Genomic DNA, 229,054 nt, shown 5'->3' with positions numbered 1-229,054 from the left:
GCCTCCCGCCGCGAGCTGCTGAACCCCGGCACCGTCGGCCTCGGGCACGAGACCGAGCGCTGCCCGGCGCACGTCTGCCTGCCCCAGACCGAGGCCACCCACTACGGCATGGGCGTCGTGGTGCTGGGCGACTGGGTCTCCCAGCACCCCCTCTTCTACGGCTACACCGCCTCCCAGGCCCACCTGCCCTGCGAGCGGCTCTCCATCGCCGTCACCACCACCAAGGGCCCCGGCACCCCGGACGGCCACACCGCCCAGACCATCACCCAGCGGATCGCCGCCGCCCTCGCCCCGGACCACCCGATCCCGGACTTCGGCTGACCCGCCCCGGGGCGGTGCGCCGGACGCCACAGTGGCCCGGTGGGTTACAGCATCTTCCTGCTCGAGCACCTGGACGGCGAGCTCGTCGCACCCGACGCCGAACTGCTCCACCGGGTCGTCGCACCGTACGTCCCTGCAGGACGCCTTCGACGCCCGCTGATCTTGGCCCTCTAACGGTGTTAGGGATACACTCCCCCTAACACCGTTAGAGGAGTGCGCCCATGACCGACGCCGGAGGTCCGGCACCGCTGAGCCGCCCCGCGATCGCCGCCGCCGCCCTGGTGGTGCTGGAGCGGGAGGGCGTGAACGGGCTGTCCATGCGCAAGGTGGCGGGCGAGCTGGGGGTGCAGGCGCCCTCGCTCTACTGGCACGTGCGGAACAAGGAGGAGCTGCTCGACCTGCTCTCCGACGCGCTGATGGCCGATGCCGAGGCGCCACCGGAGGAGGGGAGTTGGCGGGACCAGCTGCGGGAGTACTGCGTGCGCTACCGCCGCCACCTGCTGGAGCGGCGGGACGCGGCGAAGGTGGTGGCGGGGCGGCTCGCGCCGGGGCCCGCGCTGCTGCGGCTGATGGACGATCAGCTCGGGCGGCTGCGGGCGGCGGGCTTCTCCGACCGGGACGCGGCGATGGTCAACTACCTGCTGGGCGCCTTCGTGCAGGGCTTCGTGCTGCAGGAGCAGGGGCCGCTCTCCGCCTCCGAGGCGATGGGCGCGAGCCGCCGGGAGGCCGCCGACGCCGCCGGGGCGCAGCTGGCCGCCCTGCCGCCGCAGGACTTCCCGCACCTGACCGCCCTGGCCGGCGCCCTCACCGGCCCGGCCATGGACGAGCGCTTCGCGTTCGGCCTGGAGCGCCTCCTGGACGGACTCGCCGTCCTGCTGACGCGGCAGGACCCCACCTCCCCGGAAGGGAACCAGTCATGACCGACCGCACCTACCGCGTGATCGTCCGCGGCGTCTTCGCCGACCTGGACGACGACCGCCGCACCACCCTGCTGGCACAGGCCGACCGCCACGACATCCTCAACGCCGCCTTCACCGACGAGGGCACCCTGATCTACGACCGCGAGCTGCGCGCGTTCAGCTTCCGCTGCGTGGTCCGCCAGGGCACCGACCTGGCCGACGAGGCCGCCGGGGCGGCGGCCGAGGAGCGGGCGGCGGCCTGGCTGGCCGGGCGCGGGGTCGGCCACGGCGAGCTGCGCAGCCAGGTCACCAGCCTGGACGACATGAAGATCCGCAAGCCCCGGCGGGGGTGAGGCCGGGCTCACGGCGGGGCCGAGGGGGCGCGCGGGTGGCACATGCCGCGTGAATGTGGCCGAGAGCACACGGAGTGCATCACACTGCGGGCCCCCGCAGGGTTATGAGGCTCCGTCAGCGGGAAGTGCTGCTCTTGGCCGGGGCCGACGAAGGCCGGGCCGGATCCGAGGGGGATCAACACATGCCTGCTGTCGAACAGCCTTCCCGCACCGCTGCGGAGGACCACGAACGCCTCGACTTCGAGGACTTCCCGGGTGTCGACCCGGGCGAGATGGAGACCTGGGAGATCTTCCGGGTGCACTGCCCCGAGTGCGACCGCCCGATCGCGCTCCTCGGTGACGAGGACCGGCTGCCGCAGCACGCCGTCCTGCCCACCGCCTGGCACCCCTTCTCCGCCCAGCTCTGCGCCGGCACCGGAGCGCCGACCGCCGAGCTGGCCGAGTGCGACTCGGCCGAGCACGCCGAGCCGAACGGCCTGGAGCTGATCAGCCTGCCGGCCGACTTCGACTGGCGCACGCACCCGTTCTCGCACGCCGGCGCCCCGGGCTCGGGCCCGCTGGAGCGGCGCAGCCGGGTGCCCCAGCAGCGCTCGCGCGGCCTGGTCCGGCACTGACCGGCTCCTGCCGCGGCACCCCTGGAAGCCCGTAGGGCGCCGGCCCCCCGTGGGGACCGGCGCCCTCCGTACGACTAGACGTCTCAGCGGCCGCTGAGGTGACGCCCGATCACCAGCCGCTGGATCTGGTTGGTGCCCTCCACGATCTGGAGCACCTTGGCCTCGCGCATGTACCGCTCGGCCGGGAAGTCCTGGGTGTAGCCGGCGCCGCCCAGCACCTGCACCGCGTCCACGGTGACGCTCATCGCGGCGTCGGTGCAGAACAGCTTGGCCATCGCGGCCTCCTTGGAGAACGCCATCCCGGCGTCCCGGCGGCGGGCCGCCGCGAGGTAGAGCGAACGCCCGGCCTCGATCTTGGTGGCCATGTCGGCCAGCATGAAGGACAGGCCCTGGAACTCGGCGATCGGGCGGCCGAACTGCTGCCGGGTGCCCGCGTACTCCACCGCCAGGTCGAGCGCGGCCTGGGCCACGCCGATCGCGCAGGCGGCGATCCCGAGCCGGCCGGAGTCCAGCGCGGAGAGGGCGATCTGGAAGCCCTGGCCCTCCTCGCCGATCAGCCGGTCCTCGTCCACCCGCACGCCGTCGAAGTGCAGCTGGGCGGTGGGCGAGGAGCGCATGCCCATCTTGTGCTCCGGCGGCGCGGCCGACAGGCCCTCGGCGTCGCCCGGCACCAGCAGGCAGCTGATCCCGCGCGGGCCGTCCTCGCCGGTGCGCACCATCGAGCTGTAGAAGTCGGCCCGCCCGCCGTGGGTGATCCAGGCCTTGGTGCCGTTCACCACGTACTGGCCGCCGTCCTTCTCGGCCCGGGTGCGCAGCGCGGCCGCGTCGGAGCCGGACTGCGGCTCGGAGAGGCAGTAGGCGCCGAGCTGGGCGCCGCCCAGCATGCCGGGCAGCCAGCGGTGCTTCTGCTCCTCGGAGCCGAAGGTGGCCAGGGCGTGGCAGGAGAGGGTGTGCACGCTGACCCCGAGGCCGACCGCGAGCCAGCCGGCGGCCAGCTCCTCCAGCACCTGGAGGTAGACCTCGTACGGCTGCTCGCCGCCGCCGAACTCCTCGCCGTAGGGCAGGGAGAGCAGGCCGGCCTCGCCGAGGGTGGTGAACACCTCGCGCGGGAAGCGGTCGGCGGCCTCGTCCTCGGCCGCCCGGGGGCGGAGCTCGTTCTGCACCAGGTCCCGGGTCAGGGCGAGGAGTTCGCGGGCCTCCTCACTGGGCAGCTGGCGGTCCACGGGCTTGGCAGCGGCGGGGGTCATGAGGGTTCGTCGCCTCCTCGGTCGGGCGCCGGACCCGGAGGGTACGGGTCGGCGCGGCAGGTCGGCCCGAGCACCACCGGATCGCGGTGAACGCTCGTTCACAGGGCTTGGCGTGTGCAGTATGCCCGATGCCGGGCGCGCCGTCACGGTCCGGAACGGCACATCACCCGAGCTCGGGTGCCACAACGTCAGAACGGACCGCACCACGCCCCACCTGCGGCCACCGCCGGGGCCGCCGTCCGGGCCGCCGTCCGGGTCGTCGTCCGGGCCGCCCCCGCGGCCGCCCCCGCGGCCGCCCGTAGAGTGGGGCGGTGACCGCCACCGACCTCGCCCCGCTCGCCGCCCGGCTGCGCGCCCTGCCGCCGTCGCTCGGCCCGGTGCGGCTGGTCGCCGTCGACGGGCACGCCGGCTCGGGCAAGACCACCTTCGCCGGACGCCTCGCCGAGGCGCTCGGCGGCGCTCCCGTGGTGCACCTGGACGACCTGGCCACCCACGAGGAGCCGTTCGGCTGGACGGAGCGGCTGCACACCGAGGTGCTGGAGCCGCTGGCCCACGGCCGGACCGCCGCGCACCGGGTCTACGACTGGGTGCAGCGCCGCTTCGTGACGGTGCGTCGGATCCCGCCCGCGCCCGTGGTGCTGGTCGAGGGGGTGGGCGCCGGGCGCCGGGAGGTGCGGCCGCACCTGGCGCTGCTGGTCTGGATGGAGCTGGACCAGGCCGCCGCCCGGGCCCGCGGCGAACTGCGGGACGGGCCGGAGCTGGCCGGGTTCTGGGCCGGCTGGGCGGTGGCCGAGCGGGCCCACTTCGCCGCCGACCCGAGCCGTCCGCACGCTGGTCTCCTGGTGCACGGAGTCACCGGCCGGATCGCTGAGGGCACCCTAAGTGAGACCGCCGCAGGGCCCTTGACCTGGGGCGTCGCCACCACTTAGGTTCTGCTCAGCGCGCTGGTGGTTGAGCGCGCAACCACAGACACGGCACCTCCGGCTTGTTCCCCCGTGAGCCGGAGGTGCCGTCCCCTTCCCGGCCCCGCGCCGAAGATCGCCCAACCCCGCGCCGCGCCACCGGATTTGATGCCGGATTGGCTTCGCGCGTCACCCTTACGGATCAGCCTCCCACCGGTACGATTCCCGCAAGGGGGTGTGCTGGCGCACACGGCGGGGGGCTGAGTGTCATGGCGAGTTCCGATTCCACCGGTCCGGACCGGCTGGCCGACCGGGCCTGGCTGCGGGCGATGGACGCCTACGCCGCGGGCTCGTACGCCCGCGCCGAGGAGGAGTTCCGCACCGCCGTCCGGCTCGACCCGGGGATGGCGGACGCCTGGCTCGGCCTGCACGCGCTGCGCTGCGACACCTCCGCCGCCCTGGTCGAGATGCACCGCCACCAGAAACGTTTCGGCGAGCAGCGCGCCCAGCACCGACGCCCGCTCAGCTCCTGGTACTGGCTGGGCTGGTGGGTCCAGCCCGTCCTGGAGGACGCCCGCGACCTCGCGCTGGCGCACGCCTCGCACTGGCTGGACGGCCGGCACCTGGCCGAGCTGGACACCGCCCTGGCCGCCTGCGCCTCCCCCGAGCAGGACCCCTCGGTCCGCTTCCTGCACGCCTGCCGCTCCTACCTGCTGAAGGACTGGGAGCAGCTGATCCGCGACACCGAACCACTGCTGGACGACCAACTCCTGGGCATCGAGGCCGGGTTGTTCGCCGGCATGGCCCGGGTGCGGCTGGACATGTGCGCCCAGGCCCAGCACCCGCTGGCCGTCTCGCTGGCCCGCTGCCGCTCCGAGCAGCCCCAGCGCAAGGAGCTGCGCTACTGGCTGGCCCGCGCCTACGAGGGCGCCGGGCGCAGCGCAGCCGCCCTCCCGCTCTACCGCGCGGTGCACCGGGCCGACCCCGGCTTCATGGACACCGCCGCCCGGCTGGCCGCCATCGCCACCGAGGACGGCGTGCTCGACGAACTGCTGCTGCCCGCCCTGGCCGCTGGTGAACTCCCGTTCCCCGACGAGGAGTTCCTCGACGACGAGGAGCCCGCCGGGCCCGCCGCCGCTCCCCCGGCCGAGCCTGCTCCCGCCGCACCCGAGCCCGCCCAGACCCCGGTGCGGGCCACCGCCGCCGGGGCCGCTCCCCCGGCCGGGCCCGGGCCGCTGCGGGCCGGCGGCGGCGACGGGCTGGAGGCGGTGCTCGCCCAGCTGGAGCAGATGGTCGGGCTGGACCCGGTGAAGCGTCAGGTCCGAGCGCTGTCCGCGCAGTTGCGGATGTCCCGGCTGCGGGCCGACCAGTCGCTGCCGGTCGCCCCGCCCAAGCGGCACTTCGTCTTCTCCGGGCCCTCGGGCACCGGCAAGACCACCGTGGCGCGGATCCTCGGCCAGGTCTTCCACGCGCTCGGCCTGCTCTCCGGTGACCACCTGGTCGAGGCGCAGCGCGCCGACCTGGTCGGCGAGTACCTCGGGCAGACGGCGGTCAAGGCCAACGAGCTGATCGACTCCGCGCTGGACGGCGTCCTCTTCATCGACGAGGCCTACAGCCTCTCCAACTCCGGTTACAGCCAGGGCGACGCGTACGGGGACGAGGCGCTCCAGGTCCTCCTCAAGCGCGCCGAGGACAACCGCGACCGGCTGGTCGTCATCCTGGCCGGCTACCCCGAGGGCATGAACCGCCTGCTCGCCACCAACCCCGGCCTCAACTCCCGCTTCACCACCCGGGTCGACTTCCCCAGCTACCGCCCCGCCGAACTCACCGCCATCGGCCGCACCCTCGCCGCCGGCAGCGGCGACGGCTGGGACCAGGACGCCGCCGAGGAGCTCGCCAGCATCTGCACCCACGTGGTCGCCGAGGGCTGGATCGACGAGCTCGGCAACGGCCGCTTCATCCGCACCCTCTACGAGAAGTCCTGCGCCTACCGCGACCTGCGCCTCTCCACCCTCACCAGCACCCCCGGCCGCGAGGACCTGATCACCCTCCGCCTCCCCGACCTGATGCAGGCCTACGGCGAACTCATCGACGGCCGCCGCTGACCGCGCACTGCGCCCGGCCCTACGCTCCGTACCGCTCGGCGTCCGGGCGGACGGCGCCGAGGACGGGCAGGAGGCCGACGGGGGCGATCTTGACGACGGTCCGGGGGTGGGGGGCGTGGACCACCAGGCCACCGCCGAGGTACATCGAGACGTGGGTGGCGCCGGGGTCGTAGATGACCAGGTCGCCCGGGCGGAGGTCGTGGAGGGGGACGCGGGTGAGGCCGGCCCACTGCTCCTGGCTGGTGCGCGGGACCGGGGTCCCGGCGTGCTGCCAGGCCCAGGAGGTGAGGCCGGAGCAGTCGAAGACCTCGGGGCCGGCGCCGCCCCAGACGTACGGGCGGCCGAGCTGCCCCAGGGCCTCCGCGACCGCCCGGGCGCCCGCCTCGGTGGGTGCGGCGTCGACCTCCGGCAGCACGGGCGAGTCCTCCGGCCGGACCATCGTGACCCCGCCGCCCGGCGCCGCCTTCCCCCGCGCGCTCTCCGCCAGCCGGGCGACGGTCTCCGTCAGCCGCCGCTCCAGCCCGGCCTGCGCGGCCCGCCCGCCCTCGAGCGCCGCCGCGGCCTCCTGCGCCGCCCACTCGGCCGCCTCCTGCCGTCCGCTGACCTCCGCGTACGCGCCGCGCAGCCGCTGCACCAGCGCGGCCTGCGCCCGCGCCCCCGCCGCCGGCACGCCGTCCGGCACCAGCCCGGCCGGCCCGCTGACCAGCAGCTTCAGGAAGCCGGACAGGCTCTGCCCCCGGTACTCGGAGCCCGCCAGCTGCGCCGCCCCCGACTCGCCCTCCTGGAGCGCGGCCCCGGCCGCCCCCCGCTCGGCCCCGAGCAGGTCGGCGGCCTGCCGCAGGCCCGCCGCCTCCGCCGCCTGACGCTCCGCCAGCACCCGTGCCGCGTCGGCGGCGGGCCGCAGTTCGGCGATGTCCAGGGCGAGCCGCACCAGGACCGGGTCACCGATCTCGGCCGCCGACAGCGCCGACACCCCGGGCTGCGGCGTGATCCCGGACGGGTCCCCGGGCCTGGCGAACACACCGGGCGCACCGGCCTCCCCCGGCAGGGCGAACGGCCCCGGCTGCGCGACCGCCCCGGGCCCGCCGGCCGGTGGGGGCGCCGGGTCCGCGTGGGCGGGGGCGCCGAGCGGGCCCGCCCAGAGGGCGACCGCCACGGCCGCCGCCACCGCCGAGCGCCGGAGCGCCCGCTGACCCTGGCCACCGCCCTGACCGACCGTCATCCGGTCTTCCCTTCGCCCGGCCGCGGAGCGCCTTGCCGCCCCGCGTGCCGTCGGCCATGCTCACCCCGTCGCCGGTCCGGCCGGACGGAGGCACTCCGCCCGGCCCACCCCGTCCACGCGTTCGGCCGAACGGACGGCGGCCGCGGAAGCCCGCTACGGCCGCCGGTGGTCCGGGTCGTGCATCTCGCCGACCAGCTCCTCCAGGACGTCCTCCAGCGCCACCAGCCCCAGCGCCTTCCCGTCCTGGTCGACCACCGCCGCCAGGTGCGAGGCGGCCCGCTGCATCGCGGCCAGCGCGTCGTCCAGCGGCAGCGTCCCGCGCAGCACGGTGACGGGCCGCCAGAGCCGCTCGGGCACCGGGGCGTCACGGTCGTCCACGTCCAGGGCGTCCTTGACGTGCAGGTAGCCCCGCACCTCGCCCGCCCCGTCGAGCACCGGGAAGCGGGAGAAGCCGGTCCGCACCGCGAGGTCCTCGATCTCGGCGGCGGTGACGGCCGGGCCGACCGTCACCAGCTGCTCGGGCGGCAGCAGCACGTCGGTGACCGGCCGCACCCCCAACTCCAGGGCGTCCTCCAGCCGTTCCTGCCGCTGCTCGTCGAGCAGGCCGGCCTCCCTGGAGTCGGTCAGCAGGTAGAGCAGCTGCTCGGTGGTGAAGACCGACTCCACCTCGTCCTTGGGCTCGACCCGGAAGAGCCGCAGCACCCCGTTGGCGAAGGCGTTCAGGAAGCGGATGACCGGCGAGAGCCAGCGGGCCAGCCGGTCCAGCGGCGGGCCGAGCCACAGCGCGGCCCGCTCCGGCCCGGCGAGCGCGATGTTCTTGGGCACCATCTCGCCGACCACCATGTGCAGGAAGACCACCACGGCCAGCGCCACCACGTACCCGATCGGGTGGATCAGCTGCTCGGGGATGCCGACCGCGTGGAACGGGCCCTCCAGCAGCCGGGCGATGGTCGGCTCGGCCAGCGCGCCGAGCAGCAACGAGCAGACAGTGATGCCGAGTTGGGCGGCCGCCAGCATCGCGGAGACGTTCGACAGCGCGTGCAGCACCGTCCGGGCCCGCCGGTTGCCGGCCTCCGCCAGCGGCTCGATCTGGCTGCGCCGCACCGAGATCACGGCGAACTCCGCGCCGACGAAGAAGGCGTTGCCGAGCAGCAGGAGCAGCGAGGCGGCCAGTTGCAGCACGCTCATGCCTCCCCCTCCCCGGCGGCCCGCCGCACCAGCACCCGGCTGGTGCGGTGCCGCTCGACGGCCAGCACGGTGAAGCGCCACCCGGGAAGTGACGCCTCCTCACCGGGGGCCGGTAGCTTGCCGAGCAGGTCGGAGAGCAGACCGCCGAGGGTCTCGTACGGGCCGTCGGGCGCGTGCAGGCCGATCGCCTCCAGCTGGTCGAGCCGGGCCCGGCCGTCGGCCTCCCAGGCGGGCAGGCCGTCCCGCGGCGGGAGCGGGCGCAGGTCGGGCAGGTCGTCGAGGTCGTGCTCGTCCTGCACCTCGCCGACGATCTCCTCGACGATGTCCTCCAGGGTGACCAGGCCGGCGGTGCCGCCGTACTCGTCCACCACGATGGCCATCGGCTGCTCGCGCCGCAGCCGGTCGAGCAGTTCCTCGCAGGGCAGCGTCTCGGGCACCAGCAGGGCGGGGTGGGCGAGTTGGGCGACCCGGACGGTGGGGCGGCGATCGGCCGCGACGGCCAGGGCGTCCTTGAGGGTGACGGTGCCGGTGACCTCGTCCAGGCCGTCGGCGTAGACCGGGAAGCGGGAGAAGCCGGTGGCCCTGGTCAGGTTGAGCACGTCGGAGGCGGTGGCGTCGCGCTGGAGGGCGGCGACGTCGATCCTCGGGGTCATCACGCTCTCGGCGGTCAGCTCGGCCAGGGCCAGGGTCTTCACGAACAGCTTGGCCGACTGCTCGTCCAGCGCGCCCTCCTTGGCGGAGTGCCGGGCCAGCGAGACCAGTTCCTCGGGGGTGCGGGCATGGTCCAGCTCCTCCTGCGGCTCGATGCCGAGGGCCCGCACCATCCGGTCGGCGGAGCCGTTCAGGAAGCGGATCAGCGGGCGGCAGACGGCGGAGAAGGCCCGCTGCGGGCCGACCACCGCGTAGGCGACCTGCACGGGGTGGGAGATGGCCCAGTTCTTCGGCACCAGCTCGCCGATCACCATCTGCACCACGGTGGCCAGCGCCATGCCCACCGCCACCGAGACGCCGTGGGTGGCGGCGGCCGGCACGCCGAGGCCGTCCAGCACCGGGGCGAGCAGCACCGAGAGGGCGGGCTCGGCGAGCATGCCGACCACCAGGGAGGTGACGGTGATGCCGAGCTGGGCCCCGGAGAGCTGGAAGGAGAGGTGCCGCTGCGCCTTCTCCACGCCCTGCGCCCTGCGGTCCCCCTCGGCGGCGGAGCGTTCGATCATCCCCCGGTCGACCGTGACGAGGGCGAACTCGGCGGCCACGAACAGGCCGTTGGCGAGGATCAGCAGCACGGCCGCGAGCAGCAGCAGCCAGGCGGTGGTCACGCTGCCGCCTCCTGACCGGGCCGGACGGAGGCGGCGCTGGTACTGCTACCGGACGGATCGTCCATCGAGGGGAGGTGTCACTCCTCAGGTCGTAGGGGTCACCGGCCAGGGTAGACGATGGCCGTACGGGAACGGAGGACCCGTCAGACCCGCGCCGCGCCCCGGTGGTCGACCAGGTCGCGCAGGGCCCGGGCGGCCCGGACGGCCTGCGCGCGGCCGCCGCCCGCCTGGATGCCGACGGCGGCCAGCGCGGTGCCGTCGGCCAGGTCGAGGGTCACCCAGGGGTCGCCCTGACGGAAGTTCACCCGGACGATCTGCGCCCAGCTCAGCCGGTGGCTGCGGACGAAGTTGGTCACCGTGACGCCCTCCGCGTCGGCCTTCACCTGCGGGCGGGCCAGCATCACGCCGACCGAGGCGAACAGCAGCCCGGAGCAGAACATCGCCACCCGGTCGTTGACGTGCCAGTGCGGCGGCAGGGCCACGGCCATGGTGGTGAACAGCACCAGGAAGACGGCGCAGATCACCGCGAGCACGACCCGGTTGCGGCGCGGGGCCCAGGTGACGGGCAGGTCGACGGCGGGCGGGGCGGCGGGGCTGGACACGGTGGTTCTCCAGACGGGGGAAAGCCGAAGGGTGGGACGTCGTTGACGACGTCCCACCCTACGAGGTCCTTACAAACCCGGGGAGGGCGGCCGCGCTCAGATCCGGCAGGCGTGGATGTTGGTGACCAGGATGGCCCGGGCGCCGATCGCCCAGAGGTCGTCCATGATCCGCTGGGCCTCCTTGCGGAGCACCATGGAGCGGACCGCGACCCAGCCCTCGGTGTGCAGCGGGGAGACGGTCGGCGACTCCAGACCCGGCGTCAGGGCGACGGCCTCGCCGACCTTCTCGGCCCGGATGTCGTAGTCCATCAGCACGTAGCGGCGGGCCACCAGCACGCCCTGCAGGCGGCGCAGGAAGCCCTCGACCTGAGCGTCCTCGCCCGCGCCCTTGGGCCGGATGACCACCGCGTCGGAGACCAGGATCGGGTCGCCGAAGATCTCCAGGCCGGCGTTGCGCAGGCTGGTGCCGGTCTCCACCACGTCGGCGATCACGTCGGCCACGCCGAGCTGCACCGCGGTCTCCACCGCGCCGTCCAGCTTGGTGACGGTGGCCTTCACGCCGTGCTCGGCCAGGTGCTGCTCGACCAGCCCGGTGTAGGAGGTGGCGATCCGCAGGCCCTCCAGGCCCTGCACGTCCGCGACCTCCACGCCGACCGGCTTGGCGAACCGGAAGGTGGAGCCGCCGAAGCCGAGGGCCAGCACCTCCTCGGCGTCCGAGGCGGAGTCCAGCAGCAGGTCCCGGCCGGTGATGCCGACGTCCAGACGGCCGGAGCCGACGTAGACCGCGATGTCGCGCGGGCGGAGGAAGAAGAACTCGACCTGGTTCTCCGGGTCGACCAGCACCAGCTCCTTGGGGTCCTTGCGCTGGCGGTAGCCGGCCTCATGGAGCATCTCCGCCGCGGGACCCGAGAGCGAACCCTTGTTGGGGACGGCGATGCGCAGCATGGGAGAGGAGCCCTTCATCGTAAGGAGTGGGTGTTCTGGTTCTGAGGGTGTTTCAGAGGTACTTGTAGACGTCGTCCAGCGTCAGTCCGCGCGCGACCATCATCACCTGAAGGTGGTACAGGAGCTGCGAGATCTCCTCCGCCGTCTCCTCGGTGGACTGGTACTCGGCGGCCATCCAGACCTCGGCGGCCTCCTCGACGACCTTCTTGCCGATCGCATGGACGCCCTGCTGGACGAGCTGCGCGGTGCGGGAGGTCGAGGGGTCGGCCGTGGCGGCCTTCTGCTGGAGCTCGGTGAACAGCTCCTCGAATGTCTTCGAAGCCATGATGGGCCCACCTTACGGCTTGCGGGCTGACGGACGGTAAACGATTCCGGAGCGTGGACACTCCGGTGGACGTCGCGCGTCCGCCGGCCCGCTACCGGGTCAGCGCCAGGGCTCGGAGACCGAGCGCAGCGCGGCGGCGGTGGCCACGGCCGCGGTGACCGCCTCGTGGCCCTTGTCCTCGGCCGAGCCCGGCAGGCCCGCGCGGTCCAGCGCCTGCTGCTCGTTGTCACAGGTCAGCACGCCGAAGCCGACCGGGACACCGGTCTGCACGCTGACGTCGGTCAGGCCGATGGTGGCGCCCTGGCAGACGTAGTCGAAGTGCGGGGTGCCGCCGCGGATGACCACGCCGAGCGCGACCACGGCGTCGTAGCCGCGCTCGGCCAGCACCTTGGCGGCGACCGGGAGTTCGAAGGTGCCGGGCACCCGGACGACGGTCGGCTCCTCGATGCCGAGCTCCTTGAGGGCGCGGTGCGCGCCGTCCAGCAGGCCGTCCATCACCTGCTGGTGCCACTGCGCGGCGATCACCGCGACCCGCAGGTCGGCGCAGTTCTTGATGGTCAGCTCGGGGGCTCCGTGGCCGCTCACGTGGGTGGTCCGTTCTCTGTGGGGTGGTGGTTCGTCAGGTACGGGGGCGCTGGGGACGGGTCAGGCCTCGGGGTCGAGCCGGGTCAGCTCGTGGCCCATCCGGTCGCGCTTGGTGCGCAGGTACGCGGCGTTGTGCTCGCCGGGCTGGGTCTCCAGGCCGCGGCGGCCCTTGACCTTGATGCCGTGCTCGGTCAGCGCGGCGGTCTTGTCGGGGTTGTTGGTGAGCAGGGTCAGCGAGCGGACCCCGAGGTCGACCAGCATGTGGGCGCCGATGCTGTAGTCCCGGGCGTCGGCGGGCAGGCCGAGTTCGAGGTTGGCGTCCACCGTGTCACGGCCCTGCTCCTGGAGCTCGTAGGCGCGCAGCTTGTGGGTCAGGCCGATGCCGCGGCCCTCGTGGCCGCGCAGGTAGACCACCACGCCGTGGCCGGAGGCGGCCACCTCGGCCAGCGAGGCGTCCAGCTGGGGGCCGCAGTCGCAGCGCAGCGAGCCGAAGACGTCGCCGGTGAGGCACTCGGAGTGCAGGCGCACCAGCACGTCCTCGCCGACCGGGAGCCTGCCGTCGGCGCCGAGGCCGCCGGCCACCAGCGCGATGTGCTCGACCCCGTCCAGCGTGCCCTTGTACCCGACGGCGGTGAACTCGCCGTGCTCGGTGGGCAGTTGGGTGACGGCGGTGCGCTTGACGTGCAGCTCGGTGCGGCGCCGGTAGGCGATCAGGTCCTCGATCGAGATGATCGCCAGGCCGTGCTCGCGGGCGAAGACGACCAGCTCGGGCAGCCGGGCCATGGTGCCGTCGTCGTTGACCACCTCGGCGATCGCGCCGGCCGGGGCCAGCCCGGCCAGGCGGGCCAGGTCCACGGCGGCCTCGGTGTGGCCGGGGCGGACCAGCACGCCGCCCTCGACCGCGCGCAGCGGGAAGACGTGGCCGGGGCGGGTCAGGTCGCCCGGCTCGGTGGCCACGGTGGAGAGCAGCTTGACGGTGCGGGCCCGGTCGGCGGCCGAGATGCCGGTGTCCACGCCGTCGCGGGCGTCCACCGAGACGGCGTAGGCGGTGCCCTTGCGGTCCTCGTTGACCTGGGTCATCGGGGGCAGCTTGAGCCGGTCCAGCTCCTCGCCGGTCATCGGCACGCAGATCACGCCGGAGGAGTAGCGGATGGTGAAGGCCATCAGCTCGGGGGTGGCGGCCGAGGCGGCGAAGACGATGTCGCCCTCGTTCTCGCGGTCCTCGTCGTCGACCACGATGACCGGGCGGCCGAGCGCGATGTCGGCGATCGCCCGCTCCACCGGGTCGAGCGCGAAGGCGTCGTCGACCAGCTGACGGATGTCGTTCTCGGGCTGCACGGTCATGCCGAAACTCCCTGCGGGACGGCCTTGTTGGCGATTCGGGGGGTGCGGGTACGGGTCCACCAGGCCTGCAGGCCCAGCAGCACCAGCACGAAGTAGATGGCGTAGGTGATGCCGGAGAAGGTGTAGCCGCTGGTGAAGGCGAGCGGGACGCCGACCAGGTCGACGGCGATCCAGGCGAACCAGAACTCCACCCAGCCCTTGGCCTGCGCGTACATCGCGGCCAGCGTGCCGACGAAGATGTAGGCGTCGGCCCACGGGCTCCAGGAGAGCTCGGGCACGGCCAGGAACAGCCCGGCGACGGCCACGGTGGCCAGCGCGGTGGCGCCGACCAGCACGGCGCGCTCACGGGCGGTGGCGAACCGGACCTCGATCTCACCGGTCTGCCGGCGGCCGCGCTGCCACTGGGTCCAGCCCCAGACGGCGGCCACGATCACGATGCCCTGCTTGCCGATCAGGCCGGTCAGGTGGGCCGAGAGGTAGGCGCCGATCAGCACCACGCCGGAGAGCAGCTGGACCGGCCAGCTCCAGACCGAGCGGCGCCAGCCGAGGGCCAGCGCGGCCAGGCCGAGCAGGTTGCCCACCATGTCGGTCCACTTGACGGTCTGGCCGAATATCGAGAAGGCGGTTTCGTTGAGCCAGTTCACGAGGCGTCCTCGACGGGGGTGGCGGGAAGGGTACGGGTGTCGAGCAGCCGCTCGACGTACTTGGCCAGCACGTCCACCTCGAGGTTGACCGGGTCGCCGACCTTCTTGGTGCCGAGCGTGGTCAGGGCCAGGGTGGCCGGGATGAGGCTGACGGTGAAGCTGTCGAGGGCGGCCTCCACCACGGTGAGGCTGACGCCGTCCACCGTGATCGAGCCCTTCTCCACCAGGTAGCGGGTGATGCCCCGGGGCAGCGAGAAGCGCAGCACCTCCCAGCGCAGGTTCCCGTCCGCGTCCAGGTCGCCGGGCTCGCGGGAGAGCAGGGTGCCGGTGGCGTCCACGTGGCCCTGGACCAGGTGGCCGCCGAGCCGGGCGCCCAGCGACATGGCCCGCTCCAGGTTGACCTTGGAACCGGGGGCGAGCGCGCCCAGGCTGGAGCGGTGCAGCGTCTCGGCCATCACGTCGGCGCTGAACTCACCGGTGCCGGCGGCCAGTTGCTCGGGGCTGTCGACCACGGTCAGGCAGACGCCGTTGACCGCGATGGAGTCGCCGTGCCCGGCGTCGCCACAGACCAGGGGGCCCCGGAGGCGGATGCGCGAGGATTCGCCGATCTCCTCGATGGAGACGACCTCGCCGAGCTCTTCGATGATGCCGGTGAACACCCGGGTTCTCCTCGCGCTGCTAGGGCGCGGACTCCGGGGCGGCACTGGGAGATGACACGACGGGTACGAGAACGGAGGTGCGTCGGGACCGCCCTCGAAAAGAGGGTCCTCCCGCTGAGGACACGACTCCTCGGGGAAGAGCCGTGGCACCGCACACCGCTGTCACTACCCGCCCGCGCACGCCTCCCATCCGGACTTTAACCGTCGGTCCAGGAATTTCACCTGGTCAACCGGCCGCTGGCTGCGGACGGGTCGCGGACTGTAACCGCCGGTTCGGATTTTCACCGACCCCGGAGTGCGCTGAACGTCACTGCTGTTTCTGCCGACATTGTGCCACGCGTCCGGAACCGGCCGGGAGGGCCCGCTCCTGTGTCATGTTTCACTCCGTCAGGTCGCGCCCGGGACGCATCGGTGGGAATATCCCCTGCCGCCATGATCGTCCGTGGGCTACCGTGCCGGTACGTGACGACACCCGATGCCTTCGAGGCCCTCCGCGCCGATGCCCTGTGCTCCGTCGACCAGCTGCGCGAGCTGTACGAGCACCCCGGCCCCAACGCCTACCGCAAGCAGGTCGACCGTCTCAACGAGACCTCGCGCGAACTCATCGCCTGCGCCTCGCTGGTGATGCTCGCCAGCACCGGCGCGGACGGCAGCTGCGACGTGACCCCGCGCGGCGGCCCGGCCGGGTTCGTCTCGGTCCTCGACGAGCACACCCTGGCGATCCCGGACGCGACCGGCAACAAGCGCCTCGACAGCCTGCACAACATCGTCGAGACCGGCCGGGTCGGCCTGCTCTTCGTCGTCCCCGGCCGGGACGCCACCCTCCGGGTCAACGGCCGCGCCCTCGTCACCGCCGACCCCGAGCTGCTCGGCCGGCTCACCGCCGTCGGCAAGCCCCCGCGCAGCGCCGTCGTGGTCCGGGTCGAGGAGGTCTACGGCCACTGCCCCAAGGCCTTCCTGCGCGGCTCCGCCTGGAAGCCCGAGCAGTGGCTCGCCCGCGACCGGGTGCCGAGCTCGGCCCGCGTCACCCAGGCCAACATCGGCGACCCGTCCCTGACCCTCGCCATGATCGAGCAGGACGAGCGGGACGCCCTGCTGTACCGCTACGAGTAACGGGCCGTCCGGGCATGACGGCCGGCCGCCTCACGCCCGTCGCGGTGCTCCTGCGCCACCACGTGGACGCGCAGGGAGCCGGGCAGCACCACGGACGCGCTGAACGACCTCCGGTTCTCCGTGGTCACCGCCGAGCAGCGCCAGGAGGCCTGGCAGGGCCCGGGCCTGCGGGCCCTGCGCACCGACCCGGCCTTCCGGGAGCTGACCGGCCACCGGCCGGCCGGAGACTGACTCCGGCCGGCCGGTGGCGTCGGCGGCTACCCGTTGGTGATGGTGAAGGTGGTGCCGGGCTGGCGGACCACGTCCCCCTTCGCGGAGTTGGTGACGGTCACGTTGGTGAGGGTCGCGCTGCCCCGGGCGCCGGACATCGCCAGGATGCCCGCGCCGTTGTTGGACCTGTCGATCCGCACATTGGTGATCTTCACGTCGGGGATGGTGCCCCCGCCGGTCTTGAACTGGATGCCGTCGTAGGTGGAGTCGAGGATCTCGGTGTCCCGGATCACCACCCCCGGGATGTCCTGGTTGGCGGCGAAGAGCGTGAGCGCGCCGAACTCCTGGTCCTCGTTCCAGAACGCCCCGCCGCTGCGGACGATCGCGTTGTTGGCGATCAGCGTCTGCCCGGAGAAGGGCAGCGGGTCGTGGTCGGTGGCGAGCATGATGCCGGGGTAGTTGGCGGTGTCGTACACCAGGTTGTTCTCGATCCGGTTGCCGTAGCCGCCGTAGACCGCGATGCCCGTAGCTCGCCAGGGGAGTTGGACGGTGTTGTTGGTGAAGCTGTTGTCGTGGGCGACGTCCACCGTGGTGTTCTTGACGTACTTGTTGGCCCAGACGGCCAGCGCGTCGTCACCGGTGGTGCGGAAGGTGGAGTTGAAGACCTTCGAATTGCGGGTGCCGTTGGAGAAGTTGATGCCGTCGGCGTAGGTGTCGCGGATCCGCATGCCGCTGAACTGCAGGCCGTCGGCCGGGCCCCAGAGGTCCGGGATGTTGTCGTAGTCGCGGCCGACCCAGACGCCGACGTTGGAGTGCTCGATCCAGACGTTGCTGATCTTCGTGTTCCTGCCGAAGCGGCCGTTCAGGCCGACGCCGCCCTCCGAGCCGTCGGAGCCGCCGCGGATCCGGCCGGAGCCGAAGATCGCGATGTCGGAGATCTGGGTGTTGTCGTCGATGTCGAAGCCGAAGTTGCCCTCGTGCGGGTGGTTGATGGAGCCCGTCGCGTTCTGCGGCTCGATCAGCGAGTAGAGCTGCGAGTGCCACATGCCCGCGCCGCGGATCGTGACGTCCCGGATGCCCACCTGGTTGTACATCCCGCGGTTCAGCGGGTCGTCGGTGAGGATCTTCTTCTCCTGGCGCCACTGGCCGGCCGGGATCCAGACGCAGGCGATGGTGCCGTTCTGGTCGGCCGTCACGGCGGCCTGGATCGCGGCGGTGTCGTCCAGTCCGTCGTTCGGCACCGCGCCGAAGTCGGCGATCGAGGTGCACTCGGCCGGCTTGGCGGTCGGCGGGGCGACCTGCTCCAGGTCGATCAGGTCGATCGCGTAGAACGCGGCGCTGTCACCGCCGTCCTTCTGCAGCCGGAGCTTGGTGCCGGCCGGGTAGCTCTGCGGGAGCAGCGCGTGCGTCTCGTCGAAGAGCCGGCGGGCGTCGGCCTGCGGGGTCTGGACGAGGCCCTCGGGCTGGTCCGTGGTGCCGTACAACCAGCTGTGCTTCGAGGAGAGCTGGAGCTTCTGCACGAAGACGCCGTTGGCGTACAGGCTGAGCGTGGCGTCGGCCCCGCCGCCGCCCGGCGCGTCCGGGATCGAGTTGCGGACCACGATCGAGTTGGTCGGCACGGTCGAGGTGATCTCGACGTACTGGCCGGTGGAGGTCAGCCGGACGGACTTGCGGCCGGAGGACTCGGAGGCGTAGTTGGTGTGCCCGAAGGTGCGCAGGGCGTCGGCCTGGAGCAACTCGCCCTGGTAGGCGCCGTCCTCGGCCTCGTAGGAGGTGTACGGCGCGGCCGCGCCCCGGCCGACCACGATCGGCTTGGCGAGCACGTTGTTGTTCTCGTTGGTCTCCGCGGCGGTGCCGGTGGCGTCCGCCGTGACGGTGATCGTCGCGCCGCCGCCGACCGCCGTCCAGGTGCCGGTGACCGGCAGGCTGACGGTCTGTCCGGCGGCGATCGCCGGGGTGGCGCTGTTCAGCGTGGTGCTGCCGACGGTGAGCCGGGTGACGCCGGCCGGGGCCGGGTCGATGCCGCGGTTGCGCAGCTGGACGGTGAAGGAGGTGGGCGCACCGGCGGCCGGGCTGGCCGGGTTGGGGGTGACGTCCAGGACCTCCAGGTCCGGGCCGGGGGCCTGGGTGACGGTGATCGGGGAGGCGGCCGCGAGCAGGTTGTTGTCCTCGTTCCGCTCCCGGACGGAGTTGTCGGCGTCCACCCGGGCGCTCGGCAGGTAACTGCCCTGCGGGCGGGTGCCGATGGACTTCGAGACGGTCGCCGACTCGCCGGCCGCCAGGGCCGGCACGGCGACGCTGTCGGCGAGCGCGCCGCCGAGCAGGAAGTCGACGGTGTCGGCGGGCGAGGGCAGGTTCCCGACGTTCTTCACCGTGGCGCGCAGCGTGATCGCGGTGGTCTCGTTCGGCGTCGCCGGGCTCCAGGAGACGTCGGTGACGGTCAGGTCGGGGTTGGGCGCGGGGGTGCCGATGACCTGGTACTCGGCCACCTGCCCGGCCGGCGCACCGGAGTTGGAGGTGATCCGCAGCTGGACGTCGGAGGCCCGGCCGGTGACCGGGATGGTCACCGTGTTCGCCCCGCTCGCCGGGTCGAAGCGGTAGTCGGCGGCGGCCTTCAGGCTGGTGAAGCCGGTGGCACCGTCGGCCCGGCCGAGCACCTGGATGTTCTGGGTGCGGGCGCCCCAGGCGGCGTCGGGGTTGAGCTTGAGCACCACGCGCTGGAGGTCCGCGTCCGAACCCAGCTTCACCGTCAGGGTGTTGGGGTACGCACCGGCGTTCCCCTCCCAGTAGGTGGCCGTGTTGTTGTCGTTGGCGTTGGCCGGGGCGAAGGTCCAGGCCTGGCCGGACGCCTCGATCGGCTTGCCACCGGCCAGGTTGCTGCCGGGCGTGCCCGGGTCACCGGGACGGGTGACGGCGGTGCTCGGGTCGGAGAGGTTGCCCGCCGCGTCCTTGGCCCGCACGGTGTAGGTCACGGTGGCGGAGGCGGGCTGGCTGTCGGTGAAGGTGCGGACGGTGGCGGCCGTGGTGGCCTTCAACTGCCCGTCGGCGTAGACCTCGTAGCCGGTCACCCCGACGTTGTCGGTGGCGGCGTCCCAGGTCAGCCGGATCTGCCCGGCGGCCGGCTCGGTGTACGCGAGGTTCCCGGGCGCGGTCGGCTTCACAGTGTCGCCCGGGTTCTCGCCGGGGCGGGTGACCGGGGCGCTCGGGTTGGACTGGTTGCCGGCCGCGTCCTTGGCCCGCACGGTGTAGGTGACGCTCTCGGTGGCCGGGCGGGTGTCGGTGTAGGTGAGGACGGTGCCCGCGACGGAGGCCAGCAGCGCCCCGTTGGCGTACACGTCGTAGCCGGTCACGCCGGTGTTGTCGGTGGCGGCCGCCCAGGACAGCTGGATCTTGCCGGCCGCAGGCTGGCTGTACGTCAGACCGGTCGGGGCGGTGGGCGCCTGGGTGTCGCCGCCGACCGGCCCGTACGCCTCGAACTCGGACAACTGGGCGGCGGGCCAAGCCGAGTTGGCGCTGAACAGCAGCCGCAGGTACCGGGTCGTGGTGGTGGGCAGCGAGACCGTCACGACGTTCCCCGCCGCCGGGTCGAAGCTGTAGGCGGCCGCGGCGAGCAGGTCGGTGAAGGCGCTGCCGTCGGTGGAGCCCTGCACCTTGAGGGTCTGGCTGCGCTGCTCCCAGCCGGCCGGCAATTTCAGCACCAGCCGGTTGACCTGGGTGGCCGAGCCCAGGTCGCCCTGGATCCACTGCGGGAAGGCGTTGGACGAACTCTCCCAGTAGCTGGCCTGGTTGGCGTCGTTGACGTTCCCGGCGCCGTACTGGCCGTTGGCGCTGCTCGCGGTCAGGGTGCGACCCCGGAGCAGGTCACCGGAGGCGGTGGCAGCCCCGTAGACCTCGAACTCGGAGAACTGGGCGGCGGGCCAGGCGGTGTTGGCGGCGACCTGGATGCGCACCCAACGGGTACTGGTGGAAGGGAAGTTGATCCGGACGGTGTTCCCACTCGCCGGATCGAAGGCGTAGGACGCCGAGGCCACGATCGCCGAGAAGTTGCTGCCGTCCGTCGAGCCGAGCACCGTCAGCGTCTCGCTGCGGCTCCCCCAGCCGGCCGGCAGCTTGAGCGCCACCTGGTCGATCGAGGCGGTGGAGCCCAGGTCCACCTGGACCCACTGCGGGAGCGCGCCGTTGCCGCTCTCCCAGTAGCTGGCCTGGTTCCCGTCGTTGACGTTCCCGGCCACGTACTGGCCGTTGGCACTGCTCGCGGTCACCGTCCGCCCGGCGGCGAGGTTGGGCCCGCCCGCCGCGTGGGTCGGCAGGACGGGCCCGGCGAGCAGCAGCATGCCCACCGCGACCGACGTCGCCGTCAGTCGCGGGAGTATGCGATTCGATCTCATGACGTCCCTCTGTCTCTGCAGTAGGTGGGGGTGGGAGTCGAGAAAATGACCGCTGCTTGTTCAGTTTTTGCGTGATGGTGCGCCAAGAGTTACAGAGGGGTGTCAAAAGTGTCAACGGCAGGGACGTCCGCCCCCGGGCCGGAACGCACGGACACCCGGCCGCCGCGCAGCAGGAGGGGAGCGGCTCGACGGACCGGACGGTGCGTCAGGCCGCCGGGTGGTGGTCCGGGACGGCGTTGAGTTCGATGCCGTGTTCCAGCAGGGCCTTCACCGCGCACAGCACGGTGGTGAAGCCGCCGACGGTGTCGTTGACCCAGCGGACGGCCTCGTCGCCGGTGCCCTGGAAGCCGGTCTCGGTGACCTCGACGAAGGTGACGTCGGCGGCCCGGGGCGTGAAGGTCAGCTCCACGCTGGTGGGCTGGTCGTAGTTGCCCCACTCGAAGCGGATCATCCGGTGGTCGACCACCTCGCGGACCCGGACCTCCACCGAGACCCCGTAGGTGGCCCACTCCCAGGTCAGCTCGGCGCCCTCCGCCATCGGCCCGCTGCTGCGGCTGTACCAGACCCGGGTGGTCACGGCCGGGTCGGCGAAGGCCGCGAAGACCTCCTCGGCCGGGCGGCGGACCACCATGCAGGCGTAGGCGGCGGGCTCGTGGGTCAGCTCCAGTCGTTCCATGTCACGATCATGCGCCCGCGGGGCCCGCCGCCCGCGTCACACGGCGGCGTGTTCCTGCTCCTCCTCGTAGAGCCGGGCCGCGATGGTCTCGATGGCCCGGTCGAGGCGGGCCCGGTCGTCCGGGTCGGTGACGTCCCAGTCGTCCAGGTGGTGGCCGAGCCAGTGCCGCCAGGCCTCGCCGATCCGGTCGACCTCGGCCTGGCCCGCCGGGGTGAGGGTGAGCATGCCGTCCGCGGTCACCACGTGGCCGCTCGCCACCACCTTGCCGAAGGCCGGCTCCAGCACCTCGCCCGGCACGTGGTGGGCGACGGCGATCGACTCGACGTCCGCTCCCCTGCCGTACCGGCCGCGCCAGTAGACTTGCCCGAGCGCCCAGGCCTGACCGGGTGTCAGCTCGGTGCCGGAGTCGGCGAGGATCCGCTCCTTGACGGCCTGGCGCCCCTTGGTCCTGCGCAGCAGGTTGGAGACCGCCCGCTCCAGCTGCCGGTCCGCGTCCGCCGAGTCCGGCGCGCCGAAGCCCTCGCCGATGTCCCCGGCCCCGGCCCGGGCGCTGTCGCGCAGCGGGACCTCCTTGAGGAACCAGGCCACCACGAAGCCGACCAGGGCGACCGGCACCACCCACTGGAAGACGTAGTTCACCGTCTCCGCGTAGGCCTCGATGAAGGGCGCCGCCTGCTCGGCCGGGAGCGCGTTCAGCCCGGCCGGGCTCTGTACGGCGGCCGGGGGCACCGAGGGCTGCTCCGCCGCCGCCTTCGCCAGGTTGGGCGTCAGCTGGCTGCTGAACAGGGTGCCGAAGACGGCCGTCCCGAAAGAGCTGCCGAGGGTGCGGAAGAAGGTCACGCCCGAGGTGGCGGTGCCGAGCTCGTGGTACGGCACGGTGTTCTGCACCGCGATGGTGAGCACCTGCATGGCGAGCCCGATGCCGAGGCCGAGCACCAGCATGTACAGCGACTCCAGCCAGACCCCGGTGCCCGGGCCCATGGTGGACATCATCCAGAGGCCGAGCGCCATCACGGCGGTGCCCAGGATCGGGAAGATCCGGTACTTGCCGGTGCGGCTGACCACCACGCCGGAGAGCATCGAGGTGCCGAGCAGACCGGCCACCATCGGCAGCGTCCGCACGCCCGACATGGTGGCCGAGACCCCGTCCACGAACTGCAGGTAGGTCGGCAGGTAGGTCATCGCGCCGAGCATGGCGAAGCCGACGATGAAGGAGAGGATCGAGCAGACCGTGAAGACCGAGTTCCGGAACAGGTGCATCGGGAGCATCGGCTCCTCGGCCCGGAACTCCACCAGCACGAAGCCCACCAGCAGCAGCACCGAGCCGACGAACAGCCCGATGATCACCGGCGAGCCCCAGGCGTACTCGTTGCCGCCCCACTCCAGGCCGAGCACCAGCCCGGAGGCGCCGAGCGCCACCAGCACGATGCCCGCGTAGTCGATCATCGGCTTGACCGCCGCCCGCACCGACGGGATGGTCCGGGCGGCCATCACCACCATCACGATCGCGATCGGCACGTTGACGTAGAAGCACCAGCGCCAGGAGGCGTGGTCGGTGAAGAGCCCGCCCAGGGTCGGGCCGACCACCGTGGTCACGCCGAAGACCGCGCCCAGCGCGCCCTGGTACTTGCCGCGCTCGCGCAGCGGGATCACGTCGGCGATCAGCGCCATCGCGGTGACCATCAGCCCGCCGCCGCCGATCCCCTGGACGGCGCGGCCGACGATCAGCAGCAGCATCCCGTTGGCCGCGCCGGAGACCACCGAGCCGGCGATGAAGACCACCGCGCTCACCTGGAAGACGATCTTGCGGCCGAACAGGTCGCCGAACTTGCCGACCAGCACCGTGGCCACCGTCTCGGCCAGCAGGTACGCCGTCACCACCCAGGCCATGTGCCCGCCGCCGCCCAGCTCGGCCACGATGGTGGGCAGCGCGGTGGAGACGATCGTCTGGTCCAGCGCGGCCATCAGCATGCCGAGCACGATGGTCGCGAAGACCACGTTGGTCTGACGGCGGCTCAGCGCCGGTGGGGCCTTGGGCGCTTCGGCGACGGCGGTGGCGGACACACGGCCTCCCGTTCGGGCTGACAGGTACCGCCAGCCTTGGGCCGCCGCGCCCGGCCCGCCACCGCTGACGGCAGACCGGGTGACCAGCCCCTCGGCCCGCCCGGAAACCGTTCGCGTCCGGACCCGTCCGCTGCCTAGGGTCTGACGGTATGTCGACCACTTCCGCACCCACCCCTGCACCCACCCCTGCCCCCGCCCCGCTCCGCGAGCGGCTGCGCTCCGGCCTGACCACCGCCCTGAAGGCCCGTGACCGCGCGACCGCCTCGGTGCTGCGCGCCACCCTGGCCGCGATCGAGAACGCCGAGGCGGTGGCGGCACCGGAGCCCACCGGCTCGCTGGCGATCGAGGCGCTCCCGGTCGGCGTCGGTGCCGAGGCGGAGCGGAGGGTGCTCACCGAGGCGGACGTGGCGGCGGTCGTCCGGGCCGAGCGGGCCGAGCGCGAGGACGCGGCCGCCGAGTACGAGCGCCTGGGACACGGCGAGCAGGCCGCCCGGCTCCGCACCGAGGCCGGCCTGCTCTCCTCCTACCTGGGCTGAAGCGCCGCCGGACGGGCTCCGGTGCCGCGCCCGGTCCTAACCCTCGTGCGGGGGCTCGGCGTTCTCGTCCATCCAGACGTACTCCCACATGTGGCCGTCCAGGTCGTGGAAGCTGCGGCTGTACATGGAGCCGAGGTCCATCGGGTCGTTGGCCGGGCCGGCGCCGGCCGCGATCGCCTTGTCCGCGACCTGGTCGACCTGCGCCCGGCTCTCCGCGCTGAGGGCGACGATCACCTCGGTGCTGGTGTTGGTGTCGGCCAGCTCCTTCTTCGTGAACTCCTTGAACTTCGCCTCGGTCAGCAGCATCACGAAGATGCTCTCGCTGATCACCAGACAGGCGGCGGTCTCGTCGGTGAACTGCGGGTTGGGCTCGTACCCGACCTCCTTGAAGAAGGCGAGCGACCGGCCCAGGTCACGCACGGGGAGATTGACGAAGATCATCGTAGGCATGGCGCTGCCCGTTTCTGTCGCGGCTCGGTGGGACAGGAACGAGCTTGGCACCACCGTGCCCGGGCCACACCTCGAACGGGGCGGTCGGCCGGGCGCGTTGGTGCCCGGCCCGCCCTCGTGTAGAGATGGACGGAGCCGTTCGGGACGAGGAGAGGGTGTCGCGTCATGCCGCTGCTGGAGCCGGACCCGCGGGCGCTGAGGCCCACCGCACCCACCACCCCGGCGGGTGACCGGGTGGCCGAGGGGCGGGCCGGGGGCACCCCGGCCGGGCTGCGGGACGACCTGGTCGCGCTGCTCGGGCCCGGCAAGGTGCTGAGCAAGGTCTCCGACCTGGTCCGGTACGCCTCGGACGCCAGCCCGTACCGCTTCGTGCCGCAGGTGGTGGTGATCGCCGAGACCGTCGCCGACGTCTCCGCGGTCTTCGCGTACGCGCACCGGAAGGGCCGTCAGGTGGTGCTCCGGGCGGGCGGGACCAGCCTCAACGGGCAGGCCCAGGGCGAGGACGTCCTGGTGGACGTGCGCCGGCACTGGGCCGGGATCACCGTCGAGGGCGAGCGGGCCCGGATCCGCCCCGGCACCACGGTGGCCCGGGCCAACGCGGCACTGGCCCGGCACGGCCGGGTGCTGGGCCCCGACCCGGCCAGCGCGATCGCCGCCACCATCGGCGGCGTGGTGGCCAACAACGCCTCCGGCATGACCGCCGGCACCATCCGCAACTCCTACCGCACCCTCGCCTCGCTCACCGTCGTCCTCCCCTCCGGCACCGTGGTCGACACCGCCGACCCGGAGGCCGACCGGCGGCTGGCCTCGCTCGAACCGGAGCTCTGCGAAGGCCTGTTGGCGCTGAAGGCGGAGATCGAGGCCGACCCGGCGCTGGTGGCGCGGATCCGCGCCAAGTACGAGATCAAGAACACCAACGGCTACCGCCTCGACGCCTTCCTCGACGGCGACACCCCCGTACGGATCCTGCGCGGCCTGATGGTCGGCTCCGAGGGCACCTTCGGCTTCGTCGCCGAGACGGTCTTCGACACCCTGCCCCTGCACCGCCTCGCCTCCGCCGCCCTGCTCTTCTTCCCCTCCCTCCAGGACGCCGCGGCCGCCGTCCCGCTGTTCACCGAGGCCGGGGCGCTGGCCGTCGAGCTGATGGACGGCAACACCCTGCGCGCCTCCGCCGCGGTGCCCGGCGTCCCGGCCGACTGGGCCACCGTGCCGAAGGGGACCGCCGCCCTGCTGGTGGAGTTCCGCACCCCCGACGAGACCGCCCTGGCCGCCGCCGAGGCCCGGGCCGCCGAGCTGCTCGGCAAGCTCCGGCTGGCCGTCCCCGCCGCCTCGGTGACCAACGCCTTCACCCGGGACCCGGCCACCGTGGCGGGGTACTGGAAGGCCCGCAAGGCCTTCGTCACCGCGATCGGCTCGGCCCGGCCGCCCGGCACCACCCTGCTCACCGAGGACTTCGCGGTACCGCCGTCCCGGCTGGCCGAGGCCTGCGAGGCCCTGCTGGAGCTCCAGGCCGAGCACGGTTTCGACGCCGCCGTGGCCGGCCACGCGGCCCACGGCAACCTGCACTTCCTGCTCTCCTTCGACCCGGCCGACCAGGGCGACCTGGACCGCTACGCCGCCTTCATGGCCGCCTTCTGCGAGCTCACCGTGGAGCGCTTCGACGGCTCGCTCAAGGCCGAACACGCCACCGGGCGCAACATCGCGCCCTTCCTGGAGCTCGAATGGGGGCCGCAGGCAACGGAGTTGATGTGGCGCACCAAGCAACTCATCGACCCGCAGGGCATCCTGGCGCCCCGGGTCGTCCTGGACCGCGACCCGCTGGGCCACCTGCGCGGCCTCAAGACCATCCCTCGGATCGAGCCGGTGGCCGACCCGTGCATCGAGTGCGGCTTCTGCGAACCCACCTGCCCGAGCGCCGACCTCACCACCACTCCGCGCCAACGGATCGTGCTGCGAAGGGAGTTGATGCGCCAGCCGGACTCATCCCCGGTGGCGGTGGAACTGCTCGACGCCTACGGCTACGACGCCGTCGACACCTGCGCGGGTGACTCCACCTGCAAGCTGGCCTGCCCCGTCGGCATCGACACCGGCGCGATGATGAAGGACTTCCGGCACCGGCGTCACACCCCGCGCGAGGAGCGCACCGCCGCCCTGCTGGCCGCCCGCTTCAAGCAGGTCGAGGCCTCCGCCCGGCTCGCCGTCGGCGCCGCCGAACGGATCTCCGACCGCCTGCTCTCCACCGTCACCGAGGCCGCCCGCAAGGCCGTCCGGCCCGACCTGGTGCCCGAGTGGCTGCCCGAGATCCCCGGCGCCGCCACCCGCCGGATGCCGCCCACCTCCCGGGTCGGCGCCACCGCCGTCTACTACCCCGCCTGCGTCAACCGCATCTTCGGCGAGCCCGCCGGCCACCGCGGCCCCACCCTGCCCGAGGCCCTGGTCGCCGTCTCCGAACGGGCCGGACGCCCCGTCTGGATCCCCGAGGACGTGGCCGGCACCTGCTGCGCCACCATCTGGCACTCCAAGGGCTACCAGGAGGGCAACGTCCTGATGGCCAACCGGATCGTCGAGGCGGCCTGGGGATGGACCGGCGGCGGGAAGCGCCCGCTGGTGGTGGACGCCTCCTCCTGCACCCTGGGCATCGCCCACGAGGTGGTCCCCTACCTCACCGACCTCAACCGCGAACTCCACGCCGAGCTCACCGTGGTGGACTCGGTCGTCTGGGCCGCCGAGCTCCTCCCCTCGCTGCGGATCCTGCGCACGGTGGACTCCGCGGTGCTCCACCCCACCTGCTCGATGCACCACCTCGGCGACGAGGCCCAGCTGCGGGCGGTGGCCGAGGCCTGCGCCGAGGAGGTGGTCACCCCCGACGACGCCGGCTGCTGCGCCTTCGCCGGCGACCGGGGCATGCTGCACCGCGAACTCACCGAGTCCGCCACCGCCAAGGAGGCCGCCGAGGTGACGGCCCGCCAGTTCTCCACCCACGTCTCGGCCAACCGGATGTGCGAGGTCGGCATGGAGCACGCCACCGGGCGGCCGTACCACTCCGTCCTCCTGGACCTGGAGCGCGCCACCCGGCCGTAGAGTGGTGGGGGTGTGCACCTACTTCTCCGCCCACTACAAGCTGCACTACGCCTGCACCGCCTGCCGGGTAAGCCACAAGCGCCACCCGGCGGCGGCCGGCCGGGACGGCCACGCCTGCCCGCGCTGCGGCGCCCGGATGCTCTGCGCCGGGCACGACTTCGCAGCGCCCCGGCGCAGCGACCGCAAGGCCTGGACGGTGGTGACGGCGGTGCTGAACGCCGGGCTGCGCTACGAGGGCTTCGAACCCTGCGGCTGCGGCCGCCGCCCGGCGTTCCGCCCGCGCACCCGCGCACAGCTGCGCGCCCGGCGGGTGGTGGCGGCCCGCACCGGCACGCCACTGGCCGAACTGCTGGGCCGGGCCGACCCGTTGACACCCGTCACCGCCGACGGTGGGCCAACGCGGCGGTGACGGCGGTCAGGGCCACCAGGAGGGCGGCGGCCCAGCCGGTGTGGGCCAGCAGGGTCGTGGTGGCCGGGGCGGGCGGCGCGGCACTGAGCAGGCGGACGGTCCCGTTCACCGGGCTCGCGGTGCGGCTGACCAACGCCACCAGGCCGAGCAGAGCGGCCACCGCGAAGGCGTGGCCCGGACGGCGGATCACCGGACGGGCGCAGAGCCCGCCGAGGGCGGTGCCGGTCAGGACGGCCGTGGCGTGGGCGAGCAGACCGTCCGTCAGCTCCATGGCGGTGTACGGCGTCCCGCTCGCCGCCATCGGCCAGACCAGCGCGACGACCGTCAGCGCCAGCCCGCAGAGCAGGGCCGCGGCGGTGCGGCCCAGCAGGGCGCGGGTGCGGCCGCCCGCGTTGACGGCGGTGACGGCGGCCTGGAGCGGGTCCTCGGTGTTGTGCAGCGCCAGCGCCAGCCAGACCGTGACGGGCAGCAGCGCGCCGGCCGAGGCCCCGTAGCCCTGGAGGACGGGGCCGGGGACGGCGTGCAGCACCGCCAGCAGGCCCAGGTAGAGCACCAGTTGGGGCAGGTAGCGCTGGGACTTGAGGAAGTCGGCGAGCGCGTAGCGGGCGACGGCGGTCACGAGCGGCCTCCCCCGGTCCGGCTGACCTCGCGGATCGAGTGGCCCCGCCGCAGCAGTTCGGCCAGCACGGCGTCGGAGTGCTCCGGCGCGACCTCCAGCCGGGCACCGTCGTGGCGCCGCACTCCCCCGAGCCCGGCCAGGGCCTCCGCCGTCGGACGGGCGAGGCGCACCAGCACCGCCTGCGTCTCCGCCCTCTCCTCCGCCACCAGCCGCCCGCCCCGCAGGTAGTGCACGGCGTCGGCGGTGGAGGCCACCGTCCCCTGCTGGTGCTCCGTCAGCAACACCACCGCCCCGGCGTCCCGGCGCTCGGCCAGGCACTCCCTCAGCGCCTGGTGCGCCTCGGCGTCCAGGCCCGACCACGGCTCGTCCAGCACCAGCAGCTCCGGCCCGGCCAGCAGCGCCTGGGCCAGCGCCACCTTCTGCGCGTTCCCCTTCGACAGCGTGGCCACCGGCGCCTCCGGGTCCCCGGCGAGCGCGAACCGCCCCAGCAGCTCGTCCCCGCGCCGGGCGGCGGCCGCGGCCCCGAGCCCCTGGATCCGCCCCATGTGCCGCAGGTACGAACGCGCCGAGAGCCGGAGCCCGGCCGGCAGCCGCTCCGGCACGTACCCCACCCGCCCGGGCCGTCCGTGCACCGCCCCGCCGTCCGCGCGCACCAGCCCGGCCGCCACCCGCAACAGGGTCGACTTCCCCGACCCGTTCCCACCGACCACCGCCGTCACCACCCCGCCCGGCAGCTCCAGGCTCACCCCGTCCAGCACGTACCCGCCCCGGCGGCCGTACCGCACCCGCACCGACTCCAGCCGCACCCGGTCCTCCACCGTTGACCACCCGACCGCCCCTCAACGCACGGCCCGCCCAGGTGGTTCCGTCACCGCTCCGGGCGCCAGGGGGCGGCCCCGGAGCGCGAGGACCTCGTTGGCCAGTGCCACGATCGGGCGCGGATCCTCACCGCCCCGGGTCCGGATCAAGGCGGCGAGCAGGCCGGGCTCTCGACGGCTGGTGTGCCACTCCCGCTCGGGGTCCAGGATCAATGCCCCTGGCGCACTACCGAACCCGGGCTCGACGGACGGCCTGTGATCGAACAGGTGCAGCACCGCGGTGCCGCCCGGCGCGGCCTCCAGGGCGAACGCGACGGCCGCGACCCCGGACGCCACCCGCTCCACGGCCTCCCGCCGCTCCGGCGACGCCATCGCCTGACGAGACGACAGGACCGTCCGGTCCACGGGCACACTGTGCGAGCTGAGCCCGATCACCCCGTTCACCTGCCCGCCCGGGGCGGCGAAGGCGGGCGCGTTGCGCTCGTCCTGGGCGCTCACCGGGTGGGATGGGACTCGATTCCGTGGATCATGCGCGCAGACTGCCGGAGACCCGCACCGATTTTGAAGTACGAGCCGTTCTTCACCTGGCGGAGACCTGAAGCTTGTAGTCCACGGAGACGGCGAAGGACCCCGATGATCCCCTGATGCTGAGCGTGTGGCCACCCGGCTCCAACGGATCCAGCTGTACCCAGAGGCCGCAGGCCTGGACTCGGAAGCGCCCCCCGTCCTGAGTGACCGGATTGCCGTCCACGGCACTGATCTGCACAGCGGTGGCTTCGTGTCGTTCGGGTTCCAGAGCTCGTCCGTCGAGGACGGCACTCCCCTTCGCCGAGGCCATGAACGCGGTGCAGTCGGCGGCTTTGCTGCTGAAGCGGTTCACCACGGGGACGGCCACCGGCACCGCCGCAGGCACGGTGCACGAGCGCGTCACGGTCTCGCCGAAGGTGCCGGCCAGGAACCAGATGCCATCTGTCTGGCCCTGAGCGCACAGGTGGCCGTCCTGATCCGAGACAGGGTTGGAGTCATCGGCACTGGAAGCTGCCCAGGTCCACCAACGACCCTGCAGATCGGCAGCGCTCAGCTTCGCCCGCGCACCTGGAGAACCTTCTACGAGCAGTGCGGACGCGGCCGCCGCCCCGGCCGGGGAACTACTCGTGTCCGCAGAGGGCGGGGCAGACGTGGCAGAGCATGCGCTGACCAGAACCGACGCGCCGATCAGCAAGGCCATGGATCTTCCGAGATGCATGGGCGAAGAGTACGAGGTCGTGACCCTCGTGCCCGCAGCGGGGTGAGCGCCCGAACGGCTCCCCTGCCACTAGGTGTGTGCTGCAGGGATCTGACGCTGGATCACGATCCGCTGCAGCGGCGGCGGCCAGCCGACCAGCCGGCCGGGCGCAATCCGATCAGCGCCTTCTGGTCGGTCCTCGGGGACGTCCTCCGTCCGCCCCTCGCACCGGCCTTCGGCAGGTGCGGCTCCAGCCGCCCCCTCACGACGCTCGCCAGGATCATCGGCCACCGCTGACCTCAGTCATGGTTCAGTGACGCTCGAAGAGCTTCCAGTGCCCCTCGGAGACGACCTCGACCGAGCCGTCCACCACCTTGAGCGCCGTCTGGTCGTCGAGCGCGTACCCCGGTGCCGACACGCGTGCGGCCCACCGTTCGGCGTCGGCCATGGTGTTCTCCGGGCACATCGGGTTGTCCAGGTGCGGGAAGATCGAGAAACCGACCACCCCCACCCCGCGGTCACCACCGCCCGGCGGCTGCCAGCCCACGAACTCCTCGCCGACATGCGGGGCCAGCACCATGCTGCCGGCGCTCAGCCCCACGTAGACCGTCTCGCCGAGGGACGGGAACAGGTCCGCCAGGCCGGACTCGCGCATCCAGTGGCGCAGGTACAGGACATCGCCGCCGCACACCAGCAGGGCGTCGGTCTCCCGGACCAAGGGGACCCAGTTCTCCGGGTCGAGGCTGGGCAGCGCGGTCAGCTCCAGCATGCCGACCGACTTCCAGCCGAGCTCGACCAGGGGCGTGGGCGTCTGCCCGGCGATCTGACGCCAGGTCATGACGGCGGTCCGGGGCAGCATGCCGTACATCGCGGTGGGGATGCACAGCGCCGTGGACTCGGCGATGGGCTTGCCCAGCAGGTCGGTCAGGGCGTCGCGGATGGTCCGGTTGCTGACGCCGCCGGAGGTGAGGAGAAGCTTCATCGCGCCTTCCCGGTCTGTCGAGTCCTTCGGCAGCCGAGTCAACCACGCCGCACCGACCGGAACGGCGCGGCCCGCGGGGCCGGGCCCGTCCGCGCCCCGTCCACAACGTGGAATTCCGCCTGCCGGATGCGGAGCGGGCGGCAAGGTGGGCAGCATGATGCTGCAGCCGGATTCCGAGGACCTCGCCGACTACCTCGTGGCGGACGACGTGATCGACCATCAGCACCCGGAGGTGCGGGCGCTGGCCGCCGGGTTGGGCGGCCCCGAGGCGGCGTTCCGGTACGTCCGCGACCGGGTGGCGCACTCCGCCGACGCGGGGGTGTACAGCGGGGTGTTCCGGGCCTCCGAGGTGCTGGCCGCGCGGAACGCGATCTGCCACGGCAAGGCGCACCTGCTGGCTGCGCTGCTGCGGGCGCAGGGGGTGCCGACCGGGCTGTGCTACCAGCGGTTGGAGGACGGCGAGGGCGGCTTCGTGCTGCACGCGCTCAACGCCGTGTTCGTGGACGGCCGGTGGGCCCGGTTGGACGCCCGGGGCAACCGGGAGGGTGTGGACGCGCAGTACGACCTGGAGCAGGAGCGGCTGGCCTGGCCGGTCCGGCCAGAGCTGGGCGAGCGCGACTACTCCGCCCTCCTCGCCACTCCCCCGGCCCCGCTGGTCCGGGCCCTCGGCCGGGCGGTACCGGGCCGGGCCGGCTACGGCTACCTCCCGGGCGAACTACCCGTCAGCGGCTGAACCGTCAGGACGCGGCGAAGAGTTCGGCGCACTCGTCGGCGAAGGCACAGAGCTGTGCCACGACCTGCTGGTACTCCCTCGGGTCCCGGATCACGTTCGTCGTGGCGGCGGCCCACTGCTGCCACGGTCCGCCGTCGGCCAGGTACGGGGCGGCCCGCTCGGCGCCGAGGACGGCGTCGAGGTGGAGCAGGGTGCTGAGCACCACGCCCTGGTCCCAGACGAGCTCGGTCCGGGGGAGGTACCGGTCGAGGTAGGCGCAGAGCAGATCGGCGTCCGCGCCGGTGCCGAAGGTGGCGAGGGCGATGCACGGGGACCCTTGGTAGGGGCCGCCGCTCGCCAGCAGGAGTTCGCCGATCCGGGTGCGGAACTCGGTCCTCCCGGCCACGGCGACCAGCCAGCAGGCCGTCCTGCGCTCTCGCCACCCGCCCTCGAGGAGGATGCCGAGCTCGGCGGCGGTGATCTCCCCGGCGTCCCGGACCAGCTCCCGCACGAACGAGTCGCGCTCGGGTCCGCTCAACCGCAGTCCGCTTCCGCCCAGCCGCATGTACCGCCGGTCGGGCGCGACGAATCGTCGGATCAGGTCCATCAGCTCGGGATCGGTGTTCGCGTAGCGCACGGCCGCATCCTCGCGCGGGGACCACACCCGCTGCCAACGGTTTACCCGGTGGCCTTCGCTGCGCCCCCACCTCCTTGAGCTTGCCCGATTGTGGTGCTTTGCCGCCAATACCCCACTTTATGGGACTGCATACGAACCATGTGACTCTCTGTTACTCCCCAAGGTCGGCAGGGGAAGCCCGGGGTATGGCGAACCTGGCGAATGGGTGGCGTTTTGGAAGCCCGTTCAATCCGTTCAAGAATTCCTCACGGGCTCTCAACTGCGAGAATGGAGCAACGGGTCAGAGAGCGGCTGCCACGCCTCGGACGGTTACCGAATTTCCGGCCCGTGGCGCGCGCCAGGGGCGGCTACATTGGTCCCGGCAGCAAGGCAGCCCCGATCCGCAGCGAATTCGCCGCTGGCGATGACGGCTTCCCTGCCCGCCCCTCTTGCTCGCCGTCCGGTGCGGCCCGCACTCCTGGGCCGGTGACCCCGGTTCGGGCGGGCGATTCAGTCCTTGAACGTCCGTTCCTGCCGCACGGAAGGAACCAGCAGGTGGGGAACAGTAGGAAGAGACGGCGCAGGAAGGCCGGCTCCAGCACCGCGGGTAAGAGGTTCGGCGGTCGGAAGCTCCGACTGACGTCCTGCGAGATGGTGACGCTCCTGAGCGTTCTCATCGGGACCGTCGGGTCGGTGATCAGCGCTGTGATCAGCGCCGGATCCGGCACCCACACGTAGGCACCGGACCCGGCACACGCGGCGCAGTCAGAGGTGGTCGCCCGGTGCAAACCATTCCACCGGTACTGCCGGGCGGCTCCTCCCTCACGCCCTCCGGGTGATTCCCACGACCGTCACGGAGTCGTGCCGGCCGGGGATACGGCATCCCGTGCCCACACTCTAACCGTGATCGCACACGTTCTGGAGACCTGACTGCGGAAGACCTCGAAAGAGGGCTTCCGAGCACCATCTCGCAATGCTCTGAAAACACTTGTGCCATTCATGGCACCCCTTGCGCGGACGTGTCCTGCGAGGCGCTAGGCCCAGTGGACGTGGAAGTGGGTGGGCAGGCGGCTCAGGGCGTCGAGTTCGGCGGCCAGGGCGGGGGCGGCGGTCGAGATCGGCCGACCGTCCAGCAGGGGTGCGGAGTTGTAGATCTTCCGCAGGGAGTAGGTCCAGCCGGAGGGGCGGGTGGAGGTGGGGGTGGCGGTGACGGTGAGGCGGTGGGGTTCGTAGCGGATGCGGTGGGTCTCGTCGCAGGTGGCGGGGCAGGTGTCGAGGGCGGTCCAGAGGTGAGGGTCGGTCAGGCGGGCGAGGCGGGCCGGGGTGAGGGTCGGGGTGTGGTCGAGGAGCCGGGCGGCCAGGCGGCGGAGGACCGAGACGGGGCCCACGTTGTTCCAGGAGGTGTGGAGTCGGGCCTCACCGCGGACCAGGGTGATGAGGGTGGCGGCGGTGTCGTGGTCGGTGGAGACCACCGTGTCGTGGAGGTCGAGGCGGGTGAGGAGGGCGGCCGGGTCGGCGTCGAGGTGGCCGGCGGCGCGGCCGCTGCGGACGAAGGAGTCGAGGTGGTCGAGGTTCATCAGGCCGGGGCGGCCGAGGAGTGGTGAGGGTGACTGGCCGTCGAGGAGGGAGGCGACGGCCGCCGGGTCGATGCCGTGGCGTTCCAGGAGGGGGCGGATCGGGTCGGCGTGCAGCAGGGCGGAGCCGATGGCGTGGTGGTCGAGGCCGGCGACGCCCTCGAAGGTGTGGCTCAGCGGGAGGTGGCCGATGTCGTGGAGCAGGGCCGCGAGCCGGAGGAGCCGGTCGTCGGGGTGGAAGTGCGCGGCCAGGGAGAGGACGCCGAGGGTGTGTTCGAGCCGGGAGTAGGACTGGAGGGTGGTGAGTGTCGAGGCCCCGCCGTGGGTGACGAAGTGCAGGCGCCGCAGCGGTTCGGTGCGGAGCAGCTCGATCTCGACGGGGGTGAGGCGGACGGGGACGCGCCAGAGCGGGTCGGTGAACTCGGGGGTCAGCCCCAGGACGGTGGTCGGGACCGGCGGTGCCGTCGTGTGCGTGGGCATCGGGTCACTGTAGGACTCCGCCCCGCCGGGAACGCAGCCGTTTTCGCCCTCGTTGGCCTGGCGTGACAGCACCTCGGATCAGGGCCGCGCGGGCCGACGAAGCCGGGCTCCTCAGCGAGTTGGCCCTCCGGTCGAAGGCGTACTGGGGCTACGACCCCGCCTTCATGGCCGCCTGCCGGGACGAACTCACCCTCGCCCCGAAGGAGATCGCCCCGCGCCGGACGGCCGTGGCGGTCGACGGGAGCGGCAGTGTCCTGGGCTTCGCGACACTCGAAGGGGAGCCGCTCACCGGCGAGTTGGGCATGCTGTTCGTCGCCCCGGAGGCGATGGGCCGGGGCGTGGGGCGCCTGCTCTTCGAGCATCTCGTCAGCACGGCGAGGGAGTCGGGCTTCACCGGCCTCACGATCGACGCCGACCCGAACGCCGAGGCCTTCTACCGCGCGATGGGCGCGGTCCGCACCGGCAGCGTCCCGTCCGGGTCCGTCCCCGGCCGGGTGCTCCCGCGGATGCTCCTCACCGTCCGGCGCTGAGCACTTGTCGGATCGGCCGGATAGCTTCCCCGCATGACTGCGACCGACCCCCTCGTACCCGTCCTCGCCGGCCTCCTCGTCGACGTCGTCCGCTTCCTCGACAGGGCCGGGGGCGGGACGATGCGGCGGGCCGGTCGGCTGTTCACGGGGGCAGGGAGTGGCACTGACGAAGAAGGGGCCCGGCGCATCGAACCGGGTGGGGCGCCGGAGGGTCCGTGAAATGGTTTGCCGACCCTCTGACGCTGTGTCACTGTTCGGCCTGGACCGGCAGTTGATCATCAGCGGCCGGTCGATGTCGGTGTGGAACGATCGGAAGCGGTGCCGTGGGAAGCAGTTACGAGGACGAGTGTCGCCGGGCGTTGGCCGAGGAGCAGGCGAAGAGCCTCGCCGAGACCAACAACTGGGAACACGTCGACAAGGCGAAGGTCCACCAGGACTGGGACGTCCTGTACCGGGAGGTCACGGTCCTCCTGGAGAGCGGCGCCCTGCCCGGGGACCAGCAGGTCCAGGAGCTGGTCCGCAGGCACTTCGACATCGTCTGCCGGTTCTACGTCCCCTCCATGGAGGCTTACGTCGGCATGTCGCTCTTCTACGCCGAGGACGAGGCCATGAGGGCGTTCCACGATTCCCACCACCTCGGGATGGTGGAGTTCCTGGGCTCGGCGATCAAGGTGTTCGCCGCGCAGGGCGGTGGAGCCGTCGTCCAGGGCGGTGCCTAGGCTCGGCGCATGACCGATGACACCGATGACGACGTCCTCGCGCCGACCCGTGCCTTCTACGACGCGATCGCCGAGGACTACGCGGGGCTCTTCCGGGACGTGCTCGCCCCGCGGCCGTTGGAGCGGGCGCTGCTGGCGGCGTTCGCGGAGTCGGTCGGGGGCGGGGCGGTGGCCGATCTGGGGTGCGGGCCCGGGGAGGTGACGGGGTTTCTGGCGGGCCTCGGGGTGGACGTGTTCGGGGTGGACCTGTCGCCGAGGATGGTCGCGCTGGCCCGTCGGACGCAGCCGGGGGTGCGCTTCGAGGAGGGGACGCTGACCGCCGTCGACCGGCCGGACGGGAGTCTGGGCGGGGTGCTCGCCTGGTACTCGCTGATCCATCTGCCGGACGGGCAACTGCCGCTCGCCATCGCGGAGTTCCGGAGGGTTCTGGCGCCCGGCGGACTGCTGCTCCTCGGCTTCCAGACCGGTGACCGGCCGCTGCGCGTGGCGGAGCCGTTCGGGCACCCGGTCACGCTCGACTTCGTCCGCCGGGAGCCGGAGCCGGTGGCCGGGCTGCTGGCCGCGGCCGGGTTCACGGTGGAGGCGCAGGTGCGGCGGGCCCGGGACGAGGGCCTCGGCGAAACGGCGCCGCAGGCGTTCCTGCTGGCCCGCCGAGCCCGAGCCTAGGACGACGCCGGGGCGCCGCACTCGCGTGCGACGCCCCGGCGCTGCCGATCGGTGGGCTCAGCGTCGTCGCCGGAACCGCATCTTGCCCCAGCAGTGCTGGTATCCGCCCGCGCTCCAGCCGGCGCCGTACTCGTACCTGTTGCGGCACGGGTTCACCCCGCTGCCGCCGAAGCCGAAGTACCGGAACGGGAAGCTCAGCCCGTAGCGGCGCCACTGCTTCCGGTGGGCGCTCTCGTGGGTGATCCGGCCCCTGGTCAGGAACTCCGGGTTGTTGTCGGTGAAGTACGTGTTGCCGAGCGTGGTGCCGCCGCGCAGGTGGAGGCCGCGGCCGCCGACGCAGGTCCGCATCCCGTACCGCTTGGAGCACTTGTAGCCGAGGAAGCGGCTGCCCAAGCGGGAGGTGCCCCACCCGATGCCCTGCGCGGACCAGTGGTTGACCTTGCGGTAGGCCCGCTTGAACCAGCCCCACCGCTGGCCGTCGAGGTCGTACTGGTTCACCGGGTCGCCCGGGTAGCCGTAGCGGTTGTCCCCGCCGCCGTACACCGGGTCGACGGAGAGGAAGCGGCCGGTGGCGGCGTTGTAGACCCGGGCGCCCATCAGGACGGCGCCGGTGAGGGTCTCGCCGGAGCGCTGCTTGCCGCCGAGCCAGCTGTAGCGGACGGCGGGCTGGCCGGTGCGGGGGTTGCCGTACTCGTCGCTGTCCAGCACCAGCGGGGCCTCGGTCTGGTCCAGCGGGAGCTGGAGGGCGACGTCGCCGTGGATGTTGGTCAGTTGGAGGACGGTGCCGCCGGTGTTGCCGGTGGTCGCGCCGAGGTCGCCGGAGGCCGACTCGACGTTGCGGGTGATGCTGCCGTCGGCGGCGTTCTCGGTGATCCAGCGGGGGTTGTCGCCGTCCCCGTCGTAGTGGTTGGTCTTGGCCGCGGTCTGGGTCCAGGTGCCGTCGGCGTTCTCCTCCACCGTCCAGGAGCGGAAGCGCAGGCCCGCGTCCAGCTGCCAGGTCTGACGCTGGCCGTTGGCGGTCTGCTGGTACGCCAGGTCGTTGGCGTAGTAGCCGAGTTGGGAGCCGGGCAGGGTGGTGGTGCGGCCGAACGCGTCGTAGACGTGGCCCGGGTCGGTCAGCCGGTCGGCGCTGTCGTAGGTGTGGGTGGTGGTGGTCCCTCCGCCGGTGGGGCAGGCCGTGCCCTCGGCCGTGGTGCGGCCGGTGCGGTTGGTGCGCTGGTCGAAGGTGTAGGTACGGCTGGTGCAGGTGTCGCCGACGGTGTCCTCCACCCGGGTCAGCCGGCCGGTGGCGTCGTAGGCGTAGTCCTGGCCGGACCAGCCGTTGTGCCGGGTGACCTGGCCGTGAACGGACTCCTCGGTGGTGTCGGAGTAGACCGTCCGGCCGTCGGCGTCCCGGGTGTAGACCCTGGACAGGGTGGCGCCGGTGGTGTCCTCCTGCACCGTCACGGTGTAGCCGCCGGGCAGCTTCTCCGAGACCACCGAGCCGTCCGCGTCGTAGCGGGCCTCGAAGGCACCGGCGACCGAGTCGGTGGTCCTGGTGGCCAGGCCGCGCGGCTCGACGGCGGTGTCGTAGGCGTGGGTGACCACGGACGGGGCCGAGTCGGCGGTCCGCACCGGGCGGTCGAGCAGGTCGTACTCGGTGGTGGTGAGCCCGCCGTCGGCGTCCGTGTAGGAGACCTGGCGGCCCAGCCGGTCGTACTCCTTGACGATCGCCCCGCCGGTCGGGGAGCTCGTCCTGACGGCCCGTCCGGTCGCCGGGTCGTACTCGACGGCCGTGCTCGGGACCGGCTGGCCGAGGCCGCCGGTGAGGGCGGTCCCGGTCACCCGGCCGGCCTGGTCACGGCTGGTCGTGGTGGTGCGGGTGACGCCGTTCGCGGTCTCGGTGACCGTGGTCGGGTTGCCCCACCAGTCGTACTCGGTGGTGGTGACCGGGAGTTGGGCCGGGTTGGCGCCGCCGCCGGTGACCGCTCCGGCCGGGCCGGTGGTGCAGGGCTGGTCGGCCCACTCGGGCCGGCCGGCGCAGCTGCCGGTGCCGGTCGCGCTCCAGTAGGTGGTCACGCGGGTGGCGGCGTCGGTGCCGGTGGCACCCGGCGGCAGCTGCTTGACCACCCGGCCCTGGGCGTCGTACTCGGTGGTCCCGGTGATCGCCAGACCGGCCGGGTCCTTGACCGTGCGGACCGGCAGGCCCTTGGCCCAGTCGTACCCGGTCTGGGTGACCCGGGGGTCGGCCATCGTGGTGCTGCCGAGCGGTTGGGCCCCGCTGGTGACCTTGGTGACCTGGTCCTCGACCTTGGCGGTGCCGTCGGTCGGGCGGCCCGCGTCGTACTCGTTGACGGTCCAGGAACGGGCCACCGTGGACTGGCCGTTGAGCGAGATCCGGCGCAGCGGCCCGAGCTCCTCCAGCTCCCGCCGGCCCTCGCCGTCGTGGACCGAGACGGTGCTCAGCAGGTCGGCGCGGTCCTGGCCGGACAGCTCCAGGATGCCCAGGTCGGTGAGGACGGCCTGGTCGGCCGCCGTCCCGCCGAGGGCCAACGCGCGGTTCCCGGCGCTGAGTTCACGGACCGTGTTGCCGAAGCGGTCGTAGCCGGTGGTGCTGGTGTGCCCGCCCGGGGTCACCGTGTTCACCTGACGGCCCGAGGCGTTGGTGTACGTCAGCGAGGCCCGGCGGTAGTCGGCGGCGGTGAGCGCGCCGCCCGAGTGCGAGGACGGGACGGCGTCGGCCGGGAAGACCGCCGAGGCGTCGGTGGGGGCGTCGCTCTGGCCCCACGCCTGCACGTCCGAGGCGCCCATCGGGTAGGGGGCGCCTGCGCCGGTGAGCGGGACGTCGTAGACCACACTGGTCGACGCCGTGCCGGACTCCACCGCCTTGGTGCCCTGCTGCAGCCCGGAGCGCGAGGCCGTGAGCAGCATGCCGTCGCCCGCCGTGGCGGCGTTGCCCGCCCGGCCGTACTCGAAGGACCAGGGCAGCTCGCCGGGCGGGGTCAGACCGGTGACCCGGCCGGCCGCGTCGTAGGCGTACCGGGTCTTCAGCGCGGGCGTGATCAGCGGGTCGAAGGTCTCCCGCAGCCGTCCGGCGCTGTCGTACGCGTAGGTCTGCACCGTCTTCGCCGTCGCCGTGGCGGCGCCGGGCTCGGTGGACCAGCCGCGGATCTCCTTGACCTGTCCGGCGACGTCGCCGAGTGCGGTGGCGGTCGCGGTGGTGGTGCCGGCGTAGACGAACTCCAGCACCCGGCAGCCCTTGGTGGCCGGGGCGGCCGTGCAGGTGGTGACCGGGGCCGCCGAGGTCGGCGAGACCACCAGCCTGGGCCGGGCGAGCTTCTTGCCGCCCGCCCCGGTCACGGTCTCGGAGATCACCGTGGTGGTGGTCTGCGCCAGGCCGTCCACGCTGCTGGTGGCCACCTGCCAGGTGGTGGCCGCCGGGTCCGGCTTGGTGAGGACGGTGAGCGTGCCCTCGGTGTCCTTGAGGGTGAAGGAACCGGCCGTGGAGCCGGTCAGGGTGAGGTCCTCGGCACCCGGCTCGGCCTTCCAGCCGCCGCCCGCGGTGGCGGTGAAGCCGAGCTCCTCGCCGTCCACGGAGACCAGCGCCACCGAGGTGGCCGAGGTGCTGCGCAGGAACGCCCAGTCCGAGTCGGTGAGTTCGGCCACGGTGCCGGAGGTCCACTGCGGTCCGAAGATCGCCGCCTGGCCCTCCTGCTTCGCGCCCGCGTCGGGCCGCCGGGAGGAGGCCGTCCGCGACACCGTGAGCCCGAACAGCGAGGCGTCGGTGGCGGAGAGGGTGTAGTCACCCGTCAGCAGGTTCACCGACCCCGGGCCGGCCCCCTCGGAGGGGGCGGTGCCGGCGTTGCGGTCGACGGTGACGTCGTTGGCCGGGGAGTAGGCGGTGGTGGTGGCGTCCTGGAAGGCCGCCCGGACCTCGATCGGCCCGTCCTCGGCCAGGCTGTCGGTGATGTTCCAGGTCAGCCCGGCGGGCTTGCCGTCGGTCAGCGGGACGGGCCAGGCGGCGACCGTCCCGGTGCCCTTGCGGACGTCGGCGAGCGGCACGTTCTTCCAGGCGTCCGTCTCGCCGCGCCGGTACTGGTAGGTGACGCCGGTGTAGCTGGGCTTCCCCTCGGCCGTGAGCGCCACCCGGCGGGCCGGGCGCTCGCCCTGACCCGGCGTCAGCAGCGCCGCCCCGGTGCCGGCGTAGAAGCCGTAGGAGGCCTCGGCCGAGCGGTTGCCCGCCGCGTCCTTGGTCCGGACCGCCAGGGTGTGCGGGCCGGCCGGGAAGGTCAGCGTCTTCGACACGGCCGCGCCGGTGGTGGCCGCCGTGCTCCAGGTGCCCGCGTCGAGCCGGTACTCGACGCCGGTCACGTCGGTGGCCGGCGGGGTGAAGGTGAACGAGCCGGAGAAGTTTCCGCTCGGATCGGCCGTCCCCGACCAGGTGTTGGCGGGGAAGTCGGTGGAGGCCACCGTGCTCTTCGCCGGGGCGGTGGTGTCGACGGTGAAGGTCTGCCAGGGCGACCAGGCGCCGTTCCACGCCATGCCGTCGTAGACCTTCGCCCGCCACTTGTAACTGCCGGGCGCCAGCGCGGTGGTGGGCGTCCAGGGCGCGTTCGCCCCGGAGGCGGCCCACCACTGCGGCGTGCCCGACTGGAGCGTGGCGGTGCCGTTCGGGGTCCAGATCTCGTAGGTGATCTGGACGGTGTTCCCGTCCGGGTCGGTGGACTTGCCGGTGATGGTCGGGGTGGTGTCGTTGGTCGCCGTGCCCGACAGCGGGGAGACCGGGACCACCAGGTTCGGCTTGGTGTTGTAGGTCACCGAGACGTACGGGGTGTTGGAGGCCGCGTTGCCCGAGTTGAACCGCTTCCAGGAGTACGGGTCCGACTCGTCGGTCGCCCGGATGCCCAGCGCGTTGGTGGCGTTGCCGTTGGCGGCCCAGGCCACGGCCAGGTTCTTGACGTCCTGGGAGACCCAGCCGTCCGCGCAGGAGGACGAGAAGCCCTTGGTCGCGGTCGAGGTGGCCCACTTGCCGTTCCAGTTCGGCTGCGCGGTCCACCGGTTGGCGGTCGAGGCGTAGGAGGTGTCCCACACCTCCCAGCTGCTGGGGGTGCACGACCAGGAGTGCTGGTTCCACAGGTTCAGCTTGGCGCCGAGCACCTGCTTGCCGGTGATCTGGCCCATCGGGAAGTGCAGGAAGGAGCGTGCGACCTGGCCGGCCCCGTTGTTGCCGAGCTTCAGCTCGGTCGAGGCCGACATGTCCGCGGTGTAGCCCTGCTGGACGAAGGTGTCGAAGCTGGTGCCGAGGTTGACCGACGGGTCCACCGTCACCGGGTACCTGGTCCGCGGGTCGGCCAGGAAGGCGGCGTCCGGCGTCAGGGTCAGGTCGAGGGTGTCGCCGTTGCGCACCACGGTCAGGCCGACCTCGGCGCGGTGGGAGTGCTCGCCGGAGTTCGGGTCGACGGTGGCGTCCCACATCTCCGGGGCGGGCAGCACGCCGACCTGCGTGCCGGTCGCGCCGTCCAGGAAGGTGACCGAGCGGTCCGGGTTCTGCCGGGCCTCGACGCCCTTGGCGTTCAGCGTCAGGGTGACCGAGCCGTTCGCGCCGACCGCGCTGCGGTCCTTCAGCTCCAGGAACTGCTCGAAGCCGGTGCGGGTCGACTCGATGACCAGGTCGGTCGCCGTCAGCACGTCGGCGTAGCGCGCCGTCGTCCCCGCGAGCGAGGGCTCGGGCAGCGCGCCGCGCCAGGACAGGCCGAGCGAACGGCCGTCCCCGGTCTCCAGGGAGACCAGCGGGACCGGCGCCGGGCCGGCCTCGCCGGCCCGGCCCTGGGCCTGCGCCCGTGCCGCGGCGGCCGGCTGGGTCCGGCCGCCCAGCTTCAGGCCGAGCGGGTGGCTCCTGGCGGCCACCGAGCCGTCGGCCGCCTTGGCCAGGCCGACGTCGATGCTCCGCCAGGCGCCGGTCGCCCGGTCCCGGAAGCGCACCGGGCCGGCGGCCGCGTCGGTGGTCAGCGAGCCGTCCGGGTTCGCCCAGGTGGTGGTCGACTCGGTCCGCTCCGACAGCGCCTCGACCCGTCGGCCGGAGAGCCTGGCGGCCAGCACGGCTGACGGGAGGTCAGCCGCCTCGCCCGGCGATCCGGCCCGGTCCGTCGTACCCGGCTCGGCCGCGGCCCGGGGTACGGAGGTCGAGACCGCGGCGGTCTCGACGGCCAGCAGTGCGGCGGTCGCGAGCGCGGCCGTCCGCAGGAATCTGCTGGTCAGCCACCTGTTGGTGGCGCGGTGCGACCCTGTTGGGTGCTCGTTCACGTGAAGTGCCTCCCCTGTTCGCTCCGCCCGGCGGGGACGGTACGGGCCCAGGGCGAAGATCACGTGACGGGAGGGTGACCATTTCCCCCCGGCGCCGGTGCGGGGAAAACCCTTGGCCCGCTTGATCGGTGCGGCGGTACGGTGTGCGGTCGAACGTCACCATTCGAGGGGATTCCCGCATGATCGAAGGCCGTCTCGTCGCCCTGCGCGCGCTGCGCGGGGAGGACGCGGAGCACCACCTGCGCTGGCGCAACGACCCCGAGGTGGTGCACTGGGCCTGCGCCGGTGACCCGACCTTCGGGCCGGCCACCCGGGAGGCGGTCGCGCTCGGCTTCGAGCGGATGCTGCGGCTGATCCCGAACGAGTCGGCGGTGCTCACCGTGGAGACGCTGACGGACCGCCGGGTGATCGGCATGGTCGACTACCGCGACCTCGACCCCTGGGCCGGCTGCGCGACCCTGGGCATCACCATCGGCGAGCGGGACTTCTGGGGGACGGGCCACGGCTCCGAGGCGATGGGCCTGCTGGTGGACCACCTGTTCGGCGCCTACCCGCTGGTCCGGCTCCAGTTGGACACCTGGAGCGGGAACGAGCGGGCGGTGCGGGCCTTCACCCGGCTGGGCTTCCGCGAGGAGGGCCGCCGCCGGTCCGCGGTGATGGTCGGCGGCGTGCGCCACGACGAGGTGCTGTTCGGCATGCTGCGCGAGGAGTGGAAGCCGCGCGCCTGATCACGCGCCGACGGTGCCGTCGATCGACTCGCGGAGGAAGTCGGCGTGGCCGTTGTGGCGTCCGTACTCCACCAGGACGTGGACCATCACCATCCGCAGCGACACGTCCGTCTCCCACCGGGGCTGACGCCCCGACAGGTCGAGCGACGCGGCCTCGCGCTCGATCCGGCGGGAGACCTCCACCTCGGCCTCCCAGGCGGCGAAGGCCTCCGCGCGGGTGGAGCGGCTCGCGTCGTAGGCCGCCTGGAAGTCGATCTCCTCCGACCAGACCATCGGTGCCCCGTTGTCCTCGAACACCCGCCGGAACCAGGCCCGTTCGACCTCCGCCAGGTGCCGCACCAGGGCGAGCAGCGACAGCTCCGAGGGCGGCGAGGACTTCCGGCGCAGCTCCTCGTCCGTGAGCCCCTCGCACTTCATCGCCAGGGTCGCCCGCTGGTACTCCAGGAAGCCCCGCAGCGTCTCCCGTTCGTCCCCCAGCAGCGGCGGCCCGACCCGCTCGTCGGCAGCACCCATCACACACGCACCTTTCCGCCCTGACGGACGATCACCACGGGCCAACCTACCGCCCGTCCGTCGGGTCAGTGGTGCTGGATGAGCTGGATCAGGTTGCCGCAGGTGTCGTCGAGGACGGCGGTGGAGACCGGGCCCATCGGGGTCGGGGGCTGGGTGAAGCGGACGCCGAGGCCGAGCAGGCGCCGGTGTTCGGCCTCCAGGTCGGCGACCAGGAAGGAGGCGGCGGGGATGCCGTCCTCGACCAGGGCCTGCCGGTAGGGCTTGACGGCGCGGTGGCCGGACGGTTCGAGGAGCAGCTCGGTGCCGTCGGGGTCCTCCGGGGAGACGACGGTGAGCCAGCGGTCCTCGCCGAGAGGGACGTCGGCCTTGGTGCGGAAGCCGAGCACCTCGGTGTAGAAGGCCTGGGCCGTGGCCTGGTCGTCCACGAAGACGCTGGTCAGGTGGATCCTCATGGTCGCTCTCCCGCCGGGTGCCGGTGTGCTGGTCGGAACCATCCGACCCCGGTCACCGCGCGGCGGCAAGCACCGACGCGCCGCCGCGTCGGCCGCCGTCAGGTGGGCCAGTCCGCCGGGGAGACCTCGGGGTCGTTGCCGCGCACCCAGACGGCGGAGACGCCGAAGATCCGCCGGATCACCGCGAAGCCGCCCTCCCAGCCGCCGGGGAGCCGCAGCCGGCCGGTGCGCACCGCCTCGCCGACCCCCTCCGCCCCGGCCATCCGCAGTTCGCCGGTCCAGCTGGGCAGGCCGAGCCGCGGGACGTTGCCGGTGAGTTCGGCCCGGACCGGGATCTCCCGGCCGTCGTCGGCCAGCACCACGGCGGGGCCGCGGTACTCGGGTGACGGGCGCTCGGCCGGGCGGTGCACGGGGGCGGTCATGATCCGACTCTGTGCACGCCGTCCGGGCCCTGCAACTCCGGATCGTCCACCCGTGTGGCCGGGGACCGCTGACCGAACGTCAGATTCAGGACACGGCGCGTCACTTGTCTGCCATGTCATGTCACAGCCATGTTGAATCCGTTTCCCCGCCACCACCGCCCGGGCAGGGATGCCGACCGCACCACCGATCTCGTCCGACCGCGCGGCGTCCCCGTACGCCGCCACCGCGTGAAGGAGAATCCGTGGCACACCCGACCGGCCGGTGGAGGTCAGCGCTGACCGCGCTGATCGCCGCCGTCGCCCTCCCGGCCGCAGCCCTGGCCGCACCCGCCCAAGCAGCCCCGCACGGCAGCGCCCCCGACGCCGTGGCGGCCAAGGTGGAGCCGAAGGTGCTGGAGCAACTCGCCGACGAGGACAAGGCGGTGTACTGGGTCGAGCTCAACTCCCAGGCCAGCACCGTCGAGGCGCAGCGCGCCACCGACAAGGCCGCCAAGACCCAGGCGCTCTACCGCTCCAAGACCGAGCACGCCGACGCCACCCAGAAGCACCTGCGCGGCCTGCTGGACTCCGCCCAGGCCGAGTACCGCTCCTACTGGATTGTCAACACCATCCGGGTCACCGGCGACCGCAAGCTGCTGGAGCTGATCGCCGGTCAGCCGGAGGTGGCCAAGGTCCGGGCCGCCGTGACCGTGCAGCTGGACGAGGCACTGCCCGGCTCCGCGGAGCCCAAGGCCGCCGACGCGGTGGAGTGGAACGTGGACCGGATCGGGGCGCCCCGGGTCTGGGACGAACTGGGCGACCGGGGCGAGGGCGTCGTGGTGGCCAACATCGACTCCGGGGTGGACCACACCCACCCGGCGGTCAACGGCGCCTACCGGGGCCGCACCGCGAGCGGCGGCTACGACCACGCCTACAACTGGTTCGACCCGGCGGGCATCTGCTCCACCGCCGCGCCCTGCGACAACAACAACCACGGCACCCACACCATGGGCACCATGGTCGGCTCCAACGGCGCGGACCGGATCGGCGTCGCCCCCGGCGCCAGGTGGATCGCGGCCAAGGGCTGCGAGACCAACTCCTGCTCGGACGCCTCGCTGCTGGCGGCCGGCCAGTGGGTGATCGCGCCGACCGACCTCAACGGGCAGAACCCCCGCCCGGACCTGGCGCCCGACGTGGTGAACAACTCCTGGGGCGGCACACTGTTCGACACCTGGTACCGGCAGACCGTGCAGGCCTGGATCGACGCCGGCATCTTCCCCGCCTTCTCCAACGGCAACAGCGGCCCGGGCTGCAACTCCAACGGCTACCCGGGCGGTTACGCCAACGCCTACTCCTCCGGCTCCTTCAACAGCGCCGGTGCGATCTCCAGCTTCTCCTCGCGCGGCCCGGGCGAGAGCGGTCAGCTGAAGCCGGACCTGGCGGCCCCCGGTGAGAACGTCCGCTCCAGCGTGCCCGGCGGCGGCTACGCCACCTTCAGCGGCACCTCGATGGCCTCGCCGCACACCGCCGCCACGGTGGCCCTGATCTGGTCCCGCTCCCCCGCGCTGCGCGGCAACGTGGCCGAGACCGCGGCCCTGCTCAACCGCACCGCCGTCGACACCGACGCCACCGCCTGCGGTGGCACCGCGGCCCGCAACAACGTCTTCGGCGAGGGGAAGCTGGACGCCTTCGCCGCCGTCTCGGCCGCCCCGCACGGTCCGGTCGGTGCGGTCAACGGCTCCGTCACCTCGGGTGGTTCGCCGCTGGCCGGGGCCACCGTGCTGGCGCACGGCGCGGGCGGGGACCGCACCGTCACCACCGGCGCCGACGGCGCGTACGCGCTCTCCAACCTCGCCGAGGGCGGCTACACCCTGACCGTCTCCAAGTACGGCTACCTGACCGCCACCGCCGAGGTGACGGTGGTCGCCGACCAGACCGCCAGCCGGGACTTCACCGTCCAGCAGGCCCCGACCGCCACCGTCTCCGGCACCGTCCGCAGCGGCGGCGCCCCGGTGGCCGGCTCGGTGGTGGCGGCCGGCGGCACCCCGGTCAGCGCCACCACGGACGCCGAGGGCCGCTACCGACTCGCGCTCCCGCTCGGCGAGTACGACCTCGCCGCGAGCTCCCCGTACCGCTGCGCCGACCAGGCCCGGCAGCACGTGGCGCTGGCCGCCGACACCACGCTGAACCTCGAACTGCCGCTGCGCAGCGACACGTTCGGCTACACCTGCGCGGCCGCCACCGGTGGCTGGACGCCCGGCACCACCAAGCTCGCGCTCACCGGCGACACCGCCGCCGAGCAGGTCCAACTGCCGTTCCCCGTCGCGCTGTACGGCTCGGTGCACACCTCGGCGTACCTCTCCACGGACGGCCACGTCTCCTTCCCGGCCTCCTCCACCGTGTACGCCAACACCGCGCTGCCCTCGGCCTCGCTGCCCAACGCGGCGCTCTACCCGTTCTGGGACGACCTCTGGCTGGACGCCCAGTCGGGGGTGTACACCGCGACCACCGGCACCGCTCCGAACCGCGCCTTCGTGGTGGAGTGGCGCAACGCGGCCTTCTACGCGGCCAAGACCACCCGGCTCTCCTTCTCGGTGACGATCGGGGAGGACGGCAGCTTCACCTACCGCTACAAGGACGTCACCGGCGCGCCCACCAACGGCAACGGCGCCACCGTCGGCCTGGAGAACGCCACCGGCACCGACGGCTTCCAGTACTCCTTCAACACCGCCGCGGTGACGGACGGTCTGGCGCTCACCTTCCGTCCGGTCCGGACCGGACTGCTGCGCGGCACGGTGACCGACGCCAACGACGGCAAGCCGCTGGCCGGTGCCACCGTCAAGCTGCTCACCGCCGCCGGGGCCACGGCCGGCACCGCCACCAGCGGCGCCGACGGCGGCTACCTGGTCCAGCCGGCCGCCGGGGACTACTCCCTGGAGGTGGCGGCGCCCGACTACGTGACCTCCGGTACGCCGTTCACCGTCACCGCGGGCACCGTGCAGCGGCCCGCCACCGCGCTGGCCACCGGCCGGGTCACCGCGTCCGCACCGGGCCTGACCGCCGTCGTCCCGGCCGGGCAGAACCGCAACCGGACCCTCCAGCTCGCCAACTCCGGTGCGGCGACGGCTTTCACCGTCACCGAGGCGGTGGACGCGGCCTGGCTCAAGGTCACCCCGGCCGCCGGCCAGCTGCCCACCGGAGGGCAGCAGACCGTCACCCTGGCACTGGACGCGGCGGGCGTCACGCCCGGCACCGTGCTCACCGCGCAGCTGCTGGTCCGCTCCGCCAGCGGCCGGGCCCCGCAGCTGACGCTGCCGGTCACCCTGGTCGTCCCGGCCTACCAGGTGGCCCTGGACACCGGGGCCTCGGGCACCCTCACCGACTCGCTCGGCGACACCTGGACCAGGGACCGCGAGTACGCCGCCGGCTCCTACGGCTACCAGGGCCGCTCCTCCACTCGGGACACCCGGGAGGCCATCGCCGGCACCACCGACCCGAAGCGCTTCCAGACCGCCCGCGAGGGCATGTACGGCTACGCCTTCGACCAGGTGCCGAACGGCGTCTACACCGTCGAGCTGGACTTCGCCGAGCTGGAGCGCAAGTCCCCCAACAGCCGGGTCTTCGACGTGCTGATCGAGGACAAGGAGGTCATCCCCAACCTGGACATCGCCCTCAAGTCCGGTAGCCGGACCGCCCTCACGCAGTCCTTCACCACCACCGTCACCGACGGCCGACTGGACGTGCGCTTCGTCGCCGCCAACGGCAAGACCCTGCTGAACGCGATCCGGGTCACCCAGCGCCCGGACCTCGCGGGCTGACCCCCGCACCACGCGCGGGCCGTCCCCCTCTCCGGGAGGGGCGGCCCGCGCCGCCGTTCCCGGAGGGACCCTCAGACCTCGGTGCGGGTCAGGCAGTGCGGGCAGAGCAGGACCGTCGCCTCCTCCGTCCGGGCCCGGCGCACCGCCACCGCGCAACCGACCGCGGCCGGGAGGACCAGTGCGAACAGCACGAGCGCCGACGTGCCGCTGCCGAGGAACAGCACCTCGATGCCGATCACGGTGAGCACCACCGCGGCCAGGAAGCGCAGCACTCCCCTGGACCCGACCACCGCCCTGCGGTGCTCGGCGAAGACGGTCAGCCCGTCCGCCTCCTCGCACTTCCCGCAGACCGTGCTCCCCACCGCCGTCACGCGCTCCCCCGCCATGCCCCGCTCAGCCATCATGCGCACACAGTAGACGACCGCCCTCTGACGAGCGGCGCCGATGGGGTGATTCCGCAGGTCACCGGGCTGTGGTGACGACGGCTCAGCCGGGTGCGCGGCGATCCTGGTCGCGTCCCGTCCCCCTCCTCGAAGGTGGTGCCGTGCACCTCCCCCGCCGTCTCAGACGTCCCGTCGCCTGCTGCCTCGCCCTGCTGCCGCTGCTGGCCGCCGCTCCCCCGGCCGGGGCCGGGCGGGCTGCTGACACCTGGTCCGAACTGCGCGCCTACGGCCAGTGCCTGACCGCCGAGGACTCCCGGGAGGTGCGGCTGCGCTCCTGCGCCTCGCAGTACGGGGAGCCCACCCCGGCCGGGCAGCAGTGGCGGCTGGACTCCCGGGGCCTGCTGCTCAGCGCCCTGCCCGGCGGTCTCGCACTCGGCCTGCCCGCCGGGAGCGCCCCCGCCTCCGGCGCGCTGACGGCGGCCGTCCCGGCCGGCGGCGCCTCCACCGGACCGTGGACGTACGACGCCGCCACCGGCCGGCTCGGCTGGCAGGACGGCTCGCGGTACGTGCTGGACTTCAACACCGGCTCGGACCGGGCCTCGCTCTACGCCCCGCACGGCGGTGAGAACCAGCAGTGGGCCTTCTCCCCCGCCCACACCGCCACCACCCCGCCGACCGACCCCACCGGCCTCACCGAACTGCGCACCGAGGGACGCTGCCTGACCCTCGATCCGGTGCCGACGCCCGCCCGCGCACTGACCGTCGAGCCCTGCGCCTCCCTCAACGGGGCACCCACCCCGCCGAACCAGCGCTGGGCCGTCACCGCCGACGGCCAGGTGCAGAGCGGCTCGGCCCCGTACCCCGTGCTGGACGTCATCCCCGGCAAGGTGGTGGTCGGACGGCCCGTCAGCAACGGCTCCGACCGGACCCGCTGGCAGTACGACCCGGCCACCGGCGTGCTGCGCTGGGCCGCCGACCCGGCCCAGGCGCTCGACCACTACCGCTCCTCCGGCACCGCCGGCCTCTACCGGGCGAGCGGCGGCGCCAACCAGTCCTGGACGCGGTTCCCCGCCACGGACCGGCCCGGCCAGGCCCGTGTCCAGGCCGCCCCGGGCGCCCCCACCGCCCAGGCCTCCTCACCGACCTCGGCCACCCTCGACTGGCCCGCCCCGAGCGGCCCCGCGCCCGCCGGCTACGCCGTCCGCCGCGACGGCGGCCGGATCGGCGTCACCACCGGGCGCGGCTTCCGGGACGACGGCCTCGGGCCCGGCGGCCTGCACCGCTACACGGTGACCGCGATCGCCGCCGACGGCACCGAGTCCGCGCCGAGCCCGGAGGCGGTGCTCACCGCCCCGGCCTGCCCGAGCCCGACCGGGCCGGACGGCCTGGCGCCGTTCGTCCCGCCGGTGCCGGGCAAGCCCTACGCCGTCACGCTCACCGGCCTGCCCTCGGCGGAGCAGGAGCGGCAGCGCCAGGGGCTGGACCAACTGCCCTCCGACATCCGGCCGACCGGCCTCCACCTGCCGCCCGGCGCCACCCTCACCGTCTCGGCCACCGGGGCCTCGGGCAGCGGCAGCCTGCGGGTACTGGTCGGCCCGCCGGTGGGCTCCCGGCTGGTGTCCGCCCGCCGCTACCCGGTGGCCACCAGCGGCTCCACCTCCGTGCGCGACCACCGGGGCGGCATGGTCTACCTGGCCTTCGACGGCCTGCCCACCGACCGGGTGACCGTCTGGCTCGACGGCGGCCAGGCCGCCCCGGTCTTCGTGCTCGGCCGCACCACGGCCGCCGAGTGGCGCACCCAGCTGGCCGAACGGCCCACCCGCTACGCCGAGTTGGTCGCGGGGCGGACCGTCGTGACGCTCACCCGGGAGGGCGCGGCCCGGTACGCGGCCGCCTCGCCGGAGCCGGTGCTGCGCCACCTGGAGTGCGCCCGGGCGATCGAGGACGCCTCCGCCGGGTTCGCCCCGCCGACCGCCGCCGACACGGCCACCGCCCCGGGGCCGGACTCCCCGGGGGTCTTCCCCTTCCACTACGTGGAGGTGGAGCGCCGGGCCGGGGCCGCCTTCGCGACCAACGACTACATGGGCTTCCAGGACGAGTCCGTCTCCTGGATCGCCGACGGCGCCTCGGCGGGCTGGGGCGTCTGGCACGAGCAGGGCCACCACCGTCAGCAACGGGCGGTCAAACCGGGCGAGTTGACGGAGGTCTCGGTCAACCTGCACTCGCTCGCGGTGGGCAAGGCACTCGGCCGCGCCTCCCGGCTGGTCGCCGAGAAGGCCTACGACACCGCCCTGCCGAAGGTCGGCCGGGCGGGCGTCTCCTACGGGTCCGACTTCGACGCCTTCGAGCAGCTGGTCATGCTCCAGCAGTTGACGCTCCAGTACGGTGAGGGCTTCTGGCCCGCCGTCCACCACCTGGTGCGGGTCGACCCGCCGCAGGGCACCGACCGCTGGGCCGACCTGGCACTGACCACCAGCCGGGTGGCCCAGCAGGACCTGACCGCCTTCTACCTGGCCTGGGGCGTGCCGCTGACGGCCGCCGCCCGGCAGGACCTGGCGGCGCTCGGACTCCCGGCCGCCCCGGCCGGCCTGACCGGTCGACGGGAGCCCTGACCGGTCGGTGGTGCCCCGCCGCTTCCTGCGGAGCGGGGCACCACCGCACCGTCAGACCAGCTGCTCCACCCGCACCCAGTCCACCGCGAGCACCGCGCCGCCCGCCGCGACCTGGTCCACGCTGGACTGCGGCAGGCCCCAGAACGGGGTGGTCACCTTGTTCCACCCCGCCGGATAGGCGCCGCCCAGCGCGAAGTTGAGGATCACGTACTGGTCGTGGTCGAAGACCCAGGCGCCCCGGGTGGCCTGGGTCTTCTGCCGGGTGACCTCCAGGTAGCGGGTGCCGTCCACCGAGAAGCGCATGGCGGCCGGAGTCCACTCCACCGCGTAGACGTGCCAGCCGGTGACGTCCTGCCCGGCCGGGAAGCGGTACAGGGCGCCGATGTTGCCGTCGGCCGAGTAGCCGGGGCCGTGCAGGGCCCCGCTGGTCCAGGACGGGTAGCCGATGTTCTCCATCACGTCGGTCTCCCCGCAGCCGGGCCAGGAGACCGCCGGGTCCTCCACGTCGCTGCCCAGCAGCCAGAAGGCCGGCCAGAGGCCGTCCCCGACCGGGAGCCTCATCCGGGCGCTGACCCGACCGTAGGTGAAGTTGAACGAGCTGCTGGTGTCGATCCGGCCCGAGGTGAAGCGGTAGGTGCCGCCGCCGGGGGCGGTGTGGCCGTTCGGCACGTACCGGGGCGTGATGAGGAGCTGACCGCCGCTCACCCGCAGCACGCCCGGGTCGTCCACGTAGGCCTGGGACTCCCCGTTGACCGGGCCCATGGTCGAGCCGGTGACCACCACCCGCCAGCGGCCGCGGTCCAGCGCGGTGCCCTCGAAGTCGTCGAAGAGCACGGTGCGGTAGGTGCCGGTCCGCTCGGCGGGCTGGGCCGGGTACTCGGCCGCGGCCGAGCCGCCGGTGCCCCAGACCTGGAACTCGTAGAGCGAGTAGCCGAATTGGGCGGTGTACGGGGCCGGGCTGTAGAACCGGCGGCGCCGCACCCCGAGCATCCGCACGTACCGGCCGGTGACGGCGGCGGGCAGGGTGATCCGGTCGTGGATGCCGGCCGAGCTGCCGGGGGTGCCGATGTCCGCGTCCCGGGCGGCGACTTCGGCCGCGGTGGGCTGGTGCACGGTGCGCCAGGTGCGGTTGTCGTCGGAGACCTGGATCCGGTAGTCCACCGCGTAGGCCGCCTCCCAGTACAGGTCGAAGCCGGTCAGCCGGGCGGTGGCGCCGAGGTCCACGCCCACCCAGCGGCTGTCGCTCCAGTCGCTGGACCAGCGGGTGGTGTCACCGGTCAGGCCGTCCGGCACCCCGCCGTCGAAGGCGTGCAGCGGGCTGTGCCCGGCGTCCTGGTAGCGGTCGCCGTAGGCGGGGTGACGCAGCGCCAGGTTGGCGGTGGCGGTGGCGGCCGGGGCGGGCGGGCCGCCGAAGACCTGGAAGGCGAAGAGCGAGTAGCCGTACGGGGTGGCCCGCCGGATGCCGCGCATCCGGACGTAGCGGCCGAGGGCGGGGTGCGGGTGGGTGTGGACCGTCACGGTGCCGCCGGTGCCCGCGTTCTCGGTGTACACCGACTGCCAGGACGCACCGTCCCGGGAGACCTCCACGGCGTACTCCAGGCCGAAGGCCGCCTCCCAGACCAGCACCACCCGGGTGATCCGGATGGTGGTGCCGAGGTCGACGGCCAGCCAGGCGCCGTCGGCGAACTCGCTGGAGAAGCGGGTGGTGGGGTTGGCGTCGAAGGCCTGGGCGGCACCGAGGTGCGGGGCCTCGCTGCCGGAGCTGGTCGCGGCGGAGGGGCGGGCCGCCTGGGCGGCGGCCGCCCGGTCGGTGTCCCAGCCGGGTTCGGCTGCGGGTTCGGCGCCGGGCTCGGCGGCGCCGGCGGAGGTGGGCGTGAGGGCGGGCAGGGCCAGCGCGGCGGCCCCGGTGGTGGCGGCGAGCAGGACGGAGCGCCGGGTGAGCGGCTCGGGCATGGGGGCTCCCAAGGGTGGGGGGTGGGAGGTGCGGCCACTTACTTCGCGACGAGATTTAACGCTTGAGAAAAGTGGCCGTCAAGGCCCCGCGTCAGCTCGGTGCTCCTGAGGCACCCTCAACTCGTCTGCGGCACACGTTCGTTCGGGCCCGCCCTTAATGCGCTTGCGGCCTCCACCACCCCCTTCCCTAGGATCACCGGATGACGGACACGATCTATCCCGCCAAGCCGCGCCCCGGAGACCGGGTCGCCATCGTCTCGCCCGGCGCCGGACTGCCCGGACTCCTCCCGCTCCCGCACGAACTCGGACTGCGCCGCCTGCGCGAGGAGTTCGGCCTGGAGCCGGTCGAGTACCCGACCACCCGCACCATGGGCGCCACCCCCGAGGCACGCGCGGCCGACCTCCACGCCGCCTTCGCCGACCCCTCGATCAAGGCCGTGATCTCCACCATCGGCGGCGACGACCAGCTGACCGTGCTGCGCCACCTCGACCGCGAGCTGCTGCGCGCCAACCCCAAGCCCTTCTTCGGCTACAGCGACAACACCAACCTGCTGCTCTTCCTGCGCAACGCGGGCGTGGTGGCCTACCACGGCGCCTGCGTGATGGTCGAGCTCGGCCGCCCCGGCGCCCTGCACCCGCACACCGCCGCATCGGTGCGCGCCGCCCTGTTCGGCTCCGGCCCGTACGAGCTCACCCCCGCCACCGAGTACGGCGACGTGGTCGGCCGCTGGGACGAGCCGGCCACCTTCGACGGCGAGCCGCTGATGGAGCCCGCCGACGCCTGGTCGTGGCACAACGCCGACCGGGTGGTCGAGGGCCGGGCCTGGGGCGGCAACGTGGAGATCCTCTCCTGGCTGCTGATGGCCGACCGGGAGATCGGCCCGGCCGAGGAGCACGAGGGCGAGGTGCTCTTCCTGGAGACCTCGGAGGAGATGCCGCGCGCCGAGGAGGTCTACCGGATCCTGCGGAACATGGGCGAGCGCGGACTGCTGCACCGCTTCCCCGCCCTGCTCTGGGCCCGGGCCCGCGCCTGGTCCTTCGAGCAGCCGCTGGACACCGCCGCCAAGGCCGCCTACCGGCAGGAGCAGCGCGAGGCCGTGCTGCGGGCGATGGCGCAGTACGCACCCGACACCCTGGTGGTCCTCGACGTGGACCTCGGGCACACCGACCCGCAACTGGTCGTCCCGGTCGGCGGCCTGGTCCGGGTGGACGGCCCGGCCCGCCGGATCACCGTCACCTACTGACCCCGGGGCCGGTGCGCCGGGTGGCCGCAATGCGATTGCTCCGCGTCCGGCCACCCGGCTAACTTCCGCCCCATGACCACCACTTCACCCACCGAGCCGACCGGCTGGCGCGAGGCCAACCGCGCCAACTGGGACGAGCGCGTCCCCGTGCACCTCGCCGGCCCCTTCTACGACGTCCCCGGCTTCGTCGCCGGCCGGGACACCCTGCACGCCTTCGAACCGGCCGAGGTCGGCGACGTGCAGGGCCGCACCCTGCTCCACCTCCAGTGCCACATCGGCCTGGACACCCTCTCCTGGGCCCGGCGCGGCGCCACCGTGACGGGCCTGGACTTCTCCGCCCCGGCGGTGGAGGTGGCGCGCGGGCTCGCCGCCGAAATCGGCGCCGGGGACGCGGAGTTCGTGACGGCCGACGTCTACGAGGCCGTCGAGGCGCTCGGCGGACGGACCTTCGACACCGTCTACACCGGCTACGGAGCGCTCTGCTGGCTGCCCGACCTCGACCGCTGGGCACGGACGGCGGCCGCCCTGGTCCGCCCCGGCGGCTTCGTCTACCTGGCCGAGTTCCACCCCTTCGCCGACCTGCTCGGCGAGGACGGCCGCACGGTCGAGGGCGACTACTTCCTCCACGGCCCGACGGTGGTGGACGAGCCCGGCGGCTACGCCGACCCGGAGAGCAGCAGCGCCGCGACCCTGCGGTACCAGTGGACGCACGGCGTCGGCCAGGTGGTCAGTGCCCTGGTGGCGGCGGGCCTGCGGGTGGAGTTCCTGCACGAGCACGACGACGGCCACTTCCGGCTGCCGCCGCGGCGGGGCGTCCCGCTGATCTACACCGTCCGCGCCTCCAAGCCCTCCTGACCACACCTCACATCAGCGGCTGCACGTCCCCCGTGGTGAGCGTCTGGCCCACGGGGGCGGTGGCCAGGTCGCCCGGCGGGATGCCCGGGTGGTGCCCGGCGCCGGCCACGGCCGCGGCGGCGTCCTCCTCGGCCAGCGCGATGTGGGAGAGGATCCGGTAGCGGTCCCCCCGGTAGAGCGAGTGGACGTACTCGACCGGGCGGCCGTCCCGGTCCGTGGTGAGGCGCTCGAACTGGAGGGCCGGGGAGAAGAGCGGCACGCCGAGCAGGCCCGCCTCCTTCTCGTTCACCACGGTCGGCTCGATCGACTGCACCGCCTGGTGCACCCTCACCCCGTGCCGCCCGCGCAGCAGTTCGTAGAAGTCGCCGCTCTCCATGTCGGCCGGGGCCAGGCCCGGCACCAGCGCGGCCGGGACGTGCAGCTGCTCGATGGCCATCGGCTCGCCGTCCACCAGCCGGAGCCGGGCGATGTAGACGATCCCGGCCATCGGCGGCAGCTGGAGCTTGCGCCCGACCCGGGCACCCGCCTGGACCTGCGAGAACTCCAGCACCCGCCCGGCCCAACTGCCCGACGCCCGGGGCAGGGTGAAGCCGTGCTCGGCCGGAGCCGCCAGCTCCTGGGTGATCTTCGCCCGGGCCACGAACATGCCCCGGCCGTGCTCGCGGACGATCAGCCCGGTGCTCACCAGCCCGTCCACCGCCGCCCGCAGGGTCGGCCGGGAGACGCCGAGCCGCTCGCAGAGCACCCGTTCGGAGGGGATCGGATCGCCCGGCGCACCGGCCTCCACCAGATCCCGCAGGTAGTCCCGGACCCGGGTGCGCTTGTACGCCGAGCCCACCGCCTCCGCCATCACGCCCCTCCTCTCCCCGCCGCCTCGCCGCCGACCTGCACGGAACTTACCAGTTCGGCGGGTCCGGGCACAGCCGTTCGGGAACGAAATCCCGTCGTCCGCATCGTCCGTCCGTGTGCGGCAAGGGTACTGACGACCCAAGTGGTCTATGCCATCTTCGACTTACCACTTTCCCAACTGGTAAAGCCGAAGGGCCACCGTGATCCTGCCCACCCCCGTCGAACTCCTCCGCACCGAGGGCAGCACCTTCAAGGACCGGCGCGTCCCGAGCCGGCCGGATCCCCCGCCTCGGTGAGCAGCTCGGCCCTCAGCGCCAGGTCGGCGAGGTACCCGTCGCGATGTGCGGCGGGGTCCACCCTCGCCAGATCCCTTGCGACCGGCACCAGTTCGTCCGCGGTGGCGAGCGCCCCGCCCCGGTCTCCGTCCGCCCGCCGCCCGCGGACGAGAAAGCGCAGGAGGGTCGCGTACAGCAGCGCGGAGCCCTCGTCCTCCAGTGCGGGGTGCCGCCGACGGACCTCCAGCGCGGCCTCCACGTGCTCCCGTGCGCTCTCGTGGTCGACGAAGGCCGACAGTGCGAGCGTGTACACGTACAGCGGGGCGTACCACTCCGGCTCGGACTCGTACAGGCCCCGGCAGAGCCGGGCGGCTTCCGAGGCGTACTCCAGCGCCCGTCGCCGTTGCCGCGTCCCGCAGTTCACCGCCAGGTAGTGCAGCGTGCTCACCAGCGTCGCCGAGTGCTCACGCCGGGGGTCGAGGGTGTGCAGTTCCCTCCAGTAGTGCACCGCCATCGTCCAACTGTCCAGGGCACCCGCCGAGTCACCCGCTCGCTTGAGCACACCCCCCAGCGCATCGAACGCGGACGCGAGGAACCGGGTGTGGCCGACGGGGTCCCTCCGGGCCTGCTCGAACCTGATCTCCAACGCCTCCCGGACGTCACGAAGGGCCTCCTCCGACCGGTACAGCCCGGCCAGTGTGACGGCCCGGTTCTGCAGCCCGCCGGCCAGCTCCACCCCCAGCGCCGCCGGGTCGTCACCGGTGAGCGCGCGGCCCAGCGCGACCGCGCGGTCCGCGGCCTCCAGGCGCTCCTCCGGCGGGCACGCGCGACCTGCCAGGTTCGCCAGGGCCCGGCAGAGCACGGTCCTCACCGCGTCGTCCGTCGGCGCCTCCCCCGCGAGGGCGTCCAGAACCGCCACCGCCTCGCGGGCCGCCGCCGCGGACTCGTGCCGACGTCCCATCCGCTCCAGCAGGAAACCCCGGCGGTCCAAGGCCTGGCCGAGTTCGAACCTGGGTGGCAGCGCAGCGGGGTCGTCCGCCACCAGTCCGCGCAGCAGCGCGATGCACTCCTCGATCTCGCCGAGGGCCTGCACGTCGCGCCCGCCCTCCCTCATCTGCCAGGCGATCCAGGCGTGCTCGGCGGCGAGTCCGTGGACCGTGGTCGCACTGTGCAGGATCTCGTCGCGCACGCTCCACACCAGGTCCGCCCGCCCCGGAGCGGTCTCCGCGCTGCCGGAGGAGAGTGCCCTGGCCACCGCCAGCCGCACCGAGGAGTCCACCTCCGCCAGCCTCGCCAGGTTGGTCAGTGCGGTGCTGCCCGCCACGCCCATGACCTCCGGGTCGGCCGCCAGCAGGGGAGCGAGCTGACGGGTCGCCAGATGCCTCCAACGGAGCGCGGCGGCCGTCAGCACTTCCAGCACGGCGCGCCCCCAGGCCGGCACCGGTGCCCCCGGCCCGTCACCGGTGCGCGCCAGCAGCCTGGCACAGACGTTCGCGGCGGCCCGCTCGGAAACTCCGCGACGACCGTGCCCCGGCACGGTGAGAGCGACCAGGTCCTCGCCCAAGCGGTCCGGGCGCAGCGGTGCCAGCTCGGTGAAGTCGTCCTCGGGCGGGTACGCGACGGCGTGGTCCCCGAGCACCTCCCTGGCCTCCCGCTCCGACCCCGCGACCCCTGCCGCCAGCAACGCCGCCACGGCCTCGTCGGGGAGCGCGCCCTGCACCAAGGTCGCCACCAGGACCGCGCGCGCCATGGTGGCGGCGTCGACGGAGACCGCACCGGCGGTCCGGAGCTTCTCCCAGTGCGCCCGCTCGCGGTCCAACAGGTAGGCGGAGAGCCCGGCTTCGTCCGTTCCGGCGTCCTGGTCCTCGTTCAGCTGCCGGTAGACCGCGGCCAGTGCCTCCATGTGCACCGCGAGCACCGACCCGAACCGGTCGTCCGTGAGCCGGGCCGGGGCACTGACGGTCAACGGGACGCCCGCCCCGAGTGCCTTGCCGTAGGCGGCGTGCGCGGCACGGAACATGTCCGCCCGCTCCCCCGAACCGACCGGCAGCCCGGCGAGGTGGTCCGGTTCGTCCGTCGAGTACCCGAGCTCGCGGAAGTCGTGGACGTGCCGGTGCCAGAAGGCGTCCGACCGTGCGACGAGCAGGACCCGGAGCACCCCCTGCTTCGCGGTGACGAGTCGCTCCAGCAGCCCTTCGAGGTCGTGGTACGGCCAGCGGTCCGCGTAGTCGACCACGACCAGCGCCCTGCGCCCCAGCGGCCCCGTGCTCAGTTCCGTCGCCCCCTCCTGCCCCGGTCGGCGCCAGCGGGCCCGCCAGACCGACCAGTCCCCCGCGGTCAACTCCGCGAGGCGCCCGGCGAGGCGGCTCTTCCCCTGCCCTCCCGGCCCGACCAACAGCCGGACCGCGCAGGACCCGGCCGACCGGGTGTCCCGCCACTCGGCCAGCCGGCCCAGGGCCTCCGCCCGGCCGACGAAGGGGACCTGACCGCTCCCCTCGGCGAGCAGGGCGCTCGGGCTCCAACTCGGTTGCGAGCCTTCCGCCTTGTCGCTCCGCACCCACGGCGTGAGCCAGGTCGCCCCGGCCCGGACGGGCCTCCGCTCCCGGTCCTCCAGGACCGCCGTGAGCAGGGTGAGCCGCCGTCGCCAGAGGCGCTCGTCGTCGAGCTCCTTCGGGAGCACGTACCCCCGCTGCTCCGCGAACTTCCGGCAGGCGCGGAGGAATCCGCGCACGAGGTCGAGGTCCGGTGGCCGGCGGAGGTTTCCGTTCAGCACCGGGCTCAATGTCGACTTCGCCGGCCCGCCCAGGTCCGCCAACTGCTGGTACGTCGGCTGACCGGCCCGCAGACGGACCTCCTGGAGCAGACACCCGAAAACGTGCTCGTCCACAACCGCCCTCCCCACCCACCGGGCCCGTCCGGAGATCGCCGCGGATCGAGCTCGGCCGACACCCCTGACCTGCACCGACGCGAGCCACCGTCCGGACCTGTTCGGCAACCGGTTCCACGGTACCCGCCGCCTCGGACGATGGTGCCGTCGGCAACCGACACCCCGTACGCACCGGAAACCGGAAGGGAACTCACATGCGTCGCCTCACCCGTCACGTCCTGCTCGTCCTGACCGCCGCCGTCCTCGGCGGCCTCGCCGGCGGCACCGCGCAGGCGGTGACCGACTGGCTGCTCTCCTGACCCCGCGTCACCCTCCCGGCGCATCATCCGACCGGGGAGACGGCATCCTGCAAGGTCCGGGGCAGTGGGTAGGTGCGCTCCGCCGGGAACAGCCGTTGTGCCTTGGCGGCGTGCCCGTTCTGGATCAGTTCCGCGGCCTTGCGGACCTGGGGGGTGAGGTCGGTGAGACCGACGATCCAGTCGTCGGTGAACGTGCGGATCAGGTGGCGGCCGATGCCGACCTGGATGCTGTAGTGGTTCAGCGCGGCTCCGCGCGGCGAGCGTTCCGGGTCCCACTGGACGTGGACCTCCGCCCGGGCGACGGCCGCCGGGTCGGCGGTCGTCAGCACGGCCCGGGACAGGGCCTCCTCCCAGCCCTCCCGGGTGATCCGCACGGCGAGGATGCGCTCCTGCCCCGGCTTGCGGGCCCAGTTGCTGCGGTGCATCAGCCAGGTGAACGACGGCTTGATCCACGTCATCCGGTGGAACGAGAACGGCGCGACGAAGCGGCCCGCCCGCAGCGCCGCGTCGGCGATGGCCGGCGAGTACGCCTGGTAGACCACGATCGTGCGGGCGTCGTAGTCGGCACGGATCTGGTACTGGGTCGTCATGCGCCGCACCCTGCCACCCGGCCCGGCGACTCGGCGAGCCGTTTTCCGCACGCTCCGCGTGGCGCATGCCGACGGCTCGGAGTACCTCGGTCCACGGCCGCGCCTCCGGAAAACCGCAGGGCGTCGGGCCAACAGCCTTGGCATACTCGCGGCATGGACGACCACACGACCCCCGAGACCCTGGAATGGTGGGCGAATCCCTCGGTGTGCCTCGGCGTCTTCCCGGTGCGGGTCGAGCGCTCCACCACCGGGACGAGCCGCAGGCACAGCGCCGTCTTCGCGCCGGAGCTCTCCACGGCCGAGCGTGAGGAGTTCGGATTGCTGCTGGAGCTCGACCCGTTCTTCGAGCTGCGCACCGCGGACGGTGCCGGCGTCTGGGTGGAGGTCGAACCGTGGGACGGGGTCGGTCCGTTGAGGCTCGTCGTCGCCCACGACGTCCCCCGGGTGGACCAACGTCCGTGACCGGTGGGGGTGGTGGGCGTTGGGCAGGGACCGTCGTCGTCCGATCGGCCAGGGAGTCCCCGTGCGCAGGACCGTTCTTCTCGTCACCGCCGTGCTCGTCGCCGCGCTGCCCGCGGCGGCCTCCGCGACCGGCCCCCGGGGCCTGCTGCCGCAGCAGAGCATCGCGCTGGACGCCCACGCCGGGGACGGCTCGGTGGGCGGCATCGCCCGGCTGACCGTCACCAAGGAGAGCGGGGGCTTTCGGCTGCGCGGCTACGTGGAGGCCACCAAGGGCTGCGTGGAGCTGAAGGCCGTCAACATGCACCTGGGCACCTACCTGGGCGGTGACACCGTCAAGAAGGCCTGCAAGCAGGAGGTCCGGGAGCGGGTGGACTCCTGGACCCGGCACACCGACGTGGTGCTCTCGGCGGTCGTCGACCACGGCCCGGACTGGGACTCCTCGATCGTCACCCTGACCGGCCGTCCCTGAACTCCCTTTTCCCGAGGGTCAGTAGCCGATCTCGACCACCGCCCGATGGGTGGCCCGGTCGTCCAGGGCCGTCAGCAGGTAGTGGGCGAGGTCGGCCCGGGAGATCCGGCCCGGGCGGGGCAGGCGGGTGCCGACCGCCGTCCGGTAGCGGCCGGTCAGCGGGCCGTCGGTGAGCATCGGCGCCCGCACGACGGTCCAGTCCACGGCCGAGCCGGCCAGCGCGGCCTCCATCGCGGCCATGTCGGCGTAGGCGTTGCGGTAACGCGGTTGCACCACCGCCCGGATGACGAGCCGTTGGAACCACGGGACGTCCGGCTCCGGGTCCAGCCCCGCCGAGGAGAGGCAGAGCAGGCGGGCCACGCCGTGCTCCCGCATCGCCGCGACCAGGTGCGCGGTGCCCCGCGAGTACACCCGGGTGGGGCCGCGGCCGTCGGTGGCGCCCAGGCAGGAGACCACGGCGTCCTGCCCGGCCGGCGCCGACCGCCAGTCGGCCGGGTCCAGGACGTCGCCCGTCACCACCCGAGCCGCCCCGGTGACGGCGGCGGTCAGCCGGGACGGGTCGCGGGCCAGCACGGTGACCTGGTGACCGGCCGTCAGGGCCTGGTCCAGGACCTGGGCGCCCGTCCCGCCAGTGGCGCCGACGATCAGCAGCTTCATCGTTTCGTCCCTCCCGCGGCACCGGCCAGCGCCTCGACCACGGCCACCGCGACCGCCCGCTGTCCGGCCGGGGTGAGGTGGAGACCGTCCTCCTCCTGCCGCCCTTCGGTGGCGGGCCGGACGTCGATCGCCGGTTCGGGTCGGCTCGCCAGGTGGCCGGCGAGGGAGGCGACGTCCTCGGAGCGCCAGGTGATCCCGGCCCGGCGGAACGGCGGGTGGGCGGCGATCCGCTCCTCGTCCACCGCGCTCGGGGTGATCCACCACCAGGGCACCCGGGGCAGGGAGTTGCGCAGCTCGCGCAGGTTGCGGCCGGTCTCCGCCTCGCTCACCAGCCGGGTTCCGTCCGGGCCGCCGCGGCGCAGGTCGTTGGCGCCCAGCATGCAGAGCACCGCGTCCGGCGCGTCCGGCGCGCCCGCCGCGCCGAGCCACGGCGCCCGGCCGAGTGCCTCGGTGGTGGTGCGGCCGGAGACCGCGAGGTTGGCCAACTCGACTCCCGGGGGCAGGAGATGGCGCAGGATCTCGCACCAGGACAGCCGGTCGGCGGTGGTGCTCTCGCCGAGCACCAGCACCCGTTGCCCGGGCCGGAAGGGCAGGCCTGCCACCCGTTCCGCGAAGGCCGGATCGGCCGTCAACTCGGCGGCGGCGTCCCGTACCCGCTCCTCGAACCGTGCGAGCAGCCCCTCGTAGTCGGCGGGCTCCAGCCCGAACAGCGCGGCCAGCGCGGCGTTGCCGGGCCTCCCCAGGTACGGGAGGGCCAGCTCGGGCCGCTGGTAGCGCACCAGTCGCTCGACCTGCGCCCCGGCACCCGGCGGGTGGCCCCCGCCGTCGGCCGCCGCTCCGTCGGGTGCCGCTCCGTCAGCTCCCTTCCCCGTCGACGCGCTCATGCCCGCACCCGCCGCTTCGGCAGCAGGAAGCCGACCGCGACCAGCCACGCCAGCGCCGTGAACCGGGCCAGCGGGAGCACCGGCGCGAGGCCGTCCGCGAGCAGGACCAGCACCGAGAGTTCGGCGAGCAGCGCGATCACCAGCCCGGCCAGCGCGAGCCACCGCGGCAGCAGCCCGGCGAGCAGACCCGGCACGGCGAGCCCCGCCACCAGCAGGCCGAGCGGCGCGACGTGGGCCGGGCCGCCGGCGGCGAACGCCGCGTAGTGGAGGGCGCGGAGCAGCGCCGGTGCCTCCGCGACCTCGGGGCGGGAGAGCACCCAGAGGGTGAGACCCGCGCAGGCCAGGAAGGCGGAGGCCAGGACACCGCCTGCCAGGGCGATGGTCGCTCCGGGGGCGCGGACCCCCAGGCGGTGCAGGCGGGCGGAGACCGTGGCCGCGTAGACGGCGAGCGGGACGGAGGCGGCGAGTTGCAGGGCGCCCGTCACGCGGACCGCCGGGCCGTGGTCGCGGAAGTGGGCGACCAGCGCGTCCGTCTCCCCGAACGGGGAGGGGAAGGTGGCGCCGTCGGCGAGCAGGGTGCCGAGGACCAGGGCGGCGACGAAGAGCGCGGTGAAGACCACGGCCAGGATCCCGGGCGGCGGACCGCCCTGGGCCCGGGCCTCGGGTCCGGACGGGCGCAAGGGCGCCGGACCCGAGCGGGTCTCGTGCTGAACGGACATCAGTTCCCCCAGGTGAATAGTTCACAGCAGAGAATCGTTTTCCGGGCAGTACGATAACCCCGTGAGCACCCACCGGCAACCACCCCCGGCCCCCGCCAGCCCCGCCTTCCTGCTCGCCCAGGTCGGCGGTCACGCGGCCGCCCGCTTCGCCGAACGGACCGCCGAACTGGGCCTCAACCCGCCCGACGTGGGCCTGCTGCGGATGATCGCGACCCGCCCCGGCCTCAGCCAGCGGGCGCTCGCCGAGGAGCTGGGCGTGGTCCCCAGCCGGGTGGTCGCACTGATCGACGGACTGGAGAAGAAGGGGCTGGTCGAGCGCCGGCGCAGCACCGAGGACCGCCGCCACCACGAGCTGCACCTCTCCCCGGTCGGGCTGCAGGCGCTGCACGCCGTCCGCGAGGTGGCCACCGCCCACGAGGCGGACCTGCTCGCCGCCCTCACGCCCGCCCAACGGGCCCAGCTCACCGAGCTGCTCGCCCTGGTCGCCGGCCAGCAGGGCCTCACTCCGGGCGTCCACCCGGGCTACCGCACCCTGCCCAAGCCCGCCCCCCGCCCGAAGGGCTGACCCGGGCCGACCCCGAACAGGCGTCCAACCATCCCCTGGGAAAGCCGAGTTGGCTTCGCCCGGGCTTCACCCTGCCGTGGGGGTTCTCGTCGCGACCCGCTTATTGTACTCTCCGTCTAATAGCGGGCTCGGGGCCCGCGAGGGCGTACGACGGAGGCAGCCATGGCCCGGACCGGTGCGGCAGGGACGACGGAGCAGACGGAGCGGGTCCACCCGGAGCCCGCCGACGGCGAGGAGGTGTACCGGCGGCTGCTGGACTCCTCGGCCCGGCTCTCCTACGACCCGTCCGTGGAGATCGACTGGGACGCGCCGCTGCCGGAGGAGCACTACGGGCTGAACCCGGAGTGGAGCACCCTCTACGGCACCCGGCTCTGGGACGAGATGACCGAGCGTCAGCGGGTCACCCTCACCCGGCACGAGGTCTGCTCGATCATGAGCACCGGCATCTGGTTCGAGATGATCCTCCAGCAGATGGTGCTGCGCGACCAGTACCTCAAGAACCCGGGCAACGCCGAGTTCCGCTTCGCCCTCACCGAGATCGCCGACGAGTGCCGGCACTCCATCATGTTCGCCCGCGCCTGCGAGAAGATGGGCGCCCCCGCGTACCGGCCCAAGCGCGTGCTCGCCGAGGCCGGGCGCCTGTTCAAGGCCACCGCCCGGGGCGAGATGGCCTACGGCGGCATCCTGGTCGCCGAGGAGGTGCTGGACGTGATGCAGCGCGACTGGATGCGCGGCGAGAACGTCCTCGACATCGTCCGCGGCACCTCCCGGATCCACGTGGTGGAGGAGTCCCGCCACATGAAGTTCGCCCGCCAGGAGATCCGCGAACGGCTGTACGGGGCGGGCCCGTTGCGCCGCCGGCTGGCGGCGGGCGGAATCGCCACGGCCGCCTTCGTGATCGTCTCCAGCATGGTGAACAAGGGCGTCTACGCGGCGGCCGGGCTGGACCCGGCCCGCGCGATCGCCGAGGCCCGGGCCAACCAGCACCGCAAGGCCATGATGCGCACCAGCTCCGCCCACCTGATGGCCTTCCTCGCCGACAACGGCCTGCTCACCGACCGCGCCGTGGCCCTCTACCGCCGCGTCGACATGCTCTGATCCCGCGCCGCACGCCCCGAGTCCCCGCGCCCCCACACCTTCCAGCACCGAGGACCCCACCCGGCCATGGCCTACGCGATCACCCGCTCCTGCTGCAACGACGCCACCTGCGTCGCGGTCTGCCCCGTCAACTGCATCCACCCCACCCCCGACGAGCCCGACTTCGGCCGCACGGACCTGCTCTACATCGACCCCGAGGCGTGCATCGACTGCGGTGCCTGCGCCGACGCCTGCCCGGTCGAGGCCATCCGGCCGACCGACGAACTCACCGGCCCCGACACGGTGTTCATCGAACTGAACCGCCGTTACTACGAGGAGAACCCCACCGACCACGCCTGGGGCGCCCCCTCCTTCCCGCGCAGCCTGCCCGCCCGGGCCGAGCCGCTGCGGATCGCCATCGTCGGCACCGGCCCGGCCGCCTCGTACACCGCCCAGGAACTGCTGCGCTCCACCGACGCCCAGCTCACCGTGCTGGACCGACGGAGCGTCAGCGGCGGCCTGCTCCGCCTCGGCGTCGCCCCCGACCACACCACCACCCGCCGGATCTCGGACCACTTCGCCCAGGTCTACCGCCACCCCCGCCTGCGGCTGCACCTCTCCACCGAGATCGGCCGCCACCTCTCGCACGCCGAACTCGCCGCCCACCACCACGCGGTGGTCTACGCGACCGGCGCCGAGGGCGACCGCCGCCTCGGCCTGCCGGGCGAGGAGCTGCCCGGCAGCCTGTCCGCCACCACCGTGGTCGGCTGGTACAACGGCGACCCGGCCGTCCCCGCCGACGCCGTCCCGCTCACCGCCGAGCACACCGCGCACGCCGCGCACACCCCGCACGCCGAACGCGTCGTCATCGTCGGCAACGGCAACGTCGCCCTGGACATCACCCGGGTCCTGCTCCAGGACCCGGACGGCCTGGCCGGTACCGAGATCGCCGCCCACGCGCTGGCCGCCCTGCGCTCCAGCCGGGTGCGCGAGGTGGTCCTGCTGGCCCGCCGCGGCCCGGAGGACGCCGCCTGGACCGCGCCCGAGTTCCTGGCGCTGCGCGAACTCCCGGGCGTGGAGGTGGTGTTGACGGACGACCCGGCCACCCTGGCCACCGTCGCGGCGGCCCTGCCCGGCGAGAAGGCCGCGCTGCTCGCGGGCCTGCCGGTCGTCCCGGCCGACGCCCCGCCGCCGCCCGCCGGCACCCGCCGGATCACCCTGCGCTTCCACACCACCCCGGTCGGCCTCACCGGTGGGCAGCGGGTGGAGGGGATCGAGGTGCGGGCCACCGGCACCCCCGACGGCCCGGCCACCACCGTCCCGGCCGGCCTGGTGATCCGCTCCATCGGCCACCACGGCACCCCCGTCCCGGGCCTGCCGCACGACGAGCGCACCGGCACCCTCCCCAACGAACTGGGCCGGGTCACCGACCCCGCCACCGGCCGGCCCCTCCCCGGCACCTACGTGGTCGGCTGGGCCAAGCGCGGCCCCGTCGGCGGCATCGGCAGCAACCGCGGCTGCGCCCAGGAGACCGTCGCCGCCCTGCTGGACGACGCCGCCGCCCGCACCCTCCCCTCCCCCTCGGGCACCGGCACCGACTTCGGCCGCCTGCTCCGCCGCCGGGCCCGGCGCTAGGGACTGCCTCCCGCACGGGGACGGCCGTGACACCGGCGGCCCCACCGGACCGGCGGACGTCGTCAGGGTGCGTGCCCCGGCGCCGCCGGGAACGGGGCGCCTCCCGGCCGAAGACCGGGGGGGAGTGCGGGAGCATCGGCGGCCGACGATAAGGCGTCGAGGTGCGTGCCCCGACGACGCCCGCCCGGCCCCGTCCAGGAGACCGCCCCTGGCCGACCGGCACCGGCGGACGTCTCCTCCACGGGGACGGCCGTGACACCGTGCGGCCCCACCGGGTCGGCGCGCGTCGTCGACATGCGTGCCCCGGCGCCGCGAACGAGGCAGGCCCCAACGGCACCTGACCTCCGGTCACCCGGGAGGCGAACGGCGGACGACCCCTGCGCCGAACGGGTGGCAGCAGGTGTGGCCGGTGCCGGGTGGAGGTACGGGGCCGCCATGACCTCCACCTCCCCCACCCCGCACGGCCGTCAGGACCCCGCGCCGGCCCCCGCCCCCACGCCGGCGGAGCTGGCGGGCCGCCGGGGGTACCGTCCGCGCTTCCTGGGCCCCGAGGTACCCCTGCCGCTGCCGGTCGACCCCGGCATCGGCACGGTGGTGCTGCGCTACACCCACTTCTCCGTGGTCTTCCGCCCGGACCGGCGGCTGGCGGCCGCGACCGCCGTGGCGATCGACGGCCACCGGCTGCGCGACCTGCCGAGGGAGGACGACCGCTGGCGGTTCGACCCCCGGATCCCGGCCGGCCAGCAGACCGGTGCCCCGGTGTACGAGCACAACACGCTCGACCGGGGCCACCTGGTCCGCCGGCTGGACCCGGTCTGGGGCGGGGCGGCCGAGGCCCTCCAGGCCAACGACGACACCTTCTACCTCACCAACGCCGCACCGCAGTCGGAGGAGTTCAACCGCGGCAAGCTGCTCTGGCTCGGCCTGGAGAGCTACCTGCTGGACCACGCCGCCGACTCCGACCGCAGGCTGGTGGTGCTCAGCGGCCCGGTGCTGCGGGCGGACGACCCGCCCTACCGCGGCGTGCGCATCCCGCTGAGCTTCTGGAAGGTCACCGCCTTCCTCACCGAGGAGGGCGAACTGTCCTCCACCGCCTACCTGTTGGACCAGAGCCCGGACCTCTCCACGGCCGGCCCGGCCCTCGCCGCCGCCGAGGCGGCGGGGGCGGTGCCCCCGCTCGGCGCGTACCGGACCTTCCAGACCCCGGTGTCCGACATCGCCGCCCTCACCGGGCTGGACCTCGGACCGCTGCCCGCGGCCGACCGGCTCCGCCCCGGCCCGGTGCCCGAGGGCGCCCCGCCGCAGCACCGCTGGACGGAGCTCTCCGAGCTGGACCAGATCGTGTTCTGACGGCCGGTCGGCGGACCGGCGGGCCGGGCCGTCAGAGCACGTCGTCCAGCTCGCGCAGCAGCCGCGCCTTGGCCCGGGCCCCGACCACCGACTTCACCGGCTCGCCGTTGCGGAAGACCATCATGGTGGGCATCGACAGCACGCTGTACGCGGCCTGGGTCTCCGGGTTGCTGTCCACGTCGAGCTGGACCACCCGCAGGGTGCCCGCCCGCTCGGCGGCGATCTCCGCCAGCACCGGGGCGACCATCCGGCAGGGCGGGCACCAGTCGGCGGTGAACTTGACCAGGACCGGCAGGTCGGCCGCGAGCACCTCGGCGGCGAAGGTCTCGTCGGTGACGGAGGTCAGCTGAGCACTCATCGGAAGGGCCCTCCTTCGGGCGGGTTGAGGTGGTGTCAGGGACGGTGCGGGGCGAGCTCGCAGGAGGGTTCGGCACCGTCCGCCGCACCGGCGAGCCGCGCCATGTCCTCCTCCGCGCGCAGGAGTTGGGCCCCGACCTGGTCGCGGACCTGCTGGAGCCGGGCGATGCATTCGTCCAGCTCGGCCAGCTTGGCCCGGTAGACCTGGAGCGAGGCCGGGCAGGAGTCCCCGGCCGGATGGCCGGCCCGCAGGCACTCCACGAACGGGCGGGTGTCCTCCAGCTCGAAGCCGAAGTCCTGGAGCATCCGGATCTGCCGCAGCAGCCGCAGGTCCTCCTCGTCGTACGTGCGGTAGCCGTTGACGCTCCGGCGCGCGGGCAGCAGGCCACGCGACTCGTAGTACCGCAGGGTGCGCGTGGTGGTGTCGGCCCGTGCCGCGAGTTCTCCGATCCGCATGCCCCGACGGTAGACCTTTCCCCCGACGTCAAGGCCAGCCCCTTCCCCGCTCCCGTGCGCCGCCCACGGAAATCCGGCGGCGCGGCGCCCGGCCGGGGGTAGGGTCGGTGCCATGGCGGAGGAAGAGCAGAGCGTACGGGTGGACAGCTGGATCTGGTCGGTGCGGCTGACCAAGACCCGCTCCATGGCCGGCGCGGCCTGCCGGGCCGGGCACGTCAAGGTCAACGACGAGCGGGCCAAGCCCGCCCAGGTGGTCCGCGAGGGCGACGTGGTGCGGCTCTTCCACGACGGCCGCGAGCGGATCGTGACGGTCCGCAAGCTGATCCGCAAGCGGGTCGGCGCCGAGGTCGCCGTCGGCTGCTACCGGGACGACAGCCCGCCTCCCCCGCCGCGCGACGCGGCCGCCGCACTCGGCATCCGCGACCGCGGCACCGGCCGGCCGACCAAGCGCGACCGCCGCGACCTGGAGCGCCTGCGCGGGCTCTGACCACCGGCCCCACCGGCGCGGGCAACGTCCCCACCGGCGCGGCGGGCCCGGTGGCGTGGGCGACAATGGTGCGATGTCCCGACGCCGCAAGCCCGCGCCCGCACCCCGCCCCGCCACCGCCCCGGCCCTCGCCGACACCGCCCCCTGCCCGTGCGGGCGGGAGGCCGCGTACGGCGAGTGCTGCGCGCCGCTGCACCGGGGCGAGAAGGCCGCCGCCACCGCCGAGCAGCTGATGCGCTCGCGCTACAGCGCCTTCGCCGTGCACGACGCGCCGTACCTGCTGCGCAGCTGGGCCGCCGCCACCCGCCCGGGCTCGCTGGACTTCGACCCCGGCCTGGTCTGGGAGCGGCTGGAGGTGCTGGCCACCACCGAGGGCGGGGCCTTCCACACCGAGGGCACCGTCACCTTCCGGGCGCACTACCGCGACGGCGGCGAGGAGGGTTCGATGCGCGAGCACAGCCGCTTCGTCCGCGAGGACGGCGCCTGGGTCTACCTCGACGCCCAGTAGCCCCGGGGCGGAGGGCCGGGGTCGGACCGGGGCCGGAGGGCCGGGGCAGGGGGTGGTGGCACCCGGCCCGGCGCGGGGTGCGAGGATGACGGTCCCGCCCCGTACGGCGGGCCTTTGCGCCGACCGGCCGGCCGCTCACACAGCGGCGGTATCAGGGGCACGGCGAGGCCCGCACCCTGGCAGGCTGCACAACCCCGGCAGCCCGACGGCGGCGGCTCCCCCTCCGCACTTCCCTCCCTCAGGAAGCACCCTCGCCATGCACGTCTGCACCGTGCCCGGCCGCACCCTCGCGGTCCTGGGCTGCCTGACGCTGGCCGCCTGCGCCAGTTCCACCACCGAGGACCCCGGGTCCGCCGGCACCCTCCGCTCCCAACTCCCGCGCGCCATAAGGGATGCGGGCGTCCTGCGGATCGCCTCCGACCTCAACTACCCGCCCGTCGACTTCAAGCAGCCGGACGGCACCCCGGCCGGCCTGGACGTGGACCTGGCCCGCGCCCTCGCCGCCCGGCTGGGGCTGCGGGCGGAGTTCACCGACATGCCGTTCGAGCAGGTGCTCCCGGCCGTCCGCGAGCGCCGGGTGGACCTGGCGATGTCGGCGGTGCTGGACACCCGCCAGCGCCAGCAGGGCCTGGACGACCAGGGCCGCACCGCCGACTCCGGGGTCGACTTCGTCGACTACTTCGTCACCGGCACCTCGATCCTGGTCCGGCAGGGCAACCCCGCCGGGATCGGCTCGCTGGACGACCTCTGCGGCCAGACCGTCGCGCTCCAGCGCGGCACCGTCCAGGACGAGATCGCCCAGCGGCAGACCGCCGCCTGCGCCAAGACCGGCAAGCCGCTGACCATCCGCCGGATGGACAGCGACCAGCAGGCCCTGGCCGAGGTGGCCGCGGGCCGGGCGGTCGCCGACCTCAACGACTACCCGGTGGCCGAGTACAACACCCGGGACGGCCAGGGCAGGGGCCGCTTCCAGGTGACGGGCGGTCAGTTCCAGACCAGCCCGTACGGGATCACCCTCGCCAAGGACTCCGGCGCGCTGCGCGACGTGCTGGCGAAGGTGCTCGACCAGCTGATCCGCAACGGCGAGTACGACCGGATCCTGGCCCGCTGGAACGTCCCGGCCGGCGGCGTCTCCAGCGCGGTGGTCAACGGCGGCCGCTGACGCCCCGCCTCACCGGTGGACCGGGGCCAGGCCCGTGCAGCCGCGCAGGCCGTCGCGCCGCTTGAGCGAGGCGGCGGCCTGCGCCCCGGTCTCCGGCACCGGCACGCCCTGCCCGCTGATCTGCGCCGGGGTGAACTCCTCCCCGGTGACCTTCCCCTCGGCGGTGAGGGTCAGGGTGGTCACGCCGGTCTCGTTGGAGTTGGCGTAGCTGGAGGTGCCGTACCAGAGGAAGTTGCCGAAGCCGTACGCCACGTAGGTGGAGCCGAGCATGCCCGAGCCCAGCATGGTGTGGGCGTGGGTGCCGACCACGGCGGTGGCCCCGGCGGCGGACAGCTTCTTGGCGACGGAGCTCTGCGCGGCGGTCGGGCAGGCCTTCCCCTCCTCGCCCCAGTGCAGGTAGACCAGCACCACCGGCGCCTGCGCCTTGGCCTGCGTCACCGCCTTCAACAGCGCGGTCTCGTCCAGCGCCGAGGCGATCCCGGCCTTGCCGGCCCCGGCCCGCCACTTCCGGTTGGTCTCCTCGTCGACCTGGCTGGCCGCCAGCACCGCGACCTTCACGCCCTTGATCTCCGCCACGTACGGGGCGAAGGCCTCGGTGGCGTCCTTGCCGAAGCCGACCACGGGGATCGGCGAGGAGGCCTTGGCGGCCAGCGTGTCGGTGAGGCCCGGCTGGCCGAAGTCCACGGCGTGGTTGTTGGCGAGCGAGACCACGTCCACGCCCGAGTCCTGGAGCACCTTGAGCGAACGGGCCGGGGTGCGGAAGGTGTACGTCTTCGCCTCGGGCGCTCCGCGCTCGGTGATCGCGGTCTCCAGGTTGAGCACCGAGAGGTCGGCGTCGGCCAGCTTCTTGGAGATCGCCCCGAGCGCCTGCTCCGGCGCCTTGACGTTCAGCCGCGCCTCGGTCCGCCCCTCGAAGTGCACGTCCCCCGCGAAGGCCACCGTGAACGTCGTCCCGGGCGCGGCCGCCCCCGTCGGCGAGGCCGCCCCGCCGGAGGCCTGCGGCGCGGCGGACGACTTCCCGGGGCCGGGCTCCACGTGGTCCCCGCCGGCCGGGTGCGGCTCCTCGGAGCAGCCTGCGGCCAAGGCAAGAACGGCCACCAGTGCGACTGCGGACACGGCACGGCGCATGTCGAGATCCCCCCCGGGTTCGATACGTGAGCACCTGAGACTACGACATGTCCCCACCCCTGGAACACATTTCCCTCACAGATGTGGAAGATCATGATCCGGAAGCCGGACTGGCATACTGCGCGGATGTCGAAGAAGAAGCGGAAGCAGAGCGAGCCCATCGAGGAACCGGCCCCCTCGCCGACCTACGACTACGTCCCCTACGTCAGCCCGGTCAGCGCGCGGACCCTCCTCGACGCCGACGGCGGCCGCTGGCAGCTCGCCCGCGGACCGCTCGACCCCCGCCGCGCCAAGCGCCTGGCGGTCAGCGCCCACGCCATGTCGATGAGCGACGGCGAGTACGACGAGGACCGCAATCACTGGTACCACCCCTTCCTCCCGGAGGCCGACCGCCTGCCGACCTGGCTCGAGATCAAGCCCCTGTACGGCTCCGACGGCATGCTGAGCTACGAGGCGTACGAGTTCACCGACGAGGACGGCCGGGTGCTCCTCTACATCCAGACGTACTGCTGACGCCTGCCGCGCCGATCCGGGACGAACCGGTGCACATCCGCCCGGTCGGGCGCAACGGCTTTCGGCCATTGGGCGCAATACCGTGGTCCACGTCACGTAATTAGATCCGTAACGGATCGACTTCTGCCGCGATGAAAGGGGAGGTGTTGTCGCGCGGGACGAGTCCGTACCCGCGCTGTCCCACTCCCCTTGTGAGAGGCTCCTCGTGTCGCTCAGCTCGCCCAGCAGGGTTTCCGTCGCCGAGAAGAAGCGTCCCGTCAAGCGGGCCACCGCCAAGGTGCCGGTGGCCGCACCGTCGTCCGACGACGGCGAGTGGGAGGACAACGGGGCCCGGGCGGCGGCCGAACCCGAGGAGCAGGAGACCGAGGTCTTCGTGCTCTCCGACGGGGACGACGACGACGCCCCGGCCCAGCAGGTGGCCACGGCCGGCGCCACGGCCGACCCGGTGAAGGACTACCTGAAGCAGATCGGCAAGGTCCCGCTGCTCAACGCCGAGCAGGAGGTCGAGCTCGCCAAGCGGATCGAGGCCGGCCTGTTCGCCGAGGAGCGGGTCGACACCGACGACTCGATGAGCCCGCAGCTGCGCCGCGAGATGGAGCTGCTGGCGGAGGACGGCCGCCGCGCCAAGAACCACCTGCTGGAGGCCAACCTCCGCCTGGTGGTCTCGCTGGCCAAGCGCTACACCGGCCGCGGCATGCTCTTCCTGGACCTGATCCAGGAGGGCAACGTCGGTCTGATCCGTGCGGTCGAGAAGTTCGACTACACCAAGGGCTTCAAGTTCTCGACCTACGCGACCTGGTGGATCCGTCAGGCCATCACCCGCGCGATGGCCGACCAGGCCCGCACCATCCGCATCCCGGTGCACATGGTCGAGGTCATCAACAAGCTGGCCCGCGTCCAGCGCCAGATGCTCCAGGACCTGGGCCGCGAGCCCACCCCGGAGGAGCTCGGCCGGGAGCTGGACATGACCCCGGAGAAGGTGGTCGAGGTCCAGAAGTACGGCCGCGAGCCAATCTCGCTGCACACCCCGCTCGGCGACGAGGGCGACAGCGAGTTCGGTGACCTGATCGAGGACTCCGAGGCGGTCGTCCCGGCCGACGCGGTCTCCTTCACCCTCCTCCAGGAGCAGCTGCACTCGGTGCTCGACACCCTGGCGGAGCGCGAGGCGGGCGTGGTGTCGATGCGCTTCGGCCTGACGGACGGTCAGCCGAAGACCCTGGACGAGATCGGCAAGGTCTACGGCGTGACGCGCGAGCGCATCCGCCAGATCGAGTCCAAGACCATGTCGAAGCTGCGCCACCCGTCGCGCTCCCAGGTCCTGCGCGACTACCTGGACTGAGCCCCTGACCTCCGGAGGGCCCGGCGCGGTGCGACCACCGCCCGGGCCCTCGGCGTGTGCGGCGGCGGTTCGCTACAGTGCGGGCAGCGACGCGCAGAGGTACAGACCAATTCCTCGTGCGCGCCGTGCCGTTCGCTGAACTCCCACCCCCACGGAGGCAGTCGTGATAGCCCGTCGCACCGTCCTGACCATCGCGGGAGGCGGCGCCGCCGCCCTCCTCGCCACCCCCGCGGCCACCGCGCACGCGGCCGACCCGAACGCCGAGGCCCCGAACCCCGAGGGCCCGCGCGCCGTCCGGCTCCCGGCGCCGACCGGACACCGGCAAGTCGCCACCCGGGCCGTCCATCTGATCGACCGTCAGCGCCGGGACCCGTTCGCCCCGGTGCCCGCACCGCGCGAGCTGATGGTCCAACTCTGGTACCCCACAAGGGCGGTGGACGGCCGCCCGGCGGCCCCGTACACCTCGCCCCGGGTGGCGGCGGCGGTCGAGGCCGGGCTCGGACTGCCCGCCGGCCTGGTCGGACGGCTGCGCGGCCACGCCGTGACCGGCAGCCCGGACGGGGCACCGGCCGCCGGCCCGCTGCTGCTGTTCAGCCCCGGACGGACCGGTGTCCGGGCCGGGGCCACCGCACTGGCCGAGGAGCTGGCCTCGCGCGGCTTCGTGGTGGCTACCGTGGACCACACCTACGACGCGGCGGCGGTCGAGTTCCCGGACGGACGGCTGGTGCTGGGCAACCTGCCCGCCGAACCCGAGGACTGGGACGCCCAGGACCGCAAGGAGGTCGCGGCCCGGGCGGCGGACCTGCGCTTCGTCGCGGAGCGGCTGGCCCGGCTGCTGCCCGGGACGGCCGGGCGGCCGGTGGGCGTGCTCGGCCACTCCCTGGGCGGGGCGGCGGCCGCCGAGGCGATGCGGCAGGACCGCCGGTTCGCGGCGGGGCTCGACCTGGACGGCGGGCTCTTCGGCTCGACCGTCCCGCAGACCGGACTCGACCGGCCCTTCCTGCTCCTCAACTCCCTGGAGGACCACGACACCTGGCGCCTCTTCCGGGAGCACCACCACGCCTGGGGCCGCCAACTGCGGATCGTCGGAGCCGGGCACCTGACCGCCACCGACATCCCGCACCTGGCCCGGCCGGGGCGGCTCGACCAGGCCTGGGACGCGGCGACCTACGAGGCCTTCCTCGGCACCGTCGCGGCACGGCGCGGCACCGAGGTGGTCCGCGCGTACGTCGCGGCCTTCTTCGAGCGCTTCCTGCTCGGACGCGGCGGCGGGCTGCTCGACGCCCCGTCGGGGCGGTACCCGGAAGTGATCCACCAGTGGAGCCGGAACGGGAGCTGACCGCGGGGTATCGTCTCGGGGTCGTACCTGCCGACCGGCCACTGCGGCCGGTCGGCCTCCACGACGCCTTTGACCTGCGATTTCGACGAACGGAGCGGTACCATGCCGGGAGCCGGGAGCCGGGAGCCGGGAGCCGGGAGCCGTCGCGTCCCGCGCTCCGCGGTCGCCGTCCGGTGCTCGCGGGTGCCGGCGTGAACGGGGGCGCGGCGCGGGGCCCGGCGCGGGGTGAGGTACGGAGCACGGGGGATGCGGTGGCGGAGCCGGCCGGCGAGCCGAGCGTGCTGCTGGTCATCCGCACCGCGACGACGCTGAACCGCCTGCTCGACATCGTCCCCCTCTTCGCCGACGACCACCGCGTCCGCCTCCACTGGACCATCGCCCCCGGCTCCGCCTACGACGACGGCCTCCCCGAACTGCTGGACCGTCACCACATCCGCGTCACCCCGTGGCACGAGGCCGTCCACCGCCGCTACGGCCTCGCGCTCGGCGCCAGCGCCAACGGCGAGCTGCACCGCCTCCGCTCCCCGCTCCTCCTCGTCCCGCACGGCGCCGGCTTCAACAAGCGCCTGGGCACCGGCGGGGCCGCCTCCCCGTCCGGCCTCTCTCCCGAGCAGTTGCTGCACGACGGCGAGGTGGTCCCGGCCGCGATCGGCCTCGCGCACCCGGCCCAGCTGGACCGGCTGGCCCGCGCCTGCCCGCCCGCCGCCGAGCGGGCCACCGTGGTCGGGGACCCGTGCCACGACCGGCTGCGGGCCAGTCTGGAGTGGCGGGAGGAGTACCGCCGCGCCTTCGGGCTGCGGGCGGGGCAGCGGCTGGTCGTGGTCTCCTCGACCTGGGGTCCCGCCTCGCTGAGCCGCCGTCACCCCGAGCTGCTCACCCGTCTGCTGGCCGAGCTGCCGGTGGACGAGTACCGGGTCGCGCTGGTGCTGCACCCGAACGAGTGGGCCGAGCACGGCGCCTTCGCACTGCGGCTGCGGCAGGCGGGCGCCCTGGCCGCCGGGCTGATCCGGGTGCCGCCGCACGAGGGGTGGCGGGCGGCACTGGCGGCCGCCGGGGTGCTGATCGGGGACCACGGTTCGGTGGCGCTGTACGCGGCGGCGGCCGGGCTTCCGGTGCTGCTGGCCACCGACGGCGCGGACGGCGGCGGCGAGGTCGACCCGGACTCGCCGATGGCCGGGCTCATCGCCACCGCACCGCAGCTGGACCTCTCCTCCCCGCTCCTCCCGCAGCTCTCCGGCGAGCTCTCCCCGGCCGTGCTGCCGCCCGGGGCCTTCGCCGCCGAGGGCTCCTCCCTCGCCCTGCTCGCCGAGCTGGTCCACCTCCGGCTCGGCCTCACCCCGCCCGCGGACACCCCGCCCGCCGAGCCCGTCCCGCTCCCCCGGCTCGACACCGCGCCCGTCCGTCAGCTCACGGTCCGCACCGCCCTGGTGGAGCCCGCGACGGAGGGCAAGCCCGCCCTGGTCCGGCTGGAGCGCCGCCCGTCCCGCCTGTCCGGGCTCCATCCCCAGGAGGACTCCGCCCACCGCCACCGGCTGGCCGAACTCGCCCCCGAGGCCGGCCGGCTGGCCCAGGGCGCCGCCGTGCTCTCCATCCACGACCCCGCCCTCGGCCCGGACTGGCTCGACCGCACCCTGGCCCGCTACCCCGCCTGCCGGATCGCGGCCGTCGTCCTGGACCGGCACCGCTGCCTGCTCCGGCTGCGCACCGGCGAGTCGCTCACCACCACGCTCCGTGCCGACGCCGACCCGCTGCTCGCCGCCTCGGCCCTGCACCACCTGCTGACGACCGGTCACCCGGTACCCCCGGCGGTCCGCGTCGAACTCGGCGGGCGGCAGCACACCGCCACCGTCGAACCGGCCGCGCCCTCAGCCGGCTGACTCCCCGTCGGCCAGCCGCCAGGCCCCCGTGCCCAGGTCGAGCACGGCCGTGCAGTCGGTGCGCTCCGGCCGCTCCCCGAGCCGCCAGCTCCGCTCCAGGGCCCCCAGGGCGATGTGCACCCCGTCCTCGGAGGCCTGCGTCACCGTGCCGATCCAGTGCGGGTTCCGCCCGATCAGCCGCTCCGCCAGTGCCCTGTCCGGCTCCGGGACGCCCACCGTCGGGCCGTCGGGGCCGGGCGGCGTCCCGCGCACGCCGTGCAGCGCGGAGCCGGCCATCAGTGCCAGCAGGCGGCCGAACAGCAGGGCCGGGAGGTCCGCGTCCCTGGTCTCCACCAGCACGTAGCAGTCGTCGTGCCCGGAGAAGTACAGGCGCGACCCGGGCAGCCGCGGGAGCATCGGCTCCCGCGCCCGGGCGGTGCCGATCGCCAGGGCCAGCTCATCCAGCTGCCCGGCGCCGAGCCCCGGCTCCACGTCCACCAGGGTCAGCTCGTAGGGGGACCAACTGCCGTCCAGGAAACGGGGCATGACGGACCGGTCGAGGACCAGCAGCTCCTCGCCCAGCTCGATCGCACCGGCGGCCCAGTCGCCGATCGGGTGCACCCGGCAGGCCGCGCCCTGGTCGGCGGCGATCTCCGAGGGGGTCCAGGACCGGTAGTCCTCGTCCATGAAGCTGTTGGTCGCCAGGTTGGCCACCACCACCTCCTCCCGCGAGGAGCGCAGCAGCAGGTCCAGCAGCTCGCTCCCCTGCGCGGCGGCGGCCGTCACCTCCCAACTCCCCTCGACCTCCCGGACGCTGAAGGTCAACGGGAACGGCACCCGCTCCAGGCCCACGGAGTTCACCCCGAACGCCCCGTGCCGGTCCACCTCGATCACTGCGCCGCTCCCTCGTCCGTTCTCGTCCGTTCTCGTACGTTCCCGTACGTCTCAACCGTAGCGGGCTGTCAGTTCCGCCCCGATCCGGGCCAGTTCGGCCCTGGCCCGCGGTGGCGCCAGGATCTCGATCCGGGCACCGAACCCGGCCAGCCGGGCCGCGACGACCTCGGGGCCCGGGCCGTCGATCTCCAGCTCCCGCCACCCGTCCGGGAGTTCGCGCAGCAGCCGGACCCGGCCGGCGCCCAGGCGGTGCAGCAGGGCCTCGGTGCCGGGCTCGGCGCGCACCAGGACGGTGGCGGCGTGCAGGCGTTCCTCCATCCGCGCGGCGAGCTCCCGCCAGGCCGCGGCCAGGTCGAAGCCGGCCGGGCGGTCGACCGGTTCGCCGGTCGGGGCGGCGCCGGTGACCCGGCTGAGGCGGTAGGAGCGCAGGCCGTCGGCGGTGGCCGCGACCAGGTAGCCGACGCCCGCCTTGGTGGCCAGGCCGAGCGGGTGGACGGTGCGCTCGCGCTCCGGCCGCCCCGGGGCGGCGTAGCCGAGGCGGACCTGCTCGCCCTCCACGACGGCCCGTTGGAGCACCTCCAGGTGCGGTTCGGCGGCGGTGACCGGTGCCCGGGACCAGTCGGTCGGGTCGGCCACTCCGCCCCGGGCGGCCGCCTCGGCCCCGGCCCGCTGGGGTGCGGGCAGGGCCTGGACCAGCTTGCGCAGCAGGGTGCGGGCCTCGGGCGAGGAGGCGGCGGGCCCGGCGGTCAGGAAGAGCGAGCGGATCTCGTCGGTGGTCAGCCCGTTGAGGGTGGTGCGGGCCCCGCCGACCAGGGTCCAGCCGCCGCCCCGGCCGCGCTGGGAGTACAGCGGCACGCCGGAGGCGGCCAGCGCCTCCAGGTCGCGCCGGGCGGTCCGTTCGGAGGTCTCCAGCTCGGCGGCCACCTCGGCCACGGTGACGCGGCCGCGCCGCTGCAGCAGGAGCAGGGCGGCCACCAGTCGATCGGCTCTCATGGGCCGTCATTCTGCTCGCTCCGCGCGCCCGCCCGGAGAGGGTTCTCCACCGCTCCGTCAGAACTGGCCAGAAGGTGGCCACTTTGACGGCGAGGCTGTTCCCATCGCCCCGGACGGACGGGGCAGTGACGGGAGTGGAGCAGAAGATGATCGTGGTGACCGGAGCCACCGGGAACGTCGGCCGGCCGCTGGTGCAGGCCCTGGCCGAGGCCGGGGAGCGGGTGACGGCGGTGTCCCGGAACGCGGCCGGCGGGCTCCCGGCGGGGGTGCTCCACCGGGTGGCCGATCTGGCCGAACCGGCCACCCTGGAACCGGTGTTGGCGGGCGCCGAGGCGCTCCACCTGCTGGTCGCGGGTTCGGGGGCGGAGCTGGACCCGGAGGCGGTGCTCGGGGTGGCGAAGGCGGCGGGCGTGCGGCGGGTGGTGCTCCAGTCCTCGCAGGCGGCGGGCACCCGGCCGGGCCTGGTCTCGCACGACGGCCTGCGGGCCTTCGAGGCGGCGCTGCGGGGCTCGGGTCTGGAGTGGACCGTGCTGCGCCCGGGCGGCTTCGCCTCCAACGCCTACCTCTGGCTGGAGTCGGTGAAGGCCCACCGGACGGTGGCGGCCCCGTTCGGCGAGGTCGGCCTGCCGCTGGTCGACCCGGCGGACATCGCCGCCGTGGCGGCGGCGGTGCTCCGTGACCGGGAGGGCACCCACGCCGGGCGCACCTACCAACTGACCGGCCCCGCACGGGTGTCGCCGCGCGAGCAGGCCGAGGCACTGGGCGCGGCGATCGGCGAGCCGGTCCGCTTCGTGGGGCTGAGCCGGGCCGAGGCCCGCGAGCACCTCTCCCGCTTCCTCCCGGAGGTGGTGGTGGAGGGCACCCTCGACATCCTCGGCGAGCCCACCGCCGAGGAGCTGCGGACCGGCACGGACGTGGAGACGGTGCTCGGCCGCGCCCCGCGCTCCTTCGCCGACTGGGCCCGGCGGCACGCCCCGGCCTTCCGCTGATCACCCGGCCCGGGTCAGTCCTCCGCCGCCTCCGGCCCGTCCAACTCGTCCAGCCCGGCGCGGAGTTCGCCGGCCCGGGGGCTGCCGGTGTCCTGGTGGATCCGCCAGGCCCGGTCCAGGTGCCGGCGGGCGGCCTCCCGGTCCCCGGCGGCCAGGGCGGCCTCGGCGAGCAGTTCCAGCACGGGGGCCTGGTCGGTCGGGGTGTCCCGCTCGGTGAAGACCTGGAGGGCCTGCTCCAGCAGCTCGACGGCCTGCCGGTGCCGGCCGAGCCGCAGCTGCACCCCGCCGAGGCCGGTGGCGATCCGGGCGGTGGTACGGCGGTCCGCGCCGTCCCCGAGCCGGTACGCGCGCAGCAGCACCTCGGCGGCCGCGTCCCACTGGCCGCGCCGCTCCAACACCTGCCCCAGGTGGTGGAGTTGGAGCCGGGTGCCGCGCACCTGGCGGAGGTTCTCGTTGATCCGGAGCGCCTCCTCGAAGGCGCCCTGGGCCTCGTTCAGCCGCCCCTCGGCCAGCCAGGCCTTCCCGGTGAACTCCAGCACCATCGCGGTGGCCCGCCGGTCACCGGCCAGCCGGGTGGCGGCCAGGGCCGGGCGCAGCTGGGCATGGGCGGCCTCGTAGTCGCTCAGCTCCCAGTGGGCGCGGGCGAGTTGGGCCCGGTAGCGGGCGAGGAGCAGCAGCTCCTCCTCCCGCTCGGCGGAGGCGACCGCGAGGGTGTAGGCCTCGATCCAGTAGTCGTACGGCCTCAGGTCCTCGACCAGCTTCCAGAGCGGTTCGGCCAGCCGGCAGACCATCTGGTCGTCACCCAGGGCCGTCGCGGTGTGCAGGCAAGCCAGCAAGTTGTACCGCTGGGCGCGGAACCACCCGAGCGCCGCCGTGTCGTCGGCGAACTCCACGTCGGGGCCCGGGCCGGGCGGCAGCGGCCGGAGGTACCGCAGCCGCTCGCCGATCGCCCGGTCGGCGCGTTCGGCCTGGCGGGCGTACCAGTGGACGGTGCGCTGCCAGACGGCGGAGCGGCCGATCCCGCTGGGGTCGGCGGCCCGGGCCCGGCGGGCGGCGTGCTCGCGCAGCAGGCGGTGGTAGCCGAACCGCCCGGTGGCGTCCTCCTGGAGCAGCCCGGCGTCCACCAGGTCGCCGAGGCCGGCCTCGGCGGCCCAGACGTCCAGGTCGGCGGCGGCCGCGGCCGCTCCGGTGGTGAACCCTCCGCCGGGGTGCTCGGCGAGCGAGCGGTAGAGCAGGGCGGCGTCCTCGGGCAGTGCCTGGTAGCTCGCGTCCCAGAGTGCCTCCACGCCCGTGCCTCCGATCACCCCGCCGCCCGTACCCGACGCACCGTCCGACGCACCGTCGGCCTCGGCCGCTCTCAACCGGGCGACCAGATCGGCCACCCGGGCCCGCCGCATCCGGCGCAGCTGCCCGCCGGCCGCCCGCAGCGCGATCGGCAACCCGCCGCACAGCTCGGCGAGTTCGGCCACCGCCCGGTCCTCGGCGGCGGCCCGCTCCGGGCCGATCAGGTCGGCCAGCATCCGGCGGGCGTCGCCGGGCGGCAGCATGCCGAGCGGGACGGCGAGGGCGTCGCCGTCCTCGGCCTCCGGCAGCCGGGCCCGGGAGGTGACGACGGCCGCGCTCCGCTCCCCGGCCGGGAGCAGCAGTTCGAGCTCCTCGTGGCTCTCCACGTCGTCCACCAGCACCAGCAGCCGGCTGCCGGTGGTCCGGGAACGGAACAGCGCATGCCGCTCCGCCACGGTGGGCGGCAGCCAGGCGGCGTCCACCCCGAGCGACACCAGCCATCCGCCGAGCACCTCGGCGAGGTCCACCCCGCCGTCCTGGCGCAGCGGGCCGAGGTCGGCGTAGAGCTGGCCGTCGGGGAAGCGGTCACGCATCCGGTGGCCCCAGTGGGCGCCGAGCTCGCTCTTGCCGACCCCGCCGACGCCGCTGACCACGAGCACCGCCGGGCGGCCGGTGCGGGGACGGTCGAGCACCGCGGTGCAGCGGGCCTGCTCGCCCGTCCGGTCGAAGAACCTGCCCCGGGTGAGCGGGAGTTGGCCGGGCACCGGCCGCTGCGGGCCGCTGACCGTCAGCTGCTCGATCACCTGGGCCTGGATCAGGTGCCCCTCCACCCGCCCGCCGTCCACCCGGTTCACCCGGCCCGCCTCGGGCCGGGTCGCCCCGGCCGCCGTCCGCTCCGCCACCTCGTCGGACTCCGGTCGCTCCGCCACGCCCACCCCTCAAGCCGCCTTGACCGCCAACACTGTAGACGCTCCGTCAGGCCGGAGGGTTGTGGACGCACCGGCCGGTCAGGCCGCGCAGAACTCGTTGCCCTCGGGGTCGCGCATCACCCACCAGTGACCGGCCGGGCCCTTGTCCACCTCCTGGACCTTGACGGCGCCCAGCCCCTCCAGGCGCTCCACCAGCTCGGCCAGTCCGCCGGGCCCGGCGTGCACGTCGAGGTGCAGGCGGTTCTTGACGGTCTTGGGCTCGGGGACCTCCTGGAAGAGCAGACGGCGGCCCTTGCCGACGCCGCTCGCCGGGTCGAACGGGTCCTCCGGGTGGCGGACGGCGCCGTAGCCGCGGAAGACCTTGCGGCCGCGGTGCTCGGTGACGGCCGCCTCGGGCAGCCGGCCGGCGGCCAGCAGCTGCCCGATCAGCGGGCTCGGGTCCTCCACCTCGTACTCCAGGGCGGCGGCCCAGAAGTCCGCCTGGGCGGAGGCGTCGGCGCAGTCGATGACCAGTTTCCAACTCAGTGCCATGTAACCAGTTATATTGGTTACATGGACGCGTCCGCAAGCAGAGGCCTGACGCTGCGCTCCCGCAGCGGCTCCACCTACCGTTTCGACCCCGGGGCGCTCTGCCTCGAGCTGATGACCACCGGCGGCCCCGGCCCGTACCGCCACTACGAGGTGCTGCACGCCCCGGCCGACCTCGCCGTCTTCGCCGAGCGCTCCCGTCTCGCCCCCACCCCGGAGCTGGAGGTCGCCGAGCAGGACGTGGCCGACCTCCGGGAGCTGCGCGACGCGCTGTTCGGGCTGGTCTTCGCCCACCTCGGCGGCGCACCGCTGCCGGCCGGGGAGCTGGCCGTGCTCAACGCGGCCGCCGCCCGGCCCGCCCTGGCCCCGGCCGTCACGGCCGACGGCGGGCGGGGGTGGGCGGCCGGGGCCACCGGCGGCCAGCTGGTGGCCACCCTGGCCCGCGACGCGGTGGAGCTGCTGACCGGCCCCTCCGCCCACCGGGTCCGCACCTGCTCGGCCGAGGACTGCCAGTTGGTGTACGTCGACACCTCCCGCCCCGGGAACCGCCGTTGGTGCTCCATGGAGCACTGCGGCAACCGCCACAAGGTCCGCGCCCTGCGGGCCCGCCACTCCGAGGAAGGATGACCACCGTGCCCACCGGACTCACCAAGGACGCGGGCTGGGAGATCGGTGTCTCCCGGACCCTGCCGCACCCCGTCCCGCTGGTCTGGGACTTCGTCAGCGGCCCCGAGGGGCTGGCCCTCTGGCTCGGCCCGGGCGCCGCGCTCGAACCCGGGCGGGGCACCCCGTACCGGACCGACGAGGGCGTCACGGGCGAGGTGCGCGGCTACCGGCCGGGCGAGCGCATCCGCGTCACCCACGGCCCCACCACCGTCCAGGTCGCCGTGGTCCCGGTGGGCGACGGCTCCCGGACGGTGCTCCGCTTCCACCAGGAGCGGCTGGCCGACGCCGGGCAGCGCGAGCGGCAGCGGGCGCACTGGAAGGCTGTGATGGACCGCGTCGCCGCCGCGCTCGACCGGGCCTGACGGCGGGTCAGCCGACCGTCTCCGCCACCGGGGCGGCCGGATCGACGGGGGCGGGACCGACGACGGCCGGACCGCCGGCGGCGGGCCGCCGGGACGGGCGGTCCAGGGCCCAGGCGGCGGCCGCCACCAGGCTGCCGGCGAGGGCCAGACCGGAGCCGACCAGGGTGGGCGAGGTCCAGCCGAGGCCGGCCGACAGGGCCACGCTGCCGAGGTAGGCGCCCTGGGCGTTGGCCAGGTTGAAGGCGCCCTGCACGGTGGCCGAGGCCAGGGTCGGGGCGGTCCGGGCCTTCTGCAGGACGAGGGTCTGCACCGTCGGCACCGTGGCGAAGCCGAACAGGCCGATCAGCACCACCGTCAGCGCCGCCGCCCACGGGGTGCTCGCGGTGACCGCGAACAGGGCCAGCGCCAGGGCCATCAGCAGGAACGCGGCGACGATCGAGGGCCGCAGCGCGCGGTCCGCCGCGTACCCGCCGATCAGGTTCCCGAGCGTCATCCCGACGCCGAACAGGGCGAGCACCACCGTGACGCCCCGCCCCGAGAAGCCGGAGACCTCGGTGAGCACCGGGGTGATGTAGGTGTAGCAGGCGAACAGCCCCGCGCAGCCGGTCACCACCGTGCCGAGGGCCAGCCAGAGCTGGCCGCTGCGGAAGGCGGCCAGCTCGCCGCGGAGCCCCGCCCCGGGCCGGCCGGGCAGCGCGGGCAGCAGCCGGGCCAGCGCCAGCGTGCCGACCGCACCGGCGCAGACCACCACGAGCATCGCCGAGCGCCACCCGAGGTGCCGTCCCAGCAGGGTGGCGGCCGGCACGCCGAGGATGGTGGCCACGGTGAGGCCGGAGAACATCACCGAGACCGCCCGGGCCCGCAGGTGCGGCGCGGCCAGCTCGGCGGCGGCCACCGCCCCGGCACCGAAGAAGGCGCCGTGCGGCAGTCCGGTGACCAGCCGGGCGGCGGCCAGCAGCGGGAAGTTCGGGGCCAGCGCGCAGAGCAGGTTCCCCACTGTGAACAGCGCGGCCAGGCCGACCAGCACGCCCTTGCGGGGCAGCCGGGCGCAGAGCGCTGTGAGCAGCGGGGCGCCGATCACCACCCCGAGCGCGTACATCGAGATCAGCCAGCCCGCCTGCGGCACCGGGACGCCGAGGTCGTCGGCGACCTGTGGGAGCAGGCCCATCGCGGCGAACTCGGTGGTGCCGATCGCGAAGGCGGTGAGGGCGAGGGCGACGAGCGCCAACGGCATGGCGGGACCAACTCCAGGGGTGGGTGACGGACGGGGGCGGTCGCCGCTGACCACCTTTGCGAGGGATTGGTGCAGTTTACCGAGCGGCGGTCAGGGCCCGGATCCGGCGGAGCTCGCCGTGGATCTCGGCCAGGGTGCGGCAGTCGGCCGGTGCGGCGGCGCTCGACCGGACCGCCACCTCCCCTGCATCCAACTCCCGTGCCAGACCGGCCAGTTCCTCGGTGATCCGGCGGGCGGCCGGCTCCGGCGGGTACGGCCGGCCGTGGTCGAGGCGGACGGCGCAGGCGGTGGTCGCGTCGACGATCCGCTCCGCCCCGGCCCCGACCGGCAGCCAGTCGCGGTCCGCCCGCAGTTCGGCCGCGGCGGTCTCGGCGGCGGCCCGCGCCTCGGCCAGCGCCCGGTAGGCGGTGCGGCGCAGCGCGTCCCGCTCCGTGCGGGCCGACGGGTCGGGGGTGAGGACGTGGTCCAGGTACGCGTGGGCGTGCCGGAGCGCGACGGCGTACCGGTGGCCCACCCGGGTGCGGGTGGAGCTGAGCCGGGGCAGGTGGCCGACCAGCAGGACGGCCGCGCAGGCCAGCGCGGTGTCGGCCAGCCGGGTGCCGGCCGCGCTGGTGTCCCCCGCGAGGGAGACGAAGGCCAGCACGGTGACGGTCACCACGGCCGTCTGGGCGGCGAAGTGACGGGCCGCCAGCGGGACCAGCGCCCCGCCGAGGGTCGCGGCGGCCACCTCCGCCCCGTGCGGCAGCAGCACGGCGGCCAGCAGCACCCCGACGGCGGTCCCGGCGAAGCGGCTGACCACCCGGGAGAACAGCGGCCCGATGTCCGGCTTCACCAGGAACGCGGCGGTGACGGGCAGCCAGTACCAGTACGCGGCGCCGAGCAGCAGCGCGAGCGCGGTCGGGACGGCCACGCAGGCCGCCACCCTCAGCCCGTACTCCCGCCCCGCCGGCCCGCCCGGCCGCGCCCCGGGCCGGACCGGCCGCGGCCGCACCGCCGGGGCGTCCGCCGTCCCCGAGAACGCCAGCGTCGCCCCCAGCACCGCCCGGTCGAACGCCGCCCTGGCCGGACTGTCCGTCACCGGCGCGGGCACCGCCCCGGGCACCGCCCCCGCCCGGACGGCCTCCGCCAGCCGCCGCGGCCCCGCCACGATCCGCCCCGGCAGCCGCTCCCCCTCCCACAGCAGCGCCACGCTCGCCTCGCACAGCGCGGCCGCCGCCCCGAACCGCCCCCGCAGCTGCCGCGCCTCGACGCCGTCGGCCGGACCGCCCGTCCGCGGCCGCCCGTCTCCGCCTGCCCGGCCTGACCGACCTGACCGACCTGACGGGCCGTCCGCCCACCGCCCCCGGGGCCACCGCAGCCGCAGCGCCAGGTCCGCCTCGTCCAGCGCACCGGTCAGCCGCCGCCGGGCGGACTCCGCGCCCGGGGTGCCCACCGCGGCCAGGGCGTCCGCCAGGGCGTCGAAGACGGCGGCCACCGCATGGCGCTCGCCGTCCGCCGCCGAGGGGCTGACCACCAGCCGCAGCAGCAGCTGCCAGAGCGCCCCCGCCAGGAAGGCCGCCGCCATCGCCCACGGCGGGGCCGCGACCGGCATCCCGGCCCCGACCGCCGTGAGGACCAGCAGCTGCACGGCGGCCGCCGACCACACCGGCCCGGCCACGCTCAGCGCCCCCGAGACCAGCCCGACCACCGTCAGCAGCGGCAGCGCCCACCAGCCCGGCACCAGCGCCCCGAAGAACCCGGCCGCCCCGGCCAGCGCCGGCAGCCCGATCCGCAGCGCGGCCACCCGCCGCGTCCCCGGCCGGTCGTTGAGCGTGCCGAAGAGCGCGCCGAGCCCGGCCGCGATGGCCTCCGCCGGACGGCCCGCCGCCAGGCCGAGGGCCAGCGCGGGGCCGGTGCCCAGCGCCCCGCGCAGCACGGCGGGCCAGGGCACCGGCACCCCGCGCGGCCACCGGAGCGGGTGGGCGAGCCAGACGGGCGGCCGGTGCACCGGGGTCCTCCTCCGGACGGTTCCCGCCCCGGTCCCGGGGCGGCTGCGGCCGAGCCTAGGGGCCCCGGTTGTCGTCCTCGCTGCGCCGCCGTTACGGGAACGTGACCACCTGCCCGGCGGCCGCCCGCGGGCGCCCCGCATGCCCCGTCGCGCCCCGGGTAGCCGCCCGGCAGCGGCCCCTCGCCCGCCCCCGGGGAGCCGCGCCACCCGTCGCACCCCGTGCGACGATGACAGGACGGCAGCCCCAGCCCCGGGCGGTGGTCGACACATGCGAAGTGACGAGCAGGACGGCCTCCTCATGGTCCCGATCGCGACCGCGCTGATCGCCGAGGACGGCCGCATCCTGCACTGGAGCACGGACGCCGAGGCCCTGCTCGGCTACCCGGCCAAGCAGGCCATCGGTGCCCGGGCGGCCCAGCTGCTGGTCACCGAGGACCAGCGGCCCGAGGTGCTGGAGCTGTTCCGGCACATCCTCTCCGGCCGGGGCTGGTCGGGCGTCTTCCCCGTGCTGCACCGCAACGGCCACCACGTGAACCTCGAGTTCCGCACCCATCCGGTGCTGGGCCCGGACGGCCGCCCGCTGGTGCTCGCGGTGGCCTCGGACGTGACCACCGTGCACCGGCTGCACGCGGACCTGGCGGTGCTGGACAGCTTCTTCAGCCAGTCCCCGGTCGGCATGGCGGTCTACGACACCGAGCTCCGCTTCGTCCGGCTCAACGACGCACTGGCCCGGACCAACGGCCTGCCGGCGGAGGAGCAGATCGGCCGCCGGGTCACCGAGGTGCTGCCGGGCATCAACGGCGAGGAGATCGAGGCGGTGATGCGGCACGTGATGGCGACCGGCGAGCCCGTGCTGGACGCCCGCTCCTACGGCCGCACCCCCGGCGACCCGGACCGGGACCGCGCCTGGTCGGCCTCCTACTTCCGGCTGGACCGGCCCGAGGGCGGGGTGCTCGGGGTGAGCTCCACCATCGTGGACGTCACCGAGCGGTACCGGGCCGAGGCCCAGGCGAGCCGGGCCCAGCAGCGCCTCGCGCTGCTCAACGAGGCCAGCACCCGGATCGGCACCACCCTCGACCTCGCCCGCACCGCCCAGGAGTTGGCGGAGGTGGCGACCCCGGCGCTGGCGGACACCGTGGTGGTGGAGGTGCTGGACACCCTGGCGGCCGGGCAGCCCGCCGAACTGCCCAGCCCGGCCGACCGCTCGGCGGTGCTGCGCCGGATGGCCTTCCACTCGGTGCCGGGCTCGGACATGGTCCCGCTGGCCCCGGTCGGCACCGTGCACCACTACCACCCCTCGGCCCCGTACGCCTGGGCGCTGGCGCACCGCCGCCCGGTGCTGCTGCCGACGCTGGACGACGGGGCCGCGCACTGGTTCGCCGACGCGCCGGCCCAGGCGGCGGCGATGCGGGCCGACGGGGTGCACACCCTGATGGTGGTGCCGCTGATCGCGCGCGGCGCCGCGATCGGGATCGCGGTCTTCTACCGGAACCTGACGGACCGTCCGTACGACGGCGAGGACGTGGCGCTGGCCGGGGAGCTGGCGGCCCGGGCCGCGGTGGCGGTGGACAACGCGCTGCTCTACACCCGGGAGCGGGACGCCGCCCGGGCCCGGCAGTTCGCCCTGGAGGAGGCGCACGCCGCCCAGCAGCGGCTGGCGCTGCTGAACGAGGCCAGCACCCGGATCGGCACCACCCTCGACCTCTCGCGCACCGCCCAGGAGTTGGTGGAGGTGGTGCTGCCGCGCTTCGCCGACTTCGTCACCGTCGACCTGCTGGAGTCGGTGCTGGAGGGCGAGGAGCCGGCCCCGCCGCCGGACGAGGGACCGGCCCTGCTGCGGGCGGTGGCGGTCGGCGAGGTGAAGGGCTCGGAGGTGCTGATGGGGGCGGCCGACGACGTCGGCGAGCCCAGCCGCTCGGCCAACCTCTATGCGGAGAGCCTGCGTTCGCGCCGCTCGATCCTGGTGGCCGAGGTGGACGAGGCGGCGCTGCACCGGATCGTCGCGGCGCCGGACCGGGTGGAGCCGGGCCTGGCGGCGGGCGTGCACTCGTACGTGATGGTGCCGCTGCTGGCGCGCGGGACGGTGCTGGGCGGGGCCGAGTTCATCCGGACCGTCAACCCGGAGCCGTTCACCGCCGACGACGTGGCGCTGGCCGAGGAGCTGGCCGCCCGGGCCGCGGTCTGCATCGACAACGCCCGGCTCTACCGGCGGGAGCGGGAGACCGCGCTGACGCTCCAGCGGAGCCTGCTGCCGCAGGAGGTGCACCACTCCCTGGGGCTGGAGCTGGCGCACCGCTACCTGCCGAGCAGCGTGGTCAGCGAGGTGGGCGGCGACTGGTTCGACGTGGTGCCGATCGGCGGCGGCCGGGTCGCGCTGATCGTCGGCGACGTGATGGGCCACGGCATCCGGGCCGCCGCCACCATGGGCCAACTCCGCACCGTGGCACGGACCCTGGCCACCCTCGACCTGGACCCGGCCCGGCTGCTGCGCCGCCTGGACGAGGCCGCGGCCGCGCTCGGCGAGGGCCAGTTCGCCACCTGCGTCTGCGTGGTCTTCGACCCGCTGGACCGCAGCTGCACCGCCGCCTCGGCCGGCCACCTGCCGCCGGTGCTGGCGGCTCCGCTGGGCGAGGCGGAGCTGGTCGAACTGCCCGCCGGGGCGCCGCTGGGCGTGGGCGGGGTGCCGTTCCACAACCGCACCTTCACGCTCCCCGAGGACGGCCTGCTGGTCCTCTACACCGACGGCCTGGTGGAGCGGCGCGGCCACGACATCGACCACGGGATCGAACTGCTGCGCCGCACCGTCACCGGCCGCCGGGGCAGCCTGGAGCGCACCTGCGACGCCCTGCTCTCGGTGCTGGAGGCCCCGGCCGGGCAGGACGACGTCGCCGTCCTGCTGGCCAGGGCCCGGCCGGTCGGCCCGGACCGCTACGCCGTCCTGCCGCTGGCCGAGGACCGGACCGTGGTCGGGCGGGCCCGCCGCTTCACCCGGCAGGTGCTCACCGCCTGGGGCCTGGCCGCCCTGGCCGACCAGGCCGAGCTGCTGACCAGCGAGCTGATCACCAACGCCCTGGTGCACGCCGGGCGGCCGGTCGAGATGCGGATCTTCCGCGACCGCCTGCTCACCGTCGAGGTCACCGACCTCGACGCCCGCCCGCCCCGCCTGCGGGTCGCCCGCGACGCCGACGAGGGCGGCCGCGGCATGTACCTCGTCAACGAACTCGCCCACCGCTGGGGCACCCGGGTCACCGACACCGGCAAGGTCGTCTGGTACGAGCTGGAGCCGCCCTCCGGCTGACGCCCCGTCACCGCCCCTCGTCCACGGGAGGACCGCATGTCCAGGCGAAGGCTCAGCTCTCTGCCCTGCGGACGGCGCGCCAAGTGGGTGGTGCTGCTCGTCTGGCTCGCCGTCCTGGTGCTCACCGGACCGCTGGCCGCGAAGCTCGCGGACTCCGAGGACAACGAGGCGTCGAGCTGGCTGCCCGGCAACGCCGAGTCCACCCGGGTCCTGGTGGCCCAGCGGGCCTTCCAGCCGGTGGACACCGCGCAGGCCGTGGTGGTCTACGAGCGGCCCGGCGGCCTCACCGCCGCCGACCGGGTGGAGGCGGCCCGGGACGCCGCCGCCTTCGCCTCCGCCCCGCACGTGCGGGGCCCGGTGGTCGGCCCGGTGCCCTCGGCCGACGGCCGGGCGCTGCAGACCGTCGTGCCGGTGGACATCGGCACCGGCGGCTGGGAGGACCTGCGGCCGGCCGTGGACAGCCTGCGCGCCACCGCCGCCGCGGACGCGGACGGCATGACCACCCACGTCACCGGTCCGGCCGGGATCGGCGCCGACCAGGCGGAGGCCTTCGCCGGGATCGACTCCACCCTGCTGACCGCCACCGTCGCGGTGGTGATCGTCCTGCTGCTGCTCACCTACCGCAGCCCGGTGCTCTGGCTGCTCCCGCTGCTCTCGGCCGGTGCCGCGCTGACGGTGGCCCAGGCGGTGATCCACCTGCTCGCCGACCGTGCCGGACTGACCGTGAACGCGCAGAGCGCGGGCATCCTGGTGGTCCTGGTGCTGGGCGCGGGCACCGACTACGCCCTGCTGCTGACGGCCCGTTACCGCGAGGAGCTGCGGCGTCACCGGGACCGGCACGAGGCGATGGCCTTCGCCCTGCACCGGGCCGGCCCGGCGATCGGCGCCAGCTCGGCGACCGTGGTGGCCTCGATGCTGGTGCTGCTGCTCGCCGAGATGAACTCCACCCGGGGCCTCGGCCCGGTCTGCGCGATCGGCGTGCTGGTCGCCCTGCTGGCCATGGTCACCCTGCTGCCCGCGCTGCTGGTGGTCTGCGGCCGCTGGGTGTTCTGGCCGGTCCGCCCGGCGTACGGCTCGTCCGAGCCGACCGAGCGGGGCCGCTGGGCCCGGGTCGGCCGCGCCGTCTCCCGCCGCCCGCGCCGGGTCTGGGCCGGCACCGGCCTGGCGCTGGCCGCCTGCTGCCTCGGCCTGTTCTCCCTGGACGCCGGCGGTCTGGGCACCGCCGGGAGCTTCACCGGCAAGCCCGACTCGGTGTACGGGCAGGAGGTGCTCACCGCGCACTTCCCTGGCGGCACCGGTGCCCCGCTCTCCGTGCTCTCCACCGCCGCCGGGGCGGCCGAGGTCCGCACGGTCACCCTGGCCACCCCCGGCGTCTCGGCGGCCTCCGAACCGGAGGTGCGCCAGGGCACCGCGCTGGCCTACGCCACCCTGGCCGACCCGCCGGACAGTCGGGCCGCCCAGGACACCGTGGACCGGCTGCGCACCGCCGTGCACGCGGTCCCGGGGGCCGAGGCCCGGGTCGGCGGGACGACCGCGGTGATCCTGGACGCCGGACGGGCCGCCGACCACGACAACCGGGTCGTCATCCCGCTGGTGCTGGTGGTGGTGACGGTCATCCTGGCCGGGCTGCTGCGGGCGGTCACGGCACCGCTGGTGCTGATCGCCACCGTGGTGCTCTCGTACGCGGCCGCGCTCGGGCTGAGCGCGCTGGCCTTCGAGCACCTCTTCCACTTCGAGGGCTCGGACCAGTCCTTCCCGCTGTTCGCCTTCGTCTTCCTGGTCGCGCTGGGCATCGACTACAACATCTTCCTGATGACCCGGGTCCGCGAGGAGGCCCTGCACCGGGGCACCCGCGAGGGTGCGGTGGCCGGCCTGGCCGCGACCGGCGGCGTGATCACCTCGGCCGGCCTGATCCTGGCCGCGACCTTCGCCGTCCTCGCCACCCTCCCGATCACCGGCCTCACCGAGATCGGCTTCGCGGTGGCCCTGGGCATCCTGCTGGACACCCTGGTGGTGCGGTCCGTCCTGGTGACGGCCCTCACCGCCGACCTCGGCCACCGGATGTGGTGGCCCGCCAGACTGGAGGACTGACGGGCCGTCACGACTACTGCGGCGTCACGTAGGCACCCGAGATGCCGCCGTCCACCAGGAAGGTGTTCGCCGTCATGAAGGACGAGTCGTCGCTGGCCAGGAAGGCCACCGCCGCCGCGATCTCCGAGGGCTCGGCGAAGCGGCCCAGCGGGATGTGCACCAGGCGGCGGGCGGCCCGCTCCGGGTCCTTGGCGAAGAGCTCCTGGAGCAGCGGGGTGTTGACCGGCCCGGGGCAGAGCGCGTTGATCCGGATGCCCTCCCGGGCGAACTGCACGCCCAGCTCCCGCGACATCGCCAGCACGCCGCCCTTGGAGGCGCTGTAGGAGATCTGCGAGGTGGCCGCGCCCATCACCGCGACGAACGAGGCGGTGTTGATGATCGAGCCCTTGCCCTGCCGCTGCATGTGCGGGATGGCGTACTTGCAGCACAGGTAGACGCTCTTGAGGTTGACGTCCTGGACCCGCTGCCAGGCCTCCACCCCGGTGGTCAGGATGGAGTCGTCGTCGGGCGGCGAGATGCCGGCGTTGTTGAAGGCGATGTCCAGGCTGCCGTAGGTGTCCACGGCGGTCTGGTACATCCGGCGGACCGCCTCCTCGTCCGTCACGTCCGCGCGGACGAACAGGCCGCCGACCTCGTTGGCCGCCTTCTCCCCGCTCTCCTCGTCCAGGTCCACGCAGACGACCTTGGCGCCCTCGGCGGCGAACCGCCGGGCGGTGGCCAGGCCGATGCCGCTGCCGGCTCCGGTGATGACGGCCACCCGGCCGTCCAGACGGTTCGTCATGGTGTCTACTCCTCCGTTGCGATGAAGACGTTCTTGGTCTCGGTGAAGGCGTGCAGGGCGTCCGGCCCGAGCTCCCGGCCGAGGCCGGACTGCTTGAAGCCGCCGAAGGGGGTCGAGTACCGCACCGAGGAGTGCGAGTTGACCGAGAGGTTGCCGGCCTCGACGGCGCGGGCGACCCGCAGGGCGCGGCCGACGTCGCGGGTCCAGATGGAGCCGGAGAGGCCGTACTCGGTGGCGTTGGCGATCCGCACCGCGTCCTCCTCGTCGCGGAACGGGACCACCGTCACCACCGGACCGAAGATCTCCTCGGTGAACGCCGGGTCGTCGTGCCGGACCGGCGCGAGCACCGTCGGCGGGTACCAGAAGCCCGGCCCGTCGGGGCAACTCCCGGTGAAGGCGGGCTCCTTGACGTAGGAGGCGACCCGCTCGCGCTGGGCGGCCGAGATCAGCGGGCCCATCTCGCTCTTCTCGTCGGCCGGGTCGCCGACCCGCACCGCGCGCACCGCCCGTTCGAAGCCGGCCATGAACTCGTCCAGCACGGTGGCCTGCACCAGGATGCGCGAGCGGGCGCAGCAGTCCTGCCCGGCGTTGTCGAAGACCGCGTACGGGGCGGTGGCCGCCGCCTTCGCCAGGTCGGCGTCGGCGAACACGATGTTGGCGCTCTTCCCGCCCAACTCCAGTGTCACGGGCTTGACTTGGGCGGCGCACCCGGCGGCGACCCGCTTGCCCACCGCGGTGGAGCCGGTGAAGACCACCTTGCGCACGTCCGGGTGGGTGACGAAGCGTTCCCCGACCACCGGGCCGCGGCCGGGCAGCACCTGGAACACGTCCTCGGGGATGCCCGCCCGCCGGGCCAGTTCGGCCAGCCGCAGGGCGGTGAGCGGGGTGAGCTCGGCGGGCTTGAGGACCACCGTGTTGCCGGCCGCCAGGGCCGGGGCGAAGCCCCAGGCGGCGATCGGCATCGGGAAGTTCCACGGCACGATGATCCCGACCACGCCGAGCGGCTCCTGGAAGGTCAGGTCCACTCCGCCGGCCACCGGGATCTGACGGCCGAACAGGCGCTCGGGGGCGGCCGCGTAGTACTCGATCACGTCCCGGGCGTTGCCCGCCTCCCAGCGGGCGTTGCCCACGGTGTGCCCGGCGTTGGCCACCTCCAGCCGGGCCAGCTCCTCCCGGTCGGCGTCCACGGCGGCGGCGAAGGCGCGCAGCAGCCGGGCCCGGTCGGCGGGGGCGACCTTGCGCCAGCCCTCGAAGGCGGCCTTGGCGCGGGCGATCGCGGCGTCGGTCTCGGCCACGGTGGCCATCGGGACGGTGGTGATCACCTCCTCGGTGGCGGGGTTGACCACCTCGTAGAGGTCCGGCTCCACTGCGGTCACTGCGTGCTCTCCTCGGTCGGTGGAAGGGTGGTCACGGGCGGCGGAAGGGTGGTCACAGGCGTTCGAACCCGCGGCGGCGCTCCCAGTCCGTCACCGCGGCCTCGTAGGCGGCGAGTTCGACCCGCCCGGCGTGCGCGTAGTGGCGCACCACGTCCTTGCCGAAGGCCAGCGCGGCGGCCTCGCTGCCCTCGAAGGCGGCCACCGCGTCGCGCAGCGTGGACGGCACCCGGGGGGCGTCGGAGGCGTAGGCGTTGCCGGTGAACTCCGGCTCCAGGGGCAGCTGGTGCTCCACCCCGTGCAGGCCGGCGGCGATCAGCGCGGCCAGGGCCAGGTAGGGGTTGACGTCCCCGCCGGGCACCCGGTTCTCGAAGCGCAGCGAGGGGCCGTGGCCGACCACCCGCAGTGCGCAGGTCCGGTTGTCCCGGCCCCAGGCGATGGCGGTGGGGGCGAAGCTGCCGGGGACGTAGCGCTTGTAGGAGTTGACGGTCGGTGCCAGCAGCAGGGCGAACTCGCCCAGGCAGGCCAGCTGTCCGGCCAGGAAGTGCTCCATGGTGCGGGAGAAGCCGTGCGGGCCGTCGCCGGCGAAGACCGGGGCGCCGTGCTCGTCGCGCAGGCTCAGGTGGACGTGGCAGGAGTTGCCCTCGCGCTCGTCGTACTTGGCCATGAAGGTGAGGCTGTAGCCGGCCTGGTCGGCGATCTCCTTGGCGCCGGTCTTGTAGACCGCGTGGTCGTCGCAGGTGGCCAGCGCGGGGCCGTACTTGAAGGCGATCTCGTGCTGGCCGAGGTTGCACTCGCCCTTGGCGGACTCCACGGTGAGCCCGGCGCCGGCCATCTCGTTGCGCAGCCGGCGCAGCAGCGGCTCGATCCGGGACGTGCCCAGGATGGAGTAGTCGACGTTGTACTGGTTGACCGGGGTGAGGCCGGAGTAGCCCTTGTCCCAGGCCTGTTCGTAGCTGTCCTTGAAGACGATGAACTCCAGCTCGGTGCCCGCGTAGGCCTGCCAGCCGTAGCCGGCCAGCCGCTCCAGCTGGCGCTTGAGCACCTGGCGCGGGGAGACCGGGACGGGGGTGCCGTCCTGCTGGAGCACGTCGCACTGGACCATCGCGGTGGCCGGGTGCCAGGGCACCATCCGCAGGGTGGTGAAGTCGGGCCGGAGCACGAAGTCGCCGTAGCCGGTCTCCCAGGAGGAGACCTCGTAGCCGTCCACGGTGTTCATGTCGACGTCCACCGCGAGCAGGTAGCCGCAGCCCTCGGCGGCGTGGCCGGCCACCTCGTCCAGGAAGTGCCCGGCGGCGATCCGCTTGCCCTGGAGGCGGCCCTGCATGTCAGTGAGGGCGAGCACCACGGTGTCCACGGAGCCGTCGGCGACCAGCTCGCGCAGGCGGTCGAGGGTGGGGCGGGGGCTGCTCATCGGTTCTCCAAGGCGCTTGCGCGGTCGGCCGGTTCGTCCTCGGCGGTCACCTTGGGGCCGGTGAACCAGTGCCGGGCCGACACCAGCCACCAGATCCCGGCGAAGCCGAGCACGACCGCCACCGCGACGGGGGTGTAGTTGAAGTTCGCGGCGGTGACCGGGCTGACGGTGGGCAGCATGAACAGCACCGAGATCAGCGCCGTCCAGCCGACCGCCACGCTACCGATCAGCTTGCTCCACCGGCCCAGGTGCCACGGGCCGCGCTCGAAGGCGTCACCCTGACGGAGTCTCAGGAACACCGGGACGACGTAGGCGATGTACAGTCCGATGACGGAGATCGAGGTGACGGCCGCGTAGGCGGTGGCGTTCCAGAGGTTCTGCGCGCCCAGCACGAACGCTCCCCCGGTGGCCAGCCAGACGGCGGCGGTCGGGGTCTGGGTGCGCGGGTTGATCCGGTGCCAGATCCGCGAGCCGGGCAGCGCGCCGTCGCGCGAGAAGGCGTAGATCATGCGGGAGTTGGCGGTCACCGAGGCCATGCCGCAGAAGAACTGGGCACCGATCACGATCAGCAGCAGCAGCTTGGCCCCGGTCGGGCCGACCGCGTCCAGGAAGATCTGCGCGGGCGGCACCCCGGTGCTCGTGCCGGTCACGCCCTCGTAGTTCGTGATCGCGAAGGTCAGCCCGAGCAGCAGCACCCAGCCGGCCACCAGCGAGACCAGCACCGAGTTGACGATGCCCTTCGGCCCGGAGCGGGCGGCGTCCCTGGTCTCCTCGGTCATGTGTGCGGAGGCGTCGTAGCCGGTCAGGGTGTACTGCGCCAGCAGCAGGCCGAGCATCGCGACGTAGAAGCCGCTGGAGAAACCGGTGTTGTTGACGAACTCCGTGAACACGAAGGAGGCGGAGGCGTGTTCGGACGGCAGCAGCACCAGCGCGCCGACGATCACCGTCACGCCGGCCACGTGCCACCAGACGCTCACCGTGTTGAGCAGCGCCACCAGCTTCACGCCCCGGGTGTTGAGCAGCCCGTGCAGCAGCAGGATCACCGCGAACAGCACCATGGTGTGCCCGGTGGTGGCGGCGTAGCCCCACTGGAGGTCCAGGAAGGCGTTGGTGAAGAACGCGGCCCCGAAGTCCACCCCGGCGGTGACGGCCACCTGGCCCATGAAGTTGAAGTACCCGGTGAACCAGGAGGCCGCCGCGCCGTTGCGGCGGGCCAGCTTGGCGGCCCAGTAGTACAGGCCGCCCGCGGTCGGGTAGCTGGAGCAGATCTCGGCCATCGACAGCGCCACGCAGAGCGTCATCAGGCCGACCACCGGCCAGCCCCAGGTGATCAGGGCGGGGCCGCCGGTGTTCAGTCCGAAGCCGTAGAGGGTCAGGCAGCCGGAGAGGATGGAGACGATCGAGAAGGAGACGGCGAAGTTGGCGAAGCCCGACATCGAGCGGGCCAGCTCCTGGGTGTAGCCGAGCTGGCGCAGCCGGTGCTCGTCGTCGCTCGTGTGGTGCTCGGAAGGCATGCGCACCCCTTGGGGGTTGAGGGGTTCGGGAGAGAGCCGAAACGTGCGCCCACGACATCGTGGCAGCCAAAGGACCGGTTTCAGACCTTTGGCGTGGGCAGCATGTTTCCCTTCCCCTGATTCCCCGTCAAGAGCACCCGCCTCAGCGGTTGACGACCGCCCCACCGAACTCGGCCACGGCCGCGTCCACGATCCCGCTCAACTGGGCGTGGTGCGCCCCGCGCCAGTACACCTGCTCGCAGTCCCCGCACTGGGCGTAGACGTCGTAGGACCGCTCGGTCCCGTCCCGCAGCTGCTCGCGCACCTCGGCCTTGTCGGCCTGCCGGAGCACCCCGTTGCAGTTGGTGCACCGCGTCCACGGCGCGAGCGGGGGCGCGAACCGCGAGAGCACGTCGCGCAGTTGCTCCGCCGGGCGGTGGCTGTAGACGTACGCCCCCGCCCAGAGTTCGCGCCGGTGCAGCAGCCCCCGGTCCCGCGAGAGCATCACCCGCTGCTCGGCCGCCGAACGGGCCGCCAGCGCCGGGTCCCCGATGTCCAGGCTCTCGTACGCCGCGTCCACCCCGAGCAGCCGCAGCCGGCGCGCCAGCGTACCCAGGTGCACGTCCAGCAGGAACCGCGGCGGACCGGGCAGCGGCTGCGGCCTGACGACCGCCCGGACGGCGATCCGCTCGCCGTCCACCGGCACGTGCGAGGAGGCCAGCCGCTCGCCGTCCGCCGTCTCGAACGCGCCCACCTCGGTCAGCGGTACGCCGAGCGACTCCACCACGTGGCCGAGCGTCGAGGACCCGTCGGTCCTCACCGCCGACCAGCCGCCTCGGCGGGGAGTGCTCACGAAGACGTGCAGCTCGGGGGCGAAGTCGATCGAGATCTCGGGCTTGTCCACGGGAGCAGCATGCCAGCACCACCCCCTTCCCCGCCCCGCCTTTTCGCCACCCGGACCTCCTTCGCCGCCTTCCCCCTCCCTGCCCCTCCCCCTCCCTGGGTACGATCCCTGCGTGACTGACGAGGACGTGGACCGGCGGGGCGCGTCCGTCCTGCGTCCGGTCCGGACCGGGAACGCCTTCGAGGAGACCGTCGAGCGCATCCTCGCCGCCCTCAAGCTCGGCGTCTTCGCCCACGGCGACCGCCTCCCGCCCGAGCGCGAGCTCGCCGCCCGGCTGAACGTCAGCCGCGAGACCCTGCGCGAGGCGCTCCGCTCGCTCCAGCAGGCCGGCTGCGTCGAGCCGCGCCGCGGCCGCTACGGCGGCACCTTCGTCACCTACCGCCTGCCCCCGCCCGACCTCGGCCAACTCCGCCGCGCCGTCCAGGACATGGGGGCCGAGCTGGAGGACGCCCTGACGTACCGTCTGGTCCTGGAGACCGGCGCCTCCGAACAGGCCGCCCGCCGCACCCTCACCCCGGCCCAGCGCGAGCAGCTGGAGCGGCGGCTCGCCGACCTGGAGGACTGCGACCCGGCCGACTACCGCCAGCTCGACTCCCGCTTCCACCTCGCCATCGCCGAGCTCACCGGCTCCCCCTCGCTGGCCGCCGGGGTGGCGGCCGGACGGATGCGGCTGAACGACCTGCTCAACGCCATCCCGGTGCTCGGCCGCAACATCGAGCACGCCTCGGAGCAGCACCGCGCCATGGTCCGGGCCATCCTCGACGGGGACGTGGCGGCCGCCCGCCGCACCACCGAGGAGCACCTGGAGGCCACCGCCGCCCTGCTCCGGGGCTTCCTCGGCTGAGGCCCCGGCCCTCCGCGCGGTCAGTGCTCGTGGACCGCCGCCTGGTGCCGCCCCCTGACCACCAGATGGTCGAGCAGCTCCCGGGTGGCTTCCGCGACCGCCTCCACCGCCCGCTCGAAGGCCTCCTGGTTGTGCCCGGCGGGCGCCCGGAAGCCGGACACCTTCCTCACGTACTGCAGGGCGGCGGCGTGGACGTCGTCCTCGGTGACCTCGGGGGTGACCGGGGCGCGCAGGGTCTTGATGGATCGGCACATGCCCCCAGTGTGCGCCGCGCCCCTGACAGGTGACAGGGGGTGATCGCCGCCGAGCCGGGGTACCGTGGCCAGGTAACTCTTGACGCATGATCACCCCCCGGACAGCAGCAGGAGGAACCGTGGAGACGTGGGCCACCTGGACCACTCAGGGCATCCATGCCGGGCACGGCGGCGTGCTCACCGAGGAGCTCGGCGCGATCACCGGCAATCTGACGCTTCACACCACCTGGGTGGAGGGGCAGGTGAAGATCACCGTTCAGTACACCGGCGCACAGGACTGGTTCACCGTGCTCGGCAGCCCGCTCCCCGCCGCCGACGAGACCACCGCCCGCAATCTGCACCAGGCCATGGTCGAGGCCACCAAGGCGGGCAACGCCCGCGCACCACAGGTCTGAACCACCCCCGTCCCCCGTCCCGCCGAGGCCCCCCGCCGGCGATCATCAGACCGTTCGTCAACTGCTAGTCTGTGCACGCCAACGGGGGGCTTTGGCCTGTTCCGCACCGGTCTGTCGGGCGCGGACGCGCTTGCGCGCGCCCCCGTCACGTCCGAGAGCCCGGGAGCTCCCTTGTCGCTGCGCACCAGCCGCCGCCACGTCCTGCCCTTCGCCGCCGTAGCCGTCGCCGCCTCGCTCCTCGCGGGCGTCGCCCAGGCCGACACCTCCACCCCGGCCGACCCCAAGCTGATCGCCGACCTCGACGCGATCCTCGCCACCCCGGCACTGGCCAACGCCCAGGCCGGCGTCCAGGTGATCGACACCACCACCGGCCAGGTGGTCTACCAGCGCGGGCAGAACGCGCTGCTCACCCCGGCCTCGGTCCTCAAGACCGTCACCACCGCGGCCGCCCTCGACCTGCTGGGCGAGAACCACGTCTTCACCACCCAGGTCCTCACCTCCGGCACCCGCTACGGCTCCGTCCTGGTCGGCGACATCGTGCTGCGCGGCGGCGGCGACCCGAGCCTGCGCCCGGCGGACCTGGACGCGCTGGCCAAGCAGGTGGCCGCGGCCGGCATCACCACCGTCACCGGCCGGGTGCTCACCGACGCCACCCGCTACGACTCGGTGCCGCTCGGCCCGGGCTGGGCCTGGGACGACGAGCCGTACTCGTACAGTCCGCAGATCTCCGCGCTGACCGTCGCGCCCGACGCCGAGTACTCGATGGACACCGTCAAGGTGACCGTCACCCCGACCACGGCCGGCCAGCCCGCCAAGGTCACCACCTTCCCGGCCGAGGCCCCGGTCAAGTTCACCGGCCAGGTCACCACCGGTGCGGCCGGCTCCGGCAACAGCAGCGGCGTCGAGCGCAAGCGCGGCGTCAACGAGATCGCCCTGTCCGGCAGCCTGGCCGCCAACGCCGCCCCGGTCGACTCCCTGGTCACCGTCGAGGGCCCGGCCGCCTACACCGGCGAGGTCTTCAACGGCGCCCTGGAGCGGGCCGGCGTGGACGTGGTCCGCCCGGCCAAGGCCGCCACCGGCACCGAGACCACCCAGCCGCTGGCCTCGCACGACTCCGAGCCGCTCGGCAAGCTGATCGTCCCGATGCTCAAGATCAGCAACAACGGCATCGCCGAGCACCTGACCAAGGAGATCGGCAAGGTCAAGGGCGGCCAGGGCACCTGGGGCACCGGCTCCGCCCAGGTCAACGGCTTCCTCAAGGCCAACGGCCTGGAGCTCCCGACGGGCCGTCAGGTGGACGGCTCCGGCCTCTCCCGCTACAACCTGGTCACCCCGGGCAAGCTCACCTCGCTGCTCGACCTGGCCACCCGCAAGCCGTGGTTCAAGACCTGGTACGACGCCCTCCCGGTGGCCGGCAACCCGGAGCGCATGGTCGGCGGCACCCTGGCCGCCCGCATGCGCGGCACCGCCGCCGAGAACAACGTGCACGCCAAGAGCGGCTCGATGAGCGGCGTCGACAACCTGATCGGCTACGCCACCGCCCCCGACGGCCGCCGCCTGGCCTTCAGTGCGATGCTCAACAACTTCCCGGGCGCCCGCCCGCGCTTCGTCCTGGACGCCATCGCCGTCCGCCTGGCCACCGGCCCGGCGCCCGCCCCGGCCACCAGCTCCGGCGCCCCGGCCAAGGCCCCGGCCGGCGCCCCCGCCGCCCGCTCCTTCCAGGCGCCGTCCTCCGCCTCGCCCGAGGCCGCCCTCGTCCCGGCCACCCGCTGGGAGGAGTGCGAGACCCTCGGCCGCTGCTGAGCGCCCTCGCACGCTCCCCGCATGCCCCTCGTACGCCCCTCGCCGCACCCCTGAGGGGACCTGACGCTCCGTAACCGGGCCCTGCCGAACCTCGTTTGGCAGGGCCCGCTCGCCTATTCGTCAGGAGACAGACCATGTCCGGTGCACGGGCCATGCTGCACACCGCCCGGAGCCACCTCGGCTACCGCGAGGGCGCGGGCAACCGCAACCGCTTCTCCACCGCGATGGGCCGCCCGGCCGAGAGCTGGTGCGCCGACTTCGTCTCCGCCGTCGCCGCCGAGAGCGGCAACGCCGGGCGCTACCCCGACACCGCCTCCTGCTCCACCGCCCGCGACTGGTTCGCCCGCCGCGGCCGCCTCTCCGTCTACCCCGCCATCGGCGCCCAGGTCCTCTTCGGCACCCCCGACGGCCCCTACGGCCCCGGCGGCGAGCACACCGGCCTGGTCACCGCCTACACCCCCGACACCATCACCGTCATCGCCGGCAACACCAACGACGACGGCTCCGCCAACGGCGACGGCGTCTACCAGCGCCGCTACCAGCGCCGCTCCTCCTACGTCGACTCCTACGGCTACCCCGACTTCCCCGAGGGCCTGGTCTGCGCCGACCCGGCCTGGCGCGGCCGCCCCGGCATCACCTGGTTCGGCCAGCAGGCCGACGAGTCCGACCTCCCCACCCCCCTGATCCCCCGTCAGGTCGTCATCGACGGCCACCCCTACGGCCCCGGCTCCCACGGCCCCCACATCACCACCATGGGCCGCCTCCTCACCGCCGCCGGCTGCTCCCACTACACCGTCGGCCCCGGCCCCGACTGGGGCCCCGCCGACACCGCCTCCATGCGCGCCTACCAACTCCGCATCGGCGACACCGGCCCCGACGCCGACGGCATCCCCGGCCCCCGCCAACTCCACCGCCTCCAGGCCGAGTACGGCGACCGCATCTAGCCGTACACCTCCTCCGCAAGGTTTCCGCAAGCAGGTGGCAGGGCTTCCGCCAACCCCACCGGGCACCCCTCCCCACGGCGGCCGCACACCCGCGGCCGCCGTACCGGATCCAGGGGGACCGCAACCATGCCACTCACCTCGGCCGAACCCATCACCGCACCCGGGGCCACCGCGCCCCGGCCCGCACCCGACGAGCACCGGCAGTGGCTGACGCTGCCCGACTGCAAGCGGGTCCTGGTGGTGGTGCACACCCTCGTCTACGGACTCCGTCTCCAGGACGTCTTCCCGCTGCTGCGCACCGACCTCCGGGTCAACGTGGTCTTCACCGTCGCCCCGCACCAGTTCAACGCCGGGGCCGCCGACTTCCTCCGCTCGCTCGGCGCCACCGTGATGCCCTGGCGCGAGGCCCTTCGCACCGACTTCGACCTCGCGCTCGCCGCCGGTTCCAAGGGCGTGGAGCAGATCCGCGGCCCGCTGCTCCGGCTGCCGCACGGCGCCGGGCACGTCAAGCTCAACCACCGTCCGGCACTCGGCCCGGACCGCACCATCGGCGGCATCGGCCGTTCCTACCTCACCTGGGAGGGCCGGGTGGTGCCGGCCGCCGTCGCGCTCGCCCACCGCTCCGACCTGGACGAGCTCGCCCGCTGGTGCCCCGAGGCCCTGCCGATCGCCGAGGTGATCGGCGACGGCTGCTACGACCGGATCGCCGCCAGCCTGCCGCTCCGCGAACGGTACCGCCGGGCCCTCGGGCTGCGTGAGGGCGAGCGGCTGGTGCTGACCACCTCCACCTGGGGCCGGGCCTCCTCCTTCAACCGGATCGACGCCCTGCTCCCCCGGCTGCTCGCCGAACTGCCCGCCGACCGCTACCGGACCGCCCTGCTGGTCCACCCCAACGTCTGGGCCGGGCACGGACGTTGGCAGGTGAACGGCTGGCTCCCGGAACGGGCCAGGGAGAGCGTCCACCTCCTCCCGCCGGAGACCGACTGGCGGCAGTTGCTCATCGCCGCCGACTACCTGATCGGCGACCACGGCTCGGTCTCGCTCTACGGGGCCCTCACCGCCACCCCGACCCTGCTGGCGCGGTTCCCGGCCGCCCGGGACCTCAACCCGCACTCCCCCGGAGCCCTGCTGGCCCGGACCGCCCCCGCCCTCTCGCTCACCCACTCGCTGGCCGAGCAGCTCGACTACGCCGAACAGCGCCTGCGGCCCGAGGAGTCCGCCGCCATCGCGGAGCGGATCTCCTCCGAACCCGGCCGCTTCAACCACAACGTCCGGGCACTGATCTACCGCCTGCTCGGACTCGGCGAGCCGGCCCACGCACCTTCCGACGACCCGTTGCCGTTGCCGACCGCCCTCGACGACCACGAGCCGGGGAGGCTCCGGTGAACCTCATCCGCATCCACCTCTCGGATCCGGCGGGCCAGGACGAACACCTGGCCGTCTGCCTGGATCCAGACGCACCCGCCGCCGAACTCTGCCAGGCCGACGTCCTGACCGGCCGTCACCTCATGCCCGCCATCGCGGCCGCACGGCTCGCGGAGTGGATCCTCTCCCTCCTGCCCGGCTGCACGGTGGCCGCTTTCGCCGCCCTCGACGGAACGGTCAGGGCCTGTGTCCGCACCGGCAACAGCCGCAGCCCCGTGGTGGCCGCACCCGGCCCGGTGACCCTCACCCTGACCGGCTCGCTGATCCACTCCTGGCTGCTCGCCGGGAAACCCCGGACGATGTGCTTCACCATCCCCGGGCACCCTCCGATGCGGCTTCAGTCCGACGGCTCCGCCAGCCTCGCCGTCAGCCTCGCCACATCCGGGGCATGCAGCGACCGGTAGAGCTCCAGCGCCTCCCCGTACCAGCGGCGGGCCGCCCCCGGCCGGCCCGCCGTCTCCGCCAGCTCACCGAGGAACTCCCGGCACCTGGCCTGCCACTGCACCGATCCGGCCGCCTCGAACTCCGCCAGTGCCGCGCTGAGTTGCTCCTCCGCCGAGGCCTTCCGCCCCGCCGCCCCACTGGACCGCCCGAGCAGTGCCAGGGCCCGGGCGGCGTCGTAGTGGTCGCCGGCCTCCAGCAGCCCCGTCCTGGCCCGCTCCAGCAGCTCGACCGCCGCCTCCGGCTCGCCCAGCGCGTGCCGCACCTCGCCGAGCACCACCCTGGTCAGCGCCGCCCCGCGCGGGTATCCGATCTCCTCCCGGATCGCCAACGCGACCCCGAGCTCCGCCACTGCCGCCCCATGACGCCCCGCCAGGTACTCGGACTGCCCCACCCCGTGCCGCGCCTGCGCCTCGTCCCGCCGGTTCCCGTCCGCCAGCGCCAGCACCAGCGCCTCCCGGTACCACCCCGCGGCCTCGGCATGCCGACCGAGCGCCCGCAGCGCTCCGCCCCCCGAGGTCAGCATCCGCGCCTCCGCCGCCCGGTCACCCACCTCCCGCGCCGCCCTCAGCCCACGGTCGAAGGCCTCGAACCAGATCCCGTACGGCCGCAGCCGCAGGAACAACGGCCACATCGCGTCCGCCAACTGCCAGACGTACTCGGACCAGCCACGGGCATCGGCGGCCCGGAGAGCAGCCATCAGGTGGTGCTGCTCCGTGCCGAGCCACTCGAGAGCCTCCCGCTCTCCGGCGAAGCGCCGCGGCACCACCCCCTCCTCGTGGTGGCTGCGCTCCAGAGTGCGGTGGCTCGGAGTGATCAGGGCCTCCGCTCCAGTCGCGGTCGCCAGGTACCACTCGACGGCACGGCGCAGCGCGTCCGGCCCCCTGGCTCCCATGCTCCTGGCATGTAGGCGCACCAGGTCGTGGAACCGGTAGCGAGCGCCCTCCGACTGCTCCAGGAGGTGAATGCCCGTCAGCATCTCGACCAGCTCGGCCGCAGGACCCTCCGGCCGGCCCGTGAGCGCCGTGATCAACCCCACCGGGAAGTCGGTGAAGGGAAGCTGACCGAGACGGCCGTACAGGGCAGCCGCCTCCTCCCCCAGCACCCGGTAGGAGGCGTCGAGGGCCCCTTGGACCGCTCGCTCGCCCTCCACCCGGAGCTCCGCCAGCCGATCGGCCTCCCGGTCGAGCGCGGCTGCCGTCTCCGAGATCGCCTGCGACGAGCTGGTGACGACCCGGGCCGCAGCGACACAGAGTGCCAGCGGCAGCCCGGCACACAGGTCCGCGACCTGGCGGGTGGGCCCCGGCTCCGCAGCGACCCGGTCCGGCCCGATCCTGTCCCGGAGCAGTGCGGCGGAGGCCGCCGGGCCGAGCAGTCCGAGGCGTAGCACCCCTGCACCGTCCAACTGGAGCCCCGAGAGGCGCAGTCGGCTGGTCACCACCACCACGGAGCTCCCGGAAGCGGGTAGCAGGGGGCGGACCTGGGCAGCGCTCATGGCATTGTCAAGGAGGATCATCAGGCGCTTGCCGTCACTCGCCGATCGCCAGAGGGAGGCCTGTTCGGCCGTGTCCGCCGGCACGGCCCGGATGCCCATGGCCCGCAGGAACCCACCGAGGACTTCCGCTGCACCGGCCGCGGACTCCACCGAGTGCCCTCGCAGATCCACGTAGAGCTGGCCGTCCGGGTACTCCTCCGCCAGGCCGCGCAGCCAATGCAGGACGAGCGTGGTCTTGCCCACTCCAGCGGGCCCGGTGACCAGCACCAACGGATCGGAGCGACCGCTTCCGCTCCGCAGCCCCTCCAGCCGGGAGAGGGCTCCGGCTCGTCCGACCAACTCTCCGGTGGACCGAGGGAACTGACGGGGAACGGGCATTACCGGTCGGTCCGTCACGAGGTGGATCCCGCCGTGGATCTCGCGGGCCTGCACCGTGGTGCCGGTGAACTGCGCCGATCCCGAGATCGTGTTACCGCCCTCACTCCCCGCCATCGCGACCCAGAGCCGCAGCCCCGGCTCCAGCTCGGCGTGCTCCAGCAGGGAAGCCGCCAGCAGACCGCGCTCCCCGTCATCCGTGGGTACGGCCAGCGGACCCACCAGAAGCATCAGTTGATCCCACTGCCGGACGGTCGCCCGCCGGAACGCGGAGACCAGGTCCGCACTGGTCAGCAACTCCACAGCACCCCCATTGCCCACGGCAAGCCCCTGTAGCAGGTCCGCCGCGGTTCGATACTGAACCTTACGTAAATCAGTTGCGCTCCACTCCGAGGTGCTATGGCCATGCTCCCCTCCGCCGTGCTCCCATAATCGAAAACGCGCAAACTGTCCACTGGGGGGGCTGTGTTGATGATCTGTCTGCTCGGACCGGTACAGGTGAAAGCGGCTGGTCAGGTACTTCCGCTCCGCTCCGCACGGGAGAAGACCCTCCTCGCCGCACTGGCGTACGAACTCGGCAGACCCCTCTCCCACACGACGCTCACCGACCGGATCTGGGACGACCCAGCCTCGGCGAACCCTTCGAACCTCTACAGCTGTGCCTCCCGCCTGCGTTCCGCTCTCCGCCGGGCGGCCGAGCTGGCGGGCCCCTCCGCCACCGGCGCGACGCTCGTCTCCGGAGCGCAGAGCTACGCCCTCGAGTCCGATCCCGCCGAGGTCGACTGGCAGCAGTACCTCCGCCTGGCCGGACGGGCCCGCACCCACGCGGAGGCGGGCGACGGCGAGCGCGCCCTGCGGGCGTTCCACGACGCCGAAGAACTCTGGCGCGGGGAACCACTGACCGGACTTCCGGGCAACTGGGCAGAGAGCACCCGCTCCGCGATGCTCCGGCGGCGGCTCTCCGTCCGACTCGGCCGCTTCTCGCTGGAGTTGGCCCTCGGCCGCTTCTCCGACCTGGTGCCGGACCTCTCGGCCGAGCTCGAGCAGTACCCCACCCACGAGGCACTCGCCGAGCACCTGCTCGTCGCCTTCTACGGCTCCGGCCGCCAGTCCGACGCACTGAGCCTGTTCCGCCAGGTGCGACGGCGCCTGCGGGCGGACCTCGGGGTCGAACCCGGTCCACGGCTGACCCTGCTCCACGATCGCATCCTCCAACAGGTCCCGGTGAACGACCTGCTGCCGAATCCGGGCCACAGCACACAGAGCGGTTCCCCCCTCGGCGGCACGGTCCCGTCGAACCTTCCCAGCCGCAGCCACCTGGTGGGCCGCGGAAGCGACCTGGCCCGGCTGTCCGAACGGCTCGACGGCAACCTGGCCCTGCAGACCCTGTCCGGCATGGCCGGTGTGGGAAAGACCGAGCTGGCACTCCATCTGGCCGAACGCCTCCGCCCCCGTTTCCCCGATGCCCAGATCTACCACTGCATGCGGGCCCACTCCCCCGGCCAGCCGCCCGCCTCCGCCCACAGCGCACTCGTCACCCTGCTCCGTAGGCTGGGAACGCCCGCCGGCTCACTACCGAACGAGACTTCGGAACTGAGCGCCCTGTGGCGGACCGAGCTCTCCCGCCGCAGGGTTCTCGTCCTGCTGGACGACGTCGCGAGCCCCGAGCAGGTCAGACCGCTGTTACCCGAATCGGCCTCATCGGTCGTCCTGCTGACCAGCCGTCACCGACTCAGCGGCCTTCCCGGTGTCCACACCTACTTCGTCGACCTCCTGCCTCCCGACGAGGCCGCCGCTCTCTTCCGACACCTGGTGGGCCCGGAACGGGCCGACGACGACGAGGTGCTGGGCCACCTGGTCGCCCAGCTCGGGCATCTCCCGCTGGCCATCGAGATCGCCGCGAGCCGCCTCAAGGACCACCCCACGTGGAGCCTGGGGCACCTCTCCCGGCGGCTCTCACGGACCCCGGGCCGGCTCGGCGAGATCCGCCACGAGTTCCGCGACGTGGCCAAGATCTTCGAACTCTCCTACCTGCTGCTGACCTCCGACCAGAAGAGCGCGTTCCGCCGCCTCGGGCTGCATCCTGCCGGCGAGTTCGACCTGTACGAGGGGGCCGCCCTCATGGGGCTGCCGCTCGACACCGCCGAACGCATCCTGGAGAACCTCCTCGACTACCACCTGATCACCGAGCTCTCGCCGGACCGCTTCCGGATGCACGACCTGCTGGCGGAGTACTCCAAGCTGCTCGCCGACGCGGAGGAGAAGCCCTCCGAGCGCGAGGCGGCCCGCCGCCGTCTGATCCACTGCCAACTCCGGCTGGCCGATCGGGCGGACCGTCTGGTCTACCCGGGGCGCCCCCGCCTTCCGCTGCCATCGGCCGTCAACTCCACGCCGGAACCGCACTGGACGGACGAGGCCGAGGCGAGGAAGTGGCTCGTCGAGACGCGCACCTCGCTGCTCAGCGTCGAACGGCATGCCCGCCTGACCGGGCTTACGAACGAAGCGGCACGGCTCGCGCACGTACTGGCCGAGCACCTCGGCCAGGAGGGCCACTGGCAGGACGCCGTGGAGATGCACACCGCCGCGGTCGAGCACTGGCGGTCCGTCAACGACCGGACCGCGGAAGCGCGGGCCCTGATCGATCTGAGCGGCAGCCACGCCCGCTCCTCCCGGTACGTGCAGGCGGCCGAGTCCGGCGAGTCGGCCCTGGAACTGACCCGGGCGGTGCGGGACGTCGACGGCCAGGCCGAGGCCCTCGCCCAGCTCGCGCTCCTGCACTGGCACGTCGGCGAGTACGAGGCGGCGCTGACCCTTCAGCGGCAAGGACTCTCGCTCCCCGTGAGTCGCCACAATCGCGTCCGGTATTCGAACAATCTGGGGATCATCCTCCTCTATTCGTCCGACCACCCGTCCGCACTGGCGGCCTTCTTCGAGTCGCTCACCGAGGTGCGGCAGATCGGCGATCTCCAGAGAGAGATCGGAATTCTTAATAACATCGGAGAAGTTCATCTGGCAATGGACGACCGGGCCTCCGCCCGCAGAACCTTCGAAGAGGCCCTGGCCCTGAATGCGATCGTCGGCTCCGAGGTCGACCGAGCGGCCCTTCGCATCAATCTCGCCGACAGCGTCGACGACCCCGAGGACCTCCCGCGGGCCCTCGCCCTCTGCGAGATGGGACTGGAGACGTACCGCCAGCTCGGCGACCGCCGGAACCAGGCGAATGCGCTGAACGCCCGCGGGGACATCCACCTCCGGAGCGGGAGCCCCCGCCCAGCCCTCGACAGCTTCACCGCGGCCCAGGGCATCGCACGGGACATCGGCGCACCGTACGAGCGGTCCACCGCACTCAGGGGCGCCGGCCGGGCCGCTGCCCTCCTCGGCCTCCTTCCCCTCGCCGAGCAGCACCTGCGCAAGGCCATCCGTACGGCCCGATCGATCCCGCACGCGGGGGACGAAGCCGCCGCGGCCGACGTCCTGGCAGCCGTACTCCTCCGCCTCGACAGGGCCACCGAGGCCCGGGAGGTCTGGCGCCGAGCGGTGGCACTCGGTGCCTCACTCGATTTGAGCGCGTCCGAATACCTCCGCACCCGCCTCCAGGGGGAATGAGTTTTCGAAATGGAGGTGCCACTCGGATTTGTGGCGCGTGGGACTGGTGAGCTAAATTGGACCCAGTTGGGCCACTCGGACCCAATCTAATGCATCAGCTTTTCCAGCGCAACGTCACTACCGAAATGGATGCACCACGGTGATTCGTCTCGCCCTCGGCCTGGCTCTGACCATGGGTTTTGTCCTGGCACTCCCCTCCGCTCCGGCTCAGGCCCGGATCTGCATACCGCTTACCCACGCCGAGTGAGCATGGCTCGCCAATTCGAATGAATTGGCGAGCCATTGGCTTGACCCAGAAGGGCGGTACGCCACGACGGCGTGCCGCCCTTCGCCGTGGGCTCAGACTGCGGGCTTCGGCTCGCGCGGGAGTTCGCGGGGCATGAGGAGGGCGGAGAGGACGGCGGGGGCGGCGCCGATGAGGAGCATGACGGCCCACCAGCCGGAGACGTCGAGGAGGAGGGGGATGAGGAGGGGGGTGGCGAAGGCGCCGGCGAAGACCATGGTGTTCTCGAGGCCGAGGGCGGTGCCGGAGCGTTCGGCGCCGGCCATGGTGGCGATCTCGGCGTAGTGGACGCCGTGCCAGCCGCAGGAGAGGAAGCCGGCCAGGATGAGGAGGCCGGCGACGATCCAGGTCGGGGAGGACTCGAAGACGGCGATGCCGGTGTAGGCGACGGCGATGACCCAGGAGTAGAGGGTGACCAGGGTGCGGCGGTAGCGGCCGCCGTGGCGGTCGGTCCACCGGCCGCCCCAGACGCGGGAGACGGCGCCGAGGATCTGGATGACCACCAGCAGGACGGCGATCGAGCCGATGGACATGCCCTTGACGGTGTGCAGGAAGACCGAGCCGAAGGTCAGGACGAGGAACTGCGGCAGGTCGAGCAGGAAGGCGGTGATGGCGACCCGCCAGATGTCCCAGCGCTTGAGCGGGTCGGGGACGTCGGTGGCGGCGGTGGAGCCGTCGCGCTTGGTGCGGGCGAGCGGGGGCTCGTCCAGCCAGATCACCACGGCGAGGGTGGCCAGTAGGCAGAAGAGGGTGAGGAAGGCGAACACCCAGCGGAAGCCCGCGCCGAGGGCCAGCGGCGGGAGGACGGCGGCGCCGATCGCACCGCCGGCCGGGACGGCCGCGACCCGCAGGGAGATGGCGAAGCCGCGCTTGGCGGGCGGGAACCAGCCCATCACGGCCCGGCCGGAGGCGCCGTTGACGCAGCCGCCGAGGGCGCCGGCGAAGAAGAGCACCACCGCCAGGGCGACGTAGGAGGGCACGGCCCCGCCGGAGGGCACCAGGAAGGCGGTGACCAGGGCGAGTGCCACGGTGGTGCCGGAGAGGCCGGTGATCAGGACCACCCGTTCGCCGATCCGGTCGGAGAGGATGCCCCAGAAGACGTCGGTGACGAAGATGCCGGCGGTCACCGCGGCGAGCACGAAGCCGAGTTGACCGGTGCTCAGGGAGTAGGCGGTCTGCAGGATGGAGCCGGAGGTGGGGATGCCCTGGAAGGTGGCGCTGAAGGCGGCCTGGGCGAAGATGCCGATCCAGAGGATGCCCCACTTGTAGCGGGTGCCGTGGACCTTGCCGGACCGGCCGACGGTCGGTTCCGCCGGGGCCGCCGGCGTCGGCGGGCTGGGCGGGGTGGGCGGGGTCGTTAACTGGACCATGGGGAGGTCTCCTGGTCGTGGTGCGGGGCGTGGGCGGACCGCGCAAAGGGCGTACAGCAACGGTGGCAGCCGTGCACCGGAGCGGGAAGGGAACTCCGGTGCACGGCAAGGGGGTATGTCAGCTCTGGGCGGTCGAGGGGTCGAGCGGGGCGCCGTCGAGGGCGAGGCCGGTGTCGGGCATCTCGCCGGGCTGGATCGGGAGGGTGCGCTTCTCCCGGATGACCATCATCTTGCAGCCCTTGGTGCTGGAGACGCGGTGGATGCTGTTCGGCACCTCGACCACCAGGGTGCCGGGGAGGTAGCGGTCGCCGTTGTCGTTCTCCAGCTCGCCCTCCAGGATGAAGAGCAGTTCGAAGCCGAGGTGGCGGTGCAGGTCGCCGTGGGCGCCGGGGCCGAAGTGGGCGATGTAGGCCTCGGCGCCGTCGGGGCCGGTCTCCTCGCCGGTGTAGAGCCAGTGCACGTCCACGGCCTGGCGGCCGGGCTGGACGTAGGCCTGCCAGGTGAGGTTGTCGCTGCTGGAACCGGCGCCGAGCAGGTCCGGGAAGACCTCGACCTTGCGCTGCTGGGCGATGTACTCGGACATGGCGGAACTCCTAGGTGGGGGACGGACGGTCAGAGGCCGGGGGCGGCGTGGACGGTCTGCTCGTCGAGCAGGTCCTCGGCCCGGTGCTCCACCCCGGCGGCGCCGGCCCGCAGTTCGGCGCGGCGGATCTTGCCGGAGGTGGTCTTGGGCAGGTGGGCGAACTCCAGCAGGCTGATCTGCTGGTGCGGGGCCAGCTGCCCGGCGGAGAAGGCGAGGATGGCGCGGGCGGTGTCGGCGTCGGCGGGGTGGCCGTCGGCGAGCGCGACGTAGGCCTTGGGGACGCGGTAGCCGACCGGGTGCGGCACCGGGACGACGGCGGCCTCGGCCACCGCCTCGTGGCGCAGCAGCACGCTCTCCAGCTCGAACGGGGAGATGCGGTGGTCGTAGGACTTGAAGACGTCGTCGTTGCGGCCGATGTAGACCAGGTAGCCGTCGGCGTCGCGGCGGGCGATGTCGCCGGTGTGGTAGAGGCCGTCGGCGAAGGTCCTGGCGGTCTTCTCGGGGTCGCCGAGGTACTCCGTCATCACGCCGACCGGACGGTCCGTCAGGTCGACGCAGATCTCGCCCTCGTCGCCGGCCCGGCCGGTCTTGGGGTCGACCAGCAGGATCGGGTAGCCGGGCAGCGGCTTGCCCATGGAGCCGGGGCGGACGGCCAGGCCGGCCGTGTTGCCGATCTGGGCGGTGGTCTCGGTCTGGCCGAAGCCGTCCCGGACGGTCAGGCCCCAGGCGGCGCGGACCTGGTCGATCACCTCGGGGTTGAGCGGCTCGCCGACCGAGGAGGCCTCGCGCAGGGCGGCGGGCTTGCGGCCCAGGTCGGTCTGGAGCAGGGTGCGCCAGGCGGTGGGCGGGGCGCACAGGCTGGTGGCCCGCTCGCGGTCGGCGATCTCCAGCAGCAGCCGGGGCGGGGCGCCGGGCGGCAGGTTGACGGAGAGCACGGTGGCCTCGGCGTTGAGCGGGCCGAAGAAGGAGGACCAGGCGTGCTTGGCCCAGCCGGGGGCGGAGACGTTGCAGTGCACGTCGCCGGGGCGCAGTCCGTTCCAGTACATCCCGGTCAGGTGGCCCACGGGGTAGCTGACGTGGGTGTGGGCGACCATCTTGGGGCGCGAGGTGGTGCCGGAGGTGAAGTAGAGGAAGAGCAGCTCGTCGGCGCGGGTCTCGCGCTGCGGGCAGTAGGAGGTGCTCTCGCCGTACGCCTCGGCGTAGGGGCGCCAGCCGGGGACGGGCTCGCCGACGGCGATCCGGGTGACCTCGGTGAACGGGTCGAACAGGCCGGTCAGGTGACTGGCGGTCAGCACGTGGGCCACCTCGCCGCGCTCCATCCGGTCGGCGAGGTCGTCGCCGGAGATGGTGGTGTAGGTGGGGAGGACCACCACGCCGAGCTTGATGGCGGCGAGCATGGACTCCCAGACGGCGAGCTGGTTGTCGAGCATCAGCAGCACCCGGTCACCGCGCCGGAGGCCCTGGGCGCGCAGCCAGTTGGCGACCTGGTTGGAGCGGGCGGCGAGCTCGGCGTAGCTGAGCTGGACGGCCTCGGTGCCGTCGGTGATCCGGATCGCGGTGCGGTCGTTGCCCTCGGCGATCCGGTCGAACCAGTCGAGCGCCCAGTTGAACTTCTCCGGCCGGGGCCAGCTGAACTCGGCGACGGCGGCGTCGTGGTCCTCGCGCAGCTCCAGCAGGAGGTCCCGGGCTGCCCTGAACTCCTGGTACGCGTCGGGGTGTTGTGCGGTCACGGTACGTCAACTCCTGGTGAGGGGGCCTCAGGCGCCGGTGAGGATGTCCTGGGCGATGGCGTCGGCGTCGGCGTGGAAGCCGACCATCGGGCCGGGGCGGCCGTTGCCGATCTGGGTGAACCAGCGGAGCTCCTCGGTGGGGATGCCGAGCGCGTACAGGCCCTTGGTCGGGGTCCCGGTGCGGTCGATCACCCGGTAGGGGCGCTCGGTGACGGCGAGCGCGCCGGTGGTGAAGCTGGCGCCGTCCTGCTCGCTGACGTTGGTGTGGGCGGCGGCGCAGCCGTCGCCGAGCAGTTGGCGCATCAGCGGGGAGGCGTCCACCCGGATGTCGGAGCGCGGGATGCGGGCGTCGATCAGGGTGGTGGCGTTGACGAACGAGCCCGCCACGGACCGGGATTCGAGGGAGAACTGCCCGGTGTCCTCGCAGCGGCCGATCTCCAGGTCGGGGCCGACCACGGTGAGCACGCCGGCCTCGATCAGGGCGACGGCCTGGCGGATGCGCAGCACCGGCGGGCCGGCCGAGACCATGGTGTTGATCGGGTTGAACCAGGTGAGGAACTCGTCGCGCTGGGAGTCGGGGTGCAGGCTGGCGAACTCCACGGCCTCCCGGACGGCGCCGCGGATGTCCCGCAGGGTGTCCAGGGCGGCCTTCAACGGGCCGTCGATGTTGCCGCGTTCGGCCTCGGCGGCGTCGGCGCAGAGCACCTCGGTGAGCCGGGCGTGGAAGTCGGCGGGCGAGGAGAAGGTCTCCCCGGCGAACGGGCGGGCCATCGTCTCCAGGTCGATCGGCGGCAGCCCGGCCAGGCCGCTGTCGGCCAGCAGCTTGGCCACCTGCTCGCGGTCGCAGCCGACCGCGATCTTGAAGGCGTCCGAGAACTCGGCGGCGGCCTGCTCGCCGTCGCGCTGCAGCACGGTGGTGCGGTAGTAGGTGTGGTCCACCTCGCGCAGGATCAGCGGGAGGACGTGCTCGCGGAAGCGGAGCTTGACCGAGCCGCTCTCGTCCAGCGCCCGGCGGCGGACCTCGGCCAGCGCCTGCGGGGTGAAGACCGCCGGGGAGTAACGGTAGTCGGAGCCCTTCTGGTTGCGGCCGCGGGCGAGCAGCGGCAGGCCGCTGCGGGAGCCGGCGTAGATGTGCGGCTCGTGGCCGGAGGGTTCGTAGGTGAGGCGTCCGTCGACCCGCTCGACGAAGCGGCCGCCGCGGCCGGAGGTGAGCACGGTGGTGACGTCGTAGAAGGTGAGGCCGAGGCCGATGACGGCGACCGGGCGGCCGGGGCGCAGGTCCTCCAGGTCCATGTCGGCCGCGGAGTCGCCGCGCAGGTAGCTGGTGCCGCGGTGCCGGGAGGCGAAGTCCAGCAGGTCGCGGTCGGAGCCGCCGGCGAAGTTGTGCGGGTGACCGGTGGTCAGCACCACCTTGTCGACGTCGAGTTGCTGCCCGTCGCTGGTGGTCAGGCGGTAGTCGCGGGTCTCGCCGCGCCTGGCCCAGCGGGCCCGGGCGGTGACGGGGACGACCACGACGCCCTCGGGGAGGTGGGCGGTGGTCCGCCGGTACACGTCGTGCAGGTAGCGGCCGTAGACCCGGCGCGGGGCGTAGGTGTTGGGCGAGCCGAGCTCGGGGTACGTCTCGGGGTCGGCCGCGAGCCACTCGTGCAGCGAGGGGCCGGCGCCGGCCCGCCACGGGCCGTCGTCGGGCTCGCCGGAGTAGAGGCTGACCTCGCCGGCGGCGGTGTTCATCAGCAGCCACTCGGACTGGTCGGTGCGCCAGACCCGGCCGGCGCCCATTTCTCCCGGGTCGACCGTGTAGATCCGGACCGGCCGGGAAACCGGCTGCGCGGAGAGCCGGGAGACCATTCTCTCCAGGACCGAAAGGCCGCGCGGCCCCATTCCTATGATCGCGATGTTCAGGGCGGAGTCGTGCATCCGAGTGCCTTCCCTGTCTGTGGACGATGACAGAAGTAAATGAGCGTCCAAAGGTGGACGCAAGTACAGTTTTGTGTGTGACGCAGATCACCGGCGGGCACGGTGTGAACGGCGATCTGACGAACTGGCCTCGGAGAACGGCAATTTCGCCCCGGTATGTCGCAACTTTTCCGCCATGCCTCCGTCAGGCCGCCGACCGGCTCGGCGGGACGAATTGACGACGTAGCGACGAATTGCCGGGAAGCTCTGTCAGGTAGCCGGATTCTCCGCCGCGGAATTCCGCGCACGGCACTGCGGACGAATTCCCGAATTGTCGGCCGACGCCGCGGTAGCGGACAGCTACCGAAAAGGTCCTCAAAAGGAACCGGAGGCGCCCGTTACCCATCTGACGGACTGTCAAAACGTTACCGACAGTCAACTTTGCACCATGGTATAAAGCTGGCCTGGGGGATCGTCAGCGGGGGGCATGAGGCATGACCAGGGCAGCGGCAACGTCACTCGGGCGCCGTGAGCGCAACAAGCTGCGGGTCAGGGAGGGCCTCTACAAGTCGGCCCTGAGACTCTTCGCCGAGCAGGGGTACGACGGCACCTCGATCGACGACATCGCGGAGGACGCGGACGTCGCGCGGGCCACCTTCTTCAACCACTTCCAGCGCAAGGAGGACCTGATCAGCGAGTGGGGCCGCCACCGGCAGGCCGAGCTCGCCGCCTCGCTGGAGGAACTGCCCGGGCCCGGGCCCGAGGGTGAACAACCGGGCGCGGCAGCCCGGTTGGAGCACTGCATGACGGTGCTCGGCCGGCTCAACGAGGGCGAGCGCGAGGTCACGGTGGCGATGCTCACCGCCTGGGTCCGGGCCGGCCGGCCGCTCACCGAGCGGCCCTACCTGGCCGAGATCTTCACCCGGATCGTGGAAACCGGCACCGCCCGGGGCGAGTTGGCCACCGTGCTGCCCGCCCACCAGGTCGGCGACCTGCTCCACGACCTCTACCTGGGCACCCTGATCCGCTGGGTCCAGGACCCGGCCCCGGCCGAGGAGGGGCTGCTGGCGGCCCGGCTGCGGAGCGTGCTCGCCACCCTGCTGGAGGGTCTCTCGCCCCGCTGAGTCCCATTCAAGCGGCTGCGGCACCACCCCGCCCGGCGGAGTACTCCGGACGTGGCCGGCGGCCTCAAGGCGGCTGCTCCACACGGAGGTTGACGCGCCATCGAATGGCGCAGGCGCCCCGGTGACCGTTCGCCCGCCGCCGGGGCCGACCGGAGGATGAAGGCACCGACCCGACCCACGACTCAGGAGAGTTCCCGTGGTTGATGCCGCACGCCCGCCCACCAGGAGGCGGCACGGCGCCCGGACCGCCGTGCTGGCCCCGGTGGCCGCGCTCGCCGTCCTCGTCCCCTTCGCCCTGCCGAGCAGCGCCGACGACGAGGCAGGGCCGCCCCCGCCCCTGGTCGCCCAGGCGTACGACGGGGAGCAGCGCCTGGCCACCACCAAGGAGGTGACCGACCTCTGCGCGCAGGGGGCGCCGTGCACCTTCCGGGTCGACCGGGCGATCTCGCGCGAGTACCTCAGCGCGGTGATGTCCCTGGGGAACGCGGCCATCAACTGCTCGGACGGCGAGATGCAGATCGACCGCACCGTCACCTTCGTGACCAGCAGCACGGACAACATCGGCGGCGAGATCTCCGGCAGCGCGGCGATCGAGGGCGCGATCGACGGCACGGTGAGCGCCTCGGCCGCCGCCAGCGTGGCCCCGGGCGTCGTGGGTGGCACCACCCAGTGGGGATCGAGCAAGGACAAGGGCCCGACCACCCAGGACCAGGCCAAGACCTCGGTGGACGTCCCGGTCACCGTCTCCGGCTCGAACAGCCTGCACCTCGGCGCCAAGGCGAGCTTCGCGACGGCCTTCAAGGCGACGTACTCGCACCGCTGGCAATCCGTCAACACCGAGTCGACCAGGGTGGTGTTCACCGTCGCCCCGGGGGACGAGATCCAGTTCGGGGTGCTGAACGCCATGGTGCGCACGGCCGGTGCGCTGACGGTGGACGGCACCGGGAAGCTCATCAAGGACATCACGGTGGACAGCCCCTCCACCGCCAACGTCAGCGCGATCGTGGCGCAGAGCTTCAGCAGCCCGGACAAGTGCCTGACGCTCCGTCCGAAGGGCCGGTCGGCCGGGCTGGTCGAGCTGGCCCCCGAGCGGGACGGCCGCCGGCCGGGCGCCGTGTACGTCCGGACCGAGCAGGGTGAGTGGAGGAAGCGATGAGGACGCGTCACATGCGGGCGGCCGGGATGCCGAACGCCCTGGCGGTACTGACCGCCCTGACGGTGGTGACCGCCCTCCCGTGGCCCGCCGCCGCGGCGGAGGCCGGCGTCGAGGCGATGGCCGGCGTCGGGGCGATGGCGGCCGCCGAGGCCTTCGACGGCGCTACGGCGCTGCCCGACGCCGCCGCGGTGGCCCGGGGCTGCGGCGGGGAGTACGGCTGCTCGTTCCGGGTCAACCCGGCGGGCTCCCGGGAGTTCACCACCGCGGTGATGTCGCTCGGCAACGCCGCGATCAACTGCACCAACAAGGCGATCGACGTGCACCGCACGGTGATCCTGGAGTCCACCACCACCGACAACATCTCGGGCGAGATCTCCGGCACCGCCACGCTGGAGGGCACCATCGACAACACCACCACGGTGGCCGGCAGCGTGGGCGTGAGCAACAAGAACGAGATGACCCACACCGACCACACCGCCCCCAAGGACAAGGGGCCGAACTCGGAGATCACCAGCGGGGCGACGCTCGCGGCAGGCGGCTCGGTCGGCGCCTCCGGACAGGTCAAGCTGAGTGCCAAGGCCACCTTCTCGCTGGCCTTCAAGGCGACCTACTCCAAGGAGTGGCGGCGGACCAACACCGAGACCACGCAGGTCAAGTTCACCGTGCGGCCCGGCGACGAGCTCCAGTTCGGGGTGCTGAACGCGATGACCCGCACGGTCGGCGAGCTCAGCGTGGACGGCACCGGGAAGCTCATCAAGAACGTCACGGTGGACAGCCCCTCCAGTGTCAACGTCAGCACCCTGGTGGCGCAGACCTTCACCAGCCCGGACCGCTGCCTGACGCTCCGTCCGCCGGGCCGGGCCCTCGCCGAGGGGTCCCTCGAAGAGCTGCCGCCGCGCACCGACGGCTCCCGGCCGGACGCCCGGTACCGGCTGACGGCGGACGGGGCGTGGGTGCCGCTGGACTGAACCGTGCACGACGTGGCCGCCTGCCGGAGCTCCGGCAGGCGGCCACGTCGTGTGCGGGGGCTACGGGTTGAGCGGGACGGACCTGGTCCGGACCCCGGCGGGCGGGGCGTCCAGGGCCACCAGGCGCTGGTCCGCCCCCGGTGCGTTGTCCGGGGTGCCGCCGCTCGGGCGGGCGGTGCCGCAGCGCTGGAGCTCCACCTCGTTGAGCGGGCCGGTGCGCTGGAAGTAGCGGTCCGGGAGCGAGGTGGCCGGGACGTCGAAGGTGGCGTCCAGGCGGTAGGCGTTCCGGGAGTTGGTGAAGGTGCCGACCACCCGCTCGCGGGCCGGCTGCACCTCGATCCAACTCACCTCCCCCGGCTGGATGGTGGGGTTGAGCGACTTGGTGGTGGTCCGGCTCCAGGTGAGCGGGTTGCTGGTGGAGACCGCCGCCGGGTTGCCGCCGCCCGCCGCGAAGCCGGCCGCCACCTGGGCGGCCAGGTTGGGCCGGCTGACCGAGATGTCGGAGCGGTCCGGGGTGAGCGGGGCGCCCTTGAGCGCGTAGTACTGGCTGAGGTTGTCGTACGGGGGCTCGGTGTTGGTCATCGGGTGGTCGTCCACCACCGTGTTGCGGGTGCAGTTCACGTACACCTCGCCGACGATCCGGGTCCGCCCGTAGTACTGGTAGGAGTAGCGCCGGTCGACGGTGAACCGGCAGGCGGTGGTGGAGCCTTCGCAGTCGTCCACCGCCACGCCGGGCTCCAGGGCGGTGACCCCGTTGTAGGCCGAGGGGCCGGGCAGCCGCTCCTTGGCGATCTTCTGGTCCACCGGCGCGGGCAGCTGCTCGGCCGTCACGTTGGTGATCAGCGGCCCGCAGGAGAGCGAGCCGGTCTCCTCCGAGTCGAAGGAGACCATCGGGTTGTCCTCGGTGGCGGTGAACTCGAAGAGCCGGCCAGCGGTCCAGTGGGCCTTGCCCACCGCGTCGGTGCCCTCGGTGGTGACCTGCGGGTCCGGCGGGATGCCGGTCGGGACGACCAGCGAGACGTTGTAGGTCTGACCGTCCTTCACCTGGTCGAGCCTGCAGCCGGGGTGGGTGCTCGGGCTGTCGTCCCAGCGCAGGGTGACCCGGGAGCCGTTCTTCACGCCCCACAGGCGGGTGCGCATCGAGCGCGGCACGCCGTTCCAGTTGAGCGAGGTGGCCTGGTACCCCTGCGGGTGCTGGGCCAGCGCCTTGCCGAAGACCACCGCGTTGGTCTCGGGGTACCAGTCGGCGTGCCCGGCCTGGGTGCCGTTGTCGGGCGCGGCCGGGCGGGCGAAGGTGCCGTTGGGCACGGCGACCGGGACCGGCGCCGGGGCCGGGGTGGCGGCGTGGGCGGGCGGCGGCGCGGTGACGGCCAGGGCCAGCGCGGCGGCCGGGCAGCCCAGCCGGGCCAGGAGGTGACGGCGCATCAGCAGAACCACCACTCGCTCGGCGGGACCACCGCGTCCCCGGGCCCGGCGGAGGCGGTCAACGCGTTCGGCAGCGCGCAGAGCTCGTTCGCGGCGGCGTTCGGCGGCTCGTCCCGGGAGACCTTGCCGAAGTCGGTGACGGCCTGGGTCTGCTGCGCGATGCCGTCCTTCTCCGCCTTGCCGTCACCGGCCACGCTGCCCAGGCACTCCTTGCTGGTGGGCGGGCAGTTGTCGATCTTCTCCTTGCTCCCGGCCACGTCCTTGCACGCCGGGCTGTCCTTCGCGTCGCCCGCGCAGGGGTCGTTCTGCTCGGGCTTGGCGGGCGCGCCGAGCGGGGGCGCGGTCTGCTTGGCGGCGACGTTGGTGATCATCGGCCCGCAGCTGCCGGCCACGGCCGCGGTGAAGGTGATCGCCGGGGCGTCCTCGGCGGCGATGAAGGAGTACGTCCGGCCGGTGAACCAGTTCGGCTTGCCGGTCGCCTCGTTGGTGCTGAACGCACCCGCCGTGTTGGTGTCGCCGGCCACCGAGAGGGTGTAGGCGAGCTTCCCGCTGCCCTGGGCCACACAGGTGCCGGGGTCGTCATCCCAGCTGACCGTGACGGTGGCACCGGCCCGCACCCCGCGCACACGGCCGCTGAGCGGCTCCACCTTGTTGCCCCAGGTCAGAGTGGCAGCCTGGTAGCCGGCCGGATGCCCAGTCCGTGAGGCCTCCCTGACCACCGCAGGGCTCCAGCCGTCGGGGTTCCTCCCCCAGTAGCTGGTGGAGGGGACCGTCGGAGAGGAGAAGGTCCCGTTCACCACCACCGCCGGCTCGGTGTCCTCCGCCACCGCCGGGGCCGCCAGGGCCAGTGAGCTACTGAGCGTGATGACCAGGAGTCTGGCCCGATGTTTCCGCAGCACGGTTGTCTCCGCTGAACTCGGCAGTTTTTCCGGACTGTTGAGCGTCAGTCAGCTGACGGACACTCACGATCTTCCGTCATCCTCGGAGTCACGGTTACTCACCGCAATCAGGGCGAGCCGATAGAGCGAAGACGAACCATCTCGCTGGGCCATTGGCGTGGAAGGCCGCCGGAGGTGGTGAGGGCACCCCTCAGGCCCGGGTAGGTGTTCGAACGATCCCGATCCCCTGTCCCCCAGTGGCCGCCCGCTCACCGCGCCGCGCGGCCCGGATCGTCGAGGAATCCCCCATGACCCCCTTGCTCCGCCCTGCCCGCTGCCTGCGGGCGGGTGCCGCGCTGCTCGCCCTGGCCGCCGTCCTCCCCCTGACGACCGCTCAGCTCGCCGAGGCCGCCGACCGGCACGGGCAGCGGCCCCTGCCCGGCCACGCCACGCTCCACGGCGCGCCCGTCCACCGCTCCGCACCGCTCCAGTGACCCCCGACGTAGAGGAAGAGATGCACCCGCACCGCACGCTCCGCCGCCTGCCCGCCACCGCCGTCCCCGCCGTCATCGCCGGCCTCACCCTGCTGGGCGCCACCGCGCTGCCCACCTCCGCCGCCTCGGCCTACGACCTGCGGCTGCGGGCCTGGGGCCAGAACACCAACGGCCAGCTCGGCGACGGCACCGCCAAGACCCAGCGGCTGAGCCCGATCTCGGTGGTCGGCCTGTCCGGCGCCGAGGTGAACGGCATCTCCGCCGGTGGCAGCGGCACCGGGGCGGCGGCCGCCGGCTTCGCCCTCGCCCTGATGGGCAACGGCACCGTGGAGGCCTGGGGCCGCAACGACAAGGGCCAGCTCGGCAACGGGGCCAGCGGCACCACCGACGAGTGGTCGGTGCCCGGCCTGGTGCCCGGCCTGACCGACGTGGAGGCCGTGGCCGCGGGCGGCTCGCACGCCCTGGCCCTGCTCAAGGACGGCACCGTGAAGGCCTGGGGCCTCAACGACAAGGGGCAGTTGGGCGACGGCACCACCACCGACGCCAAGCTCCCGGTCACCGTCGCCGGGCTCAACGACGTCCAGGCCGTCGCGGCCGGTGACAACTTCAGCCTGGCCCTGCTCAAGGACGGCACGGTGAAGAGCTGGGGGAGCAACGACAAGGGCCAGCTCGGCATCACCGCCAAGCCCGCGTCCGGCGCCGCCGTACCCGCCCCGACCCCGGCCACCCGCACCACCGCGGTCGCCGTCCCGGAGCTGACCACCGTCAAGAGCATCACCACCGGGGCCTCGCACGCCATGGCGCTGCTCGCCGACGGCACCGCCGTCGCCTGGGGCCTGAACGACAAGGGCCAGCTCGGCGACGACACCGTGGCCAACAAGCCTTATCCCGTACCGGTGTTGGAGCTCAAGGGCGTCTCCGCGCTGGCCGCCGGCGGCTCGCACAGCCTGGCCCTGCTGGAGGACCGCACCGTCCGGGCCTGGGGCCTGAACACCAACGGCCAGGTCGGCGACAACACCCAGACCCAGCGCAACACCTCCGTCCCCGTCTCCGACCTGACCGGCGTGCTGGCCGTCGCGGCCGGCTCGGCCCACAACCTGGCGGTACTGGCCGACGGCACCGTCAAGGCCTGGGGTCTGAACGACAAGGGCCAGCTCGGCGACGGCACCACCACCCAGCGCCTCACCCCGGTGCAGGTGCTGGCCAAGTCCGGCAGCGTGTCCATGGTCGCGGCGCCGTCCAGCGGCAGCTTCAGCCTGGCGCGTTGACCAGCCATCGATTCCCTTACGGAAGGCAGAAGATGAACCACCCCCGCCGGACCGGCCGCGTCCTGGCCGCCACCCTCGCCGCCGTCGCCATAGCCGCTCCGCTCGCCCTGCCGGCCGGAACCGCGCACGCCCAGGAGAAGCGGCTCAAGTCCTGGGGCAACAACCGCGCCGGGCAGCTCGGCGACGGCACCTGGACGGACTTCCGCACCACCGCCACCACCGTGCTCGGCCTGACCAGCGCTGAGGTGGTGAAGATCGCGGCCGGCGGCGCGGGCGCCCACAACGGGCACGGCCTGGCGCTGCTCACCGACCGCACCGTGCAGTCCTGGGGCTCCAACAACTCCGGTCAGCTGGGCGACGGTTCGGTCTTCAGCCACAACGCGCCGGGGCAGGTGGTGAACCTCTCCAACGCCACCGACATCGCGGCCGGCGGCACCCACAGCCTGGCCCTGCTGGCCGACCGCACCGTGGTCTCCTGGGGCCACAACAACTACGGTCAGCTCGGCAACGGCACCAACAACGACAGCTCGGTGCCGGTCCGGGTCGAGGGCCTCAACAAGGTGGTGGCGATCGCCGCCGGGCTCAACCACAGCATCGCACTGCGCGAGGACGGCACCGTCTGGGCCTGGGGCTACAACATCAACGGCCAACTGGGCGACGGCATTTCGGCCAGCCGCGCCGTCCCCAACCAGGTCTCCGGGCTGACCGGGGTCACCAAGATCGCGGCGGGCTGCGACCACAACCTCGCCCTGGTCGGCCCGCCGAGCAGCACCACCAAGCCCACCAGCGGCAACGCCATCAAGGCCTGGGGCTACAACGCCACCGGCCAGCTCGGCGACAACTCCACCATCAACCGCTACAGCCCGGTCGACACCCAGGGCATCTGGCTCGGCGGCGTCTCCCAGATCGCCGCCGGGTGCAAGCACAGCATGGCCGTCACCGACTCCGACAACAAGCTCAAGGCCTGGGGCCAGAACACCTCCGGCCAGATCGGCGACGGCACCACCGACTACCGGATCACCCCCGTACCCGTCCCGGCCCTCACCGGCATCCAGCTGGTGGTCGGCGGCCGCGAGCACACCGTGGTCCTGCTCGGCGACAACACCGTCCGCTCCTGGGGCAACAACGGCTCCGGCCAGCTCGGCAACGGCACCACCACCGACAGCTCCACCCCGGTCACCACGCTCACCGCCCTGACCGGCGTGGACAAGCTGGCCGCCCCGGTCGGAGGTGACTTCAGCCTGGCCAACTGACCGTCCGTCACCCCTGCCCGCCCCGGACCTTGACAGCCGGGGCGGGCAGTGGATTACTGGGCACCGTTCTCGCGCACCGACCGAATGACCGGTCGGACGGCCGGACGGCGGAGGAGATGCGATGGGCAAGCGCCTGGGAGAGCCCCTGCCGGCGGAACTGCTGGACGCCGGTGAGCGGCTGACGCCCGAGGAGCTGAGGGAGCGCCAACTCACCCTGCTCCGGGGCACCCTGCGCCACGCCTACGACAACGTCGAGCTCTACCGGCGCAAGTTCGACGCCGCCGGGGTCCGCCCCGAGGACTGCCGCACTCTCGCCGACCTGGCCCGCTTCCCCTTCACCACCAAGGCGGACCTGCGCGAGACCTACCCGTACGGGATGTTCGCCGTCCCGATGGACCGGGTGCGCCGCATCCACGCCTCCAGCGGCACCACCGGCCGCCCCACCGTGGTCGGCTACACCGAGGGCGACCTCTCGAACTGGGCCGACCTGGTGGCCCGCTCGATCCGGGCGGCCGGCGGCCGGGCCGGGCACAAGGTGCACGTGGCCTACGGGTACGGGCTGTTCACCGGCGGCCTCGGCGCGCACGACGGCGCCACCCGGGCCGGCTGCACCGTGATCCCGGCCTCCGGCGGCATGACCGCCCGTCAGGTCCAGCTGATCCGGGACCTGGAGCCCGAGGTCGTCATGGTGACCCCCTCCTACCTGCTCACCCTGCTGGACGAGTTCGAGAAGCAGGGCGTGGACCCGCGCTCCACCGCGCTGGAGGTCGCGATCCTCGGGGCCGAGCCCTGGACGGAGGAGATGCGCCGCGAGATCGAGGAGCGCACCGGCGTCCACGCGGTCGACATCTACGGCCTCTCCGAGGTGATGGGGCCGGGCGTGGCGCAGGAGTGCGTGGAGACCAAGGACGGCCTGCACATCTGGGAGGACCACTTCCTCCCCGAGATCGTCGACCCGCTGACCGACGCGTCCCTGCCGGACGGCGAGCACGGCGAGCTGGTCTTCACCTCGCTCACCAAGGAGGCGCTGCCGGTCATCCGCTACCGCACCCGGGACCTGACCCGGCTGCTGCCGGGCACCGCCCGCCCGGCCTTCCGCCGGATGGAGAAGGTCACCGGCCGCAGCGACGACCTGATCATCCTGCGCGGGGTCAACCTCTTCCCCACCCAGATCGAGGAGATCCTGCTGCGCACCCCCGCGGTCGCCCCGCACTTCCAGCTCCGCCTGACCCGCCGCGGCCGCCTCGACCACCTCACCGTCCGAGTGGAGGCCCGCCCCGACGCCGACCCGCGGGCGCGGGCCGAGGCCGGGGCGGCGATCGTCCGGGACGTCAAGGACGGCATCGGCGTGAGTGCCGAGGTCGAGGTGGTCGACCCCTACACGCTGGAGCGCTCGGTCGGGAAGATCCAGCGGATCGCCGACCTGCGCTCCGAGGGTGACTAGGGCACGTATCGGGTTGTGATCAGTTCGTGGGTTTCGGCCTCGTGGCCGGGCCTGGTCGGATAGATCGTGTTGTGTGACGCGAGTTCAACTGACTGATGCCGAGTGGGAGTTCATCGAGCCGTTTCTGCCGGTCGGCGGGTACGGCCCCTACCCCGAGCGGTTGCGCCGCCAGTTCGAGGGTGTGATCTGGCGGTTTCGGACGGGTGGGCAGTGGCGGGAGATGCCGCGGGAGTTCGGTGCCTGGTCGACGGTCCACAACCGCTTCCGGCAGTGGCGGGATGCCGGGGTCTTCGAGGCCCTGCTGGAAGGTGCGATTGCGGAGGCGGCGAAGCGGGGCGAGGTGGACCTGTCGCTGGTCAGCGTGGATTCCACCACTGTGAGGGCCCACCATGACGCCGCTGGGATGCACCTGGATCCGGATACGCTCGCCGACTTGGAGAAAGCCGCGGAGGAAGCGGACAGGGCCCGGCAAAAGGGGGCGGCCCGGAGGGACAAGACGGGCAGGGCAGCACATACGACCCGGGGTGGGAGGAGCGGCGGCGTGTCCGGCGCAGGCGAAGGCTCCGTCTGAAGGCCGCCTTGCTCGGGCGCTCCAGGGGTGGTCAGACCAGCAAGGTCCACGTCGCCGGTGAGCGCAAGTGCCGCCCGCTGGTGCTCGTTCTGACCGAGGGCCAGGCCGCTGACAGCCCGCAGTTGATCCCCGTGCTGGCCAATGTGCGGGTCCGTGGGCCGGTCGGCCGCCCCCGCACCCGGCCCGACGCGGTCGCCGGCGACAAGGCCTACTCGTCCCGCGGCAACCGCGCCTACCTGCGCAAACGCCACATCAAGGCAGTCATCCCGGAGAAGCGGGACCAGGCCGCCAACCGGAAGAAGAAGGGCTCCGCGGGTGGCCGGCCCGTCAGCCACGACACCGGCCTCTACAAGGACCGCAACACCGTCGAGCGCCTGATCAACAAGCTGAAGGCCTGGCGAGGCATCGCTACCCGGTACGACAAAACCCCGGAAAGCTACCTCGCCGGCCTCCACCTCCGCGGAGCGATGATCTGGATCAGCGACCTCACCAAGACCCAATGATCACAACCAAATACGCTCCCTAGCGGTCGTCCCGGTCCTCGTCGTCGCGGTCGCCCTCGGCCTGCGATTCCTCCCAGGCGTGCATGGTCTGGTACGAGGTGATGCCCTCCTCCGGGTCGGCCGCCCGGATGTCCTCCCGCTCGGTGGCGTCCTTCTCGGCGAGCCGCTGCTGCATGTCCGACATGGTGGCGCTCCCTGGTCCGTGGGCCCGCTGCTGCGGGGCCACCTTCCAGCGTGCTCTCATCCGCCCGGCGCGGCCAGCTCCGCCAGCAGCGCCGGGTTGACCAGCTCCAGCACCGCGCGGACGTCCGCCTCCGGCACGGCGGGCCAGAGCACCTCGCGCGCTCCCCGGTACCGGCGGGCCAGCCGCTCCCGGCTGTCCGCGTCCAGGGCGGCCACCCGCTCGGGGTGGGAGTTGTGCGCGTTGTCGGCGATCTTCACCAGGGCGGCGGCCTGGTCCCCCGCCACCTGACGGATCATCTCCTCGTACCCGACCCCCGCCACCCGGGTGACCCGTCGCACGGTGGCCACCACGGCGGCGGGCACCCCGGCGCGGAGCAGGTCCTCCTCCGTCAGCGGGGTGTCCTCCAGCACGTCGTGCAGCAGCCCGGCCATCCGCAGGCCGTCCCCGAACGGCGCCAGCCCGGCCGCCACCGCCCGGACGTGGCCGATGTACGGCACGCCGAGCTTGTCCACCTGCCCCGCGTGCGCCTGCTCCGCCAGGGCGTCCACCTCGGCCAGGGTCAGCATCCGTCCTCCAGGTCCGCGCTCTCCGTCGAGGGCCCACTGTACGGGCAGGGCCAGCAGGCCCCGGGCGCGCAGCGAGGGGCGGTGGCGCAGCTCGGCGGCGGGCTGACCGAGGGTCAGGCCCGGGAGGCGGCGCAGCAGGGCGGTGAGGGCGACCTCGGTCTCCAGCCGGGCCAGCGGGGCGCCGAGGCAGTAGTGGATGCCGTGGCCGAGGGCCAGGTGCTGGTTCTCCGGGCGGGCCAGGTCCAGGCGGTCAGGCTCGGGGAAGTGGGCGGGGTCGCGGTTGGCGGAGGCCAGGGCGAGCAGGACGGTCTCCCCGGCCGGGACGGTGACGCCGCCGATGGTGAGGTCCTCCGTGGTGAAGCGGCGGATGGCCAGCGGGGCGGGGCCGTCGTAGCGGGCGAACTCCTCGACGGCGGAGGCGGCCAGGGCCGGGTCCCGTCGCAGGGCGGCGAGCTGCTCGGGGTGGGTGAGCAGGGCGAGGACGGCGTTGCCGATCAGGTGGACGGTGTTCTCGTAGCCGGCGAACAGGATCAGGAAGGCGAGCGAGGTCAACTCGTCCTCGCCGAGCCGGTCCTGGGCGTCGTTCTCGTCGCGGACGGCGATCAGCGCGGAGAGCAGGTCCTCGCCGGGCTCGGTGCGCTTGCGGGCGATCAGCTCGGTGAAGAAGGCGAGCATCGCGCCGACCGCGGCCTTGGCGTCCTGCGGGCGGGCCGGGTCGGGGGCGACCAGGGTGTCCGTCCAGGCCCGGAAGTCGTGCCGGTGGTCGGCGGGGACGCCGAGCAGGTCGCAGATCACGGTGATCGGCAGCGGGGCGGCGTAGGCGGAGATCAGCTCGGCCCGGCCGAGCGGGGCGATCGCGTCGAGCAGTTCCTCGGCGGTCCGCTCGACGGCGGGGCGCAGGGCGGCGATCCGGCGCGGGGTGAAGGCCTGGGAGACCAGGCGGCGGATCCGGGTGTGGTCGGGCGGGTCCATGTTGAGCAGGTTGGCGTCCAGCGCGGGCGGGAGCGAGAAGCCGCGGTAGTTGCCGGGGGTGGCGTGGCGCTTGTCGAGGGCCAGGCGCGGGTCGGCCAGGGCCTGGCGGACGTCGGTGTAGCGGGTCACCAGCCAGACCGGCAGCCCGTCGGGGCCGGTGACGCGGTGGACGGGGCCGGCCTCGCGGAGGGCGGCGTAGCCCGCGTAGGGGTCGGCGGTGAGCAGGGCCACCGGGTCGGCTGCGGGAAGTTGAGAGGTCGTCACCCGCCCCACCCTAGGGTCAGGCCCGGGAACGCCGCCGGGGCGGCCTCCCCTGACGTGGTGTCAGCGGTGGCCGCCCGGTGCGGTGGTGGGGGTGTCACTTGGGGTCGCGGTCGTAGACGTTCTTGGACCAGCGGTAGCCGAGGACGGTCAGGCCCAGGCACCAGGCGAGGGCGATCCAGCCGTTGTTGCCGATCTCGGTGCCGAGCAGCAGGCCGCGCAGGGTCTCGATGGCGGGGGTGAAGGGCTGGTACTCGGCGATGGGCTGGAACCAGCCGGGCATGGCGTTCACCGGGACGAAGGCGCTGGAGATCAGGGGCAGGAAGATCAGGGGCAGGGCGTTGTTGCTGGCGGCTTCGGCGCTGGGGCTGACCATGCCCATCCCGACGGCGATCCAGGTCAGGGCGAGGGCGAAGAGGGAGAGCAGGCCCAGGGCGGCGAGCCACTCCAGGACGGTGGCGTCGGTGGAGCGGAATCCGATGGCGACGCCGACGGCGGCGACCAGGACGACGGCGGTGACGGACTGGACGACGCTGCCGATGACGTGGCCGATCAGGACGGAGCCGCGGTGGATGGCCATGGTGCGGAAGCGGGCGATGATGCCCTCGGTCATGTCGTTGGAGACGGAGACGGCGGTGCCCACCGTGGTGCCGCCGATGGTCATCAGCAGGATGCCGGGGACCAGGTAGGCGATGTACCCGGAGCGGTCGGCGCCGGCGCCGCCGATGCCGGCGCTCATCACGTCGCCGAAGACGTAGACGAACAGCAGCAGCAGGACGATCGGGGTGAGCAGGAGGTTGAGGGTCAGGGAGGGGTAGCGGCGGGCGTGCAGGAGGTTGCGGCGCAGCATGGTGGAGGAGTCGCGCACGGCCGGGGACAGGGAGCTGCTCATCGGGTGGCCTCCGCGGGGTGGGTGGTGAGGGCGAAGAAGACGTCGTCGAGGTCGGGGGTGTGGACGGTGAGTTCGTCGGCTTCGATGCCGTGGTTGTCGAGGTGGTCGAGGATGCGGCGCAGGTGGCGCTGGCTGCCGTCGCTGGGCAGGTGGAGGGTGAGGGTGTCGTCGTGGCGGGCGCCTTCGGTGAGGGTGGCGGCGGCGTCCTGGTAGGCGTGGGGGTGGGTGAATCGCAGGCGGACGTGGCCGCCGGGGATGAGGCGCTTGAGTTCGTCGGCGGTGCCCTCGGCGACGATGCGGCCGCCGTTCAACACGGCGATGCGGTCGGCGAGTTCGTCGGCCTCCTCCAGGTACTGGGTGGTGAGGAAGACGGTGGTGCCGTCGGCGACCAGCTCGCGCACGATCTGCCACATGGCGTGGCGTGAGCGCGGGTCCAGGCCGGTGGTGGGCTCGTCCAGGAAGATGATGCTCGGGCTGCCGACCAGGGTCATGGCGATGTCCAGGCGGCGTTTCATGCCACCGGAGTAGGTGGAGGCGGGCTTGGTGGCCGCCTCCGTCAGGTCGAAGCGGCGCAGGAGGTCGGCCGCCACCTTGCGGCCCTCGGCCTTGGGCAGGTGGTGCAGGTCGGCCATCAGCAGCATGTTCTCCTCGCCGGTGATCAGGCCGTCGACGGCGGAGAACTGGCCGGTGACACCGATCGCGGCGCGCACCTGCTGGGGCCGGGTGGCCAGGTCGTGGCCGGCCACCTGGGCCTGGCCGCCGTCCGCGCCGATCAGGGTGGACAGGATCTTCACGACGGTGGTCTTGCCGGCGCCGTTGGGGCCCAGCAGGGCGAACACCGACCCGGCCGGGATGCGCAGGTCGACCCCGTCCAGCACGGTCTTGTCCCCGTAGGACTTGCGCAGACCGACTGCGGAGACAGCGGCAGGAGCATCGGCACTCCTGGGCGTGGGCATGACAGACGAAGGCATGGAGCCCTCCCCTTTCGGTGAACGGACTTGCCTGGATGGTGGGTGGGTCGAAGCGGTCAGCCCCGGGCGCGCAGCACGTCGATGTTGCCGTAGCGGGTACGGGCGTGGACCTTGACGGTCTCCTCGGTCTCCGCCGGGGCCTCGGAGCTGGTGAGCATGTTGCGCACCTGGCCGGCGCCGGAGTTGACGTCCAGCCAGGCGGCGGTGCCCTGCCGGATGCCCACCTCGATGGCGCCGTAGTTGGTCTCCAACTGGGCGGTGCCGCGCACCACTTCGCCGACCCGGATGGTGCCGTGGGCGGTGGTGGCGGTCACCGAGCCCTCGGCCCGGCGAACGTCGATGTCGCCGTTGGCGCCGCTCACCCGCAGGTCGCCGCCGGCCAGCTCCACGCTGGTGGTGCCGTGCGAGTTCTTCAGGACGGCGGGGCCGCTGACGCTGCCGACCCGGAGGCTGCCGGTGCTGGTGGTGATCTCGGCCGTGCCGTCCACCCGCTCGACGGTGATCGAGCCGTGCGAGGCGGTCAGCCGGAGCGGGCCGGTGGTGTCCAGCCGGGTGTCACCGGTCGAGGTCTTCACCCGGACCTCGCCGAGCCGGCCCTCGCCGAGCACCTGGGCCCAGGCGCCGGTGACGTCGACCGCCGAGCCGGTGGGCAGCTCGACCGTGATGTCCACGGTGCCCGGCTTGCGCAGCGTGTTGCGGAACTTGGGCGTCTTCACGGTGAGCACACCGTTCACGAAGGTGACCTCGGCCTGCTCGACGGCCCGGCGGTCGCTGTCCTTCTTGGGGTTGCGGGGCAGCACCTCGACCACGGTGTCGGTGCGGTCCCCCGCACTGAGGCGGATGGAGCCGGCCTCGACGTGGGCGGTGACGGTGATCGGGGCGGGGGTGTCGAAAGAAGGCATGGCGGTGGCGTCCTCTTGGCTCTCGGCGGCATCCCCGCAGGTGGGGGACGCGCGGTGGAATCCGGCGCGCGGATGACGCGCCGTCAGGAGGTGCAGGTTCTAGCGGACCCAGCCGGTGATGCTCTGTCCGGAGGACTGGACCCGGCCGGGCTGGGTGGGCCGGGCGGTGGCGCCGCCGTCCAGGGCGGACGAGACGGCGCGCACCAGCCAGGCGTTGACCGACAGGCCCTCGCGGCTCGCGGCCTCCTCCGCCCGTGCCTTGAGCGGCGCCGGCAGCCGCAGGTTGACCCGGGCGGTGGCGCCGCCCTCGTCGGGCTCGCCCGTCGCGGGGAAGGGCTCGGCGGGAGCGTACGGCTCCCCCGGGGCGCCGCGGTCGGCGGGCGGCAGCGTCACCACGAAGTCCGGGTCGAGCCCGCGCAGCCGCACGTCGACCGAGCCCGGGGCCAGCTCACGGGTGATCTCGTCCATCGCGGCCGAGAGCACGTTGAGCATGGTGAGCCTGGTCGCCGACTCCAGGGGGGCGGTCAGGCGCTCCGCGAGCTCGCGGGCGTCCTCGCCCCCCGCCTCGGCGGCCACCGCGAGTTCGCGGCGGAGGGTGTCGACATACGGGGTGAGGTCCATGACGCCATCATGGCACCACGGTGGCACCACCCGCAAGCCCCCGCGATGCCACCATGGCACCACATGGCGCCATACATGCTCTGACCTGGCCTGATACCCCGAGAACGATCCGCGACACCGTGACACCACACCCCCTCCGACTGGGCTTACGGCGCCATCGTGGCACTACATGGCACCACCCCAGCGCCATGTGGCACCACGGCCCCACGGGCATACGGTGACGCCGCCGCGCCTTGAGAGCGGAGGACGTCCCCTACGGAGAGGAGAGCACCCCGTGCCGGTGCAGCCCATCTCGCCCGAGCGCCTGGCCGAGCTGCTCGCCGACCGGATCGCCGCACTGCCCGTCGACGACGGCCGCCGTGCCCGGGTCGCGCTGGACGGCGCGGACGCCGCCCGGCCCGGCGAGCTGGCCGACGCCCTGGTGGAGCCGCTGCGGCTGCGCGGCCGCCCGGTGCAGCGGGTGTCGGCCGCCGACTTCCTGCGGGCCGCCTCGATCCGGCTGGAGTACGGCCACCAGGACGCCGACGCCTTCCACGACCTCTGGCTGGACGAGGGCACCCTGCTGCGCGAGGTGCTCGACCCGCTGGAGCCCGGCGGCAGCGGCCGGGTGCTGCCCACCTTCCGCGATCCGGCCACCGACCGCTCCACCCGGGCCGCGTACGTCACCCTGCCGCCCGACGCGGTGCTGCTGCTGGACGGGCCGCTGCTGCTCGGCCGCTGGCTGCCCTTCGACCTGACGGTCCACCTGGCCCTGACCCCGGCCGCCCTGGCTCGCCGTACCGCGCCCGAACAGCGCTGGACCCTGCCGGCCTTCGCCCGCTACGCCGAGGAGACCGACCCGGCCTCGCTGGCCGACCTCACCGTCCGCTGCGACGACCCGCGCCACCCGGCCCTGGTGACGGCCGTTCAGGCGTAGGACCGCGCTGGCAGCGGGGGCACCAGTAGGCCGGGCGCTCGCGGTCGTGGGTGGCCACCCGGACGGGGGTCGTGCAGCGCAGGCAGGGTCTGCGGTCGCGGCCGTAGACCCAGTGCGTCCGGCCGGGGCGAGCGTCGGGGACGGTCGGGTGGCCGGAGCGGGTCTTGTTGGCGTCCAGCAGCCGCTGGGCCCGGGCGAGCAGCCGCTCCAGCACCGGGGCGGCGTCGGCGACCGGGGCCCAGGGGGTGAGGGAGGCCAGGTAGCAGAGCTCGTTCGCGTAGATGTTGCCGATCCCGGCGAGGTTGCGCTGGTCCAACAGGGCCTCCCCGAGCGGCCGTTGCGGCTCGGCGAGCAGCCGGCGGGCCGCCTCGGCCACGTCCCAGTCGGGGCCCAGCAGGTCCGGGCCGAGGTGGCCGACCACGGTGGACTCCTCGGCGGTGCGCAGCAGTTGGACCACCGGCAGCCGGTACCCGACGGCGGTCGGCCCCTCGGTGCCGAGCACGGCCCGGATCTGGTGTGCGGGGCCGCCGGACCACCGCTCCCCCGGCCCGAAGACCGCCCAGCGGCCGTCCATCCGCAGGTGGGTGTGGAGGGTCAGGCCGCCGTCGAACCTGGTCAGCAGGTGTTTGCCGCGCGGCACCGTGCCGAGCACCCGACGGCCCGTCAGGTCGGCGGTGGCGTGCGCCGGCACCCGCAGCTCGGACCGGGTCAGCACCCGCCCGGTGAGGGCCCGGTCCAGCTCGGCGGCGACGCGGTGGACGGAGTCTCCTTCTGGCACCCGTCCATCATCGGGCACCGGGTGGGCTCCGGCGAAGATCAACAGCGCTGGTATGTTCCCGTCCCGAAGATCATTTGATCGACGGAACCGATGTGCGGGGGCACGGAACAGCATGAGCGACACCACACACGTCCACGCCGTCCCGCGGCAGCGCGACGGCGAGTCCATCCGGGCCGGGGGCGACGGGGCACGGGGCATCAGTTCCGCTCCGCTCGCCCGGGGTTCGCACCAGGGCGTGCTGCCCTTCCGCCCCGGGGGCGACACCGACGTGGTGGTCGGCGAGGTGGTGATCGCCCCCGGCGGCACCACCGGCTGGCACTACCACCCCGGGCCGGTGCTCGCCGTGGTCAGGTCCGGCACCCTGACCAGGCAGCTGGCCGACGGCACGGTGGAGACCACCGAGCCGGGCGGCGTGGTCTTCGAGCCGGCCGGGCCCGCGTACCCGCACGTCGGCCACAACCACGGCACCGAGCCGGTGGTCCTGATGGTCACCTACCTCACCCCGGCCGGCTGCCCGCTCTCGGTGGACGCCCCGGCGCCCGCGTGGTCCGAGGCGGGCTGAGCCGGCCCGGCCTGCCCGGCGGTCAGGCGCCGACGCCCGGCAGGCCGGTCTCCAGGCCGTCCAGCGCGTGCGAGCAGACGCAGTCCCGCTCGGCGGGCAGGGCCTCCAGGGCCTTGAAGAGGACGGTGCGCAGCCGGTCCACGTTCCGCCCGAAGACCTCCAGCACCTCGGCGTGGGTGACGCCCTCACCGGTCTCCACGCCCGCGTCGAGGTCGGTGACCAGGGCCAGCGAGGTGTAGCAGAGGCCCAACTCCCGGGCCAGGACGGCCTCCGGATGGCCCGTCATGCCGACCACCGACCAGCCGTTGGCGGTGAACCAGCGGGACTCGGCGCGGGTGGAGAAGCGCGGGCCCTCGATCACCACCAGCGTGCCGCCGTCCACCGGCTCCCAGGCGCAGCCCCGGGCGGCGGCCAGCGCGACGGCGCGGCCGTCGGGGCAGTACGGGTCGGCCATCGAGACGTGCACCACCTCGGGGCGGCCGCCGCCGGGCAGCGGCAGCCCGTCGTAGTAGGTCTGCGGCCGGCCGGCGGTGCGGTCCACGAACTGGTCCGGCACCAGCAGCGTGCCCGGCCCGTACTCGGCCCGCAGGCCGCCCGTGGCGCAGGGGCCGAGCACCTGACGGACCCCCAGGGAGTGCAGCGCCCAGAGGTTGGCCCGGTAGTTGATCCGGTGCGGCGGCAGGGTGTGGCCCCGGCCGTGGCGGGGCAGGAAGGCCACCCGGCGCCCGGCCACCTCGCCGAGCAGGACCGAGTCGCTCGGCGGCCCGTACGGGGTGTCCACCACCACCTCGGTGACCTCGTCCAGCAGGGCGTACAGCCCGGACCCGCCGATCACGCCCAGCTCGGCACGGGCGGAACGGTCTGCGCTCTGGCTCATGGTGACGGCCTCTCAGTCGCTGCGGTCGCTTCGTCGGCTACGTTCTTCGGTCGCTGTTCGAAGATCCAACTCCACTCTACGGAGCCGGGGCATGATGGCCTCGCACCGCACCACCGCCGACGATCCTCCTGGGGGACCCCGTGACCGACGACCGCGCGTACCGGCTCCACGCCGGTGATGCCCGCTCCCCGGTGATCCTGCACGTGCCGCACTCCTCCCGGACGGTGCCGCCCGAGGTCCGCCGCGGCATCCTGCTGGACGATCCGGCCCTGGCCCTGGAGCTGGACCACATCACCGACGCCCACACCGCCGAGCTGGCCGCCGCCGCGGCCGCGGCCGCGGACCTCACCCCCTGGCGGTTCGTCAACCGGCTCTCCCGCCTGGTGGTCGACCCCGAGCGCTTCCCGGACGAGCGGGAGGAGATGCTGAAGGCCGGCATGGGCGCGGTCTACACCCGCACCACCCACGGCGGGCGGCTGCGCCCGGACGACCACGACCACGGGCCGCTGCTGGAGCGGTACTTCCACCCCTACGCGGCCGCCCTCACCGAGGCGGTGGAGGAGCGGCTGGCCGCCGTCGGCCGGGCCGTGGTGATCGACGTGCACTCCTACCCGACGGCGGCGCTGCCGTACGAGCTGCACGGCGAGGGCCCGCGTCCGCCGGTCTGCCTGGGCACCGACCCGTTCCACACCCCCGCCGGGCTCCTGGCGGCGGCCCGCGCGTGCTTCGAGGGCTTCGGCGGCACCGGGCTGGACAGCCCCTTCGCCGGGACCTACGTGCCGCTGCGGCACTACGGGAAGGACGCCCGGGTCGGCGCGCTGATGGTGGAGATCCGCCGCGACGGCTACATGACCGAACCGGGCGGCCCGGCCGGCCCCGGGCTCGGCGCGCTGGCCGCCGCCCTGGCCCGCCTGGTGGACCGGGTCTCCGCCCCGGACACCGCCTGACGGCCGCCCGGGAAACCCGGTGGACGGCGGGCAGGGGGGGCACTGCAGAATTGGCGCCGTGTCAGAATACGAAGATCCGCATTTCGCCTACGTCCCACCCCCCGCCCCGGCCCGGCGACGCCTGAGCAAGAAGGTCAAGGCCGGTCTGGTCGGCGGCTCCGTGCTGGCCGTGCTGCTCGCCGTCAACCTGGGGATCGACGACGGCCGGGACAAGTACGAGGCGAGCGTCAAGAACCCGTCCGCGGACGGACGGGCGCGGATCATCCCGGGCGAGGCGACCCGCGAGCAGCCCTGGCTCGGCTCGCCCGCCGCCGCCTGGGCCGAGGGCGAGGCGGGCATCGTGCTGCCCGAGGCGCGCCCGGTGGGGGCGTTCACCGCCGAGCAGGTGGCCGTCCACCTGCGGACGGTGCGCGCCTTCCTGGCCGCCGGCAACCTCGACCCGGCCACCGTGAAGGGCGGCACGCCCCGGCAGGCGCTGGAGCTGCTGACCGAGGAGAGCCGCGAGGAGCTGGAGGCCCAGCTCACCCGCCCCACCGAACAGGACGACCCGGCACTGGTGTTCAGCCGCTTCGACCCGCTGCGCGCCGTACCGGTCACGGACACCGTGAAGGTGAAGGGCGAACTGAGCTTCGCCGAGGGCGACAAGGGCTCGCTGGTGGTGAAGACCGACTACAGCTTCGTCTACGCGCTCTGGCCCGGCCCGGAGGCGGGGAGGCCGCGAAGCTCCGCGAGCCCGAGCAGCGTGGTGCCGGCCGCCTTCGGCAACCCGGTCTTCCAGGCCCGGGTGGAGCGCGAAGTGGTCCGCCGCCAGCAGGAGTTCCACTTCCTGGACCCGGAGAAGTACCGGGTCGAGCCCGGCCGGATGGCCGTCGGCCGGCTGGCCGCCAGCTTCGCCAACAACGTCTGCACGATGGGCAGCGGCTTCCTGGAGACCGACTTCGGCGGCTCCGACGAGGACGTCGACACCTCGGGCAAGCCGGGCGACCCGTACGACCGGGGCAGCGGCGACGCCGCGGGCGACGGCGGCTGCCACGCCATCCGCCGGACCTGACGCTCCGCCGGTCCGCCCAGGGCACCCTCGCGGGTGCCCGGGCGGACCGGCCGCTCAGGGCGCGTCCGGGCCCACGTCGGCCGTGGTCAGCGGGCGGCGCACCGGCGGCTGGGTGGAGTACTGGTCGGCGCCCACGTCACGGGCGGTGCCGCGCGGCTGGCCGTCCACGTCCTCGGTGACCGCCCGGGTGCCGGTGTAGCCGGCGGCCCCGATGGCCGGGCTGCCGGCCGAGAGGCGGTTGACCCCGTCGGCGCCGCGCACCAGCCGGGGGTCGACCCGGCGCCAACCCCCGGCCGGGGCGGTGCCGTTGGCGGCGGCGCCCCACAGGATGTTGCCCTGCCAGGTGAAGCCGGTGGTGCGGCCGAGGCCGACCAGGGTGCCGCGCTCTGCGACCAGCAGGTTGTCGGCGATCACCACGTTCCGCGGCTCGTACGTGCGCTCCTCGCCGGAGAGCCCGCCGGCGTTCCCGGCCAGGGTGTTGTGCAGGACCAGCGCGCGGTCGCAGGCGTCGTGGCCGGTCCGCTCGGAGTCCGGCTCGCCCGCGTAGTGGTCCCGGGTGGAGCCGCTGCCGATCACCAGGGCCCGGCCGGTCAGCCCGGTCAGGTGGTTGTTGACCACCACGTGGTCGTTGCCGTAGAGCCGGATGCCCTCGCCGCCGTCGAGCAGGTGGTTGCCCTCGACGGTGGAGCCGTTGCCGTGCCGGAGCACGATGCCGCCCCTGCTGTCCCGCAGGGTGTTGTAACGGACCGTGTTGCCCGAGGACTTGACCGAGACCGCCTCCGCGTCGCCGTCGCAGCGCTCGAAGAGGTTGTACTCGACGGTGGCGTCCGCGTCGCCCAGCGCCCGGTGGCTGACGCCCAGTCGGATCGCCTCGCCGCCGTTGGAGCCGGTGTAGCGGTGGTCGGAGAAGTGGTTGCGCAGCACCGTCAGCCGCTTCGCCACCTCCTGGCGATCGGCGCCCGGGCCGTCCAGCACCAGGAAGACCCCGGCGGTGCTCTTGTCGTGGAAGCGGTTGCGGTCCACCTTCACGTCGTTGCCGGAGACCACCAGCCAGTGGAAGCCGGTGGTGTCGGTGAGCCGGAAGTCGTTGCGGGTGAGCCGGATCCGGGAGCAGCTCTCCGGGATCTCCAGCGTGCTGCTCTGCCGGAAGGCGAAGCCGGTGACGGTGATGTTGCCGGAGTCGGCGAACTCGAAGCCCTTCGCCCCCTGGAGCACCACCCCGCCCTTGGACTCGGCCGCGATGGTGATCGGCGCGGCCGTGGTGCCGTTGCGCCCGGAGACCCGGATCGGCCGGTTGGCCGGGACGGTGTAGGTGCCGTTGGCGAGGACCAGCCGGTCGCCCGGCACGGCGCGGTCGATCGCCTGCTGGAGCGCGTCCAGCGTGGTGTACGGACCGGCCGCCGCGGCGGGCAGCGTCGGTACGAGACCGAGTGCGGTGCCCGCCACGGCGGCGGTGACGAAGGTCCGACGGTGCATCAGCTCTCCTCCGGGGTGGGGCCCGCCACGGCGGCGGGCCCGTCGTACCCGGTACGTCCTATCCCACGGGGATCGGCGCACGACACCCCCGGACGGCGGGGGTCACCGTCCGGCGGGGGTCACCGTCCGGCGGCCACCGGCTCCGGCCGCTGCTCGGCGTCGGTCGGACGGGGCGGGAGCTTCGCGCCCTCGATGTCCACGTCCGGGGTGATCCGGTCCAGCCACTTCGGCAGGCCCCAGGCCCGGCGGCCGAGCAGCGCCATGGCGGCCGGGACCAGGGTCATCCGGACCACGAAGGCGTCGATCAGGACGCCGAAGGCGAGCGCGAAGCCGATCGACTTGATGATCGGGTCGTGGTTGAAGACGAAGCCACCGAAGACCGCGACCATGATCAGGGCGGCGGCGGTGACGACCCGTCCGCTCTGCGCCAGGCCCTGGGTGACCGCCCCGGCCGCGTCCTTGGTGTGCTCGTAGTGCTCGCGCATCCGGCTGACCAGGAAGACCTCGTAGTCCATCGCCAGGCCGAACAGCACGCCGATCAGCAGGACCGGCAGGAAGCTGGTCACCGGCCCGGCCGAGGGCACGTCCAGCACCCCGTTGAGGTGCCCCTGCTGGAACACCCAGACGGTGGCGCCCAGCGCGGCGGCGATCGAGAGCAGGAAGCCGAGCGCGGCCTTGAGCGGCACCAGCACCGAGCGGAACGCGATGGTCAGCAGGACCAGGGCGAGCAGCACGATGATGGCCACGAAGAGCGGCAGCACGTCCGAGAGCTTGTGGGAGATGTCGATGGTGGCGGCGGTGCCGCCGGCGATGTAGAGGGTGCCGCCGGCCTTCTCGACCTCGGGGGCCAGGGCCCGCAGGCGGTGCACCATGTCGGTGGTGGCCTCGTCGTCGGGGCCGGTCCTCGGCACCACCGCGACCACGCTCAGACTGCCGTCCGGGCCGGCGGTCGGCGGGGCCACCACGGCCACGCCGGGGTCGGCGGCGAGGGAGCGGGCCAGGCCGGTGACGGTGGCGGGGCGCTGCTCGGCGGGCACCCCGGCGGTGTCCACGACGGCGACCAGGGTGGCGTTGAAGCCGGGGCCGAAGCCCTCGGTCAGCAGCTGGTGGCTCTTGTGCTGGGTGCTGCTGGTGGGCTGGGAGGCGTTGCTCGGCAGGCCCAGGCGCAGGTCCTTGGCGGGCAGCGCGAGGGCGACCAGGCCGACCACGCCGACCAGCAGCACGACCAGCGGACGGCGGGTCACCAGGGCGGCCCAACGGGCGCTCCAGGACGGGGAGTTCACGGCTCCCTCGGCTCCCTTGGGCTTCTTCTCCGCCTTGGGCTTCGGGCGCAGGCGCTCGCCCGCGAAGCTCAGTGCGGCGGGCACCAGGGTGACGGCGATCAGCACGGCCAGCAGCACGGTGACGGCGGCGGCCAGGCCCATCGCGGTGAGGAAGGGGATGCCGGTGACCGCGAGGGCGGCCAGCGCGATGATCACCGTGGCTCCGGCGAACACCACCGCGCTGCCGGCGGTGGCCGTGGCCCGGGCGATGGAGTCGTCCATCTCGGCCTCGGGGTCGGCCAGTTGCTCGCGGTGGCGGGAGATGATGAAGAGCGCGTAGTCGATCCCGACCGCCAGGCCGATCATCAGGGCGAGCACGGTGGCGGTGCTGGTGAGGTCCACGAAGCGGGAGACGAACTGAACGCCCATCACCCCGATGACCACCCCGACGGCGGCGGTCAGCAGCGGCAGCCCGGCCGCCACCAGTGAGCCCAGCGCCAGGAACAGCACGGCGAAGGCGATCACCACGCCGACCACCTCGGCCGGGCCGCCGACCTCGGTGACCGGTGCCATCACCGAACCGCCCAGCTCCACCTGGAGCCCGGCGCCGCGCGCCTGGGTGACGGCCTCGGTGAGCGCGTCCTTGGAGCTCTGCGGCACCTGGTCGGCCGGGCGGTCGAACAGCACGTCGGCGAAGCCGATCCGGTGGTCCGGCGAGACCGCGCCGGTCTCGGCGGGCGGGGCCACGTGCACCACGCCGGGCACGGTGGCGGCCCTCTTCAGCCCCTCGGCCACGGCCTGCTGGGCGGTCGGGTCGGTCAGCGCCTGCCCCTCGGGGGCCGCGAACACCACCCGGGCGGTGCCGCCGGAGGCGGTCGGGAAGCGGTGCTCCAACAGGTCCTGGGCCTGCTGGGACTCGATGCCCGGCACGGTGAACTCGGTGCTCGGCTTGCCGTGCAGGGTGGCCCCGAGACCGCCGACCACCGCGAGCACCAGCAGCCAGACCGCGACCACCGACCCGCGGCGGCGTATCGCCCACCGCCCCAAGCCGTACAGGCGTGCCGCCATGCCGTCCTCCCTCTTGCCTCGCTCCGTGCCCCGTCCGGGCGCTTCGTTGCACCGTACGGCATTTTTACACTGGACTGTAATTTAACCCTGGGTGGTAATCTCCGCACCATGACCAGTGACGGCCGCCAGGACGGCCTTAGGGAGCGCGGGAAGGCCAAGCGCCGGGACGCGATCGTCCGGGCCGCGCTCAAGGAGTTCGCCGCCCGGGGCTTCGACGCGACCACCATCGCCGACATCGCGGCCGAGGCCGAGGTCTCGCCCCGCACGGTCACGCTCTACTTCCCCTCCAAGCTCGACCTCGCCCTGGCGCACTTCGACGGCTTCACCGCGGAGCTCGCGGCCGGGCTGCGCGACCGCCCCGAAGGGTGGACGATCTTGGACGCGCTGGAGCACTGGCTGCGCACCCGGTTCGCCGAGAACACCGAGCTGGACGAGCTCAGCGAGCAGATGCTGGAGGCCGACCCCCGATTGAAGGGCCTGGCCAACTCCCGGCTGGCCGAGGTCATCCAGGAGGGCACCCGCCTGTTCGCCGAGGAGACCGGCAGCGCCCCCGACGACTTCGCGCCCCGGCTGGCGGCGGCCGCGGCGGCGGGCATCGTCTCCGAGCTCTGCTACAGCCCGGAGCGGGAGAACATCGAGACCGCCATCGCCTTCCTCCGCGCGGGCATCGCCACCCTGCCGTAGCCGCCCTCGGCGACCCTCGGCGACCCGAAGGGGCGCGGGGCTCTGCCGATCTGCGGCTGCGCCGCGGGGCGCGCATCGGAAGAGACCTACCGAGCGCCGGGTGCCGGCCTCCGCCTGCAGGTGATTCCCCGTTCCCGGCACACGGGTCGTCCCCCTCCGCACTGCGCGGCCCTTGTGGCCGGGCCTGCCCGGCGCGGGCGTACAGTGGCCGTCCCCGGACGGGGCCTGAACGGGAGGACGGACGAGACGTGAACAGAGCGGTGGGCCACCGGACCCTGCGGTGGCGGGGGCGGCGGCCGGACGGCGCGGAGGCCGCGGTGCTGGTGCTGCACGGGGGCAAGGAGTTCAGCCAGGACCGGCCCGGCCCGGTCAACCTGCCGGCCCTGCGGATGGCCGGATTCGCCCGCGCGGTGGCCAGGGTGACGGCGGGTCAGCGGATCGCCCTCGGCGCCGTCCGCTACCGCTACCGGGGCTGGAACGGCGACCACGCCGACGCCGCCCGCGACGCCAGTGCCGCGCTCAGCGACCTCGCCGAGGCCCTCGGCCCCGTGCCGACCGTCCTGATCGGCCACTCCATGGGCGGCCGCGCGGCGATCCGCGCCGCCGGCCACCCGTGCGTGGCGGGTGTGGTGGCCCTCGCGCCGTGGTGCCCGCCCGAGGAGCCGGTGGCCCAGCTCAAGGACCGCACCCTGCTCACCCTCCACGGCGACCGGGACACCGTCACCGACCCCGCCGCCACCCGCCTGCTCGCCGCCCGCGCCCGCGAGGCCGGCGCCCGGGTCGCGGGCTACACCGTGCACGGCTCGGGCCACGCCCTGATGCAGCGGCCCGGCGAGTGGCACCGCACCACCGCCGACCTCACCGCCGCCCTCCTCGGCCTGCGCCCCTTCCCCACCGAGGTCGCCACCGCCTTGGCCCTCGCCGACGGCCAACCGGGCGGCCTGGAACTCACCTTGGCCTGAGCGAAAGCGCGGCAAAGCGTGATGCCGGGGCGCGGGGCTCTGCTGATGTGCGGCTCCGCCGCGTGGGCGCGCGGCGGAGCCGCACAGACCCGTGTGCCGGGTACGGACAGCCACGTGCACCTGAGTCTCCGTACCCGGCACACGGGTTTCGTCCTTCCGCAGCGCGCAGTTCCCCGCGCCCCTGACCGCCCTCCGGGCGGTCCGAGGGCGGTCCGAGGGCGGTCCGAGAGCGACCAGGGCGGCTTTTTCCGGTCCGGCGTGGCATAGCGGACATGTTCTGACCTAGTTACGGCCTACCTTTTCTCTTGTCGACGGAACGACCGACCAGAACGACGAAGACGGAGAGCCACCATGACCGAGACCACCAAGACCGCCCCGGCCCTCACCGGGGAGCGCGCCGACCTGCTGGAGCAGCTCGCCAAGTCGCGGTTCTTCCTCCGCTTCACCGCCAACGAGCTGACGGACCGGCAGGCCGGGCACCGGTCCACGGTCAGCGGGCTGACCGTCGGCGGTCTGATCAAGCACGTCGCGAGCGTGGAGAAGACCTGGGTGGACTTCATCCTCGAGGGCCCGTCGGCGATGCCGGACTTCAGCGCGATGACCGAGGCCGACTTCGCCGCCCGGGAGAACGACTTCCGCCTGCTGCCGGGTGAGACGCTGGAGGGCGTGCTGGCCGCGTACGCCGAGGTGGCCGCCCGGACCGACGAGCTGGTGGCCACCCTGCCCGACCTGGACGCGGCCCAGCCGCTGCCGAAGGCGCCGTGGTTCGACCAGGACGCCAAGTGGTCGGCCCGCCGGGTGCTGATGCACATCGTCGCCGAGACCTCCCAGCACGCCGGCCACGCCGACATCGTCCGCGAGGCGATCGACGGCACGAAGAGCATGGGCTGACGCCCCCTCGACTCCTGGTCGGCCGACGCCCCCGGCGGCGGAGCGGACTCCTCCCGCTCCGCTGTCGGGGGCGCTGGTTATGGTGGCCGCACCACGCACCGGATGACCATCGCGCCCGGTGGTCGGCCACATGCCTGGAGGAGAGAACGGTGCGGCGCTGGGAGTTCGTCGGGGACGGGTCTGCGAAGTTCTGGGAGGCGGCGGTCGAGGGCAGCTCGGTCGTGGTCCGGTACGGCCGGATCGGGACGGCGGGGCGGGAGCAGGTGAAGGAGCTCGCCTCCGCCGGGGCGGCCGAGGCCCACCTCGCGAAGCTGATCGGCGAGAAGACCCGCAAGGGCTACACCGAGGCCGACGGAACCCCTGTGAGCGTCGGGCCGGTCGCCGCTCCCGCCGAGCCTGCCGCACCGGACGGCACGGAGGAGCCCGAGGCGGCCGGGCTCCCGGACGAGAGCACCTTCGTCTTCCCCGCCACCTGGCAGCGCGTCCTGCACCCCCGCCGCGGCGGCCGGGTGCGCGCCGTCCCCCGTCCCGCTCCCAAGGCGGTCGGGCAGGCCGAGGAGCGGATCGCGGCCCAACTCGACTGGATCGAGCAGGTGTTGGCCTCCCGCAACGCCCCCAAGGCGCTGGTCGCGGCCGCCCGCGCGTACCTGGCCGGGGAGGCCGACCCGCTCGGCGCCGCGATGCTCGCCGAGATCCTCCCGCCGGCCTGGCACCACAACGGGGTGGAGAAGTCCCCCTTCGCCGACGCCTGGGCGGTCCGCTTCGGCCTGCCGTTCGCCGCCCGCGCCGTGCTGGAGCTCTCCGGGATCCAGGTCCTCTACCACCAGAGCGGGATGGTCCGGGTCGACCCGCAGGTGCGGTACCGCTCCCCCGACCGGCCCGGGCTCAACAGCGCCGACCAGCTGGCCGGTCGGCTCCGGGCCCTGCTCGCGGTCGCCGACGAGGCGGTGTACCAGGAGACCCTCGACGCGCTGGAGGAGCTCCGCACCACGCCCGCCCGCCGCCTGCTGGCCGCCTACCTGGCCCCGGGCACACCGGGCTGGACCGAGGAGTGCCTCGCCGAGATGGACCGCTACGGCCGGCACGAAGGTTCGCTGCGCGCCCTGCTGCTGGCCACCGTGGACCACCCGGCCCAGCTGGACGGCTTCGGCCCGGACCCCCGGCTCGGCTACCACGACTGGACGGTGGGCCTCTTCGCCACCCTGGCCGACGGGGTCGGCACCGAGGCCGACCGTTACCTGGACGCCGCCCTGGGGCAGTACCACAGCACGGACGAGCTGCGTACCGTGGCCTCGGTGGCGGTGCAGCTGCCGACCGACCGGGCCTTCCGCTTCCTGCTCGGGCGCCTGACGGAGAAGCAGGCCCGGCCCGCCCTCCAGGAGGCCATGCAGCGCTACCCCGTCCGGGCCGCCCGCCTGCTGGCCGAGACGGTGCTCGCGGACGGGCCGACCGCCCCGGACGCCCGCCGGCTGCTGGCCACCCACGTCCAGCTCCAGCACGCCGTGCTGCCCGAGCTGCTCGCCGAACTCGACGCCCCGGCGGTCGAGTTGATCGCCTCCCTGGACGGCGTCCGGCCGCGGGTGGCCGAGGCCGCGCCCGAGGAGCTGCCCGCCCTGCTGGTCTCCCCGCCGTGGACCCGTCCCCGCGCCCGGCGCACCGTCCGGGTGCTCACCGGCCTCCAGGCCGACGCCGCACCGGAGGTGGAGTGGCGGGCCGGCGAGCAGGAGCGCTGGAGCGCGGGCGAGGACGGCTGGCCCTTCCCGCCCCGGACGGACTGGAAGAAGGAGGCCAAGCAGGTCTTCGGGCCGAACGGCAACTTCTGGTACGCGCGGCGGCTGCTGATGCAGGGCCCGCGCGAGCTGCTCGCCCCCATGCTGGAGAAGTGGCGGCCGGTGCAGACCTGGGGCGGCGGCGAGGAGCTGCGGCCGGTGGTGGTCCGCTACGGTCTGACCGCCCTCCCGGCCCTGCTGGCGGCCGCCTCCTCGCAGCCCGCGAGCATCGCCCCGCTGCTGCTGCCGTTCCGGGACGCCGGGGTGGCCCGGGTGATGGCGGACTGCCTGGTGCGGCTCAAGTCGGCCCAGCCGACGGCCCGTTCGTGGTTCGCCCGGCACGGCGTCGCGGGCGCCCTGCTGCTGGTGCCCGAGGCCGTCGGGCCGGACGGCGCGGCCCGCAAGGCCGCCGAGCAGGCGCTGCGCCTGGTCGCCGCCGAGGCCGGTGCGCAGACCCTGGGCGCGGCGGTGGCCGGGCGCTACGGCGTCGAGGCGGCCGGGATCGTCGGCGAGGCGCTGTCGGCCGACCCGCTGGAGAACGCGCTGCCCGCCAAGCTGCCCGCCCTTCCCGTCTGGGTGCAGCCCGCCGTCCTGCCCCAACTGCTGCTCGCCTCGGGCGCCGCGCTGCCCGAGCAGGCCGTCCGTCACGTGCTCACCATGCTCGCCCTCTCCCGGCCGGAGGAGCCGTTCCCCGGGCTGGCCGTGGTCACCGGGGCCTGCCGGCCGGATTCGCTGGCCGCGTTCGGCTGGGCCCTGTTCGAGGAGTGGCGCCAGGCCGGGACGCCGCCGAAGGAGAGCTGGGCGCTGACCGCGCTGGGCGTCCTCGGCGACGACGAGACCGTCCGCCGCCTGACGCCGGTGCTGCGCGAGTGGCCGGGCGAGGGCGCCCACCACCGGGCGGTGGAGGGGCTGGGCGTGCTGGCCGCGATCGGCAGCGACGTGGCACTGCTGCACCTGCACGGCATCGCCCAGCGGGTGAAGTTCAAGGCGCTCAAGTCCCGTGCGCAGGAGCGGATCGCGGAGGTGGCCGAGGGTCTGGGCCTGACGGCCGACCAGCTCTCGGACCGGCTGGTGCCGGACCTCGGCCTCGACCCGGACGGCACCACTGTGGTCGACTACGGCCCGCGCCGCTTCACGGTCGGCTTCGACGAGCAGCTGCGCCCGTACGTGCTGGACGGCGACGGCCGCCGGCGCAAGGACCTGCCCGTGCCGGGCGTCAAGGACGACCCGGAGCTGGCCCCGGCCGAGCGCAAGCGCTTCGCCGCCCTGAAGAAGGACGTGCGCACCGTCGCCTCCGACCAGCTGCGCCGCCTGGAGGCCGCGATGGTGGCCCAACGCGCCTGGACCGCGGCCGAGTTCCGCGAGCTCTTCGTCCGGCACCCGCTGGTCTGGCACCTGGCGCGCCGCCTGGTCTGGCTGGCCGACACCGAGGGCGGTCCGCGGAGCACCGTCACCACCGCCTTCCGGGTGGCCGAGGACCGCACCTTCGCGGACGCGGCGGACCAGGAGTTCGCGCTGCCCGAGGACGCCACCGTCCGGCTGGCGCACCCGCTGCTGCTCGACGGGGCGGCGCTGGCGGCCTGGTCGGAGCTGTTCGCCGACTACGAGCTGCTCCAGCCCTTCCCCCAACTGGGCCGGTCCGTGCGCCACTTGACCGCGGACGAGCTGGCCGCCAACCGGCTGCACCGCTTCGAGGGCAGCAAGGTGCCGGTCGGCCGGCTGCTCGGGCTGACCAAGCGCGGGGCGCCGCAGGACGCGGGCGTGGAGCGGTGGTTCTCCCGGCGGCTCGGCGAACGCTGCCACCTGGTGATCCAGCTGCACGAGGGCATCGCGGTCGGCGCCGTGGAGATGTTCCCCGACCAGACCTTCGAGACGGTCTGGCTGGACACGGTGCCGCGCGACCACTGGGACCGCGGCGACCTGCGGCTGCGCTTCCGGGACGTGGACCCGATCGCCGCCTCCGAACTGCTCGTCGACCTGGAAGAGGTGACCTCGGCGTGAGCGCCTCCGACTCCCCGAACCTCCAGCGCCCGCCCGCCGAGGTGCGCCACGCCGAGGAGTTGGCGGCCCTGCGCGCCGAGGACCGCGACCCGCGCCCGCCGGGCTGGCAGCTCAGCCTGCGGGCGGCCCGCCGCTTCGTGATCGGCGACGAACGCGCCGGGATCAGCCGCAAGTTCGTCGGCAACGCGGCCCTGGTCGAACGCGCCCTGGTGACCCTGGCCACCGACCGCGGCCTGCTGCTGGTCGGCGAGCCCGGCACCGCCAAGTCGCTGCTCTCCGAGCTGATCGCGGCGGCCGTCAGCGGCGCCTCCACCCTCACCGTGCAGGGCGGCGCGGCCACCACCGAGGACCAGATCAAGTACTCCTGGAACTACGCGCTGCTGGTCTCCGAGGGCCCGTCACCCCGCTCCCTGGTGCCCGCCCCGATGCTGCGGGGGATGGCCGAGGGGCGGATCGTCCGCTTCGAGGAGATCACCCGCTGCCCGCTGGAGGTGCAGGACTGCCTGCTCTCCCTGCTCTCCGAACGGGTGCTGGCCGTCCCGGAGTTGGACGGCCCGGACGGCATGGTCTTCGCCCGCGCCGGGTTCAACGTGATCGCCACCGCCAACACCCGGGACCGGGGCGTCAACGAGATGAGCGCCGCGCTCAAGCGCCGCTTCACCTTCGAGACCGTCTTCCCCATCCCGGACTTCGACACCGAACTGGCCCTGGTGGAGGCCGAGGCCGGCGCCCTGCTGCGCCGCTCGGGCGTGACGGTGGCACCGGACCGGGACGTGCTGGCGGTACTGGTGACCACCTTCCGCGAGCTGCGGCAGGGGAGCGGCGGCGGCGCGCAGCCTGGGGACCGGATCTCCGCCGTGATGAGCACCGCGGAGGCGGTCTCGGTGGCCCACGCCGTCGGCGTCCGCGGCTGGTACCTGCGGGGCGAACCGGGCGACGCCGCCGACCTGGTGACCTGCCTGGCCGGCACGGCCGCCAAGGACAGCCCCGAGGACCTGGCCCGGCTGCGGCGCTTCCTGGAACAGGAGGGCTCCCGGCGGCGGGGCACGCAGTGGAAGGCCCTGCACCGGGCCCGCCACCTGCTGGCGGAGTGATGGGCCCCCGGAGCGCCCGGGCCCGCGAGGTCGTCCTCCTCGGGGTGCGCCACCACTCCCCCGCCTGCGCCGGCCTGGTGGCCCGCACGATCGCGGAGCTGCGGCCGGCCCACGTCCTGATCGAGGGCCCGGCCGACTTCAACGACCGCCTGGACGAGCTGCTGCTCGGCCACGACCTCCCGGTCGCGGTCTTCAGCCACCACCGGGACGCCCGGCGCACCGCCACCTCCTGGGCGCCGTTCTGCGAGCACTCGCCGGAGTGGGTCGCGCTCACCCGCGGGCGGGCCGCCGGGGCGCAGGTGCGCTTCATCGACCTGCCGGCCTGGCACCCGGCCTTCGGCGACCGCTCCCCGTCCGCGCAGGAGCCCGCGCCCGCTTCCGGGTCCGGGTCCGGGTCCGGGTCCGGGTCCGCCAACCGTTTCGCCGACGCGGAGTCCCGGTACGCGGAGGCCGTCGCGCGGCTGTGCGCGCACTTCGGCACGGACTCGGTGGACACCCTCTGGGACGGCCTCTTCGAGGTGGCCGACCCGGACGGGCTGGCCGAACGGCTCGACGCCTACTTCGACCTGGTACGCGGCGACACCGCCGCCGATCCGGGCGACCGGGCCCGGGAGGAGTACATGGCCTCCTGGGTGCGCGCGGCGGCGGCCCGCGCGGAGGGGCCGGTGCTGGTGGTGACCGGCGGCTTCCACACCCCGGCCCTGCGCGCCCTGCTCGCCGCCCCGGCCTCCGCGTCCGCCCCCGCGTCCGGCACCGAGTCCGGCACCGACTGGCCGTCGGTCCCCGCCCCCGGTGACGACGCGGTCGGCGGCAGCTTCCTCGTCCCGTACTCCTTCCGGCAGTTGGACGCCTTCGCCGGTTACCAGTCCGGCTTGCCCTCGCCCGGCTACTACCAACTCCTGTGGGAGGAAGGGCCGTCGGCCGCCGCCGACGGCCTGCTGGAGCAGGCGGTCCGCCGGCTGCGGAGCCGCCGGGTGCCCGCCTCCACCGCCGACCTGGTGGCCGCGCGCAGCCTGGCCGACGGCCTGGCCGCCCTGCGCGGCCACCGGGTGCGCAGCCGTACCGACGTGCTGGACGGCCTGGCCGGTGCCCTGGTCAAGGAGGCGCTGGAGCAGCCGCTGCCGTGGAGCGGGCGCGGCACGCTCGCGCCGGGCTCCGACCCGGTGGTGGTCGAGATGGTGGCCGCGGGCACCGGCGAGCGCACCGGCCGACTGCACCCGGACACCCCGGCACCACCGCTGGTGCACGACGCCGACGCCCAACTCGCCCTGCACGGCGTGACTTCGGGCGCCGCGGTGACGGCCGATCTCACCGAGCCGGCCGGCCTGGAGCGCAGCCGGCTGCTGCACCGGCTGCGGGTGCTGGGCGTCCCCGGCCACACCCGCGCCTCCGGTCCGGCCTCCGGTGCCGATCCGGTCTTCACCGAACGCTGGGAGCCCACCCCGCTCACCGGACGGGAGGCCGCGCTGGTCGAGGCCGGAGCGTACGGCGCCCGGGTGGCCGACGCGGCGGCGGTCGCGCTCACCGAGCGCCTGCACGAGGGGGGTTCCGACGCCCCGGCGCTGTCCGCCCTGCTCTTCGACGCGGTGCTCTGCGGCGCGGATGCCCTCTCCGCCGAACTGCTGCGCACCCTCGCCGAGCGGGCCGCCACCCTCCCCGAACTCGCGGACGCCGGAGCGGTGTTGGCCACCGCGCTGCACCTGTGGCGGCACGACCGGGTCTACGGAGCGGCCGGCACCCCCCTGCTCGCCCGGATCATCGGCGCCTCCGCCGACCGCGTCCTCTGGCTGGCGGAGGGCCTGCACGGCGGCGGCGCCCGCCCCGACCTGCCACGGCTGCGCGCGCTGGCCGCCGCCCGGGACGCGGTCCGGGACGCCGAGGAGCTGCTGCCGCTCCCCCGGGTCGCCGTGCTCGACACCGCCCGCCGGATCGCCACCGACCCGGCCGCACCACCCGACCTGCGCGGCGCGGCCCTGGGCCTGCTCCGCTCCCTCTCCGCCGCAGCGGATACCGAACTCCCCTCCCTGGCAAGCGAGTTCGCCACCGCAGGGCCGGATCGGCTGGGCGACTGGCTGACCGGTCTCTTCACCCTGGCCCGGCAGGAGCTGACCGACTCCCCGGCCCCCGCCCTGCTGGACACCCTGGACGAGCTGGTCGGCGCGATGACCGAGCACGACTTCCTCACCGGCCTGCCCGCCCTGCGCCAGGCCTTCGCCCACTTCCCGCCCCGCGAGCGCGAACGGATCGCGGAGCGCCTGCTGGAGCGGCGCGGCCGCCGAGGCTCCGCCCGTACGCTCCTGCGCACCACCGCCGACCCGCTCGACCTGGCCCGCGCCCGTGCCCTGGAGGAGAGCGTGCACCACCTGCTCCACCGGTACGGCCTCACCACCGACCCCCGGACCGCCCGATGACCGACTCCGCCGTTCCGCCCACCATCCCTCCCGTCGGCGACCCTCCCATCGGCGACCCCGGCCTGGAGCGCTGGCGCCTGCTGCTCGGCGCACCCGCCGAACGCGCCACCGGCCCGCTCGGCCCGGAGGCCGCCGGGCGCGACGCCGCCCTGGAGTGGCTCTACGGCCGGGACGAGGACCTGACGGAGCGTGGGATCCGGCGGGGCCCGGTGCCCGCCGCGCGCGAGGGAGGGGACGGGGCCTCCCGGCTCACCGCCGTGGACTGGCTGGACGACGTGCACCGCCTCTTCCCGAAGGAGACCGTCGAGCGGCTGGAGCGGGACGCGGTGGAGCGGTACGGGATCGAGGAGATCATCACCGATCCGGAGCTGCTGACCCGGGTCGAGCCGAGCGTCACCCTGCTGCGGGCGGTGCTGCGGACCAAGCACCTGATGAACCCGGACCTGCTGGCCATGGCCCGCCGGATCGTCGAGGCCGTGGTGCGGGACCTGACGGCCCGTCTGCGCCCCGAGCTGCGCCGCGCCTTCACCGGCGCCCGCTCGCGCCGCCCCAGCCGCCTCCCGGTGGCCCGCGACTTCGACTTCCACGGCACCCTGCGGGCCAACCTCAAGCACTACCAGCCGGAGCGGCGCCGGGTGCTGATCGAGCGGCCCCGCTTCCACTCCCGCTCCCGGCGCCACCTGGAGCAGTGGCAACTGATCCTGCTGGTCGACCAGTCGGGCTCGATGGTCGGCTCCGTCATCCACTCCGCCGTCACCGCCGCCTGCCTCTGGGGCCTGCCCGGCCTGCGCACCCACCTGATCGCCTTCGACACCTCGGTGGTGGACCTCACCTCCGACGTCGCCGATCCGGTCGACCTGCTGATGCGCGTCCAGCTGGGCGGCGGCACCGACATCGCCCGGGCCCTCGACTACGCCGCCGGCCTGGTGGAGAACCCACGCCGCACGGTGGTCGCCGTGGTCTCCGACTTCTACGAGGGCGGCGACCGCTACCGGCTGCTCCGCACCGTCCGCTCCCTCACCGGCCAGGGCGCCACCGTGCTCGGCCTGGCGGCCCTGGACGAGGAGGCCGATCCGTCCTACGACCGCGTCATGGCAGGGCAGTTGGCCGAGGCGGGCGCCCAGGTCGGCGCCATGACGCCCGGCCACCTGGCCGCCTTCGTCGCCGAGCGGGTCGGTCGATGAGCGCGCCCGCCCCGCACCCCGGCCTGCACCCCGCGCCGCGCCCCGACCTGCTGGCGCTCACCCCGGACACCCTCGCCGCGCTGACCAACCGGGGGCTGGTCAAGCGCGCCGCCCGCGAGCTGGAGTCCGGTACCGGGCCGGAGGTGGCCCTGGCCGAGGACGGCACCGTCTCCGGCCGCCACCCGGACGGCAGCCTGAGCGAACTGCCGCCCGGCCTCGGTCTGGACGCCGCCACCTGCACCTGCGCCGCACCCGGTGTCTGCCGCCACCTGATCGCCCTGGTCCTCGCCCACCAGCAGCAGCTCCCCTCCACCCCCTCACCCGAACTCACCTGGTCCCCCGCCGAGTTCGACGACGCCCAGCTCGAAGCCGTCCTCGGCGCCCCCGCGCTGGCGGCCGCCCGCCGCACCCTGGCCCGTGGCGGCCAGCGCGCCACCGTCCACCCGGCCGGCCCCGACCACCCCGTCCCCTGGGTCGAACTCCCCGCCTGCACCGTCCGCTTCCCCGTCCCGCACGGCCTCGGCTACGCGATCAGCGACGCCGCCACCTCCCTGCACGGCGAGACCGTCGCCCTCGCCGTCTGGGCCTTCCGTGCGGCAGACGCCTCCGGCACCACCCAGGTCACCCTCGGGGACGCTCCCCCGTCCGCCCCGGCCGACCACCTCGACACCGCACTCGACACCGCCCTCGGCCTGGCGGAGGAGCTCCTGCTCGACGGACCGTCCCGCAGCACCCCGGTCTTCACCGCCCAACTGGAACGCACCGCCGCCCGGTTGACCGCCGCCTCGCTGCACTGGCCCGCCGCCGTGGTCACCGCCCTGCAGCGCCAGACCGAGGCCCACACCGCCCGGGACGCCCGCTACTCCCCCACCGAACTCGCCCGTCTCCTCACCGAGTTGCACGCCCGCAGCCGCGCCGCCACCCTCGACCCGGCCGGCGCCCTCGGCACCCGGGAGTCCGCCGACACCCCGCTCCGCCTGGCCCGCCTCGTCGCCCTGGGCTGCCGCGTCACCGCCCCCGCACCCCAGGCCCGCACCGCCGCGCTCTACTTCGCCCACCCGGACGCCGGGGTCGTCCTCGTCCTGCGCAAGCACTGGCAGCTGACCGGGGACCAGCCCGCCACCGGCCCCGACCTCGCCACCCGCCGCCTGCTCGGCTCCACCCTGCGCACCCTCGCCACCGCCAACCTGGTCAGCGAACAGCTCTCCCGCCGCCCCAACCGCACCGTCACCCTCGGCCGCGGCCGGGTCGCCGCCACCACCGTCACCCCGCTCGGCAACGCCTGGACCGCCCTGCCCGCCCCCCTGCTCGTCGACGACCTCGCCGCCCACCTGCGCCGCTGGGACGACCGCGCTCCCCGCCTGATCCGCCCCCGGGTCGAGGCCGAGGACGCGGTCGTCCTCACCGTCTCGGCCGTCGAGTCCCTCGGCTACGACCCCGCCCGGCAGCAACTCGAAGCCGTCCTGCGCGACCCGGCCGGCACCCCCGTCCTCCTGCGCGCCGACCACGACCCGGCCTGCCCCACCCGCCTCGACTCCCTCGCCGCCACCCTCGCCTCCGGCCGCGTCACCCACGTCAGCGGCCTCCTCCACCCCCACGCCGGCCACCCCGTCCTCGAACCCCTCGCCCTCCTCACCCCGGACGGCCCCACCGTCCCCGACCTCACCCCCGCCTCCCCCGTCCCCCTCCCGCCCCTTCCCCCTCGCCCCACCGACCCCCTCACCCACGCCCTCGAATCCGCCCTCACCACCCTCGCCGACCTCGCCCACACCGGCCTCCGCCACACCCGCCCCGACCTCACCCCCACCACCACCGCCCTCCGCCGCACCGGCCTCCACCACACCGCCGCCCTCCTCGACGCGGTGGCCGCCTCCCCCACCGCAGCCACCTGGACCGAGGCCGCCCTCCACCTCCACCTCGCCCTCGACCTGCACCACCGCTCCACCTGATCGGGTGACAGATCTGCACTCTCGCCCGGATCGCCCCCCTCACAGGCTTAGCTGACCAGGTGTCCTGATGGAGAATCGACCCGGAGCAGCGGAGGTGCACAGATGAGTACGGCAGCCCACACCCCTGGGGACTACAGCGTCAGCGACCCCGAGCGGGCCCTCAAGTACGCGATCCAGCACGTCGCCGGGGACCGGGCAGAGATCATCGAGGGAGTGATCACGCCTTTGTCACCGTCCTGGGCTCACGAGAACGCTGCGGACATGGTGCGCCGGCAGCTCTCGCCCCGCCTGAACGACCTGGACCTGGTAGCCGGATCCGGCAACCTGGACCTCCCCGGCTCGGAGAACTGGTTCATCCCGGACCTCGCCATCGTCCCCCGGGAGCTCGCGGCGAAGACCGAAGGGGCCCTCGTCCCGGACCAGACCCTCCTGGTGGTCGAGGTGACCTCGCCGTCGAACGGCGAGACCGACCGTACGGTGAAGCGCCGCCGCTACGGCCAGTACGGCGCACCGCTCTACCTCCTGGTGGACCGTCAGCAGCGCGAGTGCACCCTGTTCTCGTCCCCCGGCCGCCTCGGCTACGCCACCACCGACGGCCCCCACCCCTTCGGCACGCCGCTCCGCCTCCCCGCCCCGTTCGACCTCACCCTCGACACCAGCGACTTCTGAGCACGGCCGCCCCGAGCGGGCCCGGTGGGTGTCAGAGCGGGTCGAGGCGGCGGCGGAGGAGGCAGAACTCGTTGCCCTCGGGGTCGGTGAGGACGTGCCAGGTCACGTCCGGGCCCTGGCCGATGTCGACGGGGCGGGCGCCGAGGGCGAGGAGGCGTTCGAGTTCGGCGGGCTGGTCGCGGTCGGTGGGGCTGACGTCGAGGTGGAGGCGGAGCTTGGCGGGGCGCGGGTCGGTGGTGGGGCTGAGGACGAGGGTGGGCTGCGGGCCGCCGAAGCCGGTGCCGGGCGGGCCGATCTCGATGCTGCCGTCGGACTCGCGGCCGACCTCGACGTAGCCGAGGACCGCGCTCCAGAAGACCGCGAGCCCCTCGGGGTCGACGCAGTCGATGACCAACTCGCTGATGCGGCACGCCATGGCGGGGAGTCTACGGCGCGGCGGGGCTGAGGGGGTGTCAGGCGGGGCGGCGGGGCGGCGGGCCAGGGAGTGTTGCGAAAGTGCTGGTCACAGCCACTCGTCGATGGCCCCGACCAGCACTTTCGCAACACTCCCCGGAGCCGTGACCTGTGACCTCACGGCTCGGACGACGAGCGCGTCGAGGAGCATCGCGGTGATCGAGGTGCCCACCCGCCGTCCGGCCCGGCCCGACGGGTGGCCGTGATGCCCAGGCCGCGGTCCACCACCGGGGAGACGTCCGTCCGGAACCTCAGCGCCACGCGCGAAGGACTCAGGCAGACACCTTGAGCATCGAGGCCGGGCCCTTGGCGGGATCGATGACCACTGCGGCGACGCGGTAGCCGGGATTCAGCGCGGACCACATCTGATCGAGGAGGTGCGCACCGTCCTGAGCGGTGATCGAAACCTCGTCGAAAGGCGCGGCGACGAGCACCTCCGCCCCGTCCGAACGGTAGGTGGTCAGCAGCACGCCTTCGCCGGGCTGGAGGTCCTGCACCGTGAGCGTCATGACGTTGGTGGTGAGCCTGGATCCGGCACTCGGACGGGCGGCGCCCAGGACGGCGGTCCGGCCGTCGCGACTGAGCAGTGCGGTGATCCGCGAGGTCCGGATCGGCGGGTCCGGCTCGTACTCCAGCCCGCCGAGCGCTTCGGTGGACGCGGCGCCGTCACGCAGGCGAGCGGCCACCTGGCCGACCTGCTCACCGTTCCCGAGGACCAGCCAGTCAGGGGTCGTGGTCGCAGCCGCGTAGTGACGGAGCGGGTCGTGCCCCACGGTCTCGGTGGGACCGACCAGCAACTCGTCCCCTTCGAGTCGGAGCGCGCGATCACGCGACGCCGCGCTGCGTCCGGTGAGGAAGTACCCGCCGACGGTTTCGCCGGTGAGGGTCCGGGCGCAGAGGACCCCACGTCCGGGATACGGGTTACCAGTGAGCAAATCCGACAATTCAATCATGACTTCTTGTTCCCATGGTCGTTGCTCTTCGAAAGGATTTCACGGTGTTCCCAGCCCTCGCGGGGTGAGGCCACCTCATTCTGCCTGACGGTGCGTCAACCGTCCCCGCCGGCAGCGGCCAGGAGCTTCTCCCGGGCGCGAGGGGTCAGGTCATCCGCCGACACGCCTGCCGACACCCGCGAGCGATGGGCCGCGTACCAGCCCCTCTGGAAATGGCGGACCGCGGTTTCGGAATCCCGCCAACTCCGCCGTCCGTGCAGGATTCTGGAGTTGACGAAGATCAGGCATTCACCTGCTCGCAGATCGAGATTCTGCTGGTACGAAGGGTCCCGTGAGAGCCGGGCCAGCAGATCGAACCCTCGGCGGGCGTCGGGGTGGACATCCACGGTGTTGAACTCGTGGGAGCTGAAGTACAGGCCCACGCGAGGAGGGCCTCCGGCCCGTTCGGTCACGAGGACCGCGCGGCGCAGCACCTGGTCGCCGCGGGCGATCTCGTAGGCGTCGTCGCGGAAGAGCGCGCTCAGCTCGTGCGGCGCCAACTCGGCGGTGCACTCCTCCAGGAGGCGAGCGCCGTCGACGAGTACCGACTCTCCTCCGGAAGCGGCAGGACTGCTGCAGTACAGGGCGACGACGGTGGGTGGGGACGCCATGAAGCAGCCGTCGGTGTGCGGGCTCTGGGTCTCCGGCGTGTTCTGGGGACGACGGACGGTCGACGACTCCTGGCTGTCCGCTCGGATCGACACCAGCCTGGTGCTGCCTGCCCCGAGCTTGTGCAGGACCGGGGCTCCGAGCCGGGTCTGCAGCGAGTTCGGAATCGTCTCCACCGACTCGTTGCCCAACTCTGCGACCAGCACGGGGGACTTCTCCAGCGAGGCCGAGATGTCCTCGGCCGGCTCGGCAACATCGCGCTGGGGGTCGACCCCGAGGCGATTGATGATCATGCGGAACCCTTCCGGCTGGCGCCGCGCCGTCCTGGGGTCAGGGGGCCGGCCCGGCCCGGCGCCGCCCACCCCGAGGCCCCGTCCGGCACAGCCCCGCCGCCACCACCCCTGACCACCCTCCGTGCCGGGGCGCCGGACGGCATCACTTCGGCGCGAGAGCCCCGCGCGCCGGAGGTACCAGTACCAAGGCCGTCCCCACCGCGAACGCCGCCACCGCCCACACCGCCGGGGCACCGTCCCGGGCCAGCCCCGCGCCCGCCCACACCGTCAGCGCCCCCACCGCCCCGGCCAGCCCGGCCAGCAGCGGAACCGGCCGCAGCACCGGCGCGTGCGGAAGGACCGCGCCGCCCAGTCTCAGCAGCCCGCGCTCCAGCGGCCGCAGCACCACCAACAGCCCGAGCAGGAACAGCGTCAGCACCGCGATCCACACCGGCCGCCACGCCCACCACGCGCCCGAGCCGACCGCGGGCTCGGGCGCCACATCCGGCAGGTAGAACGCGGCCGCCGCCACCAGGACCGGCACCATGTGCCACAGGTACAAGGTCATCGACACCCGCCCGAGCGGCCGGATCAGGCGCCACAGCCACTCCGCCCGGAGCGCACGCTCCATCGCCGGCGCCGCCAGCAGGCACAGCGCGCACTGGGCGAGCACCCACGCGAGCATCGCGAGCGACGGCGGGTCGGTGTTGCTGACCTCCTCCGTGCTCACCAGGATCAGACTCACCGGGAACGGCCCGTACGCCACCAGCGCCGCGAACGCCCCCGCCCCGCCCGCGCCCACCGCCACCAGCAGCGGCCGACGCGCCGTCAGCCGGCCGTCCTGCCAGCCGAATCCGAGCTGGTACGCCACCGACCACACCAGGACGTAGTTGGCCGCCCCGACCCAAGGGCTCCCACCCACCAGGTGGACCAGGCCCGCCACCACGGCGAGCGTCGCGAGCGCGGCCACGGACCCGAGACCCCAGCGCCGGTACGCGGCGTACAGCCACGGTGTCAGCACACTGATCATCAGGTACACCGGCAGGAACCAGAACTGCATCGCCAACGCCCAACCGACCATCGCCAACAACCCGCGATCGGCCCCGGCCGCCCGGCCCGCCGCCAGACCCGCCACCGCGACCGCCACGTACGCCGCCGTCGGCAGCAGCAGGCGCACGGCCCGCCCGCGCACCCACCCGGCCGCCCCGCCGCCTCCGTCCCGGTGCCGGCGCCAGGATCCGGCCGCGGCATGCCCGCCCGCCAGGAAGAACACCGGCATGATCTGGAAGACCAGTGTCAACCACTGCGTCCACTCGACCGTGGCCAGCAACTCCGGCGCACCGATCGTGCCGTCCGGGTGCCGCACCAGTGCGGTGATCACCCAGTGCCCGAGCACCACCAATACGATCGCCACGCCCCGCAGGAAGTCCACGTACCTGACCCGGCCCACGCCACCCACTGTCCCCGCCCCCGTCCCGAACCGACCGGACCACTGTGGTCGTACCTCAACGGCCCGGTCCAGCACCGCACGGTTGCGATTCGATCTCCCCTCCGACGGGTCTCCGCCCCGGTGCGACCGCCACGTTTCCCCCGGGGTGACCGCCGCCCTGACGACCACTCAGGTGTGCTTGCTGCTGGTGTCGTCGTAGTCGATGGTGCCCGCGTCCAGCAGCTGGGTCTCCCGCGGTTGTTTCACGTGCGCAGGAGTTCACCGACACCTTCGAGCTGTCGGGGACCGGGGTGGGGACGGGCACCGTGCTGACGGGGTGTCACGTGCTGCGGGCGCTGGCGTCGGCCTGGCAGCGGGGGTGACCGTCGGGATCGGCAAATCGAGATCATTGGCAGTGCCGGCGACTGCCGGCCCGCAGTCGGCGGGGAGGTGGACGAGGACCAGGGCAACAGCGTCACGCGGGTTGTCGGTCTCTCCGATGTCCGCCGGTCCGTGCGGCGAGCGGGTCTTCCACCAGGTGACGCGGTGCTTCCCGTGCACTGGAGTAATCACCGGAACGTCGTGGGTGTAGGGGAACCCGGTGCAGCGGCTGAAGTTCAGCGTCTGGTGGCTGTGGAACGGGAACAGGGCGCGCAGCTGTGGCCGGGCGTATGCAGCCTTGATGAGTCCATGGCCCACGTGCCGTGCTGTGGTGTGCCGATGGCTCGTCCATTGAGCTTCGACTGCGTCACCGTGCTCGTGGGCTTCGGCGAGCTGAGCTTGCTCAGCCTGTCCGCCGCAGCACCGACCATGTCCTGCACTGGTCCCGATGGCGCCGCAGACGCCAGCACCAGGCCCGGACCAGCCACTACAAGAGACGGGGCCACAGCCCAAGAACTGAAGCCTCATCATCATAGGCACCGTTGCAGTACTAGGGTGCGGGGGTGAGTCTTCATCTGATCGTCGGACACGGGCCCGCCGGGGCCGCCACCGCTCGCGTGCTGGTCGGGCAGGGTCACCGGGTGCGGGTGGTCACCCGCTCCGGGCGCCCCGCGCAGGGGGCGGAGGAGCCGGGTGTCGAGCACCTGGCGCTGGACGCCACCGACCCGGCCCGGTTGGCGGAGGCGGCCGAGGGGGCGGTGGCGATCCACAGCTGCGCCGCCCCGCCGCTGCACCGCTGGGCCGTCGACTGGCCCCCGCTCGCCGCCTCGCTGTTCGCGGCCGCCGAGGCGAGCGGTGCCGTGCTGGTCCTGCTCGGCAACCTCTACGGCTACGGCCCCGCCGCCACCGGCCCGCTCACCGAGGAGCTGCCGCTCGCCGCCACCGGGCCCAAGGGCCGGACCAGGGCGGCGATCTGGGAGCAGGCCCGGGCGCTGCACGAGGCCGGGCGGATCCGGGCGGTGGAGGTGCGCGCCTCGGACTTCTTCGGCCCGGGCGTCACCGAGGGCGGCCACCTCGCCGCCCGTGCGGTGCCGCGTCTGCTGGCGGGGAAGAGCGTCTCCGTGCTCGGCGACCCGGACGCGCCGCACAGCTGGACCTACCTCCCGGACGTGGCCGGCGCCCTGGCCGAGGCCGCCTCCGACGAGCGCGCCTGGGGCCGGGCCTGGCACGTGCCGACGCTGCCGGCCCGCTCGGCGCGGGAGATGGTGGCCGGGCTGGCCGCCGCCGCGGGGACGGCCGCGCCCGCCGTGCGGCCGCTGCCGCCCGCGGTGCTCGCCCTGGCCGGGCTGTTCTCGCCGCTGCTGCGCGAACTCAAGGAGACGCGTTACCAGTTCGACCGCCCGTTCGTGGTGGACTCCTCCGCGTACGAGGCGCTCTTCACCCTGCGGGCGACCCCGCTCGACGAGCAGTTCGCCGACACCGTGGCCTGGTGGCGCGACCGTCTCAACCGTCCCACCGCCTGAGAGGAGCGGCCCGTTGGCCGTCGAGATCGTCTACGAGACGCACTCCACCACCACGGACAACGAGGCGGGCATCGCCACGGGTTGGCTCCCCGGCACCCTCTCCGGGCTCGGCAGGCGGCAGGCCGCCGAGCTCGGGGAGCGCCGCCGGGGCGGCGGCTTCGCGGCCGTGCTGACCTCCGACCTCCAACGGGCCGTGGAGACGGCCGCGATCGCCTTTCCCGACCTGCTGCCGACCCGGGACGCCCGGCTGCGCGAGTGCGACTACGGCGCGCTGAACGGCACGCCGATGGCCGGCATCGCGGCCCGCCGTCTCCGCCACCTCGACGAGCCGTTCCCGGGCGGCGGCCAGAGCTACCGCCAAGTGACGCTGGCCACCGCCGAGTTGCTGGCCGAGCTGGCCGTCCGGCACGACGGGCGGCGGGTCCTGCTGATCGCACACCACGCCAACCGCGTCGCCCTCGACCACCTGCTCACCGGGGCACCGCTCGCGGAGCTGCTCACCGCCGAGCGGACCTGGCAGCCGGGGTGGCACTACACCCTCCCCACCAACTGGCGCCCCTGACCAGGCGGTTCCCGATCCGCTCCGGCCGCCCTGCCTGCATACGGGTGAATCTCTCCGCCCGCGCCTCCGGCGACTGCCTATGATCCAATTCCATGACGGAGAGTCAGATCATCCCAGCTGTGCGTAATTCGGCTGACGTGCTCATCCTCGGAGCGGGCCCCGCCGGGCTGGTGCTCGGCAACCTGCTGCTCGCCGCCGGGGTGGACTGCGTCGTCCTGGAGCGGGCCACTGCCGAGCAGGTGGAGTCCCGTTCCAGGGCCGGGTTCCTGGCCGCGAACACGGTGCGGGTGCTGGAGCGGCACGGCCTCGCCGAGGGCCTGCGCCGGCACGGACGGGAGCACGCGCTCTGCGAGTTCCGCACCGAGGACGGCAGCTTCCGGCTCGACTACTCCGCCCTGGGCCGGGGCGAACGGCACACCGTCTACCCCCAGCACGAGCTGGTGGCCGACCTGCTCGCGCAGTACCGGCGGGCCGGCGGGCAGGTACGTTTCGGCACCGAGGCACTGGCCGTCCTGGACGCCGGCACCGACCGCCCCCGGGTCACCACGGACGGCCCCGAGGGCCCGGCCGGCTGGCGGGCCCGCTACGTGGCCGGCTGCGACGGGCGGCACGGCGCGGCCCGCCGTTCGCTGCCGCCCGGCAGCGTCCGGCGCCACCGGCACGACCACGGCGTCTCCTGGCTGGGCCTGCTCGCCGAGGCCCCGCCCAGTCTGGACGCGGTCGGTTACGCGGTGCACGGACGCGGTTTCGCCGGGCACATGGCGCGCACCCCCGCCCTCACCCGCTACTACCTCCAGTGCGAGCGTGGCAGTTCGCCCGGGGCCCTGCCGGACGAGCGGGTCTGGGAGGAGCTGGAGCTCAGGATGCGCGCCGAGGAGCACGGCCCGCTGCACCGGGGCCCGATCGTCCACCGCGCGGTGATCGACCTGGAGTCCGACGTCCTCGAACCGCTCCGGCACGGCTCGCTCTTCCTCGCCGGGGACGCCGCGAGTCTGCTCAGCCCGTCCGCCGCCAAGGGCGCCAACCTCGCCGTCCTGGAGGCCGAGTTGCTCGCCGAGGGGCTTATCGCCCAGCTCCACCGGGGCGACCCCGGCGGCCTGGACGGGTACTCGCGGCGCAGCCTCGAACACATCTGGCGGGCCCAGGAGTTCTCGCACTGGATGGTGCAACTCCTGCACCGCACAACGCACTTCCACGACGGGTTGCGGCGCTCGCGGCTGGCCTCGCTGCGCGGTTCGCGCAGCCTCCAGGACTGGTTCGCCGAACACTACGTCGGCGTCTGAACCTCACCCCCTGAGTCGGCCCGGCCGGGCCGGGCACTGCCCGCTCCGGCCGGGCCGGGCTCTGTCATGCCCGAAATCCATTGCCGAACACCAGAGATGAGGGAACATCGCCATGACCACCACCGTCACCACCACCCTGCGCACGGACGCCGCCCGCTTAGCGGAGGCCGTCTGCTTCGTCCGGCAGCAGGACACCGCCGCCCTGCTGCCGCTGCTCCTCCCCGGCCTGGACGGCCCCGAGCTGCGCGCGCTCGCGGACCACTGCCGCTTCTCGCACGCCGCGCTGCTGGTCTTCCCGCCGACCGCCGAGGCCCACCGCGGCCTGCTGGCGGGCTGCGGGCTCGACCCCGGGGTGACGGCCCGGCCCAGTGTGGTGGTCCGGGACCGGCTGGCCGCCCGGCACGGACGGGAGCCGGCCGACCTGGACGTGCGGATCCTGCGCCCGGCCGTGGCCGGGACGGGCCGCACCGTCGAGGTCTTCGTGCTGACCGTGCCGCCGGGTTCGGCGCTCGGCCCGCTGGCCCGGCAGGAGCGCGCCGAGGAGCACGAGGCCCACCTCGCGCTGGAGGTGGAGCACCCCGATCCGCTGGTGCTGCGCGGGCTCTGCGCGCTGCTGGCCCGGCACGGGGCCGGGCCGGACGGCGGGGGCTACAACCCGCACGAGGACGGCACCGTGCTCTACTTCACCGCCCCCGCCGACTCCAAGGCGGGCTACCGGCGGCTGGAGCTCTACGTCCCGGGCGAGCACCCGGACGTGCTGGCCGCGCACCTGAACCACCGTCAGGCCGACCGGCCAGCCGAAACGCTCCTGCGCCTGTTCACCGGCGCCTGGACCACCCAGGCCCTGGCCGTCTCGGCGGAGCTGCGGCTGCCGGACGCGCTGGACACCACCACCTCCACCGGCCTCCCGGCCCTGGCCCGGGCGGTCGGCGCCGACCCGGACGCGCTCGCCTCGCTGCTGCGCTACCTCGCCATGCTGGAGGTGGTCGAGGACGACGGGTACGGCTACCGGCTCACCGCGCTCGGCGCGCTGCTGCGCAGCGACGCCCCGTCCTCGATGCGGCCGCTGGCCCTGATGTACGGCGGGCCGTTCTACCGCTCCTTCGCGGAGCTCGGGCACACCGTCAGGACGGGCGGGGTCGCCTTCGACCACCTGCACGGCGAGAACCACTTCGAGCACTTCGCCCGCGATCCGGAGCTGGCCGAGCTCTTCGACCGTTCCATGGCGGCGAGTTCGCGGATGTTCGAACCGCTCGCCGCCCACCCGGCCGTGACGGCGGCCGCCCGCGACGCGACGGCCACCGCCCCCCGCACGGTGGTGGACGTCGCGGGCGGCAACGGCGAACTGCTCGGCCGGCTGCTCACCGCCCACCCCCGGCTGCACGGCGTCCTGCTGGAACGCCCGCACGCGGTGGAGGCCGCCCGGCCGGCCCTGGAGGCGGCCGGGTGCGGCGAGCGCTGCACCTACCTGGCGGGCGACTTCGCCGACGTCCCGCCGGGCGGGGACGTCTACCTGCTCTCGCGGATCCTGCACGACTGGGACGACGAGCGCTGCCGGGAGATCCTGCGGCACTGCGCGGCGGCGATGCCCGCCCACGCGGACCTGCTGATCGTCGAACGGGTGCTCCCGGCCGACGGTTCGCCCTCGCTGGCCACCGCCTGGGACCTGCACATGCGGTGCAACGTCGGCGGCCGGGAACGCCAGGCCGAGCACTACGCCCGGCTGCTGGCCGACGCGGGCCTGACCCTGGTCGGCAGCTCCCCGCTGCCGCTCGACGCCGCCGTCCTGCACGCGCGCCGGGCCGGCGCCCCCGTCCCGGCCCAGGCCGCCGGGCCCGCCCGGCCGTAGCGGGCAGCCCGGCGGCCGTGGTCACCTTCCGTGGTCCTCGTGGCAGGTGACCACCCGTCGGGCGCGCACGCATCCGTCGGGCACGGGCACGCATCGGTCGGGTACGCGCAGGCGTCCGGCGCGGCACCATGGTGCTCCGGCCCCCCGTCCGCCTACCGTCCCCTGTAGGCCGAGCTGGGCCGAGCCCCGACCGTGAGGAGCACCGATGACCGGCAGCGACCCGATCCACGCCGAGCTGGACCGCCGGGCGGCGGAGGTCGGCGCCGAGGTGGTGAGGTGGCGTCAGCACCTGCACCGCCACCCGGAGCTGCCGAACCGCGAGGTCCGCACCGCCGCCTACGTGGCCGACCACCTGCGCTCGCTCGGCCTGGACGAGGTCCGCACCGGCATCGCCGGCCACGGCGTGGTCGGGGTGCTGCGCGGCGGCCTGCCGGGCACGGGGGTGGTGGCGCTGCGCGCCGACACCGACGCGCTGCCGGTGCCGGACCTGTGCGGGGTGGAGTTCGCCTCCACCGTGACCGACCAGGACTACCCGGGCGGTCCGTTCCCGGTCTCGCACGCCTGCGGGCACGACTGCCACACCGCGATGCTGATGGGCGCGGCCACGGTGCTGGCCGGGGTGCGCGACCGGCTGCCCGGCACGGTGCTGTTCGTCTTCCAGCCCGCCGAGGAGGGCCCGCCGGTCACCGAGCGCGGGGGCGCCCGGGAGATGATCGCGCAGGGCGCGTTCGCCGACCCGGTCCCGACCATGGCCTTCGGCATGCACGTCACCCCCTACCCCAAGGGCTACCTGGGCTACCGGGCGGGCAACCAGTACGGCGCCTCCAGCCTGGCGAAGATCGTGATCACGGGCCGCCAGGTGCACGGCTCCACCCCTTGGCAGGGCATCGACCCGATGCCCGCCGCCGGGGCGGTGCTCACCGGCATCGGCCAGCTCTACCGCCAGCTCGACGCCTTCGACCCGGTCACCGTGACCATCGGGCACGTCGAGGACGTCGGCCGCTTCAACATCATCGGACAGACCGTCACCCTCTGGGGCACCGTGCGCTGCATCGTCGAGACCGACATGAAGGAGGTCCAGCAGCGCCTGGCCACCCTGGCCGAGCACTCCGCCCGGGCCTTCGGCTGCACCGCCACCACCGACTTCCTCCAGGACGTCCCGCCCGTGCACAACCTGCCCGCGTGGGTGGAGGCGGGCCTGCCCACCTTCCGCCGGGTCGTCGGCGAGGACCGCGTCGTCGAGACCTCGCCGACCCTCGGCTACGACGACGTCTCCGAGTTCGTCAACCGCTTCGGCGGCCTCTACGTGATGCTCGGCGTGCAGGACGCGCGGCTCGACGAGGGCGGCCGCCCGGTCCCCCTCCCGGACGGCCGTGGCCTGGTGCCCAACCACAACCCGCACTTCTACGCCGACGACGCCACCCTCCCGACCGGTGTCCGCCTGCACGCCCACGTCGCCTACGACCACCTGTCCGGTGCCCTGCTCCCCGGCTGACACCGACGCCCCCGGCCGGGGCCTCACCCCTCGGCCGGGGCCGCCAACAGGGCCTCCAGCCGGACGAGTTCGTCCGGCGCGCCGCCCGTCCCGGCCGCGCCGCCCGACAGCAGCGCGAGCACCCGCCGGACCTCCTCGGCGGACCGCTCGCGTTCGAGCTCCGCCTTGGCCCTGACCCGGGCGAAGGCCAGCACCACCCGGACGAGGCCCTCGGCCAGGTCGGCCCGGTGCCCGTCCAGCGCCACCGGCCCGTCGGCCAGCCGGTACTGGAGCCGCAGGGCCTCCTCCGTGGCGGCCAGCGCCTCGGCGTGCCGGCCCGCCTCGGAGAGGGCGTCCGCGTACCCGACCAGGACGGAGGCGAGCAGCGGACCGTGCAGGGCCTCGTCGCGCCCGGCCCGCTCCCGGCAGAGCTCCACCGCCTCGGCGGCGACCGCGACGGCCCGGTCGTGCTCCCCGCCGTCCCGCAGGGTCTCGCTCAGCGTGGTCAGCCCCAGCGCGAGGATGCCGCCGTCCGCCTCGGCGTCGATCGCGGCCATGGTGCGGCGGATGCGCACCATCTCCTCCGCCGTCTCCAGCCGTTCGGCGTGCAGGCCCGCGCGCCGCAGCAGGGCGGAGAGCCGGCCGAGCGTGGAGGCCAGGTCGGCACGGTGCCGCTGCGGATCGGCCTCGGCCAGCTGACGGTCGATCACCAGCGCCTCGCGCATCGCGGCCAGCCCCTCCTCGTCCCGTCCGGCCATGGCCAGCACGTGGCCCAGGTTGCTCAGCACGGCCGACAGGTCGGACCCGTGGGCGGACGGGTTGGACCCGGCCAGCCGCCGGTGGATCCCGACCGCGCCCTGGCCCGCCTCGATCGCCTCCTCCCACCGGCGCAGCGCCGACAGCCGGGCGCAGAGGTTGGAGAGGCCGTCCGCCAGGGCGGATTCGTGCGCCGCCGGGCTGGCCTCGGCGAGCCTGGTCAGCAGGTCCGCCGCCGCGCGGGCCGCGGCCAGCCCGCCGTGCAGGTCCCCCGCCCGGGCCAGCCGGATGCCCAGACTGCCGAGCGCCTTCGCCAGGTCGGGCTCGTGGGCGGCCGGGTTGACCTCGGCCAGCGAGCGGAAGAGCTCGACGGTCTCCTCGGCGGCGAGGGCCGCCTCCCGGTTGCGCCCGAGGCGCAGGTGCAGCCCCCCGAGGTTGCCGATGGCCGCGGCGAGGTGGTGCGCATGGGTCTCGGGCCGGCCGGCCGCCAGGGCCCGGTACTCCCGCACCACCGCCTCCGCGTCGGTGAGCGCCTCGCGGTGCCGCCCCATGGTCGCCAGCACGGCGCAGCGCTGGGCGAGCGCCCCGGCCAGCAGCCCCGTCCCGTCCTCGCCCGCCGCACGGCGGGCGGCCACGGCCAGGTCCGCCGCGGCCAGCGCCTCGGGCAGCATGCCCTGACGGGTCAGCAGGAGCGAGAAGTTGTGCTGGGCACGGGCCCGTTCGGCCTGGTGGGCGTCGGCCTGCCCCGCGGGCAGGTTCTCCCAGTACAGGGCCGCCAGCTCCGCGAAGACCAGCCCGTCCTCCGCCCGGCCGGCCCGGTCGAGCTGCATCCCCAGGCTGCTCATCACCAGCGCGAACTGGGCGAGCACCTCCGGGGTCGCGGACTCCGCCGCCGCGGCGAGCGGGAACAGCTCCTGCTGGGCCTGCTCCTCGGCGGCCAGTGCCTCGGCGTGCCGGCCGGCCTGGGTCATCCGCACGGCCAGGTCGTGCAGCAGCCGGGCCCGCTCCAGCGGGTCGGCGGTCCGGGCCAGCCGGTGCTCCGTCAGGCGGGCGGCCAGCACGGCGATCCCGGTGTCCAGGTCGAGCCGGCGCCGCTCGGGCAGCGCCGCCTCGACGGCCGCCAGCACCTCGACGCCGACGGCCTCGATCCCGGCCAGCACGGCCAGCGAGTTCCCGGTGAGGGCGAGCGTGAGCCCGGGCCGCCGTTCGAGCACGGCGGTGAGCTCCGACGCGGCGACGTGCGGCCAGCGCCGGGCGGTCTCGATCAGCGTGCTGAGGGCCGCCCGCACGTAGGACGGGCCGCCGTCCGCGTCGCCGTCCGTCCGGTCGTCCGGTCGGCCGTCCTGCTGGTCGTCCGCGTCGCCGTCCGTGTCGCCGTCGCGTTCCGGGGCGAGCAGACGGGCCGTCAGCAGGCGGGCCCACGGGTCCCAGGGGTGGTCGGCGTCGTCGTGGCCCGGTGTCCGGAGCGCGATCAGGTCCTCGCCGAGGCGGTCGGGGTACAGCGGTGCCAGCACCAGCCCCCGGTCGGCGGAGGACTCCGGGTAGAGCAGGGTGTGGTCCTCCACGACTTCGGGCAGCGACAGGCCCGTCCCGTCGGTCAGCACCCCTGCCCTGGCCAGTGCCTGACGGGCCGTCGGCTCGGGCACCGCCCGGACCAGGGTCGCGGTGTGGACGGCCCGGGCCATGGTGGTCGGGTCGGTGGCCACCGTGCCGTGCTCGTACATCGAGGCCCAGAAGTCGTGCTCACGGCCGATCAGGTAGGAGGAGAGCGAGGCCGGGGCGGGGTCGGAGCCTGCCCGTCCTGCCGAGTCCTCCGCGTGCACGGAGACCAGGGCCGCCATGTGGAGGTCGAGCACCAGCCCGTCGTCCCCGAGGGCCGGGGCGGCGGGGCCCGCCGGCCGGACGCCCCCGACCCCGAGGGCGTCCGCGAAGGCCCGGCGGGCGGTCTCGAAGACGGCCCGCCGGCCCTCCTCCGTCCCCGCGATCGGGCCGAGGCCGAGCGGCTCTGCCGTCCGGATGCCCTTCGCCGCGGCACGGCTGCTCAGCAGCGGCCACCAGGTGTCGGCCGGCCGCGAGACCAGCAGGACACGGGTGCGCTCGGCCCTGCCCAGCAGCGGGTTGCCGAGCAGCAGCAGGAGGTCGTCGAGCGGCCAGCGTTCGGCGTAGTCGACCAGCAGGAGCAGCCGGCGGCCGGGCTCGCCCGGGGCGACCACCTCGGGCAGCCCCGGGTCGCTCAGGTGGCGGCTCTCCCAGCAGGTCCACCCCGCCGCCCGGGAGGCGTCGGCGAACTCACCGGCCAGCCGGGTCTTCCCCTGCCCGCCCGGCCCGTGCAGCAGGACCAGCGAGGTGCCCGGGGTCTCGTCGTCCCGCCACGCCTCCAGCCGGCCGAGCTCCTCCTCGCGGCCGCCGAACGCGACGGTCCGCCGGTCGGCGAGCAGCAGCAGGCTGGGCCGCCACCGGGCCTCGGCCGCGGTCACCCGCGGGGCCGGCGGCTGGACGGGCGCGACCCGGTAGACCGGCACCCCGTCGCGTACGTGCACGTCGCCCCGGGTCACCGCGTACACCACGCCGCCCGGCTCCGCCGAGATCCGCACGGAATCGCCAACTCCGGTACCACTGCCGATCATTGACCTCTCCCACCACTCCGGTCCGCCCCCTCGGTCATCCTGCCACGCGAGCGGAACGCTCTTGCCGGAATGCCCTCGCCCCGGCCCGGGAAGGATGACGGCAAGAGGCCGCTCCGTGACCGGAGACGGCCAGGGGGACACGTGGGGCGGCCGGGCCGCGCCACCGGGGGCAGGGGGTGGGACATGACGACGGGCGAGGACGTGTCGGTCGGTCGGCTGCTGGTGCTGGAGTACGAGCGCCTCAAGGACGAACAGCGGGCCCGGATCGGCTTCCGCGACAACCTGCTCTACGCGACCCTGGCCTCGATGGCCGCCGTGATCGCCGTGGCGGTCCAGGCCGGGGCCCAACTCCTGCTCGTCCTCCCGCCGGTGTCCCTGGTGCTCGGCTGGACGTACCTGGTCAACGACGAGAAGATCTCGGCCGCCGGGCGCTACGTCCGGGATCAACTGGCCCCCGCCCTGGGCAACCTGTCGGGCGGCCAGGTCGCGGTCTTCGGCTGGGAGACCGCACACCGCGGCGACGCCCACCGGCGGTCGCGCAAGCGCTTCCAACTCGGCGTCGACCTGCTGACGTTCTGCGGGGCGCCGGCCGCCGCGGTGGTGGTCCAGTGGGTGGTGGCGCGCGGCCACACGAGCCTGTACGTGCTGTCGGGAGTGGAGCTGCTCGCGGTGGGCCTGCTCGCCTGGCAGATCGTGCGGTACTCGGACCTCGCTTCCTGAGCGGGTCAGCGGTTGCGGAGTTGGTGGACCAGCCGGGCCACCAACTCGTCCGCCACACAGTACGAGTCGGATTGGAGCTGGCCGAAGGTGACCGCCTCCGTCGCCGAGGTGAAGAGCGGCGATTCCCCGGGGGCGGGCTGCTCGACACCGAGCACCGGAACGAACGCCGACGGCGCGATCATGTCGATGCCCAGCAACCGCTCCAACATCCCGTTGGCCCGATCGCGCAGGTCGTCCATGTCCGCATCGGACCCGAAACGGACGTAGGGCAGCTCGTCCCAGGCTCCCCGGTCGCCGGAACGGTGAACGAAAAGCCCCATGGACCGGTCATCGACCGCGTAGCACAGGACGGTCTCACCGACGACCTTGGCCTCTGCCCCTACGGGCAGGTACTCCCGTCCCGTATAGGAGAGCAGCCTGGGTAGCTCGTTCAGCTCGCGGTACTCCAGTGCATCGTCCTCCGAGGCGTTGACCAGGTGGAGTTCGAGGACCGGACCCGCCCCCAGGAGCTGGGTGAACTCCGGGCGGCGGACCAGCCCGCGCGGCGCCGACAGCCGGCGCCACCGGGGACGGTCCGGCCCGGCGGTCACGAACAGGTGACCGTCCTGGACCGCGTACGCCGTGCCGCCGGAGCTCGCCTCGACGTTCATCGTGTGCGTCGGCCCGACGGGCGCCGCCGTCCGCCGCGGAGCGCGGGCCCCCGCGGCAGGGAACTTCAGCGCCGCCACCAACGCCAGCGCGTACCGGGCCGCGTGGTCGGCCGCCACCCGCTGGGAGTCCTGGGCCTCCGCCACCTGCTTGGCGCCGTCGGCGTGGTCGCTGATCCCACGGATCGTCAGGACCTCCAGCCCGCCGATGTGACCGGCGTGGGAGGACCCCGCGCTCTCCATCTCGATCGCCGCCGCGTCGCTGTAGTGGTCCCGGAGCTGCTGGGCCAGCGGCGCCTTCCGGCTGTTGAGCACCACGTCGCCCGCGGCCACCGGCTTGAAGTGGACCGCCGGCGCTCCCGCCGCGCCCCGGTGCCAGGTGTCCGGCAGGTGCTGGGCCCGCTGCGCCAGCCGGTGCGGGGCGGCGAAGGCCTGCGGGCGTGCCGAGAACGTCCCGTCCTGCTCGACCTTCCCGCCCTGGTACGCGTAGACCTTGGTCGCCACCACGACGTCGCCGAGCGCGATGTCCTCCTTGAGGCCGCCCGCGATCCCCACGAACAGCACGGCCTCGGGGTCGAACAGCTCGTGGGCGTGCGTGGTGATCACCGCCGCCGGGATGCTGCCCTCCCCGGCCACCGCCAGCGCCACCCGGCAGGACGCCCCGGGGACCGTCCCCACCTGGAAGATCGTCCCGGTGGAGTGCTCCTCCTCCACGCAGTCCGCCAACAGTGCCCGGACTGCACGCAGTTCGAGGTTGAGGGCGGTGAGGACCACGACCGTGGGCAGTCCGGCCTGCTGCTCGTACACTCGACGCCTCGGCTCCCTGCCGGGCAGGGGCAGCGGACGGAAGCCCGCGCTCCGGCCTCCGGCCTCGGTTGGAAGACCATCAGCCTAAGCCATCCCGATCCACTCGACGGACCGCGAACTGCGTTGCGAGGTAACGACCATGGCATCGGACGGAGCACCGGGGAACGGCCCGCCGGAAGGCGGTGACGACGGCAGCCACCGGCTCCGGATCACTGCGGAGCGCGGCGCCCGGGTCACCGCCGCGCTCCACGGCCGGCTGTACGTCGAGGGCGACTCCCCGGACCACCACCTCCGCCTGCGGACCCCGCCGTCGGGGGCCCCGGCGCAGGCCGACCCCGCCCTCCTGGCACGCCTCGCCGCGTGGCGCGACTCCCCTCCCGCCGAGCCCTCCGTCCTGCTGCTGTACGGCGGCAGCCGCTCCGAACGATCCTCCCTGACAACGGAGTTCGCGTCCTCCTCCGCCCGCGGCGGCTGGACCGTCGCCGACGCCCACCTCGGCCCCGGGCCACGGACGACCACCGGCGGCCGGCTGCTGGTGATCGTGGAGGAGGCCGGCCCCTGGTCGCTCGACGGCCTCCAACTGCTGGCCACCGATCCGGCCCTCCGCACCCCGGAGCGGGCCCGCCTCCTGCTCACCACCGACCGGCCGCCGAGCCTGCCCGCCCTGCGTCACCGGCTCCGCAAGGCCGGACTCCCCGAGCCGTGCGCCCTCCGCCTCCCCGGGCTGCCCCTGCCCGGCACGACCGGACCTCAGCCGAGCGGCGAGAGCACCCCGTAGGCGTCGCTGCGGTACGCCTCCAGATCGGGGTACTGCTTGAGCAGCAGCGCGACGGCGTCCCGGGCACCGGGGGCCTCGGCCATGCCCGGGGGCAGCACCAGGTAGCCGCCCTGCTCGGGCGGGACCAGGCCGCCGACCAGGGAGCGGCGGACGGTGCGGTCGTGGCGGGTGCCGCGGCCGGTGGCGCCGTACGGGTCGCGGGCCAGGGCGCTGACGCCGCCCCGGGCCGATACCTGGTCCAAGTCCGGGACGATCCGCCAGAGTTGCTGGGCCTGGTGGCTCTGCACCGAGCCGGCGAGGTTGGCCTCCAGGCCGTGGCTGTGGCAGAGCTCGACGAAGAAGCGGATCTCCTCCAGGGAGAGGATGCCCGCCCGGGGCAGGCCGTGCCGGTCGGTGTCGTACGGGTCGAGATCCGCCAGCTCGGCACTGCCGGCGGTGGAGACCAGGCCGATCCGGGCCACCTTCAGCAGGATGCTGGTGTCGATCATGATGGAGTCGGCCCCGGCCGCCGCGCTGGCCTCGACCATCGCGGCGATGGCGGCCCGGTCGGTCCGGCGGGCCTCGGTGATCCCGTAACGCCGGTGCGCGAAGGGCTCGTTGACGGCGACGAAGGTGGTCCGCGCCTCCGCCGGGAGCGCGGCCGAGGCCGTCAGCTCGGCGAGCACGGGCCGCCGTTCGCCGAAGAGCGGCCGGCCGGCCTCGTCCAGCAGGGCGTCCGCGTACTCGGCCAGGTCGAAGGCCCCGGGGACGTCCGGGTCGCACGGGTAGTACTCCCGCAGGCCCACCAGTGCGCGCCGCACCTGCGGCAGGGTCTTGCGGGCGTCCCACAGGTCGAGGTCCTGGGCGAACAGGACGGACATCACCCGGGTGTGGGAGAGCCGCTCGGTGCGGCGCAGCGTCGCGGTGATCTCGCCGAGCACGTCGGAGAGTTCACCGATCCGCATCCCGTCGAGGCCGACCTTGACGATGCCGCAGGGGTGCACCCGGGTGCCCATCGCCAGGGCGACCCCGAGGGCGGCCTGCGCGGCCTTGCCGACCTGCTCGTAGGCGGACTTGGGCAGGGCGAGACCGTTCTCCGCGCGGCGGTACAGGAGTTGGTCCTCGCCGATGTTGGTGCTCAGCTGGACGGGCAGGGCCCGCCGGACCGCCAGCACCGCGTCGGCGATGTCCATGATCCGGCGCGGCTTGATGGTGCCCAGGGCGCTGCGCGGGTCCTCGCTGTCGATGATGCGCGCGCCGCCGAGCACCGCCTCCCGCGCCTCCTGCGGATCGAAGACACTCACCAGTACGCGCCGGTCGGCACCGGGTGTTCCCGTGGTCGACACCGTTCCCCCTCCGAGAGTTGATCGACGAATCGGCGCCCAGCATCGAACACGAGGACGGTACCGGTGCGTCAGACGGAATGATCACCACTCGAAAGACTGAACCTCATTGACAACCCGGACCTCACCCTGCCTCGGCCGACCCTCCCGGGGCCCGGCTAGGGTGCACCGGAGACGATCAAGGAGAGGACGGGCCCGGGTGAGTGGCTGGACGAGGGCGTTGGACGCGGCCGGGATCACCGACCCCCTGCTGCGGGACGACTACACCCGGCAGCGGCAGCAGGTGACGCGGTACCGGCGCGAGGCCGCGCTGGCCGCCCAACTCCTGCTGCCCGCACGGCTGGTGCCGCACGTGATCGCCGCCACCGCCTACATGAACCGCACCGACACCCTGCTCGACAGCGGACCGCCCGAGGGCCGGCGGGCGGCGTACGCGCAGTGGGAGGGCGAGGTCGAGCAGGCCCTCGCCACCGGGGAGACCGACCGGACCGAGCTGCGCCCGTTCCTGCACACCGTCCGGGCCCACCCGGCCCTGCGCGCCCTGGTGCCCGAGCACCTGGCCGGGGCGCTCGCCGACCTCGACTTCCCCGGCTTCGCCACCGAGGCCGACTACCAGGTCTACCTGGACACCTACGCACTGCCCGCCTTCATGGTCGTCGCCACCCTGCTCGGCCCGTCCGGGGACCAGGACGCCTACCGGGCCGCCTGCCGCACCTACCTGGACGCCGCCCAGCGGATCGACTTCCTCGCCGACCTCGCCGAGGACCTGGCCGACGGCCGCCTGACGATCCCCCAGGAGGCCCTGGACCAGCACGGCGTCACCCGCGCCGACCTCGAACGGGGCGCCGACCGGCCCGCCGTCCGGGCCCTGCTCACCGCCCAGCTCGACCACGCCGACCGCACCCTCGCCGAGGGCCGCGCCGTGATCGGCCTCGCCCCGCCCGCGCACCGGCCGATGGTCCGCTGCATGGTCGCCCTGGATGCTCTGACCTCCCGCGCCGCCCGGGCCGACCTCCCGGCCCTGCTCCGCCGCCCGGCCGGACCGCCGAAGGGCGCCGCGCTCCGCCTGCTGGCGCGCGAGTACCTCCGGGCCCGCCGGGTGCGCGGCGCCGCGGGCGGCTGAGCGGGCCCGTGGGCAACTGAACGGGCTCGGGTACGGCCGAGCAGGCCGGGGGCACGCGCCCCCGGCCCGCCGGATCGGGGACCGTCAGTAGACGTTGACCCCGTACTTCGCGAGCGCCTCGTTCACCGGCTGGAAGAAGGTCGTGCCGCCGGTGCGGCAGTCGCCGCTGCCGCCCGAGGTGATGCCGAGCGCCTTGGTCCCGTCGTACAGCGGGCCACCCGAGTCGCCGGGCTCGGCGCAGACGTTGGTCTGGATCATCCCCTTGACGGTGCCGCCGCCGGAGTAGTGCACGGTGGCGTTCAGCCCGGTGACGGTGCCGCCGTGGGTGCCGGTGGTCGAACCGGTGCGCTTGACCGACTCGCCGACGTAGGCGTTCGGCGCGGAGGAGAACCCGCCGGAGTGGCTCAGCGAGCCGTTGTCGTAGCGGACCAGCGCGTAGTCGTTGCCCGGGAAGCTGGAGTTGGCCGTGGCCCCGATCAGGGTGCTCTGCGCGGAGCTGGTGTACCAGGTCTTCACCACGTTCCCGCAGTGACCGGCCGTCAGGAAGTAGTAGCTGCCGCCGCTCACCACGTTGAAGCCGAGCGAACAGCGGTACCCCGCGCCGTAGATGGCATCCCCGGCCGCGAGCAGGGGCTTGAAGACGCCGGGGGCGCGCTCGATCCTGAGCGATCCGCCGTCGGTGCCCGCGGCCTTCCTGATCCTGGCCAGGGCGGCCGGGGAGACGGTGCTGTCGGCCGTCACGACCACGCGGTCGGCCGCCGCGTCGACGTACCAGGCGGTGCCGCCGACATCGGCGCCGAGCACGGCCTCGCCCACCGCGGCGAGCCTGGCCGGGCCGAAGGACTGGACGGGCGACGCGGCCGCGGCCGGCACGGCGGCCGCGGTGGCGGCCGCGGCGGACAGCAGGGCGACGGCCGCGGTGAGCATCCGGGTACGGAGACCGCCGGTACGGCCGTGGGGGGTGGTGCGCTCGATCCTCACTGATTCTCCTCCTGGGAGTGAGAGGCCCCTGAGGGTTGGGGGGCCGTGAGGCGCAGTCAGGCCGCACGCAGACGTCCGCGGCCGTTCGGTGAACGGCCACGGCTGATCTGCTCCTGACAGGCGCTGACCGGAAGTATCAGCAGCGTCCCGACCCCGCACAAGACTCCCGACCCGAACCTGGAAGTCCGCTGACAGTCCGTCCGATCGCCTTGACGACCCCGCAGATCACTGCCCGGGACGAGGGTCACTGCCCAGGGCGGGGGGCACTGCTCAAGGCCGGGGTCACTGCTCAGGCCTGCCGGACGGCCTCCGTCAGACGGTCGGCCGCCTCCACCACGGCCTGCGCCAGCCGGGCACCCGGGTGGCGGCTGAGCCGCTCGATCGGGCCGGAGACGGTGACGGCCGCCACCACCCGGTTGGACGGGCCGCGCACCGGCGCGGAGACCGAGGCGACCCCGAGCTCGCGCTCCCCGACGGCCTGCGCCCAGCCGCGCCGCCGCACCCCGCTCAGCGCGGTGGCGGTGAAGCTGGCGCCCTGGAGGCCCCGGTGCAGCCGCTCCGGCTCCTCCCAGGCCAGCAGGATCTGGGCCGCGGCCCCGACCCGCATCGGGAGGGTGACCCCGACCGGGACGGTGTCGCGCAGGCCGGAGAGCCGTTCGGCGGCGGCCACGCAGATCCGCATCTCGCCCTGGCGCCGGTAGAGCTGGGCGCTCTCCCCGGTGACGTCGCGCAGCTGTGCCAGCACCGGCCCGGCCGCCGCCAGCAGGCGGTCCTCACCGGCCGCCGCCGACAGTTCGCCGATCCGGGCGCCGAGGGTGAACCGGCCCTCGATGTCGCGCGCGACCAGCCGGTGCTGCTCCAGCGCGACGGCCAGCCGGTGCGCGGTCGGCCGGGCCAGGCCGGTGGCGGCGACCAGCCCGGCCAGGGTGGTCGGGCCGGCCTCCAGGGTGCCGAGGATCGAGGTGACCTTGTCGAGGACGCCGACGCCGCTGATGGTTTCCATGGGTGTACTCCGTCTCAGATCCGCGGACGGCGGGTGGGTCCGCCCGCGGGGGCTCCGTGCGGGGAGCCGGGGGTGGTCAGCGAGGGAAGGCCGCAGAAGTGGGCCGAATGCCTGCGCCGGACACGAAACGGGTACGCGAAAGCGCCGGGGCGGGAAGCGCCCGGGCGAAGGACAGCACAGAGAGCACCGTGTCTCCTCATCTTTCCCGCGCCACAGTGGCGACAGGCCGGAGTTGGCACTGCTCCCGCACGGCACGGCGCGTACTTCGGACGCCGGGTCGAACGGGGAGTTGCCGGGGCTTCGTAGGGCCGGTCCCTCCACCCCTCTGGATGATTCGCGAGGAACCATATCAAGTCGTGGCGGCGCCGTGACCAACCTCCCCCCACCTCGTCCGGAACCGCCCCACCGGGGGCCGAAACCGGCCCGCCGGGTGATCCACATTGGTAGCGTCGCCGCGTGACAGACCAACGAGCAGGGCAACAACAGCACGGGAAGCACGGACTGACGCGCCGTCAGACGCTCGCCGCGGCCCTCGGCACGGCCGGGGCGGCCTGGCTGCTGCGCGGCACCGTCGGGCCGGACAGCGCGCGAGCCGTCGGCACGGCCCCCACCGGCCTCCCCGGCGGGCTGGTCCCGTACCAGCGGGTGTTCGAGAACTGGGCCGGGGAGGTCCGCACCGACCCGCTCTGGGTCTGCGAACCCGCCACCCCCCAGCAGGTCGCCGAGCTCGCCGACTGGGCCCGCGCCAACGGCTGGCGGCTTCGGCCGCAGGGCCACCGGCACGGCTGGGCCCCGCTCACCGTCGCCCCGGGCACCCCGTCCTCGGCCCGCGTCCTGCTGCTCGACACCACCCGCCACCTCACCGCGATCACCCTGACCGGCACCCAGGTCGCGGGCGCCCCGACCGTCCGGGTGCAGACCGGCGCCGCGATGGAGGACCTGCTGGCCCGCCTCGCCGAGCAGGGCCTCGGCGTCACCGCCTGCCCCGCCCCCGGCGACCTCACCGTCGGCGGCGTGCTCGCCATCGGCGGCCACGGCACCGCCGTCCCGGCCGCCGGCGAGACCCCGCCCGCCGGCCACGGCTACGGCTCGCTCTCCAACCAGGTGGTCTCGCTCACCGCCGTGGTCTGGGAGGAGTCCTCGGGCCGGTACGTGCTGCGCGAGTTCGACCGCACCGAGGCGGAGGCCGGCGCGCTGCTGGTCCAGCTCGGCCGGGCCTTCCTCACCGAGGCGGTGCTCCGGGTCGGCGCCGACCGGCCGCTGCGCTGCGTCAGCCGGGTCGACGTCCCGGCCTCCGAGCTCTTCGCCGCCCCGGGCACGACGGGCGCCCGGACCTTCGCCTCCTTCGTCGACCGGGACGGCCGGGCCGAGGCGATCTGGTACGCCTTCACCGCGTACCCCTGGCTCAAGACCTGGCGGGTCACCCCCGGCCGGCCGTTCGCCGCCCGCTCGGTCACCGAGCCGTACAACTACCCCTTCTCGGACAACATCCCGAAGCCGGTCGCCGAACTGGCCGGCCAACTGGTCTCCGGCACACCGGAGTTGGCACCGGTCTTCGGCCAGCTCCAGTACCTCATCACCAAGATCGGGCTCACCGGGGACCTGACCGACGTCCTGCTCTCCAGCGGCCTGCTGCGCTCCCTGCTCACCGGCGACCTGCTCACCCACCTGCTCGCCGACGGCCTGCGCTCCGACCTCTGGGGCCCCTCCCGGACCCTCCTGCAGTACGTCCGGCCGACCACGCTGCGGGTCACCGCCAACGGCTACGCGGTCCACCTGCGCCGGGCCGACCTCCAGTGGGCGGTCAACGCCTTCACCACCACCTACGAACGCCTGCTGACGGAGTACCGACAGCGCGGCGAGTACCCCGTCAACGGCGCCGTCGAGATCCGCGTCACCGGCCTCGACGACCCCGCCGCCACCGGCATCCCCGGCGCCCGCCCCGCCCTGCTCTCGGCCCTGCGCCCCGACCCCGCCCACCCCGACCGGGACACCGCCCTCTGGCTCGACATCCTCACCCTCCCCGGCACCCCCGGCCTCCACCGCTTCTGCCGCGACCTCGAACAGGCCCTGCTCACCCTCTTCGACGGCACCCGCGCCGGCCTCCGCGTCGAGTGGTCCAAGGGCTGGGCCTACACCGACACCGCCGCCTGGGCCGACCCCACCCTCCTCACCACCACCGTCCCCGCCTCCCTCCGCTCCCCCGGCACCCCCGGCTGGGACGAAGCCGTCACCACCCTCGACCGCCTCGACCCCCACCGCGTCTTCGGCAACCCCTTCCTGGACGCCCTGCTGCGGACGCACTGAATCGCCCCGTCCTGACGCTCCGTCGCGCCTAACGGAGCGTCAGGTTTCGGATCGGACACGAACGCCGTCGGCCACACACGACCGCACTAGGCTCGTGCAGCGCGCCTCGCGCTTCCCGTGGATGAAGGAACGGAGTTGTCCGGTTTGGAAGACCGACGCCCCGGTAACCGACGCGGTGCCGACCCGTTGGAGGCACTGCTCGATCACTGGCAGAAGGCCCTCATCGATCTCGGTTTCCGCAACCGGCTGGTGAGTTACCGCCGTACCAAGACCCAGGCCGGCATGGACATAACGGCTCCCGGCCTGTCCGCAATCCTCGGCAGTCTCTCTGCGGGGTGCGTTTTCGCCCAGGTACGGGAATCGGCGGCCGATTCCGGTGACGCCCCGTCACTGCTGCCCGTGCAGCTCGACAAACCGTCGCCGCTGCCTGTGGGGACACTCGTCGGCAGTCGGCCGATCGACACCCCGGTGTCTCGCAGTGGTACCGGGCGAAACTCCCAACGCCTTTCGCTCGTCACCTCGAAGGCCACCCAGGCAGAACAGGACCGTCACCTCCGAAGGCTGGCAACGGTGGCGAAGGAGAAGTTCAACGACTACGGCCTGTGGGTGCTGCACCTCGGCATCGGCTTCCTGGAGTGGCATCCGGCTCCATCGGCTGAGAGCGTCAGGTCTCCGCTGATCCTGGCGCCGGTGACACTCCGCCGGTGGAAGGGCGACTCCTACCTGCTGGAGCTCAACACCGACGAGGAGGTGGTCTTCAATCCCGCCCTCGCCATCAAGATGGAGGAACTCGGGCTCGACTGGCCGAGCCCTGAGCAGGTCGACCTCTCCGATGTTCCCGCGCTGCTCGACCAAGCCCGTCTGAAGGCCTCGCAGCGTAAGGGCTGGGCAGTCCACGACCGGGTGGTACTCGATGCCTTCAATTCCAGCAAAGAGGCGATGTACCGCGATCTCAAGGACAACCGGGCCCGCATTCTGAAGAGTCATCTGGTCCGAGCCGTCGGTCTGGGCGGGGCTTCGAACCTGGCTGCCGGTACCTTCGACTTCGAACCGCTACCGCTCGACCGGATCGACCAGCTTCAGCCGCCCGAGCAGGCTCCGCTCGTCCTGGACTCCGACTCTTCGCAACGCCAGTGCGTGGCCGCAGCCATCGAGGGCCGGAGCTTCGTCATGGACGGGCCTCCCGGCACCGGCAAGAGCCAGACGATCACCAACATCATCGCCGGTCTGCTCGACCAGGGCCGAACCGTCCTGTTCGTCAGCGAGAAAGCGGCAGCCCTGGACGTCGTGCGCAATCGGCTCAAGGACGTCGGCCTCGACGACTACGTCCTCGCTCTGCACAGCAACACCATGGGCCGGAAGCAGGTCGCGCAGGAGCTCGGAAGGGCGCTCGATGCCCCACCGCGCTCGTTCCCCAGGGCCGGCACCAACGAGCGCTCCACGGCAAAGGGCCTCCGTGAGGAGCTGTCGGGCTACGCCGCGGCCATGAACGAGCCCCGGGCCGGTCTGGGCAGGTCCCTCCACACGGTCCTGGGCAGCATTTCCCTCCTGGAACACGTCTACTCCCTCCGGCCGGGCCCGGCCTTCGTCGCCGGCGACCTGACCGAGGAGCTGCTGCACCAGATCACCGAGGCAGCCGGCTGGATCGCCCGCGCTTGGCGCCCGGCGCTTGAAGGCGATGCCTTCCTCTGGCGAGAGCTGACCGGAGCCCGTGGCGAACTCGAGGCGCTGGACAGGGCTCTGGAGGAACTCGACAACATCCGTCGGACCCTCGAGCCGTACTCGGAGCTGGTGGACGCGATGGGCTGGGAGGGTCTCCATGACGCTGCTCGGCTCGCCGAGGTGCTGCGCACCGGTGAGCAGCGTCCTGCACTTCCGGTCGCTTGGCTGGGCCTGGACCACTCCGAACTGGGCTCCAGAATCGGCTCGTTCATCGCAAGGCACAACCGTGCTGCCGTCGCCGAGCAGAACGTGGTGACCGTGCTCGGCCTACGCTGGAGCGCACTTGCGGAGACAAGTGCCCTGGCGGCGGCGACCGACTGGTCCGCAGCCTCGGCCTCCCTGCCTCCCGTGCTGGAGCTCGACTCCCTGACAGTGGACCAGGCGAAAGCGCTCATCACTCAACTGTCAGCCGATGCCGACGCCCTGGATCGCGCCGGGAAGCTCGCCACCGGAGCCGCCCGGATGTACGGGGTTCCGGCTCCCGCCACCTGCAGGGATGCTCTCCGGATATCCCGGTTGGCCGAGTTCTCCGCACTGCCGCCGGAGGACAAGCCACCCGCCCGCTGGCTCACCGCGGATGGTCTCACCGCTGCCCGGAGTGCCCTCCCCCGGCTGTCCGACGCTGTCGCCGAGCTTCGAACCACCAGGTCCAAGGCCCAACAGGTGTTCACCGAAGCCGTGTTGGCCGAAGAGGCGTTGGAGGAGGTCGCACAGCGATTCGCCACCGTTCACCAGACCTTGCCCGGTCGGTTCTCCTCCGCCCGCCGTGTCGACAGTCGTCTCGTCCGCACCCTGCTCCCCGGTGAGGGCAAATGCTCCAGGACCGTGATCGCCGCACTTCCGGACGCAGTCGCCTGGCAGAGGGCCCACCGGACTCTGGCTCAAATGGCCAGACGCGAAGGCCCGGCACTCGCTCACCTGTGGCTGTCCGAGGAAACCGACTTCGACTCCGCCGCCGACCTGCTCGATCAGGCGAGCAGAATCCTGGACCTCGCACCGCAGGTGACGGATCCCGAGGCGCTGCGTGGAGAACTGGCACACGGCGGCACTCCTCGCGACGCCGCACGCACTGCTGCCGCGCAGGCGGCGGAGATCCTCACCGCGTGGCGGCAAGCTCTGGTCACTCCCCCCGCCATCGGCGCTCCGTACACCCTGGAGGATGAACCGATCACCGAGGCCGCGCAGTGGAGCCGTGGCCAGCTGCCGCTGCTCTACGCTGCACGGGACGTGCTGCACGCCATCGAAGAGGCGTCCGGACGCGCTGACTGGACGCTCCGAAAGGCGCTGGACGCCCTCGTCCTCGTCACGGAGGCCGTGGTGGCCGACGAGAACTTCAGCACGCCTGCCGATCAGGACCGGCAACTGCTCGGCGAGCTGTACCGAGGACGCGACACCGACCGCGATGCACTCCGGGTGGCCCTCGCCTGGGTGGCCGACATGCGCACGGCCTGCGGCCTCATCGGTCATCAGGTCTTCCCCGCCGAGAGCCTGCACTCGCTCCACGGAGCACGGCGGGACACCGACTTGGAAGAGGCCGTCGAGGGCTGGTCAAGTGCGACCACCCAGCTGACCGGGCTCTTCACGACCGAACGGGCAGGGCAGCTCCGAGCCGTGTTGGAACAGGACTTGGCGTCCGCCGAAAGCCTGCTCGCCCAGCTCGGCTCCGATCGCGGTGGGCCGGACGAATGGGCGGCGTACCTGCGCGGACGTCGGGTCCTCGACGGTCACCACCTCGGCGATCTGGTCGGACGAGCCGTCAAGGTGCAGGTGGAGCAGGACAGCTTCCCTTCCGTGGTCGAGAAGGCGGTTCTCCGTTCCTGGGCGGACCGCATCATCGAGAACGACAGCCGGTTGCTGTGGACCCGGTCCCAAGACCGTGACGACCGGGTGACGGAGTTCCGGAAGGTCGACCAGCTCCTGCTCGAGGGTGCGCGGGTTCAGGTGGCACGTGCCTGCGAGAGCCGCCGCCCCGGTGCGCTCCGGGACAAAGGCACCAGACTGCTGAACACCGAGGGACGCAAGAGGAGCCGCCACAAGCCGGTCCGCACCCTGCTCAGTGAAGCCGACAGCGCCGTCCGACTCCTCAAGCCGTGCTTCATGATGAGCCCGCTGATGGTCAGCCGGCTGCTCCCGCCCGACTTCATGTTCGATGTCGTCATCTTCGACGAGGCCTCCCAGGTCCTGCCGCAGGACGCCATCAACTGTGTCTACCGCGGCCGCTCCCTGATCGTCGCGGGTGACGAGAAGCAGCTCCCCCCGACCGCCTTCTTCAGCGCGGGCGAGGATGATGAGGAGGACGACGCGGCGCCCGGCGACGCGGACGACAAGCCGACCAGTTACGAGTCACTGCTCACCCTGGCCAAGGGAAGCGGGATGCTCAAGAACCTGACGTTGCGTTGGCACTACCGCAGTCGGCACGAGCACCTGATCGCGTTCAGCAACCACGAATTCTACGACCGGTCGATGACGACCTTCCCGGGCGCACTGGCAGACAGCCCCGACGTGGGCGTGGCCTTCGTGCGGGCCGTGGACGGGCGGTACCACGGTGGCGCAACCGGCCCGCGGAACAATCCGCTGGAGGCCCGGCAGGTCGCTCAGTTGGTGATCAAGCACTTCGACACCCGCCCAGGCCGGTCGCTCGGCGTGATCGCCCTCTCCCAGGCGCAGGCGGACGCGATCCGGGAGGCCGTGGACAACGCGAGGCGTGGTCGGCCCGATCTCGATGACCAGTTCTCCGAGGACCGTCTGGACGGCTTCTTCATCAAGAACCTCGAAACGGTCCAAGGTGACGAACGCGATGTCATCATCATGTCGGTCGGCTACGGCCCGGACGAGCGCGGCAAAATCTCGCGGAGGTTCGGCCCGATGATCCAGGCGGGAGGTTGGCGCCGGCTCAACGTCGCGGTGACCCGAGCCCGCTACCGGGTCGAGGTCGTCGCCTCGTTCGATCCCGACGAGCTCCCCGAGTCCGGCAGTGACAGTTCCCGCTACTTCGCGCGTTACCTGAAGTACGCCAAGCACGGTCCGGCCGTCCTTGCCCAAGAACGCGAAACGGACGACGACGACGCAGAGAGCCCGTTCGAGGAATCGGTCCTGGACGTGCTGCGGAGCTGGGGCTACTCCGTACGTCCACAGGTCGGCGTCGCCGGGTACCGGATCGACCTGGGCATACGCGATCCCCGGAGACCGGGACGGTACGCCCTGGGCATCGAGTGCGACGGTGCGATGTACCACTCCTCGAAGGTGGCCAGGGACCGTGACCGCCTCCGGGAGTCGGTCCTCTCCGGGCTGGGCTGGAGACTCCACCGGATCTGGGGCACGGACTGGTACCGCAACCGACCGGGTGCTGAGGCCCGACTCAGGGCGGCCGTCGAGCGCGAGGTGGGCCTCCCGGCATCACCGGACAAGGTCTTCCAGGCCGTCGACGAACAACCCGTGCAAAGGCCCGAGCCCGTTCTCCCGTCAGCAGTTCCCGAGGCAACTGCATCCTCCGGTCGGACAGTTGCCCCGCTCTCTCGTCCCGACGAGGAGGAGTTGTCGGGACCTGCCCGGCAGCGGATCACACACGAACTGACCCAGATCCGCGCTGCACTGGCCGAGCCGACGTCGACCGACCACCGCTCCGGGCCCCGTACCCGGGCGGATCAGTCCCGACGGGACCGGGAACAGCGGTCCGATCTGGAAGCCCGCGCCACCGTCCTGAGGGCCTACCTCACCGGCGACCGCTCGGCCGCAGTCGGCATCGTCAGTCCAGGACGCCTGGTCACCTTGCAGTTCGACGGCGACGACGAGGCCATGGAGTACGAGATCACCTCAGGACGGACCTTCGACGAAGAGACCGTCCATCTCAGCCCGTTCACCGCCTTGGGTAGAGCTCTCACCAGCCGCTCGTCCGGTGACTCCGTCGAGTACGAGGAGAACGGACGGCGCCACCTCGTCCACGTTCACAAGGTCCGCGACTGATCGGCTGAGCGGGCGGGGGCGCCACCGCCCCCGCCCAACTGCCAGACCCCGATACCGCACGCCGCGCCCGCTGAGTGACAACCGAGCCGTTCGCGGCCACGGACTCATCAGCAGCCGGGTCCTCGTCCGGGGCGAAATCCGGATCGCACCCTGGCGCGGCCCGGGGGTCCGTCGCACACTGCGTACGACGGTGTCACTCGGTGGGCCGGGCCGGCCCTGCGGGCGGGGGGAAGCCGATGAAGTACGTACCGATCCTGCGCGGCAAGGCAGGCGAGCTGCTGGCGCTGCGTCACATCGATCCCGAGGTACAGCGCAGCATCCGGCCGGTGCTCGAGGTCGTTCCGGAGGCCCGACTGGCCGACACCGTGCAGCTGTTCGCCCGTCAGCTGGGTGAGGACCTGCCCAAGGACCTCGTCGTCACCGTCGACTGCGGGCGGCTGTGGCAGCACGGCAGGGTCGGCACCGGGTTCTCCGGACACGCCATGGGCTGGATCGGCGAGTACCTGGGGCAGTGGCTCCACCGGCTGATCCCGGCCTTCCGGACCGGCGATCCGGCCGGCTCCTTCGAGGAGGTCAGACAGGTACAGCTGGCCCACGGGCAGGGTGGCTGCCTGCGCATCGACCTGCACGAACTTCCTTCCTCTCCGGTCGAGTTGACCACCACCGTCCACGACGCGCTCGACGCCGTGGAGTTGACGCCCGAGAACGTCGACCTGGTCCTCGACGCGGGCTTCCTGCCCTCCCCGCAGGCCGCCGCCCGGCTGGTCGGCCGTGTGCTCGGTGTGCTGGACTGGACCCGGGCGATGCCCTGGCGTCACATCGCGCTCGTCGGCGGCAGCTTCCCGGCCTCGCTGGGGGCGATCGAGCCCCACCTGATCGCCGCGGTCCACCGCCACGAGGCGGACCTGTGGCGGGCGGTCGTCCACCGCGGGCTCCGCTCCCCGGTCCCCGACTTCGGCGACTACGGCATCGTCCACCCTCAACCGCCGAACCACGGTTGGCGCGGTCGCCCGAACCTCCGCTACACCGCAGGCACCGACTGGTACGTGGTCCGCGCCGCGAGCCGGGCCGCGAACGACGCCCTCCGGCTCTGCCGTCAGCTCACCGACTCCCGGCACTGGGACCCCCACCACGGCGTCGAGTTGCCCTGGGGCGACGCCCAGATCCAGCACCGCGCCAGCGGGCTCACCACCCGCCCGGGCGGCTCGCGCGAATGGCGGGCCTGGGGGACCTCGCACCACCTGGCCGCAGTGGCCCGCTCGGTCGCTGTGCACGGGGTTCCGTGAACCGGCGGGAGGGCGACGGACCGTCAGCCCTGCGCTCATGGGCGGCTCCAGGGCCGGAGCAGTCGGTGCGGCCGGGCGGGGCGAGCAGCTGGTGATCGAGCCCGCGGGGCAGTACCGGGGCGGCGCGAATCCTTTCGGTGGGCCGGTGACTCTCATGACCGGACGGCCGTACCACTCGTGGTGGGGTCCTCCGTTCCGTGACCGATGACCACCGAGAGGCCCGCCATGACCCTTCCCTCCTCCGCCGAGCCGTCCCGGGGCGTGCTGCTGGTGCACGGTGCCTGGCACACCGGGCACGCCTGGGACGGCGTCGCGGCCGGACTGCGGGCCCGCGGTGTCGCGGTGGCCGTCGCCGAGCTGCACCGCGGCTCGCTGGCGGCCGACATCGCCGCGGCCGAGGCCGCCCTGGACCGGCTGCCCGGGGGCGGCCCCGCCGTCGTGTGCGGGCACTCCTACGGCGGGGCCGTCATCACCGGCCTCGCCCCGCACCGGGTCGGGCACCTGGTGTACCTCGCGGCGATGATGCCCGACCACGGCGAGACCGCCCTCGGGCTGCTCGCCTCCGCGCCGCCCACCGACCTGGCGGCCGCCATGGTCGGCGACCGCGCCGGCACCACGACCATCGACCCGGAGGCGGCGGGCGCCCTGTTCCACGCCCGGCTCGACGAGGCGGACCGGGCCCGCCACACCGCCCGGCTGGTGCCCCAGGTGATGGCGGCCGGTCTCCAGCCGACGACCGCCACCGCCTGGCGCGAGCGGCCGAGCACCTACGTGGTCTGCTCCGAGGACCGCGTCATGCACCCGGAGCTGCAGCGCCGGTTCGCCGCCCGCGCGACCCGCACCGTCACCTGGCCCAGCGACCACGGGGCCTTCGCCTCGCACCGGGACGAGGTGGTCGGGCTGCTGCACCGGCTGGTGGCCACCGCGGACGACGCCCCGGGCGGCTCCTCGGCCGGTTTCCCGAGCGGCTCCTCGGCCGGGTGACGTCCCATCAGGAGGCCGTGGGCCGCTCCGGGGTGAGGTCGTTGCCGGCCGGGATGTGGCCGCAGTCGGTGGGGGCGGGGCGGCCTGCGAAGCGGTCGTTCAGCCAGACGAAGGCGGAGGGGGCCCAGGCGACGGCGGCGCCGAGGTGGCTGAGGAGGTCGTACTGCTGGTAGGTGATCCGGCCGTTGCCGGTGGCGCAGTACTGGCGGGCGAGCGCCCGGACGTCCCCGGCGACCATGACGCCGTCGCCGGTCCCGATGCCGGCGGGGTTGGCGAAGGTGCCTTCCAGGACGCCGCCGTTGCCCTGGGCGATCTGGCCGGGGACGGTCGGGGTGGGGGCCGAGCCGAGGTTGTTCCGGTTGACCGCGTCGACGAAGGCGGGCACCGAGTTGGGGTCGGCGTACTGCGGCTTGGCCATCTTCTTCCAGGTCAGCCCCGGGTAGTGGCCGACGGCGTCGATGATCGAGCCCTGCTCCAACTGCCGGTAGACCGAGAGGCCGTAGTCGCTCAGGTAGGGCTTGAGGTCGATGCCGAAGGAGCGGGAGACCCCGATCACCGCCATCGGGATGACGCCGCTCCAGGCCAGCGAGCCGTCGACGTACTTGAGGTTGTGCGCCGGGGCGACCATCAGGCCGCCCTCGGTGAAGCCGACCAGCCTGGCGTTGACGTCCGGCGCGTAGGACGGCGCGAGCGCGGCCGCCCAGTTGGTGGCGATGGCGCCGCCGGAGTAGCCCAGCAGACCGAAGCGGGTGTCGGCGTTCATGCCGGTGGCCCCGGACCTGACGGCGGCGCGGATCGAGTCCAGGGTGTTGGTCCCGTACTCCGGGCCGGCCGCGAAGTCGGCGCTCTGCCCCTCGGTGTCGGGGATGACGATGTTGTAACCCTGCGTCAGGGCCGGGATCAGGAAGAGCGATTCGGCGTTCGGGATCAGCCCGCCGAGGCTCAGGTCGCCCGCGACGGCACGGGACGGGCTGTCCTGCGGGTCGAGCGAGTCGTAGAAGGACTGGTAGGAGACGGCCTTGCTGCTGTCGCCGGTCAGGCTGCGCACCACGGTGGTGACGTTGGCGGCCGGGCGGCCCTGGGCGTCGGTGGTGCGGTAGAGCAGTTGGATCGCCGTCACCGGCGTGGGCAGCCCCACGATGTGGTAGGGCAGGGTCCGGGTCTTCAGGACCGTGCCGGGCTCGAACGAGGCCAGCGGCGCGCTGCCGTCGTAGGTGTAGAAGGAGTCGGTGGCGGCCGAGGACGTGGTCGCCGCGGCCGGAACCGCGCTCGCGGCCAGGGGCGTTGCGGCCAGGGCGGCGGTGACGGCGACGGCGAGCAGCCGGGAGGTGTTCTTGCGCATGAAGGTCCCCCGTGGGGTGGGTGGGTGTGAGGGTCCGGTGGACGGCGCGGTCGGGGTCCGCACACGTCGGGTGGTGCACCGGCGAGCGTGTTACCAACGGGTAAGTGATGTCCCGGAGAACATGATGGCTGCGGTACGGCGGGGTGTCCCCAGGCCGTACACCAGAGATTCGCGAGGTGGATTGTGACCGCGTCCAGTCCGACGGCACCGGAGTCGGTGCCCCAGCTCGGCGGCACCCCCGTCCACGAACGGCTCAGGGCCGCCGCCGCGGTGCTGGCCCCGGCGGTGATGGCCCGTCTGGTCGAGCAGCTGCCCGCCTACGGGGAACTCCCCTCCGAGCAGTTGCGCGGCGAGATCACCCGCGAGGTGGACCGCGGCATCCGGGCCTTCACCGAGACGCTGCGCACCGGCGAACTGCCCGGCGAGGCCGAACTCGCCCGGATCAGCGAGTCGTCGGCCCGGCGCGCGGACGAGGGCGTGCCGCTGGAGGCCGTCGTCGGGGCCTACCACTTCGGCGCCCAGGAGTGCGCGGCCCGGGTGCTCGCGGCCGCCGGGCCGGAGGACCTGCCGGACGTCCTGCTGGTCCAGCACCGGCTGCTCGGCTACCTGCGGCTGGTGAGCTGCGCGGTCGCGGCCGGGTACGTCCAGGAGCGGCAGGCCGCGCTGGGCGACGAGCAGGTCGCCCGGCAGGAGCTGCTGTCCAGACTGCTGGAGGGCGGCGACCCGCAGGCCGCGGCCGACCGGGCCGGCCTCCAACTGCCGCCCGGCTACCTGGTCCTGGGCATCGCCGTGGGGCCGCACCCCGACGAGCTGCTGCCCGGCGTCAACCACGCCGTCGCCGGCCGCCGCAAACTCCGGCGGCTGCGCAACGAACTCCAGCGCCGCACCGACGGCGACCTGCTGTCCGGACTCTCCGGGGACAGTGGCCTGGTGCTGATCCCCTCCGACACCCCGCCCACCGGCCTCGGCGGCGCGGACCGGGACAGGCTCGCCGAGCTGGTCGATCAGCTCGGCCTGCGGTGCGGCGCCGAGGTGGTGGTGGCGGCGGCCACCGCCGCACCCGAGGGCGTCGCGGCGGCGGCCCAACTGGTGTGCGAGGTCCGGGAGGTGGCGCGTTCCGCCGGCCGGGGCCCCGGACTGTACCTCCTGGACGACGTGCTGCTGGAGTACCAGCTGAGCCGCCCGAGCCCGGCCAGGGACCGGCTCGCCGCACTGCTCGCCCCGCTCGACCACCGCCCCGACCTGCTCGACACCCTGCGCGGCTACCTCGCCCACGGCCTCGACCGGCGCCGGACCGCCGCCCACCTCCTGGTCCACCCCAACACCGTCGACTACCGCCTGCGCCGGGCCGCCGAACTCACCGGCCTGGACGCCGCCCGGGGTGCCGACCAACTGACCCTGCGCGCCGCCCTGGCCGCCCACGACACCGCCCGCCGGACCGGCGAGCACACCGGCTGAGCCGGGCCGCCCCGGCGTGACCCGGCGGGCTGCCCCCGTACCCCCGCGCCCCCGCGCCGCACTCCCGGGCAGCCCGGAGGTCACCGCACCACGGGCTCACCGTGTCCTGGTCAGCTCAACGGGTGCGGCGGGTCGTTCGGGCCGTTCGGGTCGTTCGGGAGACCCTCGGCGTTCCGGTTCCGATCCGCCTCGGCATCCCGGCGGTCCAGAGCCTCCGCCGTCGCGGGGTACTTGGCACGGAGCCGGTCCCGCAGGGACTCGGCAGGCGTGTCGACTGCCGGTCCCGCGTCGGGTTCCGCCTCCGGGTCGGGGACCACGGCTCCGGGTGCGCGCAGCCGCACCAGCTCCGCTTCCAGCTCGGCGACACGGGCCTCGAGTCGCTGCACGTCTCGGGTCGCTTCCTTGTATCCGTCCAGGTTGCGCCTGGCGACCTGGGAGAGGGTGTCCACCCGGTCCGCGAAGGCGTCGCGTTCGGCCGTGATCGGCTGCAGGACCTGGCCGGCGACGACTGCGGCGATCCAGTCGGCCCACTGGTTGATGAGCTCGGTGCCCCGGCTGCCGATCAACTGGGCATCCTGCAGGCCGTCGAGCATGGCCGGGCGGATGGTGTCGGCGATGCGCTGCTGCGGGCCGGGCTGCTCGGTCACAGCTGCTCCTCGATCACGGTTCGGACGGCTCTGCCGACCGCTCCGGTAGGGACGCCGTCGGGGAACCGATCTTCCCATGCGCCGGCTGTCCGACCGACACGGCGAACCCGCCCGGCCACAGGGTCGACGCACTCCCGGTCGGCACGGGGCGAGGTCGGTGGCCCGCGTCCCGCGCCGACCGGAGCCGCCTAGCGGTGCGCCGCGATCAGGTCGCGGTACCAGGTGAAGGAGGCGCGGGGGGTGCGCTTCTGCGTCTCGAAGTCGACGTGCACCAGGCCGAAGCGCTGGTGGTAGCCCTCGGCCCACTCGAAGTTGTCGAGCAGGGACCAGGTGAAGTAGCCGCGGACGTCGACGCCTTGGGCGACGGCGGCAGCGAGGGCGTCGAGGTGCGAGGAGAGGTAGGCGATGCGGTCCTGGTCGTCGAGGTTCTCGGGGTAGGAGCAGCCGTTCTCGGTGATGGTGACCGGGGGCAGGGCGGCGCCGTAGCGCTCGTGCAGGCCGGCCAGGAGTTCGCGCAGGCCGTCGGGGACCACCGGCCAGCCGAAGGCGGTGCGGGGGACGCCCTCGATCGGGGCGTCGGCGAACGGGAGGCCCGGGTCGGTGGGGGCGGTGATCAGGGTGGGGTTGTAGTAGTTGACGCCCAGTCCGTCGAGCGGGGCGGCGATCAGGGCGAGGTCGCCGTCGCGGACGGCTCCGCCGAGGTCGGCGGGGACGCCGAAGGCCGAGAGGTCGGGGTAACGGCCCAGCAGGACGGGGTCGTTGAAGAGCCGGTTGTGCAGGGTGTCGTAGGCGTCGGCGGCCGCCAGGTCCCCGGCGGAGGCGGAGGCGGGCCGTACCGGGGTGAGGTTGTTGGTGATCAGCACCGACCCGCCCCGGGCGCGGAGTTCGGCGGCGGCCAGGCCGTGGCCGAGGAGTTGGTGGTGGGCCACCGGGAGGGCGTCGAGGAGCAGGGTGCGGCCGGGCGCGTGGTTGCCGAGGGCGTAGCCGTAGACCATGTGCACGAAGGGCTCGTTGAGGGTGATCCAGCTGCGGACCCGGTCGCCGAGGCGGTCGGCGACCACGGCGGCGTACTCGGCGAAGCGGTACGCGGTGTCCCGGGCGAGCCAGCCCCCCTCGTCCTCCAGGGCCTGCGGCAGGTCCCAGTGGAAGAGAGTGGGCAGCGGCTCGATCCCGGCGTCCAGCAGCCCGTCGACCAGCCGGTCGTAGAAGGCGAGGCCGGCGGCGTTGACCGGGCCGCGGCCGGTGGGCCGGACGCGCGGCCAGGCGATCGAGAAGCGGTAGGAGTCCACCCCGAGCTCGCGCATCAGCCCGACGTCCTCGGGCCAGCGGTGGTAGTGGTCGCAGGCGGTGTCGCCGGTGTGGCCGTCCCGGACGGTGCCCTCGCGCGCGGTGAAGGTGTCCCAGACCGACGGGCCCCGGCCGTCCTCCCGGACGGCGCCCTCGATCTGGTAGGCGGCGGTGGCCACGCCCCAGCGGAAACCGGGGGGCAGGTCGTGACGGTCCGTCATGGGCTTCCTTCCGCAGTGCGGGCACGGCCCCGCAAAACGCGAGTGGTGCTCATGTTAGGGAGAACCGCCCGCCCGGCGCCAGAGCCGCACCCGACCGGCCCGCCCGGGTGACGCCGGGTCAGCGGACGGGAGGCGTGGTGACCGGGGTGAGCAGCCGGGTGAGGTGGTCGGCGGAGCCGTCCCAGGTCCACTCGCGCTCGGCCCAGGCACGGCCCGCGCGCCCCATCGCGGCGCCCTCCGGCGTGGTCAGCAGCCGGATGACGGCCTCCGCCACGGCGGGGACGTCCCGGCCGGGGACGACGGTGCCGGTGTGCCCGTCGAGCACCGCGTCCGGGGCCCCGCCGGAGTCCCCGGCCACCACCGGCAGGCCGCTCGCGGCGGCCTCCAGGTAGACGATCCCCAGCCCCTCGGCCTCCAGCCCGGCCCGGCGGGTGCGGCAGGGCAGGGCGAAGACGTCCGCCGCCGCGTAGTAGGCGGGGGTCTCGGCGTGGCCGCGGCCGCCGGCGAACACCACCGCACCCTCCGGCAGCCGGGCGGCGAGCCCGCGCAGCCGCCGCTCGTCCGGCCCCTGGCCGACGATCAGCAGGGCGGCCTCCGGCACCGCGCGCCGGATCAGCGGCAGGGCACGGATCAGTACGTCCTGCCCCTTCCGGGGCACCAACCGGGCCACGCACAGCACCACCGCACGCTCCTGCAGCCCGTGCCGCTCCCGGACGAGCCGGCCCTGATCCGCCGTCAGCCCGGGGTGGAAGACCGAGGGGTCGACCCCGGGCACCAGCCGGCTGAGCCGGGCCCGCGGGCCCAGTGCCGGGGCGATCCGGGCGCGGGTGTACTCGCCGAGGTGGGTGACCACGTCGACGCCCTCCCCCACCCGGCGCAGCAGGCGGCGGGCCCCGGGCACCCGGGCCCACCAGATCTCGTGGCCGTGGGTGGTGGCGACGATCCGCTCCACCCCCTCCCGTCGCAGCGCCGGGGCCATCGCGGCGAGCGGGGCGGCCGCGCCGAACCACACCCGGTCGCAGCCGTGTTCGCGGACCAGCCGCACGGCGTGGTCGGTGACCCGGCGGGTCGGCAGCAGGGTGCGGGCGCGGTCGCGGACCACCGGGAACGGCAACCGGGCGTCGTGCTCGGCGCCGCCCGGTTCGGCAGAGGTGTAGACGACCACGTCGTGGCCGGGCACCCGGGTGGCCATGGCGTGGACGAAGGTCTCGATGCCGCCCTGCCGGGGCGGGAAGTCGTTGGTGACGATGAGGGTGGTGCTCACGGTGGTCGCCTCTCGGGGCTCGGTGCGGCGGGATCGGACGGGACGGGCGCGGACGGGACGGGCGCGGCCTCACGCGGGTGACGGCCTGAGCCGGGCGGCTCCGTCGGCCCAGGCGGCTCCGTCGGCCCGGGTGGCCCAGGTGGCCCGGGTGGCCGCGGACGGACGGGCCGGGGCGGCGAGGCGGCCCCAGGCGGCGAGCAGCAGCGGCAGGGCGAGGTAGCCGTACCGCCCGGCGGGGGCGAGGAGGAAGGCCGCGGTCAGGCCGAGCGCGAGCCGGTCCGTGGCGGCGGGCAGGGTGCGGGGCGGGTGGGCCACCAGCGAGGCTGCGACCGCGACCGCGGCGCAGAGCAGCAGCAGCGCGGCGGCGCACTGCCCGGCTGGCCCCAGGCCGGCCATCAGTCGGCCGGGCAGCGGGCTGGCGGCGGGGGTCGGGACGGCGCCCCGGCCGGTGGGGAAGAGCAGCACCTGCTCGACCAGCGGGCCGGGCGCGGCCGACAGCGCGGGCAGCACCAGGGCCGACGTTCCCGCCACCCACGCGCCGAGGCACCGTACGGCGGCGCGCCGCCCCGGGCCGGGCCCCGGGCCTGCGGGCCCCCGTACGCCTCCGCCCTCCCCCTGACCCGCCGTCAGCAGGGCGGCCGCCACCGCGACCGCGGGCAGGGCGGTCCACTTGAGGGAGCAGGCGGCGGCCAGCGCCAGCCCGGTCGCGACGGGCCGCCGCCGGGCGGCGAGGGCAAGGGCGAGGATCAGCAGCCCGGTGAGCGGCAGGTCGACGCCGCTGACGCAGAGCGGGAGCGCCACCGCTGGGGAGGCCACCAGGTAGGCGATCGCCCGCCCGGGGACCCCCGGGTGCGGCGGCCCGCCTCGCCGCAGGACGGCTCGCGCCCCGACCAGGCAGAGCAGCAGCACTCCGGCGCACCACAGCCGTGGATCACCGGCCGCCCGGGCCGCCCACCAGCCGTCGCCGAACAGCCGGGCCGGCAGCCCGAGCAGCGCCGTGCCGGGCAAGTAGGGGTTGTAGTCGTCCACCACCTGCGGGTCGGGCAGGTAGGGCGTACCGGTGCGCAGCAGGGTCGCGGCGGAGCGCGCGATCACCCCCACCTCGCTCTGCGCCCGACCACTCGTCAGCAGCACGGCGAGCGGCACCAGGACGGCACCGGCGAGCGCCGCGCCCGGGGCCGCGACACCGCTGCGCGTCCGCCCCGCGAGGGTGGCCGCCGCCAGGTAGCCGACGGCGGCGCAGCACCCCCACACCCGGTGCAGCGTCAGCCCGGAGAACACCGCGAGCGCCACCGCGAAGGCCGCCGCCGCGAGCCACCAGGCACTCCCGACTCCCCTGTACGGAACGGCGTTCCACGATTCCAGCAGTCGTTTCGTCACCCCTCCATCCCAGCCGCCCGCACCCGCGCGGTCAGCAGGCCTGGGTCGAGGACCGGGGGTCGGGTTTTCCCTACCGACAGCGGCCGCCGGCCCGGTTAGGGTGCTTGATGATCAAGAACCCCAGAAAGGGGACCAGCATGTCCCTCGTCCCCCAGGACGCCCCGGCGGCGTCGGCGCCGGAGAACGCCGTCCGCTGTGCGCTCGGGCGGAGGCCGACGGAATTCCTCTTCTCCGCCTGGCCGTTGCGCTGCTGGCTGCACGTGCTGGGCAGCACGCTGTTCGGCCTCGGGCTGCTGCTGACCCTGGCGGTGCTGCTGACCGCCGGGGTGCTGCTCTCGGTGGTGGGGGTCGGCCTGTTGCTGCTGGGCGGCGTCCCGCTGCTCGCCGTGGCGGCCGCCGGGGTGGAGCGGCACCGGCTGCTGCTGGTGCAACCGGTGCCGCTCGCGGACCCGCACGTGCCGGCGCCCGACGGCCACGGGCTGCTGCGGCACCGGCTGACGGAGCGGGCCACCTGGCGGGAGGCGGGGTACGCGGTCCTGCTGGCGGTGGTGTTCACCGGGGCGGGGCTGGGGGTCCTGGCGCTGCTGGCGTTCTCCTGCGCGTTGGTGGCCTCCCCGGTGGTGGTGTGGGCCCTGGCACCCGAGACGGTGATGATCATCCCGGGGCGGGCCGTCCCGGGGCCGTTCTCCGCGCTGCCGTTCACCCTGGTCGGCCTGGCCGGGATGGCGGGCTCGGCCTACGCGGCGGCCTGGCTGACGGCGGGTCAGGTATGGACGGCCACCGCCCTGCTGGCCGCTCCGCCCGGCGGTCCGGACCACCACCGGGTGATCGAGCTGACCCGTTCGCGGGCCCGGTTGGCCGACGCCTTCGAGGCCGAGCGGCGGCGGATCGAGCGGGACCTGCACGACGGCGCACAGCAGCAGCTGGTGGCGCTCACCATGACCCTGGGCCTCGCCGAACTGGAGCTCGGCGCCGCTTCCCCCGAAGCCACCGCCCTGGTGTCCCGGGGCCGCGGCGAGGCCCGCCGGGCACTGGAGCAGCTGCGCGAGCTGGTGCGCGGGATCCACCCGCGGGTGCTGACCGACCACGGCCTGGCCGCCGCGGTGGCCGAGGTCGCGGAACGCTCGCCGGTCCCGGTCCGGGTGGATATCGAACTGCCGCGCAGACTACCGCCGTTGGTGGAGGCGACGGCGTACTTCACGGTGACGGAGGCGCTGGCCAACGCCGCCAAGCACAGCGGAGCGGCCCTGGTCGGCGTCACCGGCACCCTGACCGACGACCGGCTCGTCCTGCTGATCACCGACGACGGCCGGGGCGGCGCCGATCCCGGGGCCGGCACCGGCCTGTCCGGCCTGGCGGACCGGCTGGCGGTGATCCGGGGGCGGTTGCTGGTCTCCAGCCCGGTCGGCGGGCCGACCTCGGTCCGGATGGAGGTCCCGTGCTCCGGGTAGTGCTGGCCGAGGACGCCGTCCTGCTCCGGGCCGGGCTGACCGAGATCCTCGACCGCAGCGGCCACCGGGTGGTCGCCGCGGTCGGGGACGCCCGGGCCCTGGCCGCGGCGGTGGACGAACACCGGCCCGACATCGTCATCACCGACGTCCGGATGCCGCCGGACTTCCGGGACGAAGGCCTCCGGGCCGCGCTCGAACTGCGCGCCCGCCACCGGGAGTTGCCCGTCCTCGTGCTCTCCCAGTACGTGGCCACCGCCTACGCCGCCCAGCTGCTCGGCGGCGCGCCGGGCGGCGGCGGGCTCGGCTACGTGCTCAAGGACCGGGTCGGCGAGGTCACCGAGTTCCTCGACGCGCTGCGCCGGGTCGCCGACGGGCAGACCGTCATCGACCCCGAGGTGGTCCGCGTCCTGCTGGCCCACCGGACGGCGGAGCGCCCGCTCGGCCGGCTCACCCCGCGCGAGCGGGAGGTGCTCGCGCTGATGGCGGAGGGCTACAACAACCAGTCGATCGCGGCCCGGCTGTGCGTCACCGAGGCCTCGGTGGTCAAGCACTCCGGCAACATCTTCATGAAGCTGGACCTGGACCCGGCCGAGGGCAACCGCCGGGTCCTGGCCGTGCTCGCCCACCTGCGTGGCGCTGCGGCCCGATGACGGGCCGTCAGCAGCCCGCCCCGGGCCGCCGGGAACGTGAGCACGACTCGCGTTGGGGATTGGCGCACGGCATTCCGGATGCGGCAGAGTAGGCCCATGAAGCAGGAGACGGACGGCCCCGGCCCGAGCACCAGCCCGCCGGGCGCGCCCGTCCCGCCCCGGCGGCGGCCGGTGCAGCAGCGCAGCCAGGAGCGGTTCGAGCGGCTGCTCGACGCCTGCGCCGAGCTGCTGGACGAGGTCGGCCCGGGTGCGCTGACCACCAAGGAGACCGCACTGCGGGCCGGCGTGCCGATCGGCACGCTCTACCAGTTCTTCTCCGGCAAGGAGAGCCTGCTCGCCGCGCTGGCCTCCCGGAACCTCGACCTCTACCTGGACCGTCTCGGCAGCCGCCTGGACGCCGAGGCCCCGCCCGGCGTGCCCGGCTTCGTCCACCTCGCGGTGACGGAGTTCGTCGCGATGAAGCGCACGGTGCCGGGCTTCGGACAGCTCGACTTCGGCCTGGTCGAGGTGCTGACCGCCGGGCCGGAGGGCGGCGCCGAGGAGGGCGGGGAGGAGAGCGGGGTGGACGGCCTGCACCTGCTGGACACCGAGCTCGACAACAACGCCGCCGTCGCACAGCGCCTGCAGTCACTCGGCGGCGGCCTGTTCGGCGGCCCCGGGCACCCGCTCGCGCTGCGGGTCGCGCTGGAGTGCGCGGACTCCGTGCTCAAGCTGGCCTTCCGGACCGACCCGCAGGGCGACCCGGCGCTGATCGCCGAGTGCGAGCGCCTGCTCCGCTGCTACCTCACCGACCACCAGACGTCCTGACCGGCCGTTGCAGCCTCCCCCCGGCCGCCGCACAGTGGAGACGGGACCCGCCGACACCCAGCGGAAGGAGCCGGACCATGCACGCGACAGCAGGCGACCACCTCGTGATCCACGGCAGGGCGGTCGGGATGAAGGACCGGGAGGGTGAGATCCTCGAGGTCCGCGGCGCCGAGGGCGGACCTCCGTACTGGGTGCACTTCGAGGACGGACACGACGGCCTGGTCTACCCGGGCCCGGACTGCACCGTGATCGAGCGTCAGCAGCCCACCCACTGACGGCGGAAGCCCACCCGACCGCCGGCCACCGGAGCACCATGACGGACACCCCGCCCGCCGACCTCCCCGCCCCGCTCGACTCGCTCGCCCCACTGCTGGACAGCTACGGCTACCCGGCGGTGGGGCTGCTGGTCTTCCTGGACAACTGCGGCGTCCCGGTGCCCGGCCAGACCGTGCTGGTGCTGGCCGCGGTGTACGCGGGGGCCGGGCGGCTGAGCATCGCCGGGGTGGTCACCGTCGCGGTGCTGGCGGCGATCGCCGGGGACAGCCTGGGCTACCTGATCGGCCGCACCGGCGGGCACCGGCTGATCGAGCGCTGGGGCCGGTACGTGCTGCTCACCCCGGAGCGGATGGAGCGCGGGGAGCACTTCTTCACCCGGCACGGCGGCAAGGTGGTGACGGTCGCCCGCTTCGTGGACGTGCTGCGCCAGACCAACGGCATCGTGGCCGGCACCACCGGCATGCCCTGGCGGCGCTTCCTGCCGGCCAACGTGCTCGGCGCGCTGCTCTGGGTCGGCGTCTGGGCCTCGGCCGGGTACCTGGCCGGGGACAACATCGGGCCGCTCTACCGCGAGCTGGCCCGCTACCAGCTGGTGCTGCTGGCCGCGGTCGGCGTGGCCGCCGCCGGGCTGGTCGCGTACCGGCTCCGGCGGCGGCACCTGAGGCGCCGTCAGGACGGACCCGGCGTCAGCGGGCGGAGCGGATCGAGTAGTTGAAGTCGGCGTGGCCGTAGTGGTTCATCAGCCGCAGCCAGAACGGCATCAGCATCTCCAGCCCGCGCGAGGCGGTGATGTCGCCGAGGTCCAGCACCGACTCCTTCGGCCAGCCGAAGGAGTGGAGCACCTCGGTCACGTCCGCCTTGGCGGCCGGGTCGTTGCCCGCGACGAAGACCTGGTGCTCGCCCGGCACCCGGCTCGGGTCCACCATCAGCTCGCAGTTGAGGGTGTTGAGCGCCTTGACCACCCGGGCCTGCGGGAAGTCGCGCTGGATCTGCTCGCCGATGCTGTCCACGTTCACCGGCTCCAGGCTGACCTCGCCCAGCGGCGAGAAGACCAGCGGGTTGGAGACGTCGATCAGCACCTTGCCGGTCAGGTGCTCGTCGCCGGCCGTGGCCAGCGCCTTGACCGCCACCACGCCGGAGACCGCGACGATCAGCAGCTCGCCGAAGGCGGCCGCCTCGGCGAAGGTGCCGTGGCTTCCCTTCTCGCCCGCCTGCTGGGCCCAGGCGACAGCGGTCGGGTTCTGCTCGGTGCGCGATCCGAGCATCACCTCGTGCCCGAGCTCGACCAGCTTCCCGCCCAGCGCACGGCCCACCATGCCCGTACCGATGATCCCGACCCGCATCGCACGACTCCCGTCCCTCAACCGGCTGTGGGGCCACACCCTACCGAGCGGGCATCGGCGCAGCGTGGCCGACGGGCGAGCGGAGAGTGACGGTCGTGTGGGCCTCCGGCCCGGCGGGGAGCGGCGTTCGCCCCCTCACCGGGCCGGGAAACCCACCTCGGAACGGCACGCGTTCCGTTAAGTCGGTCCGGTACGACCAGGACTACTCGACCGTCACGCTCTTCGCGAGGTTGCGCGGCTTGTCCACGTCCCGGCCCAGGGCGACCGCGGCTCCCCTCCTGCGTCCCTGGACCCCCGCCGGAGGCGGCCCCCCTACTCGACCGTCACGCTCTTGGCGAGGTTGCGCGGCTTGTCCACGTCCCGGCCGAGCGCGACCGCGGCGTAGTACGCCAGCAGCTGGAGCGGGATGTTGAGCAGCAGCGGGTCGAGCTCGGGCTCGGACCGCGGCACGACCACGGTGTGGTCCGCCAGCTTGGTGTCCACCTCGCGGTGGGCCACCGCCAGGACCCGGCCGGCGCGGGCCTTGATCTCGCCGAGGGTGGTGAGGTTCTTGTCCAGCAGCTCGTCGTCCGGCACCAGGGCGACGGTCGGCAGGTCCGGGTTGATCAGCGCGAGCGGGCCGTGCTTGAGCTCGCTGGCGGGGTACGCCTCGGCGTGCACGTAGCTGATCTCCTTCAGCTTCTGCGCGCCCTCGCGGGCGACCGGGAAGCCCCGCACCCGGCCGATGAACATCATGCCCTCGTGCTTGGCGTACTCCGCGGCCAGCGCGGCGATCTTCTCCTCCTCGGCGAGGATCTCCCGGATCTGGCCGGGCAGCGCCTTGAGGCCGGCCACGATGCGGCGGCCGTCGGCCGGGGAGAGGTCGTGGATGCGGCCGAAGTGCAGGGCCAGCAGGGCGAAGGCGATCACCGTGGAGGTGAAGGCCTTGGTGGAGGCGACCGAGATCTCCGGGCCGGCGTGCAGGTAGATGCCGCCGTCGCACTCGCGGGCGATGGCGCTGCCGACGGTGTTGACGACGCCGAGGACCCGGCCGCCCTTGCGCTTGATCTCCTGGACGGCGGCCAGGGTGTCGTAGGTCTCGCCGGACTGGCTGACCGCGATGTAGAGGGTGTCGGCCTCGATCACCGGGTTGCGGTAGCGGAACTCGGAGGCGGGCTCGCTGTGCGCGGGGATGCGGGCCAGCTCCTCGATCAGCTGGGCGCCCATCTCGCCGGCGTAGTAGGCCGAGCCGCAGCCGAGGATCTTCACCCGGCGGATCTCGCGCAGCTCGCGGGCGTCCAGGTTGAGGCCGCCGAGGTGGGCGGTGGAGAAGCGCTCGTCCAGGCGGCCGCCGAGGGTGCGCTCGACCGAGGCGGGCTGCTCGTGGATCTCCTTGTGGAGGTAGTGCTCGTGCCCGGCGGTGTCGTAGGAGTCGATCTCCCAGTCCACGGTGGAGGGCTGACGGGTCACCGTGCGGGCGTCCTCGGTGAAGGTGCGGAAGCCGTCGGCCTTGACCACGGCCAGCTCGCCGTCCTCCAGGTGGACCACCTGGCGGGTGTAGCGGACCAGGGCGGCCACGTCGGAGGCGACGAACATCTCCTTCTCGCCCAGGCCCAGCACGATCGGGCTGCCGTTGCGGGCGACCACGATCCGGTCGGGCTGGGTGGCGTCCAGCACCGCGATGCCGTAGGTGCCGACGACCTTCTTGAGCGCCGAGCGGACGGCGTCCTCCAGGTCGGTGCCCTCGCCCAGGTGGGCGGCGATCAGGTGGGAGAGGGTCTCGGTGTCGGTCTCGGAGCGGAACACCGCGCCGTCGGCGCTGAGCTTGGCGCGCAGCTCCTCGGCGTTCTCGATGATGCCGTTGTGGACGACGGCGATCCGCTCGGCGTTGTCCAGGTGCGGGTGGGCGTTGGCGTCGCTCGGCACGCCGTGGGTGGCCCAGCGGGTGTGGCCGATGCCGGTGGCGCCCTTGAAGCGGGCCGGGACGGCGGCGGCCAGGTCGGCGACCCGGCCCTTGGTCTTGCAGACCTTCAGGCCGCCGGTCTTGCCGGTGACGGCGATGCCCGCCGAGTCGTACCCGCGGTACTCCAGGCGCTGCAGGCCCTCCAGCAGGAAGGCGGTGGCGTCCTTGGGACCGATGTAGGCGACGATTCCGCACATGTGGTGGTAACTCCTCTGATCCCGCCGCCCCCTGAGGCGGCGTCAGCCGTAGACGATCCGGCGCAGCTGACGGACGGACAGCTCGGGCGCCGCGACCCGGCGCGCGGCGAGCTCTCCGGTCAGCCGGTCGAAGATCCTCTCGTTGGTCAGTCCTCGTGCCTGCAGCTCACCGTGGCGGCGGCGGACGTACTCCTCGGTGGTCTCGGAGAAGTACGCCAGCACCTCCGCGACCACTCGTACGGCCTCGCCCGGTCCCAGTGGGGTGGTCCGGGTGAGGTGGACGAGCAGGTCTTCATGAGGGTGCGGTGAGACGGACACGAGAGGGGAGCCTATGCGTTCGAGGTCGTCCAATCCAATAATCGTGCCCGAAATCGGGCAGGGATCCCCCTCTTCTTCCGCAATGGTCCGTACCACGGGGTCGGCCGACCGGATGAGGAGGAGCTGTGAGAGCCTGTGGCTCCGGTGACCGGGGGGCCCGTCCCTCGTTGACCAGTCGGCCGAGCCGACACTCCCGAATGGCCGTCAGAAACGTTCCGTTTCGGTCGAGAACAGCCAGGATGGGAACCGCCACCGTCCACAGCGACCGCCGGGGGACCAGAGCACATGCAGCCGCGACTCTTCGCGATCATCACCGCCTTCCTGCTCGGCGCCCTCGGCCTCGGCGCGGTGGCGGTGACCGAGTGGACGCCGCCCGCCCCGAAGGCCGCGGCCGCCGCACCGGCCACCCAGCAGGCGGCGCTCGCCCCGGCCGCCGCCTCGCCCTCCCCCACCGGGGACCCGGCGGTCTGGACCCGCTCGACCCTGCGCAACAAGCTGATGGCCAAGATGGACGCCACCGACCCGGGCCAGGCGCTGGCCGACCTGGACGCGGTCACCAAGAAGCTCCCCTACACGGTGCGCTTCTGCCACCCGATCGCCCACGAGCTGGGCCACTCCGCGGTCAAGCGGTTCAACGCCGACTTCCAGAAGGTCATCTCCTTCCCGCACGAGACCTGCGCGGCCGGCTACCTGCACGGCGCGGTGGAGGAGATGCTGAACGCCTCCGCCAACCCGGAGGAGGACCTGCTCAAGCTCTGCGCCCCGGCCAACAAGGGCCCGTGCATCCACGGCGTCGGCCACGGCACGATGTTCGTCGCCAAGCAGGACGTGGCCAAGGCCCGCGCACTGTGCAACAAGTTCCCCACCGACAGCCGGAGGATCACCTGCTCCGAGGGCCTGTTCATGCAGTTGTTCGGCCCCGACGAGGAGGACGAGAAGGCCAAGGCCAACCTCGACCCGGCCGCCCTCGCCAAGGACCCGCTCTACCCCTGCAAGGACCAGCCCGCGCTCTTCCAGTCGGCCTGCTTCTTCTACGCGCCGACCTTCTACCTCTCCTCGCACGACTACGCCAACAACCCCGGCGTCTTCGCCGACGCGCTCAAGTGGTGCCTCAACGGGGTCGCCTCCGGCGGCGCCCAGGACTGCTCGCGCGGGGTCGGCTCGCGGACCATGAAGTACAACCTCGACCGCGAGGACTGGGCGGCGGACCAGTGCGCCACCGCCGCCGACGGCTGGCAGCGCAAGGCCTGCACCCAGGGCCTGATGAGCTACTACACCGTCAACTACACCGAGGCCGGGGCCGGCTCCCGGCTCTGCTCGAAGATCACCAACAAGGAGATCCAGGGCTACTGCCGCTCCGCCGGCGGCCTCTCCAGCACCCTGGACTGACACCGGCCGGCACCCGGGTCCGGTGGTGGTCACACCAGGGGCGCGAGGAACTGCGCGCTGGGGAACGGCAGGACGTGCAACTGGCTCGCCTGCCCCGATCCGGCTCCGGGCCGCCTTCCGTTTCGCGCAGTTCCCCACGCCCCCGGGGCGACCTGGCACCACGCGACCCGCGCGGTGTCCACCCGCCGGACGGCGGGGACCTCCGGCCCTGACGACGCGTACGATCGGCCGCACCGGGTACGTCGAGGAAGCCGTCCCTCCACAGCCGTCTGATGGAGCGCCAGCATGAGCACCACCCCTTCGCACGAGGACTTCCGCAACGCTGCCCGGGCCGTCGCCGACCTGGCCGCCGACCACCTCGCCGGGGTGGCCGACGGGCCCGTCTGGCAGCCGATGGCCGAGGCCGACCGGCGGGCCCTGCTCGAACTCCCGCTGCCCGAGGACGGCACCCCGCTGGACGGGCTGCTCAAGGTGATCGAGCGTCAGGTGCTGAGCGCCCCGATGGGCAACGGCCACCCCGCCTTCTTCGGCTGGGTCAACTCCGCCCCGGCCCCCGCCGGCGTGCTGGCCACCCTGGCGGCCGCCGCCTCCAACCCCAGCTCGGCCGGCGGCGACCACGCCGACGTCCACCTGGAGCGCGCGGTGGTGCGCTGGATCGCCGAGCTGGTCGGCTTCCCCGCCGCCGTCCCGTCCGCCGCCAAGGGCACCCCGGGCGGCATCCTCACCTCCGGCACCTCGATGGCCACCATCCTCTGCCTGGCCGCCGCCCGGCACCGGGCGGCCGAACGCGCCGGGCACGACCTGCGGGCCGACGGCCTGGCCGGCCTGCCGCCGCTGATCGCCTACGCCACCGCCGAGACCCACTCCTGCGTCCGCAAGGCGGTCGAGCTGCTCGGCCTGGGCAGCCGCCACCTGCGCACCGTCGCCGAGGACTCCGACGGCCGCCTCGACCCGGCCGCGCTGGCCGAGGCGGTGGCCGCCGACCGGGCCGCCGGGCTGCTGCCCTTCCTGGTGGTCGCCTCCGCCGGGACGGTCGGCACCGGCGCGGTGGACGCCTTCGACCCGATCGCCGACGTGGCCGAGGCCGAGGGCCTGTGGCTGCACGTGGACGGCGCGTACGGGGCCTGGGGCGTGCTCGACCCGGTGATCGCCGACCGGTACGCGGGGATGCACCGGGCCGACTCGCTCGCCCTGGACCCGCACAAGTGGCTCGGCGTGCCGGTGGACTGCGGCTGCGCCCTGGTCCGCGACGCCGACACCCTCCGCGACTCCTTCTCCCTGGTCCCCTCCTACCTGCGGGACGCGGCGGCCGGGGACTTCGGCTGGTTCTCCGAGTACGGGATGGAGCAGACCCGTCCGTTCCGCTCGCTCAAGGTCTGGGCCACCATCGCCCACAAGGGGCGGGCCGGGCTGGTGGCCGACATCGCCCGCACCACCGAACTCGCCCGCCACCTGGGCGCGCTGGTCGAGGCCGACCCGGAGCTGGAGCTGACCGCCCCGGTCCACACCTCGATCGTGGCCTTCCGCCACACCGGCGGCGACGCCGTCAACCACGACCTGCCCGCCGCCGTCCAGGCGCGCGGCCGGGCCTTCGTCACCGGCGCCGTCCACCGCGGCCGCGAGGTGCTCCGGGCCTGTCTGCTGAACCCGGCCACCACCGAGGCCGACCTGGAGCTGCTGCTGGCCGAAGTCCGCTCCGCGGCACGGGAACTGACGGGGCGTCCGTCCGCTTCCTGAAGCGGGCGAAGGACCGTTCGAATGCCATCCGCAGAGATTAACCAACAGGTCACGGGGGATTCGTGATCGTGAAACACCGGCAGAGCACCATGTTTCCATGGACAGCACCTCCCACCTCGCCCAGCAGCCCTTCGAGCCCTCGCGGGCGCAGCGGCGCAGCGCCCGTAACCACCGCTGGCGCCACTCCACCACCGAACTCGCCGCCGTCTTCGTCGCGGTGGCGGCCGCCGACCTGGTCGCCAACACGGTCGTGCACGGCCACGACGGACCACTGCTGCTGGTCCTCTCGGCCGTCGCCCTGGTCGCCACCGCGGTGTTCCACGCATGGTGGGCACACCGGCATCCGCACGGACCGCCCGGCCCCGAGCCGGCCGCTCCCCCGGGCGACCCGACGGCGGCCGCGGTGACCGGCCCGATGGACGCCCACGTGCCCACCGCGCTCTGGCGGCTGCGCGCCACCGTCTCCGACTCCCCCGGCAGCCTGGCCCGGATCTGCACCGCACTGGCCGACCGGCAGGTCTCCATCGTCTCGATGCAGACCCACCCGCTGCCGGCCGGCGCGGTGGACGAGTTCCTGGTCCGCGCCCCGCTGCCGCTCGGCCGCCCCGAGCTCACCCGGGCCGTCGCGGCCGGCGGCGGCACCGACATCTGGACCGACCGGGCCGACGCCCACGACCTGGTGGACGAGCCCACCCACGTGCTCGCCCTGGCCACCCGCACCGCCCTGGACGCGGCCGAACTCCCGGTCGCACTGCGGAAGTTGTTCGGCCGGTGCACGATCCGGCAGTTCCCCGGCGGGGGCGCCGCGGCGACGGCCGGGACGGACGGCCACCTGATGCGGCTGCCGGTGCCCTCCGGCGACCTGATCGAACTCAGCCGCCCGCACCTGCCGTTCACCCCCACCGAGTTCGCCCGGGCCCAGGCCCTGGTCGAGCTGGACTCCCTGCTCGGCCCCCGGGTCCCCCAGGTCCAGGCCCGCCTGCGGCTGCCCGTCGGCACCGACCTCACCGTCCGCCGGGCCGACACCTCCGACAAGGCCGAAGCCCTGGCCATGCACGCCCGCTGCTCCCCCGACACCCTCCGCAAGCGCTACCACGGCCCGGTCCGCGACGCCGACCGCTACCTCGACCACCTCCTCGACCCCCGGCACGGCCAGACCCTGGTCGCCGAGGCCCCCGACGGCCGGATCGTCGCCCTCGCCCACCTGATGTGGGACGACGAGGGCGCGGAGGTCGCCCTGCTGGTCGAGGACGCCTGGCAGCGCTGCGGCCTCGGCGTCGACCTGCTGCGCCGGATGGCCGCCCTCGCCCTGGAGGCCGGCGTCCCCACCGTCTACGCCGTCACCCACGCCGCCAACACCGGCCTCATCTCCACCATGCGCCGCCTCTCCGCCCCCCTCGACTACCAGGTCGAGGACGCCACCCTCGTCATCACCGCCCACCTCACCGAGGCCACCGAACCCCTCCCGGCCCCCTGGCCCAGCCGCTGAGCCCAACCGGTGGCCGCGCCCCGAGGACGGGCGGGGCCACCGGTTCACCCGGGCCAGAGCAGGACCGCGAACTGAGGGAGCGTGAGGACCAAAAGTCCGATCCCCGCCTCGATCCACCGGTACTTGATACGGACGATGGCGCTGGTGAGGGTGACCGAGGCGAGCAAGGGCACGGCTGGGTCACGCCCGGCCCGCTCGAACGCCCGACCCAGCCGATCCGTCCCCTCCCCCGCCCGGACGTGCTCGAAGTAGGCGGGGCCGGCCGCTGCCAGGTGCCGGCCGGCCCGGTACCGGGGCGCGAGCGCGCCGACGAAGCAGAGCACCGCGAGCAGCCCGGTGCACACCGCTGCCCACCAGAACGGCTGGACGTCCCAGCCGTGGGAGGCGATCCAGGTGTCCCGCCGACCGGAGAGCTCGACGAACGCCCCCAGGCCCGCCCCGGCGAAGCCCAGCAGCACCGCCGCCTTGGTGTCGGCCCGGGTCAGCTCGATCCCGTTCGCGGTCATCACCCGCTCCATCGCGACAACCGTCCGGGAGTCCACGCCGGTGCGCCGGGGGCGGTGCCCGACCGGACGACCCCGGGGACCGCGACGGCGTGCTGCCACGACCCGGCCCCGGCGGTGGCGAGGCCTCATGGAGGGCGGCCTCATCCCGCCCTGCCGTTGGCAGAGGTGCCGGTCCTCCCGTTGGGCCCACTGCTCCCGTTGACCCACGGCGGGAGTCCGTCGTCCCCGGGCCGAGGGCCGGGGACCGACCGGCCCAGCGCGACCAGGCGGTCCCGCAGCAGACCGGACAGCTCCTTCTGCTCCTGAGCCGTCAGTTTGCCCAACAGACCGGCGACCGAGTCCTGCCAACTCGTCTCGCCACGCAACAATTCCTGGTGCGACACGGCCCAGTCCAGCACGTCCCGCACCTCGTCCGGCTTGCGCGCCAACCAGAGCGCTGCGAGTGCCGCCGGCCCGTCCTTGACCGCGACCCGGCAGAACTCGTACTCCTCGCGCAACTGCTCGCCCCAGGCCTGCGGCAGCGTTCCCGGCTCGCCGCCGAGCCTCAGCTCGGCGGCGCTCTCCCGGGCCGCGACCTCGGTGACCCGGTACGCCAGTCCGTGATTGGGGATCAGGTACGGCGCCGCGAGGAACTGCATCACCTCGTCCGCCCCGAAGCCGTGCCCGGTGGAGGCGTAGTGTTCCTTCACCTGCCGGAGTCTCAGGTCGATGTCCCGGCGCACCGGCCACCACCCCTGAGAGGTGCTGCTCGCCACGACGCGCACCGGATCGTGCACCCACCAGAGCACCTGGAGATCCACGGCCTCGGAGCCGTAGGCGGTCGGCAGGGTGACAGGCCGGACCGCCCGGCGTTCGTCGAGGTGGACGATGTGGGCGTGCGCGTACCGGTGCGGCCACGGCCTACGGCCCGGCGCGGACTCCGTGCTCTTGACCCGGCCCCGGCCACCGGCGAGGTGGAGCCGGCCGGCCCTGTCCGTGAGGACCAGGGCCCGGTCCCGGCGGCCTGAGAAGCGGTGCCATGCCCACGCCTGCCAGGGTGCCCGCTTCGCTCGGACGTAGGCGGGCTGATCGGACTGGTCATGCTCGGCGTTCGTCATGGCTACCTCCATATGCGTGGGCGCGCTGACCGCCGCGCCACGCCTCCAAGGCCTCGCGGGCGATCAGTCTGCTGGTCGTTTCGATGTCCTCGTCGCCGTCGACCTCCACGAACAGGCGGAACACTCCAAGGCTCATGTCCTGGGCGAGCGCGGAGAGCAAGCTCTGGACGGCTCCCCTGAGCCCTTCGTCCCAGACCGCCGTACGGCACCAGCCGACCAGTGCCCCGCAGGTCAGGTCGAAGCGGTCTTCGTCGTCGAGCGCACCGTGGATCGAGCCGACCACGGCTTCGGTGTGCTCACCGACCGTCAGGAGCTGCTCCCGGAACCACTGCTGGTCGGCCCAGAGCAACTGCGGGAACGCCCGGCGCGCGAGGTCCGCGTACCGCCCGTCGCTGCGGGCCCACTCCTCGAGTCGATCGAACACCACCGACTGGTTCCCGGCTGCGAACAGCTCCAGGAGCGCGCGCAGCACCACCGATCCCACCTGGTACTCATCGCCCTCGTGCCCTCGGTAGGCCTGCTGCAGCAAGGCCAGCGCCAGCTCGGGCCGCGAGGTGCCGAAGTCGGTGCTGCACACCACTGCGGCCGTCCAGCGCGGCTGCCATCTCAGGGCCGCGCTCCACCGGCGCAGGTGGTACTTGATCTCGCCGGCCAACAGCGGGTCCTGCGCTGCGATCCCGAGCGCGAACGCGGCGATGGACCGGCTGTTCGCGCGTGAGGAGGTGGCCAGCTGAAGGATGTGTCCGAGGGCGCGTCGTCCACCTCCCCAGCGAGCCGCGGAGCCCATCACCTGGCCCACGGGTACGGCCAGTTCGGACTCGTGGTGAGGGACCGCCTCCATCCAGCCCGTCAGGAGTGCGGACAGTTCGCCGTACTGGCGCCAGACGTACCGGAGAACCGCCTCCGCCTGCCGGTGACGGGTGAATCTGACCGGTTCCACCGAGTAGTAGTAGCCGCTGCCGCTCCGTCTGGTCTCCACCGGCGCGCACTCCGCACGGACGCTGCGGAGCATGTCGTCGAGCGAGCGACGAAAGACGAAGGCCGGGTTCGGTCCTGCCTTATCGGCCTTCCCCTCGCCGTCCCCGCCGACCGGCAGCGTCATGGCCAGCCGGCCGTCCGCCAGGCGCAGGAGCCGGGCGGCCTCCTCCCGGACGAGCCGGTGGTCCAACCCCTCGAAAACACAGACGGCCAGGAGGAAAGCCAGTCCGTCCGGGTCGTCCCGCAGGGCGTCCAAGAGCTCCGGTACTTCGTCCTCGGCCAGGAAGCTCAGCCGGGCACGGAGATCACTGACACTCGGCCGGTCCCCCTTGGCGATCTCGTTCACCAGCTCGACGACCTGGGCCGGGACCAACTCGGGTGCCAGCAGGGAGCTCAGCTCGGTGTCCTCGAGGTGGGCCAGGAGCGCCACTCTGCGCTGCGGGTCCGGGACGGCCACCTCGAGCCGGGCGTCGAACACGGCGCGCGGCGCGGGCGGTTGGCCGTGGACGGGAGTCAAGTGCAACTCACGGGAGAGGGGGCGAACGCGCTCCCGATCGCCCGGCACGACGATGACCATGCGGGCCCGGGCCGCACGCAACCGGTCCTGGAGCTTGGCAACGGCCCCCGGCCTCAGCAGGGCCTGCGGCAGCAGTCCGTAGACCAGGTAGCCCCTCGCCTCGCTGTCGGTCGGACGCCAGGTGGCCAAGTCCTCGTCGCTGTCCAGGGCCCGGTGTTCGAGGCTGCCCCCGCTGTGACGGAACAACAGGTTCAACGCCGCCGTCCGCCGACCGGTGCCGGAATCGCCGTACAGGAACAGCAGTCCGCCGTCCAACTGGCGGAGCGCCTCGGGGAACCATCCTGGTTCGGCGAAGCCCGATCGGGCGTCCATGATCTCCGCCACCGAGATCGGCCCCTCATGGGCCTCCACCCGGCCACCCCCGGAACGGCCGGCCGCTCCCTCGGTACGGACGTGCTGACCGCCTTGCACCGAACCGGTGTTGATGTTTCCGTGCGGAGCGTAGATGACGTTCCTGCCACCCAGGAGGGCGTTGAGCGCCTCCTCCATCGCCGCCGGGTCAGCCTTGGCGAAGTCCCGCTCGGCACCGTCCGCCCCGGCGGTGTCCGCCTTGACGGCACCCTCCTCGTCACCACCGGTCCTGGCACCCTCCTGCCCGGCTGCTCCTCCGGGGACCTCGGCCTCGCTCACGAGCGGCGCTCGTGCTTGTCGCCGTACACACGGTCGCCCTTGTCGCCGGCCACGTAGTCTCCGCCGAAGGCGTCCCGCGCACCGTTCACCACACTCTGACCGCCGTGCACGGTACCGGAGTTGACGTTCCCGTGGTCAGCCCACTGCCCGATCGTGGTGGCACCCGGCACCGGGACACCGCGGGTGGCGGCGGGTCCGGACACCGACCCGGCCTCCCGGTCCTCCACCACCCGGTCACCCAGGATGCTGCGGTCGTAGAGGTTGCCGGACGGCGCCGGCACGTACAGCCACGCTCGCTGACCGAAGTTCTTCCCCTCCACGGTGGCCGGGACTTCGAGGAAATGGTCAGGGTGGCGCCCCGTGTACCCGCTGACCACCGCGTCCTCGTAGCAACGGCTCGACAGGACGGCCGCAACGTGGGTGACCCGCTCGCTGGACGCGGCCAGCACGGCTTTCACCGGTCGGGAGTCGAGCAGCCGGTGGGTGTCGTTGCGCGGCGTGCCGTTGCCGTCGAACTCGTCACCGGAGTCCGGCAGCGGGCCGACGTGCAGGCTGACCCGGAGGCGGACAGCCATCGTCCCGAGGGAGTGCACGTTGAATTCGGCGAGCAGGTCCTGGAGCGTGTGCAGCCAGGGGTGGATCACGAACGGCATCCTCTCGGGTTCGAACCCGAAGACGTATCCGTCGCCCGTGGAGTTCGGGAACCTCCGGTCCTGCCAGAGGTCGGCCAGCTCCGCGCGCTCCATCGACTGCCGGATCAACTCCGGGATCGCCCGGCTGACCGCACCGTGCTCGACCGCGGGACGACCGGTGAAATCCTTGGCGTCGACGGCCAGGATGCCCCGGTAGGGCGGCAGCAGCCGGCTGCGGTGGTAGGCGGGCTCGCCGAGCGCGGGCAGCTCGGATCGGCCGTACTGGGACATCGGGGCTCCTCGGTGGTGTTGCCGGGTGGGCGGTGCGGTTACAGCTTGGCCACCGGGCGTCCGCCGGACCGCCCACCCGGTGCACATCGGGAGTGACCTGGATCACACGACCGCCGGGCGGTCAGGACCGGGCCCCCGCCGCCACGTTCTGCAGGGCCGGGAGGTCACCGACGACGATCCTTCGCCGCCCGCTGCGGACCCGACAGGCCGCGAGTTCGGCCAGGGCTGCGCTGACCGTGTTCCGCGAGACCCCGAGGTACTGCGCCAACTCGTCACGGGTGAGCTCCAGTTCCACCTCGCACCCTGCCGAGACCGTCGTCATCTCCACCAGGGCGACCAGGGCGGCCGCCAACCGGTCCACCACCCTCCCGCTGCCCCGGGCCAGATCGGACTCCCGGAGACGGGCCAGCGCGTACCTGGTCATCACGGGGAACAGGTCGTGGGTCGAGACGAAGCGCAGGAACGGCTCCTTGGCCAGCACCGCCACCGAGCAGTCGGTGATCGCCTCCACCCGTGCCGACCGTACGCCGTCGTCCAACACAGCCACCTCGCCGAGCAGTTCACCCGGCCCACGAAAGGCCAGCAGCGTGAGCCCGCCGCTCCGGTCCTGCCGGAGCACCTTCGCCACTCCGGTCAACAACGCGAGGACGTGCGTACCGGGCTCCCCCTGGCGCAGCAGGACGTCACCGATCGGATGCCGTCGCTCTCGCGCGCCGGCCACCAACCCCCGCCAAACCCGTTCCCCCATGAGCCGACGCAGGGTCTGCCCGGACGCATCCGGCGCCCCACCGACTCCATCATCCATGCCGACGACCTTAGAGCGCCGCCCCCACCCGAATCCCGGAAACTACGAACACGGACCAGTCCCGCTTCTGCACCGTGCCTGACGCGCCATCCACCGGCCCGACGATCCCGAACCCTGCTTCGCTCCCCTGTCGCCGCGGGCTACCCACCGGTAAGGTTCGGGGTCCGTTCGAGAACCTGGGGGACCGGCATGGGTGCCGTCGTACGTTCCGATGCCGTCCGCGAGCACGAGCGAACCCGTGCCGCACTCGCCGCCGCCGTCGCCCGGCTCGGGCAACTCCTCTCCGGAGCGCGGGACTTGGATGCGGCATCCGGCCTTCCGCACTGGAGCGTCGGCGACACCGCCGCCCACCTGGCCGCCGTGCACCTCGCCTACTCCTCCGCCGTCGGCGACGAGCCGGTCGACTGGTCCGGCATCCTGCCGGACGGGGAGGGCGGGCTGCTGGCCGAACGGATCGCCGCCGTCAACGCCAAGGCCATCACCCTCTTCGACGGTGAACAGCGCTCCCGTATCGGCGAGTTCATCGCCGAACGGGCCGCCGCCTTCCTCGACGCCACCGCCGGCCGGGGCCCGGAGGACCTCGTCCCCACCCCCTGGTACGGGCCGGAGCGGTCGCTCACCGTCGCGGCCGCCACGGGGCTGGTGCTCAGCGAGACGCTCCTGCACGGCCTCGACATCGCGCGCGGCACCGGCGCCGCCTGGCCGATCGGCCGGGACGAGGCCTCCCTGGTGCTCGGTCAGGCGATCCCCACCATGATGCCGCTCGCCCTGGACACCGCCCGGGCGCGCGGCGTCCGGCGCTCCTTCGACCTCGTCTTCGACGGCGGGCTGCGCCTCTCCGTGGTGGTGGACGACGGCACCATGACCGTCACCCGGGACGCCGCGCCCCGGGCCCACGACTGCCGGATCACCGCCGACCCGGTCACCTTCCTGCTGGTCTCCTTCAAGCGCGCCCCGATGTGGAAGGCCATCGCGCTCGGCCGGATGCGGGCCGGCGGCCGCAAGCCCTGGCTGGCCACCAGCCTCAGCAAGCTGGTCGCCACCCCCTGATCACGGGCCCGCCGGGGAGGTGGAGAGCCCTTACGCCGGTGCTCCCGCGCCGGAACGGGCCCGCCGGGTGCGACGGCGCAGGTGGACGACCAGGGGCACGACCGATCCGATCAGCGCCATGACGGCGGCGGCGACCCAGTGCCGCGTCTGCTGGCCCATCAGCACGCACGACAGGACGCCGGACCAGGCGCCCGCGGCCGGCACCAGGGCCGCGTACCGTGCGGCCGTGGTGTCGGTGAGGCGGGCCACGCTGAAGTAGGCGACGACGAATCCGGCGAACAGGGTGTAGGTGTACCACTCCCCGCCGTCCCGGTGGGTGTAGCCGTTGCGCGTGCGTTCCAGCCCCAGGTCGACGTTCCCGGCGACTCCCCAGAAGAACGCGCTGGAGGCCACCACCCCGAGGGCGACCCGCCACACCGTACTCGTCATGCCGGGATCGTACGTGTCCGCCGCGGAACGGGACACCGGGATTCGCGACCCCGAACACCCCGGCCCACCAGGCGAGATGAGGTCGTCGCCACCGCCGCGCCGGCCGCGCCGTGGAGACCCTAGTCCGCCCACACCCGCACCAGGCAGCGGCCCGACCCCGGGTCCTGGTCCGGCGGGTCGGTGAAGGCCGTCCGGCCGTGCAGCACCGCCGTGTTGTCGAGCAGCAGCAGGTCGCCGCGGCGCAGCGGTACCCGCAGGGCGAGGCCCGGATCGGCGAGCACCTCCTCGAAGGCGTCCAGGGCCGCGGTCTGAGCCTCCGTCAGCGGGAGCCCGCGCTCGCGCTGGCCGCGGCCGATCCAGTAGCGGTTGTACTGCACCTCCAGGCGGCCGGCCCGGCGTCGGAAGACGGGGTAGGTGCGCTCGAAGCCGGGCCCGTCGCCGAAGTGGAAGTCCCCGTAGAGCGCCGGGAGCACCTCCGGCCGGGAGGCGAGCAGGGCGTCGTGCACGGCGTGGCCGCTGACCAGTACCGACTCGCCGCCGGCGCCCGCCGGGCGGACGCACAGCAGGCCCAACAGCCGTGGCGGGCCCGGGTACATGGCCCGGTCCGTGTGCAGGGCGAGCCCGGCCTCGTCCCGCTCCGCCCCGGCCACCACCAGGCTGTCGCCGGGCCTCTCGGGGTCCTCGGGGCGCACCTGGCCCAGCCCCGCGAGGTACCGCTGCGCCACCCCGACGCACCCGCCGTCCGTCAGGCCGTCCAGGCCGATCCCCCGGACCACCGCCAACCCCGGCCCGTTCCACAGCAGTTCGGCGGGCTCCCCCACGGCCCAGTCCTGCTCGGCCACCTCGGCCCCCCGCCACACCGAGGGCCCCGCCACCGCCACCGGCTCGTCCATCGAGGCCTCCCTCCCCCCGGCCACCCCGGACCGGCCCCGACGAGGGTAGGCCCGCGCCCCCACCCGGTCACCCCGTCCGGCACCCCCGCGGACGAACACGACCGGAAACCGCCCTATCCCTCGGCCGGGAGGTCCACCCGGCCCCCTGCGTGCGGCCCCGCCGCGTAACCCTCGGCCCCGGCCGGAAGGGCCGCGACGCACGCCGCCGAACAGGCGTTGACCAGCAGGGGCAGGGCGTCCGTGGCCACCCGGAGCGTCAGCCACGCCTGGTGCAGGCGGCCGTCGCCGACGGGCCCGTCACAGACACTGCAGCTGCGGACGGCCGTCGGCCCCCACCGCTTGGGGTCCAGGTCGGTCAGGTCCAGTCCTGCGGAGTCCCGGACCGGCCGCAGCCGCGGGAAGGGCGGGCGGAACTTGTAGTTGCCGAACAGGGCGCGTGTGCTCACCGTGCTGCGGACCAACCGGGCACAGCGGGTGATCTCGTACGGGAACCAGTGCAGTCGGCCCGAGGTGTACGGGCTGAACTCCTCCAGCGCGGTCATCGCACCGATCTCCGGCGGGATGCGGACCAGGTTGCTGCCGTAGAGCACGAGGTGCCGGACGGAGGTCAGCCCGGCGATGCTCGGCGGCAGGGTGACGACCTGCCGCCGTTCCTCCGCGTTGAGGTCGGCCAACGGCCGGAACTCCTCGCGCCCGTCCGCCGCCGCCTCGTCCACCAGTTCCAGCAGCCGCAGCCACCCGGGCGCCGAGACGTCCTGCCGCTCCCTGTGGAAACCCACCCGGGCACGCGGGTGCACAGCCGTCTGGCTGAAGCACCGGCAGACCTCCCGGCCCGCTCCCCGACCCGCCCCGCGCATCCAACTCACTCCGCCCTGCATGACGCCACCTTACGTACCGCGACGAGCCCCCTCAGACCCGGGCGACCAGGGCGTACCGCTCGTCACCGACCGGGCCGCCCCACAACTCCGGCCGACCGCTGAGGGGTTCGACCCGGAGCTCCGCGACCAGCGGACGGACCGCCGCCGCGAGGGTGTCCGCGCCGACCCCGCCCTGCCAGGGCAGCCGCTCCGCGCCGTCGACGTACGGCTCGGCACCCGAGCCCGCCTCGCGCCACCGTCCCTCGACCAGCACCAACCGCCCTCCCGGCCGCAGGCGCCCGACCCACTCGCGCAGCGCGGCCCCGGGGTCGGGCAGCGTCCAGACCAGGTGGCGCGAGAGCAGGACGTCGAACCGCTCGGCGCCGGTCGGCGGCTGCGCCGCGTCCCCGACCAGGAACCGCGCGGGCAGCCCCGCCGCGGCCAGTTTCGCGCGCGCCCGCTCGACCATGGCCGGCGCCAGGTCGACGCCCGTCACCCGGTGCCCGGCCTCGGCCAGCAGCAGCGACAGCGAACCCGTCCCGCAGCCGACGTCCAGGACGTCGACCGTCGGCCCGGACGGCAGCAGTGACTCCAGCAGCCGCGCCCAGGCGAGCCGGGTGTGAGGGTCCGTCAGCCCGTGGTCGGGTTCGGCGTCGAAGGTCGGTGCGGCGGTGTCCCAGTAGCCGGCGATGGCGGCGGTTCGGTCGTCCATTCCGGCATCCTGTCAGCCGCCCCTGACATCTCCGGCACCCCGATGTCCCGCCCGTGGAACCGCTCGTCCGCCGTAGGGCATCCTTGCCGTGCGGAGTGATCACGCTCCTGCGCAGAGCCACGGGGGTGGAAGTGTTCCAGGTCTTCGGCACGGTCTTCGGAGTGGTCGGGCTGCTGGTCGCGGGCATCGGGGTGTTCCTCGGCGTCACACTGGTCAGGCGCATGCGGACCCGTTCCCGGGTGCTGGCCGGCGGCCTGCTCGCGGAGGCGGTCTGCCTGGAGACGTACATGACCCACTCGGGCGGCCACAGCACTCCGCACCGCAGCGCCCGGCACGTGATCCTCGGCTTCCGCACCGAGGACGGCCAGGAGGTCCGCATCGAGGACACCTCCCGGGTCCCCCGCGTGGTCGGCGACCACGTGACGGTCCGTTACTTCCCCGACCGCCCCCAGCACGCCGCCGCCACCGACGCCCCGCCGGCCGGAACCCCGGTGGCCGTGGTGATCGGCCTGGCGGTCTGCGCGATCTTCACCTGCGTCGGCGTGCTCCTCGCGACCGTGGGCTTCGGCGTCAGCGCCACCGCCCCCGACCTCCCCGGCCCCCGCTCGTTCCCGTCGGACTTCCCCGCCCCGGGTTCCTTCCCGTCCGGCTTCCCCGGCCCCCGCTCGTTCCCGTCGGACTTCCCCGCCCCGGGTTCCTTCCCGTCCGGCTTCCCCGGCCGCTGAGACAGCGCTGCCGTGCGCCGTGGTGTGCGCTCGTGCGCCGGTCCGGAGGCGGACTTCCCCCGACGCGTCCGCCGCCGATCCGCCCTGGGCACCGTCGGGTTGGGCAGACTGGCCCGGTGGTGACCTTCCGGGATCGGAGGCCGGGTTGAACTCCTTCGGGCGCACGTTGCGGCTGCTGCGTCACCGCGCGGGCCTGTCCCAGCCGGAGCTGGCAGGGAAGGTGTTCGTGTCCCAGGCGACGATCAGCCGCTTCGAGGCGGGTACCCGGGCGCCCGGTCCGGCGCTGGCCCTGCTGCTCGACCAGGCGGTCGCGGCCGCGGGCGCGCTGGCCTCCCTGGTCCCGGCCGACGACGACCGGGCCGCCTTCCTCGCCCGCAGGCCGGGCCTGGTGGACAGCGCGGCGATCCTTGAGCTGGAGTCAGGTCTCTACCGGCTGCGCCGACTCGAGGACGCGTCCTCGTCGGCGGACGTGATGCCCATGGTGGCCGCACGGGCCGAGATGGCCCTCCGCGCGGCCAAGGACGCGCCCTACGCGCTGCGCGCCCCGGCGATCGGCGTGGCGGCGATCGGGGCCACGTACCTCGGCTGGTGCCACTTCGTGGCCGGACGGTACGAGGCGGCCGAGCTGACGCTGGACCATGCGGTGAGCTACGCCTTCGAGTCGCGGGAGCCCGACCGCATCGAGCGCGTGATGAGCTTCCGCGGCGTGCTGGAGCTGGTCTGGGGAAACCCGGCCGCCGCCGCGTCCATGTTCGGTGCCGCCCGTCACGACACCCGTGTCCACCCGGCCTTCCGGGCCTACGACACCGCGCAGCAGGCACGGGCGCTCGCGCACGCCGGGGAGGCCCGGGAGGCCGACCGGCTGCTGCTGGAGACCGACCGGCTGGGCGAGACGGTCGACTACTCCGACGTCCCGGTGAGCGGCTACTGGTACACACCGGGGTGGCTGGCCCTGCGCCGGGGCGTGGTGATGCTCGCCCAGGGCCGCACCGCCCAGGCCCGGCGGGAGATCGAACAGGGCTACGCCGCCATGCCCGCGGAGCACCGCCGGGCCTACTGGGCACGGCAGTGGATCGAGACGGTCACCACCACCCACGCGCCCTGCGACCTGGTCCTCCCGCCGCACCACCGCGGCAGACCGGCGGCCCCCTCCGCCCGGCCGGCTCGGCCACGCCGGCCGCGGACGTGACGGAGGCCGCCGTGGCGGTGCACGGCGGCCTCCCACGGGGCGTCAGATCACGGGCTCCGACGGGGCGAGCCACCGCCCACCGCGGTACACCGCGTAGCAGAGGGCGTTGTCGGGGCTCCTCCACAGCACGCGGAAGGGCCGCTGTCCGTTCACTTCCAGGTCGAGGACCTTCGGGGCCACCTCGGCGAACGCGCAGGCCAGCACCACCCGGTCACCGACTGCGAGACCGGGCTTCAGCCCACCGGTGATCTTCGCCATGTCGTCCTTGACCCCGTCGATGAACCCATCGCCGTTGTACAGCGATTGAGCCTTGATCTCGACCAGGATCTGGTCCGGCAACGACGAGGGGTTGCTGTTGACCAGCAGGTCCGCCCTCCCGCCGCCCGGGTAGACGCCCGCCTCCCGCACGATGTGGACCGTGCTGTCCTGCCCGAGGATCGCCGCGGTCAGGTCGACCTGGACCCATCCCTCCCAACCGCCGTTGACCAGGCAGTTGTGCGCGAACTGCCGGGTGCGCCGGCCGGCCCACTCCCGGGTCGACCGGAGGAACTGTCCCAGGTCGAGCCGCCGGCCTTCCCGCACCCCGGCGACGGCCGACTGCGGCAGCACGGAACGGTCGATGGTGTACACGTTCAGCGTCCAGTCGGTACCCCGGTCGTACGCGCCCTTGACGTGGACCGACGCCCGGTTCCCCAGCAGGATCGTCTCGCTCTCCTTGCTCCAGTAACCGTCAGACCCGTCCGCCCAGTTGGCGACCACCTCCCACCCGACGACGACACCCGTGCCCTGCCCGGGGTCGGGGTAGTCGAACGTGTGGGTCCGGTACCCGACCTCACCCCCGCCCTTGCGGTAGTCGAGCCGCCGGAGGGTGACCGGCCACGGTGCACCGGTCTGGCTGGTGCACCCGTAGGACCAGCGGCTGCGGCTGCCCGCCGACTGCTGGGCACCGGTCGCCGGCTCGGCGGCCTGGTCCTCCAGGCAGTCGACGAGGAAGCCCAGCTGCGTCGTCTGCGTCAGGTAGGTCCCGCGCAGGTCCGCGTCGTGGACCAGGTCGGCCTGATGGGCCGTCACGCCGTTGCGCAGGTTCTCGTACAGCGGGTCGATCAACTCCGAGCCGTCGGACGACTCGTAGCGCGACGTGGCCCGCCAGTAGGAGGTGTAGAGGTCCGCCAGCGACTCGAAGTCGTCCGAGGGGACGTCGATCGTCAGCGGGTAGGCGGGGTCGAGGTAGCTGTAGTGGCGCAGCTTGACGGAGACGTGGTGCGAGTCGCTGAGGTGCGCCTTGAACCGGTCGAGCAGCGGCGGGATCGTCTGCGGGTCCCAAGGCCCGCTCGGCGGCGTCCAGTTCTCGTAGCCCTCCATCACCACCGAGCAGGTGATGCTGACGTCGTTGTCGGCCGCGGCGGTGGTGAAGCCGGTCGCACCCGTCACGGAGAACACCTCGGGGACGTCGACGTCGATCTTCTCCTTGAACGTGGTCATGTCCTTCTCGCTCCGGGCCGTGCAGGTGTAGACGGCCAGGAACCGCGCGCCGCGGCGTCCGCCGGCGACGAAGTAGTCGCCGTACCGGGCCCGGAACGCGGCCGGGTCACCGATGAGCGCCTTGGCCTGGTCGGTGAGCCGGTACTGGTCCTGCGGTGCCTCGTCGTACGTGTCGTAGGCCATCGCGTATTCGGCGATCAGCGTGACGGCCGTCGCGGAGTACTCCACCGACGAAAGGTATTCCGTCGAACTGCTGACCGTGGCAATGGCCTCGATGTTGTACTTCCCACCGGTGGCCGCGTCGACGACCCTGTTGTAATCCTTGTCGCTCTCGACGAACGTGTAGGTCTCGGTCGAGGACTGGCCGGCGACTTCCGTCACGGTGAAGGGCAGCAGCGCGACGTTCGCCACGCCTCCCGTGACGGCGTCGATGCCGTCCGCCCGTCCGAGCGAGTAACTGTCCTGCCACGGCAGATCCGAGACCGACGCATCGAGCGTCGTCGTGTCACTGCCGTTCTGCCGGGAACCTGCGACTGTCCGGGACATGACTCGGCCCCTCTCTGGGGGAATGCCTCATGGGCTGACCGGAACGGGAATTCCGCTTCCGTGAAAAACCGTAAGTGCGTCCACGAACACCGACAAGCCCCAGCAAAGGATCGGAATAGTATTCCGAAGCCCCCACCGGGACGCCGCGAACAATATCCCCTCTTTTCCCGTCGGACTCGGCGCCCACCCGCGAAGGCCGGGCCGCCCACTCCCCGACAGCCTGGCCGACCACCCCGTGATGCCTCCACCGCTGAAGCTTTACCAAACGGTCGACCAACGCACGCCGCACGCCCGGTAGTTTCCAAGGCATCCACCGAACACCACCGCAGGCACCCGCCCCCCTGGGCGGGCCGTCTGTCGAAAGGACGTGCCGTGAACCAGGTCGACCTCTCCGCCACCGCCGCCCAGCTCCCCGCCGCCTGGGCCTCCCAGGTCCTCGCGGAGGTGGGCACCGCCGTCGTGAAGCTGCTCAGGATGGACGGCCGCCCGCTGGCGCCCGAGGTCCACCCCACCCCCGAGGTGCTCCTGGTGGTCGAGGGTCGGCTCGAACTCCTCACCGGCGGGGCCGACTTCACCCTGGGCCCCGGCGAGGCGTACCACCTGGCGGCCGGTGTGGAGCACGCCGTCCGCCCCGGCAGCCACGGCACCCTGCTGATCGTCGAGGTGCCCGAGGCGGCGGCCTGAGCCTCCGTCAGGACTTGTGGCGCTTGGCGTAGTGCTCGCCGGCGCCGCCGACGGCCAGGCCGGCCGCCATCATCACCACGTAGCCGAAGACCTCCCAACCGGACGGGACGAGGAACCGGACGAAGCCCAGGAAGTGGATCCAGCCGAACAGTTCGTGCAGCAGCCCGGAGGCGCCGCCGACCAGGAGGACGAAGGCGAGCAGGTTGGTGACGGAGGTGAGCGGCGGGGTCTTCGACGAGCCGGAGGAGGAAGGAGAAGCGGTCATGCTTCGACGCTAGTCACGCCCGTCGCGGCCGGGTATCAGCCGTGAGTCGGAAGCCCCGTCGACGAAAGTAGGAGACGTCCTCGGCACGGGGCGCCGGCCCGCGGACGCGAGCCGGGCGGCCGATCGCTGACGCCGCCGTTCCCCGCAGGTCCCGGCGGCGCGACGATCACGGTGAACGGCGCGGGGCCCGTGCCGGGGCCAGGTCGGGCAGCAGGTCGTCCGGTGTGGGTGAGCGGCGCTCCTCCAACCAGTAGAGGTAGGTCCGGAGGTCCGTCTCCAGGCTCCCGGAGTCCGTGCCGCCCGTGATGTAGGCCGCGAAGTCGCGGACGCCCTCCACCGTGTGCTGTCGGGGGTCCATGGTGTCGATGCGCTCCCACTCCCGCGACTGGTCCCTCAGGTACTCCAGGACCCGCCCGCGGTCACGCCACCACTCCCGGACCAGGTCCGGTGTCCACCTCTGGTCGCCGTCACAGTTGTAGCCGCCCCACGGCTCCTCCTCGATGGCGACGAGCACGTCCGCGGCCTCGCCGGGCGTCCGCGGCTGGCGGTAGACGTACTCGCCGAAGTAGTCGTCCCCGTAGAGGACATGACGGGGTGCATGGAGCCGCCCGGTCCCGCAGTTGTCCGTCTCACCGCCGTACACCGGCCCCGGTACGTTGAGCCAGAGGCGGTCCTCCCAGCGGCCCGTGTAGCTCGGGTGGGCCTCGAACAGGACTGCCGCCGCATCGAAGTAGAGCGTCATGCGGTCATCGTATGGTCGGTCCGCACGGCAGCCCGCCGCACATCGGTCGGCGGGCTGCGTGCGGGCGTCGGAGCCCTGGGGGTGTCAGCCCAGCGGCAGTTCCAGCTTGGCCTCGCTCCCGCTCACGGAGCTGACCGTGGTGGTGGTGAGGGCGGGGAGGTCGGAGCCCGCGTAGGAGTACAGCGGGTCACGGCTGTTGACCACCAGGGCGAGCCGGTGGCCGGTCGGCAGGTCGTAGGAGACGGCCTGGAGGTTCCAGCTGACGGTGGTGCCGGTCTTCGGGGTCAGGCCGGTGACCGTCAGCGGCTCGTGGGTGATGATCCGGGCGGTGCCGTCCGGGGCGATGTCGTACAGGTAGGCGATCACGGTGGCGGCGTCGACGGTGCTGCGCACGGTGAGCCGCACGGTGGCGGTGCCCCGGATCCGGCGGGCCACCTCGTCGGAGCCGGTCAGCGGGTCGGTCGACCAGACCAGCAGCCGGTCGCGCTCGAAGGTGGCCGGCTCGTAGGACCTGGGGTTGCCGAACCACTCCTGCTGCCCGGTCTTGAGCAGCTCGCCCGCGACGGCGGAGGTCAGGGCGCCGGCCTCGAAGTCCCGCGACCACCCGGCGGTCGGCTTGTCGGTGAGGGTGCCGTCGCCGGTGTCGTCGGCACCGGTGAGGTGCCAGGACTCGCTGCCGGTGGTGACCTCGTGCCAGGACGCGTACGTCTCGCGGCGCGCCGGGACGGTGATCAGCCGGGTGCCGCCCGGGACCGCGACCGTCTGGTAGGTGAACATGCTCTGGCTGCTCACGGCCGGCTGGTTCGGCACGTCGTTGTCCACGCCGAGCAGGTGGTGGTCGAGCCAGTCGTAGGCCTCCCGGATCGGCACGGCCAGCCCGGGGAACGGCAGGCCGGTCACCAGCCCGACCAGGCCGGGGCCCTCGGGGGCTCCGTGGTCGCCGATCCACAGGTTCAGCCGCTTCGGGACGGTGAGCCGTTCGAAGAGGTCGAGCACCGGGTTGACCGGGAACAGCGTCTCGTGCCAGGTGTTCGAGAGGAACGTCGGGACGCCCCGTGCGTTCGTCCGGTCGACGTGGGCCGCCGGGGAGCGCCGGGTGCCCCACTCGACCACCTCGTCGAGGTCCCGGCCGTCGAGGAAGTTCTTGAGGAGCCGCTGGGTCTCCTCGTCGAACTTCTCCTCCAGCGGGCCGCCGGTGAAGTCGATCAGCGCCTGCACGGCCGCCAGGTGCCGGGTGCCGTTGTCGTACAGGCTGGTGGCGAGGTTCCCCCAGGTGCTCAGCGCGACCACGACGTCGACCCGGCCGGCCGGGTCGTTCGCGGCGACCAGCTGGCTGATCCCGGAACCGTAGGACTCGCCGAGGAAGCCGATCCGGCTGGGGGCGAAGGCCTCCTGCGCGTAGTCGATCACGGACGAGCCGTCGGCCCAGTCGTCGGGCCCGGCCACGTCGACGAAGCCCTCGGAGGTCGACAGCCAGCCCTGGATGCCGATGCCGCGTGGGGAGTAGGCCAGCACGTGGTAGCCGCGCTGGGCCAGCTTGAGGTAGGCGTAGAGGAAGGGCAGCCAGCCGTACGGGTTCCACCCGGCGGGCACGATCACCACGGGGTGCGGGGCGCCGTCCGTCAGCTCGATGCCGAACGCCGACAGCCGGACACCGTCGTTCGCGGTGATGCGGGGCAGTGTGACGGTGGCACTCCCCCGGACTTCGGCCACCAGCTCCGAGAGCTCCGGCGGGAGCTCGACGCCCTCCTCCCCCTGGAGGGCGGCGAGCAACGCCCGGGACACGTCGACGACGGCCTGGCTGACGCTGTGGCCGGGGCCCCAGACGCCGTTGGTGGCGATGTCGGTGAGCGTCGCTTCGGTGACCGACGGGGTCGGGTCACTGGTCATGCGGAACCACCTTCTCTGTATACGAATGCTGGTCGGCATCATGATCAGAGCGGTGGAAAGCAAACTGATGCACTGTCATGTTCACCAGAACCAGTGATGCTGATGCGAAAGGCACTCGCACGCGCCTCGCCCACGCCACGCAGTCCGGTACTCAGCGCCCTCCTGCTCCGCCCGCAGCACCGCCGCAGGTGAGGTCCTTCGCGGGGAGGCGGCCCGTGGTCAGGTAGCGGTTGACGGGGGCGTCGGCGCAGGACGGGCCGACCACCACCACGCCGTGGCCCTCGCCTCCGGCGACCGTGACCAGACGGGCGCCGTGCAGGGCCCGCCGCATGCCCTGGGCCATGGCCAGCGTCGTCTTCGGGTCCCACTGGTTCTGCACGATCAGGGCGTTCACGTCGTTGTCCACCACCGTGACGGGCTCGCGGGCGGCCGACTTCCAGAAGGCGCAGGGCTGGATGTTGGCCGCGATGTCACCGGCCAGGGGGCGGGTGGCCCGGTCCCGGATCGCGTCCCGCCGGTACTGCTCGGGGTCGCGCGGCCAGCTCCGGGTGTCGCCGCAGAAGACGGCCCAGGCGACGGCGAGCGGGTTGTCCGCCGGGACCTCGGAGGCCGAGGCGGGGACGGCAGCTGCGGCGGGGGCGGCGGCACCCGCCGGTCCACCCGCCGCTGCCGTCTTCAGTGCGACGACCCACGGCGTGACGGTCTCGACCCGGTAGAAGTCCTCGTACCGCAGGCGGATGGCGTCGCCGGTGAGCAGCTCGCCCCCGACCGGGATCGGCGTGCGGTCGGCCCGCGCGACCAACTCCCAGAATCCCGAACGGACTTCGGCCGCGGTCGCGCCCAGCCCGTACGTGGCGTTGCGCGCGGCGGCCCACTCGGTCCAGCGGGTGAAGGCCAGTTCGGCCCCCTCCGACCAGCCGCGGAAGGCACCCCGCCACGCGAGGGCCGGGTCGAGGGAACTGTCGAGCACGAAGCGGTCGGCCCGCCGGGGGAACATCTGCGTGTAGACGGCGCCCAGATAGGTGCCGTAGGAGTGGCCGAGGTAGGAGATCCTCCGCTCCCCCAGGGCCGCGCGGATCGCGTCCATGTCCCGCGCCGTGTTGCGGGTGGTGATGTGCGGCAGCAGGTCCCCCGACTTGGCCCAGCACTTGTCGGCGACCGACCGCGCCCGGGCCACGTCCTTCGGGAAGGTCGCGTCCGAGTACGGGTGGTGGACGGTCATCTCGTCCTCCGTCAGACCGCAGCCGATCGGCGAGCTCCGCCCGACCCCGCGCGGGTCGAACCCGATCAGGTCGAAGCGGTCCCGCACCTCCGCCGACAGCACCGGCTCGATCTCCACGGGCATGGCCAGCCCGGAGCCGCCCGGCCCACCCGGGTTCATCAGCAGCACGCCGTGCCGCTTCGCCGCGTTGCCGGCCTTCACCCGGGACACCGCGATGTCGATCGTCCGGCCGCCGGGGTCCGCGTAGTCCAGCGGCACCTCGACCTTGGCGCACTCCAACTTCGCCGTCCCGTCGAAGTCGCAGCGCTCCCAGCGGAGTTGCTGCTTCCCATATGTCTCCGCCGAGCCCTCCGCCGCGACCGCGGTCGCCGGAGCGAGCCCCGCCAGCACGGCCACCGCCGCACCCACCGTCAGTGCGGAAATCGTTCGTCCATCTCGCAGAACCATGTCGGCCCCCCTGTGCGGAATCAGTACCTCGGACGTCCACCAGTCTCCGATCCGCCCCGCCCCCACCCCGTACGACGCCGGGATGGCTTCACGGTCCGACCCACGGAGGAGCGGAGCACGCCGACCCCTACGGGAGCGGACCGCGGGACCCTGACGTCCCGTCAAGCCCGCCACCGCGCCGGAGGGTTGACGCACCGAAGTGTGAGTGGTTTATTACTCATATGCAGACGGGACGCCAACGCCAACTCTCCACCGCCGACGAACGCCGCGAGACGGTGCTCCGCACCGCCATCGGCGCCTTCGCCGCCCGGGGGTACTTCGGCACCACGACCACCGAGGTGGCGAAGGCCGCCGGGATCTCGCAGGCGTATGTGTACCGGCTCTTCCCGAGCAAGGAGGCGCTGTTCGCCGCCGTGGTCGAGCACTGCTTCGTCCAGGTCCGGGCCGCGCTCGAACGCGGGGCGGCCGAGGCGGAGGGGAGTGCGGCGGAGGCGGTCCTGACCTCGATGGGGGACGCGTACGCCAGGCTGATCAGCGACAACGACCTGCTGCTGGTGCAGTTGCACGCCCAGGCGGCGGCGGTCTCGGTGCCGGCGGTCCGCGACGCGGTCCGGGCGGGGTACGCCCGGGTGGTGGAGTACGTGCGGGGCGCCTCGGGCGGGGACGAGCGGCAGGTGCAGGAGTTCTTCGCGGTGGGCATGCTCTGCCACCTCATCGTGTCGCTCGACGTCGAGTCGGTGGACGCGCCGTGGACCCGCACGCTCAGCGCCGGGATCACGCACTACTGATCACGCACCACTGAAGGAAGAAGGCGGCCCGCAGCACGGGCCGCCACTTTCCAGACCGAAGAGTGAGTGGTCGACCACTCATCAATCACTCGCAGGGGGACACCATGCACCGCAGCGCACTCACCGCCCTCGCCGCCGCCCAGTTCACCGTCGTCCTCTCCACCTCCGTGGTCAACGTCGCCCTGCCGCAGGTCCGCGACGGCGTCGGCCTCTCCCCCGACGGGACGGCCTGGGTGGTCAACGGCTACGGGCTGGCCTTCGGCGCACTGCTCCTGCTCGGCGGCCGGGCGGCCGACCTGCTGGGCCCGCGCCGGGTGCTGGCCGCCGGGCTGGCCGTCTTCGCCGCCGCCTCGGTGGCGGCCGGGCTGGCGGAGGGCCCCTGGCTGCTCGTCGGTTCCCGGGCCGTGCAGGGGATCGGGGCGGCGGCCGCCGCACCCGCCGCGCTCGCCCTGCTGGTGCGGCTCTTCCCGCCCGGCGGCGGGCGGGCCCGGGCGCTCGGGGTGTGGGGAGCGGTCTCGGGGGCGGGCGGGGCGGGCGGGGTGCTGCTCGGCGGGGTACTCACGGAGGCGTTCGGCTGGCGCTGGATCTTCCACGTCTGCGCGCTGCTCGCGGCGCTCGCCCTGGCCGCCGCGCTGCGCACCGTCCCTCCCGACGGCCCCCTCCGCGGTGACGGGCCGTCAGCCGACCTGCCCGGGGCGCTCACCAGCGCCGCCGCCGTCCTCGCCCTCGTCCACGGTCTGAGCTCCGCCCGCGGCTCCGGCTGGACGTCCCCTCCGGTGCTCGGCGCGCTCGCCGCCTCCGGTCTGCTGTTCCTGCTCTTCCGCCGGCTCCAACTCCGGTCCGCCGCACCGCTCCTGCCGCCCGCGCTGCTCCGCCGGGGCACCGTCGGAGCGGCCAACCTCCTGATGGCCCTGCTCGGTGCCGTCTGGGTCGGACTGTTCTACTTCCTCCCCCTCCTCCAGCAACAGGTCCTCGGCGCCGGCCCGCTGGCCGCCGGGCTCGCCCAACTCCCGCTCGCCGCCGCCAACATGGCGGGCGCCGCCCTCGCACCGCGGCTGGCCAGGACGCTCGGCCCGTCCGCGACCCTCACCGCCGCGCTGCTCGCCCAGGCCGCCGGGCTGCTCTGGCTGGCCCTGCTCGCCACCCCCGGCACCGCCCTCGCCGCGCTCACCGCACCGACCGTGCTGATCGGCCTCGGGCTCGGCACCGCCTTCGTCCGGCTCACCGGCGCGGCGGTGGACGGTGTCCGGCCGGAGCACACCGGGGTGGCCGGCGGGCTGGTGAACACCACCCGTCAGCTCGGCGGCGCCGTCGGCCTGGCCCTGCTCTCCACCTTCTCGGCCGCCACCCCGGCGACCGCCCACCGCACCGCCTTCCTCCTGACCGCCGCCCTGGCCGCCACGGCCGCCGCACTCACCCCCTTCCTGCTCAGGACCACCGAGACCCACGGAGTCACCCGATGAACGTCCACATCGACCGCACCGCCCCCGCCGTCGTCGAACTCTCCACCACCGTCCGGGCCCCGCTCGCCCGCCTCTGGGAGCTGCACACCGACATCGCCGCCTGGCCCGCCTGGCTCCCCGACGTCACCGCCGCCGAGACCGACGGCCGCCCGCTCGCCGTCGGCTCCGTCTTCCGCTGGCACACCCACGGCCTGGACATCACCTCCACCGTGCTGGAGCTCGTCCCCGGCCGCCGGATCGTCTGGGGCGGCCCGGCCCACGGCATCGAGGGCGTCCACGTCTGGACCTTCGAGGAGACGGACGGGGGCGAGGTGACCGTCCGCACCGAGGAGTCCTGGAGCGGCGCCCCGGTCGACGCCGAGCCCGAGGCGCTCGGACAGGCCCTCCGGCAGTCGCTGGAGAGCTGGCTCACCACCCTGCGCTCCACCGCCGAATCCCGCTGACACCCGCCCCTGACACCCACCCTTCCCGGAAGGACCACCGCCGTGACCGCCAAGCCCCCGTACCTGACCGGCCACTACACCCCCGTCGCCGACGAGATCACCGCCACCGGCCTCACCGTCGAGGGCACCCTGCCGCCCGAACTGACGGGCCGTCTGATCCGCAACAGCCACAACCCCAGGCCCGGGATCACCCCCACCCACTGGTTCAAGGGCAGCGGCATGGTGCACGGCATCCGGCTCCGGGACGGCCGCGCCGAGTGGTACCGCAACCGCTGGGTGCACACCCCGGCCCTGGACGGCGCCCCCTACCTGACCGAGCACGGCCCGGACCTGACCGCCAGCACCGCCGGCACCCACGTGATCGAGCACGGCGGCCGCCTGCTGGCCCTCTCCGAGGCGGCCCTGCCGTTCGAGCTGACGCCCGAGCTGGAGACCGTCGGCGCCTTCGACTGGGAGGGGAGGCTCACCTCCGCGATGACCGCCCACCCCAAGGAGGACCCGGCCACCGGCGAGCTGCACTTCTTCGCCTCCTCGCCGCTCCCGCCGTACCTGGTCCACCACGTCTCCTCCCCCGACGGCAAGGAGCTGCGCAGCCAGGAGGTGCCGGGCGCGACGGCCGCGCTGAAGCACGACTTCGCGCTGACCGAGCGGTACGTGGTCTTCCTGGAGGGCTCGGTCACCTTCGACCCGGCCGAGCACTCGGGCATCCCGTACGGCTGGAGCGACGACCGGCCGGGCCGGATCGGGGT

The 229,054-nt window shown here is 73.6% G+C and carries 191 protein-coding genes, 3 pseudogenes and 2 riboswitches (2 of these 196 cut by a window edge); of the genes and pseudogenes, 95 read left to right on the top strand and 99 right to left on the bottom strand.

Going from position 1 to position 229,054, the window contains the following annotated elements:
• The 5 genes from ACIA8O_RS02640 to ACIA8O_RS02620 form a co-directional block, all read left to right on the top strand.
• Positions 1–321, top strand: the end of a protein-coding gene (locus tag ACIA8O_RS02640; RefSeq protein ID WP_396291671.1) for a serine hydrolase domain-containing protein. The gene continues 891 nt to the left of window position 1, outside the view; 321 of the gene's 1,212 nt are visible here — the last part of the coding sequence; its start codon lies off the left edge, out of view; it ends in the stop codon at positions 319–321.
• 39 nt (positions 322–360) lie between these two features.
• Positions 361–495 carry a hypothetical protein gene (locus ACIA8O_RS02635; RefSeq protein WP_396291670.1) on the top strand — a complete coding sequence of 45 codons (135 nt, stop codon included), beginning with the start codon at positions 361–363 and terminating at the stop codon, positions 493–495.
• A gap of 47 nt (positions 496–542) precedes the next feature.
• On the top strand, positions 543–1,241 hold the full coding sequence (locus ACIA8O_RS02630) for a TetR/AcrR family transcriptional regulator C-terminal domain-containing protein (protein WP_396291669.1): 699 nt from the start codon (positions 543–545) through the stop codon (positions 1,239–1,241).
• Complete coding sequence (locus ACIA8O_RS02625; protein ID WP_396291668.1) at positions 1,238–1,573, top strand: DUF6204 family protein; 336 nt, start codon at positions 1,238–1,240, stop codon at positions 1,571–1,573. Before ACIA8O_RS02630 ends, ACIA8O_RS02625 begins: the two co-directional genes overlap by 4 nt.
• Positions 1,574–1,755: 182 nt before the next feature.
• On the top strand, positions 1,756–2,187 hold the full coding sequence (locus ACIA8O_RS02620) for a hypothetical protein (protein ID WP_396291667.1): 432 nt from the start codon (positions 1,756–1,758) through the stop codon (positions 2,185–2,187).
• 83 nt (positions 2,188–2,270) lie between these two features.
• On the opposite strand, the gene ACIA8O_RS02615 is transcribed toward ACIA8O_RS02620, so the two are convergent.
• Positions 2,271–3,434, bottom strand: coding sequence for an acyl-CoA dehydrogenase family protein (locus tag ACIA8O_RS02615; RefSeq protein ID WP_396291666.1), 1,164 nt, complete (start codon positions 3,432–3,434; stop codon positions 2,271–2,273).
• Positions 3,435–3,745: 311 nt separating this feature from the next.
• On the opposite strand from ACIA8O_RS02615, the gene ACIA8O_RS02610 reads away from it, so the two are divergent.
• Together ACIA8O_RS02610 and ACIA8O_RS02605 are read left to right on the top strand one after the other, a co-directional pair.
• On the top strand, positions 3,746–4,363 hold the full coding sequence (locus ACIA8O_RS02610; RefSeq protein ID WP_396291665.1) for a uridine kinase: 618 nt from the start codon (positions 3,746–3,748) through the stop codon (positions 4,361–4,363).
• Positions 4,364–4,605: 242 nt separating this feature from the next.
• Positions 4,606–6,441 (top strand): AAA family ATPase, encoded by a 1,836-nt coding sequence (locus ACIA8O_RS02605; RefSeq protein WP_396291664.1) that lies wholly within the window; start codon positions 4,606–4,608, stop codon positions 6,439–6,441.
• Positions 6,442–6,460: 19 nt separating this feature from the next.
• Here the strand turns inward: ACIA8O_RS02605 and ACIA8O_RS02600 are convergent, their stop codons facing one another.
• The 10 genes from ACIA8O_RS02600 to ACIA8O_RS02555 form a co-directional block, all read right to left on the bottom strand.
• Entirely contained in the window at positions 6,461–7,663 is a 1,203-nt protein-coding gene (locus tag ACIA8O_RS02600; protein WP_396291663.1) for a C40 family peptidase, read from the bottom strand.
• A 153-nt stretch (positions 7,664–7,816) separates the two neighbouring features.
• Positions 7,817–8,851, bottom strand: coding sequence for a hemolysin family protein (locus tag ACIA8O_RS02595; protein ID WP_396291662.1), 1,035 nt, complete (start codon positions 8,849–8,851; stop codon positions 7,817–7,819).
• Positions 8,848–10,167, bottom strand: a complete 1,320-nt coding sequence (locus ACIA8O_RS02590; protein ID WP_396291661.1) for a hemolysin family protein — start codon at positions 10,165–10,167, stop codon at positions 8,848–8,850. The genes ACIA8O_RS02595 and ACIA8O_RS02590 overlap by 4 nt, the downstream gene beginning before the upstream one ends.
• A gap of 143 nt (positions 10,168–10,310) precedes the next feature.
• A complete protein-coding gene (locus ACIA8O_RS02585) occupies positions 10,311–10,769 on the bottom strand; it encodes a PH domain-containing protein (RefSeq protein ID WP_396291660.1) in 459 nt (152 codons plus the stop codon).
• A 96-nt stretch (positions 10,770–10,865) separates the two neighbouring features.
• Positions 10,866–11,714 (bottom strand): ATP phosphoribosyltransferase, encoded by an 849-nt coding sequence (gene hisG, locus ACIA8O_RS02580; RefSeq protein WP_396291659.1) that lies wholly within the window; start codon positions 11,712–11,714, stop codon positions 10,866–10,868.
• A 52-nt stretch (positions 11,715–11,766) separates the two neighbouring features.
• Positions 11,767–12,039 carry a phosphoribosyl-ATP diphosphatase gene (locus ACIA8O_RS02575; protein WP_345281000.1) on the bottom strand — a complete coding sequence of 91 codons (273 nt, stop codon included), beginning with the start codon at positions 12,037–12,039 and terminating at the stop codon, positions 11,767–11,769.
• Positions 12,040–12,138: 99 nt separating this feature from the next.
• Positions 12,139–12,624, bottom strand: coding sequence for a 6,7-dimethyl-8-ribityllumazine synthase (ribH, locus tag ACIA8O_RS02570; RefSeq protein ID WP_396291658.1), 486 nt, complete (start codon positions 12,622–12,624; stop codon positions 12,139–12,141).
• 60 nt (positions 12,625–12,684) lie between these two features.
• On the bottom strand, positions 12,685–13,968 hold the full coding sequence (locus ACIA8O_RS02565) for a bifunctional 3,4-dihydroxy-2-butanone-4-phosphate synthase/GTP cyclohydrolase II (RefSeq protein WP_396291657.1): 1,284 nt from the start codon (positions 13,966–13,968) through the stop codon (positions 12,685–12,687).
• Positions 13,965–14,552 carry a nicotinamide riboside transporter PnuC gene (locus tag ACIA8O_RS02560; protein ID WP_396292107.1) on the bottom strand — a complete coding sequence of 196 codons (588 nt, stop codon included), beginning with the start codon at positions 14,550–14,552 and terminating at the stop codon, positions 13,965–13,967. The genes ACIA8O_RS02565 and ACIA8O_RS02560 overlap by 4 nt, the downstream gene beginning before the upstream one ends.
• Positions 14,553–14,608: 56 nt before the next feature.
• Positions 14,609–15,271 (bottom strand): riboflavin synthase, encoded by a 663-nt coding sequence (locus ACIA8O_RS02555; RefSeq protein WP_396291656.1) that lies wholly within the window; start codon positions 15,269–15,271, stop codon positions 14,609–14,611.
• A 174-nt stretch (positions 15,272–15,445) separates the two neighbouring features.
• Positions 15,446–15,573, bottom strand: a riboswitch (FMN riboswitch).
• A 160-nt stretch (positions 15,574–15,733) separates the two neighbouring features.
• On the opposite strand from ACIA8O_RS02555, the gene ACIA8O_RS02550 reads away from it, so the two are divergent.
• Positions 15,734–16,384: an MSMEG_1061 family FMN-dependent PPOX-type flavoprotein gene (locus ACIA8O_RS02550; RefSeq protein ID WP_396291655.1), complete on the top strand. Its 651-nt coding sequence runs from the start codon at positions 15,734–15,736 to the stop codon at positions 16,382–16,384.
• Positions 16,385–16,641: 257 nt separating this feature from the next.
• Here ACIA8O_RS02550 and ACIA8O_RS02545 read toward each other — a convergent pair whose 3' ends face one another.
• From ACIA8O_RS02545 to ACIA8O_RS02535, 3 genes are all read right to left on the bottom strand, one after another.
• A complete protein-coding gene (locus ACIA8O_RS02545) occupies positions 16,642–20,982 on the bottom strand; it encodes a discoidin domain-containing protein (protein ID WP_396291654.1) in 4,341 nt (1,446 codons plus the stop codon).
• 205 nt (positions 20,983–21,187) lie between these two features.
• On the bottom strand, positions 21,188–21,658 hold the full coding sequence (locus tag ACIA8O_RS02540; protein WP_396291653.1) for an SRPBCC domain-containing protein: 471 nt from the start codon (positions 21,656–21,658) through the stop codon (positions 21,188–21,190).
• Positions 21,659–21,694: 36 nt separating this feature from the next.
• Positions 21,695–23,722, bottom strand: a complete 2,028-nt coding sequence (locus ACIA8O_RS02535) for an MDR family MFS transporter (RefSeq protein ID WP_396291652.1) — start codon at positions 23,720–23,722, stop codon at positions 21,695–21,697.
• A gap of 149 nt (positions 23,723–23,871) precedes the next feature.
• Between ACIA8O_RS02535 and ACIA8O_RS02530 the strand changes: the two genes are divergently transcribed.
• A complete protein-coding gene (locus tag ACIA8O_RS02530) occupies positions 23,872–24,258 on the top strand; it encodes a hypothetical protein (RefSeq protein ID WP_396291651.1) in 387 nt (128 codons plus the stop codon).
• A gap of 36 nt (positions 24,259–24,294) precedes the next feature.
• Here ACIA8O_RS02530 and ACIA8O_RS02525 read toward each other — a convergent pair whose 3' ends face one another.
• A complete protein-coding gene (locus ACIA8O_RS02525; RefSeq protein ID WP_396291650.1) occupies positions 24,295–24,708 on the bottom strand; it encodes a VOC family protein in 414 nt (137 codons plus the stop codon).
• 165 nt (positions 24,709–24,873) lie between these two features.
• On the opposite strand from ACIA8O_RS02525, the gene ACIA8O_RS02520 reads away from it, so the two are divergent.
• Both ACIA8O_RS02520 and ACIA8O_RS02515 read left to right on the top strand, forming a co-directional pair.
• A complete protein-coding gene (locus tag ACIA8O_RS02520; protein WP_396291649.1) occupies positions 24,874–27,789 on the top strand; it encodes an FAD-binding and (Fe-S)-binding domain-containing protein in 2,916 nt (971 codons plus the stop codon).
• A gap of 10 nt (positions 27,790–27,799) precedes the next feature.
• Positions 27,800–28,198, top strand: a complete 399-nt coding sequence (locus ACIA8O_RS02515) for a hypothetical protein (RefSeq protein ID WP_396291648.1) — start codon at positions 27,800–27,802, stop codon at positions 28,196–28,198.
• On the opposite strand, the gene ACIA8O_RS02510 is transcribed toward ACIA8O_RS02515, so the two are convergent.
• From ACIA8O_RS02510 to ACIA8O_RS02490, 5 genes are all read right to left on the bottom strand, one after another.
• Positions 28,167–28,817 (bottom strand): hypothetical protein, encoded by a 651-nt coding sequence (locus ACIA8O_RS02510; RefSeq protein ID WP_396291647.1) that lies wholly within the window; start codon positions 28,815–28,817, stop codon positions 28,167–28,169. The genes ACIA8O_RS02515 and ACIA8O_RS02510 overlap by 32 nt on opposite strands.
• A complete protein-coding gene (locus ACIA8O_RS02505; protein ID WP_396291646.1) occupies positions 28,814–29,635 on the bottom strand; it encodes an ATP-binding cassette domain-containing protein in 822 nt (273 codons plus the stop codon). Before ACIA8O_RS02505 ends, ACIA8O_RS02510 begins: the two co-directional genes overlap by 4 nt.
• Positions 29,636–29,656: 21 nt before the next feature.
• Entirely contained in the window at positions 29,657–30,133 is a 477-nt protein-coding gene (locus ACIA8O_RS02500; protein WP_396291645.1) for a hypothetical protein, read from the bottom strand.
• 82 nt (positions 30,134–30,215) lie between these two features.
• A complete protein-coding gene (locus ACIA8O_RS02495) occupies positions 30,216–30,863 on the bottom strand; it encodes a signal protein (protein WP_396291644.1) in 648 nt (215 codons plus the stop codon).
• 307 nt (positions 30,864–31,170) lie between these two features.
• Positions 31,171–31,842, bottom strand: coding sequence for a Type 1 glutamine amidotransferase-like domain-containing protein (locus ACIA8O_RS02490; protein ID WP_396291643.1), 672 nt, complete (start codon positions 31,840–31,842; stop codon positions 31,171–31,173).
• 154 nt (positions 31,843–31,996) lie between these two features.
• On the opposite strand from ACIA8O_RS02490, the gene ACIA8O_RS02485 reads away from it, so the two are divergent.
• Positions 31,997–32,575 (top strand): transglutaminase domain-containing protein, encoded by a 579-nt coding sequence (locus ACIA8O_RS02485; protein WP_396291642.1) that lies wholly within the window; start codon positions 31,997–31,999, stop codon positions 32,573–32,575.
• A 4-nt stretch (positions 32,576–32,579) separates the two neighbouring features.
• Here ACIA8O_RS02485 and ACIA8O_RS02480 read toward each other — a convergent pair whose 3' ends face one another.
• Both ACIA8O_RS02480 and ACIA8O_RS02475 read right to left on the bottom strand, forming a co-directional pair.
• Positions 32,580–33,191, bottom strand: a complete 612-nt coding sequence (locus ACIA8O_RS02480; protein ID WP_396291641.1) for a DUF6000 family protein — start codon at positions 33,189–33,191, stop codon at positions 32,580–32,582.
• A 1,013-nt stretch (positions 33,192–34,204) separates the two neighbouring features.
• Positions 34,205–35,224 carry an HD domain-containing protein gene (locus ACIA8O_RS02475; protein WP_396291640.1) on the bottom strand — a complete coding sequence of 340 codons (1,020 nt, stop codon included), beginning with the start codon at positions 35,222–35,224 and terminating at the stop codon, positions 34,205–34,207.
• 62 nt (positions 35,225–35,286) lie between these two features.
• Here ACIA8O_RS02475 and ACIA8O_RS02470 point away from each other — a divergent pair, with 62 nt between their 5' ends.
• From ACIA8O_RS02470 to ACIA8O_RS02460, 3 genes are all read left to right on the top strand, one after another.
• Positions 35,287–35,754: a GNAT family N-acetyltransferase gene (locus tag ACIA8O_RS02470; RefSeq protein WP_396291639.1), complete on the top strand. Its 468-nt coding sequence runs from the start codon at positions 35,287–35,289 to the stop codon at positions 35,752–35,754.
• Positions 35,755–36,077: 323 nt separating this feature from the next.
• A complete protein-coding gene (locus ACIA8O_RS02465; RefSeq protein WP_396291638.1) occupies positions 36,078–36,473 on the top strand; it encodes a TipAS antibiotic-recognition domain-containing protein in 396 nt (131 codons plus the stop codon).
• Between the two features lie 9 nt (positions 36,474–36,482).
• The gene (locus ACIA8O_RS02460; RefSeq protein WP_396291637.1) at positions 36,483–37,139 is read left to right on the top strand and encodes a class I SAM-dependent DNA methyltransferase; all 657 of its coding nucleotides are present in this window, start codon (positions 36,483–36,485) and stop codon (positions 37,137–37,139) included.
• Positions 37,140–37,196: 57 nt separating this feature from the next.
• On the opposite strand, the gene ACIA8O_RS02455 is transcribed toward ACIA8O_RS02460, so the two are convergent.
• Positions 37,197–43,421 (bottom strand): DNRLRE domain-containing protein, encoded by a 6,225-nt coding sequence (locus tag ACIA8O_RS02455; RefSeq protein ID WP_396291636.1) that lies wholly within the window; start codon positions 43,419–43,421, stop codon positions 37,197–37,199.
• Between the two features lie 179 nt (positions 43,422–43,600).
• On the opposite strand from ACIA8O_RS02455, the gene ACIA8O_RS02450 reads away from it, so the two are divergent.
• The gene (locus tag ACIA8O_RS02450; protein WP_396291635.1) at positions 43,601–44,149 is read left to right on the top strand and encodes a GNAT family N-acetyltransferase; all 549 of its coding nucleotides are present in this window, start codon (positions 43,601–43,603) and stop codon (positions 44,147–44,149) included.
• Here ACIA8O_RS02450 and ACIA8O_RS02445 read toward each other — a convergent pair whose 3' ends face one another.
• The 3 genes from ACIA8O_RS02445 to ACIA8O_RS02435 all read right to left on the bottom strand — a co-directional run bounded on the left by ACIA8O_RS02445 (position 44,150) and on the right by ACIA8O_RS02435 (position 45,536).
• Complete coding sequence (locus tag ACIA8O_RS02445; RefSeq protein ID WP_396291634.1) at positions 44,150–44,662, bottom strand: DinB family protein; 513 nt, start codon at positions 44,660–44,662, stop codon at positions 44,150–44,152. It lies immediately after the preceding gene.
• 65 nt (positions 44,663–44,727) lie between these two features.
• Positions 44,728–45,114 (bottom strand): VOC family protein, encoded by a 387-nt coding sequence (locus ACIA8O_RS02440; protein WP_396291633.1) that lies wholly within the window; start codon positions 45,112–45,114, stop codon positions 44,728–44,730.
• Positions 45,115–45,212: 98 nt separating this feature from the next.
• Entirely contained in the window at positions 45,213–45,536 is a 324-nt protein-coding gene (locus ACIA8O_RS02435) for a hypothetical protein (protein WP_396291632.1), read from the bottom strand.
• A 242-nt stretch (positions 45,537–45,778) separates the two neighbouring features.
• Here ACIA8O_RS02435 and ACIA8O_RS02430 point away from each other — a divergent pair, with 242 nt between their 5' ends.
• Positions 45,779–49,333 (top strand): S8 family serine peptidase, encoded by a 3,555-nt coding sequence (locus tag ACIA8O_RS02430; RefSeq protein ID WP_396291631.1) that lies wholly within the window; start codon positions 45,779–45,781, stop codon positions 49,331–49,333.
• A 71-nt stretch (positions 49,334–49,404) separates the two neighbouring features.
• Here ACIA8O_RS02430 and ACIA8O_RS02425 read toward each other — a convergent pair whose 3' ends face one another.
• Positions 49,405–49,737, bottom strand: coding sequence for a hypothetical protein (locus ACIA8O_RS02425; RefSeq protein WP_396291630.1), 333 nt, complete (start codon positions 49,735–49,737; stop codon positions 49,405–49,407).
• 140 nt (positions 49,738–49,877) lie between these two features.
• On the opposite strand from ACIA8O_RS02425, the gene ACIA8O_RS02420 reads away from it, so the two are divergent.
• A complete protein-coding gene (locus tag ACIA8O_RS02420) occupies positions 49,878–52,328 on the top strand; it encodes a M60 family metallopeptidase (RefSeq protein ID WP_396291629.1) in 2,451 nt (816 codons plus the stop codon).
• 51 nt (positions 52,329–52,379) lie between these two features.
• Here ACIA8O_RS02420 and ACIA8O_RS02415 read toward each other — a convergent pair whose 3' ends face one another.
• Entirely contained in the window at positions 52,380–54,281 is a 1,902-nt protein-coding gene (locus ACIA8O_RS02415; protein WP_396291628.1) for a discoidin domain-containing protein, read from the bottom strand.
• A gap of 200 nt (positions 54,282–54,481) precedes the next feature.
• Here ACIA8O_RS02415 and ACIA8O_RS02410 point away from each other — a divergent pair, with 200 nt between their 5' ends.
• Both ACIA8O_RS02410 and ACIA8O_RS02405 read left to right on the top strand, forming a co-directional pair.
• Positions 54,482–55,525, top strand: a complete 1,044-nt coding sequence (locus ACIA8O_RS02410; protein WP_396291627.1) for a S66 peptidase family protein — start codon at positions 54,482–54,484, stop codon at positions 55,523–55,525.
• Positions 55,526–55,597: 72 nt separating this feature from the next.
• Positions 55,598–56,380: a class I SAM-dependent methyltransferase gene (locus ACIA8O_RS02405; RefSeq protein ID WP_396291626.1), complete on the top strand. Its 783-nt coding sequence runs from the start codon at positions 55,598–55,600 to the stop codon at positions 56,378–56,380.
• 7 nt (positions 56,381–56,387) lie between these two features.
• Here ACIA8O_RS02405 and ACIA8O_RS02400 read toward each other — a convergent pair whose 3' ends face one another.
• The 3 genes from ACIA8O_RS02400 to ACIA8O_RS02390 form a co-directional block, all read right to left on the bottom strand.
• Complete coding sequence (locus ACIA8O_RS02400) at positions 56,388–57,233, bottom strand: GntR family transcriptional regulator (RefSeq protein WP_396291625.1); 846 nt, start codon at positions 57,231–57,233, stop codon at positions 56,388–56,390.
• Positions 57,234–57,478: 245 nt separating this feature from the next.
• The gene (locus ACIA8O_RS02395) at positions 57,479–60,391 is read right to left on the bottom strand and encodes a hypothetical protein (RefSeq protein ID WP_396291624.1); all 2,913 of its coding nucleotides are present in this window, start codon (positions 60,389–60,391) and stop codon (positions 57,479–57,481) included.
• Positions 60,392–60,713: 322 nt separating this feature from the next.
• The gene (locus ACIA8O_RS02390; protein ID WP_396291623.1) at positions 60,714–61,280 is read right to left on the bottom strand and encodes a DUF4291 domain-containing protein; all 567 of its coding nucleotides are present in this window, start codon (positions 61,278–61,280) and stop codon (positions 60,714–60,716) included.
• Positions 61,281–61,433: 153 nt separating this feature from the next.
• On the opposite strand from ACIA8O_RS02390, the gene ACIA8O_RS02385 reads away from it, so the two are divergent.
• Together ACIA8O_RS02385 and ACIA8O_RS02380 are read left to right on the top strand one after the other, a co-directional pair.
• Positions 61,434–61,742, top strand: coding sequence for a hypothetical protein (locus ACIA8O_RS02385; protein ID WP_396291622.1), 309 nt, complete (start codon positions 61,434–61,436; stop codon positions 61,740–61,742).
• Between the two features lie 61 nt (positions 61,743–61,803).
• Entirely contained in the window at positions 61,804–62,211 is a 408-nt protein-coding gene (locus ACIA8O_RS02380; protein WP_396291621.1) for a hypothetical protein, read from the top strand.
• 18 nt (positions 62,212–62,229) lie between these two features.
• Here ACIA8O_RS02380 and ACIA8O_RS02375 read toward each other — a convergent pair whose 3' ends face one another.
• The 3 genes from ACIA8O_RS02375 to ACIA8O_RS02365 are packed head-to-tail and all read right to left on the bottom strand — an operon-like array spanning position 62,230 to position 64,471.
• The gene (locus ACIA8O_RS02375) at positions 62,230–62,868 is read right to left on the bottom strand and encodes an NAD(P)-dependent oxidoreductase (protein WP_396291620.1); all 639 of its coding nucleotides are present in this window, start codon (positions 62,866–62,868) and stop codon (positions 62,230–62,232) included.
• The gene (locus ACIA8O_RS02370) at positions 62,865–63,752 is read right to left on the bottom strand and encodes an SGNH/GDSL hydrolase family protein (protein ID WP_396291619.1); all 888 of its coding nucleotides are present in this window, start codon (positions 63,750–63,752) and stop codon (positions 62,865–62,867) included. Before ACIA8O_RS02370 ends, ACIA8O_RS02375 begins: the two co-directional genes overlap by 4 nt.
• Complete coding sequence (locus tag ACIA8O_RS02365; RefSeq protein WP_396291618.1) at positions 63,749–64,471, bottom strand: hypothetical protein; 723 nt, start codon at positions 64,469–64,471, stop codon at positions 63,749–63,751. Before ACIA8O_RS02365 ends, ACIA8O_RS02370 begins: the two co-directional genes overlap by 4 nt.
• 61 nt (positions 64,472–64,532) lie before the next feature.
• On the opposite strand from ACIA8O_RS02365, the gene ACIA8O_RS02360 reads away from it, so the two are divergent.
• The 4 genes from ACIA8O_RS02360 to ACIA8O_RS02345 all read left to right on the top strand — a co-directional run bounded on the left by ACIA8O_RS02360 (position 64,533) and on the right by ACIA8O_RS02345 (position 69,098).
• Positions 64,533–65,036: a MarR family winged helix-turn-helix transcriptional regulator gene (locus tag ACIA8O_RS02360; RefSeq protein WP_396291617.1), complete on the top strand. Its 504-nt coding sequence runs from the start codon at positions 64,533–64,535 to the stop codon at positions 65,034–65,036.
• Positions 65,037–65,198: 162 nt separating this feature from the next.
• Entirely contained in the window at positions 65,199–66,134 is a 936-nt protein-coding gene (locus tag ACIA8O_RS02355) for a diiron oxygenase (RefSeq protein WP_396291616.1), read from the top strand.
• 66 nt (positions 66,135–66,200) lie between these two features.
• On the top strand, positions 66,201–67,748 hold the full coding sequence (locus ACIA8O_RS02350) for a 4Fe-4S binding protein (RefSeq protein WP_396291615.1): 1,548 nt from the start codon (positions 66,201–66,203) through the stop codon (positions 67,746–67,748).
• Positions 67,749–68,183: 435 nt separating this feature from the next.
• A complete protein-coding gene (locus ACIA8O_RS02345; protein WP_396291614.1) occupies positions 68,184–69,098 on the top strand; it encodes a DNA/RNA non-specific endonuclease in 915 nt (304 codons plus the stop codon).
• Positions 69,099–69,129: 31 nt separating this feature from the next.
• Here ACIA8O_RS02345 and trxA read toward each other — a convergent pair whose 3' ends face one another.
• The gene (gene trxA, locus ACIA8O_RS02340; RefSeq protein ID WP_345281460.1) at positions 69,130–69,456 is read right to left on the bottom strand and encodes a thioredoxin; all 327 of its coding nucleotides are present in this window, start codon (positions 69,454–69,456) and stop codon (positions 69,130–69,132) included.
• 35 nt (positions 69,457–69,491) lie between these two features.
• On the bottom strand, positions 69,492–69,911 hold the full coding sequence (locus tag ACIA8O_RS02335; protein WP_396291613.1) for a MerR family transcriptional regulator: 420 nt from the start codon (positions 69,909–69,911) through the stop codon (positions 69,492–69,494).
• A gap of 112 nt (positions 69,912–70,023) precedes the next feature.
• On the opposite strand from ACIA8O_RS02335, the gene ACIA8O_RS02330 reads away from it, so the two are divergent.
• From ACIA8O_RS02330 to ACIA8O_RS02320, 3 genes are all read left to right on the top strand, one after another.
• Complete coding sequence (locus ACIA8O_RS02330) at positions 70,024–70,398, top strand: RNA-binding S4 domain-containing protein (RefSeq protein WP_396291612.1); 375 nt, start codon at positions 70,024–70,026, stop codon at positions 70,396–70,398.
• Between the two features lie 73 nt (positions 70,399–70,471).
• Positions 70,472–70,906 carry a YchJ family protein gene (locus tag ACIA8O_RS02325; protein ID WP_396291611.1) on the top strand — a complete coding sequence of 145 codons (435 nt, stop codon included), beginning with the start codon at positions 70,472–70,474 and terminating at the stop codon, positions 70,904–70,906.
• A 256-nt stretch (positions 70,907–71,162) separates the two neighbouring features.
• Positions 71,163–72,068: an ABC transporter substrate-binding protein gene (locus ACIA8O_RS02320; RefSeq protein WP_396291610.1), complete on the top strand. Its 906-nt coding sequence runs from the start codon at positions 71,163–71,165 to the stop codon at positions 72,066–72,068.
• A 9-nt stretch (positions 72,069–72,077) separates the two neighbouring features.
• Here the strand turns inward: ACIA8O_RS02320 and ACIA8O_RS02315 are convergent, their stop codons facing one another.
• On the bottom strand, positions 72,078–73,196 hold the full coding sequence (locus ACIA8O_RS02315; protein WP_396291609.1) for a CapA family protein: 1,119 nt from the start codon (positions 73,194–73,196) through the stop codon (positions 72,078–72,080).
• A 126-nt stretch (positions 73,197–73,322) separates the two neighbouring features.
• On the opposite strand from ACIA8O_RS02315, the gene ACIA8O_RS02310 reads away from it, so the two are divergent.
• From ACIA8O_RS02310 to ACIA8O_RS02295, 4 genes and pseudogenes are all read left to right on the top strand, one after another.
• Positions 73,323–73,709, top strand: coding sequence for a hypothetical protein (locus ACIA8O_RS02310; RefSeq protein ID WP_396291608.1), 387 nt, complete (start codon positions 73,323–73,325; stop codon positions 73,707–73,709).
• A 259-nt stretch (positions 73,710–73,968) separates the two neighbouring features.
• A pseudogene (locus ACIA8O_RS02305) lies at positions 73,969–75,048 on the top strand (RNA polymerase sigma factor); the annotation flags it as partial.
• Positions 75,049–75,211: 163 nt separating this feature from the next.
• Positions 75,212–76,387, top strand: a complete 1,176-nt coding sequence (locus tag ACIA8O_RS02300; RefSeq protein WP_396291607.1) for an alpha/beta hydrolase — start codon at positions 75,212–75,214, stop codon at positions 76,385–76,387.
• A gap of 251 nt (positions 76,388–76,638) precedes the next feature.
• Positions 76,639–78,264, top strand: coding sequence for a translation initiation factor 2 (locus ACIA8O_RS02295; protein ID WP_396291606.1), 1,626 nt, complete (start codon positions 76,639–76,641; stop codon positions 78,262–78,264).
• Here the strand turns inward: ACIA8O_RS02295 and ACIA8O_RS02290 are convergent.
• Together ACIA8O_RS02290 and ACIA8O_RS02285 are read right to left on the bottom strand one after the other, a co-directional pair.
• Positions 78,253–79,137 (bottom strand): hypothetical protein, encoded by an 885-nt coding sequence (locus tag ACIA8O_RS02290; RefSeq protein ID WP_396291605.1) that lies wholly within the window; start codon positions 79,135–79,137, stop codon positions 78,253–78,255. The genes ACIA8O_RS02295 and ACIA8O_RS02290 overlap by 12 nt on opposite strands.
• Positions 79,138–79,188: 51 nt before the next feature.
• Positions 79,189–80,130, bottom strand: coding sequence for a helix-turn-helix transcriptional regulator (locus ACIA8O_RS02285; protein ID WP_396291604.1), 942 nt, complete (start codon positions 80,128–80,130; stop codon positions 79,189–79,191).
• 146 nt (positions 80,131–80,276) lie between these two features.
• On the opposite strand from ACIA8O_RS02285, the gene ACIA8O_RS02280 reads away from it, so the two are divergent.
• Positions 80,277–81,119 carry an NAD(P)H-binding protein gene (locus ACIA8O_RS02280; RefSeq protein ID WP_396292106.1) on the top strand — a complete coding sequence of 281 codons (843 nt, stop codon included), beginning with the start codon at positions 80,277–80,279 and terminating at the stop codon, positions 81,117–81,119.
• Positions 81,120–81,133: 14 nt separating this feature from the next.
• Here the strand turns inward: ACIA8O_RS02280 and ACIA8O_RS02275 are convergent, their stop codons facing one another.
• Positions 81,134–83,332 carry a tetratricopeptide repeat protein gene (locus ACIA8O_RS02275; RefSeq protein ID WP_396291603.1) on the bottom strand — a complete coding sequence of 733 codons (2,199 nt, stop codon included), beginning with the start codon at positions 83,330–83,332 and terminating at the stop codon, positions 81,134–81,136.
• A gap of 78 nt (positions 83,333–83,410) precedes the next feature.
• The gene (locus ACIA8O_RS02270) at positions 83,411–83,863 is read right to left on the bottom strand and encodes a VOC family protein (RefSeq protein ID WP_396291602.1); all 453 of its coding nucleotides are present in this window, start codon (positions 83,861–83,863) and stop codon (positions 83,411–83,413) included.
• A 21-nt stretch (positions 83,864–83,884) separates the two neighbouring features.
• On the opposite strand from ACIA8O_RS02270, the gene ACIA8O_RS02265 reads away from it, so the two are divergent.
• Positions 83,885–84,487, top strand: coding sequence for a CGNR zinc finger domain-containing protein (locus ACIA8O_RS02265; protein ID WP_396291601.1), 603 nt, complete (start codon positions 83,885–83,887; stop codon positions 84,485–84,487).
• 5 nt (positions 84,488–84,492) lie between these two features.
• Entirely contained in the window at positions 84,493–84,888 is a 396-nt protein-coding gene (locus ACIA8O_RS02260; RefSeq protein WP_396291600.1) for an SRPBCC domain-containing protein, read from the top strand.
• Positions 84,889–84,895: 7 nt separating this feature from the next.
• On the opposite strand, the gene ACIA8O_RS02255 is transcribed toward ACIA8O_RS02260, so the two are convergent.
• Both ACIA8O_RS02255 and ACIA8O_RS02250 read right to left on the bottom strand, forming a co-directional pair.
• Positions 84,896–86,122, bottom strand: a complete 1,227-nt coding sequence (locus ACIA8O_RS02255; RefSeq protein WP_396291599.1) for an MFS transporter — start codon at positions 86,120–86,122, stop codon at positions 84,896–84,898.
• A gap of 76 nt (positions 86,123–86,198) precedes the next feature.
• Positions 86,199–88,109: an FUSC family protein gene (locus ACIA8O_RS02250; protein WP_396291598.1), complete on the bottom strand. Its 1,911-nt coding sequence runs from the start codon at positions 88,107–88,109 to the stop codon at positions 86,199–86,201.
• A gap of 268 nt (positions 88,110–88,377) precedes the next feature.
• On the opposite strand from ACIA8O_RS02250, the gene ACIA8O_RS02245 reads away from it, so the two are divergent.
• Together ACIA8O_RS02245 and ACIA8O_RS02240 are read left to right on the top strand one after the other, a co-directional pair.
• Complete coding sequence (locus tag ACIA8O_RS02245) at positions 88,378–91,407, top strand: SpoIIE family protein phosphatase (RefSeq protein ID WP_396291597.1); 3,030 nt, start codon at positions 88,378–88,380, stop codon at positions 91,405–91,407.
• A gap of 36 nt (positions 91,408–91,443) precedes the next feature.
• Positions 91,444–93,498 (top strand): MMPL family transporter, encoded by a 2,055-nt coding sequence (locus tag ACIA8O_RS02240; protein WP_396291596.1) that lies wholly within the window; start codon positions 91,444–91,446, stop codon positions 93,496–93,498.
• 13 nt (positions 93,499–93,511) lie between these two features.
• Here ACIA8O_RS02240 and ACIA8O_RS02235 read toward each other — a convergent pair whose 3' ends face one another.
• The 5 genes from ACIA8O_RS02235 to ACIA8O_RS02215 all read right to left on the bottom strand — a co-directional run bounded on the left by ACIA8O_RS02235 (position 93,512) and on the right by ACIA8O_RS02215 (position 99,463).
• A complete protein-coding gene (locus ACIA8O_RS02235; RefSeq protein WP_396291595.1) occupies positions 93,512–94,279 on the bottom strand; it encodes a 3-oxoacyl-ACP reductase in 768 nt (255 codons plus the stop codon).
• 5 nt (positions 94,280–94,284) lie between these two features.
• Positions 94,285–95,583 carry an aldehyde dehydrogenase family protein gene (locus ACIA8O_RS02230; protein WP_396292105.1) on the bottom strand — a complete coding sequence of 433 codons (1,299 nt, stop codon included), beginning with the start codon at positions 95,581–95,583 and terminating at the stop codon, positions 94,285–94,287.
• Positions 95,584–95,707: 124 nt separating this feature from the next.
• The gene (locus tag ACIA8O_RS02225) at positions 95,708–97,066 is read right to left on the bottom strand and encodes a glutamine synthetase family protein (protein WP_396291594.1); all 1,359 of its coding nucleotides are present in this window, start codon (positions 97,064–97,066) and stop codon (positions 95,708–95,710) included.
• Positions 97,063–98,580 (bottom strand): amino acid permease, encoded by a 1,518-nt coding sequence (locus tag ACIA8O_RS02220; RefSeq protein ID WP_396291593.1) that lies wholly within the window; start codon positions 98,578–98,580, stop codon positions 97,063–97,065. The genes ACIA8O_RS02225 and ACIA8O_RS02220 overlap by 4 nt, the downstream gene beginning before the upstream one ends.
• Positions 98,581–98,722: 142 nt before the next feature.
• Positions 98,723–99,463: a Mut7-C RNAse domain-containing protein gene (locus ACIA8O_RS02215; protein WP_396291592.1), complete on the bottom strand. Its 741-nt coding sequence runs from the start codon at positions 99,461–99,463 to the stop codon at positions 98,723–98,725.
• A gap of 112 nt (positions 99,464–99,575) precedes the next feature.
• On the opposite strand from ACIA8O_RS02215, the gene ACIA8O_RS02210 reads away from it, so the two are divergent.
• On the top strand, positions 99,576–100,307 hold the full coding sequence (locus ACIA8O_RS02210) for a FadR/GntR family transcriptional regulator (RefSeq protein WP_396291591.1): 732 nt from the start codon (positions 99,576–99,578) through the stop codon (positions 100,305–100,307).
• 20 nt (positions 100,308–100,327) lie between these two features.
• Here ACIA8O_RS02210 and ACIA8O_RS02205 read toward each other — a convergent pair whose 3' ends face one another.
• The gene (locus ACIA8O_RS02205; RefSeq protein WP_396291590.1) at positions 100,328–100,561 is read right to left on the bottom strand and encodes a DUF2277 domain-containing protein; all 234 of its coding nucleotides are present in this window, start codon (positions 100,559–100,561) and stop codon (positions 100,328–100,330) included.
• A gap of 119 nt (positions 100,562–100,680) precedes the next feature.
• Between ACIA8O_RS02205 and ACIA8O_RS02200 the strand changes: the two genes are divergently transcribed.
• From ACIA8O_RS02200 to ACIA8O_RS02180, 5 genes are all read left to right on the top strand, one after another.
• On the top strand, positions 100,681–100,956 hold the full coding sequence (locus ACIA8O_RS02200; RefSeq protein WP_396291589.1) for a hypothetical protein: 276 nt from the start codon (positions 100,681–100,683) through the stop codon (positions 100,954–100,956).
• 171 nt (positions 100,957–101,127) lie between these two features.
• The gene (gene dacB / locus ACIA8O_RS02195; RefSeq protein WP_396291588.1) at positions 101,128–102,759 is read left to right on the top strand and encodes a D-alanyl-D-alanine carboxypeptidase/D-alanyl-D-alanine-endopeptidase; all 1,632 of its coding nucleotides are present in this window, start codon (positions 101,128–101,130) and stop codon (positions 102,757–102,759) included.
• A 134-nt stretch (positions 102,760–102,893) separates the two neighbouring features.
• Positions 102,894–103,703 (top strand): peptidoglycan-binding protein, encoded by an 810-nt coding sequence (locus tag ACIA8O_RS02190; RefSeq protein ID WP_396291587.1) that lies wholly within the window; start codon positions 102,894–102,896, stop codon positions 103,701–103,703.
• A gap of 126 nt (positions 103,704–103,829) precedes the next feature.
• A complete protein-coding gene (locus ACIA8O_RS02185) occupies positions 103,830–105,089 on the top strand; it encodes a hypothetical protein (RefSeq protein WP_396291586.1) in 1,260 nt (419 codons plus the stop codon).
• Positions 105,086–105,532 carry a hypothetical protein gene (locus ACIA8O_RS02180; RefSeq protein ID WP_396291585.1) on the top strand — a complete coding sequence of 149 codons (447 nt, stop codon included), beginning with the start codon at positions 105,086–105,088 and terminating at the stop codon, positions 105,530–105,532. The genes ACIA8O_RS02185 and ACIA8O_RS02180 overlap by 4 nt, the downstream gene beginning before the upstream one ends.
• Here ACIA8O_RS02180 and ACIA8O_RS02175 read toward each other — a convergent pair.
• A complete protein-coding gene (locus ACIA8O_RS02175) occupies positions 105,466–107,670 on the bottom strand; it encodes an ATP-binding protein (RefSeq protein ID WP_396291584.1) in 2,205 nt (734 codons plus the stop codon). The genes ACIA8O_RS02180 and ACIA8O_RS02175 overlap by 67 nt on opposite strands.
• 267 nt (positions 107,671–107,937) lie before the next feature.
• Between ACIA8O_RS02175 and ACIA8O_RS02170 the strand changes: the two genes are divergently transcribed.
• On the top strand, positions 107,938–111,045 hold the full coding sequence (locus ACIA8O_RS02170) for a BTAD domain-containing putative transcriptional regulator (RefSeq protein WP_396291583.1): 3,108 nt from the start codon (positions 107,938–107,940) through the stop codon (positions 111,043–111,045).
• Positions 111,046–111,384: 339 nt separating this feature from the next.
• Here ACIA8O_RS02170 and ACIA8O_RS02165 read toward each other — a convergent pair whose 3' ends face one another.
• The 4 genes from ACIA8O_RS02165 to ACIA8O_RS02150 form a co-directional block, all read right to left on the bottom strand.
• Positions 111,385–112,698: an MFS transporter gene (locus ACIA8O_RS02165; protein ID WP_396291582.1), complete on the bottom strand. Its 1,314-nt coding sequence runs from the start codon at positions 112,696–112,698 to the stop codon at positions 111,385–111,387.
• Positions 112,699–112,816: 118 nt separating this feature from the next.
• Positions 112,817–113,281, bottom strand: a complete 465-nt coding sequence (locus tag ACIA8O_RS02160; RefSeq protein ID WP_396291581.1) for a cupin domain-containing protein — start codon at positions 113,279–113,281, stop codon at positions 112,817–112,819.
• Positions 113,282–113,310: 29 nt separating this feature from the next.
• Positions 113,311–115,011, bottom strand: coding sequence for an AMP-binding protein (locus ACIA8O_RS02155; protein WP_396291580.1), 1,701 nt, complete (start codon positions 115,009–115,011; stop codon positions 113,311–113,313).
• Positions 115,012–115,038: 27 nt separating this feature from the next.
• Positions 115,039–116,928 carry an FAD/NAD(P)-binding protein gene (locus ACIA8O_RS02150; RefSeq protein ID WP_396291579.1) on the bottom strand — a complete coding sequence of 630 codons (1,890 nt, stop codon included), beginning with the start codon at positions 116,926–116,928 and terminating at the stop codon, positions 115,039–115,041.
• A gap of 473 nt (positions 116,929–117,401) precedes the next feature.
• Between ACIA8O_RS02150 and ACIA8O_RS02145 the strand changes: the two genes are divergently transcribed.
• From ACIA8O_RS02145 to ACIA8O_RS02135, 3 genes are all read left to right on the top strand, one after another.
• Entirely contained in the window at positions 117,402–118,031 is a 630-nt protein-coding gene (locus ACIA8O_RS02145; RefSeq protein ID WP_396291578.1) for a TetR/AcrR family transcriptional regulator, read from the top strand.
• Between the two features lie 196 nt (positions 118,032–118,227).
• On the top strand, positions 118,228–119,187 hold the full coding sequence (locus ACIA8O_RS02140) for a hypothetical protein (protein ID WP_396291577.1): 960 nt from the start codon (positions 118,228–118,230) through the stop codon (positions 119,185–119,187).
• Positions 119,184–120,155: a hypothetical protein gene (locus ACIA8O_RS02135; RefSeq protein WP_396291576.1), complete on the top strand. Its 972-nt coding sequence runs from the start codon at positions 119,184–119,186 to the stop codon at positions 120,153–120,155. The genes ACIA8O_RS02140 and ACIA8O_RS02135 overlap by 4 nt, the downstream gene beginning before the upstream one ends.
• Before the next feature lie 60 nt (positions 120,156–120,215).
• On the opposite strand, the gene ACIA8O_RS02130 is transcribed toward ACIA8O_RS02135, so the two are convergent.
• Entirely contained in the window at positions 120,216–121,580 is a 1,365-nt protein-coding gene (locus tag ACIA8O_RS02130; RefSeq protein WP_396291575.1) for a hypothetical protein, read from the bottom strand.
• Positions 121,580–122,479: a hypothetical protein gene (locus ACIA8O_RS02125; protein ID WP_396291574.1), complete on the bottom strand. Its 900-nt coding sequence runs from the start codon at positions 122,477–122,479 to the stop codon at positions 121,580–121,582. Before ACIA8O_RS02125 ends, ACIA8O_RS02130 begins: the two co-directional genes overlap by 1 nt.
• 287 nt (positions 122,480–122,766) lie before the next feature.
• Between ACIA8O_RS02125 and ACIA8O_RS02120 the strand changes: the two genes are divergently transcribed.
• The 5 genes and pseudogenes from ACIA8O_RS02120 (at position 122,767) to ACIA8O_RS02100 (ending at position 127,991) form a co-directional block, all read left to right on the top strand.
• Positions 122,767–122,952 carry a hypothetical protein gene (locus tag ACIA8O_RS02120; protein WP_396291573.1) on the top strand — a complete coding sequence of 62 codons (186 nt, stop codon included), beginning with the start codon at positions 122,767–122,769 and terminating at the stop codon, positions 122,950–122,952.
• 20 nt (positions 122,953–122,972) lie between these two features.
• The gene (locus ACIA8O_RS02115) at positions 122,973–124,220 is read left to right on the top strand and encodes an RCC1 domain-containing protein (RefSeq protein ID WP_396291572.1); all 1,248 of its coding nucleotides are present in this window, start codon (positions 122,973–122,975) and stop codon (positions 124,218–124,220) included.
• Positions 124,221–124,252: 32 nt separating this feature from the next.
• Positions 124,253–125,473: an RCC1 domain-containing protein gene (locus ACIA8O_RS02110; RefSeq protein ID WP_396291571.1), complete on the top strand. Its 1,221-nt coding sequence runs from the start codon at positions 124,253–124,255 to the stop codon at positions 125,471–125,473.
• A 121-nt stretch (positions 125,474–125,594) separates the two neighbouring features.
• Positions 125,595–126,917, top strand: a complete 1,323-nt coding sequence (paaK, locus tag ACIA8O_RS02105) for a phenylacetate--CoA ligase PaaK (protein WP_396291570.1) — start codon at positions 125,595–125,597, stop codon at positions 126,915–126,917.
• Between the two features lie 73 nt (positions 126,918–126,990).
• Positions 126,991–127,991: pseudogene (locus ACIA8O_RS02100) on the top strand (IS5 family transposase).
• Between the two features lie 19 nt (positions 127,992–128,010).
• Here ACIA8O_RS02100 and ACIA8O_RS02095 read toward each other — a convergent pair.
• The 7 genes and pseudogenes from ACIA8O_RS02095 to ACIA8O_RS02065 all read right to left on the bottom strand — a co-directional run bounded on the left by ACIA8O_RS02095 (position 128,011) and on the right by ACIA8O_RS02065 (position 133,360).
• A complete protein-coding gene (locus ACIA8O_RS02095) occupies positions 128,011–128,175 on the bottom strand; it encodes a hypothetical protein (protein ID WP_396291569.1) in 165 nt (54 codons plus the stop codon).
• Positions 128,176–128,231: 56 nt separating this feature from the next.
• Positions 128,232–128,741, bottom strand: coding sequence for an HD domain-containing protein (locus tag ACIA8O_RS02090; RefSeq protein WP_396292104.1), 510 nt, complete (start codon positions 128,739–128,741; stop codon positions 128,232–128,234).
• A 33-nt stretch (positions 128,742–128,774) separates the two neighbouring features.
• A pseudogene (locus tag ACIA8O_RS02085) lies at positions 128,775–129,977 on the bottom strand (cytochrome P450); the annotation flags it as partial.
• Between the two features lie 94 nt (positions 129,978–130,071).
• Positions 130,072–130,866: an ABC transporter permease gene (locus ACIA8O_RS02080; protein ID WP_396291568.1), complete on the bottom strand. Its 795-nt coding sequence runs from the start codon at positions 130,864–130,866 to the stop codon at positions 130,072–130,074.
• Positions 130,863–131,837 (bottom strand): ATP-binding cassette domain-containing protein, encoded by a 975-nt coding sequence (locus tag ACIA8O_RS02075; RefSeq protein WP_396291567.1) that lies wholly within the window; start codon positions 131,835–131,837, stop codon positions 130,863–130,865. Before ACIA8O_RS02075 ends, ACIA8O_RS02080 begins: the two co-directional genes overlap by 4 nt.
• A gap of 56 nt (positions 131,838–131,893) precedes the next feature.
• Positions 131,894–132,739, bottom strand: coding sequence for a DUF4097 family beta strand repeat-containing protein (locus ACIA8O_RS02070; protein WP_396291566.1), 846 nt, complete (start codon positions 132,737–132,739; stop codon positions 131,894–131,896).
• Positions 132,740–132,838: 99 nt separating this feature from the next.
• The gene (locus ACIA8O_RS02065; protein WP_396291565.1) at positions 132,839–133,360 is read right to left on the bottom strand and encodes a hypothetical protein; all 522 of its coding nucleotides are present in this window, start codon (positions 133,358–133,360) and stop codon (positions 132,839–132,841) included.
• Between the two features lie 274 nt (positions 133,361–133,634).
• On the opposite strand from ACIA8O_RS02065, the gene ACIA8O_RS02060 reads away from it, so the two are divergent.
• Positions 133,635–134,276, top strand: a complete 642-nt coding sequence (locus tag ACIA8O_RS02060) for a uridine kinase (protein ID WP_396291564.1) — start codon at positions 133,635–133,637, stop codon at positions 134,274–134,276.
• Here the strand turns inward: ACIA8O_RS02060 and ACIA8O_RS02055 are convergent.
• Entirely contained in the window at positions 134,218–135,054 is an 837-nt protein-coding gene (locus ACIA8O_RS02055; protein WP_396291563.1) for a DNA-formamidopyrimidine glycosylase family protein, read from the bottom strand. The two genes, ACIA8O_RS02060 and ACIA8O_RS02055, sit on opposite strands and share 59 nt — an antisense overlap.
• Before the next feature lie 112 nt (positions 135,055–135,166).
• Here ACIA8O_RS02055 and ACIA8O_RS02050 point away from each other — a divergent pair, with 112 nt between their 5' ends.
• On the top strand, positions 135,167–135,616 hold the full coding sequence (locus ACIA8O_RS02050) for a cupin domain-containing protein (protein ID WP_396291562.1): 450 nt from the start codon (positions 135,167–135,169) through the stop codon (positions 135,614–135,616).
• A gap of 22 nt (positions 135,617–135,638) precedes the next feature.
• Here ACIA8O_RS02050 and ACIA8O_RS02045 read toward each other — a convergent pair whose 3' ends face one another.
• Positions 135,639–136,493, bottom strand: coding sequence for an S-methyl-5'-thioadenosine phosphorylase (locus ACIA8O_RS02045; protein ID WP_396291561.1), 855 nt, complete (start codon positions 136,491–136,493; stop codon positions 135,639–135,641).
• Positions 136,494–136,633: 140 nt separating this feature from the next.
• Between ACIA8O_RS02045 and ACIA8O_RS02040 the strand changes: the two genes are divergently transcribed.
• Positions 136,634–137,440 (top strand): N-formylglutamate amidohydrolase, encoded by an 807-nt coding sequence (locus ACIA8O_RS02040; RefSeq protein WP_396291560.1) that lies wholly within the window; start codon positions 136,634–136,636, stop codon positions 137,438–137,440.
• Between the two features lie 58 nt (positions 137,441–137,498).
• Positions 137,499–138,491, top strand: coding sequence for a hypothetical protein (locus tag ACIA8O_RS02035; RefSeq protein WP_396291559.1), 993 nt, complete (start codon positions 137,499–137,501; stop codon positions 138,489–138,491).
• A 54-nt stretch (positions 138,492–138,545) separates the two neighbouring features.
• Here the strand turns inward: ACIA8O_RS02035 and ACIA8O_RS02030 are convergent, their stop codons facing one another.
• Entirely contained in the window at positions 138,546–139,967 is a 1,422-nt protein-coding gene (locus tag ACIA8O_RS02030; protein WP_396291558.1) for a polysaccharide lyase 6 family protein, read from the bottom strand.
• 119 nt (positions 139,968–140,086) lie between these two features.
• Positions 140,087–142,297, bottom strand: coding sequence for an MMPL family transporter (locus ACIA8O_RS02025; protein WP_396291557.1), 2,211 nt, complete (start codon positions 142,295–142,297; stop codon positions 140,087–140,089).
• Between the two features lie 108 nt (positions 142,298–142,405).
• Between ACIA8O_RS02025 and ACIA8O_RS02020 the strand changes: the two genes are divergently transcribed.
• The 9 genes from ACIA8O_RS02020 to ACIA8O_RS01980 all read left to right on the top strand — a co-directional run bounded on the left by ACIA8O_RS02020 (position 142,406) and on the right by ACIA8O_RS01980 (position 155,911).
• A complete protein-coding gene (locus tag ACIA8O_RS02020) occupies positions 142,406–142,981 on the top strand; it encodes a TetR/AcrR family transcriptional regulator (protein WP_396291556.1) in 576 nt (191 codons plus the stop codon).
• A gap of 248 nt (positions 142,982–143,229) precedes the next feature.
• The gene (locus ACIA8O_RS02015; RefSeq protein ID WP_396291555.1) at positions 143,230–143,943 is read left to right on the top strand and encodes an alpha/beta fold hydrolase; all 714 of its coding nucleotides are present in this window, start codon (positions 143,230–143,232) and stop codon (positions 143,941–143,943) included.
• A gap of 351 nt (positions 143,944–144,294) precedes the next feature.
• On the top strand, positions 144,295–144,834 hold the full coding sequence (locus tag ACIA8O_RS02010; protein ID WP_396291554.1) for a DinB family protein: 540 nt from the start codon (positions 144,295–144,297) through the stop codon (positions 144,832–144,834).
• Between the two features lie 149 nt (positions 144,835–144,983).
• Positions 144,984–148,604, top strand: a complete 3,621-nt coding sequence (locus tag ACIA8O_RS02005) for a DUF4132 domain-containing protein (protein ID WP_396291553.1) — start codon at positions 144,984–144,986, stop codon at positions 148,602–148,604.
• Complete coding sequence (locus ACIA8O_RS02000; protein ID WP_396291552.1) at positions 148,601–149,698, top strand: AAA family ATPase; 1,098 nt, start codon at positions 148,601–148,603, stop codon at positions 149,696–149,698. Before ACIA8O_RS02005 ends, ACIA8O_RS02000 begins: the two co-directional genes overlap by 4 nt.
• On the top strand, positions 149,698–152,109 hold the full coding sequence (locus tag ACIA8O_RS01995; RefSeq protein WP_396291551.1) for a DUF5682 family protein: 2,412 nt from the start codon (positions 149,698–149,700) through the stop codon (positions 152,107–152,109). The genes ACIA8O_RS02000 and ACIA8O_RS01995 overlap by 1 nt, the downstream gene beginning before the upstream one ends.
• Entirely contained in the window at positions 152,106–153,293 is a 1,188-nt protein-coding gene (locus tag ACIA8O_RS01990; RefSeq protein WP_396291550.1) for a VWA domain-containing protein, read from the top strand. Before ACIA8O_RS01995 ends, ACIA8O_RS01990 begins: the two co-directional genes overlap by 4 nt.
• Positions 153,290–155,242: a hypothetical protein gene (locus ACIA8O_RS01985; RefSeq protein ID WP_396291549.1), complete on the top strand. Its 1,953-nt coding sequence runs from the start codon at positions 153,290–153,292 to the stop codon at positions 155,240–155,242. Before ACIA8O_RS01990 ends, ACIA8O_RS01985 begins: the two co-directional genes overlap by 4 nt.
• A 102-nt stretch (positions 155,243–155,344) precedes the next feature.
• Entirely contained in the window at positions 155,345–155,911 is a 567-nt protein-coding gene (locus tag ACIA8O_RS01980; RefSeq protein ID WP_396291548.1) for a Uma2 family endonuclease, read from the top strand.
• Positions 155,912–155,942: 31 nt separating this feature from the next.
• On the opposite strand, the gene ACIA8O_RS01975 is transcribed toward ACIA8O_RS01980, so the two are convergent.
• The 5 genes from ACIA8O_RS01975 to ACIA8O_RS01955 all read right to left on the bottom strand — a co-directional run bounded on the left by ACIA8O_RS01975 (position 155,943) and on the right by ACIA8O_RS01955 (position 160,575).
• Positions 155,943–156,326 (bottom strand): VOC family protein, encoded by a 384-nt coding sequence (locus ACIA8O_RS01975; protein WP_396291547.1) that lies wholly within the window; start codon positions 156,324–156,326, stop codon positions 155,943–155,945.
• 310 nt (positions 156,327–156,636) lie between these two features.
• A complete protein-coding gene (locus ACIA8O_RS01970) occupies positions 156,637–157,317 on the bottom strand; it encodes an IMP cyclohydrolase (RefSeq protein ID WP_396291546.1) in 681 nt (226 codons plus the stop codon).
• Positions 157,318–157,412: 95 nt separating this feature from the next.
• Positions 157,413–158,258 (bottom strand): TauD/TfdA family dioxygenase, encoded by an 846-nt coding sequence (locus ACIA8O_RS01965; RefSeq protein WP_396291545.1) that lies wholly within the window; start codon positions 158,256–158,258, stop codon positions 157,413–157,415.
• A gap of 142 nt (positions 158,259–158,400) precedes the next feature.
• Positions 158,401–159,687, bottom strand: coding sequence for an acyltransferase (locus ACIA8O_RS01960; protein WP_396291544.1), 1,287 nt, complete (start codon positions 159,685–159,687; stop codon positions 158,401–158,403).
• Between the two features lie 258 nt (positions 159,688–159,945).
• Entirely contained in the window at positions 159,946–160,575 is a 630-nt protein-coding gene (locus ACIA8O_RS01955; protein WP_396292103.1) for a DUF6193 family natural product biosynthesis protein, read from the bottom strand.
• A 35-nt stretch (positions 160,576–160,610) separates the two neighbouring features.
• On the opposite strand from ACIA8O_RS01955, the gene ACIA8O_RS01950 reads away from it, so the two are divergent.
• The 5 genes from ACIA8O_RS01950 (at position 160,611) to ACIA8O_RS01930 (ending at position 166,759) form a co-directional block, all read left to right on the top strand.
• Positions 160,611–161,570: an NAD-dependent epimerase/dehydratase family protein gene (locus ACIA8O_RS01950; protein WP_396291543.1), complete on the top strand. Its 960-nt coding sequence runs from the start codon at positions 160,611–160,613 to the stop codon at positions 161,568–161,570.
• A 13-nt stretch (positions 161,571–161,583) separates the two neighbouring features.
• Positions 161,584–162,132, top strand: a complete 549-nt coding sequence (locus ACIA8O_RS01945) for a histidine phosphatase family protein (RefSeq protein WP_396291542.1) — start codon at positions 161,584–161,586, stop codon at positions 162,130–162,132.
• Between the two features lie 92 nt (positions 162,133–162,224).
• Positions 162,225–163,415, top strand: a complete 1,191-nt coding sequence (locus ACIA8O_RS01940) for a 4-hydroxybenzoate 3-monooxygenase (protein ID WP_396291541.1) — start codon at positions 162,225–162,227, stop codon at positions 163,413–163,415.
• Between the two features lie 112 nt (positions 163,416–163,527).
• Complete coding sequence (locus tag ACIA8O_RS01935) at positions 163,528–165,264, top strand: methyltransferase (RefSeq protein WP_396291540.1); 1,737 nt, start codon at positions 163,528–163,530, stop codon at positions 165,262–165,264.
• 205 nt (positions 165,265–165,469) lie between these two features.
• Positions 165,470–166,759, top strand: a complete 1,290-nt coding sequence (locus tag ACIA8O_RS01930; RefSeq protein WP_396291539.1) for a M20 family metallopeptidase — start codon at positions 165,470–165,472, stop codon at positions 166,757–166,759.
• Between the two features lie 23 nt (positions 166,760–166,782).
• Here the strand turns inward: ACIA8O_RS01930 and ACIA8O_RS01925 are convergent, their stop codons facing one another.
• Positions 166,783–170,088 carry a hypothetical protein gene (locus ACIA8O_RS01925; protein WP_396291538.1) on the bottom strand — a complete coding sequence of 1,102 codons (3,306 nt, stop codon included), beginning with the start codon at positions 170,086–170,088 and terminating at the stop codon, positions 166,783–166,785.
• A gap of 216 nt (positions 170,089–170,304) precedes the next feature.
• On the opposite strand from ACIA8O_RS01925, the gene ACIA8O_RS01920 reads away from it, so the two are divergent.
• On the top strand, positions 170,305–170,841 hold the full coding sequence (locus ACIA8O_RS01920) for a hypothetical protein (protein WP_396291537.1): 537 nt from the start codon (positions 170,305–170,307) through the stop codon (positions 170,839–170,841).
• 5 nt (positions 170,842–170,846) lie between these two features.
• Here ACIA8O_RS01920 and ACIA8O_RS01915 read toward each other — a convergent pair whose 3' ends face one another.
• A complete protein-coding gene (locus ACIA8O_RS01915) occupies positions 170,847–172,295 on the bottom strand; it encodes a hypothetical protein (protein ID WP_396291536.1) in 1,449 nt (482 codons plus the stop codon).
• A gap of 139 nt (positions 172,296–172,434) precedes the next feature.
• Here ACIA8O_RS01915 and ACIA8O_RS01910 point away from each other — a divergent pair, with 139 nt between their 5' ends.
• A complete protein-coding gene (locus tag ACIA8O_RS01910; protein WP_396291535.1) occupies positions 172,435–173,073 on the top strand; it encodes a hypothetical protein in 639 nt (212 codons plus the stop codon).
• Here ACIA8O_RS01910 and ACIA8O_RS01905 read toward each other — a convergent pair.
• Complete coding sequence (locus ACIA8O_RS01905; protein ID WP_396291534.1) at positions 173,046–174,356, bottom strand: (5-formylfuran-3-yl)methyl phosphate synthase; 1,311 nt, start codon at positions 174,354–174,356, stop codon at positions 173,046–173,048. The genes ACIA8O_RS01910 and ACIA8O_RS01905 overlap by 28 nt on opposite strands.
• A gap of 238 nt (positions 174,357–174,594) precedes the next feature.
• Here ACIA8O_RS01905 and ACIA8O_RS01900 point away from each other — a divergent pair, with 238 nt between their 5' ends.
• Positions 174,595–175,518: a phytoene/squalene synthase family protein gene (locus tag ACIA8O_RS01900; RefSeq protein ID WP_396291533.1), complete on the top strand. Its 924-nt coding sequence runs from the start codon at positions 174,595–174,597 to the stop codon at positions 175,516–175,518.
• Between the two features lie 84 nt (positions 175,519–175,602).
• Here ACIA8O_RS01900 and ACIA8O_RS01895 read toward each other — a convergent pair whose 3' ends face one another.
• Together ACIA8O_RS01895 and ACIA8O_RS01890 are read right to left on the bottom strand one after the other, a co-directional pair.
• Positions 175,603–176,499 (bottom strand): S1 family peptidase, encoded by an 897-nt coding sequence (locus tag ACIA8O_RS01895; RefSeq protein WP_396291532.1) that lies wholly within the window; start codon positions 176,497–176,499, stop codon positions 175,603–175,605.
• Positions 176,500–176,788: 289 nt separating this feature from the next.
• Entirely contained in the window at positions 176,789–177,502 is a 714-nt protein-coding gene (locus ACIA8O_RS01890) for an IclR family transcriptional regulator (RefSeq protein ID WP_396291531.1), read from the bottom strand.
• Between the two features lie 193 nt (positions 177,503–177,695).
• A riboswitch (SAM riboswitch) is annotated at positions 177,696–177,838 on the bottom strand.
• A gap of 120 nt (positions 177,839–177,958) precedes the next feature.
• On the opposite strand from ACIA8O_RS01890, the gene ACIA8O_RS01885 reads away from it, so the two are divergent.
• The 4 genes from ACIA8O_RS01885 to ACIA8O_RS01870 all read left to right on the top strand — a co-directional run bounded on the left by ACIA8O_RS01885 (position 177,959) and on the right by ACIA8O_RS01870 (position 187,764).
• Entirely contained in the window at positions 177,959–179,809 is a 1,851-nt protein-coding gene (locus ACIA8O_RS01885) for a cholesterol oxidase substrate-binding domain-containing protein (RefSeq protein ID WP_396291530.1), read from the top strand.
• A gap of 186 nt (positions 179,810–179,995) precedes the next feature.
• A complete protein-coding gene (locus ACIA8O_RS01880; RefSeq protein WP_396291529.1) occupies positions 179,996–185,494 on the top strand; it encodes a DUF4011 domain-containing protein in 5,499 nt (1,832 codons plus the stop codon).
• 236 nt (positions 185,495–185,730) lie between these two features.
• Complete coding sequence (locus ACIA8O_RS01875) at positions 185,731–186,780, top strand: hypothetical protein (RefSeq protein ID WP_396291528.1); 1,050 nt, start codon at positions 185,731–185,733, stop codon at positions 186,778–186,780.
• Between the two features lie 225 nt (positions 186,781–187,005).
• Entirely contained in the window at positions 187,006–187,764 is a 759-nt protein-coding gene (locus tag ACIA8O_RS01870; RefSeq protein ID WP_396291527.1) for an alpha/beta hydrolase, read from the top strand.
• A gap of 7 nt (positions 187,765–187,771) precedes the next feature.
• Here the strand turns inward: ACIA8O_RS01870 and ACIA8O_RS01865 are convergent, their stop codons facing one another.
• A complete protein-coding gene (locus tag ACIA8O_RS01865; RefSeq protein WP_396291526.1) occupies positions 187,772–189,106 on the bottom strand; it encodes a lipase family protein in 1,335 nt (444 codons plus the stop codon).
• A gap of 183 nt (positions 189,107–189,289) precedes the next feature.
• Here ACIA8O_RS01865 and ACIA8O_RS01860 point away from each other — a divergent pair, with 183 nt between their 5' ends.
• Positions 189,290–190,564, top strand: a complete 1,275-nt coding sequence (locus ACIA8O_RS01860) for a PucR family transcriptional regulator (RefSeq protein ID WP_396291525.1) — start codon at positions 189,290–189,292, stop codon at positions 190,562–190,564.
• A 110-nt stretch (positions 190,565–190,674) separates the two neighbouring features.
• On the opposite strand, the gene ACIA8O_RS01855 is transcribed toward ACIA8O_RS01860, so the two are convergent.
• The 4 genes from ACIA8O_RS01855 to ACIA8O_RS01840 form a co-directional block, all read right to left on the bottom strand.
• Positions 190,675–191,211, bottom strand: a complete 537-nt coding sequence (locus ACIA8O_RS01855) for a hypothetical protein (RefSeq protein ID WP_396291524.1) — start codon at positions 191,209–191,211, stop codon at positions 190,675–190,677.
• 188 nt (positions 191,212–191,399) lie between these two features.
• Positions 191,400–192,719 (bottom strand): GH1 family beta-glucosidase, encoded by a 1,320-nt coding sequence (locus ACIA8O_RS01850; RefSeq protein WP_396291523.1) that lies wholly within the window; start codon positions 192,717–192,719, stop codon positions 191,400–191,402.
• 118 nt (positions 192,720–192,837) lie between these two features.
• Complete coding sequence (locus tag ACIA8O_RS01845) at positions 192,838–193,983, bottom strand: glycosyltransferase family 4 protein (protein WP_396291522.1); 1,146 nt, start codon at positions 193,981–193,983, stop codon at positions 192,838–192,840.
• A 69-nt stretch (positions 193,984–194,052) separates the two neighbouring features.
• Entirely contained in the window at positions 194,053–195,363 is a 1,311-nt protein-coding gene (locus tag ACIA8O_RS01840) for a hypothetical protein (protein ID WP_396291521.1), read from the bottom strand.
• Between the two features lie 137 nt (positions 195,364–195,500).
• Here ACIA8O_RS01840 and ACIA8O_RS01835 point away from each other — a divergent pair, with 137 nt between their 5' ends.
• The 5 genes from ACIA8O_RS01835 (at position 195,501) to ACIA8O_RS01815 (ending at position 199,262) form a co-directional block, all read left to right on the top strand.
• Entirely contained in the window at positions 195,501–196,814 is a 1,314-nt protein-coding gene (locus ACIA8O_RS01835; RefSeq protein ID WP_396291520.1) for a sensor domain-containing protein, read from the top strand.
• Positions 196,802–197,464: a response regulator gene (locus ACIA8O_RS01830; RefSeq protein ID WP_396291519.1), complete on the top strand. Its 663-nt coding sequence runs from the start codon at positions 196,802–196,804 to the stop codon at positions 197,462–197,464. The genes ACIA8O_RS01835 and ACIA8O_RS01830 overlap by 13 nt, the downstream gene beginning before the upstream one ends.
• 96 nt (positions 197,465–197,560) lie before the next feature.
• Positions 197,561–198,271, top strand: coding sequence for a TetR family transcriptional regulator (locus ACIA8O_RS01825; protein ID WP_396291518.1), 711 nt, complete (start codon positions 197,561–197,563; stop codon positions 198,269–198,271).
• A gap of 77 nt (positions 198,272–198,348) precedes the next feature.
• Positions 198,349–198,546 (top strand): DUF1918 domain-containing protein, encoded by a 198-nt coding sequence (locus tag ACIA8O_RS01820; protein WP_396291517.1) that lies wholly within the window; start codon positions 198,349–198,351, stop codon positions 198,544–198,546.
• Between the two features lie 38 nt (positions 198,547–198,584).
• Positions 198,585–199,262, top strand: a complete 678-nt coding sequence (locus ACIA8O_RS01815; RefSeq protein ID WP_396291516.1) for a DedA family protein — start codon at positions 198,585–198,587, stop codon at positions 199,260–199,262.
• Here the strand turns inward: ACIA8O_RS01815 and ACIA8O_RS01810 are convergent.
• From ACIA8O_RS01810 to ACIA8O_RS01800, 3 genes are all read right to left on the bottom strand, one after another.
• Complete coding sequence (locus tag ACIA8O_RS01810) at positions 199,234–199,890, bottom strand: NADPH-dependent F420 reductase (protein WP_396291515.1); 657 nt, start codon at positions 199,888–199,890, stop codon at positions 199,234–199,236. The two genes, ACIA8O_RS01815 and ACIA8O_RS01810, sit on opposite strands and share 29 nt — an antisense overlap.
• A 312-nt stretch (positions 199,891–200,202) precedes the next feature.
• Positions 200,203–202,029: a glutamine--fructose-6-phosphate transaminase (isomerizing) gene (glmS, locus tag ACIA8O_RS01805; protein WP_396291514.1), complete on the bottom strand. Its 1,827-nt coding sequence runs from the start codon at positions 202,027–202,029 to the stop codon at positions 200,203–200,205.
• 42 nt (positions 202,030–202,071) lie between these two features.
• The gene (locus tag ACIA8O_RS01800; RefSeq protein WP_396291513.1) at positions 202,072–202,347 is read right to left on the bottom strand and encodes a hypothetical protein; all 276 of its coding nucleotides are present in this window, start codon (positions 202,345–202,347) and stop codon (positions 202,072–202,074) included.
• Between the two features lie 285 nt (positions 202,348–202,632).
• On the opposite strand from ACIA8O_RS01800, the gene ACIA8O_RS01795 reads away from it, so the two are divergent.
• From ACIA8O_RS01795 to ACIA8O_RS01785, 3 genes are all read left to right on the top strand, one after another.
• Positions 202,633–203,736: a hypothetical protein gene (locus ACIA8O_RS01795; protein WP_396291512.1), complete on the top strand. Its 1,104-nt coding sequence runs from the start codon at positions 202,633–202,635 to the stop codon at positions 203,734–203,736.
• Between the two features lie 285 nt (positions 203,737–204,021).
• The gene (locus ACIA8O_RS01790; protein WP_396291511.1) at positions 204,022–205,473 is read left to right on the top strand and encodes a pyridoxal phosphate-dependent decarboxylase family protein; all 1,452 of its coding nucleotides are present in this window, start codon (positions 204,022–204,024) and stop codon (positions 205,471–205,473) included.
• Between the two features lie 97 nt (positions 205,474–205,570).
• Positions 205,571–206,962, top strand: coding sequence for a GNAT family N-acetyltransferase (locus ACIA8O_RS01785; RefSeq protein ID WP_396291510.1), 1,392 nt, complete (start codon positions 205,571–205,573; stop codon positions 206,960–206,962).
• Between the two features lie 44 nt (positions 206,963–207,006).
• Here the strand turns inward: ACIA8O_RS01785 and ACIA8O_RS01780 are convergent, their stop codons facing one another.
• The 5 genes from ACIA8O_RS01780 to ACIA8O_RS01760 form a co-directional block, all read right to left on the bottom strand.
• Positions 207,007–207,468: a Pycsar system effector family protein gene (locus ACIA8O_RS01780; protein WP_396291509.1), complete on the bottom strand. Its 462-nt coding sequence runs from the start codon at positions 207,466–207,468 to the stop codon at positions 207,007–207,009.
• A 140-nt stretch (positions 207,469–207,608) separates the two neighbouring features.
• Entirely contained in the window at positions 207,609–208,565 is a 957-nt protein-coding gene (locus tag ACIA8O_RS01775; protein WP_396291508.1) for a hypothetical protein, read from the bottom strand.
• Entirely contained in the window at positions 208,546–210,750 is a 2,205-nt protein-coding gene (locus tag ACIA8O_RS01770; protein WP_396291507.1) for a hypothetical protein, read from the bottom strand. The genes ACIA8O_RS01775 and ACIA8O_RS01770 overlap by 20 nt, the downstream gene beginning before the upstream one ends.
• Positions 210,747–211,673 (bottom strand): hypothetical protein, encoded by a 927-nt coding sequence (locus ACIA8O_RS01765; RefSeq protein ID WP_396291506.1) that lies wholly within the window; start codon positions 211,671–211,673, stop codon positions 210,747–210,749. Before ACIA8O_RS01765 ends, ACIA8O_RS01770 begins: the two co-directional genes overlap by 4 nt.
• Positions 211,674–211,794: 121 nt before the next feature.
• Complete coding sequence (locus ACIA8O_RS01760) at positions 211,795–212,421, bottom strand: Crp/Fnr family transcriptional regulator (protein WP_396291505.1); 627 nt, start codon at positions 212,419–212,421, stop codon at positions 211,795–211,797.
• A gap of 246 nt (positions 212,422–212,667) precedes the next feature.
• On the opposite strand from ACIA8O_RS01760, the gene ACIA8O_RS01755 reads away from it, so the two are divergent.
• Positions 212,668–213,528 carry a maleylpyruvate isomerase family mycothiol-dependent enzyme gene (locus ACIA8O_RS01755; RefSeq protein ID WP_396291504.1) on the top strand — a complete coding sequence of 287 codons (861 nt, stop codon included), beginning with the start codon at positions 212,668–212,670 and terminating at the stop codon, positions 213,526–213,528.
• A gap of 30 nt (positions 213,529–213,558) precedes the next feature.
• On the opposite strand, the gene ACIA8O_RS01750 is transcribed toward ACIA8O_RS01755, so the two are convergent.
• From ACIA8O_RS01750 to ACIA8O_RS01735, 4 genes are all read right to left on the bottom strand, one after another.
• On the bottom strand, positions 213,559–213,957 hold the full coding sequence (locus ACIA8O_RS01750) for a hypothetical protein (RefSeq protein WP_396291503.1): 399 nt from the start codon (positions 213,955–213,957) through the stop codon (positions 213,559–213,561).
• A gap of 119 nt (positions 213,958–214,076) precedes the next feature.
• Positions 214,077–214,850, bottom strand: a complete 774-nt coding sequence (locus ACIA8O_RS01745) for a TauD/TfdA family dioxygenase (RefSeq protein WP_396291502.1) — start codon at positions 214,848–214,850, stop codon at positions 214,077–214,079.
• A gap of 113 nt (positions 214,851–214,963) precedes the next feature.
• Positions 214,964–215,629 (bottom strand): leucine-rich repeat domain-containing protein, encoded by a 666-nt coding sequence (locus ACIA8O_RS01740; protein ID WP_396291501.1) that lies wholly within the window; start codon positions 215,627–215,629, stop codon positions 214,964–214,966.
• Positions 215,630–215,759: 130 nt separating this feature from the next.
• Positions 215,760–216,419 carry a class I SAM-dependent methyltransferase gene (locus tag ACIA8O_RS01735; protein ID WP_396291500.1) on the bottom strand — a complete coding sequence of 220 codons (660 nt, stop codon included), beginning with the start codon at positions 216,417–216,419 and terminating at the stop codon, positions 215,760–215,762.
• A gap of 125 nt (positions 216,420–216,544) precedes the next feature.
• Between ACIA8O_RS01735 and ACIA8O_RS01730 the strand changes: the two genes are divergently transcribed.
• Positions 216,545–217,144, top strand: a complete 600-nt coding sequence (locus ACIA8O_RS01730; RefSeq protein WP_396291499.1) for a DUF3592 domain-containing protein — start codon at positions 216,545–216,547, stop codon at positions 217,142–217,144.
• A 19-nt stretch (positions 217,145–217,163) separates the two neighbouring features.
• Positions 217,164–218,333 carry a helix-turn-helix transcriptional regulator gene (locus ACIA8O_RS01725; RefSeq protein ID WP_396291498.1) on the top strand — a complete coding sequence of 390 codons (1,170 nt, stop codon included), beginning with the start codon at positions 217,164–217,166 and terminating at the stop codon, positions 218,331–218,333.
• A 42-nt stretch (positions 218,334–218,375) separates the two neighbouring features.
• Here ACIA8O_RS01725 and ACIA8O_RS01720 read toward each other — a convergent pair whose 3' ends face one another.
• Complete coding sequence (locus ACIA8O_RS01720; protein WP_396291497.1) at positions 218,376–220,361, bottom strand: hypothetical protein; 1,986 nt, start codon at positions 220,359–220,361, stop codon at positions 218,376–218,378.
• Positions 220,362–220,733: 372 nt separating this feature from the next.
• Between ACIA8O_RS01720 and ACIA8O_RS01715 the strand changes: the two genes are divergently transcribed.
• Complete coding sequence (locus ACIA8O_RS01715; protein ID WP_396291496.1) at positions 220,734–221,045, top strand: cupin domain-containing protein; 312 nt, start codon at positions 220,734–220,736, stop codon at positions 221,043–221,045.
• Positions 221,046–221,052: 7 nt separating this feature from the next.
• On the opposite strand, the gene ACIA8O_RS01710 is transcribed toward ACIA8O_RS01715, so the two are convergent.
• The 4 genes from ACIA8O_RS01710 to ACIA8O_RS01695 form a co-directional block, all read right to left on the bottom strand.
• Entirely contained in the window at positions 221,053–221,310 is a 258-nt protein-coding gene (locus ACIA8O_RS01710; RefSeq protein WP_396291495.1) for a hypothetical protein, read from the bottom strand.
• Positions 221,311–221,476: 166 nt separating this feature from the next.
• On the bottom strand, positions 221,477–222,052 hold the full coding sequence (locus ACIA8O_RS01705) for a ferredoxin (RefSeq protein ID WP_396291494.1): 576 nt from the start codon (positions 222,050–222,052) through the stop codon (positions 221,477–221,479).
• Between the two features lie 84 nt (positions 222,053–222,136).
• Complete coding sequence (locus ACIA8O_RS01700) at positions 222,137–223,942, bottom strand: CocE/NonD family hydrolase (RefSeq protein ID WP_396291493.1); 1,806 nt, start codon at positions 223,940–223,942, stop codon at positions 222,137–222,139.
• Positions 223,943–224,093: 151 nt separating this feature from the next.
• Positions 224,094–225,611, bottom strand: a complete 1,518-nt coding sequence (locus ACIA8O_RS01695) for an alpha/beta fold hydrolase (protein WP_396291492.1) — start codon at positions 225,609–225,611, stop codon at positions 224,094–224,096.
• A gap of 221 nt (positions 225,612–225,832) precedes the next feature.
• Between ACIA8O_RS01695 and ACIA8O_RS01690 the strand changes: the two genes are divergently transcribed.
• The 4 genes from ACIA8O_RS01690 to ACIA8O_RS01675 all read left to right on the top strand — a co-directional run.
• Positions 225,833–226,399, top strand: coding sequence for a TetR/AcrR family transcriptional regulator (locus tag ACIA8O_RS01690; protein WP_396291491.1), 567 nt, complete (start codon positions 225,833–225,835; stop codon positions 226,397–226,399).
• Positions 226,400–226,503: 104 nt separating this feature from the next.
• The gene (locus tag ACIA8O_RS01685) at positions 226,504–227,862 is read left to right on the top strand and encodes an MFS transporter (RefSeq protein ID WP_396291490.1); all 1,359 of its coding nucleotides are present in this window, start codon (positions 226,504–226,506) and stop codon (positions 227,860–227,862) included.
• Positions 227,859–228,305 carry an SRPBCC family protein gene (locus ACIA8O_RS01680; protein ID WP_396291489.1) on the top strand — a complete coding sequence of 149 codons (447 nt, stop codon included), beginning with the start codon at positions 227,859–227,861 and terminating at the stop codon, positions 228,303–228,305. The genes ACIA8O_RS01685 and ACIA8O_RS01680 overlap by 4 nt, the downstream gene beginning before the upstream one ends.
• Positions 228,306–228,347: 42 nt before the next feature.
• Positions 228,348–229,054, top strand: the 5' portion of a protein-coding gene (locus ACIA8O_RS01675) for a carotenoid oxygenase family protein (protein WP_396291488.1). 661 nt of this gene lie beyond the right edge of the window; 707 of the gene's 1,368 nt are visible here — the first part of the coding sequence; its start codon is at positions 228,348–228,350; its stop codon lies off the right edge, out of view.

Source organism: Kitasatospora sp. NPDC051853 (genome assembly GCF_044452665.1).
Classification (GTDB): Bacteria; Actinomycetota; Actinomycetes; order Streptomycetales; family Streptomycetaceae; genus Kitasatospora.
Note: the sequence above shows the minus strand (reverse complement) of the source record. Positions and strands in the feature narration are given on the sequence as shown.

Excerpts from the sequence above, each read along its gene's own strand:
- ACIA8O_RS02630 (WP_396291669.1), top strand. The coding sequence starts at position 543 with ATGACCGACGCCGGAGGTCCGGCACCGCTGAGCCGCCCCGCGATCGCC.
- ACIA8O_RS02625 (WP_396291668.1), top strand. The coding sequence starts at position 1,238 with ATGACCGACCGCACCTACCGCGTGATCGTCCGCGGCGTCTTCGCCGAC.
- ACIA8O_RS02620 (WP_396291667.1), top strand. The coding sequence starts at position 1,756 with ATGCCTGCTGTCGAACAGCCTTCCCGCACCGCTGCGGAGGACCACGAA.
- ACIA8O_RS02615 (WP_396291666.1), bottom strand. The coding sequence starts at position 3,434 with ATGACCCCCGCCGCTGCCAAGCCCGTGGACCGCCAGCTGCCCAGTGAG.
- ACIA8O_RS02605 (WP_396291664.1), top strand. The coding sequence starts at position 4,606 with ATGGCGAGTTCCGATTCCACCGGTCCGGACCGGCTGGCCGACCGGGCC.
- ACIA8O_RS02600 (WP_396291663.1), bottom strand. The coding sequence starts at position 7,663 with ATGACGGTCGGTCAGGGCGGTGGCCAGGGTCAGCGGGCGCTCCGGCGC.
- ACIA8O_RS02595 (WP_396291662.1), bottom strand. The coding sequence starts at position 8,851 with ATGAGCGTGCTGCAACTGGCCGCCTCGCTGCTCCTGCTGCTCGGCAAC.
- hisG (WP_396291659.1), bottom strand. The coding sequence starts at position 11,714 with ATGCTGCGCATCGCCGTCCCCAACAAGGGTTCGCTCTCGGGTCCCGCG.
- ACIA8O_RS02575 (WP_345281000.1), bottom strand. The coding sequence starts at position 12,039 with ATGGCTTCGAAGACATTCGAGGAGCTGTTCACCGAGCTCCAGCAGAAG.
- ACIA8O_RS02565 (WP_396291657.1), bottom strand. The coding sequence starts at position 13,968 with ATGACCGTGCAGCCCGAGAACGACATCCGTCAGCTGGTCGACGACGCC.
- ACIA8O_RS02560 (WP_396292107.1), bottom strand. The coding sequence starts at position 14,552 with ATGGTGGGCAACCTGCTCGGCCTGGCCGCGCTGGCCCTCGGCTGGCGC.
- ACIA8O_RS02545 (WP_396291654.1), bottom strand. The coding sequence starts at position 20,982 with ATGAGATCGAATCGCATACTCCCGCGACTGACGGCGACGTCGGTCGCG.
- ACIA8O_RS02540 (WP_396291653.1), bottom strand. The coding sequence starts at position 21,658 with ATGGAACGACTGGAGCTGACCCACGAGCCCGCCGCCTACGCCTGCATG.
- ACIA8O_RS02530 (WP_396291651.1), top strand. The coding sequence starts at position 23,872 with ATGTCGACCACTTCCGCACCCACCCCTGCACCCACCCCTGCCCCCGCC.
- ACIA8O_RS02525 (WP_396291650.1), bottom strand. The coding sequence starts at position 24,708 with ATGCCTACGATGATCTTCGTCAATCTCCCCGTGCGTGACCTGGGCCGG.
- ACIA8O_RS02520 (WP_396291649.1), top strand. The coding sequence starts at position 24,874 with ATGCCGCTGCTGGAGCCGGACCCGCGGGCGCTGAGGCCCACCGCACCC.
- ACIA8O_RS02495 (WP_396291644.1), bottom strand. The coding sequence starts at position 30,863 with ATGGCCTTGCTGATCGGCGCGTCGGTTCTGGTCAGCGCATGCTCTGCC.
- ACIA8O_RS02490 (WP_396291643.1), bottom strand. The coding sequence starts at position 31,842 with ATGAAGCTTCTCCTCACCTCCGGCGGCGTCAGCAACCGGACCATCCGC.
- ACIA8O_RS02485 (WP_396291642.1), top strand. The coding sequence starts at position 31,997 with ATGATGCTGCAGCCGGATTCCGAGGACCTCGCCGACTACCTCGTGGCG.
- ACIA8O_RS02475 (WP_396291640.1), bottom strand. The coding sequence starts at position 35,224 with ATGCCCACGCACACGACGGCACCGCCGGTCCCGACCACCGTCCTGGGG.
- ACIA8O_RS02460 (WP_396291637.1), top strand. The coding sequence starts at position 36,483 with ATGACCGATGACACCGATGACGACGTCCTCGCGCCGACCCGTGCCTTC.
- ACIA8O_RS02450 (WP_396291635.1), top strand. The coding sequence starts at position 43,601 with ATGATCGAAGGCCGTCTCGTCGCCCTGCGCGCGCTGCGCGGGGAGGAC.
- ACIA8O_RS02445 (WP_396291634.1), bottom strand. The coding sequence starts at position 44,662 with ATGGGTGCTGCCGACGAGCGGGTCGGGCCGCCGCTGCTGGGGGACGAA.
- ACIA8O_RS02440 (WP_396291633.1), bottom strand. The coding sequence starts at position 45,114 with ATGAGGATCCACCTGACCAGCGTCTTCGTGGACGACCAGGCCACGGCC.
- ACIA8O_RS02435 (WP_396291632.1), bottom strand. The coding sequence starts at position 45,536 with ATGACCGCCCCCGTGCACCGCCCGGCCGAGCGCCCGTCACCCGAGTAC.
- ACIA8O_RS02425 (WP_396291630.1), bottom strand. The coding sequence starts at position 49,737 with ATGATGGCTGAGCGGGGCATGGCGGGGGAGCGCGTGACGGCGGTGGGG.
- ACIA8O_RS02415 (WP_396291628.1), bottom strand. The coding sequence starts at position 54,281 with ATGCCCGAGCCGCTCACCCGGCGCTCCGTCCTGCTCGCCGCCACCACC.
- ACIA8O_RS02410 (WP_396291627.1), top strand. The coding sequence starts at position 54,482 with ATGACGGACACGATCTATCCCGCCAAGCCGCGCCCCGGAGACCGGGTC.
- ACIA8O_RS02405 (WP_396291626.1), top strand. The coding sequence starts at position 55,598 with ATGACCACCACTTCACCCACCGAGCCGACCGGCTGGCGCGAGGCCAAC.
- ACIA8O_RS02390 (WP_396291623.1), bottom strand. The coding sequence starts at position 61,280 with ATGACGACCCAGTACCAGATCCGTGCCGACTACGACGCCCGCACGATC.
- ACIA8O_RS02385 (WP_396291622.1), top strand. The coding sequence starts at position 61,434 with ATGGACGACCACACGACCCCCGAGACCCTGGAATGGTGGGCGAATCCC.
- ACIA8O_RS02375 (WP_396291620.1), bottom strand. The coding sequence starts at position 62,868 with ATGAAGCTGCTGATCGTCGGCGCCACTGGCGGGACGGGCGCCCAGGTC.
- ACIA8O_RS02370 (WP_396291619.1), bottom strand. The coding sequence starts at position 63,752 with ATGAGCGCGTCGACGGGGAAGGGAGCTGACGGAGCGGCACCCGACGGA.
- ACIA8O_RS02365 (WP_396291618.1), bottom strand. The coding sequence starts at position 64,471 with ATGTCCGTTCAGCACGAGACCCGCTCGGGTCCGGCGCCCTTGCGCCCG.
- ACIA8O_RS02355 (WP_396291616.1), top strand. The coding sequence starts at position 65,199 with ATGGCCCGGACCGGTGCGGCAGGGACGACGGAGCAGACGGAGCGGGTC.
- ACIA8O_RS02350 (WP_396291615.1), top strand. The coding sequence starts at position 66,201 with ATGGCCTACGCGATCACCCGCTCCTGCTGCAACGACGCCACCTGCGTC.
- ACIA8O_RS02345 (WP_396291614.1), top strand. The coding sequence starts at position 68,184 with ATGACCTCCACCTCCCCCACCCCGCACGGCCGTCAGGACCCCGCGCCG.
- trxA (WP_345281460.1), bottom strand. The coding sequence starts at position 69,456 with ATGAGTGCTCAGCTGACCTCCGTCACCGACGAGACCTTCGCCGCCGAG.
- ACIA8O_RS02335 (WP_396291613.1), bottom strand. The coding sequence starts at position 69,911 with ATGCGGATCGGAGAACTCGCGGCACGGGCCGACACCACCACGCGCACC.
- ACIA8O_RS02330 (WP_396291612.1), top strand. The coding sequence starts at position 70,024 with ATGGCGGAGGAAGAGCAGAGCGTACGGGTGGACAGCTGGATCTGGTCG.
- ACIA8O_RS02325 (WP_396291611.1), top strand. The coding sequence starts at position 70,472 with ATGTCCCGACGCCGCAAGCCCGCGCCCGCACCCCGCCCCGCCACCGCC.
- ACIA8O_RS02320 (WP_396291610.1), top strand. The coding sequence starts at position 71,163 with ATGCACGTCTGCACCGTGCCCGGCCGCACCCTCGCGGTCCTGGGCTGC.
- ACIA8O_RS02315 (WP_396291609.1), bottom strand. The coding sequence starts at position 73,196 with ATGCGCCGTGCCGTGTCCGCAGTCGCACTGGTGGCCGTTCTTGCCTTG.
- ACIA8O_RS02310 (WP_396291608.1), top strand. The coding sequence starts at position 73,323 with ATGTCGAAGAAGAAGCGGAAGCAGAGCGAGCCCATCGAGGAACCGGCC.
- ACIA8O_RS02285 (WP_396291604.1), bottom strand. The coding sequence starts at position 80,130 with ATGAGAGCCGATCGACTGGTGGCCGCCCTGCTCCTGCTGCAGCGGCGC.
- ACIA8O_RS02280 (WP_396292106.1), top strand. The coding sequence starts at position 80,277 with ATGATCGTGGTGACCGGAGCCACCGGGAACGTCGGCCGGCCGCTGGTG.
- ACIA8O_RS02270 (WP_396291602.1), bottom strand. The coding sequence starts at position 83,863 with ATGGCACTGAGTTGGAAACTGGTCATCGACTGCGCCGACGCCTCCGCC.
- ACIA8O_RS02265 (WP_396291601.1), top strand. The coding sequence starts at position 83,885 with ATGGACGCGTCCGCAAGCAGAGGCCTGACGCTGCGCTCCCGCAGCGGC.
- ACIA8O_RS02255 (WP_396291599.1), bottom strand. The coding sequence starts at position 86,122 with ATGCCGTTGGCGCTCGTCGCCCTCGCCCTCACCGCCTTCGCGATCGGC.
- ACIA8O_RS02245 (WP_396291597.1), top strand. The coding sequence starts at position 88,378 with ATGCGAAGTGACGAGCAGGACGGCCTCCTCATGGTCCCGATCGCGACC.
- ACIA8O_RS02240 (WP_396291596.1), top strand. The coding sequence starts at position 91,444 with ATGTCCAGGCGAAGGCTCAGCTCTCTGCCCTGCGGACGGCGCGCCAAG.
- ACIA8O_RS02235 (WP_396291595.1), bottom strand. The coding sequence starts at position 94,279 with ATGACGAACCGTCTGGACGGCCGGGTGGCCGTCATCACCGGAGCCGGC.
- ACIA8O_RS02230 (WP_396292105.1), bottom strand. The coding sequence starts at position 95,583 with ATGGCCACCGTGGCCGAGACCGACGCCGCGATCGCCCGCGCCAAGGCC.
- ACIA8O_RS02225 (WP_396291594.1), bottom strand. The coding sequence starts at position 97,066 with ATGAGCAGCCCCCGCCCCACCCTCGACCGCCTGCGCGAGCTGGTCGCC.
- ACIA8O_RS02220 (WP_396291593.1), bottom strand. The coding sequence starts at position 98,580 with ATGCCTTCCGAGCACCACACGAGCGACGACGAGCACCGGCTGCGCCAG.
- ACIA8O_RS02205 (WP_396291590.1), bottom strand. The coding sequence starts at position 100,561 with ATGTGCCGATCCATCAAGACCCTGCGCGCCCCGGTCACCCCCGAGGTC.
- ACIA8O_RS02190 (WP_396291587.1), top strand. The coding sequence starts at position 102,894 with ATGTCCGGTGCACGGGCCATGCTGCACACCGCCCGGAGCCACCTCGGC.
- ACIA8O_RS02185 (WP_396291586.1), top strand. The coding sequence starts at position 103,830 with ATGCCACTCACCTCGGCCGAACCCATCACCGCACCCGGGGCCACCGCG.
- ACIA8O_RS02175 (WP_396291584.1), bottom strand. The coding sequence starts at position 107,670 with ATGCTTCTGGTGGGTCCGCTGGCCGTACCCACGGATGACGGGGAGCGC.
- ACIA8O_RS02165 (WP_396291582.1), bottom strand. The coding sequence starts at position 112,698 with ATGGTCCAGTTAACGACCCCGCCCACCCCGCCCAGCCCGCCGACGCCG.
- ACIA8O_RS02160 (WP_396291581.1), bottom strand. The coding sequence starts at position 113,281 with ATGTCCGAGTACATCGCCCAGCAGCGCAAGGTCGAGGTCTTCCCGGAC.
- ACIA8O_RS02150 (WP_396291579.1), bottom strand. The coding sequence starts at position 116,928 with ATGCACGACTCCGCCCTGAACATCGCGATCATAGGAATGGGGCCGCGC.
- ACIA8O_RS02145 (WP_396291578.1), top strand. The coding sequence starts at position 117,402 with ATGACCAGGGCAGCGGCAACGTCACTCGGGCGCCGTGAGCGCAACAAG.
- ACIA8O_RS02135 (WP_396291576.1), top strand. The coding sequence starts at position 119,184 with ATGAGGACGCGTCACATGCGGGCGGCCGGGATGCCGAACGCCCTGGCG.
- ACIA8O_RS02130 (WP_396291575.1), bottom strand. The coding sequence starts at position 121,580 with ATGCGCCGTCACCTCCTGGCCCGGCTGGGCTGCCCGGCCGCCGCGCTG.
- ACIA8O_RS02120 (WP_396291573.1), top strand. The coding sequence starts at position 122,767 with ATGACCCCCTTGCTCCGCCCTGCCCGCTGCCTGCGGGCGGGTGCCGCG.
- ACIA8O_RS02115 (WP_396291572.1), top strand. The coding sequence starts at position 122,973 with ATGCACCCGCACCGCACGCTCCGCCGCCTGCCCGCCACCGCCGTCCCC.
- ACIA8O_RS02110 (WP_396291571.1), top strand. The coding sequence starts at position 124,253 with ATGAACCACCCCCGCCGGACCGGCCGCGTCCTGGCCGCCACCCTCGCC.
- paaK (WP_396291570.1), top strand. The coding sequence starts at position 125,595 with ATGGGCAAGCGCCTGGGAGAGCCCCTGCCGGCGGAACTGCTGGACGCC.
- ACIA8O_RS02095 (WP_396291569.1), bottom strand. The coding sequence starts at position 128,175 with ATGTCGGACATGCAGCAGCGGCTCGCCGAGAAGGACGCCACCGAGCGG.
- ACIA8O_RS02090 (WP_396292104.1), bottom strand. The coding sequence starts at position 128,741 with ATGCTGACCCTGGCCGAGGTGGACGCCCTGGCGGAGCAGGCGCACGCG.
- ACIA8O_RS02080 (WP_396291568.1), bottom strand. The coding sequence starts at position 130,866 with ATGAGCAGCTCCCTGTCCCCGGCCGTGCGCGACTCCTCCACCATGCTG.
- ACIA8O_RS02075 (WP_396291567.1), bottom strand. The coding sequence starts at position 131,837 with ATGCCTTCGTCTGTCATGCCCACGCCCAGGAGTGCCGATGCTCCTGCC.
- ACIA8O_RS02070 (WP_396291566.1), bottom strand. The coding sequence starts at position 132,739 with ATGCCTTCTTTCGACACCCCCGCCCCGATCACCGTCACCGCCCACGTC.
- ACIA8O_RS02065 (WP_396291565.1), bottom strand. The coding sequence starts at position 133,360 with ATGGACCTCACCCCGTATGTCGACACCCTCCGCCGCGAACTCGCGGTG.
- ACIA8O_RS02050 (WP_396291562.1), top strand. The coding sequence starts at position 135,167 with ATGAGCGACACCACACACGTCCACGCCGTCCCGCGGCAGCGCGACGGC.
- ACIA8O_RS02045 (WP_396291561.1), bottom strand. The coding sequence starts at position 136,493 with ATGAGCCAGAGCGCAGACCGTTCCGCCCGTGCCGAGCTGGGCGTGATC.
- ACIA8O_RS02030 (WP_396291558.1), bottom strand. The coding sequence starts at position 139,967 with ATGCACCGTCGGACCTTCGTCACCGCCGCCGTGGCGGGCACCGCACTC.
- ACIA8O_RS02025 (WP_396291557.1), bottom strand. The coding sequence starts at position 142,297 with ATGGCGGCACGCCTGTACGGCTTGGGGCGGTGGGCGATACGCCGCCGC.
- ACIA8O_RS02020 (WP_396291556.1), top strand. The coding sequence starts at position 142,406 with ATGACCAGTGACGGCCGCCAGGACGGCCTTAGGGAGCGCGGGAAGGCC.
- ACIA8O_RS02010 (WP_396291554.1), top strand. The coding sequence starts at position 144,295 with ATGACCGAGACCACCAAGACCGCCCCGGCCCTCACCGGGGAGCGCGCC.
- ACIA8O_RS01995 (WP_396291551.1), top strand. The coding sequence starts at position 149,698 with ATGGGCCCCCGGAGCGCCCGGGCCCGCGAGGTCGTCCTCCTCGGGGTG.
- ACIA8O_RS01990 (WP_396291550.1), top strand. The coding sequence starts at position 152,106 with ATGACCGACTCCGCCGTTCCGCCCACCATCCCTCCCGTCGGCGACCCT.
- ACIA8O_RS01985 (WP_396291549.1), top strand. The coding sequence starts at position 153,290 with ATGAGCGCGCCCGCCCCGCACCCCGGCCTGCACCCCGCGCCGCGCCCC.
- ACIA8O_RS01980 (WP_396291548.1), top strand. The coding sequence starts at position 155,345 with ATGAGTACGGCAGCCCACACCCCTGGGGACTACAGCGTCAGCGACCCC.
- ACIA8O_RS01975 (WP_396291547.1), bottom strand. The coding sequence starts at position 156,326 with ATGGCGTGCCGCATCAGCGAGTTGGTCATCGACTGCGTCGACCCCGAG.
- ACIA8O_RS01970 (WP_396291546.1), bottom strand. The coding sequence starts at position 157,317 with ATGATTGAATTGTCGGATTTGCTCACTGGTAACCCGTATCCCGGACGT.
- ACIA8O_RS01965 (WP_396291545.1), bottom strand. The coding sequence starts at position 158,258 with ATGATCATCAATCGCCTCGGGGTCGACCCCCAGCGCGATGTTGCCGAG.
- ACIA8O_RS01955 (WP_396292103.1), bottom strand. The coding sequence starts at position 160,575 with ATGAGGCTTCAGTTCTTGGGCTGTGGCCCCGTCTCTTGTAGTGGCTGG.
- ACIA8O_RS01940 (WP_396291541.1), top strand. The coding sequence starts at position 162,225 with ATGACGGAGAGTCAGATCATCCCAGCTGTGCGTAATTCGGCTGACGTG.
- ACIA8O_RS01935 (WP_396291540.1), top strand. The coding sequence starts at position 163,528 with ATGACCACCACCGTCACCACCACCCTGCGCACGGACGCCGCCCGCTTA.
- ACIA8O_RS01930 (WP_396291539.1), top strand. The coding sequence starts at position 165,470 with ATGACCGGCAGCGACCCGATCCACGCCGAGCTGGACCGCCGGGCGGCG.
- ACIA8O_RS01920 (WP_396291537.1), top strand. The coding sequence starts at position 170,305 with ATGACGACGGGCGAGGACGTGTCGGTCGGTCGGCTGCTGGTGCTGGAG.
- ACIA8O_RS01910 (WP_396291535.1), top strand. The coding sequence starts at position 172,435 with ATGGCATCGGACGGAGCACCGGGGAACGGCCCGCCGGAAGGCGGTGAC.
- ACIA8O_RS01890 (WP_396291531.1), bottom strand. The coding sequence starts at position 177,502 with ATGGAAACCATCAGCGGCGTCGGCGTCCTCGACAAGGTCACCTCGATC.
- ACIA8O_RS01875 (WP_396291528.1), top strand. The coding sequence starts at position 185,731 with ATGAAGTACGTACCGATCCTGCGCGGCAAGGCAGGCGAGCTGCTGGCG.
- ACIA8O_RS01870 (WP_396291527.1), top strand. The coding sequence starts at position 187,006 with ATGACCCTTCCCTCCTCCGCCGAGCCGTCCCGGGGCGTGCTGCTGGTG.
- ACIA8O_RS01865 (WP_396291526.1), bottom strand. The coding sequence starts at position 189,106 with ATGCGCAAGAACACCTCCCGGCTGCTCGCCGTCGCCGTCACCGCCGCC.
- ACIA8O_RS01850 (WP_396291523.1), bottom strand. The coding sequence starts at position 192,719 with ATGACGGACCGTCACGACCTGCCCCCCGGTTTCCGCTGGGGCGTGGCC.
- ACIA8O_RS01835 (WP_396291520.1), top strand. The coding sequence starts at position 195,501 with ATGTCCCTCGTCCCCCAGGACGCCCCGGCGGCGTCGGCGCCGGAGAAC.
- ACIA8O_RS01825 (WP_396291518.1), top strand. The coding sequence starts at position 197,561 with ATGAAGCAGGAGACGGACGGCCCCGGCCCGAGCACCAGCCCGCCGGGC.
- ACIA8O_RS01820 (WP_396291517.1), top strand. The coding sequence starts at position 198,349 with ATGCACGCGACAGCAGGCGACCACCTCGTGATCCACGGCAGGGCGGTC.
- ACIA8O_RS01815 (WP_396291516.1), top strand. The coding sequence starts at position 198,585 with ATGACGGACACCCCGCCCGCCGACCTCCCCGCCCCGCTCGACTCGCTC.
- ACIA8O_RS01810 (WP_396291515.1), bottom strand. The coding sequence starts at position 199,890 with ATGCGGGTCGGGATCATCGGTACGGGCATGGTGGGCCGTGCGCTGGGC.
- glmS (WP_396291514.1), bottom strand. The coding sequence starts at position 202,029 with ATGTGCGGAATCGTCGCCTACATCGGTCCCAAGGACGCCACCGCCTTC.
- ACIA8O_RS01795 (WP_396291512.1), top strand. The coding sequence starts at position 202,633 with ATGCAGCCGCGACTCTTCGCGATCATCACCGCCTTCCTGCTCGGCGCC.
- ACIA8O_RS01790 (WP_396291511.1), top strand. The coding sequence starts at position 204,022 with ATGAGCACCACCCCTTCGCACGAGGACTTCCGCAACGCTGCCCGGGCC.
- ACIA8O_RS01785 (WP_396291510.1), top strand. The coding sequence starts at position 205,571 with ATGGACAGCACCTCCCACCTCGCCCAGCAGCCCTTCGAGCCCTCGCGG.
- ACIA8O_RS01780 (WP_396291509.1), bottom strand. The coding sequence starts at position 207,468 with ATGACCGCGAACGGGATCGAGCTGACCCGGGCCGACACCAAGGCGGCG.
- ACIA8O_RS01775 (WP_396291508.1), bottom strand. The coding sequence starts at position 208,565 with ATGACGAACGCCGAGCATGACCAGTCCGATCAGCCCGCCTACGTCCGA.
- ACIA8O_RS01765 (WP_396291506.1), bottom strand. The coding sequence starts at position 211,673 with ATGTCCCAGTACGGCCGATCCGAGCTGCCCGCGCTCGGCGAGCCCGCC.
- ACIA8O_RS01760 (WP_396291505.1), bottom strand. The coding sequence starts at position 212,421 with ATGGGGGAACGGGTTTGGCGGGGGTTGGTGGCCGGCGCGCGAGAGCGA.
- ACIA8O_RS01755 (WP_396291504.1), top strand. The coding sequence starts at position 212,668 with ATGGGTGCCGTCGTACGTTCCGATGCCGTCCGCGAGCACGAGCGAACC.
- ACIA8O_RS01750 (WP_396291503.1), bottom strand. The coding sequence starts at position 213,957 with ATGACGAGTACGGTGTGGCGGGTCGCCCTCGGGGTGGTGGCCTCCAGC.
- ACIA8O_RS01745 (WP_396291502.1), bottom strand. The coding sequence starts at position 214,850 with ATGGACGAGCCGGTGGCGGTGGCGGGGCCCTCGGTGTGGCGGGGGGCC.
- ACIA8O_RS01735 (WP_396291500.1), bottom strand. The coding sequence starts at position 216,419 with ATGGACGACCGAACCGCCGCCATCGCCGGCTACTGGGACACCGCCGCA.
- ACIA8O_RS01720 (WP_396291497.1), bottom strand. The coding sequence starts at position 220,361 with ATGTCCCGGACAGTCGCAGGTTCCCGGCAGAACGGCAGTGACACGACG.
- ACIA8O_RS01710 (WP_396291495.1), bottom strand. The coding sequence starts at position 221,310 with ATGACCGCTTCTCCTTCCTCCTCCGGCTCGTCGAAGACCCCGCCGCTC.
- ACIA8O_RS01705 (WP_396291494.1), bottom strand. The coding sequence starts at position 222,052 with ATGACGCTCTACTTCGATGCGGCGGCAGTCCTGTTCGAGGCCCACCCG.
- ACIA8O_RS01700 (WP_396291493.1), bottom strand. The coding sequence starts at position 223,942 with ATGACCAGTGACCCGACCCCGTCGGTCACCGAAGCGACGCTCACCGAC.
- ACIA8O_RS01695 (WP_396291492.1), bottom strand. The coding sequence starts at position 225,611 with ATGGTTCTGCGAGATGGACGAACGATTTCCGCACTGACGGTGGGTGCG.
- ACIA8O_RS01690 (WP_396291491.1), top strand. The coding sequence starts at position 225,833 with ATGCAGACGGGACGCCAACGCCAACTCTCCACCGCCGACGAACGCCGC.
- ACIA8O_RS01685 (WP_396291490.1), top strand. The coding sequence starts at position 226,504 with ATGCACCGCAGCGCACTCACCGCCCTCGCCGCCGCCCAGTTCACCGTC.
- ACIA8O_RS01680 (WP_396291489.1), top strand. The coding sequence starts at position 227,859 with ATGAACGTCCACATCGACCGCACCGCCCCCGCCGTCGTCGAACTCTCC.